General features: G+C 61.8%; 133 protein-coding genes (1 of these 133 cut by a window edge). 78 read left to right on the forward strand and 55 right to left on the reverse strand.

Translation table 11 applies throughout. From position 1 onward, the window contains the following. The 9 genes from ACFSDX_RS12885 to ACFSDX_RS12925 form a co-directional block, all read left to right on the forward strand. Positions 1 to 717: the 3' end of a glycoside hydrolase family 30 protein gene (locus ACFSDX_RS12885; protein WP_382314090.1), read on the forward strand. Its footprint begins 744 nt before the window's first position; the window shows 717 of its 1,461 coding nt (coding positions 745-1,461); the start codon falls outside the window, past its left edge; the stop codon is at positions 715 to 717. 53 nt (positions 718 to 770) lie between these two features. Next, on the forward strand, positions 771 to 3,059 hold the full coding sequence (locus ACFSDX_RS12890) for a glycoside hydrolase family 3 C-terminal domain-containing protein (protein WP_382314092.1): 2,289 nt from the start codon (positions 771 to 773) through the stop codon (positions 3,057 to 3,059). Between the two features lie 140 nt (positions 3,060 to 3,199). Then, positions 3,200 to 5,269: a beta-galactosidase gene (locus ACFSDX_RS12895; RefSeq protein WP_382314094.1), complete on the forward strand. Its 2,070-nt coding sequence runs from the start codon at positions 3,200 to 3,202 to the stop codon at positions 5,267 to 5,269. A 218-nt stretch (positions 5,270 to 5,487) separates the two neighbouring features. Beyond that, positions 5,488 to 8,340 carry a glycoside hydrolase family 31 protein gene (locus ACFSDX_RS12900; protein ID WP_382314097.1) on the forward strand — a complete coding sequence of 951 codons (2,853 nt, stop codon included), beginning with the start codon at positions 5,488 to 5,490 and terminating at the stop codon, positions 8,338 to 8,340. A 249-nt stretch (positions 8,341 to 8,589) separates the two neighbouring features. After that, positions 8,590 to 9,684, forward strand: coding sequence for an MBL fold metallo-hydrolase (locus ACFSDX_RS12905; protein ID WP_382314100.1), 1,095 nt, complete (start codon positions 8,590 to 8,592; stop codon positions 9,682 to 9,684). A gap of 271 nt (positions 9,685 to 9,955) precedes the next feature. Beyond that, the gene (locus ACFSDX_RS12910) at positions 9,956 to 10,966 is read left to right on the forward strand and encodes a zinc-dependent alcohol dehydrogenase family protein (RefSeq protein ID WP_382314102.1); all 1,011 of its coding nucleotides are present in this window, start codon (positions 9,956 to 9,958) and stop codon (positions 10,964 to 10,966) included. Between the two features lie 105 nt (positions 10,967 to 11,071). Then, the gene (locus ACFSDX_RS12915; RefSeq protein ID WP_382314105.1) at positions 11,072 to 11,725 is read left to right on the forward strand and encodes a sigma-70 family RNA polymerase sigma factor; all 654 of its coding nucleotides are present in this window, start codon (positions 11,072 to 11,074) and stop codon (positions 11,723 to 11,725) included. A 122-nt stretch (positions 11,726 to 11,847) separates the two neighbouring features. Further along, positions 11,848 to 13,173 carry a gluconate:H+ symporter gene (locus ACFSDX_RS12920; RefSeq protein WP_382314108.1) on the forward strand — a complete coding sequence of 442 codons (1,326 nt, stop codon included), beginning with the start codon at positions 11,848 to 11,850 and terminating at the stop codon, positions 13,171 to 13,173. A 108-nt stretch (positions 13,174 to 13,281) separates the two neighbouring features. Next, the gene (locus ACFSDX_RS12925) at positions 13,282 to 15,474 is read left to right on the forward strand and encodes a S9 family peptidase (RefSeq protein WP_382314111.1); all 2,193 of its coding nucleotides are present in this window, start codon (positions 13,282 to 13,284) and stop codon (positions 15,472 to 15,474) included. 202 nt (positions 15,475 to 15,676) lie between these two features. Here the strand turns inward: ACFSDX_RS12925 and ACFSDX_RS12930 are convergent, their stop codons facing one another. The 3 genes from ACFSDX_RS12930 to ACFSDX_RS12940 all read right to left on the reverse strand — a co-directional run bounded on the left by ACFSDX_RS12930 (position 15,677) and on the right by ACFSDX_RS12940 (position 18,540). After that, complete coding sequence (locus ACFSDX_RS12930; protein ID WP_382314114.1) at positions 15,677 to 16,558, reverse strand: SDR family oxidoreductase; 882 nt, start codon at positions 16,556 to 16,558, stop codon at positions 15,677 to 15,679. A gap of 97 nt (positions 16,559 to 16,655) precedes the next feature. After that, positions 16,656 to 17,576: a helix-turn-helix domain-containing protein gene (locus tag ACFSDX_RS12935; protein WP_382314117.1), complete on the reverse strand. Its 921-nt coding sequence runs from the start codon at positions 17,574 to 17,576 to the stop codon at positions 16,656 to 16,658. A gap of 40 nt (positions 17,577 to 17,616) precedes the next feature. Next, on the reverse strand, positions 17,617 to 18,540 hold the full coding sequence (locus ACFSDX_RS12940) for an SMP-30/gluconolactonase/LRE family protein (protein WP_382314120.1): 924 nt from the start codon (positions 18,538 to 18,540) through the stop codon (positions 17,617 to 17,619). 430 nt (positions 18,541 to 18,970) lie between these two features. Between ACFSDX_RS12940 and ACFSDX_RS12945 the strand changes: the two genes are divergently transcribed. After that, entirely contained in the window at positions 18,971 to 21,454 is a 2,484-nt protein-coding gene (locus ACFSDX_RS12945; protein ID WP_382314123.1) for a M4 family metallopeptidase, read from the forward strand. 81 nt (positions 21,455 to 21,535) lie between these two features. Here ACFSDX_RS12945 and ACFSDX_RS12950 read toward each other — a convergent pair whose 3' ends face one another. Further along, positions 21,536 to 21,958 (reverse strand): hypothetical protein, encoded by a 423-nt coding sequence (locus ACFSDX_RS12950; RefSeq protein WP_382314125.1) that lies wholly within the window; start codon positions 21,956 to 21,958, stop codon positions 21,536 to 21,538. 127 nt (positions 21,959 to 22,085) lie between these two features. Here ACFSDX_RS12950 and speD point away from each other — a divergent pair, with 127 nt between their 5' ends. From speD to ACFSDX_RS12980, 6 genes are all read left to right on the forward strand, one after another. After that, a complete protein-coding gene (gene speD, locus ACFSDX_RS12955) occupies positions 22,086 to 22,484 on the forward strand; it encodes an S-adenosylmethionine decarboxylase (protein ID WP_382314128.1) in 399 nt (132 codons plus the stop codon). Then, on the forward strand, positions 22,481 to 23,929 hold the full coding sequence (locus tag ACFSDX_RS12960) for a hypothetical protein (protein ID WP_382314131.1): 1,449 nt from the start codon (positions 22,481 to 22,483) through the stop codon (positions 23,927 to 23,929). The genes speD and ACFSDX_RS12960 overlap by 4 nt, the downstream gene beginning before the upstream one ends. An 11-nt stretch (positions 23,930 to 23,940) precedes the next feature. Then, on the forward strand, positions 23,941 to 24,156 hold the full coding sequence (locus ACFSDX_RS12965; protein WP_382314134.1) for a hypothetical protein: 216 nt from the start codon (positions 23,941 to 23,943) through the stop codon (positions 24,154 to 24,156). Between the two features lie 101 nt (positions 24,157 to 24,257). Next, complete coding sequence (locus ACFSDX_RS12970) at positions 24,258 to 24,473, forward strand: DUF350 domain-containing protein (RefSeq protein WP_382314137.1); 216 nt, start codon at positions 24,258 to 24,260, stop codon at positions 24,471 to 24,473. After that, the gene (locus ACFSDX_RS12975) at positions 24,466 to 26,052 is read left to right on the forward strand and encodes a polyamine aminopropyltransferase (protein ID WP_382314140.1); all 1,587 of its coding nucleotides are present in this window, start codon (positions 24,466 to 24,468) and stop codon (positions 26,050 to 26,052) included. Before ACFSDX_RS12970 ends, ACFSDX_RS12975 begins: the two co-directional genes overlap by 8 nt. A 79-nt stretch (positions 26,053 to 26,131) precedes the next feature. Then, positions 26,132 to 27,787 (forward strand): NAD(P)-binding protein, encoded by a 1,656-nt coding sequence (locus tag ACFSDX_RS12980; protein WP_382314143.1) that lies wholly within the window; start codon positions 26,132 to 26,134, stop codon positions 27,785 to 27,787. A 21-nt stretch (positions 27,788 to 27,808) separates the two neighbouring features. Here the strand turns inward: ACFSDX_RS12980 and ACFSDX_RS12985 are convergent, their stop codons facing one another. After that, positions 27,809 to 28,228, reverse strand: coding sequence for a thiol-disulfide oxidoreductase DCC family protein (locus tag ACFSDX_RS12985; RefSeq protein WP_382314145.1), 420 nt, complete (start codon positions 28,226 to 28,228; stop codon positions 27,809 to 27,811). Positions 28,229 to 28,431: 203 nt separating this feature from the next. Here ACFSDX_RS12985 and ACFSDX_RS12990 point away from each other — a divergent pair, with 203 nt between their 5' ends. The 10 genes from ACFSDX_RS12990 (at position 28,432) to ACFSDX_RS13035 (ending at position 39,671) form a co-directional block, all read left to right on the forward strand. Continuing rightward, the gene (locus tag ACFSDX_RS12990; RefSeq protein WP_382314148.1) at positions 28,432 to 28,896 is read left to right on the forward strand and encodes a hypothetical protein; all 465 of its coding nucleotides are present in this window, start codon (positions 28,432 to 28,434) and stop codon (positions 28,894 to 28,896) included. Positions 28,897 to 28,943: 47 nt separating this feature from the next. Then, complete coding sequence (locus tag ACFSDX_RS12995) at positions 28,944 to 29,435, forward strand: hypothetical protein (RefSeq protein ID WP_382314151.1); 492 nt, start codon at positions 28,944 to 28,946, stop codon at positions 29,433 to 29,435. A 111-nt stretch (positions 29,436 to 29,546) separates the two neighbouring features. Beyond that, positions 29,547 to 31,070 carry a hypothetical protein gene (locus ACFSDX_RS13000; protein ID WP_382314154.1) on the forward strand — a complete coding sequence of 508 codons (1,524 nt, stop codon included), beginning with the start codon at positions 29,547 to 29,549 and terminating at the stop codon, positions 31,068 to 31,070. Positions 31,071 to 31,269: 199 nt separating this feature from the next. Then, the gene (locus ACFSDX_RS13005) at positions 31,270 to 31,803 is read left to right on the forward strand and encodes a hypothetical protein (RefSeq protein ID WP_382314156.1); all 534 of its coding nucleotides are present in this window, start codon (positions 31,270 to 31,272) and stop codon (positions 31,801 to 31,803) included. Positions 31,804 to 32,080: 277 nt separating this feature from the next. Then, positions 32,081 to 32,326, forward strand: a complete 246-nt coding sequence (locus ACFSDX_RS13010) for a hypothetical protein (RefSeq protein WP_382314159.1) — start codon at positions 32,081 to 32,083, stop codon at positions 32,324 to 32,326. 96 nt (positions 32,327 to 32,422) lie between these two features. Continuing rightward, positions 32,423 to 33,022, forward strand: a complete 600-nt coding sequence (locus ACFSDX_RS13015; RefSeq protein WP_382314162.1) for a hypothetical protein — start codon at positions 32,423 to 32,425, stop codon at positions 33,020 to 33,022. Between the two features lie 311 nt (positions 33,023 to 33,333). After that, complete coding sequence (locus tag ACFSDX_RS13020) at positions 33,334 to 34,203, forward strand: manganese catalase family protein (RefSeq protein WP_382314165.1); 870 nt, start codon at positions 33,334 to 33,336, stop codon at positions 34,201 to 34,203. Between the two features lie 277 nt (positions 34,204 to 34,480). Then, positions 34,481 to 35,518, forward strand: coding sequence for a hypothetical protein (locus ACFSDX_RS13025; protein WP_382314167.1), 1,038 nt, complete (start codon positions 34,481 to 34,483; stop codon positions 35,516 to 35,518). Positions 35,519 to 35,734: 216 nt separating this feature from the next. After that, positions 35,735 to 39,376 (forward strand): DUF4394 domain-containing protein, encoded by a 3,642-nt coding sequence (locus tag ACFSDX_RS13030; protein ID WP_382314170.1) that lies wholly within the window; start codon positions 35,735 to 35,737, stop codon positions 39,374 to 39,376. Between the two features lie 79 nt (positions 39,377 to 39,455). After that, on the forward strand, positions 39,456 to 39,671 hold the full coding sequence (locus ACFSDX_RS13035) for a PID-CTERM protein-sorting domain-containing protein (protein WP_382314173.1): 216 nt from the start codon (positions 39,456 to 39,458) through the stop codon (positions 39,669 to 39,671). Between the two features lie 214 nt (positions 39,672 to 39,885). Here the strand turns inward: ACFSDX_RS13035 and ACFSDX_RS13040 are convergent, their stop codons facing one another. The 3 genes from ACFSDX_RS13040 to ACFSDX_RS13050 all read right to left on the reverse strand — a co-directional run bounded on the left by ACFSDX_RS13040 (position 39,886) and on the right by ACFSDX_RS13050 (position 46,723). Then, complete coding sequence (locus tag ACFSDX_RS13040) at positions 39,886 to 41,910, reverse strand: RICIN domain-containing protein (RefSeq protein ID WP_382314176.1); 2,025 nt, start codon at positions 41,908 to 41,910, stop codon at positions 39,886 to 39,888. Positions 41,911 to 42,097: 187 nt separating this feature from the next. Next, positions 42,098 to 43,396, reverse strand: coding sequence for an amidohydrolase family protein (locus ACFSDX_RS13045; protein WP_382314179.1), 1,299 nt, complete (start codon positions 43,394 to 43,396; stop codon positions 42,098 to 42,100). A 162-nt stretch (positions 43,397 to 43,558) separates the two neighbouring features. Continuing rightward, positions 43,559 to 46,723, reverse strand: coding sequence for an amidohydrolase family protein (locus tag ACFSDX_RS13050; RefSeq protein ID WP_382314181.1), 3,165 nt, complete (start codon positions 46,721 to 46,723; stop codon positions 43,559 to 43,561). Positions 46,724 to 46,866: 143 nt separating this feature from the next. Between ACFSDX_RS13050 and ACFSDX_RS13055 the strand changes: the two genes are divergently transcribed. Both ACFSDX_RS13055 and ACFSDX_RS13060 read left to right on the forward strand, forming a co-directional pair. Next, on the forward strand, positions 46,867 to 47,076 hold the full coding sequence (locus ACFSDX_RS13055) for a hypervirulence associated TUDOR domain-containing protein (RefSeq protein WP_382314184.1): 210 nt from the start codon (positions 46,867 to 46,869) through the stop codon (positions 47,074 to 47,076). A gap of 40 nt (positions 47,077 to 47,116) precedes the next feature. Beyond that, positions 47,117 to 47,527 (forward strand): hypothetical protein, encoded by a 411-nt coding sequence (locus ACFSDX_RS13060; protein WP_382314187.1) that lies wholly within the window; start codon positions 47,117 to 47,119, stop codon positions 47,525 to 47,527. A gap of 87 nt (positions 47,528 to 47,614) precedes the next feature. On the opposite strand, the gene ACFSDX_RS13065 is transcribed toward ACFSDX_RS13060, so the two are convergent. Continuing rightward, positions 47,615 to 49,201 carry an amino acid permease gene (locus ACFSDX_RS13065; RefSeq protein ID WP_382314190.1) on the reverse strand — a complete coding sequence of 529 codons (1,587 nt, stop codon included), beginning with the start codon at positions 49,199 to 49,201 and terminating at the stop codon, positions 47,615 to 47,617. 238 nt (positions 49,202 to 49,439) lie between these two features. On the opposite strand from ACFSDX_RS13065, the gene ACFSDX_RS13070 reads away from it, so the two are divergent. Beyond that, positions 49,440 to 49,808: a hypothetical protein gene (locus ACFSDX_RS13070; RefSeq protein ID WP_382314193.1), complete on the forward strand. Its 369-nt coding sequence runs from the start codon at positions 49,440 to 49,442 to the stop codon at positions 49,806 to 49,808. A gap of 219 nt (positions 49,809 to 50,027) precedes the next feature. After that, positions 50,028 to 50,444, forward strand: a complete 417-nt coding sequence (locus ACFSDX_RS13075; protein WP_382314196.1) for a hypothetical protein — start codon at positions 50,028 to 50,030, stop codon at positions 50,442 to 50,444. 14 nt (positions 50,445 to 50,458) lie between these two features. Here ACFSDX_RS13075 and ACFSDX_RS13080 read toward each other — a convergent pair whose 3' ends face one another. Further along, on the reverse strand, positions 50,459 to 50,911 hold the full coding sequence (locus ACFSDX_RS13080; protein ID WP_382314199.1) for a nuclear transport factor 2 family protein: 453 nt from the start codon (positions 50,909 to 50,911) through the stop codon (positions 50,459 to 50,461). Positions 50,912 to 51,289: 378 nt separating this feature from the next. On the opposite strand from ACFSDX_RS13080, the gene ACFSDX_RS13085 reads away from it, so the two are divergent. Both ACFSDX_RS13085 and ACFSDX_RS13090 read left to right on the forward strand, forming a co-directional pair. Next, entirely contained in the window at positions 51,290 to 52,660 is a 1,371-nt protein-coding gene (locus tag ACFSDX_RS13085) for an MBL fold metallo-hydrolase (protein WP_382314202.1), read from the forward strand. A gap of 148 nt (positions 52,661 to 52,808) precedes the next feature. After that, positions 52,809 to 54,083 carry an O-antigen ligase family protein gene (locus ACFSDX_RS13090; protein WP_382314205.1) on the forward strand — a complete coding sequence of 425 codons (1,275 nt, stop codon included), beginning with the start codon at positions 52,809 to 52,811 and terminating at the stop codon, positions 54,081 to 54,083. A 32-nt stretch (positions 54,084 to 54,115) separates the two neighbouring features. On the opposite strand, the gene ACFSDX_RS13095 is transcribed toward ACFSDX_RS13090, so the two are convergent. Beyond that, entirely contained in the window at positions 54,116 to 54,844 is a 729-nt protein-coding gene (locus tag ACFSDX_RS13095; RefSeq protein ID WP_382314208.1) for a 2-phosphosulfolactate phosphatase, read from the reverse strand. A gap of 141 nt (positions 54,845 to 54,985) precedes the next feature. Further along, positions 54,986 to 56,098 carry a glycine cleavage system aminomethyltransferase GcvT gene (gcvT, locus tag ACFSDX_RS13100; RefSeq protein ID WP_382314211.1) on the reverse strand — a complete coding sequence of 371 codons (1,113 nt, stop codon included), beginning with the start codon at positions 56,096 to 56,098 and terminating at the stop codon, positions 54,986 to 54,988. A gap of 173 nt (positions 56,099 to 56,271) precedes the next feature. Here gcvT and ACFSDX_RS13105 point away from each other — a divergent pair, with 173 nt between their 5' ends. From ACFSDX_RS13105 to ACFSDX_RS13115, 3 genes are all read left to right on the forward strand, one after another. Continuing rightward, on the forward strand, positions 56,272 to 56,643 hold the full coding sequence (locus tag ACFSDX_RS13105) for a CZB domain-containing protein (protein WP_382314214.1): 372 nt from the start codon (positions 56,272 to 56,274) through the stop codon (positions 56,641 to 56,643). Between the two features lie 20 nt (positions 56,644 to 56,663). Beyond that, complete coding sequence (locus ACFSDX_RS13110; RefSeq protein ID WP_382314217.1) at positions 56,664 to 58,220, forward strand: sensor histidine kinase; 1,557 nt, start codon at positions 56,664 to 56,666, stop codon at positions 58,218 to 58,220. An 84-nt stretch (positions 58,221 to 58,304) separates the two neighbouring features. Next, entirely contained in the window at positions 58,305 to 58,763 is a 459-nt protein-coding gene (locus ACFSDX_RS13115) for a response regulator (protein WP_382314220.1), read from the forward strand. Between the two features lie 91 nt (positions 58,764 to 58,854). Here the strand turns inward: ACFSDX_RS13115 and ACFSDX_RS13120 are convergent, their stop codons facing one another. From ACFSDX_RS13120 to ACFSDX_RS13135, 4 genes are all read right to left on the reverse strand, one after another. Further along, positions 58,855 to 59,433, reverse strand: coding sequence for a ribonuclease HII (locus ACFSDX_RS13120; RefSeq protein WP_382314222.1), 579 nt, complete (start codon positions 59,431 to 59,433; stop codon positions 58,855 to 58,857). Positions 59,434 to 59,614: 181 nt separating this feature from the next. Next, positions 59,615 to 61,204, reverse strand: a complete 1,590-nt coding sequence (locus ACFSDX_RS13125) for a hypothetical protein (protein WP_382314224.1) — start codon at positions 61,202 to 61,204, stop codon at positions 59,615 to 59,617. A 204-nt stretch (positions 61,205 to 61,408) separates the two neighbouring features. Continuing rightward, positions 61,409 to 61,825, reverse strand: coding sequence for an EVE domain-containing protein (locus tag ACFSDX_RS13130; RefSeq protein ID WP_382314226.1), 417 nt, complete (start codon positions 61,823 to 61,825; stop codon positions 61,409 to 61,411). A gap of 26 nt (positions 61,826 to 61,851) precedes the next feature. Next, on the reverse strand, positions 61,852 to 62,298 hold the full coding sequence (locus ACFSDX_RS13135; RefSeq protein WP_382314228.1) for a hypothetical protein: 447 nt from the start codon (positions 62,296 to 62,298) through the stop codon (positions 61,852 to 61,854). 153 nt (positions 62,299 to 62,451) lie between these two features. Here ACFSDX_RS13135 and ACFSDX_RS13140 point away from each other — a divergent pair, with 153 nt between their 5' ends. From ACFSDX_RS13140 to ACFSDX_RS13150, 3 genes are all read left to right on the forward strand, one after another. Next, entirely contained in the window at positions 62,452 to 64,173 is a 1,722-nt protein-coding gene (locus ACFSDX_RS13140) for a helix-hairpin-helix domain-containing protein (RefSeq protein ID WP_382314230.1), read from the forward strand. An 89-nt stretch (positions 64,174 to 64,262) separates the two neighbouring features. After that, positions 64,263 to 65,273 (forward strand): glycosyltransferase family 9 protein, encoded by a 1,011-nt coding sequence (locus ACFSDX_RS13145; RefSeq protein WP_382314232.1) that lies wholly within the window; start codon positions 64,263 to 64,265, stop codon positions 65,271 to 65,273. A gap of 247 nt (positions 65,274 to 65,520) precedes the next feature. Beyond that, complete coding sequence (locus ACFSDX_RS13150) at positions 65,521 to 65,856, forward strand: ASCH/PUA domain-containing protein (protein ID WP_382314234.1); 336 nt, start codon at positions 65,521 to 65,523, stop codon at positions 65,854 to 65,856. 49 nt (positions 65,857 to 65,905) lie between these two features. Here the strand turns inward: ACFSDX_RS13150 and ACFSDX_RS13155 are convergent, their stop codons facing one another. After that, complete coding sequence (locus ACFSDX_RS13155) at positions 65,906 to 67,951, reverse strand: OmpA family protein (protein ID WP_382314236.1); 2,046 nt, start codon at positions 67,949 to 67,951, stop codon at positions 65,906 to 65,908. Between the two features lie 228 nt (positions 67,952 to 68,179). Between ACFSDX_RS13155 and lon the strand changes: the two genes are divergently transcribed. From lon to ACFSDX_RS13175, 4 genes are all read left to right on the forward strand, one after another. Continuing rightward, on the forward strand, positions 68,180 to 70,684 hold the full coding sequence (gene lon / locus ACFSDX_RS13160; RefSeq protein ID WP_382314238.1) for an endopeptidase La: 2,505 nt from the start codon (positions 68,180 to 68,182) through the stop codon (positions 70,682 to 70,684). A 153-nt stretch (positions 70,685 to 70,837) separates the two neighbouring features. Beyond that, complete coding sequence (gene porQ, locus ACFSDX_RS13165; RefSeq protein ID WP_382314240.1) at positions 70,838 to 71,878, forward strand: type IX secretion system protein PorQ; 1,041 nt, start codon at positions 70,838 to 70,840, stop codon at positions 71,876 to 71,878. Positions 71,879 to 71,993: 115 nt separating this feature from the next. Next, positions 71,994 to 73,412 carry an ATP-dependent protease ATPase subunit HslU gene (hslU, locus tag ACFSDX_RS13170; RefSeq protein WP_382314242.1) on the forward strand — a complete coding sequence of 473 codons (1,419 nt, stop codon included), beginning with the start codon at positions 71,994 to 71,996 and terminating at the stop codon, positions 73,410 to 73,412. 108 nt (positions 73,413 to 73,520) lie between these two features. Continuing rightward, positions 73,521 to 74,261 (forward strand): SDR family NAD(P)-dependent oxidoreductase, encoded by a 741-nt coding sequence (locus tag ACFSDX_RS13175; protein WP_382314244.1) that lies wholly within the window; start codon positions 73,521 to 73,523, stop codon positions 74,259 to 74,261. 56 nt (positions 74,262 to 74,317) lie between these two features. Here the strand turns inward: ACFSDX_RS13175 and ACFSDX_RS13180 are convergent, their stop codons facing one another. The 3 genes from ACFSDX_RS13180 to ACFSDX_RS13190 are packed head-to-tail and all read right to left on the reverse strand — an operon-like array spanning position 74,318 to position 79,686. Then, the gene (locus ACFSDX_RS13180) at positions 74,318 to 74,935 is read right to left on the reverse strand and encodes a hypothetical protein (RefSeq protein WP_382314245.1); all 618 of its coding nucleotides are present in this window, start codon (positions 74,933 to 74,935) and stop codon (positions 74,318 to 74,320) included. Between the two features lie 39 nt (positions 74,936 to 74,974). After that, on the reverse strand, positions 74,975 to 76,495 hold the full coding sequence (locus tag ACFSDX_RS13185; protein WP_382314247.1) for a SusD/RagB family nutrient-binding outer membrane lipoprotein: 1,521 nt from the start codon (positions 76,493 to 76,495) through the stop codon (positions 74,975 to 74,977). A 20-nt stretch (positions 76,496 to 76,515) separates the two neighbouring features. Continuing rightward, on the reverse strand, positions 76,516 to 79,686 hold the full coding sequence (locus ACFSDX_RS13190) for a SusC/RagA family TonB-linked outer membrane protein (RefSeq protein WP_382314249.1): 3,171 nt from the start codon (positions 79,684 to 79,686) through the stop codon (positions 76,516 to 76,518). A 970-nt stretch (positions 79,687 to 80,656) separates the two neighbouring features. Between ACFSDX_RS13190 and ACFSDX_RS13195 the strand changes: the two genes are divergently transcribed. Then, complete coding sequence (locus ACFSDX_RS13195) at positions 80,657 to 83,902, forward strand: SusC/RagA family TonB-linked outer membrane protein (protein ID WP_382314251.1); 3,246 nt, start codon at positions 80,657 to 80,659, stop codon at positions 83,900 to 83,902. A 7-nt stretch (positions 83,903 to 83,909) separates the two neighbouring features. Next, complete coding sequence (locus ACFSDX_RS13200; protein ID WP_382314253.1) at positions 83,910 to 85,424, forward strand: SusD/RagB family nutrient-binding outer membrane lipoprotein; 1,515 nt, start codon at positions 83,910 to 83,912, stop codon at positions 85,422 to 85,424. Between the two features lie 84 nt (positions 85,425 to 85,508). On the opposite strand, the gene prfB is transcribed toward ACFSDX_RS13200, so the two are convergent. The 8 genes from prfB to ACFSDX_RS13240 all read right to left on the reverse strand — a co-directional run bounded on the left by prfB (position 85,509) and on the right by ACFSDX_RS13240 (position 94,019). Then, positions 85,509 to 86,586, reverse strand: a protein-coding gene (gene prfB, locus ACFSDX_RS13205) for a peptide chain release factor 2 (protein WP_382314255.1) whose coding sequence is annotated in 2 segments (ribosomal slippage) — positions 85,509 to 86,534 and positions 86,536 to 86,586 — 1,077 coding nt in all. Because the reading frame shifts where the segments join, the coding sequence is not laid out codon by codon here. A 184-nt stretch (positions 86,587 to 86,770) separates the two neighbouring features. Continuing rightward, positions 86,771 to 87,835: a branched-chain amino acid aminotransferase gene (locus ACFSDX_RS13210; RefSeq protein ID WP_382314257.1), complete on the reverse strand. Its 1,065-nt coding sequence runs from the start codon at positions 87,833 to 87,835 to the stop codon at positions 86,771 to 86,773. A gap of 138 nt (positions 87,836 to 87,973) precedes the next feature. Beyond that, a complete protein-coding gene (locus ACFSDX_RS13215) occupies positions 87,974 to 88,525 on the reverse strand; it encodes a cob(I)yrinic acid a,c-diamide adenosyltransferase (RefSeq protein ID WP_382314259.1) in 552 nt (183 codons plus the stop codon). A gap of 132 nt (positions 88,526 to 88,657) precedes the next feature. Beyond that, positions 88,658 to 89,398, reverse strand: coding sequence for an ABC transporter ATP-binding protein (locus ACFSDX_RS13220; RefSeq protein WP_382314261.1), 741 nt, complete (start codon positions 89,396 to 89,398; stop codon positions 88,658 to 88,660). Positions 89,399 to 89,411: 13 nt separating this feature from the next. Further along, complete coding sequence (locus tag ACFSDX_RS13225; protein WP_382314263.1) at positions 89,412 to 92,183, reverse strand: hypothetical protein; 2,772 nt, start codon at positions 92,181 to 92,183, stop codon at positions 89,412 to 89,414. Between the two features lie 12 nt (positions 92,184 to 92,195). Then, positions 92,196 to 92,477 carry an Asp-tRNA(Asn)/Glu-tRNA(Gln) amidotransferase subunit GatC gene (gene gatC, locus ACFSDX_RS13230; protein ID WP_382314265.1) on the reverse strand — a complete coding sequence of 94 codons (282 nt, stop codon included), beginning with the start codon at positions 92,475 to 92,477 and terminating at the stop codon, positions 92,196 to 92,198. 114 nt (positions 92,478 to 92,591) lie between these two features. Next, entirely contained in the window at positions 92,592 to 93,365 is a 774-nt protein-coding gene (locus tag ACFSDX_RS13235; protein WP_382314267.1) for a lysophospholipid acyltransferase family protein, read from the reverse strand. 75 nt (positions 93,366 to 93,440) lie between these two features. Beyond that, positions 93,441 to 94,019: an NUDIX domain-containing protein gene (locus tag ACFSDX_RS13240; RefSeq protein WP_382314268.1), complete on the reverse strand. Its 579-nt coding sequence runs from the start codon at positions 94,017 to 94,019 to the stop codon at positions 93,441 to 93,443. Positions 94,020 to 94,070: 51 nt separating this feature from the next. Between ACFSDX_RS13240 and ACFSDX_RS13245 the strand changes: the two genes are divergently transcribed. The 4 genes from ACFSDX_RS13245 to ACFSDX_RS13260 all read left to right on the forward strand — a co-directional run bounded on the left by ACFSDX_RS13245 (position 94,071) and on the right by ACFSDX_RS13260 (position 95,540). After that, positions 94,071 to 94,400, forward strand: a complete 330-nt coding sequence (locus ACFSDX_RS13245) for a hypothetical protein (RefSeq protein WP_382314269.1) — start codon at positions 94,071 to 94,073, stop codon at positions 94,398 to 94,400. 105 nt (positions 94,401 to 94,505) lie between these two features. Beyond that, a complete protein-coding gene (locus ACFSDX_RS13250) occupies positions 94,506 to 95,093 on the forward strand; it encodes a DUF4252 domain-containing protein (protein WP_382314270.1) in 588 nt (195 codons plus the stop codon). A 50-nt stretch (positions 95,094 to 95,143) separates the two neighbouring features. Continuing rightward, positions 95,144 to 95,332: a hypothetical protein gene (locus ACFSDX_RS13255; RefSeq protein WP_382314271.1), complete on the forward strand. Its 189-nt coding sequence runs from the start codon at positions 95,144 to 95,146 to the stop codon at positions 95,330 to 95,332. After that, positions 95,322 to 95,540: a type II toxin-antitoxin system RelE/ParE family toxin gene (locus ACFSDX_RS13260; protein ID WP_382314272.1), complete on the forward strand. Its 219-nt coding sequence runs from the start codon at positions 95,322 to 95,324 to the stop codon at positions 95,538 to 95,540. The genes ACFSDX_RS13255 and ACFSDX_RS13260 overlap by 11 nt, the downstream gene beginning before the upstream one ends. Positions 95,541 to 95,665: 125 nt before the next feature. Here ACFSDX_RS13260 and amaB read toward each other — a convergent pair whose 3' ends face one another. From amaB to dapF, 17 genes are all read right to left on the reverse strand, one after another. Continuing rightward, positions 95,666 to 97,267 carry an L-piperidine-6-carboxylate dehydrogenase gene (amaB, locus tag ACFSDX_RS13265; protein ID WP_382314273.1) on the reverse strand — a complete coding sequence of 534 codons (1,602 nt, stop codon included), beginning with the start codon at positions 97,265 to 97,267 and terminating at the stop codon, positions 95,666 to 95,668. 170 nt (positions 97,268 to 97,437) lie between these two features. Continuing rightward, entirely contained in the window at positions 97,438 to 97,902 is a 465-nt protein-coding gene (locus ACFSDX_RS13270) for a hypothetical protein (protein WP_382314275.1), read from the reverse strand. Between the two features lie 54 nt (positions 97,903 to 97,956). Then, complete coding sequence (locus ACFSDX_RS13275) at positions 97,957 to 98,379, reverse strand: hypothetical protein (RefSeq protein ID WP_382314277.1); 423 nt, start codon at positions 98,377 to 98,379, stop codon at positions 97,957 to 97,959. Positions 98,380 to 98,452: 73 nt separating this feature from the next. Beyond that, complete coding sequence (locus tag ACFSDX_RS13280) at positions 98,453 to 101,173, reverse strand: RCC1 domain-containing protein (RefSeq protein WP_382314279.1); 2,721 nt, start codon at positions 101,171 to 101,173, stop codon at positions 98,453 to 98,455. A gap of 289 nt (positions 101,174 to 101,462) precedes the next feature. Next, positions 101,463 to 102,986, reverse strand: coding sequence for a Do family serine endopeptidase (locus tag ACFSDX_RS13285; protein WP_382314281.1), 1,524 nt, complete (start codon positions 102,984 to 102,986; stop codon positions 101,463 to 101,465). A 239-nt stretch (positions 102,987 to 103,225) separates the two neighbouring features. Beyond that, positions 103,226 to 103,669, reverse strand: a complete 444-nt coding sequence (locus ACFSDX_RS13290; protein WP_382314283.1) for an Hsp20/alpha crystallin family protein — start codon at positions 103,667 to 103,669, stop codon at positions 103,226 to 103,228. A 233-nt stretch (positions 103,670 to 103,902) separates the two neighbouring features. Then, positions 103,903 to 104,778, reverse strand: a complete 876-nt coding sequence (locus ACFSDX_RS13295) for a hypothetical protein (RefSeq protein WP_382314284.1) — start codon at positions 104,776 to 104,778, stop codon at positions 103,903 to 103,905. Between the two features lie 35 nt (positions 104,779 to 104,813). After that, the gene (locus tag ACFSDX_RS13300; RefSeq protein ID WP_382314286.1) at positions 104,814 to 106,019 is read right to left on the reverse strand and encodes a M20 metallopeptidase family protein; all 1,206 of its coding nucleotides are present in this window, start codon (positions 106,017 to 106,019) and stop codon (positions 104,814 to 104,816) included. A gap of 126 nt (positions 106,020 to 106,145) precedes the next feature. Continuing rightward, positions 106,146 to 106,721, reverse strand: coding sequence for an SPOR domain-containing protein (locus ACFSDX_RS13305; protein WP_382314288.1), 576 nt, complete (start codon positions 106,719 to 106,721; stop codon positions 106,146 to 106,148). Continuing rightward, positions 106,702 to 107,376, reverse strand: a complete 675-nt coding sequence (deoC, locus tag ACFSDX_RS13310) for a deoxyribose-phosphate aldolase (protein WP_382314290.1) — start codon at positions 107,374 to 107,376, stop codon at positions 106,702 to 106,704. The genes ACFSDX_RS13305 and deoC overlap by 20 nt, the downstream gene beginning before the upstream one ends. Before the next feature lie 31 nt (positions 107,377 to 107,407). Continuing rightward, complete coding sequence (locus ACFSDX_RS13315) at positions 107,408 to 109,132, reverse strand: T9SS type A sorting domain-containing protein (protein ID WP_382314292.1); 1,725 nt, start codon at positions 109,130 to 109,132, stop codon at positions 107,408 to 107,410. A gap of 138 nt (positions 109,133 to 109,270) precedes the next feature. Further along, a complete protein-coding gene (gene secA, locus ACFSDX_RS13320) occupies positions 109,271 to 112,681 on the reverse strand; it encodes a preprotein translocase subunit SecA (RefSeq protein WP_382314294.1) in 3,411 nt (1,136 codons plus the stop codon). A 162-nt stretch (positions 112,682 to 112,843) separates the two neighbouring features. Further along, complete coding sequence (locus ACFSDX_RS13325) at positions 112,844 to 113,134, reverse strand: hypothetical protein (RefSeq protein ID WP_382314295.1); 291 nt, start codon at positions 113,132 to 113,134, stop codon at positions 112,844 to 112,846. 78 nt (positions 113,135 to 113,212) lie between these two features. Then, on the reverse strand, positions 113,213 to 114,391 hold the full coding sequence (gene glf, locus ACFSDX_RS13330; RefSeq protein ID WP_382314297.1) for a UDP-galactopyranose mutase: 1,179 nt from the start codon (positions 114,389 to 114,391) through the stop codon (positions 113,213 to 113,215). Positions 114,392 to 114,454: 63 nt separating this feature from the next. After that, positions 114,455 to 115,681, reverse strand: coding sequence for a glycosyltransferase family 1 protein (locus tag ACFSDX_RS13335; RefSeq protein ID WP_382314299.1), 1,227 nt, complete (start codon positions 115,679 to 115,681; stop codon positions 114,455 to 114,457). A gap of 143 nt (positions 115,682 to 115,824) precedes the next feature. After that, on the reverse strand, positions 115,825 to 116,340 hold the full coding sequence (locus ACFSDX_RS13340) for a GNAT family N-acetyltransferase (protein WP_382314301.1): 516 nt from the start codon (positions 116,338 to 116,340) through the stop codon (positions 115,825 to 115,827). A gap of 93 nt (positions 116,341 to 116,433) precedes the next feature. Further along, the gene (gene dapF, locus ACFSDX_RS13345; RefSeq protein ID WP_382314303.1) at positions 116,434 to 117,237 is read right to left on the reverse strand and encodes a diaminopimelate epimerase; all 804 of its coding nucleotides are present in this window, start codon (positions 117,235 to 117,237) and stop codon (positions 116,434 to 116,436) included. 125 nt (positions 117,238 to 117,362) lie between these two features. Here dapF and galB point away from each other — a divergent pair, with 125 nt between their 5' ends. Then, positions 117,363 to 119,810, forward strand: coding sequence for a beta-galactosidase GalB (galB, locus tag ACFSDX_RS13350; RefSeq protein WP_382314305.1), 2,448 nt, complete (start codon positions 117,363 to 117,365; stop codon positions 119,808 to 119,810). Positions 119,811 to 120,195: 385 nt separating this feature from the next. Then, a complete protein-coding gene (locus ACFSDX_RS13355) occupies positions 120,196 to 120,909 on the forward strand; it encodes a GAF domain-containing protein (protein WP_382314307.1) in 714 nt (237 codons plus the stop codon). On the opposite strand, the gene ACFSDX_RS13360 is transcribed toward ACFSDX_RS13355, so the two are convergent. After that, positions 120,906 to 121,268, reverse strand: coding sequence for a hypothetical protein (locus tag ACFSDX_RS13360; protein WP_382314309.1), 363 nt, complete (start codon positions 121,266 to 121,268; stop codon positions 120,906 to 120,908). The genes ACFSDX_RS13355 and ACFSDX_RS13360 overlap by 4 nt on opposite strands. Before the next feature lie 492 nt (positions 121,269 to 121,760). Continuing rightward, complete coding sequence (locus ACFSDX_RS13365) at positions 121,761 to 122,774, reverse strand: chemotaxis protein CheB (protein ID WP_382314311.1); 1,014 nt, start codon at positions 122,772 to 122,774, stop codon at positions 121,761 to 121,763. Between the two features lie 164 nt (positions 122,775 to 122,938). On the opposite strand from ACFSDX_RS13365, the gene ACFSDX_RS13370 reads away from it, so the two are divergent. The 5 genes from ACFSDX_RS13370 to ACFSDX_RS13390 all read left to right on the forward strand — a co-directional run bounded on the left by ACFSDX_RS13370 (position 122,939) and on the right by ACFSDX_RS13390 (position 130,322). Continuing rightward, positions 122,939 to 125,995 (forward strand): CheR family methyltransferase, encoded by a 3,057-nt coding sequence (locus ACFSDX_RS13370; RefSeq protein WP_382314313.1) that lies wholly within the window; start codon positions 122,939 to 122,941, stop codon positions 125,993 to 125,995. Positions 125,996 to 126,083: 88 nt separating this feature from the next. After that, complete coding sequence (locus tag ACFSDX_RS13375; RefSeq protein WP_382314315.1) at positions 126,084 to 127,685, forward strand: PAS domain-containing sensor histidine kinase; 1,602 nt, start codon at positions 126,084 to 126,086, stop codon at positions 127,683 to 127,685. Positions 127,686 to 127,886: 201 nt separating this feature from the next. Then, positions 127,887 to 128,537, forward strand: coding sequence for a response regulator transcription factor (locus ACFSDX_RS13380; RefSeq protein ID WP_382314317.1), 651 nt, complete (start codon positions 127,887 to 127,889; stop codon positions 128,535 to 128,537). A gap of 220 nt (positions 128,538 to 128,757) precedes the next feature. Continuing rightward, positions 128,758 to 129,852 (forward strand): PAS domain-containing protein, encoded by a 1,095-nt coding sequence (locus ACFSDX_RS13385; RefSeq protein WP_382314319.1) that lies wholly within the window; start codon positions 128,758 to 128,760, stop codon positions 129,850 to 129,852. A gap of 113 nt (positions 129,853 to 129,965) precedes the next feature. Continuing rightward, positions 129,966 to 130,322: a hypothetical protein gene (locus tag ACFSDX_RS13390; RefSeq protein WP_382314321.1), complete on the forward strand. Its 357-nt coding sequence runs from the start codon at positions 129,966 to 129,968 to the stop codon at positions 130,320 to 130,322. 92 nt (positions 130,323 to 130,414) lie between these two features. On the opposite strand, the gene ACFSDX_RS13395 is transcribed toward ACFSDX_RS13390, so the two are convergent. The 6 genes from ACFSDX_RS13395 to ACFSDX_RS13420 form a co-directional block, all read right to left on the reverse strand. Further along, the gene (locus ACFSDX_RS13395; protein WP_382314323.1) at positions 130,415 to 131,695 is read right to left on the reverse strand and encodes a M16 family metallopeptidase; all 1,281 of its coding nucleotides are present in this window, start codon (positions 131,693 to 131,695) and stop codon (positions 130,415 to 130,417) included. Positions 131,696 to 131,880: 185 nt separating this feature from the next. Then, complete coding sequence (gene porV, locus ACFSDX_RS13400) at positions 131,881 to 133,098, reverse strand: type IX secretion system outer membrane channel protein PorV (protein ID WP_382314325.1); 1,218 nt, start codon at positions 133,096 to 133,098, stop codon at positions 131,881 to 131,883. A 118-nt stretch (positions 133,099 to 133,216) separates the two neighbouring features. Then, positions 133,217 to 137,278, reverse strand: coding sequence for a type IX secretion system sortase PorU (gene porU / locus ACFSDX_RS13405; protein WP_382314327.1), 4,062 nt, complete (start codon positions 137,276 to 137,278; stop codon positions 133,217 to 133,219). A gap of 96 nt (positions 137,279 to 137,374) precedes the next feature. Continuing rightward, positions 137,375 to 138,136, reverse strand: coding sequence for a CDP-alcohol phosphatidyltransferase family protein (locus ACFSDX_RS13410; protein ID WP_382314328.1), 762 nt, complete (start codon positions 138,134 to 138,136; stop codon positions 137,375 to 137,377). Positions 138,137 to 138,162: 26 nt separating this feature from the next. After that, positions 138,163 to 139,353 carry a carboxypeptidase-like regulatory domain-containing protein gene (locus ACFSDX_RS13415; protein ID WP_382314330.1) on the reverse strand — a complete coding sequence of 397 codons (1,191 nt, stop codon included), beginning with the start codon at positions 139,351 to 139,353 and terminating at the stop codon, positions 138,163 to 138,165. Positions 139,354 to 139,374: 21 nt separating this feature from the next. Then, positions 139,375 to 140,019: an MBL fold metallo-hydrolase gene (locus ACFSDX_RS13420; RefSeq protein WP_382314332.1), complete on the reverse strand. Its 645-nt coding sequence runs from the start codon at positions 140,017 to 140,019 to the stop codon at positions 139,375 to 139,377. 195 nt (positions 140,020 to 140,214) lie between these two features. Between ACFSDX_RS13420 and ACFSDX_RS13425 the strand changes: the two genes are divergently transcribed. From ACFSDX_RS13425 to ACFSDX_RS13500, 16 genes are all read left to right on the forward strand, one after another. Further along, a complete protein-coding gene (locus ACFSDX_RS13425) occupies positions 140,215 to 141,336 on the forward strand; it encodes an NAD(P)/FAD-dependent oxidoreductase (protein ID WP_382314334.1) in 1,122 nt (373 codons plus the stop codon). A gap of 51 nt (positions 141,337 to 141,387) precedes the next feature. Continuing rightward, positions 141,388 to 144,726 (forward strand): hypothetical protein, encoded by a 3,339-nt coding sequence (locus ACFSDX_RS13430; protein WP_382314336.1) that lies wholly within the window; start codon positions 141,388 to 141,390, stop codon positions 144,724 to 144,726. 324 nt (positions 144,727 to 145,050) lie between these two features. Next, positions 145,051 to 146,958, forward strand: a complete 1,908-nt coding sequence (locus tag ACFSDX_RS13435) for a fibronectin type III domain-containing protein (RefSeq protein WP_382314338.1) — start codon at positions 145,051 to 145,053, stop codon at positions 146,956 to 146,958. A 114-nt stretch (positions 146,959 to 147,072) separates the two neighbouring features. After that, positions 147,073 to 147,750: a heme exporter protein CcmB gene (locus ACFSDX_RS13440; protein WP_382314340.1), complete on the forward strand. Its 678-nt coding sequence runs from the start codon at positions 147,073 to 147,075 to the stop codon at positions 147,748 to 147,750. A 101-nt stretch (positions 147,751 to 147,851) separates the two neighbouring features. After that, positions 147,852 to 148,490: a methyltransferase domain-containing protein gene (locus ACFSDX_RS13445; protein WP_382314342.1), complete on the forward strand. Its 639-nt coding sequence runs from the start codon at positions 147,852 to 147,854 to the stop codon at positions 148,488 to 148,490. Next, a complete protein-coding gene (gene ccsA, locus ACFSDX_RS13450) occupies positions 148,491 to 149,174 on the forward strand; it encodes a cytochrome c biogenesis protein CcsA (RefSeq protein WP_382315465.1) in 684 nt (227 codons plus the stop codon). It abuts the gene before it with no gap. Then, positions 149,146 to 149,394, forward strand: a complete 249-nt coding sequence (locus ACFSDX_RS13455; protein WP_382314344.1) for a CcmD family protein — start codon at positions 149,146 to 149,148, stop codon at positions 149,392 to 149,394. The genes ccsA (ACFSDX_RS13450) and ACFSDX_RS13455 overlap by 29 nt, the downstream gene beginning before the upstream one ends. A 42-nt stretch (positions 149,395 to 149,436) precedes the next feature. Further along, positions 149,437 to 149,883 (forward strand): cytochrome c maturation protein CcmE domain-containing protein, encoded by a 447-nt coding sequence (locus ACFSDX_RS13460; protein WP_382314346.1) that lies wholly within the window; start codon positions 149,437 to 149,439, stop codon positions 149,881 to 149,883. A 452-nt stretch (positions 149,884 to 150,335) separates the two neighbouring features. Then, complete coding sequence (gene ccsA, locus ACFSDX_RS13465) at positions 150,336 to 152,924, forward strand: cytochrome c biogenesis protein CcsA (RefSeq protein WP_382314348.1); 2,589 nt, start codon at positions 150,336 to 150,338, stop codon at positions 152,922 to 152,924. Positions 152,925 to 153,496: 572 nt separating this feature from the next. Continuing rightward, entirely contained in the window at positions 153,497 to 153,922 is a 426-nt protein-coding gene (locus ACFSDX_RS13470) for a helix-turn-helix domain-containing protein (RefSeq protein WP_382314350.1), read from the forward strand. A gap of 175 nt (positions 153,923 to 154,097) precedes the next feature. Beyond that, positions 154,098 to 154,535 (forward strand): DUF2141 domain-containing protein, encoded by a 438-nt coding sequence (locus ACFSDX_RS13475; protein WP_382314352.1) that lies wholly within the window; start codon positions 154,098 to 154,100, stop codon positions 154,533 to 154,535. A 7-nt stretch (positions 154,536 to 154,542) separates the two neighbouring features. Then, positions 154,543 to 155,454 carry an oxidoreductase gene (locus tag ACFSDX_RS13480; RefSeq protein ID WP_382314354.1) on the forward strand — a complete coding sequence of 304 codons (912 nt, stop codon included), beginning with the start codon at positions 154,543 to 154,545 and terminating at the stop codon, positions 155,452 to 155,454. Positions 155,455 to 155,799: 345 nt separating this feature from the next. Continuing rightward, positions 155,800 to 156,609 carry a Rossmann-like and DUF2520 domain-containing protein gene (locus tag ACFSDX_RS13485; protein WP_382314356.1) on the forward strand — a complete coding sequence of 270 codons (810 nt, stop codon included), beginning with the start codon at positions 155,800 to 155,802 and terminating at the stop codon, positions 156,607 to 156,609. 40 nt (positions 156,610 to 156,649) lie between these two features. Next, on the forward strand, positions 156,650 to 156,982 hold the full coding sequence (locus ACFSDX_RS13490) for a 2Fe-2S iron-sulfur cluster-binding protein (RefSeq protein WP_382314357.1): 333 nt from the start codon (positions 156,650 to 156,652) through the stop codon (positions 156,980 to 156,982). Between the two features lie 110 nt (positions 156,983 to 157,092). Then, entirely contained in the window at positions 157,093 to 157,329 is a 237-nt protein-coding gene (gene iscX, locus ACFSDX_RS13495) for a Fe-S cluster assembly protein IscX (RefSeq protein WP_382314359.1), read from the forward strand. A 112-nt stretch (positions 157,330 to 157,441) separates the two neighbouring features. Next, on the forward strand, positions 157,442 to 157,636 hold the full coding sequence (locus ACFSDX_RS13500; protein ID WP_382314361.1) for a cold-shock protein: 195 nt from the start codon (positions 157,442 to 157,444) through the stop codon (positions 157,634 to 157,636). Between the two features lie 81 nt (positions 157,637 to 157,717). Here the strand turns inward: ACFSDX_RS13500 and ACFSDX_RS13505 are convergent, their stop codons facing one another. Together ACFSDX_RS13505 and ACFSDX_RS13510 are read right to left on the reverse strand one after the other, a co-directional pair. After that, entirely contained in the window at positions 157,718 to 158,041 is a 324-nt protein-coding gene (locus tag ACFSDX_RS13505) for a 2Fe-2S iron-sulfur cluster-binding protein (RefSeq protein ID WP_382314363.1), read from the reverse strand. A 77-nt stretch (positions 158,042 to 158,118) separates the two neighbouring features. After that, the gene (locus tag ACFSDX_RS13510) at positions 158,119 to 159,126 is read right to left on the reverse strand and encodes an NAD(P)/FAD-dependent oxidoreductase (protein WP_382315467.1); all 1,008 of its coding nucleotides are present in this window, start codon (positions 159,124 to 159,126) and stop codon (positions 158,119 to 158,121) included. A gap of 158 nt (positions 159,127 to 159,284) precedes the next feature. On the opposite strand from ACFSDX_RS13510, the gene ACFSDX_RS13515 reads away from it, so the two are divergent. The 7 genes from ACFSDX_RS13515 to ACFSDX_RS13545 all read left to right on the forward strand — a co-directional run bounded on the left by ACFSDX_RS13515 (position 159,285) and on the right by ACFSDX_RS13545 (position 167,431). After that, entirely contained in the window at positions 159,285 to 160,220 is a 936-nt protein-coding gene (locus ACFSDX_RS13515) for a hypothetical protein (protein WP_382314365.1), read from the forward strand. Between the two features lie 219 nt (positions 160,221 to 160,439). Further along, a complete protein-coding gene (locus ACFSDX_RS13520; protein ID WP_382314367.1) occupies positions 160,440 to 160,877 on the forward strand; it encodes a hypothetical protein in 438 nt (145 codons plus the stop codon). Between the two features lie 114 nt (positions 160,878 to 160,991). Continuing rightward, entirely contained in the window at positions 160,992 to 162,065 is a 1,074-nt protein-coding gene (locus ACFSDX_RS13525) for an MJ1255/VC2487 family glycosyltransferase (RefSeq protein ID WP_382314369.1), read from the forward strand. Between the two features lie 93 nt (positions 162,066 to 162,158). Then, on the forward strand, positions 162,159 to 163,430 hold the full coding sequence (eno, locus tag ACFSDX_RS13530; RefSeq protein ID WP_382314371.1) for a phosphopyruvate hydratase: 1,272 nt from the start codon (positions 162,159 to 162,161) through the stop codon (positions 163,428 to 163,430). Positions 163,431 to 163,526: 96 nt separating this feature from the next. Then, positions 163,527 to 163,844: an FtsB family cell division protein gene (locus ACFSDX_RS13535; protein ID WP_382314373.1), complete on the forward strand. Its 318-nt coding sequence runs from the start codon at positions 163,527 to 163,529 to the stop codon at positions 163,842 to 163,844. Between the two features lie 128 nt (positions 163,845 to 163,972). Further along, the gene (locus tag ACFSDX_RS13540; RefSeq protein ID WP_382314375.1) at positions 163,973 to 166,909 is read left to right on the forward strand and encodes a CARDB domain-containing protein; all 2,937 of its coding nucleotides are present in this window, start codon (positions 163,973 to 163,975) and stop codon (positions 166,907 to 166,909) included. A gap of 72 nt (positions 166,910 to 166,981) precedes the next feature. Beyond that, entirely contained in the window at positions 166,982 to 167,431 is a 450-nt protein-coding gene (locus tag ACFSDX_RS13545) for a hypothetical protein (protein ID WP_382314377.1), read from the forward strand. The last annotated feature ends 7 nt before the right edge of the window (positions 167,432 to 167,438 follow it).

A 167,438-nucleotide genomic window follows, 5' to 3' on the forward strand; every position in this document is an offset into this window, starting at 1 on the left:
ATGCCGCAGAACGAGTTTAACTCGGCGCAGGTGTTTCCGAGCTGCCCCTGGACGGCCACCGGCCTGGCGCGCTTCGTGGGCTACCTAGGGCCGCAGATGCAGCAGCGCAAAGTGGACGTATTTTTTGGCACCATGGAGCGAGCCAACGAGGCGCTGGTTGACACGGTATTGCGCGACGCGCGCAGCGCGCCGTTCATCAAGGGCGTGGGGTTTCAGTGGGCGGGCAAGGGCGCCATTGCGGGCATTCACCAGCGCTACCCCGAGCTGGCGCTCTACCAGAGCGAGCAGGAATGCGGCGATGGTAAAAACGACTGGAAGTACTGCCGCTACACCTGGGACCTGATGAAACAGTACCTAGGCAACGGCGCCAACGCCTACCTGTACTGGAATATTTCGCTCAAAAAAGGTGGCATCAGCCGCTGGGGCTGGAGCCAAAACTCGCTGGTAACGGTGGACGAAGCCGCCCACACCTACCAGTTCAACCACGAGTATTACCTACTCAAACACCTGAGCCACTACGTGCAGCCCGGCGCCAAGCGCCTGGCTACTAGCGGCGCTTTTACTAACCTGCTGGCCTTTCAGAACCCTGACAAGAGCGTGGTGCTAGTAGCCCAAAACGAAAGCGACGCCGACAAAACCGTGCGCCTTGCGGTTGGCGGGCGAACTTTGGCGCCGGTACTCAAGGCTAATTCTTTTAACACCCTGCTGCTGAAATAGCGCGGCTGGCGCCCTAGATACCGATTTCTACCCTCTCCCCCACTTATCCCCTCATGCACTTCCTACCCCTTCGCTACGCTACCGCCTTTGGCGCGGCGTGCCTGCTAGCGGCCAATATTTGCGCCGCCCAGAGCCCGGCGACTTCTGCCAAAAGCACCGCGGCCGCCCCTACCGGCCAAGCGCACCTGCTCGCCCACGAGGCTGAGGTAACCGCACTGCTCAAGAAAATGACGCTGGAAGAAAAGGTGCACATGCTGCACGCCAACTCGGCCTTCGCGGCGGGCGGCATCGAGCGCCTGGGCATCCCCGAAATCATGACCTCCGACGGGCCCCACGGCGTGCGCCCCGAGCAGGGCCGCAACTGGAAGCCCCCCGTGGATGCCAACGACGCTAGCAGCTACCTGCCCACCAACAACACCCTGGCTTCGACCTGGAACCCCGCCCTGGGGTACGCCTACGGCACGGTGCTGGGCAGCGAGGCCAATGCCCGCGGCAAGGACATCATCCTGGGTCCCGGCATCAACATCGTGCGGGCGCCCCTCAACGGGCGCAACTTCGAGTACCTCAGCGAGGACCCCTACCTAATAACTCAGATGGTGGTGGGCTACATCAAGGGCGTGCAGGACCAGGGCGTGTCGGCCTGCGTGAAGCACTACGCGGCCAACAATCAGGAAACGCACCGCAACGACGTTGACGTGAACATGAGCGAGCGGGCGCTGCGCGAAATCTACCTACCGGGCTTCAAGGCCGCCGTGCAACTGGGCGGCGTGAACACGCTCATGGGCTCCTACAACAAATTTCGGGGCACCTACGCCACCGAAAACGCCTACCTCATGAAGACCATCCTGAAGCAGGAATGGGGCTTCAACGGCTTGGTGATAAGCGATTGGGGCTCGGTGCACGATACCGACGAGGCCCTGCGCAACGGCACCGACCTGGAGATGGGCACCGACCTCTATCTGATGTACAGCGGGGCTGACCAGAGCGCCGCCACGGCCGCCGCCAGCACCGCCCCCGCTACTCCCAGGCGCAGCTACTACGACCGGTTTTACCTGGCCGACCCGGCCCTGGCCGCCGCCAAGAAAGACCCCACGCTGGTACCGCTCATCGACGACAAGGTGCGCCGCATCTTGCGGGTGATGTACGCCACCAAGATGCTCGGCGGCGCCAAGCGCCAGCCCGGCGCCTTCAACACCAAGGAGCACCAGGCCACCGCGCTCAAGGTGGCCGAGGAGGGCATCGTGCTGCTCAAGAATGAGGGTAATATGCTGCCGCTCAAGAAGTCGGTGAAGACCATCGCCGTTATCGGGGCCAATGCCGACCGGGTAAATTCGATGGGTGGCGGCAGCGGCCAGCTGAAAGCCAAGTACGAGATTACGCCGCTGCAAGGCATTAAGAACGAGCTAGGTAGCAGCGTCACAGTCAACTACGTGCCGGGCTACACCATTGCCCGCGACCAGCAGGCTGATGCGCAGCAGATAGCGCAGGCCGTGGCCGCCGCCAAGGCCGCCGACGTGGTGATTTACGTGGGTGGCTCCATCCACGGCTACGACTACACCAAGTGGAGCGACAACGCCTACGACGCCGAGGGCGTGGACAAGCCCGACCTGAAAATGCCCTTTGGGCAGGATGCGCTGGTGCAGGCCGTGCTGGGCGCCAACCCTAACACTGTGGTGGTGCTCCTAGGGGGTGGCCCCATTGAAACTAGCGCCTGGGCCGGCCAGGCCAAGGCCATCGTGGAGGCGTGGTACCCCGGCATGGAAGGCGGCAACGCGCTGGCCCACATCTTGTTTGGCGACGTAAACCCTTCCGGCAAGCTGCCCTTCACCTTCCCCGTGAAGCTAGAAGACGCGCCGGCCATGAAGCTGGGCGAGTACCCTAGCACGCCTGGCGACCCGCTGAAGCAGACTTACAAGGACGATATCTGGGTGGGCTACCGCTACTACGACACCTATAAGGTGGCGCCGCAGTTCGCCTTCGGCCACGGTCTGAGTTACACCACTTTCGAGTACGGCAAACTGACCGTGAAGCCCGCCGCCCAGCGCGCCACCGTGACCCTGACGGTGCGCAACACCGGCAAAATCGCCGGCGCCGAGGTCGTGCAGCTCTATGTAAAAGACCTAAAATCGGCTGTAAAACGCCCCGAGAAGGAGCTCAAAGGCTTCGAGAAAGTCTTCCTAAAGCCCGGCGAAACCAAGACCGTGACCCTACAGCTCCCCGCCGACGCCTTCAAGTACTACGACGAGGCCAAGAAGCAGTGGGTGCTGGAGCCCGGCCAGTTTGAAGTGCTGGTGGGCAGCTCCTCGCGCGACATTCGCCAAACGGGCAGCCTGACGCTGTAATTGCACATAACGTTTGTCATGCAGAGCGCAGCGAAGCATCTCGCGTGGTGCAGTAAACCTATGCGTTATTGATTACTGCACCACGCGAGATGCTTCGCTGCGCTCTGCATGACGAACGTATTTATTCTTGCTCCCCCACCATGCGAAAACTTCTCCTCGCCGCCCTGCTCCTAGGTCTGCCGCTGGCGCGCGCCAGCGCCCAAGCGCCCAAAATGGACCGCCTGCTCTACGGCGTGGCCTACTACGACGAGTACATGCCCTACGAGCGGCTGGACAAGGATGTGGCCATGATGAAAGCGGCAGGCATCAACGTGGTGCGTATCGCCGAATCAACGTGGAGCACGCTGGAGCCGCAGGAGGGCGTGTTCGATTTTTCGCACGTCGATAGGGTGCTCGATGCCATGCACAAGGCCGGCATCCGGGTTATTATCGGCACGCCGACCTACGCCATTCCGACTTGGCTGGCGCGCAAGTACCCCGACGTGCTGGCCATCACCTCGCGGGGGCCGAACCAGTATGGCGTGCGGCAGAACATGGACATCAGCAACCCCGACTTTCGGCGCCACGCCGAGGCCGTGATTCGGGCCTTGCTGGGGCACGTCAAGAACCACCCGGCCATCATCGGCTACCAGGTCGATAACGAAACCAAAGCCTACGGCACGGCCGGACCGGCGGTGCAGAAGCTGTTTGTGCAGCACATGCAGCAGAAGTTTCCGTCGCTCGATGCACTCAACAAAGCCTACGGGCTCGCCTACTGGAGCAACCGCATCAATACCTGGGAGGATTTTCCATCGATGGTGGGCACCATCAACGCCAGCCTAGGGAGTGAATTCAGCCGGTTTCAGCGCCAGCTCGTGACCGACTACCTCGCCTGGCAAGCCGGGCTGGTGCGCGAGTACAAGCGGCCTGACCAGTTCATCACCCACAATTTTGACTTGAGCTGGCGGGGCTACTCCTTCGGTATTCAGCCCGACGTGGACCACTTTGCCGCCGCCAAGGCGCTCGATGTGGCCGGCATCGACATCTACCACCCCAGCCAGGACCAGCTCACGGGCACCGAAATATCCTTCGGCGGCGACGTGACCCGGGGCATGAAAGGCGGCCAAAACTACCTGGTACTAGAGACGGAGGCCCAGGGCTTTCCGCAGTGGCTGCCCTACCCCGGCCAGCTGCGCTTGCAGGCCTTTAGCCACCTGGCCTCGGGGGCCAATATGGTGGAATACTGGCACTGGAGCAGCATCCACAACTCGGCCGAAACCTACTGGAAGGGCGTGCTCAGCCACGACTTGCAGCCCAATACTATTTACGACGAGACCAAGACCATTGGGCGCGATTTTCAGCGCCTGAGCCCGCAGCTGGTCAATCTGAAAAAGGCGAATAAAGTCGCCATCCTGTTCAGCAACGAGGCCCTAACGGCCGAGGGCTGGTTTGCCAACGGCCTGGACTACAACCAGGTGCTGCGCTCGTTCTACGACCCGCTCTACCGCCACAACGTGGGCTGCGATATGGTCGACCCCAGTAGCCCCGACCTAGGCAAGTATTCGCTCGTTATCGTGCCCATGCTCTACGCGGCGCCCGCCAGCCTGCTCACGCGCCTCGAGCAGTACGTGCAAGCGGGCGGCCATTTGCTCGTGACCTACCGCAGCGGGTTTTCGGATGAGAACGTGCAGGTGCGCACCACGCCCCAGCCGGGCGGCCTCAGCAAGGTGTGCGGCGTCACCTACGACCAGTTTACCGCCCCCGAAAAGGTGGGCCTGCAAGGCGAGGCCTACCAAGTAGCCGCCGCCGAAAACCAAGTAACTGCCTGGATGGAACTGCTCACGCCCACCACTGCCCAGGTGCTGGCCCGCTACGAGCACCCAGTGTGGGGCAAGTACGCCGCCATCACCGAAAACCGCTACGGCAAGGGCGTGGCCACCTACGTGGGCTGCCACACCAGCGACGCCGTGGTGGATAAACTCGTGACCAACGCCGTGCGCCAGGCCGGCCTCTGGGGCGCTGACCAGGAAGCCCAGTTTCCGCTCATTACTAAAACCGGCCTCAACCAGCGGCAGAAACCGGTGCATTACTACTTCAACTACTCGGCTGCGCCGGCCGCGGTGCGCTACCCGCACGGCGCGGGCAAGGAGCTGCTGGCGGGCGCCACTGTGGCGGCGGGCCAATCACTCCAGCTGGCGCCCTGGGGCGTGCAGATTGTGGAGGAAAAGTAGCCCAGTGCCTTCGCTTAACCGCCGCAAATTTAGGCGTATGAATGCCTCAAAAAAAGCGGGCAACGCCTACCTTTGGCTACCAACTAAAAGGTTTTAGTAATTTCCTTTCCTGGGGTAACAAGCCTTTGCTTTTCACCATTTCGCTGCGCTTGAGGCCTAGCCACTCTGAAGTCATCCCGCATTAGCATGTCCCTTATTCTAATGCCAGTCAATTATTTATGCCCCACCCCCACCCATTTCCCCGCCTAGCCCTCCTAGGTCTCGCTACGCTGCTGCCCGCCTTTGCCGCCACGGCGCAGGTGACGCGGCAAGCCGACGGCATCACGCTGCGCCTGCCGCAGCTCAGCGACCAGGCGCCCCGCACCGTGCGCTTGCAAGTAGTGGCCGACAAGATTATCCACGTGCAGGCCTCGCCGCTCGACACGCTTTCGACCGCCAAAAGCCTAATGGTGGTGCCCCAAGCGGCACCTCCCAAGTGGCAGTACAAGGAGAAAAAAGGCGTGGGCTACCTCAGCACCGATGCCCTCACGGCCGCGATAACGCTGGCCACCGGCGCCGTGAGCTTCGAGGATGCGGCGGGCCACCCGGTGCTGCAAGAGCGCGCCGGCGGCGGCAAAATGTTCACACCGACCGTGGCCGATGGGCAGCCGTTTTACCAGATAAAGCAGGTGTTTCAGTCGCCCACCGATGAAGGTCTCTATGGCCTGGGGCAGCACCAGAATGGCACCATGAACTACCGCGGCCAGCAGGTAGAGCTCGCCCAGAACAACACCGACGTGGCGGTGCCTTTCCTGGTATCGAGCAAGAAATACGGCATTCTGTGGGATAACTACTCCATTACTAAAGTCGGCGACACCCGCGACTACGAGCCGCTTTCGACCCTAAAGCTGTACGCCAAAACCGGCGAACCCGGCTGGCTCACGGCCACCTACGTCAATAAAATCAAGCCTAGCGAGGTCATCGCCGCGCGGCCAGAGTCGGTCATCAATTACGAGTACATCGAAGACCAGAAGAACTTCCCGGCAGCGGTGAAGCTCGGCGACGTGACCGCCACCTGGGAGGGCAGCATCTCGTCGGGCATCGCGGGGCAGCACCATTTCTTGCTGAAAAATGCGGGCTACGCCAAGCTTTACATTGATGGCAAAGAGGTGGCCAATAAGTGGCGCCAGGCCTGGAACCCCGGCACCACCATCGTCACACTCGACATGGAGAAGGGCCGCAAGTACAGCTTCAAGCTGACCTGGGACCCCGACGGCAGCGAGTCGTACCTAGGGCTGAAGTGGCTGAGCCCGCTGGTGGGCGCGGCCCAGACCGAGTACGGCTTTAGCTCGGAGGCCGCGCACGACCTCAACTACTACTTCGTGCTGGGTGAGTCGGCCGACGAGGTGATAGCCGGCTACCGCCGCCTCACGGGCGCGGCGCCGGTGGTGCCGCGCTGGGCCCTCGGGCTGTGGCAGAGCCGCGAGCGCTACAAGACCCAGCAGGAGATGCTGGACGTGGCCGCCGAGTTCCGGAAGCGCCAGATTCCGCTCGATAATATCGTGCTCGACTGGTCGTATTGGAAGCCCGCCGAGTGGGGCAGCCAGGAGTTTGACCCCAGCCGTTTCCCCGACCCCGATGGCCTGATAAAGACGTTGCACGAAAAGGACCACCTGCACTTTATGATTTCGGTGTGGGCCAAGATTAACGAGTACACTACGGTTTACAACGACTTCAAGGCCAAGGGCTACCTCTACCCGCGCAACATCGCCAACCGCACCAAAGACTGGATTGCGCCGGGCTACACGTCCACGTTTTACGACCCGTTTAATGCCAAGGCCCGCCAGGATTTCTGGAACCTGATGAACACCAAGCTCTTCGCCAAAGGCGTGGACGCCTGGTGGATGGACGCCTCGGAGCCCGACATTTACTCGAACACCAACGTGCAGACGCGCAAGGAGCTAATGGCGCCGGCCATCGGGCCTAGTACGCTGTACTTCAACGCCTTTCCACTGCAAAATGCTAAAGGCATTTATGAAGGTCAGCGCTCGACGGCGCCCGACCAGCGAGTGTTTTTGCTGACGCGCTCGGGCTACGCGGGCTCGCAGCGCTACGCGGCGGCCATCTGGAGCGGCGACATTGGCTCGCGCTGGGAGGACTTTAAAAACCAGATTCCGGCGGGCCTGAATTTCTCGCTGTCGGGCGTGCCGTACTGGACTACCGACATCGGCGGCTTTGCCGTAGAGCGCCGCTACGAGCACCCCAACGCCACCGACCAGGCCGAGTGGCGCGAATTGAACACGCGCTGGTATCAGTTCGGGGCGTTTTGCCCGCTATTCCGGGTGCACGGGCAGTTTCCGTACCGCGAGATTTACAACGTGGCGCCCGCCGGCACGCCGGCCTACCAGAGCATGCTCTACTACGACCAGCTGCGCTACCGCCTGATGCCCTACCTCTACTCGGTGGCCGGCCAGGTCAACTACCAGCACAGCACCATGATGCGCGGCCTGGTGATGGACTTTGGCAGCGACGCTGCGGTGCGTAATATCGGCGACGAGTACATGTTCGGCCCCAGCCTGCTGGTAGCGCCCGTTACCGACTACCAGGCGCGCACCAAGGCGGTGTACCTGCCGGCCACCACGGGCTGGTTCGATTTTTACAGCGGCAAGCACTACCCCGGCGGCCAGAAGCTGACCGTGGACGCGCCGCTCGAGCGCATGCCGCTCTTCGTGCGCGAGGGCGCCATCGTGCCCTTCGGCCCGGCCGTGCAGTACACCGGTGAGAAGCCCACCGACCCCATCACGCTCTACGTGTACACGGGCCAGAACGGGTCGTTTGAGCTGTACGAGGACGAAAACACCAACTACAACTACGAGAAAGGCGCCTCGGCCACCATCGCGCTGCGCTACGACGACAAGGCCAAAACCCTCACCATCGGCGAGCGCAAGGGCAGCTTCCCCGGCATGCTGGCCCAGCGCACCTTCCGCGTGGTGTGGGTGAGCGCCGCCAAGCCCACCGCTTTCGACCTAGAAGCCACGCCCGCTAAATCGGTAGCCTACTCGGGCGCCGCCGTGACGGTGAAGATGGAGTAGCCCTAGGATACTAAAAACTGTCCTTACTTCGTCGTTTCCCCTCGCGATGACGGACGTTTTGAAACAGATTTTTTAGGCAGCCAAAACCCTTTATTTAGCCGCTGCGTGCGCGCTCGGTTCCGCCTAGGTGGAGCCAGGCCCGTATGCAGCGGCTAACTGTCTTTATCAACACCTAGGCGCAACTCTATTCCACTCCTTCGCATGGTTTCCTTCCTGAAGAAACTGACTCTCCGAATTACTGGGCTACTCGTGTTGCTGGTCTTGGCCGTCAGCACCTTTCTGTCGTGTAGCCCGCAGCTGGGGAGTGCGCCCACGGCGGCGCAACGGCAGTCGTACCACCGCACGGGGCATTTGGAGGACGGGAAGTTTGTCAACGCCCAGCCCACGACCGTGATGGCGGGCAGCACGTTTTCAGCGTTCCGACGCATGTTTTTCGAGCACACGCCCAACCAAAACCCCGCCGCGCCGCTACCCATGCAGCGCCTCGATTCGCTAACGATAACCCAGCTGCCGGCCGACCAAGTGCGCGTGACGTGGTTCGGCCACTCGGCCAGCCTGGTCGAAATCGGCGGCAAAAAAGTACTGCTCGACCCCATGCTCAGCGTCAAGATGGGGCCGCTGGCCTTGGTCACGCCCAAGCGCTACAACCAGGAGCTCGCCATTTACCCCGAGCAGCTGCCGGCCATCGATGCGGTGCTCATTTCGCACGACCACTACGACCACCTCGATTACCAGACGGTGCTCAAAATCAAGGATAAAGTCGGCCAGTTCTACGTGCCGCTGGGCGTGGGCGCGCACCTGCGGGCCTGGGGCGTGGCCGAAAGCCGCATCCACGAAATGACCTGGGGCGACTCGGTAAACTTACCCGGCCTCACGATAGTGAGCACGCCGACGCAGCACTTCTCGGGCCGCGGGCTCACCAACCGCAACAGCACGTTCTGGTCGTCGTGGGTGCTGAAGACGAGCCAGCACCGCCTGTTTTACAGCGGTGATGGCGGCTACGGGCCGCATTTCAAAGACATCGGCCAGCAATATGGCCCCTTCGACCTGGCCCTAATGGAGTGCGGCCAGTACGACCGGGCCTGGCCCCAAATCCACATGCAGCCCGAGCAATCGGTGCAAGCTGCGCTCGATGTGCGCGCCCGCGTCATGCAGCCCGTGCATTGGGGCGCCTTCACGGAGGCCCACCACGCCTGGAATGAGTCGGTGGAGCGGGCTACCGCGGCGGCTGCCCGCCAGCACCTGCCCGTGGCTACCCCGCTGCTGGGGCAGCCCGTGGTGCTGGGGGCACCCTTGCCACAGCAGGTTTGGTGGCGCGCCCCCGGCTTGAGTGAGGTTCAGTAGCCTGCCTAGGGGTTCTGGTAGGGTGCGGGGCTTGCCCCCGCCCGGCGTTGCTTAGCTAAATGACAACGGGCGGGGTAAACCCCGCACTCTACTTGTAGGTGAAGCGACCCCAAAGCTGCTCTAGGGTCAAATATTCGGCGTGCTGGCGCGTCTATTACTTTGGTTTCAATCGGGGGGTGAGCAAATGCTTAGTTAGATTGATTAAAATTTAGTTTTACAAAACCGATTGGCGCATGGGCTGTTCCTTACGACTCCCATACGCTTCGTTTTTATGAAAGCCTACAAACTGCACGAGCCCAAAAACCTCGATAATTTCTGCCTAGGTGACTACGATGAGCCCACCGTGCGCGACTACGAGGTCAAGATTCAGGTCAAGGCCACTTCGCTCAACTACCGCGACTGGGCCCTGGCCAACGGCTGGTTTGGCTACCCCGGCGAGAAGCTGCCCATGATTCCGTTTAGCGACGCGGCGGGCGTGGTTACGGCCATCGGGGCGGGCGTCACCAAGTTTCAGCCCGGTGACCGGGTGGCCGTCAACTTCTTTCCCGACTGGCACGACGGCGCGTTTTCGGCCGATAAAGTTGCCCGCTCGCTGGGTGGCAGCACCGACGGCGTGCTGGCCGAATACGTGACCTTCCCGGAGGCCGCCGTGGTAAAAGTACCCGACGCCTTTTCCTTCGAAGAAGCTGCCAGCTTCCCCTGCGCCGGCGTAACGGCCTGGCACGCGCTGGTGGAGCAAGGCCCGCTGCGGCCCGGCGACGTAGTGCTGCTGCAAGGCACGGGTGGCGTCTCCATCTTCGGCCTGCAAATAGCCAAGTTGTTTGGGGCCCAAGTTATTATCACCTCCAGCTCGGATGAGAAACTGGCCCGCGCCAAGGCCCTAGGGGCCGACCACGTCATCAACTACAAAACCACGCCCGACTGGGAAGAGGAAGTTAAAAAGCTGACCGGCGGCGTGGGCGCCACCTACGTGCTAGAAGTGGCCGGCCAAATGGCCCGCTCACTGCGCGCCCTGGCGCCGGGCGGCACGGTGTTCCAGATTGGCCAGGTATCGCCCAGCGACGAAGCGCCCAACCTGCGCATGGTGCCCTTGCTCACCCAGCGCCTGCAAGGCATCTACGTGGGCAGCACCCAGATGCTGGCCGACTTGCTGCGAGCCTTCGATACTAATAACTTAAAACCCATTATTGGCCAGGTTTTTGAGTTCGCAGAAACCAAGGCTGCGCTCGCCCACATGGGCAGCGGCGCGCACTTCGGCAAAATCGTGGTGCGGGTCGGCTAGCGGCCGGATTATAACCCTATTCTTTTTCACCCTTAACTTCTAAGCCAGCGCCGACGTCACTCGCGCCGACCTCCTGACTACTAGTTAGTTTCATACTAGGCTACTATGTCTTTTGCTGCTTCCACCTTGTCAGCCACTGCTGGCGCTTCTGCAATCCTTACTGCTCCCAAACCCACCACCAGCAAAGCCCAGCGCGACCTCGCCCTGGTGCAGCGCATCCTGGACCACCACGATGAGCGGGCCTACGCCGCGCTGATGGGAATTTATCAAAAAGGTATTTATCAGCTGGTGCTAAAAATAGTGCGCCAGTCCGACGCCGCCCAGGACGTGGCCCTCGAAGTGTTTGTGCGGGCCTTTCGCTCGCTGCCCACTTACAAGCCCGAGTTCGCGTTCAGCACCTGGCTGTTCCGCATCGCTACTAACCTGAGCATCGCCCACCTGCACCGCCAGCGCCTGCCCACGGTGTCGCTCGACGCGCCGCAGTTTGCCGGCGAAGACAAATCCTTCGATTACCCCGACCCCACGCCCACCCCGCAGGAAGCGCTTATCCAGCTCCAGCGCATCGAGCGCATGCACCTGGCCGTCAATAGTTTGCCCGCCAAATACCAGCGCATCGTGCAGCTGCACTACTTCGAGGAATTGAGCTACGAAGAAATCGCGGAGCGCGAGCACCTGCCGCTCGGCACCGTGAAGGGCCAGCTGCACCGCTGCCGCGGCCTGCTGCAACAGCTCTTGACGCCCGAGCACGACAGCCTTTAAGTAGGTAATATTCTTTTTAAGTAGCAAGTCCCATCAAGCAGAAAGCCCGCCCCTTGGCGGGCTTTTTTGCGTCCTAGGTGGTAATCTTGGGGGCCATCCTACCTAGTGCCCCGCGCCCGCCCATGACTCTGCTCGTTATTCTGCTCGCCGTGCTGGCGCTCATCGTCCTCATCAGTTGGGGCAAGGTCAATGCGTTTCTGGCGTTTTTGCTGGTAACCATTCCGGCGGGGTTTGCACTGGGGCTGGGCCCAAAGCAGGTGCTGGGCGCGGTGCAAAAAGGCCTCGGCGACACCCTAGGGTCGGTGGCGCTGGTAGTGGTGCTGGGCGCCATGCTGGGCAAGCTGGTGGCCGAGAGCGGCGCCGCCCAGCAGATTGCGGCCACGCTGCTGGGCAACCGTGGCGCCAAAGGCATTCAGTGGACGCTGATGCTAACGGGGTTTATCATCGGCATTCCCTTATTCTACAACGTAGGTTTTTTGCTGATAATGCCGCTGATTTTTTCGGTGGTGTACCAGTACAAACTGCCGGCCGTGTACGTGGGCTTACCCATGCTGGCGGCGCTATCGGTGCTGCACGGCTTCTTGCCGCCGCACCCGGCGCCCACTGCGCTGGTGGTGCAGTTTCACGCCGACATGGGCCTCACGTTTGTGTACGGGCTGCTGGTGGCGGTGCCGGCCATCATCCTGGCTGGGCCGGTGTACACGCGCACGCTGCGGGGCCTGGTGGCGCCGCCGCGGGCCGGGCTGGTGGCCGAGCCGCTACCCGCCGAGGGGCTACCGGGGCGGCTCAATAGCTTTTTGTCGTCGCTACTGCCGGTGCTGGTGCTGGCCGTGGTGCTGGGCCTGCAAGCCGCGCTGCCGGCGGGCGGGCCCCTAGGTCCGGCCCTGTCCTTCCTCGCCGACCCCAGCGCCGTGATGCTGCTATCGGTGGTGGTGGCCACGTTCAGCCTGGGCACGCGGCTGGGCAAAACCATGCCCGCGGTGATGGAAACCTACGCCGCGGCCGTGCGCGACGTGGCCCCGATTCTGCTCATCATCGGGGGGGCCGGCGCCCTCAAGGAAGTGCTGATAGCTAGCGGCGCGAGCCAACACCTGGCGGCGGGGCTGCAAGGCACCGGCCTGCCGCCGCTGCTGCTGGGCTGGTGCATTGCGGGGTTCATCCGGGTGTGCCTAGGTTCCTCCACGGTGGCGAGCCTCACGGCGGCGGGCGTGGTGCTGCCCACGCTGGCCCAGTCGCACGCCAACCCCAATCTGATGGTGCTGGCCATTGGGGCGGGCAGCCTGCTGTTTTCGCATTTCAATGACGGCGGCTTTTGGCTGTTTAAGGAATATTTCAACCTCTCGGTGAAGGACACGCTGCGCTCGTGGTCGGTAATGGAAACCATCGTGTCGGTAGTGGGCCTGCTCGGCGTGCTGCTGCTCGATTGGGTACTGCCGGTAGTGGGGTAAGGCTCGCCGCAACACCCGCTGCAAAGCGGCGTCTCTAGCGCGCCGAAACCTCATCCACGCCCAGCGCTGCCTAGCGTTCGGCGCCGGTGGGGTAATTTCAACCCACTAATGACTTTTCTCCTTCCCCGCATGAACTTCCCCGCAGGGCGCCGCCTAAGCGCCGCCGTGGCTTTTTTGCTCACCCTAGGTAGCGCTGCGCAGGCGCAGGTGGGCCCCGGCACCCAATGGACCAAGGATGGCTACGGCTATTTTCAGGTCAAGCAAGACGAAATAGTGGAGCTCGACGTGCGCCAGGCCGATAAGTCGCGCACGGTGCTCAGCAAGCAGCAGCTCACGCCCCAGGGCCAGAGCGAGCCGCTGCGCGTGCGCCGCTTTGCGCTCTCCGACGATGGCAAGCTGGTGCTGCTCAATACCAACACCAAGAAAGTGTGGCGCTACGATACCCGCGGCGACTACTGGGTGTATAACATCGCGGCTAATAAGCTGACCCAGCTCGGCAAAGGCCGGCCCGAGTCGTCGCTGATGTTCGCCAAGTTCTCGCCCGATGGCAGCCGCGTGGCCTACGTGAGCGGGCATAATCTGTACGTCGAAAACCTAACCGATAACCGCATCACGCAACTCACCCAGGATGGCACCGACAAGCTCATCAACGGCACCTTCGACTGGGTGTATGAGGAGGAGCTCGACTGCCGCGATGGCTTCCGGTGGAGCCCTGACGGACAGCGCCTGGCCTACTGGCAGCTCGACGCCCGCAAGACGCCCAACTACCTGATGCTGAACACGACGGAGAAGCTCTACCCCTTCACCGTGCCCGTCGAGTACCCCGTAGTGGGCGAAGACCCCAGCCGCTGCCGCGTGGGCGTGGTGGCCGCGGGCGGCGGCGAAACCAAGTGGATGGATGTGCCCGGCGATGCCGTGCAGCACTACATCCCGCGCATGGAGTGGGCCGATGCCAACACGCTCATTTTGCAGCAATTGAACCGTCGTCAAAACGAGAGTAAGCTCATGCTGTGCACCGCCGCCACCGGCGCGGCCAAGCCCATCTACAGTGAAACCGACAAGGCGTGGATTGACGCTAAAGAGGGCGCCGTGGGTTGGAACTGGATTGACAAAGGCCAGCGCTTTGTGTGGAGCAGCGAGAAGGACGGCTGGCGCCACCTCTACGCCGTGGACCGCAGCGGCAAGGAGAAGCTTCTGACGCCCGGCGACTACGATGTAATCAGCATCGAGAACATCGACGAGGCCGGGGGCAAAATCTACTTCATGGCCTCGCCCACCAACGCCACCCAAACCTACCTCTACCAGGTGCCGCTGCAAGGCGGCAAGGCCACCCGCCTCACGCCCCAAAACCTGGCTGGCTCAAACGGCTACGACATCTCGCCCAACGGCAAAATCGCGCTGCACACCTACTCCAGCGCCAGCAGCTTTCCGGTGGGCGACGTGGTGAGCCTACCCGCCCACCAGCGCTTGAGCGGCGGCGAGGTGCCCGAGCAAGCCAAGAAAATCAAGCTGCCCAAAACAGAGTTTTTCCAGGTGAAAACCGCCGACGGCGTGACCCTCGACGGCTGGATGGTAAAGCCCACCAATTTCGACCCCGCCAAGAAATACCCCATCGTGTTCATGGTCTACGGCGAGCCCGCCAGCCAAACGGTTGTGGACCGCTTTGGCACCGGCGCCAACCGCCTCTACCAGGGCAGCATGGCCGATGATGGCTACATCTACGCCTCGCTCGAAAACCGCGGCGCCCCAGCACCTAGGGGCCGCGAGTTTCGCAAGGCCATCTACCACAACATCGGCGCGCTCAACATCCGCGACCAGGCCCTGGGCGCTAAGGAAGTGCTCAAAAACAAGTGGGTCGATACCAGCCGCGTAGCGGTGTGGGGCTGGAGCGGCGGCGGCTCGTCCACGCTCAGCCTGCTGATGCAATACCCGCAGATTTATAAGACCGGCATCAGCATCGCAGCCGTGGACAACCAACTGAATTACGACAATATCTACCAGGAGCGCTACATGGGCCTGCTGCCTGAGGACCGGCATTTTTTCGTGGATAACTCGCCGCTGGCCCACGCCAAAAACCTGCGCGGCAACCTACTGCTCATCCACGGCACCGGCGACGATAACGTGCACTACAACAACGCCGAGCAGATGATAAACGAGCTGGTGAAAAACGGCAAAACTTTCCAGATGATGGCCTACCCCAACCGCACCCACGGCATCTCGGAGGGCGAGGGCACCAGCAAGCACCTAGCCGCCACCTACACCAAGTTTTTGAAAGAAAACTGCCCCCCCGGCGGCCGCTAGCGGCTCACTCGGTGGGCGTCTCACGCCTACCGAGCCCGCTCAGCACCGGCGCGAGTCTAGGGCCACGTAACTCGTGCCAACCATGACCTAGATGCTGCGCCTCCACTGCCACACAGCGGCAACCCCGCGTCTGGCCGACCTAGGCACATAAAAAGCCCCATAGCAATTGCTATGGGGCTTTTTATGTGCCTAGCAACCCGCTTTAGCCAGCGAAATAATGCCCCAATGCCAAGTCGGCCAGCAAGCTGGGGTGCGCGGGCTGCCAGCCCAGCCGCTGCTGCGTGAGTGCCCCAGAAGCAGCCATATCGAGGCCGGCGAAGCGGGCCATCCAGCCAAAATGCTCGGCCGCTTCCGCTGCCGATTTTGATACCACTGGCACGCCTAGGTGCTGGCCAATAGTGGCCGCTAGGTCGCGGAAAGCGATGCCCTCGTCGCCTACGCCGTGGTAGCGGGCGCCGGCCACGCCCTGCTCCAGCGCCAGCCGGAAGAGACGGGCCGCGTCGAGCCGGTGCACGGCCGGCCAGCGGTTCTGGCCGTCGCCTAGGTAGGCAGCTTCGCCTTTTTGGCGGGCCAACCCGATGAGGTAGGGCACGAAGCCGTGGTCACCCGCATCGTGAACCGACGCGGCCAGCCGCACCACCATGGCCCGCACGCCCTGCGGCACCAGGGCCAGCGCCGCCTGCTCCGAGGTGCGCACGGTGGCGGTGGGCGTGTCCTCCTCAGTAGCTAGGCGGCCTGGCGCAAAGCCGGCGAAGCCCGACGTCACGACCAGCGGCCGGTCGGAGCCTGCCAGCACACTCCCCATCGCCTCGATGGCGCTAGTCTCGGTAGTCGCGGCCGCTTCGTACTGCGAAAAATCGTGGTTGTAAGCCAGGTGAATAACGCCATCGGCGGCAGCAGCGCCACGCTTCAGGCTCTCTAGGTCGGTGAGGTCGCCCTGGAGCACCTCGGCCCCAGCGGCCACCAGCGCCTGCGCCGACGCCTCGGAGCGGGCCAAGCCCAACACCTGGTGGCCGGCTTGCCGCAACTCCTGCACCACGGCCGAGCCCACAAAGCCCGAGGCGCCCGTTACAAAAACTTTCATAAATGGTCTGTTTTAGCGTAGCAGAATAACTACGGCGCAAAGGTCCGGCCGCCACCTAGGGACCGTACTGCGCGGCGCAAACCATCTACGGTAAAAATCAAACAGCCACGGTGGCCCGGAAGTCGCCGGGCGCGGCGCCGGTTTGGCGCTTGAAGAAGTGGCAGAAGTGCGCGGTGTCAGTGAAGCCCAGGCTGTCGGCAATTTCGGCCACGGTCCAGCTCGATTGCTTCAGCAGTTGCCGGGCTTCCTGGGCCACGCGGTCGGCGAGCAGGGCGGTGGTGGTGTGGCCGGTGGCTTCCTTCAGAACCCGGTTGAGGTGGTTGACGTGCACGGCCAGCGCATCGGCGTAGTCGCGGGCGGTGCGCAGCGCCAGCCGCTGGCGCGGGGCCACCAGCGGAAACTGCTGCTCGAGCAGCTCGGCAAACTGGGTGGCCAGCCGGCCCGCCGCCGTGGGGGCCGGCAGCGGCACCAAGTCGGGCCGCAGCTTCTGGCCGTAGTAAATCAGCTCCAGCAAATACGCCCGCAGCAGTTCCTGGCTGTAGGCATAGCCAGAGCCGCTTTCGAGCAGCATTTTCTCGAAAATAGCGGCTAGGGCGGCCGCTTCGGCCTCACTCACGGTCAGCACCGGGCAGGCGCTGGGGCCGAATACGGGCAGCTCATCCAGCACAATGCCGCCCTTCACGGGCAGCAAAAACTCATCGGTAAAAAGGCATACGTAGCCCGTTTGGTTGGCGTCGTGGGGCTGCCAGCGGTAGGGCACCCGCGAGGTGGCAAACCACAGCCCTAGGCCATCAATCTCCACCTCCCGGTCGGCGTATTCCACCCGGCTCCGCCCCCGCACCAAGCTGATTTTATAAAACGGCCGCCGGTCGAAGCTCATCGAAGGCCGGTTTTCGTGGTTAGCCATAAGGTCGGCCACCGCCACCACCTTAAACTGGCCACCCGCCCGCCGCCGACCGAGGGGCTTGGGGCCAGGAGCCGCGCTGGCATAAAACTCGGCGAGTGGATGAGTAGACATAAGAGGCGACCTGTATAAATCAAAGGTAAGCCCCTGCTCTTTACTGCCCACCGCGCACCCGCATGGGCAGCACGTACACCGCCTCCGAAGCCGTGATAAACAGCGTTTTGCGGTTTTTGCCGCCGAAGCAGATGTTGGCCGTCCAGTCGGCGGGCACGTCGATGTGGGCCAACTGCTGGCCGCTGGGGCTGTACACCGTCACGCCCTTGCCGGTGAGGTACACATTGCCGCGCTCGTCGAGGGTCATGCCGTCCGAGCCCTGGCTCACGAAAAGCTGGCGGTTGGTAAGCGCCCCATTGGCGCCGACTTGGTAGCGGTACGTCTTGTTATCGCCGATGTCGGCCACGTAGAGCGTGCGGCCATCATGCGTCCCGATGATGCCGTTGGGCTGCTTTAACTGCGTTTCGACCGCCACCGGCTGCTTTTGGCCGGGCCCTAGGTAGTACACGTACTGCCCCGGCAGCTCGGGGGCGGTGCGGGTCCAGTAGTCGCGCTGGTAGTAGGGGTCGGTGAAGAACAAGCCGCCGCTCGGGGCCACCCACACGTCGTTGGGGCCGTTAAAATGACGGCCGCCGAGCTGGTCGAGCAACACGGTTACCTTGCCCGCGGAACTGATGGACCAGAGCTGATTTTGCTCGTCGGCGCAGGCAATGAGGTTGCCCTTCTGGTCGAAATACAGGCCGTTGGCCCGGCCGGCAGGCTCAAGAAATACCGACAGCTTGCCAGCGGTGCTGTACTTCCAGATTTTGTTGTTGGGCTGGTCGGTGAAGAACACGTTGCCCGCTTTGTCCACGGCTGGCCCTTCCGTGAATTTGAATTGCTTGGCCACCAACTGCGGGGTAGCCGAGCCCGCAAACAAGCTGCTGCCCCCGGCCGGCGCCTGCCCTAGGGCTAGCTGGCCACTACTAACGCTCACGGCCACTGCGAGCGCCCAGCGCCGCCATTGCCCTAATCCAACTACCATATTGATGGGGATAAACTAAGAATACCTCGCTATACGACTAGCGCCCGCCGCCCGCTGACTAAAGCCGGGCCCGCCACGCTGGCACGAGACGCGCAACTCGACCTGAAATTGCATTTTACGACTAATTACTAGGTGCTAACAACTACACCATTTCTTCATAAAAATAGCCGAATAAATATTTTAGCAGCACTCAAAAAACGCCTTTTTTGGGCTCAATAGCTATATTATAAAGCCGCTACCTTAAGCTTTAGCATTGAGCAAGAGGGCCTTTTACAGGACCTAGCATTTTTCATACCGACTTCAGTAGCGTCAATACTCAAGTGGCTTAACCGCTTGAAAATCTCTATAGTATCGTTGCACGTTTCAAAAACCATTCTACCTTGCGGCGCCTCTGGCAACCTACTCCTTTTCCAATTCCAACCCACACTATATGTCCCACAAGTACTCTGCGGCAGCATTTCTCACCCTAGGGGCTGCCGTGCTCCCCTTATTGGTTCAGGCGCAGGCCGCCGACCGCGTGCAGAAAAAAGAACTTGGCCAAGATGGCCAGCCCACCATTATTCAGTTTCGGGACGGGGCCCGGCCCAGCAGTGCCGACGGTGCGTTTGTGCTGCGCGAGCAGCTCGGCCTGGGTGCCGACGAGCAAATGCGCCCGGCCCGCCTCGAAACCGACCAACTCGGCTTCAGCCACCAAAAGTTTGACCAGTACTACAAGGGTGTGAAGGTGGAGCACGCCACGTACACAGTGCACGCCCGCGGCGGCGCGGTGGAAAGCCTGAGCGGCGACTACGAGAAAATTGCGAAGCTCGACGTGGCGCCTGCCCTCTCGGCCGAGGCGGCCCTAGGGCGCGCCCTGGCCGCCGTGGGCGCCAAGAAGTACATGTGGCAGGATGCCGTCGAAGAAGCCGGCCTGAAAGCCAGCGAAAACAACACCGGCGCCACCTACCGCCCGCAGGGCGAGCTGGTAATTGTGCGCGACGGCCGCCGCGACGCCGAAACCGGCCCGCTGGTACTGGCCTGGAAATTTGACATCTACGCCCAGGCGCCGGTGAGCCGCGCCTACTTCTACGTGGATGCCCACACCGGCGAGGTAGTGCTGCGCGATGCCATTATTAAGCACGCTGGCGCCACGGGCTCGTTTGCCACGGCCTACAGCGGCACCCGCTCGGTGGCGACCGAAACCGCCACCGGCGGCTACCGGCTGCGCGAATACACCCGCGGCAGCGGCATCGAAACCTACAACTGCAAAAAGGGCAACAGCTACACGGCCGCCACCGACTTTGTGGATGCCGACAACAGCTGGACCGATGCCGAGTACAACAACGCCAACTACGACAACGTGGCCGGCGATGCCCACTTCGGCGCCCAGGCCACCTATGACTATTGGAAGGCCGTGCACGCCCGCAACAGCTACGACAACGCGGGCGCCAAAATCAAGAGCTACGTGCATTTTGATGACACCCCGAGCACCACGGCGGGCTACGAAAATGCCTACTGGAATGGCTCAGTGATGACCTACGGCGACGGGGCCAGCCGCTTTAAGCCCCTGACGGCGCTCGACGTGTGCGGCCACGAAATCGGCCACGCCGTGTGCGAAAAAACCGCCAACCTCACGTACTCAGCCGAGTCGGGCGCTATGAATGAGGGCTTCTCCGACTGCTGGGGTGCCAGCATCGAGAAGTACACCGTGGACCAGCTGGGCCTCACCGGCAAATCGACCTGGGACATTGGCGAGGACATCATGAAGGCCGGCGGCGCCCTGCGCTCGATGAGCGACCCCAACCTGTATGGCCAGCCGGCTTATTACAAGGGCAAGAACTGGGCCTCGACCGCCTCGCCTTCCTCGACCAACGACAATGGCGGCGTGCACACCAACTCGGGCGTGCTCAACTACTGGTACTACCTAGTGGCCGTGGGCAAGAGCGGCACCAACGAGGTGGGCAATACCTTCGCCGTGACGGGCCTGGGCCTGACCGACGCCGCTAAAATCCTGTACCGCACCGAAAGCGTGTATCTGAGCGCCAGCTCTAACTACGCCAACGCCCGCACCTACTCCATCCAGGCCGCTAACGACCTGTTTGGGGCTACCTCGGCCCAGGCCCAGGCCGTGACGAACGCTTGGTACGCCGTGGGTGTCGGCGCCGCTTACACTGCCGGGGGCACCACCACGCCGCCGCCCACCACCGCGGCCTACTGCACCAGCCAGGGCGGCAGCCAGACCTATGAGTACATCGACTACGTGAAGCTGGGCAGCATTGCCCGCACCAGCGCCGCCGACGGTGGCTACTACAACGGCACCGCCCTGAGCACCACCGTGGCCGCCGGCTCGAGCCAGACCATCAATTTCTCAGTGGGCTTTGCCAGCAGCACCACGTACACCGAGTACTGGAAAATCTTCATCGACTACAACCAGGACGGCGACTTTGCCGACTCGGGCGAAACCATCGTGAGCGGCAGCAGCAGCAGCGCTGGCACCCTCAGCAGCACTTTTACGGTACCTAGCACCGCCAAGTCGGGCAAAACCCGCCTGCGCGTGGTGCTCAGCGATGCCAACACGGCCACCAGCTGCGGCACCTACAGCTACGGCGAAACTGAGGACTACAGCCTCAGCATCACGGGCGGCGCCACTTTCGCGCCAGAAGGCCTCGTAGCCACCACCAGCGGCCTCAACGCCGACGCCGACGCCACGCTCAGCCTCTTCCCCAATCCCGCCACCAGCTACCTCCAGCTCGAGCTGAGCTCGGGCACCGCCCTGCAAACCGTGCAAGTGCTCGATGCCCGCGGCGCCGCCGCCACCGCCCGCTACGATGCCACTACCAAGCAGCTCGACGTGAGCGGCCTGGCCGCCGGCCTCTACCTGGTGCGCGCCAGCGATGGCCAGCACCTGTTCGTGCAGCGTTTCGCCAAGCACTAGGGTTATTGAAAACAGAATTAGCAAAAAGAGCCCGGCCAATTGGCCGGGCTCTTTTGCGTTTTGGGCCAAGCCGCGCGGCCGCTAGGCTAGGCCACGCAGCCAGGCATCGGCGGCCGCGAAGCTGTCGAAGCGCTTGAAGCGGAAGCCCTCCGGCGCGGTGCTCACCACCGATTGCGTCGAGAGGCGGTGCAGGGGGTCGGCGCCCTCCACAATGGCGCAGGTGTGCGTGTTGGCCAGGTGCATGGCCCTAGGTATCCAGTTGGTGGTAAGCCACTCCTGGGCCACGATGGGCAACGGGGCGCGGGCGCCGTGCTCGGAGAGAATATGATGCGCGCCGGTGCTCAGCAGCGAGGCCAACACTTGCTCATAAAAGGCCTGAATAACGTCGAGCGGCTGCCGCTCGGGGGCCCAGGTCAGGCGCACGTAGCCCGCGGGCTCGTAATAAATTTTGCCGGCTGAATTCTGGGAAAGGATGGTTTCCTGGTCGTAAGTGGATAAAGTCATACTAAATAATAGAAAAATAATTTTGCTAGCGGCTCATGAGCTTCTCGTCTTAAAACTACATCCGCCTAAGTACTATTGCGCATGCGGCAGCAGCTTAAATTGCGTTTGGCGCAGTAGTATTGTGGCCGTGACTGCCACTCCCCTGCCCCTCGCCACCCTGCCCGCGCCGCCCGGCGCCTACGCGGCGGGCCTGCACATCCTGGCCACCTTTGCGGCGCCGGCCGCGGCCCTGCGCGATGCCACGGGCAGCCAGCAGTTTTTTGCCGAGTTGGTGGCGCGCTTGGGCCTCAGTTGCGTAGGCGAGGTCTACCACGTGTTCGCCGAAAATGCGGGCTTTACGGCGGTGCTGGCCCTCACCGAGTCGCACCTCAGCATCCATACCTGGCCCGAGCACGGGCTGGCTACGTTCGACGTGTTTTTGTCGAATTTCCGGCGCGATAACCACGCCGCCGTGCGCCGCATCTACCAGGAAACCCTAGGGTACTTCGGGGCCGAAGAACAAGCTTATGCCGAGGTTCTGCGATGAGTAGCACCCCCTTAGCCCCGCCCCAAACCTGGGTTACCTGCCCCAAGTGCACGGCCCAGGTCCCGTGCTGCGACCCGGCCGGCAGCCAATACTTCGGCTGCTTCAAGTGCCGCACTTACTTCGCTGCCAAGCCGACGCCGGGTGGCGAGACCCGCATTGCCAGAGACTTTAAGCGTGAGCTGGCGCCCGGCCCCAGCCTGCCGCTGGGCGCCACCGGCACCTTAGGCGGCTACCACTGCCGCCTCACGGGCTACCAGGTGCGCGGCGAAAAAAACAACCGTACCGCCGAATGGCGCGAGTACCAGCTGCGCCCCACCGAGCCCATTGTGGGCGACGACCCCATCGACTTTCCGTTGCAGCTGGCTGAATATCAGGGGCACTGGCTGCTGATAAGGCGGGCGCCACACCATCCCGATGTTGTCGGCCCACGGTCTATCCAGGGCAAGGAATGGACCAGCCCGACTACCGGCAACACCTACCGGCTGTGGCACCGCTACGAGCCCATTATCCGCGACGCGCAAGGCGAGTTTGATTGGAATATCCTAGAAGATGAGCGCCTGAAAATTCAGGAGTTTACCTGTCCACCCTACTTACTGTCTAGTGAAAAGATACCTGACCGGAAGCCTATCTGGTACCTATCCGAATACCTAGAACCGGCGCAGGTGGCCACCGCTTTTGGCCTGGATGTGAACACGCTACCCAGCCGCGAAGGTATCGGCGCCGCTCAGCCCAACCCGCACAACATGTCCCCGGCCTGGCGCTTGTTTGGGGTGGCGGCCTTGCTGCTGGTACTGCTCACGGGGTGGCTGGCTGTCACCCGGCCCAGCGCCACCACCACCGAAACCTTTACCGTGCCAGCCGCGCCCGCGGCTTCCAATGCTACGGCCAGCCCACCGCCCGCGCCCACCGGCGATACCCTAGGTCGGGCGGCGGCGCCTACAGCGCCCGCCGCGCCAGCCACCACTACGCCGCCCGCCGCCAGCGCCGGCTACAGCCAGATGCTGGTGTCTAAAACCATTGTGCTTACCCATCCGTCGGCGGTCGACATCACGTTCAGCGCGCTGGACCTCACCAACCACTGGCTCGAAATAACGGCCAGCCTGGTAAACGAGCAAACCGGCCGCGGCTACGAAGTCACCCGCTCGCTCGAATACTACGCAGGCGTGGAAGACGGCGAAAGCTGGTCGGAGGGCAGCCGCTCGGTCAGCGCCGTTATCAGCGGCCTACCGCCGGGCCGCTACCACCTCAATCTGTATCCTAGCGCAGAGGCGGGCACGGGCGACACCACACTGGTGCTCCAGGTAGAGCAGCACAGCGGATTTTTCTCCAATTTCGTGCTTATCCTGGTCCTGATGAGCGCCGTGCCACTGTGGCACTGGATGCGGCACGGCTCCTTCGAAAACAGCCGCTGGGAAAACAGCGACTTTGCCCCTACCTCCTCTTAATTCGTCGTCGTATGTTTTCCTTCCTGCGCCACCTAGGGGCCGATTTTCGCCGCTCGCCGCTCTACGCGGGGCTGCTGGCCCTGGCGCTGGCCACCTCCCTGATACTAGGCCTGCGCGGCAGCCGCCTGCTCGGCGACGACAACGAAAGCACCGACACCGAGCAGCAAGCTGGCCCGCGCCGCGCGGGCGGCCACGGCGGCTACGTCAATGGCTTCAACCACAAGTAAGTGAGTTGTGAAGGAGTGAAGGAGTGAATTGCGACTGCGTGATTCTGCCATGACTCACTCCTTCACAATTTACTCCTTCACAACTCACTCATTCATCCCCCATGGAATACCTCAACCTCAAGGCGCTCACCGCCTCCGTCGTGTACTCGGTGCTGGGCATCGCTATTCTGATGATTAGCTTTTACGTATTCAACAGGCTGACGCCGGGCACCTTGCGCCGCGAAATCCTGGAGGAGCACAACACGGCCCTGGCCATCATTGCGGCGGCATTTATGCTGGCAGTGGCTCTCATTATCAGCGCGGCTATTCATGGGTGAGGGCTCCTTACTAGCGCGCCGCCGCCGGGCGCGGGCCGCCCAGGCGGCCGACGCGGGCGGGGCGCCGCGGCCGGCGCTGCTCCTAGGCTCGGTAGCCGTAATCGCCACCTGCGGGCTGCTCTACGAGTTGATTGCCGGCACGCTGGCCTCGTACCTGCTCGGCGACTCGGTGACGCAGTTTTCGACGGTCATCGGGGTGTACTTGTTTAGCATGGGCGTGGGCTCGTGGCTGTCGCGCTACCTAGGCGGCCAGTTGCTGCGCTGGTTTATCCGGCTCGAAATACTGGTGGGCTTGGTGGGCGGCGCGTCAGCGCCGCTGTTGTTTGGGCTGTTTGCGCACGTGGGCTCGTTTCGGGTGCTGCTCTATGGGCTGGTGGGGCTGCTGGGCGCGCTAGTGGGGCTGGAGATTCCGCTGCTGCTGCGCATTTTGCAGGGGCGACTGGCTTTTAAGGAATTGGTGGCTAGGGTATTTACGTTTGACTACGTGGGCTCACTGCTAGCGGCGGTGATATTCCCGCTGGTGCTGGTGCCGCGCCTGGGGCTGGTGCGCACGGCACTGCTGTTTGGGGCGCTGAACGTGGTGGTGGCGGGCGTGAGCCTGCTGTCGTTTGACGAAACCAAACCTTACCGGCGGCGCTACCTCGGCATCATCGCGCTGTCGTTGCTGGCCCTAGGGGCAGGCGTGGTGGGCGCCGAGCGCATTCAGCGCTACGCTGAGGGCGAGGTGTTTCAGGACACCGTTATCTACGCCCAAAGCACGCCCTACCAGCGCCTGGTGCTCACGGGCAACCACCGCGGCGAGCTGCGCCTGTTTCTCAATGGCAACCTCCAGTTTAGCTCAGCCGATGAGTACCGCTACCACGAGGCGCTGGTGCACCCGGCCCTGCAAGACCGGCCGCAAGCACGCCAGATATTGGTACTGGGCGGCGGCGATGGCCTGGCGGTGCGCGAAATCCTGAAGTACCCGCAGGTGCAGCGCATTCGCCTCATCGACCTCGACCCGGCCATGACCAAGCTCTTCAAGAGCAATCAGCTGCTGCGCGAGCTGAACCACAATTCGCTGCACTCGCCCAAAGTCGATATTCACAACGCCGACGCCTACGCCTGGCTGCGCCAGGACACGACCCGCTACGACGTAGTATTTGTCGATTTTCCCGACCCTGGCAATTACTCCATCGGCAAGCTTTACACCACGGCCTTCTACCAAACGCTGCGCCAGCGGCTGCGGCCGGGCGGGCTGGTAGTGGTGCAGGCCACCTCGCCCTACATCGCGCGGCGGGCCTATTGGTGCGTGGTGCATACGCTGGCCGCCAGCGGCCTGGCGCCGGTGCCCTACCACGCCTACGTGCCCTCGTTTGGTGAGTGGGGCTACGTGCTGGCCCAGGCCCAGCCCGGCACCTGGCGCCCCGATGGTGGCCCGCTGCCCCCCGGCCTGCGCTACGCCACGCCCAAAGTAATCGGCCAGATGTGCGCCTTCCCGCCCGACATGAGCGAGGTACCCACGGAAGTTAATCAGCTCAATAACCAGGCGCTGGTGCGGTATTTTGAGGAGGAATGGGGGCCGTACGGCAATGGGTGAGGTTCACGTAAGGACGAGCCAACGCCCCAATTGCACTAAAACAGCCTCTTTCCACACCCTATCAACACATAATTTCCCTATGCCCCTCCCCCGTCGTCAATTCCTGACTCAAGCCAGCGCGGGCCTGGCCGGCACGCTGCTCACGGGCCTGCTCGGCAGCGTGCCGGGTTGCGTACCGGCGCGCTCGGCGGTACGCGGGCAGGTGCGGGGGGCGGGCGTCAAGCTGGGGCACTTGCTGCGCGAGCCGCACAAGCTGCCGGCCCCGACCCATACCGAGGAAGTTGACGTAGTGATAGTGGGCGGGGGCGTGAGCGGGCTGGCGGCCCGGCGCGAGCTGCACCGCTTGGCCCCCGCACTACGCACGCTACTGCTGGAGCTGGAGCCCGACACGGGCGGCAACGCCACCGCCGGCCACAACGGCCGCACCGCCTACCCGTGGGGCGCCCACTACCTGCCCGTGCCCGACGAGCGCGACCGCGACCTAGCAGCCTTTTTGGAGGAGGCGGAAATCATAACCGGCTACGGCCCCGGCGGACTGCCTATCTACGACGAAACCGCTCTCTGCCACGACCCCGTCGAGCGCCTGCTGCTGCACGGCCACTGGCAGCCCGGCCTGGTGCCCGAGGCCGGCGTGCCCGAGGCCGACCGCGCCGAAATTGCCCGCTTCCTGGCCGAGGTCGAGCGCCTGCGCCACGCCACCGGGCCCGATGGGCACGACTTGTTTCGGCTGCCGCTCGACCTGTCGTCGGCCGACGCGGCTACCCGGCAGCTCGATGAGGTGTCGATGGCCGACTGGCTGGCGCAACACGGCTACCGCTCGGCGTACCTGCGCTGGTACCTCGACTACTCGTACCGCGACGATTTTGGGGTGCCCGCCGCGCAGGTATCGGCTTGGGCCGGGCTGCACTACTTCGCCGCCCGCAAGGGCCGCGCCCACAACGCGCCCGCCGACGCCGTGCTCACCTGGCCCAATGGCAACCATCACCTGGCCGAAGCCCTGCGGCGCTCGGGTGGCCACGGCCGCATCCAGCCTAATACCGTAGCATTCGAGGTAGCGCCGGCCGCCGATGGGCGCGTGGATGTGTTGGCTTTCAACGGCGTTACCCGCCAAAGCACCCGCCTGCGGGCGCGGCAAGTGGTGCTGGCCACGCCTTGGCACGTGAGCAAGCACCTGCTGCCCGCCCCGGCTGCCTTGCCGCCGCTGGCGCCGCTGCACGCGCCCTGGCTGGTGGCCAACCTCACGGTAGACGGCTACCCCGGCGGCCCCGGCCAGCCCCTGAGCTGGGACAATGTGCGCTACGGCAGCCCGGCCCTCGGCTACATCGACGCCGAGCACCAGGCCCTGCGCGGCTTCGAGGCCGACGGCCCGCGCAGCTTAACGTTCTATTGGGCCCTGCCCACCGACCTAGGCGACCCCGCCGCGGCCCGCCGCCACGCCTTTGCTAGTACGTATAATGACTGGTTGACGCTCGTGCTCACTGAGCTCGACCTGATGCACCCCGGCCTGGCCGGCCGCGTGCAAGCCGCCGAGCTTTGGGTGTGGGGCCACGGCATGGTGGCCCCCACGCCCGGCTACGTGTGGGGCGCGGCGCGCCAGCTGGTGCGGCAGCCGCACCTAGGCGGCCGGGTACACCTGGCGCACACCGATTTTAGCGGGGTGTCGGTGTTTGAGGAAGCCTTTCACCAGGGACTACGGGCGGCGCGGGCCGTGGTGCAGGGGGTGGCCTTAGTGTAGCTCAGACTACAAAGTGCCAAGCTATAGAAACCGGGCGCGCAGGGCGGGCGTGGGCAGCAGGCAGCTTTCCTGGCGCCCAAACCAGCGGTAGCGGTGCCGGGCCACGTAGCGATACAGGGCATCGCGCCAGGCGCGGGGCAACAGGTAGCCCACGGCCGCCGCCCGCCAGATGCCCCCTAGGCGCCCCGCAATGCGCAGCACGGCCGTGGAGTGCGTGTACACGTGGCCGCCTTCCACCAATACCACCGAGTCGGGGTCGGCCGCCGGGGCGGCCAGGTGCGGCTGGCCGTGGGTGGCGAGCAAGGCTTGGCCCACGTCGCTTTGCAGGGCCGCGAAGTGAAACTGCCCGGTGGCATCGTGGCGAATAATGAACTGCACAAACCCATGGCAGAGGTTGCACACGCCATCGAAGAGGATAGTGGCCGGGGCGGAAGTGGGCATACGTGAGCAAACAGGAGGTGGTAGCGGCCTAACGCCGGGGCGGCCCCGATGGTTGGGGCCGGGGCGCCCAAGCGGAGACAAACCCAAAATACCGTATTTACCGCTACGTAGTTACTGAGAAATATACGGGGTAATCGCGCCACTGCTCACTGATTGACAAGCGTATACTCAGCCACAGTTTTTCCCTAATTCTCCCTCTTCTTATGCGTACCATTAAATTTCAATTGGCCATCGCCGCTTTCGCCCTCAGCACCTCGCTGCTAAGTGCCTGCGGCAGCGGCGGCGGTAGTGGCAGCGGCGAGTCGTCGACCAGCGGTGGCGGCTCTACTGCGGGCAGCAGCAGCAGCGATACCGGCAGCATGGCCGACTCTTCGGGCACGGGCTCGGCGGGCATGAGCGGCACCGGCACGGGTACGGCCAGCACCGGCGGCTCGACCAGCGGCACCGGCGACCTAGGTGGCTCGACCAGCGGCGTTGGCAGCACGGGCGGCTCCACGGCCGGCTCGGCGGGCGCCAGCGGCAGCAGCAACACCGGGAGCGCAGGCACCACGGGCGGGGCAGGCGGCGCGGGCACTATGGGCGGCACTGGCTCTACCACGGGTGGCGCAGGCGGCACTGGCTCGACTACGGGCGGCGCGGGCGGCACTGGCTCGACTACGGGCCAATAGCTCACTTTTTCTATTTTCTTTTCCCCCCTTTTCTTCCTTCGTATTTTATGAAAAACAACGTTTCCTTGTCGCTACGCGCGGCAGCTTTTGTACTTGGCCTGGGCCTAACGACCAGCGCTGCTTTTGCCCAAACTACTACGGGCACCACGGCGGGCTCTACCACTGGCGGCACTTCGGGCTCGACCAGCGGCAGCACGGCGGGCTCCATGGGCGGCACCTCGGGTTCGACCTCGGGTAGCACGACCGGCTCGATGGGCTCGACCAGCGGCTCTACTTCGGGCTCAATGGGCAGCACCTCAGGCTCGATGGGCACTACGGCGGGCTCGGGCTCGATGGGCAGCACGTCGGGCTCGGGCTCCATGGGCACCACCTCGGGTTCGACTTCGGGCAGCAGCACGTCGGGCAAAGCCCGCCGCGCCGCCAAGCGCGGTGGCAGCACCTCGGGTAGCAGCACCAGCGGCAGCCGTGGCACTTCGGGCAGCGGCAGCACCAGCGGCAGCAGCACGTCGGGCTCTACCTCGGGCAGCACGACGCGCTAGCACCGGCCATTTTCCCGCTATTTTCCTGTTACAAGGCGAAAAAGCTGGCCAAGCGATTGGCTGCTTTTTCGCCTTGTTTAGTTTTACACTTTGCCTTTGCTTTCTACCACTATGCACCAGTTATGGGCGGCCGTGCGGCTACCGTTTGTGCTCGACCTGCGAGCGCTGGCTTTGCTGCGCATGGGCACGGCGGCCATCGTACTGCTCGACCTAGGTATCCGCAGCACCGACCTGGAAGCGCACTACGCCAATATGGGCGTGCTGCCCCTCTCGGTGATGCTCGACCACACCTGGACGCCCTACCAGTTTTCGCTGCACGCGGCCAGCGGATTGTGGCAGGTGCAGGCGGTGCTGTTTGGGCTGGCGGCGCTGGTGGCGGGGGCGCTGCTGCTGGGTTACCACACGCGCCTGGCCACGCTGGTGTCGTGGGGGCTGCTCATTTCCTTACAAAACCGCAACCCCATGATTGGGCAGGGCGGCGACGACCTGCTGCGGATGCTGCTGTTCTGGGGGTTTTTCTTGCCCTGGGGCCGGGTCTGGGCCTGGGATGCGCGCCACGCCCCGCCGCCCGCCCGCTACGACTACGCCAGCGCTGCCACCGTGGCCTACATCGTGCAGCTGGCCCTGCTGTACTGGTGCACCGCCCTGCTCAAAAGTGGCCCCGAATGGACCCAGCAGGGCACGGCGCTTTACTACGCCTTCAGCCTCGACCAGCTGCTGCTGCCGGGCGGGCGCCTGCTCTACCCCCACTTTGGGCTGCTGCGGGGGCTCACCTTCGCCACCTGGTACACCGAGCTGCTGCTGCCGATTGCGCTGTTTATTCCGGTGGGGGTGCGCTGGTGGCGGCTACTGGTGGTGTTTGTGCTGTTTGGCTTTCACCTGGGCATCAGCCTCACGCTGTTTGTGGGCATTTTCTTTCTTATTAATATGGTGTCGGTGCTGGGCTTGCTGCCGGCGGTGGCGTTCGACTGGCTGACGCCCCGCCTGGCGCCCCACGCCGCCCGCGCCCGGCACTGGCGCACGCGCCTGCCCAGGTGGCAGGCGCCCTGGCAACTGCGCATCGAGCGCACCCGCCCCCGGCCGGCCGGCCGCCTGGCGCTGTGGCGCACCGTGCGCGAAACGCTGGTAGTGAGCGTGCTTTTCTACGTGTGCTGGTGGAACCTCGACGACGTGGGCGGCAAGCCGGGCCGCTGGATGTCGGACTCGACGCGGTGGCTGGGTTACCTGGTGCGCATCGACCAGCACTGGGGCATGTTTGCGCCCACCGTGTTTAAGGACGATGGCTGGTACGTGCTGGAAGGCACCACTCGGGCGGGCCAGGTGCTCGACCTGAACCGCGGCGGCGCGCCCCTCAGCTACGCCAAGCCAGCCGCCGTGGTGTCGCTGTTCAAAAACGACCGGTGGCGCAAGTACTCCGAGAACTATTTATTCGTCAACAACGGCTGGATGCGGCCTTATTACTGCAACTACCTGCTGCGCATCTGGCAGCAAAACCCCGCGCACCCGCCGCTGCGCCACCTCTCGGTGGTGTACATGAAAGAAGTGTCGCAGCCCAACTACCAGGTGCCGCCCGCCACCCGTGAAGTCCTCTGCGACTGCGAGCCCCCGGCCCCGGCCGCTCAGCTTGCACCCTAGGCGGCCCCCGCGCCGCCCGGCCGCGAGGCCGCGGCAACGCGGCTTTTACCCAGCGCAAGCCCTAGGTAGTACCCGTGCCCCCGAGGAAGCCAATTCGGTAGTTTACCCCCGGAATTAAGCGTAAATACAGGCCGCCACCCGCCGTATAAGAAAGAGTAACAGGGATTTTCCTTTTATTCTCTTTCTTGTACCGTTTACTATGAAACGCAATTGGCTTTCGCTTACCCTAGGGTTAATGCTCTGCTCTTCACTGGCCCTAACTAGTGCCTGCGACGACGACGACGACAACACCCCCGCCCCCACCACTTCGGGCACCACTAGCGGCACCACCTCGGGCGCTACCACCACCGGCACCACGGCCGGCACTACCACCACTGGCACGACCGCCGGCACTACCACCGCCGGCACCACTACCAGCGGCACCACCGCTGGCACTACAACTTCGGGTACTACGGCTGGCACTACCACCAGCGGCACCACGGCTGGTACCACCACCGGCACCACTTCGGGCACGACCGCGGGCGGCACTACTGGCACCACGGCCGGCACCACTACTGGCGGTACCACAGCCGGTACTACTACAGGCGGTACCACAGCCGGTACTACTACGGGCGGCACCACTACTGGCGGCACGACTTCAGGCACCACCGGCGGTACTACGGGCGGCACCACCGCTGGCGGCACGACTTCGGGCGGCACTACCGGCGGCACCACTGGCGGCAGCACCACCTAATAATTGCCAGCTTTTTTTACACTGAGCCAAGTCGCTTACCATCATGGGGGGCGGCTTGGCTTAGTGTTTAAACCGGTTGTTGAGGCCGGGCTTATGGCCGCTGCCCTAGGTGGCTACGCAGACCTTTTATCGCCTAGGCAATGGCAAGCTTCTTCTAACCCCCATCAAATCAGGGCACGAGCTAAGGTGCGCATCGCTTAGCGGTTGTTTTTGCTTGGTTGCTATGGCTGCTTTTATCAACCCTACTCATACTTCCGGCGCCACGCTACCTAGCTGATTGGCCACCACGCTGGCGGCGTCCATTGCTGGGCCGCTGCGCACAAATACCACGTCCGATGTCATCATTATCGGGGTGGGCCTCACTACGGTCTATCTACTGGGCAAGGTAGCCTCGACCTCCGTATTCCTGGCTTCGGAAGGCGATTCCTACAGCACGAGCCAGGCTATTCACCCCAGCGGCGGAGAAACTTTTGAACACACAAGCGCTATCTCCCGTAAACGAACCAAGGACTACTTAGTCTAGGAATATCCCAACTTGCCCTTCGGCAAGCCAGGATATAACTGGGCTTTTTAAGCCCCGAATTTCATATTTTCTTCACCACCTCCCCCTCTTTTCATCATGAAAAAAGCCTATTCGCACTTTGCACTGCTCGTGCTCGCCGCCGCCTCGTTCAGCTCGTGCAGCCGCGCCGATTACACCGCCAACACGGCTGCTACCAGCCCCCTAACCGCCAGCGTAGCCCAGGCCCCGGCTGCCTCGCCCGCCGCTGACTATTCGGCTCAGGTGGTAGCTACCAAGCCGCAGCCTGCCACCGTAGCCACTGCTACAGTAGATGCCCCTGCTCCTGCAGTAGCCACTGCGCCGGTAGCTATTGCAGCTGCCCCTAGCCGCGTAGTCGCTTCGGCTCCTGCCGCTGCCGCCACTGCCCAGCCCACGGTAGCCACCACCGAAGCCCCCGCCGCCAAGGCTACCAAGCCCACGCTGGTGCAGCGCCTGGCCCTGAACAAGCTCACCAAGCAGCTTTCCAAAATCGAAAAGCGCCAGCAGAACACGGCCAGCACCACTGAGTCGGCGGCCCGCAGCGGCTCGCTCACCATCCTGCTGGTTGGTTTGGTAGTGTTGCTAATTGGTATCATCATTGGCTCGGGCTTGCTCAACACCATTGGCGGTATTCTGATAGTAGTAGGCCTGGTCTTGCTGCTGCTCAAAGCACTGTAGCCTAACCTAGGTCTTTAGTTGAGAAAAGCCTCTCACCAATTTGGTGAGGGGCTTTTTTTGTGCCGCCCTTCGCCGCGGGCACCTAGGTGGGCGCTTGTGGGCGCGTGGGCAGCGCGTGGCTTTTGCTCCGTAGGACGCTCCATTTTAGTGGGTTAAACTACCAGGCAATTCGGATAATACTTACTTCAGAATTAGGTAGTTATTACCTTGGAAAGGGGTAGTTATCGGTCCGGCAGGTCGGGGTGGGCCGCGTATAGTTAAGGGCTACCGGTGGCGTAGCCTGCCGCATTTTCCACCCTTACCATCACCCCATGTTTTACCACGATAAACGGACGCAGTACAAAGTGCGCGTCGACAAGCCCAATCCGGCCATGGCCAGCATGCTGCAGCAAGCGCTGGGCGGCATCGACGGCGAAATTCGCGTCTGTCTGCAGTACTTGTTTCAGGCCTGGAACTCGCGCGGGCCGGCCAAGTACCGCGACATGCTGCTGGACGTCGGCACCGAGGAGATTTCGCACATCGAAATGCTCGCCACCGCCATTGCGCTCAACCTGGAGAAAGCGCCCCTGAGCTTACAGGAAAGCGCGGTGGCTCAAAACGGCCTGGTAGGCGCCATTTTGGGCGGCATGAACCCGCGCCAGTTCTTGTCGGGCGGCCTAGGGGCCATCTGCGCCGATTCGGAAGGCGTGCCCTTCAACGGCTCCTGGATAGTGAGCAGCGGCAACATCGTGGCCGACATGTACAGCAACGTGGCCGCTGAGGCTACTGGCCGCACGCTGGTATCCCGCATCTGGGAGCTGAGCGATGACCCTGGCCTAAAGGACATGCTGGCCTTCAGCCTGGCCCGCGACACCATGCACCAAAACCAGTGGCTGGCCGTGATTGAGGAGCTCGGCGGCTCGGCAGCCTTGCCCGTACCCAATTCCTTTCCGCAGAGCAAGGAAAACCAGGACTTCAGCTACTCCTTCATTTCGACCAACATCGACGGTACCGGCACGCCGGCCGGCCGCTGGACCGCTGGCCCCAGCATCGACGGCAAGGGCGAGTTTCGGGTGCTGAAAGCCGAGCCCTACGGCGACGAGCCCAAGCTGGGCCCGCCCGTGCCCGAAGGCCACGCCCAGAAAGAGCAGATGACGATGACCGATACCCTCATCGGCAACATCCAGGACTCGCTGAGCTAGGTTGTAAAGCTTATCTGTCCTGGCGAACGTAGCGCAATCGCACCAAAACGAGCCGTTTGGGTGCGATTGCTGCGCTGCGCTCGCCAGGCCAAACGTTTCTTACAAAGACACCTGCTTTCCGCAAGGCCAGGCGCTTTCCACTCAGCCAACCCGCTTTCTAGCCTTTAGCTAATACAGGTTTCCTAAGAGCCCGGCCAATTGGTCGGGCTTTTTTGGCGAACCGGCCCGGGGTGCGCTAGCTTGCGCGGGTATCCGTGCTTCTGCCCCCGCCCCGCTTATGCCCTTGCGGCCCCCTGCCCAGCCCTGGATTCGCTCGCCCCACTACGATGGCTGGCTGATACTGGCGCCGCCTTTTGTGGCGCTGCTGGTGGTGCTGGCGCTGCCCGCGCAATTCCGGCACTCGGCCGAGTTCCCGCTGCTGGCCTGGGTGGGCGTGGTGCTGCTCATCGACGTGGCCCACGTGTACGGCACGCTGTTTCAGACGTACTTCGACCCGCAGCAGCGGCGGCAGCGGGGCCGGCTGCTAGTGCTGGCGCCGCTGGTCTGCTACGCGGCCGGGGTGGCGCTGTACGCGGCGGGCGGCCTGGTTTTTTGGCGAGCGCTGGCCTACCTGGCGGTGTTTCACTTCATTAGGCAGCAATACGGGTTTTTGCGGCTCTACGCGCGGCACGAAGCTCCTGGGCCCGGCCAGTGGCTGAGCCCGGCCCTCATTTACGCCGCCACGCTCTACCCGCTGCTGTACTGGCACTTGTCGCCGCCGCGCAACTTCAACTGGTTTGTGGACGGTGACTTTGTGCAGCACGACTGGCCCCTGGGCCGGCAGCTGGCCACGGGCCTCTACCTAGGGCTGCTGCTGGCCTACCTGGGGCGCGAAGCCCGGCAATACTACCGCACCCGCACCCTGAACGTGCCGCGCAACCTGCTGCTGGGCGGCACGGCGCTGGCTTGGTACGCGGGCATTGTGGTTTTCAACGGCGACCTGGCCTTTACGCTGCTCAACGTGGTGTCGCACGGGGTGCCCTACCTCGCGCTGGTGTGGAGCCGCCGCCCGGCCCAGGCCCCGGGCCGCGGCTGGTGGGCCGGGCGCCACGGACTGCTGCTGTTTGGCAGCGCCATTATCCTGTTTGCTTTTCTGGAGGAAGGCCTCTGGGACGGGCTGGTGTGGCGCGAGCACGGCGCAGTGTTCGGCTGGTTTCGGCACCTGCCCACCGTGGCCGAGCCGGCGCTACTCAGGTGGCTGGTGCCGCTGCTAGCCCTGCCCCAGAGCACGCACTACGTGCTCGATGGTTTCATCTGGCGCCGGCGGGCCACCTAGGTGCATGCACCACGAGTAGTGCAATAATGACTATAATCAATATTACCAAAAAATAACAGGTAATCAGGACTTAAAATGAACCGTACAAGAGGTTTTTCACGTACTTTTCACATTGCAATTCCTGTGGTAAAGCTTTCTTTTTTTGCTGCAAGTAATTCTCTTTAGTATTCAATTTTTTCAATTTTTTTCTATTACCCACCTTTACTCCCTTCTTTCATGGAGCTACGCTTACGTCCGCTCAACGCGTCGCGGCGCCTTGGCCTTTTTGGTCTGGCCCTTGGCACTAGTTTGTTATCGGCCTCGGCCGCTTTTGCCCAAACTCCCACCGTCTACGGCCTCGTCACGAACCTCAACGGCGGTTTCTCGCAGGGGCTTATTCAGATTGACCCCAACACCGGGATGTCCATAACCAACATTGGCACTTACGCGCCGCTGGTTGGCGTGACGGCCGGCCAAACGCTGGTGGGTATAGACTACCGCCCCAACACCGGGCAGCTGCTGGCCCTAGGGTATAACCCTACTGTTGCTGGCCCCACGGCCAATACACAGCTCTACTCCCTCAACACGGCCACCAACACGGCCACGGCCATTGGGGCGGCCATTCGGCTGGAGCTGGGCGGCAGCACCGACCGCATCGGGTTCGACTTTAACCCCACCGTCGACCGCATCCGGGTGGTGAGCACCAACGATACCAACGTCCGCCTCAACCCTAATAACGGCGCCCTAGTGGCAGGCACCAACGTTGTTAACGGCGGTGACCCGAACCTGAACCCCGCGGCCCCGTCCATCGGCTCGGTGGCCTACACCAACTCGTACGCGGGCAGCACGGCCACCACGCTCTACGATATTGACGAGACAACCGGCATCATTTACACCCAAAACCCCGCCAACGCCGGCACCCTCACTAACCCGGTAAACCTGACTTTCAGCGCCCCCAACGAAACACCGTCGCCCATCGCTGTCAACGTGCAGGCGATTGACTTCGATATCTACTACAATGCCGCCACCGGCACCAACCAAGGCTTCCTGACGGAAGTAACGAACGCGGGCAGCAGCAATTTTTACACGTTTGACCCGGCTACCGGCGCGGCCACCAACCGTGTCAATACCATCCCCCAGGGTATTGGCTTTACGGTGCGCGACCTCGCCGTGGTCATTGCCCCGCTCACGCAGCCGGCCCTCACCGGGCAGTTGCTGTACGGCGTGGCGGGCGGCAACCTAGTATCGTTTGACTCGGGCGCACCACGCACTATCCGCACGGCGGTGAACGTTACGGGCTTGCAGGGTGCGCAGGTAGTGGCGGGCCTCGACTTCCGGCCCCTCACCGGCGAGCTGTACGCCTTCGGCTACGATGCTGCCGGCCAGCTGGGCCAGCTGTACACGGTGAACCTCACCACCGGCGCCCTTACCGCTATCGGCAGCGCCATCTCCTACCCCCTAGGTGCCAACGCAAACGCTATCGGGTTCGATTTCAACCCGACCGTGGACCGCATCCGCATCACGTCGGCCACCAACCAGGTTAACCTGCGGGCTAACCCCAGCGACGGCACCTTCATCACCGATACGCCGCTGACGAACACGGGTGGCGGAGCCGCCCCGGCCCTGTCGGGCGTGGCATACACCAACAGCGACAACAACGCCGCCACGGGCACGGCGCTCTACGGCTACGACCAGGGCACGAACTTCGTGCTGCTGTCGTCGAACGCCAACCTCGGCACCTACGGCAACGTGGGCAGCGGCTCGGGCATTACGGTGAATGCGGCCAACGGCGTTGATTTCGATATTTATTCGGACCTGACCACCCCCGCCACGCCCGCCAACTCGGCCTTCCTGACGGCCACGCCCAGCGGCAGCACCTTCGACAACCTCTACACCGTGAGCCTCACGGGTAGCACGGCTGGCGCGGCTACGCTGGTCGAGCGCATCGGCAACGGCAGCAACCTGAGCGGCGTGGCCGCCCTGCCCACGCCCGATGCCAACGCCCTCACCTGGAACGGTAGCACAAGCTCGGCCTGGAACCTGGCCGCCAACTGGACGCCGAACCGCGTACCCACGGCCACCGACAACGTCATCATTCCGGGCGGGCGGCCCAACCAGCCCACCGTTTCGGGCACCCAACAGGCCAACGCCCTCACGCTGGCCAGCGGCGCTACCCTCACCACGGCCGATGGCTCGGCGCTCGCGCTGAGCGGCAACCTGGTCAACTACGGCGGCACGCTGGCGGGCGCCGGCTCGGGCGAGGTGCGCTTCGTGGGCACTACGGCCCAGACCATCTCGGGCACCGTTTCGCGCTTCCAAAACCTGACGGCGGCCAACCCGGCGGGCGTCACGGCCAGCGGCCCGGTACAAGTGGTGCAGGTGCTGCGCACGACCAACAACCTGGCCTCGGGCGGCAACGTGACGCTGGTTTCCAGCGCGGCGGGCACGGCCCTCATCGCCGAAGCCGGCGGCCAGGTCACGGGCAACATCACGGTGCAGCGCTACATCGACCCCACCCAAAACGCTGGCCTAGGCTACCGCCACTACGGCGCACCGGTGAGCGGCAGCACGGTTAACGACTTGGCTACGACGGGCTTCGCCCCGGTGGTGAACTCAGCCTACAACACCTCGCCTACGCCCGGCCGGGTGTCGCCGTTCCCCACCGTACTCAGCTACGACCAAAGCCGCGTTGGTACGATTACGTCTACCTACGGCGACTTTGACAAAGGCTGGAACTCGCCGGCCAGCCTCACCGACGCCCTGGCCGTGGGCACGGGCTACTCTGTGAACCTACCCGCCACAGCCCTCGTCGACTTCGTGGGCACGGCCAACCGCGGCACCATCTCGGTGCCGGCGGCCCGCGGCACCAACGCCGAGGCCGGCTGGCAGTTGCTCGCCAACCCCTACCCTTCGCCGTTTGACCTTAGCCAGCAGCCGGCCACCGACCGCCCGGGCTTCGAGGCCCCGGTGTACGTGTTTGAAAGCACCAGCCAGTACGCGGGCGGCTACCGCACCTACACCAACGGCATCGGCGGCAATCCCATTCTGGCCACCGGCCAGGCTTTCTTTGCCCGCGTCGCGGCCGGCCAAACGGCGGGCAGCTTCACCTTTAACCCCAGCTACCGGGTTACTACCTACGCTCCCACGTCGTTCCGCCGCACCACCGCTGACACGCGCCCACTGGTGCACCTGGCCCTGCGCGGCACTACTGGCGCCGCCAGCGACGAAGCTTTCGTGTACTTTGAGCAAGGTGCCACGGCAGGCCTCGACCGCCAGTACGATGCCACCAAGCTACCCAACAGCCACGGCCTGAACCTAGTGAGCCTGGCTGGAACCGACAAGCTGGCCATCAATGGCCTGCCCGCCCTCGGGGCGGCCGAAGTAGCAGTGCCCCTGTTGCTGAGCGCCACCCAAGCCGGCACTTACCTGCTGAGCGCGCCCGAGCTCAACAACCTGCCCGCCGGCACTTTTGCCTTCTTGCGCGATGCCCAGGCCGGCACCCTCACCGACCTGGCCAAGCAGCCCGCCCTCAGCCTAAGCCTGGCGGCCGGCGACAATGCCGGGCGCTTTACGCTGCTGCTCAGCGGCCAGCAGCCGCTGGCCTCGGCACCGGCCCAACTGGTACAAGCGCTGTCGGTGTTCCCGAACCCTGCCACGGGTAGCGTATCGGTGAGCTTGCCCGCCAGCCTGGCGAGCCAGCCCATTGCCACCTCGCTCGTCAACATCATGGGCCAAACGGTGCGCCGCACGGTGCTGGCCGCCGGCTCGGCCACGGAGGCCCGCTCGCTTTCGCTGAGTGGCGTGGCACCCGGCGTATATTCGCTGCGCTTCGAAACGACCGAAGGCGTTATTGCTAAACGCTTAGTTATTGCCAACTAACCTTGTCTTCGTGCCCCCGGCCCAGCTTGGGCCGGGGGACTACGAAGCACCTTTTTCATTTTATTACTTTCATTACTCCATGTTAAAGATTTCCTCTTGCTTGCGTTTATTGGCCGTTGCTGGGCTGCTTCTTTCGGCCTCCTCGGCCTACGCTCAGCCTGGCTCGGGCGGCACCGCGCCAGACCCTACGCCTGACCCTACCGCCGTACCGCTCGATGGTGGCGCCTCGCTGATAGCCGCCGCGGGCATTGGCTTCGGTATTCGCAAGCTGCGCGCCCGCTTCCGGCGCTCGTAGACTATAGCTAGGTGACAAGAAGAAGCCCCAGCTGCCTTAGGCGGCTGGGGCTTCTTCTTGTCACCTAGGGCAAGCTTTCCGGCTGGGAGCCGGCACGCTGGGCTCTCATAATAATCGTCCGTCGGCGCAAAGATATTATGCCTTAGGCAACGGCAAGCGACTTCAGCGTCAGCGCTATACGATTGCCACTCACGGGCCGAAGGGCCGCGCCTCGTTATTTGGTTATCACCAGCTCCACGCGGCGGTTGAGCTTGCGGGTTTCCTCGCGGTCGTTGCCAAATTTGGGCTTGGTGCCGCCGAAGCCGACAGTAGTAATGCGGCTCTCAGCCACGCCGCGGCCCACGAGGTAGCGCTTGACTTCGGCCACGCGCTGCTCGCTGAGCACCTGGTTTTTATCGGCTGGCCCCACGTTGTCGGTGTGGCCTTCGAGCCGGATTTCCAACTGCGGGTTTTCCTTGAGCGAACTGGCCAATCCATTGAGCGTCAAGAAAGACGACCCTAGGAGCTTGGCCTGGCCCTGGGTGAAGATGATGGCCGGTAAATCGAGGCGCGAGCCCACGGTGGCTGGCGTGAGGCGCGGCTCATAGCGGCGCGACTCGCCAGCCCCAATCACCAGCGTATCGACCCGCGTGAGCAGGCCAGCGGTGGTAGTGAAACGGTAGCGCCCCGGCACCAGCGAGAGCTGAAAGCCCGAGGCATCAGCCTGGGCCGTACTCCGAAAATCGATGGTGCTGCCCAGCAGCAGCGCCTGCACCTGGGCCCCGCCCGCAATGGGCTGGTTGGTGCGGGCGTCGAGCACGCGGCCGGTCACTAAGGCGCGGGCCGCCGTTTCGGGGTCGATGGGCGCGGCCACGGTGTCGGCAGGCGGCGGGCCGGGCGGCGTGCGGCGCAGGTCGGCGGGCGCGGTGGGGCTGGCGCCCGAAGTGGCAAAGTAGGCCACGCCGTCGGGACCGAGGGCAAAGTAAGCATCGAAGCCCGGCCCGTTGAAGCGCGGCCCTAGGTTCTGCACAGGGCTCCACTTAGTCCAGCTCTCGTCGAGGCGCTGGCTCACAAAAATATCGGCCGAGCCGTAGCCCTGGTGGCCGTAGGAGCTGAAGTACAAGGTCTTGGTATCGGCCGAAAGCCAGGGCGCAAATTCGTAGCCCGGCGAATTGACGACCGCACCCAAGCTCTGGGGTACGCCGAAGCCGCCCGACCCGTCGGGCCGGCTCAGGTAGAGGTCGTTGCCGCCCTGCGCATCGTCGCGCTCCAAGGACAGCAGCAGAATTTTCTCGTCCGGCGTCATGTAGAAGCCGGTGGCCACGTTGGTCGAGTAGTAAGTAGCGATGCGCAGTGGCACCGCCCGACTATTGCTAGTGAGCGGCACCCGCGACACGCCCTCGTCTTTGAAGCCCGAGCTCTCGTAGGTGCCGCGCACCAGCAGCACCGGGCTGGTAGCCGGTCCCACGATGGCCTGCACGGCGTTATTGCGGGAAGTATTGAGGCCGGGCGGCGAGTCGAGGCGGGTGGCGGCGCCCCAGGTGCGCCCCTGGTCGGCGCTCTGGCTCAGCCAGATATCGCCGCTTTCGGCCACGCCCTCCGTGTTGCCCGCAAACCGGGTACGGTTGAAATACAAGCTCTTGCCATCGGCCGAGGGCACCGGCTGCAACTCGTTGCCGGTGGGCGTGTTGAGGCCCGCCAGCGGCTCGGGCGCCGCGAAATAGGGCGGCCCGGTGGTCAGCCGCAGCTGCAGTTGAAACAGCCGCCACTGCTGGCTGGCGCGGCCCACGGCCTTGGCCGCCACCACGGCCGTACCGTTAAACTTATCGGACGAGGCCAGGGTCGCCACCCGCCCGTCGAACCGGCTTTCGAGCTGAAACGACCCCGCTGGGCCGGCCGGCACCAGCCGCCACTGCTGCCCTAGGGCCCCGGTGTAGGCCCGCTGCACCAGCGGCGTATTGCCGCCCGCCGAGGCGGCGGGGGCAGCTTCCAGCGTCAGGCACTGGCCGCTGTGCTTGGCCTCGAGGCGGTAGTACTCGCTGCCCTCCCGGATGGGCACTAGGTGCCACTGCTGACTAGGCGCGTGGTTGAACTCCCACTGCACGGCCGGCGCGCCGCCGGTAGCGGCAGCGTGCAAGATGTCGAGGCTGCGCCCGCTGCCGCGGCAAATGATGCCGTAGAGCGCCCGGTCATCGGGCGAGACGGGCGTTTGGGCGGCGGCAGAGAGTGCTAGTAAACACAGGAAAAGTACACGAAGCATCCGGCAAAGGTCGGGAAAAAGGCGGTTAGTAGGGCGCAGTAGCGCTTAGCCACCATCGGAACGCTAAATACCGTTTGTCATTGCGAGCGCAGCGAAGCAATCGCACCTGAATAGAACCCGAACGGCTCGTCCCGATGCGATTGCTTCGCTACGCTCGCAATGACAGCTTTTACCCTAGAGTCCTACCCTATTCTATGCCGTATTTCCCCCGAAACTTGCGGTCGAGGTACGTCTGCTTGCTTTCCAGGGCAATGCTGCGGCCGTCGATGTAGGCGGCCGTCACGGCGTTGGTGCGCATGTCGAGCAGGTCGCCCTTGCTCACCACCAGCGTGGCTGACTTGCCCGTTTCGAGGCTGCCGTAGTCTTTGTCGATACCTAGGATGCGCGCCGAGCTCAGCGTAATGGCGGTGAGGGCCTGCTCCTTGGTCAGTCCGTAGGTTACGGCCGTGCCGGCGATAAAGGCCAGGTTGCGAGCACCCGAGGTTTCCTGCGAGCCTTGGTAATCGAGGCAGAAGCGCACGCCAGCGGCTTGCAACTGGGCGGGCAGCTTGTAAGGCTGGTCGTAGTCGTCGGCGTCGCGGCGGGGCAGGGCATGCACGCGGCTGAGCACCACGGCTACGTCATTTTGCTTGAGAAAGTCGAGCACCATCCAGGCGTCGCGTGCGCCCACCAGCGCCACTTTTTGCACGCCCAGGCGGCGGGCAAAGCGCACTGATTCGATTAACTCCTTGCCATAATCGGCGTGGATATACAGCGTTTTGGTACCGTCAAACAGGCCGCCCATCGACGACAAACGCAGGTTTTCCTTGCGGCCGGCGGGCTGCTGGCGGTAGGCTCCGGCTTCGGACAGCAGGCTTTCCAGGTCGCGCAGCTGGGCGGTGCGGGCCTCCTGGCGGCGGGTGAGGGCAGCGGCATCCTCGGCGGGGTTGAGGCGGATTATCTGCTGCGGCCAGGTCAGGTGCAGGCCGTCGTCGGCTTTCACCAGGGCATCCTGCCAGTTCCAGGCGTCGAGCTGCACGATGGAGCTTTGGCCCGACAGCAGCCCGCCGCGCGGAGTCGATTGCGCCAGCAGCACGCCATTGAGCCGCACCGTCGGAATCACGTCCGAGTCGGTATTGTAGGCAATGACGCTGCGCACGTTGGGGTTGAGAGCGCCTACTTCCTCGTCATCCACGGTGGCCCGGATGGACTCTACCTCACTGATACCTAGAGTTGTATTGGGCAGAATCAGGCCGGGGTACACGTGCTGGCCACTCACATCGCGCACGGTGTAGCCGGCCGTTTGGGCGAAGCCCGCCCGCGGCCCGGCGTACACCAGCCGGCCTTTATCGAAGGCCACGGCGGCATTTTCAATCACCTGGCCGGTACCGGTGTGCAGCGTGCCACCTAGGAGCAGCACGGGCGCGGCCTGCGGCGCGGCGGGCGTGGGCACCTGCGCCTGCGCGGCGAAGGTGGTGAAGAGAAAGGGAAGTAAAAGGCGACGCATAGTATTGGTTATTAATTAAATTGAGGCGCTGCTCCGACGGGGAACCTCACCCCCCGACCCCCTCTCCAAAAAAGAGGGGGAGCCTGACGCCTAACAACGTCTGTTTTTGGTTGGCTCCACCTCTTTTTTGGAGAGGGGGCCGGGGGGTGAGGTTCACGCGCGCTACTCCGCTATCTGCCCCAGCGTGTCGCAGTGCCACAGGCCCACGGTTTTGGCGGTGGCGGGCTGGGTGGCCACGCCGGCTTTGCGGGCCCCTAGCATAGCCTGCACCAAGCGCTGGCGCTCCTGCTGAATCTGCTGGCGCAGCTGCTGGTCTTGCTGGAGGCTGAAATACTCGCGGCCGTCTACGAAGGTGTACGCCGCTTTAGCATAGATACTCAGCGGGTTATCGGTCCAGAGCACCACGTCGGCGTCTTTGCCTTCGCGCAGCGAGCCCATGCGCTCGTCGAGGTGCAGCATGCGGGCCGGGTTAATGGTAACCAGCGCTAGGGCTTCGGTTTCAGAGAGGCCGCCGTACTTCACGCTTTTGGCGGCTTCCTGGTTGAGACGGCGGCTCATTTCGGCGTCGTCCGAGTTGATGGCCACGTTCAGGCCCACGTGGTGCATGATGGCGGCGTTGTACGGAATAGCATCGCGCACCTCGTTTTTGTAGGCCCACCAGTCGGAAAACGTGCTGGCGTTGGTGCCGTGCGCCTTCATTTTGTCGGCCACTTTGTAGCCTTCCAGGATGTGCGTGAACGTATTGACCTTGAAACCCATGCGGTCCGACACGTTGAGCAGCATGTTGATTTCGCTCTGCACGTAGCTGTGGCAGGTGATGTGGCGCGTGTCGTGCAGGATTTCGACCAGCGCGTCCAGCTCCAGGTCGCGGCGCGGGGCGTCGGCTTTGGCCTGCGCTTTCTTCGAGAGCTTATCGTAGGCCAGCCAGCCTTTTTCGTACTCCTTGGCGCGGGTGAAGGCATCGACAAACACCTGCTCGACACCCATGCGCGTCTGCGGGAAGCGCAGCACGTTGAGTTCGCCCCAGTTGCTTTGCTTCACGTTTTCGCCCAGCGCAAACTTGATGAAGCCCGGCGCGTTGGCAATTTTCATTTCCTGGCCGGTGGCGCCCCAACGCATTTTCACCAGCGCCGACTGCCCGCCGATGGGGTTGGCCGAGCCGTGCAGCAGCTGCGCCGCCACCACGCCGCCCGCCAAGTCGCGGTACACGCCCACATCCTCCGGGTCAATGACATCGCCGATGCGCACTTCGCTGGTTACGGCCTGCGTACCCTCGTTCACACCCTCCGAAATAGCCAGGTGCGAGTGCTCGTCAATGATGCCTGGCGTGAGGTGCTTACCCGTGCCGTCGATGACGCGGGCGCCGGCCGGCGCGGCCAGGCTCTTGCCAATTTTCTGAATCTTGCCGCCGCTCAGCAGCACGTCGGTGCCTTCGAGCTTACCGGCTTTTTCGCTGGTCCACACGGTGGTGTTTTTGATGAGTACTGCTTCGAGCTTAGGTGCGGCTTTGAGGCCGTAGGCGCCCATCGGGTACGTCACCGGGCCTAGGACCAGCGGCTTCGGCGCCTTGGCCGTGTCGAGGCGGGCTTGGCGGCTGGCCTCGTCGAGGCGGCGGGCGGTCCAGGTGATGGGGATGCCGGGCGCATTCAGACCCTGGGCCAGCAGGCCGTCGCCGGCGAAGGTTTTGGTTTCGGCGTTGTAGTAGCCGCTGAGGCGGGTGGCGCCCTCGTCGGCAGGCGCTTTGCCGCCCGCAGCGGACCTAGGGCTGGCCTTGCCCTTCACCTTATCCTTGGGATTATAAACTAGCGTCGCCAGCTCGGCGCTCACGCTGATGGTGCCGCGCACGGTGTCGCCCGCGGCGGGCACCAGGCGCAGCTCAGGCGCCTCGGGCTTACCGCCCTGGATGAGCAAGCGCATATCGGACCCAAGGCGGGCCTGGTCCTGCTTGTTAGCCGTGACCATTTGCAGCGCGTACACGCCGCGGTAGTCGGCGGGCAGGGTGCTGAGCTGGTAGCGCTCGCCCTGCACCCAGTTGTCGAGCAGCACGTTATTCTCATCCAGTAGCGCCCGTGAGCAGACTAGGAAGTTGGCTTCCAAACCAGGGCGCAGGCTACCTACCTGGTCCTGGGCGCGCAGCAGCCGGGCCGGCGTATCGGTGAGCGCCCGCAGAATATCCTGCTCGCTGAGGCCGTAGCGGGCGGCCTTGCGCAGGTTGGGCCAGAACTTAGTTTTGTCCTTGAGGTCGGCGGCCGTGAGGCAAAAGGCGATGCCCGCCTGCCGCAGCCGGGCCGCGTTGGCGGGTGCCTGCTCCCAGTGCTGCATGTCCTCCAGGGCGATGCGCTGGGCGTCGTAGATGTCCTCGACCTGGTAGGCCTCGGGAAAATTGACGGGCACCACGAAGGTGGCGCCGGTGCCTTTCAGCTCGGGTAGGCGCTGGTACTCGTCGCCCCGGCTTTTGATGATGTACTGCACGCCGTTTTCGTCGCCCACGCGGTCGGCGCGCAGGGCCGACTGCTTGTCGCGCACCTCAAACAAAGCCGGCAGGCGCTGCTGCTGGGTCAGGGCTTGCAGCGACAGGTTTTGCTCGCGGCGCGGGTTGCGAGCGTTCCAATCCGCATCGAGGTAGCTCTGGCGCAGCAGCGCGATGCTGCCCATGAGCGAGCCGGGGTAGTCTTGCGGCGACGAGCCTTTATCGAACGAGAGCGCGCTGGCGGCTTTATCCAGCAAAATCACCTCGTTTTCCTTGCGGCCGGTGTTCAAACTCACCAGCGCCGCCGTGCCGCGCATGATGCCGTCGGGCTGCTGCGTGAGCACCGCCCCGAAGCCCAGCTTGCGGTAGGCGGCGGCCTGCTCGGCGTTGGTTTTGAAGAGCTCGGCGGCGTTCACTTCAGGGTGAATGGCCTGGTTCCAGTCGTAGGCGCCGGCTTTTTGCGACTCGAACTGCGGGCCCGCGTCGCGGCGGCCGCGGCGTTCGGGCGCCTTTATTTCGGGCACGCCGTAGCTGGTGAAAATATCGACCAGGCCGGGGTAGATGTACTGGCCCGTAAGGTCTTGCACCACCGCGCCAGCCGGAATCTTGACCGTCGCGCTCGGCCCTACCTGCACTACTTTGCCTTCGCGCACGAGCAGCGTGGCATCGGTGAGCCGGGTTTGGTAGTCGGTCTGGATGGTGGCGTGCGTGAAGGCGTAGAGGCCGGGGCGCTGGTCATACACGCCGTTGCGCGGGTAGGTGCCGGGCTGCGCCCAGCTGGGCAGGGCCGCGCCCAGGCCCAGTAGCGCCAGCACGAGCACGCGCCGCCGCAAAGTGAAAGTACTGGTAGTAAGCATGCAGTCGATAGCGGTTATTCTTAAATTTTTCTTGAAAAAAACAAAAATAGCTGAGCGCCAAATGTAGCGGCTGCCACGCCGGAACCAACGAATTTTTAGCGCGTTTAAGCAGTTATTTCCTAGGTTACTCTTCTTCTTCCCCCATGCGCAAAGGCACCAAAGTCAGCTGGAAATACGGCACCGGCACGGCTACCGGCAAAATTGAATCCGTTCATAAAGAATCCATCACCCGCAAGCTCAAGGGCAGCGATGTGACTCGCAACGGCTCGGCCGACGACCCGGCCCTGGTTATTGTGCAAGAAAATGGTGACAAAGTTCTCAAGCTTCAGAGCGAAGTAAAGACCGCGGAATAAGTACCTTGTGGTGCCTTAGCGCCCAGCTGTTACTTATTCTATGTCGTCTTTCTACTCTGTGCAGTACCAAACCCACCCGCCGCTGGTACGCGGGCTCGCACTGCGCCCGCTGTCGGTAGCCGAATTTGCCGAAGCCTGCGAATTGTTGCTGGCCGAGGCGCAACGGCAACAGTGCCCCTACTGGCTGCTCGACGGCCGAGCCGATGAGCACGCCGCGCGGCCCTTCGACATGTACGAATGGCTGGGTGAGGACTTTCTGCCGCGGGTGCACCGGGCGCTGGGTACCATTCCGTGCCTAGCTTTCCTGGCCCGGCCCGAGTTTTGGCAGGCCCTGCAAGCGCAAGGCTACGCTAATGATACACCCAAGCTGCACGTGGCGTTTCGGGCGAACTGGTTTACCGATGAGGCCGCCGCCGCAGCTTGGCTTGGTCAATTTCGGCCGCCGGCCTAGAGCCTGGTTTAATAAGCAAAGCCCTAGGTATGCAAAAAGCCCCGCCAGCAACTGCTGGCGGGGCTTTTTGCATACCTAGGGCTTTTACTAGTAATCGCTGCCCGGCGAGTTGGGCTTGATGAAGGCTTCTTCATCCATCTCAGTGGGCACTACCACGATGCCCTTTTGGAGCATCGAATTTCGCTTGCCGTAGAGGAAATACACCACGAAACCGAGTAGCATCCAGGCAAAAGCTACTTGCAGCGTGAACGAATCGAGGCCCACAATGAGCAGCGTGCATACGATAGCGCCCATGATGGGCACCAGCGGGAAGGCCGGCGTGGAGAGCGGCGAGCGGAACGGGCGCGGCTGGTCGGGGTCCGACTTGCGCATAATCCACACTCCTAGGCTCACCAGCACGAAGGCCAGCAGGGTGCCAAACGAGGTGAGGTCGCCGGCCAGCGCGCCGGGCACGAAGGCCGCGAACAAGCCCACAAACACCATCAGCATGAGGTTGGACTTGTAGGGCGTGTTGAACTTGGGGTGCAGCTCGGAGAAGGCTTTGGGCATGAGCCCGTCCTTGGCCATCGAGAAGAATACGCGGCTCTGGCCCATCAGCATCACCAAGATAACCGAAGTGAAGCCCAGCAGGATACCGACTGTGACGGCCGTAGCCAACCAGCCGTAGCCGGGCATGTGCGCCCGAATAGCGTAGGCTACGCTAGCCTCGCCGCCCAGGGCCGGGTCGGCAAATTCGCGCCAGTTGGCTACGCCCGTCAGCACGTGCCCAAACAGGATGTAGAGCACCGTGCAAATGGCCAGCGACCCTAGGATGCCGATGGGCATGTCGCGCTTGGGGTTTTTGGCCTCTTGCGCAGCCGTGCTCACGGCATCAAAACCAATAAAGGCGAAGAACACGATGCCCGCGCCGCCGATGATACCGCCGAAGCCGTGCTTGTTCCAGCCTTCGTAGGTGCGGACTACTTCGCCGGCCGCATTTTTCACCACGGCATCGGCCGGAATGAGGTAGGGCGTGTGGTTGGCGGGGTTGATGAACTGCCAACCCACGGCGATGAACACCAGCACGATGAGGGTCTTGAGCACCACCACTACGGCGTTGAACAGGGCCGACTCCTGGGTGCCTTTTACCAGCAACAAGCTCAGCATCACGATGATAAGCAGCGCCGGCAGGTTGATGAAGCCGTGCTGCGTCACGCCATTGATAACGGCGTGCTCGAAGGGCGAGTGGCTGAGATTATAGGGTATACTCGTCCCGAAGACCTCCAGCAGCTTATTCAAATACTCGCTCCAGGCGATGGACACGGTGGCCGCCCCCAGGGCGTATTCCATGATGAGCGCCCAGCCGATAACCCAGGCCACAAACTCGCCCATGGTGGTATAGGCGTAGGTGTAGGCCGAGCCGGCAATCGGAATCATGGCCGCAAACTCGGCGTAGCAAAGCCCGGCAAACACGCAGCCAAACGCGGCCAGGATGAAGGCCAGCGTCACGCCCGGCCCCGAGGCTTGGGCCGCCGCATTGGCGGTGCGCACAAACAGGCCCGCCCCAATGATGGCGCCCACACCCAGCGCCACGAGGTTGCCCGCACCTAGGGTGCGCTTGAGCGCGCCGTGCCCGGTCGAGTTGGCTTCGCCCAGGAGCTGGGCCAGCGGTTTTTTAGCAAAAATACTCGGCATGTAGTAGAGGTTTGGGGGGAGAGAATAATAACGGTGGGGTAATAGTACGTTGAAGTGGGGCTGCACCCCGGCGGGCCGAAAATACGCGAAACTTTGCGACTGGCTGCATCCCCGCTTTGGCCGGGCGTTTGCACTGGGCAAGCCAGCGGAGCCAAAACCGCGGCCGGCCGTTCTATTTGCGTTGCACGCTAGGCCCGCGCGAGCTTATTTTTGTGAGCTTACTTTTCCTTTATTTGATATGAAAAAGTCCATTATTACGCTTGCCTTATTAAACCTGCTAGCGGCCCGCACCCACGCCCAAACCACGGCCCCCACGGCCGCCATGCAGGCGGGTGTGGCCAGCCAGGCCCAGCGCATGACCCAGGAGCTGGGCCTTTCGCCCAGCCAGCAAACCCGCCTGAAGCAAGTGCTGCTGCTCACGCGCCAGCACATGGACGCCGACCGCACCGCCAACCAAGGCGACCCCGCCGCCCTGCAAACCGCCATGGCCTTCGACCGTGCCAAGTCGGACGAGCTGATTCGGGGCGTGCTCACGCCCGCCCAGTACGTGCGCTACCAGCAGTACAAGGCGGCCCGCATCGGCCAGCTGCACGCCACCGGCCACTGAGGCTGAGCGAATTTTAGTCATCAAAAAGCCCTTTCCAACCCCTGGGAAGGGCTTTTTTGCAGCTAACCGGGACTTGGCCCGCGGCAAGTGGCTGCAGGGCCCTTGGCCGTAGCGCCGGCCTTGGTGGGGCCATTAAACCTTGCGCCAGGTCGGGCTTCTAAAAGCCTGGAACGCGGCCGCCCCGACTTTTTACTGATACTGATTTTAATTACCTGCATCATGACAAAAACCCTCGCCCTACTCGCTGCCCTGGCCCTGCCCCTAGCGGCCGCCCACGCCCAAACCACGCCTCCGGTGGCGAGCCCGCCGCTCGCCGGCTCCGGCGGCGCCCGCACGCCCGAGCAACAGGCCCAAGCCCAGGCCGGCCGCCTCGCCAAAGAGCTGGCCCTCACCCCCGAGCAGCAAACCCAGGTGCAGCAGCTCATGGCCACCCAGCGCCAGGAAACGCAAACCGCCATTCAGCGGGCCGGGGGCAACCGCCGCGCCATGGGCCAGGCCATGCGCGCCGGCCGCGACCGGTTCGACGGCCAGCTCAAAGTGGTGCTCACCCCCGCCCAATACACTCAGTACCAGCAGCTGATGGCCCAGCGCCGCGAAATGGCCCGCGAGCGCCGCCCGGATGGTGACCAAGACTAACCTAGGGCAGTTGTTTACTGCACTACCACGTTAGTGGCCTGCCGGGCCGTCAGGTGCCAGGCTCCCGCCTGGCGCACCCATACATTGGTGTAGCGGCGCGTCACGGTTTTGCCCGCGTTGGCCGTTTTCTGTTGCGGCGTTGTGGTTTCGCGGCCCATCGCAATGGCCACGTTGTCGACCACCGTAATCTTTTCAATGATGCGCTGAAACGATGCGTAGTCGATTTTGCCGGTGCGCATGAAGGCCCGCACCTGCTGGGCCGTTACTACCCGATTGTCGGGGTTATTGACAACGAATTCTTTGGCCCAGAGCCGAAATAACGTGGTGGTGTCCCCTTTCAGTACAGCCTGAGCCTCTAGCTGTTCTAAGCGAGTTATCTCTGCCTCAATAGCTTGCTGCGCAGGAGCGCTTGGCCGCTCAGCTGGACTGACGAGCAGCCACCACAAAAAGTAGAAGGGCGTTTGCATCTGCTAGGCTTCAATAAATTTATATAAATAATTTTATAAACATAAATCATTTTTACGTGACCAAAACAGGCATGAACAAGTTTTTTTTAGCTGAGCTAAAAATTGGTCCGTTACTTGCCTAGGGTAGGGTAGCCCGCCAAATTAGGGGCACAGGCATTACTCCTTTTTTCTGCATTTTTTCGACAGCTCTTCTTTCACACCTACACAAAGCCCCAGCCAATCGGCCGGGGTTTTGTGCGTTTGGGGCCGGCGGGTAATGGGCCCGCTACGCCTGCACTTTGCACGTTTTTTTTGCGGCATTACTTATATTTGACTTGTCTACCTACCTTGGCAGCCGGTGACTCAGCGCGTTAGCTGGTCGGCTGCCTCTCGCCCCCAATGCCCCTCCCCAGTAGTAGCACCCCCGCGGTGCAGATTCAGCAGTTTTATGATAAAGGCCTGGCCCACGCGTCGTACGCGGTGCGCGCCGGCCGCCAAATGGCCGTTATCGACCCCGGCCGCGACCCGCAGCCGTACTACGATTTTGCCGACGAGCACGACGCCGAAATCGTGGCCGTGATTGAAACCCACCCGCACGCCGACTTCGTGAGCAGCCACCTCGAAATAGCGCGCGAAACCGACGCCACTATTTATTGCAGCAAGCTGGCCGAGGTTAGCTACCCCCACAAAAACTTTGACGACGGCGACCGCCTCAAGCTCGGTGCCGTGGAGCTGCACGCCCTCAACACCCCCGGCCACTCGCCCGATAGCATCAGCATCCTGCTGCTGGACGAGGCCGCCCAAACCCGCGCCGTGTTTACCGGCGACACCCTGTTTGTGGGCGACGTGGGCCGCCCCGACCTGCGCGAAGCCGAGGCCGTGGGCGGCCACGCCCGCGAGGAGCTGGCCGCCCAGCTCTACCGCAGCACCCGCCAGAAGCTGATGACCCTGCCCGGCACCACCCGCGTGTACCCGGCCCACGGCCCCGGCTCGCTCTGCGGCAAAACCACCAGTCCCGACCTCGACAGCACCATCGCTAAGGAACTGGCCACCAACTACGCCCTGCAACCGATGTCGGAGCAGGAGTTTATCGACGTGCTGCTGGAGGACCAGCCGTTTATCCCGAAGTACTTTGGGCACGATGTGCAGCTCAATAAGCGCGGCGCCCCCAACTTTGAAGACAGCATCCGGGCCGTGCCGCGCCCCGGCTCCATTGCGGCCCTGGAGCCCGGCACCCTGGTGGTTGATACCCGGCCGGCCGCTAAGTTCCGGGCGGGCTACCTAGCGGGCGCTATCAACCTGATGGATGGCGGCAAGTTTGAAACCTGGCTGGGCTCGATAGTCGGGCCAGACGAGAAGTTTTACTTGCTAGCCGACACCCAGATTCAGCTCGACGCCGTTATCCGCAAGGCGGCCAAAATTGGCTACGAAGGCAACATCAAAGGGGCGCTGCTGGCCCCGTTGGGGGTGCTCGCTACGAGCCCGGCCGTGGACCTGGCCGCGGTGCAGGCGCACCCCGAGCAGTTTACCATCGTGGACATCCGCAACCGGACCGAAGCGCAGCCGCCGCTGTTTGCCGATGCGCTGCTGATTCCGCTGCCCGAGCTGCGCGAGCGCGTGGGCGAAATACCCGCCGGCAAGCCCGTGCTGGTGCACTGCGCGGGCGGCTACCGCTCGGCGGCCGGCGCCAGCATCATCCAATACGCGCTGCCTAACACTCCTGTCTTCGACCTAGGCGAAGCCGTGCTGGACTTTGTGCCGGCGGTATAATCCGGGCTGCGATGGCCCTAGGTGGCCGCGGCGGCTTGCCTAGGGCCGCCGCCGTTTTTCGCGAGCCCTGGCTTTCGGGCGGGCGGCTGCGGGCTCTTTGCGGCCGGGGCAGCCCGTTCCTTTGCAGCGCTCATTCGTACGCTTTGTAGTGCAGTATTATTCTTCCGGTCGTCTTTCGCAGCACTTACTCTGGCTGGCCTCGCTGGCGGGGGTGGTGGGGTTGCTGGCGTCGCGGGCGCTGGTGGCGCTGAGCCCCGTGGTGGGCGTGCTGGCCGCGCTGGCCAATCCGCAGGTGCGGCACCTCTGGCCCCGATACTTTCGCAATGGCGCGGCCATGCGAGCGGCCGGCATGATAGTTCTACTGCTGCTCAGTGGTTTCTACACCAGCGAGTGGCCCGTGTGGCGCCACGAGGTTTTCCGCAGCCTCACGTGGCTGGCCGTGCCGCTGGCTTTCACGCTGGCCGTGCCGCTCACGGGGCGGCAGCGCTGGGCGGTGGGCGTGCTGTTTGTAGCGGGCACGGCGGCCGTGGGGTTGGCCACAGTGGGCAAGTACCTGCTCGACCCTAGGGCTGCCAACGAGGCCATTCACATCGGGCACAACGTGCAGGCCATCACGCGGGTATTTCACATCTATTTCGGGGTGATGCTGGCGCTGGCCTTTTTTTGGGGGCTACTGCTGCGGCGCAGCCCGTGGGCCGAACGCGTGGCTCAGCGCGGCCTGCTGGTGGCGGCCCTGGTAGCGGCCGGGGCGCTGCACGTGCTGGCGTATCGCACGGGGCTACTGGTGTTTTATGCTGCGCTGCTGGCTTATGTAGGTCACAGCTTAGTGCGCCGAAACTTCGTGCTGAGCCTCGGGCTACTGGTGCTCCTGGCCCTAGGGCCGTGGTTGGCCTACAACACGCTCGACTCAGTGCGCGAGCGCACGCGCGCCACCATCTACGACGTGCAGCAGTTTCAAGAAGGCCGCGACCTGAATAACTTCTCGCTGTCGCGGCGCCTCACGGCTATCGAGGCGGCCACGCTCGTCATTCGCCAGCACTGGCTGCTGGGGGTGGGCCAGGCCGATACCCACGCCGCCCTGATGGCGCAGTACCGCCAAAACGACTTTGGCCTGCGACCCGCCAACCGCGTCGATGTGCACAACCAGTACCTCGAAACGCTGCTCGGCGGCGGGCTGGTGGGGCTGGCGCTGTGGCTGGCGGTGCTGTTCTGGCCCTTTACTCAGGCCTGGGCGCGGCGCGACCCCTACCTCTGTTTTTTCGTGCTCGTCCAAGCCACGCTCATGCTGGGCGCCGATATTCTAAGCCTGCAAACTGGGCTCAATCTCTTCGTGTTTGGCTACGGCTTTCTGGTGGTGGCCGGCGAGGCACGCCAGCAGGCTGCAGCCACTCTAACTACCAACTCGACGCGGCCCGGCGCCTAGCCGCGTCGGGTCGGTAGTTAGAGTGGCCGCTACTACTTCCCACCTACGTCAACCAGCCGGTCGGTTTGCCACAGCGGCAAGATGTGGGGGTACACGTCGAGCTTCATGCAGAACACGAAATCATCGTGGTATTCCAGCGCGTTGAGGCGGCGCACGGCGGCCGATTCCAGCAAATAGGCGGGCCACTTGGGCTCGGCGTGCTCCCAGAGGTGCAGGGCCGCAATGGCGGCATCCGACCAGGCCACCTCGTACCCTAGGGGCACCAGGCGCGCGGCCAGCGCGCCGCCGAAGGCCGTGTCTTCGAGGCAAAACTGGCCCTTCCAGCCGGCGCACACCACCACCACATCGCGCTGCTGCGCCACGATAAACTCCACCACCGCGCTCAGGTTAAGGAAGGCGCCGCATATCACGGCCGCCGCGTCGAGCGAGCGGTGCAGGGCCTTCGTGCCGTTGGTGGTGCTGATGGCCAGCGTGCGGCCCCGCACCGGAAAGTCTTTATTGAGAAAGCCAAAGGGCGAATTACCTAGGTCGAAGCCTTCGGCCGCGATGCCATCGCGCTCGGCCGCCGTAATGCAGCCGTGGTCGCGCCCTAGGGCGGCGCACTCTTCCAGGGTGGCCACGGCAAATACTTCGGTCACGCCCTGGTCGAGCGCCGTCACGATAGTGCTCGTGGCGCGCAGCACATCCACAATCACGGCCACCTTGCCCCGCAAGTCATAGAGCGGTAGCAACTCGGGCGAAAAACAAACGTCTAGTTTCAAGTTAGTTGGCTGATTGTTACAGAAAACACCTGTCATGCAGAGCGTAGCGAAGCATCTCGCGTGGCGCAGTAATCCCAACGTTAGAATTTACTGCGCCACGCGGGATGCTTCGCTACGCTCTGCATGACGATTGTAAATTATTTATACTTCCTCCGTGCCCGGCACCAGCGGCAGCTTGGCCACCGTAGCGGGCAGGTTTTTGCCGCGCACCTGCACAAAAATGGGCGTGCCGGGCGCCGCAAACTCCGTCTTCACGTAGCCCAGGCCGACGCCCCGGCTGAGCGTGGGCGACTGCCCGCCGCTGGTCACCTCGCCAATGGGTGCGCCATCGGCCGCCACCAGCGGGTAGTGGCTACGGGGCAGGCCGCCGGGGCCGTCCATCACGAAGCCCACCAGCTTGCGCTGCACGCCGGCCGCCTTCTGGGCTTTCAGGTTGTCGCTGTTGGTGAAGTCCTTGGTGAACTTCGTAATCCACCCTAGGCCGGCTTCGAGGGGCGAGGTGGTATCGTCGATGTCGTTGCCGTAGAGGCAGTAGCCCATTTCGAGGCGTAGTGTGTCGCGCGCGCCCAGGCCGATGGGCTTGATGCCGTAGGGCTGGCCGGCGGCCATCACCTGCTGCCACACGTGGGCGGCGTGCTCATTGGGCACGTACAGCTCGAAGCCGCCCGCCCCGGTGTAGCCCGTAGCCGAGATAATGACGCCCGGCGCCCCTGCAAACGTGCCCTGCGCGAAGCTGTAGTACGGAATGGCCCCTAGGTCCACATCGGTGAGCGAAGCGAGCGCGGCCGCCGCCTTGGGGCCCTGCACCGCGAAGAGGCTGAGCTGGTCGGACACATTCTCCATCTCCACGCCCGCCGTGTTGTGCTGCACCAGCCAGTTCCAGTCCTTTTCGATATTGGAGGCATTAACAACCAGGAAGTAGTCGTTTTCGGCCAGCATGTACACCAGCAGGTCGTCGACGATGCCGCCTTCGGCATTGGGCAGGCACGAGTACTGGGCCTTGCCGGGCTGCAGCTTGCTGGCGTCGTTGGTGGTGGTGCGCTGGATGAGGTCGAGCGCCTGCGGGCCGCGCAGCCGAAACTCGCCCATGTGCGACACGTCGAAAATACCCACGCCGCGCCGCACAGTGTGGTGCTCCTCTAGGTCGGAAGAGTAACGCACGGGCATGGCATAGCCGGCAAAGGGGACGATTTTGGCCCCGAGCTGCTGGTGGGTATCATGCAGGGCAACGGTTTTGAGCGGCGTGGCTTCCATGGAAGAGGAGCTAATTAGCGTAAAGCAGGAGAATATCTAGTTGCAAAAGGCCCTGGGCTCGTATAAGAAAACCAGTGTTTAGGTTAACCTGAGCCTTGGGCTAGCTTTGCTGGCCACGAAAATAGCGGGTTCAAGCTCCACGAGCCGGGCCCGCGTCCTTTATCTTGTTCCGTATGAGTCCCGATGCTATTAAGCAAGACTTTGAGTCTGCTTTAGTTAAACACTTCTCCTTTAAAGCTAAGCTGCGCTCCTTCTTGTACGGTAATAGTAATTCGGAAGGCCCCCTGCGCGACCCCGACCAATGCGGCCTGGGCAAGTGGATAACCACCCGGCGCGAGGGGGCCTACGCTCACATTCCGGAGATGAAGGAGCTCGACCAGCAGCACCGCGTTATCCATCAGCGAGCCAACGAGCTGATGGATAAACACCTGGCCGGCCAACGCGACGAAGCCCTGGCCGGGTTTAGCGAAGTGCAGGAGCGCGCCGACTACATCGTGCGGCTGATGCAAACCATTGAGGGGAAACTGCGTATTGCCCAGGCTTAAAACCGGCCAGCCGGGCTGCTATGAGAATAAACCTGACTACCAAGCTTTTCGCTGGCTTCCTGCTGCTGCTGGGGCTGTTTGCGGTGGTGATACTCCTCAACTATCAGCTGGCCGGGCAAGTGCTCCGCAACTCGCAGCGCGTGGAAGCCTCGCAGCACGTATCGGCCGATGGCACTACCCTGCTGCGCAGTATTATTGACATGGAAACGGGGTTTCGGGGCTATCTGCTCATCGGCAATGAGCAGATGCTGGACCCTTATTATGGCGGCGAGCGCGACTTGCTGACCCGCTTCAGCCAGCTGCGCGAGCAGCTCGGCAGCGAGCCCGTGCAGCGCCAGCGCCTCGATACCACCCGGCACCTGTTTCAGCAGTGGACGGCCTACACGCACCTGCTGGTGAGCGAAAAGCGTGCCGCCCGCATCCGCAACCCGCAGCAGCGGGGCCTCGATGGTATGCCCCACGGCAGCCTGGCCGAGGGCCTAACGGGCAAGCAGGTGATGGACGCCATCCGCTACCAGATGACGCGCTTCGACGAAACCGAAACCGCTAACCGGCAAGCCCAGCGCCTGCGCCTCACCGATAGCATCACGCGGGCCCAGCGCATCTCCGGCTTTGTGGTGGCGGTGGGGCTGCTGCTTGGCCTACTCTGGGCCGTGTACATCGTGCGCCTGCTGGGCCGCCGCCTGCGCAGCATGATACTGCTGGCCCGCCGCCTGGCCGAGGGCGACTACAAGACCCAACTAGTTGACAACGAGCACGACGAGCTTAGCGAGCTTACGGGTGCCCTCAACGGCATGGCGCACACCATCGACCAAAACATCAGCCAGCTGGAGGGCCGCAACCAGGAGCTCGACCAGTTTGCCTACGTGGTGTCGCACGACCTGAAGGCGCCGCTGCGGGGCATCGAAAGTGCGTCGCGCTGGATTGAGGAAGACATGGGCAAGGACAACCTGCCGGTCCACATCCGGGAGTTTCTGGCCCTGATGCGGCAGCGCGTGCACCGCATGGAAAACCTGATAACCGGCATTCTGGCCCTGGCGCGGGTGGGCCGCGTGGCCGAAGCCAACGAGCCGGTTTTTGTGCGCCAGCTGCTGCGCGAAATCACCGACACGTTGAGCATGCCCGAGGGCTTTCAGCTCGACTTGCCTTTCTTCCTACCGACGCTGGTTACCAACCGTACCCAGCTTCAGCAAGTGTTTACTAACTTGATTTCCAACGCTATCAAGTACCACGACCGCCCGAGCACCGGCCACATCCACATTGGCTGCGACGAGGCGTCGAACGATTTTTACCGTTTCTCGGTGCAAGACGATGGGCCGGGCATCGCGCCCGAGTACCACGAGCGCATCTTCATCATTTTCCAAACCCTGGTCGAGCGCGATGCGCTCGAAAGCACCGGCGTAGGGCTGGCCATTGTTAAGAAAATAGTGGAGCGCCAGGGCGGCCGCATCTGGGTTGAATCGACCGAAGGCCAGGGCGCTACCTTTTTCTTTACTTGGCCCAAGCAGACGGCAGCGGTATCGGCCCCCGCCACGCCACCTCCTACTCCTAAACGCGCAGCCGCAACGGCCAGCTGATTGGACTATATCTTATTAGTCAGCTCACGCGTTAGTATATCCTTTGCTGTTAGCAGTTCCGCTCTTTTCCTGTCTTTTCGCGCTATGTCGCCCGCCGATATCTTCCCTGCCAGTACGACCAGCATCATGCTGGTCGAAGACGACCAAATGGATGTAATGAATGTGCAGCGTGAGCTGCGCAAACAGCACATCGAGGTGCCGCTCGTGCACGCCCGCAATGGCCGCGAAGCCCTGAACATGCTGCGTGGCGAAAACGGCGAAACCAAGATAACCCGCCCCAGCCTGATGATGCTCGACATCAATATGCCGCGCCTCAACGGCCTGGAGCTACTCAAAATATTGCGCAGCGACCCCGAATTTCAAGACCTCAACGTGTTCATTATGACCACGTCAGACCTGGACAGCGACCGCCTAGGTGCCAAGGACCTCAACGTAAGCGGCTACATCATCAAACCCCTGACCTTCGATTCCTTCGGTGGCGAGGGTGGGGGCACGGTCGATGGCTTCAGCCTGTTTCTGGATTTGCTCAAGCTGAAGCAGTAAGTTGTTAATGAGCAACTATCAATGAGCAATGAAGAGTTGCTTTAACTTGATAGTGAATTTGTTAGAGCAGCTATTCATTGATAATTGCTCATTACTTAAAAAGCCGAAAGCCCAACCGGTGGTGGGGCGTGACGCCGTGCTCGCGTAGCGCGGCGCGGTGCGCGGTGGTGGGGTAGCCGGCATTTTGCTGCCAGCCATAGGCCGGATATTCCTGGGCCAGTGCGTGCATCCGCTCGTCGCGGAAGGTTTTGGCCAGGATAGACGCCGCGGCAATGCTGCGGTACAGGCCATCGCCGCCCACAATGCAGGTGTGGGGCAGGCTAGGGTGCGGCTTGAAGCGGTTCCCATCGACCAGCAAGTGCGTGGCGGGCACCCCTAGGTGGGCCACGGCCCGGTGCATGGCTAGGTAGCTGGCTTGCGCGATATTGATGGCCTGAATCTCATCGGGGCTGGCTTCAGCCACGGCCCAGGCAATGGCGTTGGCGCAAATATCGGCGCGCAAGACTTCGCGCCGGCGGGCGCTGAGCTGCTTGGAGTCGTTGAGAAAAAGCGGGTTATAATCGGGCGGCAGGATAACGGCCGCCGCAAAAACCGGCCCAGCCAGGCAGCCGCGTCCGGCTTCATCGAGGCCCGCTTCGTGCGGCTGGCCGGTGTGGGTGGCGAGGAGCATGAGTTTGTTATGTCAGAACTCATGCAAAGTTATTTCCCGCAGGGTTTCGCAGGGTTAAAACGCAGGGTTTTGAATGGTCGCCTTTCAGCCACTGTAAAACTCTGCAGGAAATAACCAGCAACAAGCAATGCGTAGGTCCTGAAAATCAAGGCCTACGCATTAAAAAAAATTTATACTTCCCCTAAAACTCCAAGGTTTGCAGGAAAAACACCTGGCGCTCGGGCATGCGCTCGCCCTGGATGCGCTGGAAGCCACTGGCCACGTACTGCCGGCCCACCAGGGGCTGCACGTCGGGCTGGCGGGTGTCGAGCACCTTCTCCTTGATGCCCGGCCCGGCCGTGAAGATGGGTACTTTCAGGTCGTTGGGGCCAGTTTCGCCCTGGTTGATGAGCTTGTAGTGCAGCTCATTATCGAGCAGGTAGGCCAGCACAAGGCGACCGTCGGGCAGGGTGAGGGTGCGCACGGCTTCTTCCAGCTCGCTGTGCAGCAAGTCGCTGTCTACCACGTAGGCGTTGTCCCACAGCAAGTTGCCCCGGCGGTCGAAGCCGCAAACTAGCACGTGCGTGGTGCGGATGCCCAGCAGCGTGCGGCCGGGCATGGTGTAGGCCTGCCCGAAGCTACCAGGGTTGTTGAGAGCCCCTAGGCCGCCCATGCTGCTGGCCCCATACGAGTTGTAGAGGTAGCGCGGGTAGTAGACCTCAGCCACCAGCGTGTAGCCGCCATCGGTGCGCGGCAAGAGCTCGTGCAGTAGCAGGCGATAGTGCCAGCGCAGGGGGGCCTCCTCCCGCTCATCGCGGCGGGCCGAGCGGCTGCGCAGGCGCGCCTCCTTGGCGGGGTTGAGGTACTCGAAGAAGTGCCGCAGCCGCCGAAAATCGTAGAAGCGCAGCGCCGGGCGCGGGTCGCTGGGGTTGGCGGGCGGCGCAGTGAGGTCAGTCGTAAACAAGCCCTGGGCGTACTGCGGGCCGCGCAGGCCGTAGGTGCCGGCCAGCAGCCGGGCGCTGGTGTCCTGCGGCGGGCTCAGCTGAGCCGTAATGAGGGTGCGCTCGCTCTCGGTTTGCACCATCTCGGAGCGCAGCAATTGCCCCTGCTCAGCCGACAACTGCTTGAGCATGAGGCGCTGCTTGCGGCCGTTGGTTTGGCTCAGAATGTACTCGGCGCGGCCGGCGGGGGCGTCCATCACGCTGGTGAGCTCGGTGGTGAGCGGCTCGTAGAGCGAGGGCAAAAACTGGAAGTGGCCGGTGGCCACGTCAAGCAGCAGCACGGTTTGGTGTAGTTGGTCGGCCAGCGTGACGGTGGCGAGCAAGCGCCCGCCCGACGCCCGCACCGCTATCAGGTTGCGATACTGCTTGGTATCAAACTCCTGGGTGCGCACCTGCCCGCCGCGGGCATCGTAGGCCGCCACTAGCAAGCGGCCCGGCGTGTTGCGCGAGCGAAACAGCGCGTACACTACGCCCGGCTCGGTGCACAGCCGCACCATGTCGTACTCCTCCTTTATTTCCACGGCCTGCTCGCGGCGCAGCGCCAGGTTGGCGCCATAGTGCGCGAAGTAGTACTGCGTGGGCCCAATCAGCTTAGGCTGCCGGCTGATGAGCAGTACCACGGCCGTATCAGAAGGCAATGTTTGCACGGCCACCTCGTCGGTGTAGGGGTCGAGCAGCAGCTCGGTGCGGGCGGTTTGCACCGGGGCGCCGGGTGGTGGGGGCACCTCGGCTTGCTGCGCCCAACAGGCCAGCGGCCCGAGCCACAGTAAAAGTGCGCAGAAGTGTTTCATAGCGGTGGGAGCTAGCGGTAGTGGCGGCCGGCCGCCAAGGCGGCGGCCATCCTTACGAAGATACCTTATTTGGCGGGCGCTCGCAACCTCTACCACGCCCCGGCGCCACGCTTAGTGCCAGGTGCTCTTCCGGAGGTAATTAAAAATTAAAAATGATAAATTAAAAACTTGATAATCAAAATTTTAATTTATCATTTTTAATTTTTAATTACCTCCGGACCCTAGTTCAAGCACTGTATCAAACTCTTCGGGACGCACGGGCAGCACCGACAGGCGCGACTGCCGCAGCAGAGCCAGCTGGCTCAGGCGGGCCTCGGCCTTGAGGGCGGCCAGTGGCACCGGGCGAGGCAGCGGCGCGTGCGGGCGCAGGTGCACGGCCACCCAGGGGCTGCCGGCTTCGGCGGTGGCATCGGGCGCGGCGGCGGCGTGCACCACAGCCACGCCCACCACGGCTTTTTCGCTCACGCTGTGGTAAAATAAAACCAGGTCGCCGGGCTGCATGGCTTGCAGGTTGTTGCGGGCCTGGTAGTTGCGCACGCCCGTCCAGTCGGTGCCGGTTTCGCGGGTGAAGTCAGCCCAGGAATAGGCCTCGGGTTCAGATTTAACTAGCCAATAGTTCATGGCCGCAAAGGTCGGCAATGGCGAACCTAGGGCGTGCGAATAACCTCCACCGCGGGCCGCTCGGCCAGCCGCCGCAACTGGAGCACGCCGCCGCGGTAGCGCAGCAGCTCCAGCTCGTAGTCGGGCTCGGCGGGCTCGGTAGTGGGCAGGTGCACGAGCAGGCGGCCAGTACTGGTTTCAGTCCAGGTGCCCTCCTGAGCTTGCAGGCCGCCGCCGGGGGCTAAGTCGTAGCGCACAAAGCGCCCGTCTGGCCCCAGCCGAAAGCCCGGCCGGCCGCCCGGCCGGTAGCGAAAGCGGTAGGTATTGGGCCGGTATGTGAGCGTGTCGGCGCGGCTGGCCTCGGGCTCCTGCAGCCAGGTGCCGTACAGCGTGGCCAGCGTGCCCAGCGACAGCTGGGCAGGGTGCTCGGGCTGGCAGGCAGCCACCGCACAAAGAGAAAGCGCCGCTAGCCGGGCTGGTGCAAAGGAAAACATATGGGTAGCTACTACGAAAATTTGCCGCTGGGCGGCGAGGTGTACTTTTGAGGGTGGGCCGCCGCGCGGCCTAGGTCCCGGCCAGGCGCCCCGCGTCTGCGTAAGCCCACCGCCCGCCTGCCTACCCTTCCGCCCCTAACGCCCCCGACCCTAGTGGATAACCGCGCCCTCATCCGTGCCTTCAAGCTCACCGCCCAACTGCTGGAGCTGCACGACGAGAACCCGTTCAAAATCAGAGCCTACGACGGCACCGTCACGGCCCTCGAGCAACTGGAGTTTCCAGTGTCCGAAATAGACCGCCCTGGCTTACCCGACCGCACTGGCCTCTCCAAAACCCAGGCCGCCAAGGTAGCCGAATTACTCGATACCGGCACCTTCAAGGAACTGCAAGAGCTACTCGACAAAACGCCGCCCGGCGTAGTCGAGCTGCTGAATATCAAAGGTATCGGCCCTAAAAAAGTGCGCGCCCTATGGCGCGATGCTGGCATCGAAGGCCCCGACCAGCTGCGCGAAGCCGCCGAGGCTGGCCTGGTGGCCAAGTTCAAAGGCTTCGGGGCCAAAACCCAGGACAGCATTCTGGCCGCCCTCGAATTCACGGACCAAAGCGCCGGCAAGCTGTTGTTCTCGCAGGCCGAGCGCCTGGGCCACGACCTGGCCGAGCGCCTGCGCCAGGTACCCGGCGTGACGGAAGCTGCCGCCACCGGCGACATCCGCCGCGCCCTCGAAATCGTGGAGACCGTGGAGATTCTGGTCGCCACCACCGACCTAGGTGCCATTCACGCGGTGCTGAACGCAGCGCCGGGCCTGCGCGCCGAGCCCAGCCGCTCGGGGCCGTGGGTGTGGGCCGGCACCGCCGTGGAAGGCGGCGTGGGCATCGCGGTGCGCCTGGTGGCGCCCGCCGACTTCGTCAATCAGCTCTTCCTCAGCACGGGCAATGAGGCGCACCTAGGCGCCCCGCTGCCCGCCGCCACGGCGCCCGCCCCGCGCACCCTGCGCCAGTGGGCCAAGCGCGAGCAGTTTGCCAGCGAAGAGGCGCTGTACGAGAAGGCCGGCCTGCAATACGTGGTACCCGAGCTGCGCGAAGGCCTGGGCGAAATCGAGCTGGCCGCCGAGCATAAAATTCCGCGCCTACTGGAAGACAGCGACTTGCGCGGCTCGCTGCACAACCACAGCACCTACTCGGATGGTAACCATACGCTGCGCCAGATGGCCACCTTCCTGCGCGACGGCGGCTACGAGTACCTCGGCATCTGCGACCATTCGCAGGCCGCGCACTACGCCAATGGCCTCGGACCCGAGCGCGTGCGCCAGCAGCAGCGCGAAATCGACGAGCTCAACCAGGAGCTGGCGCCGTTCCGCATTTTCAAAGGTATCGAGGCCGATATTCTGGGCGATGGCAGCCTCGACTACGACTCGGAGCTGCGCGGCTCGTTTGACTTCATTGTGGCGAGCATTCACTCGAATCTGAAGATGGACGAGGCCCGCGCCACCGAGCGCCTGCTGGCCGCCATTGCCAACCCGCACTGCACCATGCTGGGCCACCCCACCGGCCGGCTGCTGCTGCGCCGCGCCGGCTATCCCATTGATTTTAAGGCTGTCATCGACGCCTGCGCCGAGCACCAGGTCATTATCGAAATTAATGCCAACCCCTGGCGCCTCGACCTCGACTGGCGCTGGGTGCGCTACGCCCTCAGCCAGGGCGTGCAGCTCAGCATCAACCCCGATGCCCACCACACCGATGGCTATGCCGACATGCGCTACGGCGTGCTGGCCGGCCGCAAAGGCATGCTGACCAAGGAGATGACCTTTAATACCAAGTCAGTGGACGAGGCGGCGGCCTATTTTGAGGCTCGTAAGGCGAGAATTAAAAATTAAAAATGAGAAATTAAAAATGAGTGTCTGCTACGAGCCTAGACACGTAACTCGCTCATTTTTAATTCTTAGTTTATAATTTTTAATTATACATGAAAATCCTCGTTCTCCGCTTCTCCTCCATCGGCGACATCGTGCTGACGACGCCGGTGGTGCGGCAGCTCAAAACCCAGGTGCCGGGCGCGCAGGTGCACTTTGCCACTAAGCCCGCCTACCGCAGCCTGCTCGAAGCCAACCCTTACGTTGACCGCACGCACGTGCTCAGCGGCACCCTAGGCGAGCTGGTGCGCGAGCTGCGCGCCGAGCGGTTCGACTTTGTAGTAGACCTGCATAACAATCTGCGCACCAGCCTCATCCGAATGCAGCTACCGGGCGTGCCGGGCCGCGCCTTCGAGAAGCTAAACTGGCAGAAGTGGCTGCTGGTCAACTTCAAAATCGACCGCCTGCCGCCCGTGCACATCGTGGACCGCTACCGGGCGGCCGCCGCGGCCTTCGGCATCCGCGACGATGGCGGGGGGCTCGACTACTTCATTCCGCCCGGCCAGGAGGTGGACGTGGCGGCTACGCTGCCCGCCGGCTTCCGGCCGGGACGCTACGTGGCGGTGGCCATCGGGGCGCAGCACGCTACCAAGCGCCTGCCCGTCGAAAAGCTTATCGAGCTGGTAGCCAAGCTGGCGCCCCGCCCCGTGGTGCTCCTAGGTGGCCCAGAAGATGAAAGCACCGGCCACGTCATCGAGCTCGCCTTTCAGCAGCCGGCGGGCCATTCACTCATTCACTCAACCGCTCCTTCGCTCATTTTCAACGCCTGCGGGCGCTTTTCGCTGCACCAGTCAGCCTCGTTTGTGCGGCAGGCCGAGTTTGTGGTGAGCCACGACACGGGCCTGATGCACATTGCGGCGGCTTTTGGCAAAGAAATTTTTAGCGTGTGGGGCAACACCGTGCCGCAGTTTGGCATGTACCCCTACCGCACTAGCTTTCAGGCCCTCGAAGTGCTGGGTCTCCCGTGCCGACCGTGCTCCAAAATCGGCTTTGCCAAGTGTCCGCAGGGGCATTTTAAGTGCATGCGCGACCAGGCGCTGCCCCTACCCCCGGCGCCAGCCTAGGGCTGGTTTAGCTGCGCGCTAGTACCTTTGTAGCGCAGGCTACTTTTCGTTAGTAGCTCATTCTTAACAATTTCTTCCTCGATTCGTCACTGCTTTTGCCGAACCATCTGCGCAGCTAGGTCGTTTCGTAGTCATTCCCACCCCCCTTCCGGCCCCTGGCTTTTAGCCAATGGCCAGGAGGGGGGTGCGCGTTTTCACCGGCCCGCGGGCCCCGTTGTTTGTTATCACTTACTAAAATTTATCAATTATGAACGCCTATTCTGCCCTCTCGCATTCTGCTAGTGCTGCCCTACCCCGCCACACCCACCAGCTCACTATCTGGCCCGATTCGTTTGCCGCCGTTGCTACGGGCGCCAAACCCTTTGATATTCGTAAAAACGACCAAAACTTTCAGGTAGGTGATGCCTTGCTGCTGCGCGAGCTCAACCCCGCCACCCACGAGTACACCGGCCAAATGCTGGTGCGCTGGGTTAGCCACGTGCTGCACGGCAATACCTTTGGCGTGGAGCCCGGCTGGTGCGTACTAGGCCTCAGCCCAACGGCGCCGCTGCCCCCCGGCATCACGGATACCAAGCTGTGGTAGTCGTCAGTTATTAACTACTCGTTGTTAATAACTGGTTGATAACTAATGACTATTCCGGCTTCACCAGCCGAAACTCTACCCGGCGGTTAATGCGCGCGTCGGCCTCCGTGACTTCGTTCTTGATGGGTTTGCTGGAGCCGTAGCCGAAGCTTTCGATGCGGTCGGGCCCGAGCTTACCCTTGCGCTCGATGTAGCGCCGGATTTCCTCAGCCCGGTCCTGCGAAAGCTTCTCATTCACATCGGGGTCGCCTCGGCCATCGGTGTGGCCCGCGATGCTGAGCCGAAAGCCCGGGTGGTCGACCAAAAACAGCGTGATGCGGTCGAGCGTGGGCTGCATGGCCGGCCGAATTCCCGACTTACCGGCCTCAAATTCAATGTTTTTAAAGATGAGCGGCAGCTTGTAGTCGATGCTGTTGGTGAGCAGCGTCATCACGGTATCGCCCTTGAGAGCGAACTGCTTCTCGACCGTAAACGCGTCGGGGCTCTGGATGAGCATCACGTAATGCGAGCCTTCTATTAACTCGAAATTGAAGGAGCCATCGGGCCGCAAGTACTTGCTGGCCACTTCAATCCCGTTGTCGAGGTCGATGATACTGACGATGCCTTGCAGCGGCTTTCTACTCACCGAATCGACCAGCGTGCCGGCTACTTCCGTGGTGGCCTGGGGCTGTGCCTCCATGGGCAGCGGGAAAGAATACAGGTCAAGGTTGGCGAGGTTCTGCTCCTCCGAGCGGGCGTAGTAGAGGTTCTTACTCTGGCTGTCGATGGTAAAATAATACTCTGACCCTTTGCCATTTACGAGCGGGCCAATGTTGCGCGGCTCCTGCCAGTGGCCGGCCACGCGGTAGGTTTTGTAGATGTCAAAGTCGCCAAAATTGAGCAACTGCCCGCGCGAGCTGAAATACAGTACCTGGTAAAGCGGGTGGAAAAACGGGCTCACCTCGCTCTCGCGGGTGTTCACGACCGGACCTAGGTTCTGGGCGCGGCCCCACTGGCCGTTTTTCTGCTTGGCGGTGAAGTAGATATCAGACAGGCCGAAGCCCCCTAGGCGGTCGGAAGCGAAGTAGAGCGTGTCCTCCTTGGGCGAGAGCGTGGGCTGCGAGTCCCAGGCCGTGGAGTTGACCAGCGGCCCCAGGCTCTTGGGCACGCTCCACTTGCCATCTTTACCTAGGGTGGCGCTGTATAAGTCACAGTTGCCGTGACAGGTAGGGCATTCGCAGCGCGCAAAAAAGATGGTGCGCCCATCGTGCGAAAAGCACGCCGAGCCCTCATTGGAAGGCGAATTAATGGGCTTGGGCAGCGGCTCCGCGTCCGACCAATTGTTGGACCCTTCGCGGCGCGAGAGGTAGAGGTTCTCGTCGGGCTGGGGCTGTACGCCGCGTCGGGCCAGGCGCTTGGAGGAGAAGAGCAGCACCGAATCGCCGGCCCCAAGCGTGGGGCCGTAGTCGGGAAACTTCGAATTAATGGCGTCGCCCATGTTGGTGTACACGTTTTTGGGCGGGTGAAAAGTGTTCACGCTCTTGCGGTATTCCACCACGTCGTAATATACCTTGAGGGGTACGTAGAGGTCGGTATTTTTTTGCTCCAGCGAGTCGTAGTACAGCTGCACCCGCTTGATGTCGGTGCGGTGATGCTTGAGGGCCAGGCGGAAGTACGCTTTAGCCAGCTCCTGCTGGGTCGAGTCGCGTTGCAGCAGCTGCCCTAGGCGCCACAGCAGGTCGGTGTTGCGGTAAAAGTTTTCGATGCCGAACTGCGCCACGTACTTGGTCAGCAGCGCGCGCGCCTCGGGGTAGCGGTGCCGCCGCTCGGCCCGCTGAATGGCGTGCAGGGCTTTTTTATCTTCGTAAAAGGCTAGCTTATTTACGTTTATAAAATCGGGCGTACCATCGGGGCGCACGCGCAGGCGGCGACCTAGGCGCCCCAGCGTGCGCTGCTGGTAGGCGGTGCGCGGCGCGGCCGGGCCGGCCGCAGGGGAGGGTTTGGCCCCCGCGGGGCGGGCACGCTGCTGGGCAGCCGCCGGCGCACCTACGCTTAGCAGCAGCCAGGCTGCCAAAACCCACCCTAGAGAATAGTAATAACCCAATAAACGACGCATAATAAGCTACTAGCTAAGCAGAACTGAGGTGCAAGTTCATACACAGCCGCCACTCTTACCGCACGGCGCCTGCTGAAGCGAACCTAGCTGCGCCGCTTTGGCGGCTTTGGGCGGCTGGCACGCCCCTTGAACCCGTAGTTGACTTGCGCAGCCTTACCTTAGGCGCGGGCTCGTGGCTGCCACTCTGGCAGCTAGTTGGCCGCCTAGCGGCGCCTTTTTCTTCTGCTAATGACCTTTGCTACTTCCCGCCCCGGCTTATTCTTGGCCGGTGGCTCCGACTCGGCCCCGGAAGCTATTGCTATTATGGCGGCCGACCCCGACCATCTTATCTCGGCCGATGATGCGCCTGCCGTGCTAGCGCTGCTACCGGTGCGCAATACAGTACTATTCCCAGGCGTGGTACTACCCGTGACGGTGACGCGCAAAAAGAGTATCCGGCTGGTGCGCAAGCTGGCCGCCAAAAATGAGAAGCTAATCGGTGTAGTGGCCCAGCGCAACCCTGAGGCCGACGAGCCTGGGCTCGAAGACCTCTACCCGGTGGGCACGCTGGCCCGCATTCTGAAGCTGATTGACCAGCCCGACGGGCAGGTTACTATCATTATTCAGGGGCAGGTCCGATTTCAAATTGCGGAGCAGGTCACGTTTACGCCGCAGCTCACGGCGCGGGTCACGTATTTCGAGGAGCGCGCGCTGAACGCCGAAAAGGACGGCGAGTTGGTGCTGCTGCAAACCCTGCGCGAAGCCGCCGGCAAGGTGCTAGAGCTAACGCCCGAGATACCAAACGAGGCACGGGCCATGCTGGAAGGCATTCAGTCGCCCGCGTTTCTGATTCACTTCCTGTCGTCGAACGTGCAGCTCGACCTGCCCGCCAAGCAGCAATTGCTAGAGCTGGCTGACCCCGAGGCCCAGGCTGGCCAGCTACTCGAAGCGCTGCTGCGCCAGATTGAGCTGCTCGAAATCAAGAACGACATTCGCACCAAGGTGCACACCGGCATCGACGCCCAACAGCGCGAATACTTCCTGCGCCAGCAGCTCAAAACCCTGCAAGACGAACTCGGCCAAGGCGAAAGCGCCGAGCAGGACGTGGCCGACCTCAAGACCCGCGCCAAGGCCAAAAACTGGCCCGAAGCCACGGCCAAGCACTTCGAGAAAGAGTTAAGTAAGCTCTCGCGCATCAACCAGATGTCGCCCGACTACCCGGTGACGCTCAACTACGTCGAGTTTTTGCTCGACCTGCCGTGGGGCGAGTACACCAAGGACAAGTTTAATCTAAAGACCACCAAAAAAATCCTCGACGCCGACCATTTCGGCCTCGAAAAGGTGAAGGAACGCATTCTGGAATACCTAGCGGTACTCAAGCTGAAGCAGGACCTTAAGGCGCCCATTCTGTGCCTCTATGGCCCGCCTGGCGTGGGTAAAACCAGCCTAGGGCGCAGCATTGCCACGGCGCTGGGCCGCAAGTACGTGCGCATGAGCCTAGGCGGCGTGCGCGACGAAGCCGAGATTCGCGGGCACCGCAAAACCTACGTGGGCGCCATGCCGGGGCGCATCATCGCGCAGATTAAGAAGGCGGGCGCCAGCAACCCGGTCATTATTCTGGACGAGATTGACAAGGTGAGCAGCGACTTTCGGGGCGACCCGAGCTCGGCGCTGTTGGAGGTGCTCGACCCCGAGCAAAACTCGACTTTCACCGACAACTACCTGGAGGTGGAGTACGACCTGAGCAAGGTGCTGTTCATAGCCACGGCTAACTCGCTGGAAACCATTCAGCCGGCTCTGCGCGACCGCATGGAAATCATCGACCTGACCGGCTACACGCAGGAAGAAAAAACGCAGATTGCCAAGAAGCACCTCTGGCCCAAGCAGCTGCGTGAGCACGGCCTAGGCGAAACCGAGGTCAAGATAACCGACCAGGCGCTGCACCGCGTGGCCGACGACTACACCCGCGAAAGCGGCGTGCGTAACCTCGACCGGCAGCTGGCCGCCCTCACCCGCAACCTGGCCCGCCGCAAGGCCAGCAAGGAAAAGCTGCCGGGCGTGCTGGAGCCGCACGACGTACTCAAAATCCTGGGCGCGCCGCGCTTCGACCGCGACCTCTACCAGGAAGCTGACACGGCGGGCGTAGTCACGGGCCTGGCCTGGACGAGCGTGGGCGGCGATATCTTATTCGTAGAGAGCCTCTTGAGCCGGGGCCGGGGCAAGCTCACGCTCTCGGGCCAGTTGGGCGACGTAATGAAGGAATCGGCCATTACGGCCCTCTCCTACCTGCGCGCCCGCGCCGATGAGCTGGATATTGACTACCGCATGTTTGAGCAGTACGACCTGCACATTCACTTTCCCGAGGGCGGCATTCCGAAGGATGGGCCCAGCGCGGGCATCGCCATTTTCACCAGCATTGCCTCGGCCTATACCCAGCGCCGCGTGCGCCCGCACCTCGCCATGACCGGCGAAATAACCCTGCGCGGGCGCGTGCTGCCGGTGGGCGGCATCAAGGAGAAGCTGCTGGCCGCCCGCCGCGCCGGCATCCGCGACGTGATATTGTCGCCCAAAAACCGCAAGGACGTGGAGGAAATCACAGCTGACTATCTCAAAGGCCTCACCATTCACTACGCCGAGCGCGTCGATGACGTGCTGCAAGTGGCGCTGTTGCAAGAGCAAGTGGCCCGCCCGCAGTCGTTGCCCGTGCGCGATGAGGCGCCCTTACCAGTAGGACCTAGTGTGGAGGTGCAATAGAAAAGCTGTAGCTTGGACTTTGTAGTCCGAGCGCTCGCGAAGCGGGCATCTACGCTAGGTAATCTTCTCAATGAGAGCCTAGGCGCGAGATGCTCACTGCGCAAGCGCTCGGACTACAAAGTCCAAGCTACTGGACTGCGTAATTTTAGCTCTATGAAACACCTCTCCGCTCGTTGGTTGACCATCACGCTGCTGGGCCTAGGGGCGCGCGCCGCGCAGGCGCAGGTGGGCGGGCGCGCGGCATTTCTGTTTCTGAGCTTGCCGCCGTCGGCGCAACTAGCGGCCAGCGGGGGCATGAACGCCTCGGCCCGCAGCAGCGACCCCACCCAGCTCTACGGCAGCCCGGCGCTGCTAAATGCGGAGATGGACCACGCGGCAGCCCTCAGCTACGTGGCCTACGTGGGCAGCATCAAGCAGAGCACGGCTGCCTACGTATTTAATACGGAGAAGCGCGGGCGCTTTGGCCTGGGTTTCACTTACGTGAATTATGGGGAGTTACAGAGCTTCGACGCGGCCGGCAACGCCCTAGGTACCTTCGGGGTAAATGAATACGCTTTTACCGGGGCCGACTCGTACACGAAGGGCAAGTTTACCCTCGGGCTAGCGGCCAAGTTGGCCGTGTCGAGCCTGGCCACCAACCGCGCCGTGGCTTTGGCCGGCGATGCGGGCGTGCTCTACAAGCCGAGCGAACAGGACTTTACGGTGGGCCTGGTGGTCAAAAACGCGGGCTACATGCTGAAACCCTACCTCGCGAGCAGTCGCGAGCCGCTGCCGCTCGATGTGCAGCTGGGCACCACCATCAAGCCCGAGCATATGCCGCTGCGCTTCACGCTCACGGCCCACCACTTGCAGCAGTGGAACATCCAATACCTTGACCCTAACGACCGGGGCACCACCACGGCCAGCGGCGACACGGTGCGCGCCAGCCGCAACTTTGGCGACAACCTGGCGCGGCACTTTACAGTGGGCGCCGAGCTACTCCTAGGTACCGGTTTTCGAACGCGGGTGGGCTACAACCACTTGCAGGCTCGCGAGTTGCGCCTTGATAATACGGGTGGCGCGGCAGGTTTTAGCTTTGGTTTTTTGTTGCGCATAAGTCAGTTTCAGCTCGATTACACCCATGCTACGCTGCAAGCGGCGGGGTCGAGCAACTATTTCACCCTCAGCCGGCGCTTTGGCGCGGCCAAACCATAGTTTTTCGCGCGGTGTTGCGGGGTGTAGAAGCACCGCGCTCCACCATGTTTTTATCGGGTAGCACGGCGGAACACTACGCTTCACCTCTCCGTAACACTGCGCGAACCCAGATAATATGAAAGACTACCTCACCCCAGCCCAGATTGTGGCTGAGCTCGACAAATACATTATTGGCCAGCACGAAGCCAAGCGCCACGTAGCCATTGCGTTGCGCAACCGCTGGCGGCGCCTGCACGCGCCGGCCGATATGCAGCAGGAGATTGTACCCAATAATATCTTGATGATTGGGGCCACCGGCGTGGGCAAAACCGAGATTGCCCGCCGCCTGGCCCACCTCGCCGACGCACCTTTTGTGAAGGTGGAAGCCAGCAAATTCACAGAAGTTGGCTACGTGGGCCGCGACGTGGAAAGCATGGTGCGCGACCTGACCGAGCAGTCGGTAAGCCGCTTGCGTCAGCGCCGCCAGGAAGAAGTAAAGGTCCAGGCTGCCCAAGCCGTGGAGGATATTATTCTTGACGCGCTCATTCCGCCCATGAAGGCGCCAGCTAAGGATAATAGCATCAGCCACAGCAACCTAGGCTTCGGTATTGGCGAGGGTAGCGCGCCGGACGCCATGCCTAACTCGGACCAGGAGCTGAATGAGCGCACCCGCGAGCGCTTTCGTCAGAAAATCCGCAACGGCGAGCTCGAAGACCGCCGCATCGAAATCAACGTGGCGCAGGGCGGCCCGAGCGTGGGCATTATGGGCGCGCCGGGTATGATGGATGAGGCCACCATGTCGGGCCTGCAAGACATGTTGGGCAATATGATGCCTAAGAAATCGCGCAAGCGCAAAGTGACCGTGGCCGAAGCCCGCAAGCTGCTCCTCGAAGAGGAAGCCGCCAAGCTCGTAGACATGGACGAGGTGAAGGAAGAAGCTATTCGGCAGGCCGAAAACGCGGGCATCATCTTCATCGATGAAATCGACAAGGTAGCCACCAGCGGCGGCGGTAAAAGCGGCGGCCCCGACGTGAGCCGCCAGGGCGTGCAGCGCGACCTACTGCCCATCGTAGAGGGCTCGGCTGTGAACACCAAGTACGGCGTGGTCAACACCGACCACATCCTGTTCATCGCCGCCGGCGCCTTCCACGTGAGCAAGCCCAGCGACCTCATCCCCGAGTTACAGGGCCGCTTTCCCATCCGCGTCGAGCTACAAAGCCTGACCAAGGACGACTTCTACCGCATTCTGAAAGACCCCAAAAACGCCCTCACCAAGCAGTACCAAGCGCTATTGATGGCCGAAGACGTGCAACTGGAATTTGAGGACGCCGCTTTGCTGAAGGTGGCCGAAATCGCGTTTGAAGTAAACTCGGAGGTCGAGAACATTGGTGCGCGCCGCCTGCACACGGTGATGAGCCGCTTGCTCAACGAGCTGCTTTTTGACGTGCCTGATAAGCTGCCGGCTGGCACGCAGCTCACCATCACGCCCCAGCTCGTAGAAGAACGCCTGCGCGACATGGTGAAAAACCGCGATATGAGCCAGTATATTCTGTGAGTTGATTAGGCCAAGCCAGCCCTAGGGTAGGCGCACAAGCCAACAGAGCCGGTAGCCAGCACGTAGCTGATTACCGGTTCTTGTCTTTTAGGCCCTCACTTCCTGCTTATGCACTATTACCTCATCACGGGCGCCAGCCAAGGCCTAGGAAAGGCTTTGGCCGAAGCCATCTTGCAACGGCCCGATACGCAGGTGCTCGGTATCTCGCGCCACGCCACTATCGAGCACCCGCGCTACCAACACCAGCCGCTCGACCTGTCGGATATTGAAGCCGTAGGGCACAACCTAGAGAAAATTTTCGGGCCCCGCCCCGATGCGCAGAGTCTCACGCTCATCAACAACGCGGGCACCCTAGGCGAAATTGGCTACGTGGGCGAACTGCCCAACGAGCACTTCCAGTTCGTATTTAACCTAAACGCAGTAGCGCCTGCCATGCTCATGAACACGTTTTTGAGCGCCTACGCTGGTCAAATTAGCATTCCGCGCACCGTGCTCAACATCAGCAGTGGGGCCGCGCAGCGCCCGGTTGATGGCTGGGCCGCCTACTGCGCCTCGAAAGCGGCGCTTAATTCGCTGTCCGAAACGGCACAGAAGGAGCAGGATTTGCGCGGCTCGGGCGCCCGCATCTGGGCGCTGGCGCCGGGCGTGGTTGATACGGCCATGCAGGCGCGCATTCGCATGGCGGAGGTGGGGCAGTTTAGCGAGCGGGCGAAGTTTGCGGGGCTGCACGCGGAGGGTCAATTACAAAATCCGACGAGTGCCGCAAGCCGCATTTTAGCTTGGCTGCAAGCCCCTATTTCTACCGCGCCCGTAGTCTTGCGACTTGATGCGCTCCCTTCCGCTTCCTAACAAAAAACCCCAGCTGAACTAGCTGGGGTTTTTTGTTAGCAGTTAACCGCTTGCTCTTATTGAAGCAAGCGCACCCGAACTTCCATCGGGATGATTTGCGTACCATCGCCCAGCGTCAGCAAAAAGAAATAACGCAATTGATTAGGCGCCTGCGCATTAAATGCGCTGGTAGAGTTGGTGGCCGTGATATCAGGGAAAACATACCCTGCGTTCCCGGCTCCGGTGCCAAAGCGAGCGCGGAAGCTCCGATACTCCGCTACACTAGAAGTGAAGGTGATGGTGTTGGTGCCATTTCCTACCACGGGCTTCGTGGCACCGCTCGTTGCATCGTAGTTGTAGGCTTGCGCAGCCGTACCGGTCGAAAGCAACCCTAGGCCCGTAGCGCCAGTCTGCACTCTGGTAATCTCCTTAATCGTGCCCTTGTCGGCAGGAATCTGGAACGTGATGGTGAACGGGTTGGTAGCAGTCGAGGAAACCAAAGAGCTAGCGGGTACCCCGGTCACAACTACAATCGGCACGCGCTCGAAGAAGTTTTGGTTGGTGACGGTTACCGGAATACCAGCCTCGCTGTCTTGCAACGGCCCGAGGGAGGTGGGACCATAATCCTTTTTGCAGGCTCCCAGGCTCAGTACCAAGGCCGCAAAAGTGCAGAGATGAAGAAATTTATTTTTCATGGGGAAGAATCGTAAAAGGCCAATCAGCACGGTGCCGTACTAGCGAACATCCCACCAAACTGCGGTGGCAATGCTAGGCTGCGGGGTCGGCACCTGCGTCGTGTTGGCGTTAATCTCAGAGTTGGGATAGAACAGGCGACGTGGAATGGCATTCGGGCTTTCCGGGTTAGGAAATTGCACTACCTGCAAGCGAGGATAGCCAGTGCGGCGATAATCGTTGTAGGCTTCGTATCCATTGCCACACCAAGCAATCCACTTCTGCGTGATAATCTGGTTGACTTTGTGGTCAACCGAGCCCGCCAGCGTAACAGCCGTAGGGTTAGCAGCAAAATAGGCCGCGATATCAGTTGTCGAGACCCCGACTTTAGTCATCGAAGCCCGGATACCTTCCGCGTACAAGGCCTGCGCATCGCCGGCAGTACCTAGGGTAAGCGCCGACTCCGCGAGGATAAATGCCCGCTGAAAATTCGTGAGCAGTTGAACAGCGCCTTCACCGCTCGTACCGGTCTGGTAAGTGCCCACCCGCGAGCGGTTGGCACGGCTTACTGGTACTACCTGCGTGCCCGCATTATCGTAGCCCGTGAAGGTACCATAAAGCGTCGTCACCGAAGCAGCGTTGACTGGCGTGGTTGTCCAGAAAAACGGCAGCCGCGGGTCATTCGGCTTAGGCGAACGCAGGGAATCCAAGAAACGCCGGCTCAGCATCTGGTCATCCGGACGATTCAGAATGTTGAAAGCGTAAATCGGATTCTGATTACCAACAGTCGTCCCAAAAGGCACTCTTGCATCATCCGTATTGGCCGTAATAACGGCGTCCGAACCTTTGGCGAGCACTTCCTGAATAACAGTTTTGGCCAGCGTTGGATTTTTGCGGCTGATGGTGTTCGCAAACTTCAGCAGCAGCATGTTGCCAAACTTATTCCACTTCGTCCGGCTACCCGCATAAATCAGGTCATCCGCGCCAGGAGCGGTGGTATTAGTCGTGTTGTTGATATCGGTCAGGCCGCTCCGCACTAAATCGAAGAGGCTCTGGATACCCTGGGCAGTGTTTCCTTGGTAGATATCCGCTTGCGTATCGAAGCGAGGTTGCAGATTTACTAGGCCTTGACTGGCTTGCGAATAAGGTACGTCGCCCCACAAATCAGTAGCTACTGCGAAATTATACGCCCGCAATAGCTTCGCGATACCGGTGTAAAAGGGGTTGGTGGCCTGGTTCTGGTCTATCAGCTGCTGGGTATTAGTGAGCGACCCGGCATACAGCTCGCCGTTCCACTGGTTATCGAATGCGCCGCGCAGCGTGTAGCCGTCGTAGGTAGCCGATTGGTTGCCGATACCGGCCGAATGCTGAATAAGCAGCGATGTAACGCGCTGCAAATCATTGCCAAGCGCAAAACCGGTAGTAGCCTCAACACCCGTAAGCAGCACCGCTGGCGTTACGGAGGTAGGTTGGTTGGGCGTATTATTAACGTCTAGGTAGTCTTTGCACCCAGCAGCGCCCACTATCAGCGTAGCTGCCAAGCCTAAACGAGTCAGCAATACACTCTTAGAAGAGAATTTCATGTATCGTAAAGAATAACGGATTAAAGCGAGAAGCGTAGGGTAGCACCATACGTGCGGGTGTTTGGCGGCCCCTGCAAGTCGAGACCTTGAATGTTACCAGCGCCTTGCGTATTTATCTGCGGGTCGAAACCCGTGTTCGGCGCGTAGTAGAGCAGGTTGCGCGTTAGTATTTGCACCGATACACTGCCAAATGGCAAGCGCCCGAGCATCTCCTTGGGCACCGTGTAGCCCAAAGCAAGCTCCCGCAAGCGGTATACAGAAGCATCATACACGTTCAGGTCGCTTTGCAAGCCAAAAGAAGACCAGTACGACTGGGCATCTACCTGAATGTTGTTGGGCCGAGTAGCGGTAATGGCCCCGCTCCCATCGCGGCTAGTTACGATAACCCCGGGAATAACGCGGGGTGCCTCGCGGTTAACGCCCGTTTCGGTAAGTGCCCCCCGAGACTTGTAGAAGCCTTCGGTGAAGGAAACCAACTGGCCACCCACAACTGCATCAACCAGCGCCGATAGCGTGAAGCCTTTGTAGTTGAACGTGTTGGTGATACCGCCCTGCCACTTGGGCTGCGGGTTTGAAATAACCTGGTTGGTTGCCTCGGGCAAGAACAGGCCATTGGTAGGGTCAATCAGGTACTGGCCCGTAGCGGGGTCGCGCTGCTTGGCGTTGCCCACGATAACGCCGTAGGGCTGGCCCACTACGATGGACGGGATAGTACCCGTGAAGGCATTGCCCGCCACCGAAGCCTGGTTTACACCTTCCGAGATACGCACGATGTTGTTGCGGTTCAAGGAGTAGTTAGCCGTCACATCCCAGCGGAAAGCACTTGTGCGCACGGGCGTAATGTTCACCAGTGCCTCAAAGCCCTTATTGTCCATGCGGCCTACGTTGGCTATACGCGAGAAGTAGCCCGTGCTGGTAGGCACCGTAACTGAGAAAATCTGATTTTCGCTAACCGTCTTGTAAGCCGTCAGGTTCAGCATCAGGCGGTTGTTAAAAAAGCCCAGGTCAACGCCGGCCTCATACGACTTGGTAAATTCGGGCGTCAGGGTTGCACCGCCACCTAGGGCCGACTGTACCCCAAATCCCGAAACCCCGTTGAACGGAAAGCTCAGGCTAGCCACGTTGTTACCCAAGCCAACTACCGAGTAGTTAGTGTAAATTTGGTAAGGTGACGCATCGCGTCCAACCTGCGAGATATTCCCCCGAACCTTGCCATAGGAGAAGAAATCGTTGGATATCTTAAAGGCATCGGTGAACACAAAGCTCAACGTGGCCGCCGGGTAGAAAAAGGTGTTGTTGCCGGGCGCTAGCGTAGAAGTCTGGTCAGCACGCCCCGTTAGCTCCAAAAACAGGTAGTTATTGTAGGCTAAGCTAAGCTGTGAGTAGTACCCCACAATGCGCCGCAGGCTGGATGACTCGCCCGTACCATTGCTAAATACAGTGCCGTTGGCCGAGTTGTAGAAGCCCGGCAGCGTCAGCGCATCGGCCTGCGAAGAAATGGTTTGAGCCCGCCGGGAGTTGATATTATTCCCCAGCAACAGGTTTGCATTTAACCCTTTAACGAATATATCGTCTTTCTTCAGGTTGATAAGCAGGTCACCATTCAGCTCGCTCCGGTAAAATGATTGGTCGAGTACTTGGCCAGTAGGGAGGCGAGCCGAGGTGAGGGCATACACCTGCCGGCGACGGTCGGTGTAGGTATCATAGCCCAGGCGATACTGCACGCTCAGCCAAGGCCGGATATCATAGCCCAGATTAGCCACGCTGATAAAACGGGTCAAATCCGACGTAGTAGGGTTGTTCCGCAGGTTCCAGATGGGGTTGTCGCTGCCAGCAAAAAACTGGCTAGTACCGGCGGCCGTCTGGTACGGCGAGTTGTTCAGGTCGTAGCTGCGCGGAACGCTGACGAGCTGGCCGAAAGCACTGCTGCCATTACCGATTTGGGGGCCTACGGTGCTCGAAGAGATAAAATTGACCGAGCCACCTACCCGCAGCTTGTTCACGAGCTGGGTGTTAGCCGACAGCTGGACGCTAGTCCGGTCAAGCGAAGAGTTCTCGGTGATACCCTGCTGGTTGGAGTTATTTACGTTGAGCGACACATTGCGCGTCGCATCGCCTCCCGCAATGTTCACGCCGTTGGTCAATAGGCGACCTAGGCGGTAAAAATCCTTAATGTTGTTAGGGTAAGCTTGGTAAGGTGCTGTAGTACCATCGCTCAGCAACAACCCGTTTTGAGTAGTGGGCGTGGTGCCAAAGCGCGGGCCCCAGGAGCTAGTATTCGAGGTGCTGGCAAAAATATTGCCGGTGCCCGCAGTGGGGAAAGTGCCGCTAGTGCCGGCACCGTACTCATTTTGAAACGTAGGCAAGCCGTATACCTGCTGCAAGTTAAAGCTGGAAGTCACGTTGACTTCTAGCTTCTTGTTGCGCGCCCCACGATTACCTTTCGTAGTAATAATGATGGCTCCCGAAGCGGCCCGCGAACCGTACAGCGCCGCCGCGGTCGGGCCTTTCAGCACGTTAACGCTTTCCACGTTTTCCGGGTCAATGTCCAATGCCCGGTTAGAAGTCTGGGAAGCTCCCAGCGTTCCCAGCGACCCCCCACCAGTAGAATTCAAATCATTGCTGATTGGAATACCATCGACCACAAAAAGCGGCTGGTTGCTACCCCCAAAAGACGTGATACCCCGCAACTGCACGTTGGACGAGGCCCCAGCCAAGCCGCTCGCGCTGCTGATAGACAAGCCAGCTACCTTTCCCTGCAAGGCCTCTAGCACGTTGGGAGTGCCTTGCTGCGAAATGTCTTCTGCTTTTACTTCCTGCGTGGCGTAACCTAGCGAGCGCACGTCTTTTTCAATACCTAGGGCGGTTACTACAACCTCATTCAGCTCCTTCGCATCGGCATTCAGCGTTATGTTAACCTGGTCTTCTTTCCCAATAATTCGCTCCTGCGTTACGTAACCTATCGAGCTGAATACCAACGTACCATTAACGGCTGGGATAGTTAAACTGAACGTGCCATCTGAGTTAGTTGAAGCCCCATTGGTAGTACCTTTCAACAGCACTGTTACCCCAGGTATCCCTTCCCCCGTTTTCTGGTCCGTCACCCGCCCTGATACTGCTCGCGTTTGGGCGAGTGCTGCCTGGCACATGGTAACCATGAGCACCGAGCTCATTAGTAAGGTTCTTTTCATTGAGAAATGTAAGAAGGTTAAGAAAGTGAAAAGTTTGCTATTTGATAATAGCATGATAAAGGTTCGAGGTGCAAGATAACTTCATAAAATAAATAACCAAGAGCTTTTTTAGCAGCTACAGAACAAGTTACTACAGGAATTTTCATAATATATAATAAATAAGGATTTGTTGAATTTTACGTAAAATTCTCAATTACAATTGGTTATACAAGTGCCATATACTTAACTTTTACTACTGCCACAACTATCCGCCATAGAGTTTCATATGAAGCTCCTGTTTAGCATTCAGTATCAACTGTTTTTCAATCAACTGGCTATTCTCTGCAATGGCCCTGGTGTCTAGTATCATGTTGGCTTACTCAGCAGTTGCCTCCGAGGGGGCAGCTTAGTAGTAGCGTTCAGGTCGCGGAGGTCACCGGTGCTAGTCAGCTTGTAGCTTAGCCCTTTGGCGCTTGCAATAGGTTTTCCAACGTCTTGTTCATGAGGTGCTGGTAGCAGCAGGCCGCTTCAAAAATCTAAAGCGCACGAGCGGCTTTCGCTTTGGCCTAGGCACGTCACCTAGGATAGGTACTTAGCACAGTAGTACCAAGCGACTTTAGTGTTTGACAGAGCGCTCTGTAAGAGCACCTATTTAGGTTTGTTGCATCTAGTTCACGCTGCGCACTTCAGCCGCTGATTCTGCTATTGTTAACAGCCCTTACGGTCAGTAACACCCTGCGGCTTAGTCTTACCAGGCTGTATTTGGTTGGAGCTAACACCCACTCGTTGGTTTATTTTGCCCTTATACTATTGATTTTAAGCTTATTATCCCAGCGTCTAGCACTAGGCTCGACGCTGTGGCACCGGATAGCAGCAGAATAATTTAAAGTGCCTACCGGCTCCGACAATTAACTTTTTGTGAATATCTTGCTGACTCAATCCCTCGATTGAAAGATTACTTTTACTCATTATCCCCTTCTTCTCTCTTCACATGAGACAATTTACTCCTTTAGTTATCTTACTAACAGCGGGCCTCTCCCAGGCGGCTATGGCCCAGACCCGGAGCATATCGGGCAGGGTCGTCGACCAGAAGAGCGGCGAGGGCCTGCCCGGTGTAACAGTACTGGTGAAGGGCACCACACTCGGTACCGGCACCGGTAATGATGGCAGCTTCACACTCAGCGTGCCGGCTACCGCCACTACCCTTACCTTCAGCTTTGTAGGTTATGCTAGCGTCGAGCAGCCCATTGGCAGCAGCCCGACTATCAATGTATCGCTCGCTGCTGATACCAAGCAGCTAAATGAGGTAGTAGTTACGGCTCAGAACGTAGAGCGGACCCGCAACTCGCTCGCTTATTCTGCTACTGTGGTGGAAGGGCAGCAAGTAACGGCCGCTCGTAACCCAAACGCGATTAACGGCCTCTCGGGCAAAGTAGCCGGCGTGCAAATTCGCCAAAGTAATACCCTAGGTGGCTCGACTAACATCTTGATTCGCGGCACAAAGTCAATTACTGGTAACAACCAACCCCTTTTTGTAGTGGATGGGGTACCCATTAGTAATGCGAACACCAACGGCACCGGACAGCAGACGGGTGGCGGCGGCTACGACTATGGTAACGCGGCATCTGATATCAATCCAGATGATATTGCCACGATGACCATTTTGAAAGGGGCTGCTGCTACTGCGCTCTATGGCGAGCGGGCAGGTAACGGGGTTATTCTTATTACCACTAAAAAGGGTCGCCAGGGTTTGGGCATCACCATTAACGGTGGCATTACGGCCGGGCGGATTGACAAAAGCACTTTCATCAAGTACCAGAAGGAATACGGTGCTGGCTATGGCCCCTATTTCAATCAATCAGATATCGATGGCGATGGGGTACCCGACGACTACATCCAGTTAAGTGCCGATGCTTCAGTTGGTCCGCGCTTTGACCCTAACCTGCGAGTATACCAATGGAACGCTTTTCAACCTGGCAGCAATAATTTTGGGCAGAAGACGGCGTGGGTGGCTGCTGAGAACGACCCTACTACCTTTTTTAAAACGGCAGTAACGTTAAATAATAGCGTTACTATCGACGGTGGTAACGACAAAGGCACGTTCAAGCTTGGCTACAATAGCGTTATTGACAAAGGCATATTACCTAATAGCCAAGTTAATAAGAACGTAATCAACTTCGCTGGCTCGTTGAATATAACGCCACGACTGACGGCTAGCGCCACCGTAAACTTCTCGGCGATCACTGGCAAAGGTCGCTACGGCACCGGCTATAGCGGCGCCTATAGCGAAAACCAAATGACCAACTTCCGGCAGTGGTGGCAAACCAACGTCGACATGAAGGAATTAGAGCAGGCCTATGACTATCAAGGCCTCAACGCTACCTGGAACTTGAATGGGCTGAACACTTCTACAGGTGCGTATTGGAACAATCCTTACTGGTCGCGAGCAAAAAGCTACGAGACAGATACGCGTTACCGCACTTTTGGTAATGTTGCTCTCACGTATAAGGTGAACGACTGGTTTAACGTATTGGGCCGTGTAACCTTAGACTCCAATGATGACTTACAGGAAGAGCGCTTGGCTTTTGGTAGCGTTAACGTGTCTGGCTACAACCGGTACAACCGTACCTACCGAGAGGCAAATTTCGACTTAATTGGTAACTTCAAAGCCCGTATTGTAGAAAACGTCAGCTTCACGGGCTTGATTGGGGCCAACCTGCGTCGTCAATCGACTAGGTCTATCTATGCTGCCACGAATGGTGGCCTTGCTATCCCAGATTTCTATGCTTTGTCGAACAGCATTTCGCCGATAACCCCGCCGACTGAGGCCGATGTACAACAGGCGGTTGACGGGGTATTTGCCAACGCTACTTTCGGTTACCGTGATATGGTATTCTTGGACCTGACGGCTAGAAGAGACCAGTCTTCTACGCTTCCAAAAGGAAACAATGCCTATTTCTATCCTTCGGCTGCTTTAGGCTTCGTATTCTCGGAACTAACCAAAGAAAGCGCCCCATGGCTGTCTTACGGCAAAGTGCGAGGTAACTACGCAGAGGTTGGTCAAAGCGCTCTTCCCTACAGCGTATTCAGTGGTTTTGACAAACCTACCCCTTTTGGCAACGTTCCTTTGTTCTCAGTGCCGAGCACTCAGAATAATCCTGACCTGAAGCCCGAACGTACGAAAAGTGCCGAAATTGGGGTAGAGGCCGCTTTCTTAAATAGCCGCATCGGCTTTGAAGCAAACATCTACCAGTCGAACACTATCAACCAGATTATCACTATCACTACCTCTGGGGCCATTGGCTACACTGGCCGCGTTGTGAATGCTGGAACTGTACGTAACCGCGGCGTTGAACTCTCAGGCTACGTCAGCCCTATTCGTAACGAGAATTTTACCTGGACTATCAACGCTAACTGGACGAAAAATCAGAACCGCGTTACAGAGCTTCTCAACGGCGTTGATAACATTGTACTGGCTACCTATCAGGGTGGGGTAACGACTAATGCTACCGTCGGCCGGGCTATCAATAGCATCCGCGGCCAGAACTTTGTATATCAGAATGGCCAGCGTGTAGTTGGCACGAATGGCTACTATAGCAAATCGGCTACCTCTAATGAAGAAATTGCTAACCCAAACCCAAACTGGACGGGCGGTGTTTCAAACACCCTTTCTTACAAAGGTATTTCCCTCTATTTCCTAGTTGATGTTCGTCAGGGTGGTTCTATATTCTCACTCGACCGGGCTTACGGTCTAGACACGGGCTTACCAGTAGAAACTGCGGGCTTAAACGACCTCGGCAATCCATCGCGCGACCCAATTGTACGGAACGCCGATGGCACCTATGCTGCCAATAGCGGTGGAGTTATTTTTGCTGGTGTACGAGCTGATGGCACGCCCAACACAGTTCGTGCTGATAACAATGGTGACGCTAGCGGAGCAACTGCCTATGGCATCACGGCCAATCCGGCGGCAGCGTTTGTGTACGATGCAAGCTTCGTAAAACTGCGTGAATTATCTCTAACTTACTCGCTACCTAAGGCGTGGCTAGCTAAGTCAAAAGCTGTGAGAGGCGTTGACTTCTCCATTGTTGGGCGCAACTTGTGGATTATCCACAAAAACCTACCTGATGCTGACCCCGAAGATGCAGTAAGCTCGGGCAACTTTGGTCAAGGCTACTCTACCGGTGCCTATCCAGCAGTACGCACGGTTGGTGCCAATATCCGTCTTAGCTTCTAATTTGAATATGAAACAGTCATTTTTTCTTCTTGGGGTAGCAGCACTTGCGCTGACTACTTCTTGCGTCAGCAATCTGGGTGATGATTATAATGTCAACCCTAAGCTTGCTGCTAGTGCCTCCGCTTCCGGCTTTATTACTAATGCGGAGCGTACACTGGTTCGAACGGTTACCAGTTCTAGTGTTAACCTAAACCCACTACGCTTTTATATGCAGTATTGGGCGGCTACCGACTACCCAACCGAGTCGCGTTACGACCTCATTACCCGGAATATTCCACTCAACTACTGGAATGCGCTTTATCGGGACTGCATCACCGACTTGCGGGCTGCAAAAGCAGCCGTTGCGACTGATATCTCCGTACCTGATGCCAATAAGAATAATACGTTAGCAGTAGCAGAACTGCTGGAAATCTATGCCTGGGCTAACCTAGTGGAGGTTTTTGGTAATATTCCATATACGCAGGCTCTCGACGCAAACAACTTGCAGCCTAAGTATGATGACCAGGCAACTATCTATGCTGACCTTGTCACTAGATTAGATGCCGTCATCGGTAAGTTCGATGCATCGAAAGAAATAGGAACCGGAGAGAACGACCTAATTTTTCCTCAAACGGCAGGCTCCACCACTGCCCAGTGGCTTAAATTCGCTAACGCTATGAAGCTCCGCATGGCGCTCGTACTTGCGGATGCTGACCCAGCCAAAGCAAAGGCTATGGCGGAAGCTACCGTTGGAAGGTTGCCTGCTTCAAGTGCTGATGCGGTTGACCTTACCTTCGACCGGACTTTGCCAAATACCAACCCGCTTTACGAGGACTTGGTAAATAGCAGACGCACCGATTTTATTGGAGCCAATACTTTTATTAATCCTTTGAAGGGAATTACTGGGAACGCAACCGGAGTACCAGTAACTGGGGCAGTAGACCCGCGATTGGACGACTACTTTAATCAGGCCTTATTGCCTGCTGTAGCTACTAACCCCTACGTTGGGGGCAATGTAGGTAGAACTAATAACAAGGAAACTTTATCGCAACCTGGTGATAAGCTAAGGGCACAGACGTTGCCTGGCGTGCTCGTTTCGTATGCACAAGTAGAGTTAATGCTGGCTGAGGCCGTAGAGCGAGGCTTTGCTGTTGGTGGCACTGCTGCTTCACACTATAATGCTGGTGTTACGGCTTCTATTCTAGAATGGGGCGGCACTACTGCTGAGGCCGACACCTATTTGGCTTTACCCACTGTAGCCTACACTACGGCTGCTGGCACTTATAAGCAAAAAATTGGTTACCAGTATTGGGTAGCGCTATACAACCAGCCTACCGAATCTTGGACACAGTGGCGGCGGTTAGACTATCCGCAGTTACCGCTGGCTGCCAGCCCTTTGAATGGCATTACGGTTATTCCGCGTCGATTCACTTATCCAGCTAGTGAGCAGAGTCTTAATAATGCCAATTATACCACAGCTTCCGCAGCGCTTGGCACTACCGGCGATAATGTCGCAACCAAACTATTCTGGGATAAACTCTAATCCTTTTACAGACAATAAAAAGGGCTGCCCGATTGGGCAGCCTTTTTTATTGCACCTAGGCAGCAAGCAAAGCTCAAAGACCACCTAGCTCTGCATCAAAAAGCCTTTGATGTACTCGTCTAGGTCGCCATCCAACACGTTTTGCACGTCGGTGCGCTCGATGCCGGTGCGTAAGTCCTTCACGAGCTTGTAGGGGTGCAGCACGTAGTTGCGAATCTGCGAGCCGAAGTCGATGCGCTTCTTGCCTGCTTCTACTTTGTCGCGCTCGATGTTACGCTTGTCTATCTCCTGCTGGTAGAGGCGCGACTTTAGCATGCGCAGTGCGTGCTCCTTGTTCATGAGCTGCGAGCGCTCAATCTGCACCGCGATGATAATACCGCTGGGCGCGTGCGTGAGGCGCACGGCTGTTTCGACCTTGTTCACGTTCTGGCCACCCGCGCCGCCGGCCCGGAAGGTATCCCAGCTGATGTCAGCCGGGTTGATATCGATAACGATGGTGTCATCGACTACGGGGTAGGCAAATATGGACGCGAACGAGGTGTGCCGCCGCCCGCTGCTATCGAAGGGCGACATCCGCACCAGCCGGTGCACGCCAATTTCGCTTTTGAGGTAGCCATAGGCGAAGGGCCCGTCGATTTCGAGCGACGCCGACTTGATGCCCGCGCCCTCGCCGGGCTGGTAGCTTACCTGCCTCACGGTGAAGCCTTTGCTTTCGCCCCACATAATGTACATGCGCATTAGCATCTCAGCCCAGTCCTGGCTTTCGGTACCGCCGGCGCCGGGGTTGATATCGATGATGGCCGACAACTGGTCCTCCTCATCGGAAAGCATGCGCTTGAACTCCAGCGCCTCAACTTTCTTTTGGGTGGCGTCATATTCGGCCTGCACTTCGGCTTCGGTGGCGTCGCCTTCCTTGTAGAAGTCAAAAAGCACGTCGGTATCGGCTACGGCCTGCTGCACGGCTTCGTAGTCGTCGGTCCAGGTTTTGATACTTTTGATTTCCTTGAGCTTGGCTTCCGCCGCTTTGGAATCATCCCAGAAATTGGAAGCCAGCGTTTCGGCTTCCGCGTTGATTACCTGTTCTTTACGGGTATCGTAGTCAAAGATACCTCCTCAGAGCCTCGGCGCGGCCCCTCAAGTCCTTTATCTGGTCTTGGGTCATGTGGTGAATGAGTAAATGAGTGAATGAGCGAAGGACTTATAGTAACCCTTCGCTCAGGCGGTAACTGCAAAGGTCGAACAAAAAAAGGCAGGTCGAGATTCCGACCTGCCTTTTGGGACGATAGAAGCAGTGCTCAGCTGGTTTTACCCATCATCCGCCAACTCACTCATTCGCTCATTCACCGCTACACGGCCACCATCCAACTGTGGGGGTCGGCGGCCTGGCCCGTGCGGATGGCATCGAGCGTGGTCCCTACTCGGCGAGCAAAGGAGGTATCGGCCAGGGCTGGCAGGTCGTAGTCGTGGCCCTCGTGGCCGATGGTGGCGATGGCAGCAATGGTAGCGGCCGTGCCCACGCCAAACGCCTCGGCCAGGCGGCCTTCCTGGATGGCGGCGATTACCTCGCGGCTCGATACGCGGCGCTCCTCTACGGGCACGCCCCAATCATGGGCCAACTGCAATACCGAGCGGCGGGTGATGCCGTCGAGAATAGATGTCGAAAGCTCGGGCGTAATGAGCGTACCGTCAATGACGAACATTACGTTCATGGCACCCGACTCCTCTACGTACTGGTGCTCCGAGGCATCGGTCCACAGCAGCTGGTGGTAGCCTTCATCCTGCGCTAGCTTGCTGGGTAGCATGGCCGCGCCGTAGTTGCCCGCGTTTTTGGCGTAGCCGGCGCCGCCGGGGGCCGCGCGCACATACTTCTGCTCGAAACGCACGCGCACCGGCTTGTTAAAGAACGCGGCTACCGGGCAGGTGATGATACCAAAGTGGTAGGTTTCGGAAGGCCGCACGCCCAGAAAGCCATCGGTGGCAAACATGTAGGGCCGGATGTACAAGGAGCTACCGGCCGCATTCGGCACCCAGCCCGCATCCAGCTTCACGAGTTCGCGCAGGCCTTGCAGGAAAATTTCTTCCGGGATAGTGGGCATGGCCATGCGCTCGGCCGAAGCATTGAGGCGACGCCAGTTGTCGAGGGGCCGAAACAGCGATACGCTGCCATCGGCCTGCCGGTAGGCTTTGGCGCCCTCAAAAATCGCCTGCCCATAGTGCAGCGCCGAGTTGGCGGGGCTAATGGTGAGCGGGCCGTAGGGCATAATGCGCGGCTGCTGCCACTCGCCATTGCGGTATTCTACGGCAAGCATGTGGTCGGCAAACGACTTACCAAATTCCAGGTTGGCCAAGTCGAGCTCGGCGAGGCGGGACGAGGCAGCGGGCTGCACGTCGATAGTCAGGGTATCAAGCATGGCGGGGGAGCTGAGGGGTAAAGCAGCAAAAATGGCGACCTAGGGCGGCCACCGGGTGGGTGGGAAGGGTGAAGCAGGGACAAGCAGCCGGGCCAAATGTTGCAGCCCGGCACTCGTGATAAGGTAACAAACGGCCAGTTACAGGCGGGGTTTCCAAGTAACTTCTTCCACGCCTAGGTCGTGCGCCATGGCCCGGCTCAGCACAAAGAGGTAGTCGGAAAGCCGGTTGAAGTACATCACTACCAGGTCCTCCACGGGCGAGCTTTCGCGCAGCTCCACGGCCAGGCGCTCGGCGCGGCGGCACACGCAGCGCGCCACGTGGGCAAACGACACCGCCGGGTGCCCGCCGGGCAGCACAAAGGCGCGCAGCGGCGTCAGGATTTCGCTCATGGCGTCCATCTCGGTTTCGAGCAGGGCCACGTCGGCGGCGTGCAGGTCGGGCAGGCGCTTGTGGGCGTCCTGGTCGGGGTCGGTAGCCAGGTGCGAACCGATGGTAAACAGCCGGTCCTGAATCTCCTTTAGCAAGTCGCGGCGGGCTACGTTCACTTCCTGGTCGCGCAGCAGCCCTATGTAGGAATTTAGCTCATCCACGGTGCCGTAGCAGTCGATGCGCAGGCTCGACTTGGGCACGCGGGCGCCGCCGATGAGCGAAGTCAAGCCCTGGTCGCCGGTTTTGGTATAAATTTTCATCGCAGATTTAACGGATTTAACGGATTGCGCGGATACGCCCGCCGGTGGCGGGCTGACTGGCAGTTGGCCGACTGAATGGCGCCGCTGCGCGGGCTGGCTCCGCTTTAACTGAGGGGGCGGCAGAGTGATGCCCTAGGCACTTAGGGAATTGACGGCGGGTTGCGTCACGTTTTGGTTTACGTCATCGGTTTCGATGAGGCCGTCGCGCAGGCGCACGATGCGGTGGGCGTAGTGGGCGATGTCTTCTTCGTGCGTTACCATGATGATGGTGTTGCCCTTGGCGTAGAGCGCCTCAAACAGGCCCATTATTTCGTAGCTCGTCCGGGAGTCGAGGGCGCCGGTGGGCTCGTCGGCCAGCAGCACGCTGGGGGTGTTGACGAGGGCGCGCGCAATGGCCACGCGCTGGCGCTGGCCGCCGCTGAGCTCGTTGGGGCGGTGGCCGGCGCGGTCGGCGAGGCCAACTGAGCGCAGCGACTCCAGCGCCAGCGCGTTGCGCTCGCGCTTGCCCAGGCCCGCGTAGATGAGCGGCAGGGCCACGTTTTCGAGCGCCGACGAGCGTGGCAGCAGGTTAAACGTCTGGAAAACGAAGCCAATTTCCTTGTTGCGGACCTCCGCCAACTCGTTATCGCTCATCCGGCTCACGTCCTGGCCGTTGAGGATGTACTGGCCGCTACTCGGGGTATCGAGGCAGCCCACGATGTTCATGAGCGTACTTTTGCCCGAGCCCGACGGCCCCATAAAGGCCACGTATTCACCCCGTTTAATGTCGATACTCACCGAGCGCAGGGCGTGGATGTGCTCCGTACCCATCACGTACTCCTTGGCAATGTTGGTAGTTTGGATAACGAACGGCGAAGTGCTGGCAGCAAGCATGAGGCAGAAAAAGTTAGCGGTGAGGAGGCAGGGTGGGCGCAGCGTCGGCCGAGAAAGCGGCCATCGCCGCCGCGTGGGCCGCCCGGCGCGCGGCAAATTGCGTCAGCAAGTTAGCGTAGGCAGCGGGGTCTAGGTGCGGGCGCAGCTGGTCGAGGGCAGGCTGCGCCAATTCGGCCAGGCCGGCATCGGGCGCCGCCAGCACAAAGGCTTGCTGCAACGGCCCCGACGCCGGGTTTTCAACTAGGCCCAGGCGCAGCGCTTCGTAGGCCTCGCCGGGTTGCTTTTGGGCGGTGTAGAAGCGAGCAGCTGCCAGCACGGCCGTTTCGTTGAAGGGCGCCACCTGCAGCAATTGCTGGTAGAGTTTAGCGGCCTGCGGTGGATTTTGCTCGGCTTGCCGGGCCTTACCAAGCAGCTGGCTTCCAGCCACTACCGTTTGCTTACCTAGGGCTGATACCTTGCCATCCGTCTTCGCCAATGCGGCCAGCAGCTGCCGCCCGGTGGGCCGCTGGGCGGTGTCGGCGCCCGTGACCAGGCGCTGGGCCGCCCCGCGGGCCGAGTCGGCCTGGCCGCCTAGGGCCAGCGCCCACACGCGGGCCGGCTGGGCCAGCGGCAGTCCATGCACGGCCGCCAGCTGGAGTTGCGCAGCCGCCGTGGCATACTGCTGCTGCTGCAACTGCCAGATACCTAGCAAATACTGGTAATAAGCGGCGGAGGAGCTGTTGCCCGCCGCCAGTGGTGCTAGCGTTTGGCGAGCGGCCACTTCCTGGCCCGCCCGGTGCTGGAGCAGAGCTTGCAGAAAAATAAACTGCTCGTAGTACGCCGCGTTTTCGGGCTGGGCGGCTAGTTGCCGCAGGCGGTTCAGCCAACTACTCGTGGCGCCGCCGCGCTGCGCTATCCGCAGCGCATCGTGGTAAATCTCCGCAAATGACGCCTCGCTTAGGAGCTGCAACCCGGTAACGGCGGCGGGCGAGCGGTAGTGGGTTTTGGTCAACAGCGCTAGCAGAGCTTGGTTGCTGCGCAGGGCGGGCTCCTCAGCTGTGGGTTTCAGCTGCGCGCTGAGCTTGGTGGCCGCGGGCAGCAGGCCTTGCTGGGTTAAGAAAGCTAGCTGGTTGGTTTGGCTGGCGTAAGACTTAGGCGCGAGCTTCTCGGTCTTGTCCAGGTAAAAAGCCACCGAATCGGTGAGAGCTGACTGCGTGAACAGCTGGGCTAGGTCAGAGGCCAGGGCCGCGCTGCCCGGAAAGTCGTGGCGGCCCTTGCGCAGTACTTCCAAGCCTTCGAAGAAGTCGGTCGGCCCGGTGTACAGCGACGCCAGACGCAGGGTCAGCTTTTCATCGGGCTGCACCAGCAGGGCGCGGCGCAGGGCGTTGAGCTCGTTTTGGCGCTGGTCGCGGAAACGGTAGAGCGCGGCGCGGCCCAGCTGGGCCGTCCGGTTGAAGCGGTCGAGCACGTCGCCGCTCTCGGCGTAGTAGCGCTCGGCCAGCAGGGCCAGGGGCAGGTCGGCGGGGCGCTCCTCGCTTTGCTGGCGGGCCAGGTCGCCGAGCAGGTTGTACTGGCCCGCTTCTACCTGGTCGAGCAGCGGCCAGCTGGCCCGCAGTTGCGTCAGCAAAATGGCCGCCAGCCCCAGAATATAAACCGTGAAAAAAGGCAGCCGCCGCGGCTCAAACACCACCCGGTGCACCCGCAGCCGCTGCTGCAATAATGACCCAAAATTAATGAGCACGTACAGCAAAAAAGCCACGCCCAGCCACAGCAGGGCCAGGGTAGTGAAGGCCCGGGCCGCCGCCAGCAGCGGCGCATTTACCGTGGCCAGGGCGTAGCCAAGTGCCCCGGCGGCCCCGGCCGTGAGCAGCCAGTAGAGCGGCCGGGCAGCGGCGTAGGGCAGCCAGGCGCCGTAGCTGGGCAGGCGCTGCGGCAGCCCTAGGCCACCCGCCAGCGCGGCCGGCAGCAGCAGCACCAGCGGGTCAAAACGCAGCCCAAACAGCAGCTTTACCTCGCCGCCCGCCCAGTAGTAGAACCCCAGGGCACCTAGGTACAGCCCGCTAGCAAGTACTAGCGGTACTAGACCGTAGCGGCTCTCGGGCCGCTCGGCCTGGGTATTGAACCAGACCAGCGCCCGAATATTCTCAAACCCTACCCACAGCACCAGCGCCGCCACCAGCACCGCGCCGCCCGGTGTGGCGTAGGCCGCCAGTTGCAACAATGTCTCCTCGGTGGGCAGGCGTGTTCGGGCAAAAATCAGCCCGACCAGCCCCGCCACCAACGCCCCGAATAAGAGCAGCCGCCACCGAATGCCCACATTTCCGCCAAAGGCGTGCAGCGCGAAGGCTGTGCCACCTAACAAACTCAGGCTCAATATTAAAAAGCTCTGCCGACTGCCCGAAAAGATTTCCAACGTATCAACATTCAGCGACATCAGCAGGAAAATAACCGGCAGTGTGCCGGCCAGAAAGGCCGGGCGGCGCAGCATGCTCACCACGGCCAGCCAGCCGGCCAGGCCCGTGGCCAATAGCCCCAGCCACAGCCCAGCGGCCACGGGCTGGGTATAGGGCCCAGCAAAATCGTGAGTTAGGGTAGTGAGGTAGCCGTTGGCCGGCACCGGCAAGTAGGCCGGGCCCACCGCCACCGAATCGAACGCGAGCGGCACCGGCGCCAAGTGCGGCACCAGCACCAGCGGCAGCGTGGCCGCCTCGCCTGTGAAGTAATAGTAAATGGCCAGCCCCACGGCCAGCGCCGCTAGCAGCCCTGGCACCAGCGCCGAGCGACGCACGAAAGAGAAGTCAGCCAAAGAGATACGGAGTTAATCGAGCACCTTGGGTACGCGAAAGTAATCGGAATCCTTGCGCGGGGCATTGCGCAGGCCTTCCTGGTGGGTCACGGTGTTACGAGCTTCATCGTCGCGCAACACGTTGATTTCGTGCGACAAGTGCACCAGCGGGGCCACGCCCGTGGTATCGACCTGCGCGAGTTGGTCGACCCATTCCAGAATGCCGTTCAGGTCTTTCAGCATCTGCTCTTCGTGGGCCGGGTCAAATTCGAGGCGGGCTAGGTGCGCGAGACCGCGGAGGGTTTCGGTGTTCATGGGATATAGGTAATTGGAGTAATGGGTAATTGGCGTAATGAGTAATAAGCATAAGAGGTAACAAGCGTAATGGAGATTACTCAAATTACCCATTACGCTTGTTACTCATAAAACTCATCGCCAGGTGCTGGCCTCGGGAATGCCACGGCCTTCGGGCACAAAGTCATCGGCAATCTGGTTGGCGACCAGTGTCTTGAGGGCGGGCACATCGGCCTGCGTTAGATTTTTGGTTTCGATGGGGGCGTGAAACACGGCGCGCAGCCGGGCGTGGCGCACCCGCAGGCCTTTTACCGAGGGCATAAACTTGTGGTTCAGGGGCATACTCACCGGCACTATCGGCAGGCCCGTGGCAATGGCCAGCTGAAAAGCGCCATCTAGGAAGGGCCCTAGCTCCTCGCCCGGCTTTTCGCCAATGGTGCCTTCCGCAAATACGGCCAGCGAGCGGCCTTCGAGCAGCTCTTTTTTGGCTTGGGCAAAGGCGCGGCCCCGGCCCACGGCGCTGCCCCGGTTCACTACGATGTAGGTGCCCGCAAACAGCGGCCCCCACAGCGGCACTTTGGCCAAGGAGTCCTTGCCCATCATATTCAGGAAGCCCGGAATGGTGTGGAATAGGACCATGATATCGACGTAAGAGCCGTGGTTGGACACGTAGATGCACGGCTGGGGCGCCGGCGCGGCGCTTTCGCGCACTACTTCAAGCGGCACGCCCCACATGAAAATGGAAAACCGGGCCCAGCCGCGAAAGAGCGCGTGCAACTGCGGCCGCCAGGCCGGCCGGCGGCCCAGCAACCATTGCAGCGGGTAGGTAACGAGAAAAGGCGTCACGAACCAGAACGTCGCCCACGTGGTGTACAAACGGTGACCGATAAAACGAAGCAACGCGCGCATACGGCAAAGGTAGGAGCTACCAATAGTTGAGGCCCTAGGGCCGGCCACAGCCAGCCCTAGGGCCACTGAAGGCAACTACCTGTTTGCCAATACCTTTTCTGCTTTTAGAAGCCCGGCCACGCTGATGGCATCGGTTATTTCGTTGTTCATGGCCAGCGCCACGGCCTGGGCCAGGGGCAGTTTCCAGAGGCGCAGGTCCTCGGTTTCTTCGGGCTCCCACTCGGCTTGGGTCAGGTCTTCGGCCAGGAACACGAAGCCTTCCTCATCCGTCACCGAGTTGGAGGTGTGCAGCCGGGCAATGCATGTCCAGTGGCCCGCCAGCAGGCCGGTTTCCTCGCGCAGCTCGCGCTGGGCCGACTCCGTGATATCCACGTCGAGCAGGCCGCCGCCCATCGGGATTTCCCAGCTATACTCGTTCAGCGTGTAGCGGTACTGGCCTACCAGCCAGGTGTTTCCCTCCGCGTCGATGGGCACAATACCGATGGCTTTGTTGCGCATCGACACCACGCCGTAGATGCCCGCGCCGCCCTTGGGGTTGCGCACCTGGTCTTCGCGCACCCGTATCCAGGGGTTCTCGTACTTGGGCTCCGTGCTAAGCGTTTGCCAAGGATTATGGGTCGGGTCAAAATCGGTAGGCGGAGAAGTCGGCGTCATCAGGCAATGAAAAGTGATTGACAATACCGCAAAATTACAACACCTACGGCTATGCCAACCTCCCAGCGCCCGGCGCGTATTATCTGGTACCCGGTGGCCGCCTATTTCCCGGCCGGCCGGCGCTATCTCATGGCCCAAGACCAGAAAAAGAATCCCTCGGATACCCCCGCCGAAGACTCGCTGCTCAACCTCAAGTTTGCCCAGGCCGAGGCGGACCTGGCCGCAAAAACCGGTGGCCTAGGCCCCACCACCAATGTGTACGTATCGTCGGATGAGGACGATGAAATCACGGCCGGCGAAGGTCCTGTGGACAAGCAAGGCCAGCGCCGCGGCGTAACTGACCCCACCGACGAGGGCTCGACGGCCGGCAGCCACAGCTAATTTCTTTCCTTGCTTACTAGAGGCAGCGGCAGTAAAAAATGGACCTAGGCACACTGTTTGCCCTACCTCCGTTTTTTACTGCCGCTCTTTTTATACCCGTTTCCTATGCGTTTCTCCTCCCCTGCTCACCGCTTCCCCGCCGCCCGCCTGGTCCTAGGTATCTTGCTGGTAGCCCTGACGCTACTCGGCGCCTGCCGGGCCAGTGGGCCGGCCACGCCCGCCCGCACGGTAGCCGCTTTCTTCAACAAATACGAGAAGCGGCCCGGCTTCCACACCACCGAGTGGTCGGCGAGTCTGCTTCAGCGCTTGGCGCTGGTAAAAGCGGCCAACCTGTTTGGCGGTAGCGACCTGACCAATGCCATCACGGGCATCCGGGCGGCGCGGGCGCTCACCTTCGCCCCTACCTCCACCCGGGCGCTCGATTTATCGCAGCAAGGCCTGCTGAATGAAGCTACCGGCCTGCTGCAAGCCGAAAAATACGCGCCCCTCTCGGCGGCCAATTCGTCGGGGGGCAACTACAACTCGGTTATCCGCACCTCAGGCGACCGCGTAAGTGAGCTGGTAGCCACCGGCACGCTGCCCAACGCCGCCGATTCGTTCGTGTTGGTGCAAGTAGAAGGCAACTTTACCCGCGCCCAGGCCGAGGCCCTAGCCAAGGTGCTGCCGCAGGTGGTGCAGCAAACGGGCCAGTAAGTTAGGTTGGGCCAACTGCTTATCTTTAGCTTTCCTAATTCGCATCAGTTATGACTAAGGCCCAGGTTGTAGAATTACTTGCCACTTTTCCTGACAAGTTTGACGTCGAGGACTTGTTTGAGCGAATGCTTTTCTTGCAACAACTGGAAGACCGGCTCGCCGAGTCAGACAAAGACCAGGTGGTATCTTTTGAGGAAGCCCGCCAACGCCTAGCTCAATCCAAGCAGCGTGCGGCCTAACTTCCTTACCAGTTGCTTAGAAGACATTGAAGCTATTCGGAGCTATCACGCTGGCTTCTCGGCCGTGACCGCCCAACGCTTTGTCGATACCATATTTGCCAAGGTCGAGCAGTTGGAAAGCTTTCCAGAGCTGGGCCGGATGGTTCCCGAACTGCAAAACCCGGCAGTACCGCATCATTTATCGACTACGGGCAGGAGGTCGTATTGATGTTTTATCTGTGCAAACGAGCTTACGCCCCTTGGATTTGTCGTTGTAGGTTTCAAAGACAAGAAGGCCCTTCTAATGCATACTTCGCATTAGGAGGGCCTTCTTGAATGAGCAGGGCTCAGGTATTATATATCGAACTTAATGCCCTGCGCCAGCGGCAGTTCGGTGCCGTAATTAATGGTGTTGGTCTGGCGGCGCATGTACACGCGCCAGGCGTCGGAGCCCGATTCGCGGCCGCCGCCGGTTTCCTTCTCGCCGCCGAAAGCCCCGCCGATTTCGGCGCCGCTGGTGCCAATGTTCACGTTGGCAATGCCGCAGTCGGAGCCGGGATGCGCCAGGAAAGCTTCGGCCTCGCGCAGGTTCAGGGTGAAGATGGACGATGACAAGCCCTGGCGCACGTCGTTTTGCAGGCGAATGGCTTCTCCGACCTCGCCGCTGTATTTGATGAGGTAGAGAATGGGCGCAAAGGTCTCGGCCTGCACCGTGGGGTAGTGGTTTTCGGCGGCTACCAAGGCCGGCAGCACGTAGTGGCCGCCGTGCAGCTCGGCGCTGCTCACGACCTGGCCGCCCGTGAGGAGCGTGCCGCCTTCCTGCTGCACCTGCTCCAGGGCATTGGTGAAGTGGCCCACCGCGTCGGCGTCGATGAGCGGGCCCACCAGCGTGCCGGGCTGCAAAGGGTGGCCAAGAGGCAGCTTGGCGTAGGCGGCGAGCAAGCGCTGGCTCACTTCCTCATAAATACTGTCGTGGATAATGAGCCGGCGCGTGGTGGTGCAGCGCTGCCCCGCCGTGCCCACCGCCCCAAACACGATGGCGCGCATGGCCATGTCGAGGTCAGCTTGCGGAGTGAGAATAATGGCATTGTTGCCGCCCAGCTCCAGCAGGGCGCGCCCTAGGCGCTGGCCCACGGCGGCGCCCACGGCCCGGCCCATGCGGGTGCTGCCGGTGGCCGAAACAAGCGGCACGCGCTCATCGGCGGCCAGGGCGGCGCCCACGTCGGGGCCGCCCAGCACGAGGTTGAATACGCCCTCGGGCAGGTCGTTATCGGCCAGCACCTTGCGAATAAGGTGCTGAATAGCCACCGCCACCAGCGGCGTTTTTTCCGAAGGCTTCCAGATGCAGACGTCGCCGCACACGGCGGCCAGCATGGCGTTCCAGCTCCACACGGCCACCGGGAAGTTGAAGGCCGAGATGATGCCCACCACGCCCAGCGGGTGGTACTGCTCGTACATGCGGTGGGCGGGCCGCTCCGAGTGCATAGTGAAGCCGTGCAGCTGCCGGCTCAGGCCCACGGCGAAATCGCAGATGTCAATCATTTCCTGCACTTCGCCCAGGCCTTCCTGCAGGATTTTGCCCATCTCGTAGCTCACCAGCTTACCCAAGGCTTCTTTGTGGCGGCGCAACTCCAGCCCGATTTGGCGCACCACATCGCCGCGCTGGGGCGCCGGCACCAGCCGCCACACCAGAAAAGCCGCCTGGGCGGCCTGCACCACAGTTTCGTAGTCGGCCAGGGTAGCCACCGTGATGGCCGCAATGGGCTGGCCATCGGCGGGCGACACGATGGTTTTGGCGGGCTGGCCAAGGGGGCCCCAGTGCCGGCCGGTGCTGTAGGCGGGGCTGTGGGCGGGCACGCCCAACTGGCGCAGCACGTCTTGCATGCCGTGCGGGTCGGCGTGGGGGTGCGCCACGGTAACGTCGGGCGTGGTTGCTTCTTCGAGGGCCTGCTTCATACACAACGGAGGTAAAATATACTTGCCAAAGTTACTTCCGAAGGCTTAGCCAGCCGGGCAGCGGCGGGGCGGCTAGCGGGCCAATAAGCTCAGGCACTGACAATTGGCCCGCCCTAGGCAGGTAGGCTGCCGAGGCTTGCCGAGCGTAGCAAGCACCTAGGGAAAGCTACTTACTCGCGCGGCGATTCGCCTATCTGCTGAATGGGTGGCTCCTGGTCGGGGTGCTCCTGGTGATACAGCAGCCAGTCGCGCGCAGCAGCTTCATTGCTGAAGAAGTAGGGGTAGAACTCTACTTGGGCCGTCTGGCGCAAGGTTACGTCAGTAGCCACGCTTTCGATATCGACCCGGTGGGCCTCACCGGCCACGTAGGCTACAAAGACGGGGGCACCCACTTCGCGCACTACCTCATTGGCCAACAACTCGCTAAACCACGTGGCGAAGGCTACGGAGTGCCAGCTGCGCAGACGCATGTCCAGCAGCCAAAACCGGCAGTTGCCGTGGGCCTTGGCGGCGGTCAGCAGCCGGTAGTAATCCGGATACAAGTCGTCGTCGGCCAAGCTATGGAGCCAGCGGCCAACCAGCAAGTGGGACGCAGCTTCGTAATCGAGCGAGAAAAAAGAAGGAGGAGCCTGCATAGGGAGAGTATCGCTAAGCTTAGCAATGCGCACCAACCCAACGACAAACCAGCGCTAAGGTTGCTCGGCCAGCCAGCTCATGGCGGTGCTTTCCTGGTCGAAGTAGCAGTACGCTGCCCCGTGCAACGAACCCTGACGGATATTTTCCCACAGGGCGGGGTCGGTAGTGGCCACATCCTGGCCCACCATGGCAAAGTAAGCCACCACTACCGGCTGCCCCAGCAGCTGGGGCAGCTGCGGGCTAAAGTCCTGACCAAACCAGTGCACGGCCTCCGTATCGTTGATGCGGCGGCGGCGCACGTCGAGCAGCCAATGGCGGCAGTGGTCGTGCGCCAGCGCGGCTGCGAGCAGCTCGCGGTAGTGCACCTGCAGCTCGTGCAGCAACACCGGCCGCAGCCACCGGCCAATGAGGATGTGCTGGTCGGGCAGGTAGGCTAGGGTAAACGCGCCGGATTGCTGAGTAGGGAGTGGTTGCACAGGAGGGGTAGCAGAAAAGGGACTGCCACAAACTTACTCGCGCTACTCCCAATCTATCTAGCGGCGCGCCAAGCTATTCTACCACTAGGCGGGCCGTTTGGGGGGCTTGCTGCGGGGCGGTGGCCCGCACCAGGTATACCCCCGCGGGCAGGCCGGCTACCTCGAGTGTAGTGGTGGCGGGGCGCACTACCTGACCTAGGGCATTGTATATCTCCAGGGTAGCGCCGCTAGGCAAGCCCAACACCTGCACCGGGCCACGGGTCGGGTTGGGCACCAGCGTCAGGCTAGTGGCCGCCCCGGCTATCACTTGCGTGGGCGAGTAAGTTACCGTGCCATCCTGGTCGAGCTGGGCCAGGCGATAATAGCTGCGGCCGGTGGCCTGGGCATCGGTAAAGGCGTAAGCGTGGGCGGCCGTGCTGCTGCCCGCCCCCGCCACAAAGCCCAGGGGCACAAACGCTACGCCATCGCCCGACTTCTCTACCCGAAAGCCTAGGTTGCCGGTTTCGGAGGCAGTGGCCCAGGTGAGGGCGGCAGTACCTGGGCCAGTACGCTGCGCCTCAAAGCGCACGAGCACCACGGGTAAGGGCGCAGCCTGCGCCACTGTTTGCAGCCGCACGAGGCGGTCGAACCGGGTGGCGGTAGTGGTGGTGCCATCGCCGAGCTGGCCCGCTTCGTTGGCCCCGGTGCTCGCCAGATTCTGCGCCGAAGTCGTGCGCACCAGGGAAAAATTACCAGTGCTGCCCACCCCTAGGGTAGTCCAGCCGGTGCCCCCGGTAGCCTCCTGGCTGAAAGCGGCATTGGCGGCGGCCGAAATCGTACCTAGGCCCAGTTCGCCGCTGTCGTTGTCGCCCCAGGCGTAGAGGGTGCCCACGGGCGTCAGGGCCAAGCTATGGGCGGCGCCGGTTGCCACCCGCGTTAGCGTCGGCGCGCCTGCCACCAGCGTGGGCGCGCCCACCAGCTGCCCGGTGCTGATGCCCAACTGGCCGTAGCTGTTATCGCCCCAACTGTAAAGGGCGCCCGTGGCCGTGAGGGCCAGGCTGTGCCGCCCACCCGCCGCCAGCTGGGTCAGCGGCCCGCCCAGGCTTACCAGAGTGGGCGAACTGGCCGCAGTGGCCGTGCCGAGCTGGCCATACGTGTTGTCGCCCCAGGCATAGAGGGCCCCGGCCGCCGTGAGGGCCAGGCTGTGCTGGCTGCCCGCCGCCAGCTGCGCAAAGGTGTAGCCGCTGCCCACCGCCGTAGGCGTGGCCGCGGCGCTGGTGGTACCCAGCTGGCCGGCGCTGTTGCTGCCCCAGGCATAGAGCTTGCCCGCTCCCGTAAGGGCCAAGCTGTGCTGCGCCCCCGCCGCAATGCGCGCAAAAATGAGGCCGCCGCCCACTGCGGTAGGCGTGCTGGCCGCCGCGCCGGTGCCCAGCTGGCCCACGGTGTTACTGCCCCAGGCGTAGAGCGCGCCCGTGGCCTTTAGGGCCAGGCCGAAGTTCTGGCCGGCCGCTACCTGCACCCAGTCGTTGGCGGTGCCTACCTGCACGGGCCGGCGCTGGCTGGTGGTGGTGCCATTGCCCAGCTGGCCGTCGGCATTGCTGCCCCAGGCCCACAGCGTGCCGTCGCCCCGAATGGCCAGGCTAAAATTGCTGCCCGCGGCGGTGCTGCGCGTGGGCAAGGCCTGGCCGGTGGCCAAGGGCGCGGAGCGGTTGTCGGCAGTGCCATCGCCGAGCTGGCCGCTGTCGTTCAGGCCCCAGGCCCACAGGCTGCCGTTGGCTTTCAGGGCCTGGGTGTAGTTCTGGCCCGCCGCCAGTTGCACGTAGGTATCGCCCCCGCTCACGGCCGTGGGCACCAGCCTGTTAGCAAGGTCTCTGTTGCCAAGCTGCCCTAGGGCATTATACCCCCAAGCATCGAGCAGGCCGGTAGCCCGCCGGGCCAGGCTGTGGTAGCTGCCCGCCGCAATGGCCGTGTAGGGCACGTTGCTGTCCACGGCGGTGGGCACGAGCTTCATATCCGTAGTGCCGTTGCCCACCTGGCCATAGCTGTTGTTGCCCCACCCGTACACCGTGCCATCGGCCCGCAGGGCCAGACTGTGGTAGCTGCCCGCCGCCAGTTGCACGTAGGCCTCGTTACTGGCAATGGCCTTCGGGGCGGGTTCGGTGGTGGTAGTGCCGAGGCCAAGCTGGCCATACGAGTTGCGGCCCCAGGCCCACGCGGTGCCATCGTGCCCTAGGCCCAGGCTGTGGTAAAAGCCCGCCGCTAACTGCGTAAACACCCGGCCCCCTATCACGGCGGTGGGTACCAGCTTCATTATCAGCGTGCCGTCGCCCAGCTGGCCCTCCGCGTTTTCGCCCCAGCCATAGGCACGCCCATCGGCCTGCAGGGCCAGGCTAAAGCGATAGCCTGCCACCACTTGCGTGTACGCGGCGCCCCCTAGGGCGGTGGGGGTCGCCACGTCGGTCGTGGTGCCGAGGCCGAGCTGGCCGTAGGTATTGTCGCCCCACGCGTAGAGCTGGCCATTGGCCTTGAGGGCGAGGCTGTGGCTGTTGCCGGCCGCTACCTGTACCCAGTCGGTAGCCGTGCCCAGCTGCGTCCAACTGGTTAGGTTGGTGGCCGAGGCCGCGCCGGTACCGAGCTGGCCGTGGTCATTTTTGCCGGTAACCCACAGGGTACCATCGGCGTGGATGCTCAGGGAGTGCCCGCCGCCCGCCGCAAACGTGCCCCGCAACGCCTGCGCCTGCGTCGCCAGCGTGGCCAGCAGCCCCAACAGCAGCAGCCAAAAACCTCGTCCTATCCGCGCACCCGATGCCTGCATAGCCCTTGTTAGTTGGTGATGAAGCCTACCCAAGTAGTAGCCGATAAAAGCAAAGGTCGCCAAAACCTGGTACTATGCAAATAGCGGATTGTCCCCTAGGTGCATACGAGCCATCCCCGCCGCGCTACGGCTAGCCGATTTATGGTATTATCACTGGCCTCACTTCGATTTACGTAACCTAGGCCGCCCATTTCATATAACTGCTCCGGCAACTCAGGCAACGCAAAAAAAGCCCCTACCAGCTAGTGGCAGGGGCTTTTTTTGCGCTTAGTTAGCTACGCCAGGTTGCTTATTCGCGGCCAATGGGGTAGTAGGCCTTGCGGCCATCGGGGTACACGCCTTCTACCAGCGCGCCCGAGTTGTCTTTGGCTTGCTCCAGGAAGTTCTGGATGTCGGCCGGCTTGCGCACCGGGTTTTTGTCGATGCGCGTGATGATAAAGCCTTCGGCCATGCCGGTCTCCTTGAAGTTGCTGCCCTTCACTCCCGTTATCTGGGCGCCGCCATCGATGCCCAACTCGTTCTGGAGGCGAGCCGGTACCGGACCAAACTTCGCGCCCTCGTAGGTAACCGAGGCGCTAGCTGGCATTTCCTTCACCACCGAGGTCGTGTTCGACGCGTTGAACAAAGTAGCCGTAGCCACTTCTTTGTCGCCCCCGCGCAGGTAGCCGACCTTGATTTTATCGCCGGGGCGGAAGCGCGATACTTGCTCCTGCAGTTGCGACGACGTGTTCACGGCTATCCCGTTGATGTCGGTGATAATGTCGCCCGTCTTCAGGCCAGCGGCGGCGCCCGCGCTGCCAGCCGTGAGGCCTTGCACGTACACGCCGTTCAGCGTGTTCAGCTTCTTCTCCGAAGCCAGGCGGGCATCCACTTCCTGAATGCGCACGCCGAGCAGGGCGCGCTGCACCACTTTATACTTCAGCAAGTCGTCTACCACCTTGCTCACGATGGAGCTTGGCACGGCAAAGGCGTAGCCTTCAAACGAGCCGGTGTGCGACGAGATAGCCGAATTAATGCCAATCAAATCGCCATTAGTGTTCACCAGAGCGCCGCCCGAGTTGCCGGGGTTCACCACGGCGTCGGTCTGAATAAACGACTCGATGCCCATTTCCTGGCCGCGCGACAGGATACCGATGCTACGGCCCTTGGCCGATACGATACCCGCTGTCACGGTCGTGTTGAGGCTGAAGGGATTGCCCACGGCGAGCACCCACTGGCCCACTTTCACGTCGTCCGAGTTGCCGTACTTGATGAAAGGCAGGTTGTCGGCCTTCACTTTAATCACGGCGATGTCGGTGCTGGGGTCGGTGCCCACCAGCTCGGCTTCGTACTTGCGCTTGTCGTCGAGCACCACCGTAATCTTAGAAGCCTTATCAATCACGTGGTTGTTCGTGACGATGTAGCCGTTGGCCGCAATAATTACGCCCGAGCCGGAACCTTCGCCCCCACCCTGCGGCTGCTGCCCGTGAAACTGGTCCTCCATCTGGTCGCCAAAAAACTGGCGAAACAGCGGGTCCATCTGAATGCGCTCCATGCGGTCGGAACGCTGCCGGGGCTCGGCCTTGTATTCGGTCATTACGTGCACCACAGCGGGCGTAGTGGCGGCGGCGGCGGCCACGAAGTTGAGGCCTTCGGGCGCGGCGTAGGCGCTGCTGCGCATGGCCGACGTGTAGCGCACCTGAGGGTCAGAAGCTACCGTAGACTGAGCCACGTTGCCCGGCTCGGCTTCCAGCAGCTTATACCCCCCTACGGCCACGCCCCCGCCCAAGACGGCAGAGGTTAGCAGGCCGAGCATCATGTTTTTAGCTTGCATTGGGGTTACTTGAAAAAGAGATGAAAAAAGGTGTTGCGAAGTAACAAACGGAACCCGAAAAAGGTCAAGCCCCGCGGAAATTCTTGCGTAGTGCAGCGCCTGTGCGCTTCCCTACGAGCCTCAACGCAAAAGGGAGATTATTTCGTGCCCAAAGGTTGCGTCTTGTCTGGGTATTATGCAAGTATAGGACCAAAAAAGGCACCCTTGTAGGGTGCCTTTCAAGCTTCGCCGTGAGCCAATTAGCGCACTTCAATATGCTGTTTGGTCACCTTCTCAGTATCGAAGGGCAGCGTCACGCGCAGCAGCCCATCGGTAAGCTCGGCGCTAATGGCTTTCACGTTCACCGTTTCGGGCAGGCGGAAGGTGCGGCTGAACTCGCCAAAGCGGGTTTCCAGACGGTGGGCTTTGGGGGCCGCATCGCCTTCCGCAGTGGGCGCCGGGCGGCTGCCCGTCACTACTAGCTGGTTGTCTTGAAAATCGATGCTTACGGCATCTTTCGCTACGCCGGGCAAGGCTAGGTGCAGCTCGTAGCCGGTGGCCGTTTCGAAGATATCAGCAGCCGGTACAAACGTAGTCGAAGGCTTAGGTACTGCTGGCAGCGCATCGCGCAGCACTTCATTCAGGAGCGAGTTGAAACCGCGGGCAGGACGCAGGGCAGGCTGGTTATAAAGCAAAGTGGCCATGATAATTGATAGGGTAGAAAGGGTTTTTGTTTGCTGATAGCTGCCATTTTCTAGCAGCGACGCCTTTCTATCTATAAAATATATGCCGAATGATGAAAATAAGACAAAAAGTCTGCCCTAGCTAAATATTTGCTTTTACTCACTGCCACAAAAGCACAAAAAGGGCCTATGCATTCCGCACAGGCCCTTTTTTCAATATAAATATCCGGACAATATGTCTACCCTACACCCACCTAATGCTGCGTTGGCAACTGCTGGCGGTCAGCTTTTGCACCGGCGGGCCGGAAAGTAAAGCGCACGTCAAGCCCTAGGGTCGGGTACACGGCGTTGATTTTGCCGCCTGATACGGGCACTTGGTTTCTATCCGTGAATATCAGGTCCTGCCGATATATTGTCTGGTAAGCAAACCACGGGGTGAAGTCGATGGCGGGCGAAAGCCGCACGCCCACCTCCCCACGCCAGCTGGTGAACTGGATAGTGCGCTCCTCGGGGTCATTCGCATCTTTCTGAAAGCGCAGATGCGTGCTGGCCGCGTAGCTCAGGCGGGGCCGCAGGGCCAGGCCCGCTGCGTCGCTGCTGAGCGGAAATAGCCGTTCCACATCCATCCGCACCCGGCCCCAGAACTGGCCACTGGGCCCGGGGCCACCTAGATAGTTTCGGATGACATAAAACTGGCGCTCCAGCCCCAGGCGTTGGCCAAACGTGAGGCCCCCAAAAATGGGCGAGCGGTGCCGCAGCAGCAGTTCGGGCGCCACCATATCGCCGCCGCTGCCCGTCTCCAGCCGCGCGTTCGACTCGTAGCGCAGGGCGCCGCCCCAGCTCCATTTGTCGTTCCAGAAGTGCTCGTAGGTGGCCCCCACGCGGCGGGTGTCAAAGCCTAGGGTTCGGCTCGACTGCAAATCGGTAGTGCTGCGCTCGCCCCGCACAGTCAGTAGCAGGTAGTCACCGTTGCGCAGGGCAATCTCGCCTTGTAGCTCGGGCCACAGCTCCAGGTCCCGCAGCGAGCGGTGCGCCACGGTGGGGTCGTAGGCGGGGGCAGTAGTGGTTTGCGCCAGGGCCATCTGGCTGCCAGCCAGCAGCACGGCCAGGGCTGATAAAGAACGCGTCATAAACGGAATAAAATATTGTTAATCAGCACAATGCCTTACTGACCCAGCTCCTGCAAGGTCAGCCAAGCCATGAGCCCCGCCCCAACGCTAAGGGCCTGCTCGTCGATGTTAAAAATAGGCGTGTGCACCGAGGCGGCAAAGCGCCCATCGGTGGCCCGCGTGCCGAGGCGGTAGAAGCAGGCCGGCGCTGCCTGCGAGAAGTAGGCAAAGTCCTCGGCCGCCAGCCACTGGTCGAGCTCAATCACGTTTTCGGCGCCTAGGTAGGCTTCGGCGGCGGTGCGCACGCGGGCCGTCACAGCGGGATTGTTGTCGAGGCAGGGGTAGCCGCGCCGGATTTCGAGCTCGCACACGGCGCCCATGCTGGCGGCCAGGCCTTCGCAGAGCTGCCGCAAATGCACGTGGGCCTCGTCGCGCCAAGCCTCGTCGAGGGTGCGGAAGGTGCCCTCGATGTATACCTCGTCGGGAATGACGTTGGTGGCGCCGTTGGCGATGACCTTGCCGAAGCTCAGCACCGAGGGCATTTTGGGGTTGGCGCGGCGGCTCACTATCTGCTGCGCGGCCACGATGAGGTGGGCCGCCACCAGTACCGGGTCGAGGTTGAGCTCGGGCATGGCCCCGTGGCCGCCTTTGCCTTTAATGCGCAGGTAGAGCTCGTCGGTGCTGGCCATGTAGCGGCCGGGCCGCACGCCAATCTGGCCCACCGGCAGCCGCGGAAACACGTGCTGTCCAATTATTTCGGCCGGCGCGGGGTTTTCCAGCACGCCATCCTGTATCATGAGCGAGGCGCCGCCGGGCAGCAGTTCTTCGCCGGGCTGAAAGAGCAGCTTAACCGTACCCTTGAACTGGCCTTTGAGCTCCGTGAGCAGCTGGGCGGCCCCTAGGAGGCAGGTGGTGTGCACATCGTGGCCGCAGGCGTGCATCACGCCGGGGCGCTGCGACTTATACGGAATATCGCTCAGCTCTTGAATGGGCAGCGCGTCCATGTCGGCGCGCAGCGCCACCACCGGCCCGCCCGGCTGCCCCTCAATGAGGGCCACCACGCCGGTACCCGCCACGGTGTAGGGCTGCAAGCCCATGTCTATCAGCTTTTTGGTGACAAAAGCGGCCGTTTCAGTTTCTTTAAACGACAGCTCAGGGTTGGCATGCAGGTGGCGGCGCACCGCCAGCAGCTCAGGCGCCAGGGCGGCGGCCCGGTCGCGGATTGTCTGAACCGCGGATTGGTCGGATTGGTCGGATTTCACAGATTTTGTAAGCAATTATGTCTGAACCACGGATTGGCCGGATTCGTCGGATTTTGTATTCAGCTACTTATTAACGTCTACAAAATCAGATTAATCCGAAAAATCCGACGAATCCGTGGTTCAGACTTACGGCGTCTTATTCAGCAGTACCTGCATGGGCTCCAGCTCAGCCTTAGGCGCAAATTGCCGTACGCGGGCCAGGCCCCGGGCGGCATCAAGCTTGGTAATGTAATCGCCGATGTAGAGCCGGTACACGGGCTGCTTGAAGGTGAGGTAATCGGTTTCGTCGGGGTAGCGCCCAATAACCTGGCGCCGCACATTCATGGCCTGGTCGCGCTCAAAGCCCGAATAGGCCTTAATGCGGTAGCCACTGGTGTATTTCACGTTCTGGTTAGTGTAGGCCTGGTCGCGCAGGCGCTGCTCTAGGGGGGCATTTACGTGGTTGGTCGGCACTGGCGCCTTGGTGGTCGAGGGCAGGGCCGCCGCCGTTTTGGGAGCTAGTGCTGGCGCCGGCGCAGTCGGCGCGGCAAACGTGGGCCGGTACCGCGTCAGGTCTTCGGCGGGTATCAGGCCCACCGTTTTGCGGGTGGTATCGGTAGGCGCGGCGGCGCGCGTGGTGGGGGCGGCGGGCGCCGTAGCCGCGCAGGCGGCCAGCAAGGGCAGACCTAGGAGCAGCACCGCGTTACGAAAGCGTAGGTTCATCTTCCTGAATAATTACCAAACTGTTGGAGGTGCCTAGGCGGTCGGCGCCGGCTGCCAGCAGCGCCAAAGCCTGCTCACGGGTGCGGATACCGCCGCTGGCCTTAATGCGCACCCCGGCCGGCAGCACCCGTCGCAGCAGCTCTACATCGGATACCGAGGCGCCCCGGCTGGCAAAGCCGGTGCTGGTTTTTACGAAGTTGGCGCCAGCCTCGGCGCAGAGCCGGGCGGCGGTTTCCATCTCGGCTTCGGTCAGCAGCGCGGTTTCGATGATGACTTTGAGCAGCGCGTCGTGCACGTCGCAGAGGTCGCCAATGTCTTCTACTTCGGCCTTCACGGCTTCCAGCTGGCCCGATTTCAGGGCCGACACATTGAGCACAAGGTCGAGCTCAGTGGCCCCTTCGGCCAGGGCAATTTCCGCTTCGCGAAACTTGACCCTAGGGCCGTTGTAGCCCAGCGGAAAGCCGATGACCGTGCACACCGCCACGCCCGAGCCGCTCAGCTCGCGGGCGGCCACCGGCACGTAGCACGGCGGCACGCAGGCGCTGGCGAAGCCGTGCTGCCGGGCCTCTTGGCACAGCTGCATTATCTGGGTTTCGGTGCAATCGGGGCGCAGCAGGGTATGGTCGAGGATAGCGGCGAGGTCGGGCGTGGGCATGGGGCAAAGGTACGGCCGGGCTGCCGGGCAGTTACTCTACCACCATCTGCCGGGTCGCTATTGCTTCGCCCGTCTGCACGCGCAGGGCATACACGCCGGTCGCGAGGCCGGTGAGGTCGAGCGAGTAGGCTACGCCGGCCCGGGTCGAGGCAGTGCGGGCCACCCGGCCCAGGCCGTCGAGCAGCGTGAGGGCAACTGGGCCCGCAGCGGCGGGTATCTGCACCGTAGCTATACCATGAGCAGGATTAGGTGACAGCGTAAAGGCAGCCAGCGCCGCATCGGCTGGCCGCAGGGGCAGGCTCACCGCATCGTTCACCGTGGCCACGTAGTGCGGATACTCCGTGGGCGACAGGCTACTAAACAAGGTAGTGCGGCCGGCCACGTAGAGCGTAGGCCCGTTGCTGGCCAGCAGTTCGCCCTGCGCGGCACTATAGCCGCCGGCCCCCAGCAACCAGCTACCCGCCAGGTACGTGCCCCGGTCCACCAGGCGGGCCAATGCCACACTCTGGCTACCCGAAGCATTGGGGTTGACGAGCGTGAGCGCGCCGCAGCGAAACGAAGCGTTGTTGAAGGTAGCCAGCAGATACAGGCTGTTACCCTGGGCCAGTAGCCCGGTGGCCTTGTCCACGCCGGCCCCTCCAATGCTCAGCGCGGGGCCAAAACTGGCCGTCGAGCCAGCATCCACGAGCTTAAACAGGCCAATATCCTCGACGCCGGGCGTGTTGGCCGTTAGCTGGGTATTGTTATCGTAGGTTAGGGTACCTAGGTAATTGGCTGCTAGGTAAAGCTGATTGCCCACCGCCGCTAGCCCGGCCGCTACCACGCTTCCCGAACAAGTGAGTTGCCGGGCCCACTCAAAGCTGGCGGTCGTGCCGCCATCGGCCAGCTTGGTGACATACACATTGCCCGTGGCGTGCGCGCTGGGTACCAACGTAGTGGCGCCGAAAGTGGCTGGCAAAGCAAAGCTGCCGCTCAGGTATAAATTGCTGCCGTTCAAGGCCAGCCGGACGGCTGTGTCGTTGGTTGAGGCGCCGGTGGCCAGCTTCAGCCAGGCACAGCTGCTGCTGAGGCCAGCATCGAGTAGTTTGGCCACCAGCAGCTTGGGGCCGACGGGGGCCGCCGTTGTTACCGCGCCTAGCTGCACACTGCTACCGTTGGCCTTGCCAGCTACGAAGAGGGTATTGCCCGCTACGGCTAGCGCCTCGGCAGCTACCGAGCCCCCGCCGGTGGCTGCCTGCGCCCACGCCACGCTAGCCGTGCTGCCCATGTCCGTCAGCTTTAGCAAGAATAGATTGGTGGTGTAGACATCTACATTAGGATTAAGTAGCGTAGTAGCATCTATTGCCAGCGTAGGGCCGACAAAAGTGCCCGCTACGTATACGTTGCTGCCACTCACTGCTAAAGATGTTGCCCCCACCTGCGCGTAGGCCCCCACGGCGGCCAGGCTTTTGGCCCACACAATACTATGGCTGGCCAAGCTCCACTTGGCCACGAAGCCCATAGCTTGATATGACATCGCGGGGCCGACCAACGTGAAGCTCCCTAACTGCACGGTGCCGGTGTAATAGCCCGCCAAGTACACGTTGCCGCTGGCATCGGTGGCAATGGCGTTTTGATACAGGGTAGGGCAGCAGACCGGACTAACCGCGCCGGCAATGTTGCTAACCGATTGCCAAATCGGGGCCTGCGCCCGAGCCAATGGCCCCGTCAACAGCTCAGACAGGAGTAGTAACAGATAGCCTACTTTGTTATTCATAGATACAAGCCTTGAAGCGCAGCACCTTTTGGCCCAGCCAGGTAAAGCTAGGTAGCCTTTCTATACTCAACAAAAGCTATTTTAAAATAAAAGAAGCCCGCACGTTACCGTGCGGGCTTCTTTTATTTTAAAATAGCTTTACGCCTCCTCTACCAGCACGCAACGCTGAGCGGCAAGGTCTTCCTCCACCGACTTGTACTTCACATCGCGCTTGATGGTGCCGTCCATGTACTGCACGGTCACTTTATCATTGCGGTTGGCCACCTTCTGCGACCGCATGGGCTCTTGCTTGATGGCGGGCGCCAAGCCCAGCTCAGCGGCCTGGTCGAGGTCTTCCTGGCCGGCCCCTAGGCTCACGTCGGAGATGGCTTTTTCGGCCTTCAGTTTGGGCAGCGGCTCCGATATGTCATCCTCATAGTAAGAATTGGGCTCGGCGTAGCCGGCTTCGGCCGCCACCGGCACGTCGGCCTTGAAGAGGAAGGCGCTGGTGCCGTGGTTCACCTTGCTCAGCATGCGCTTGAACAGCTCGAAAGCCTCGAACTTATATACCAGGAGCGGGTCTTTTTGCTCGTACACGGCGTTCTGCACCACCTGCTTGAGGTCGTCCATCTGGCGCAGGTGCTGGGTCCAGGCTTCGTCGATGGTGGAGAGCACCGCGCCCTTTTCCATCTGCCGGATAATATCCAAGCCGTTGCTGGCCTGCGCTTTGCGCAAGTTGGCAATTACCTGGGTGTGCTTGTGCCCGTCGGTGAATGGGATGGCAATGTTCTCGTAGGGCGAATTCTGGCCGATGAGGTCGTTTATCATCGGCAGCGCATTCTGGCCAATGTGCTCGTTTTTGCTTTCGTAGTAGCCGGTGGCTTCTTCGTAGAGCTTTTGGGTCAGCGGCTCCGCGGCCAGGGCACTAAATTCCTGGGCCGTAATGTGTGTGTCGTAGCCGAAATCCTTGATGATGCTGAGCTTGAAGTCCTCGTAGTCGTTGCTGACCTTGTGGCCCGCCGCGATGTCTTCGCTCACGTCATAAACGAGGTTCAAGATATCCAACTCCAGGCGCTCGCCAAACAAGGCGTTGCGGCGGCGGCGATACACCACCTCGCGCTGGGCATTCATCACGTCGTCGTACTCCAGCAGGCGCTTGCGGGTGCCGAAGTTATTTTCTTCGACCTTCTTCTGGGCGCGCTCAATGCTACTCGTAATCATTGAGTGCTGAATCACTTCGCCTTCTTCCATGCCCATGCGGTCCATGAGTTTGGCAATGCGCTCCGAGCCAAACAAACGCATCAGGTTGTCTTCCAAGCTCACGAAGAACTGCGACGAACCGGGGTCACCCTGGCGGCCGGCGCGGCCCCGCAGCTGCCGGTCAACGCGGCGGCTTTCGTGGCGCTCGGTACCGATGATGGCCAGGCCACCCGACTCGCGCGAGGTTTCGCGCAGCTTGATGTCAGTACCACGACCGGCCATGTTGGTGGCAATGGTCACGGTGCCGGGGTAGCCGGCAGCGGCTACAATCTCGGCTTCGCGCTGGTTCTGCTTGGCGTTCAGCACCTGGTGCTTGATGCCGCGCAGCTTCAGCATCCGGCTCATCAACTCGCTGATTTCTACTGAAGTAGTACCCACTAGCACCGGCCGGCCGGCTTTCACCAGCACGTCGATTTCCTCGGCTACGGCGTTGTATTTCTCGCGCACTGTGCGGTACACTTTGTCGTGGTCGTCCTTGCGCGAAATCACGCGGTTGGTCGGAATCACCACCACGTCGAGCTTGTAGATTTCCCAGAGCTCGCCGGCTTCGGTTTCAGCCGTACCCGTCATGCCACCTAGCTTGTGGTACATGCGGAAGAAGTTCTGCAACGTCACCGTGGCATAGGTCTGCGTGGCGTCTTCAATGCGCACGCCTTCCTTGGCCTCGATGGCCTGGTGCAGGCCGTCGGAGTAGCGGCGGCCTTCCATTACGCGGCCGGTTTGCTCGTCCACAATCATCACCTTGCCTTCTTGGCTCAGGATGTACTGGTCGTCTTTTTCAAACAGCGTGTAGGCTTTCAGGAGCTGGTTCACGGTGTGCACGCGCTCCGATTTCTCCTGGTAGTCGCTCATCAGCTGCTCTTTCTGCGCGAGTTTTTCCTCGGCCGTCAGCGCTTCGGCGCGCTCGATATTGGCAATTTCCACCCCGATGTCGGGCATGATGAACAGGTGCGGGTCTTCGCCCTGTGCCGTAATCAGGTCGATGCCTTTTTCGGTCAGCTCAATCTGGTTGTTCTTCTCATCAATGGTGAAGAACAACGGCTTGTCGGCGTCCGGCATCTGGCGCGAATTGTCCTGCATGTAGAAATTCTCTACTTTTTGCAAGGCCGTGCGCACGCCGGTTTCGCTCAAAAACTTGATGAGCGGCTTGCTCTTGGGCAGGCCGCGGTAGGCGCGGAACAGCGCCAGGCCGCCTTCACCTTCCTTGGCACCTTCAAGGGTGCCCTCTTTCATATTACGGCGCGCTTCTACCAGGTATCTTTGCACCAGCTTTTTCTGCTCGTCTACCAGGCGCTGAATGCGCGGCTTGAGCACCAAAAACTCGTGCACGTCGCCCTTGGGCACCGGGCCCGAGATGATGAGCGGCGTCCGCGCATCGTCAATCAGCACCGAGTCCACTTCATCGACCATGGCATAGTGGTGCTTGCGCTGCACCAGCTCGGCGGGGTCGCGGGCCATGTTGTCGCGCAAGTAGTCAAAGCCAAACTCGTTGTTGGTGCCGTAGGTGATGTCGGCCAGGTAAGCATTGCGGCGCGCATCGGTGTTAGGCTGGTGCCTGTCGATGCAGTCCACCGTCAGGCCATGAAACTCAAACAGCGGCGCATTCCACTCCGAGTCACGCTTGGCGAGGTAGTCGTTCACGGTTACCAGGTGCACCCCGCGGCCCCCTAGGGCGTTGAGGAAAGCCGGCAGCGTCGACACCAGCGTTTTACCCTCACCGGTGGCCATCTCCGCGATTTTGCCCTGGTGCAGCACCACGCCGCCGATGAGCTGCACGTCGTAGTGCACCATGTCCCAGGTGATTTCGGCGCCGGCCGCCAGCCACTTATTGCTCCAGGTGGCTTTATCGCCCTGGATGGTTACGTTACCCTTGGTGCGGGCAATGTCGCGGTCAATGTCAGTGGCCGTCACCACCAGCTGGCCGTTTTGGGCGTAGCGCCGGGCAGTCTCTTTCACGATGGCGAAGGCCTGGGGCAGGGCCGCCGTGAGAGCGGTTTCGAGGTCTTTATTGCGCTGCTTTTCGAGGGCGTCAATTTGCTCAAAGATTTGCTCCTTGCGGCTCACGTCCAGGTTGGGCTGCGCCTCAATCTGGCCCTGTAAGCTGGCAATTTGCCCATCAAGGCCGGCCAGCTTGCCGTCGATTTGCTGGCGCACCTCCTGGGTACGCTGGCGCAGCTGGTCGTCGGTCAGGTCAGCCAGTTTGGCATATTCCGCATTAATGAGGGCCACGTAAGGCACCACGTCCTTGAGGTCCTTTTCTGCTTTGGAGCCAAACAGCTTGGCGACGGTTTTGCCGAGGAAATCTAACATTGGGTAAACAAATTGACTAAAAAGAACAGCGCGCTCTGGGCAAATTTACGGACTACCCGCCGAACCGGACCGACCAGCGTAAACTATAAAACCCCGCACGCTCAAAAAGAGTGCAGGGTTTTCGGAAGCGGTAATAATGGCAGTGCGCTACCTAGGGTACCGTCAGGGCCGAATAATGATGACTGGCCCCGGCTGGCGGTAGTACGGCCGCGGCCGGTAATAATTGCGCCCGCCGTAGCTGCGGTACGGCGCCCCGTGGTAGTATTGCGGCCCGTAATAGGGCCGGTAGGCCGGGGCGTGGTAGTAGCCGCGGGGCACCGGCCGGGCGTAGGGGCGGCGTGGCACTGGCCGGGCGTAGTAACCACGGCCGTGCCCCCGCTGGGCCTGCGCCGGGGCCGCCAGCCCCAGCAGCAACCCCAGCAAGAGTAGTAAGCAAACAGCTTGGTGTTTCATAAAACAGGCTCCTAGGAAAACAAAGCGCCTCCCCTAGCTGGGGAGGCGCTTTATACGAACGATAGCCCTAGGGCGATACTACTCTTTGGAAGGCTGGCGGTTCACAATCTTCTCTACCAGCGAGGTAGAGCCGGCGATAGCCGGGCGAACGGGCTTGTTAGCTTCTTCCTTATCGGTCAGTTTCTTGTACAGCGTCAGGGCCTGGGCTACTACCTGGTCCATGTTGTAGTACTTGTAGGTAGCGAGGCGGCCTACGAAGTGTACGCCAGTAGTTTCGTCGGCGAGCTTCTTGTACTTAGCATACAGCTCGGCGTTCTCGGGCATGGGCACCGGGTAGTACGGGTCGCCCTCAGCCTGCGGGTACTCATACACGATGGCCGTTTGGGGGTGCGTCTGGCCGGTGAGGGCCTTAAACTCGGTGATGCGGGTATATGCGTGCTCGTTGGGGAAGTTCACTACCGGCGCGGCCAGGTGATGCTCTTTGTTCAGGGTTTCGTGCTTGAACTCGAGCGAGCGGTAAGGCAGCTTACCGAACTGGAAGTCGAAGTACTCGTCTACCGGACCGGTAAAAATCATTTCCTTGAAAGGAATGAATTTGATAATCTCCTTATAGTCCGTGTTCAGCATGATTTTGATGTTCGGGTGGTCGAGCATCTTTTCAAACATGCGGGTGTAGCCGTGCAGTGGCATCGCCTGGAACGTGTCGGTAAAGTACCGGTCGTCGCGGTTGGTGCGGGTGGGCACGCGGCTGGTCACCGACTTATCCAGCTGCGAGGGGTCGAGGCCCCACTGCTTGTTGGTGTAGTTCTTGAAGAACTTGTTGTAGAGCTCGCGGCCTACTTTGCTCACTACCACGTCTTCCGACGTTTTAATAACGGGCACTTCTTCGGCTACCGACGCAAAAAACTCTTCTACCTCAAAGCTGGTCAGGCTCAGGCCGTACAGCTTGTTGATGGTGTCGAGGTTGATGGGCATCGGCACCAGCTGGCCGTCTACCGAGGCGAGCACGCGGTGCTCGTAGGGGCGCCAGTCGGTGAAGTTGCCTAGGTAGTCAAATACGTCTTTCGAATTGGTGTGAAAGATGTGCGGGCCGTACTTGTGAATCAGAATGCCGTCCTCGTTGTAGTGGTCAAACGCATTACCCGCAATGTGGCTACGCTTATCAATAACGAGCACTTTTTTGTTGCTTCGCGTGGCGAGCCGCTCGGCTAGAACGCTGCCAGCAAAGCCGGCTCCAACGATGAGATAGTCGAACATAATGGGGGGAATGGAGGGAGATGAGTAAATAAAACGCAGTGGAGAACTGTAAGTAAGTGATAATCAGGCAGCGGGCTTGTGCTTGGCAGCAAGGCGGCTCTGTATAAGCTGCACCATATTCTGCCAGGTGAGGTCCCAGGAGATTGTGGCTAAGTAGCTATCGGTGCGGGTGCGCCAGCTAGCATCTTTGCCTTGCTCCAGGGCGCGGGCAATGGCTTGGCCGAATTCCTGGGGGTCGTCGGCAATCTGTACGAGGTTCAAATCGCCGTAGGGGCGCACTACATCGCGGATGCTTGTGCTCACCACCGGGCGGCCGGCAGCCAGATATTCCGGCGTTTTGGTGGGCGAGATAAATTCAGTGCTCTCGTTGCGAGCAAAGAGTAAGGTAGCAACATCCCAGCCCCGCAAATAGGCGGGCAGGTCTTGGTAATCTTTACCACCTAGGTAGTGGATATTGGTGTTGTGCGGTAGCGAAGCGAAGTCGATTTTAACCACCGGCCCGATTATTACAAATTGCCACTCCGGATGGTTCGTGGCCAGCTCGCGCAGCAGCTCAATATCGAGGCGCTCGTCTACCACGCCAAAGAACCCGATGCGGGGGTGCGCGATGCCAGCTTGGTCGGCGGGCTCGGCCAGCTTGGGGTCGCGGGCCTGGCCAAAGTGCTGCTTATCAATGCTACTCGGGAAGGAATGGGCGTCGGCGTGCTGCTCGCGCTTAGATTCGTAGAGGCGCTGCCCGCCGGTGAATACTAGGTCAGCTTTCTCGAATAATTCCTGCTCGCGCTGACGCAGCTCGGGCGGCGCAAACTTAAATTGGGCTAGCTCGTCCATGCAATCATACACGGTAAGCGCTGGCGTAAAGAGCCTGGACTTGCCCAAAGCCATGGGCGTGTAGTACCAGAATACGTATTGTGTTAAGCTATTCTCAGCAAAAAACCGGCTTAGTACACCAAACTGAGCCTGGTCACTGGCGGCTTCGTCGCCGCGCAGGTGATTGGGCAAGTGCACCACCACTACTTTCACGCCGTTCTGCCGCTCCTTCACTTCCACGTGCGGCTCGATATGGTCATCGGCGTGGAAAAAGGCATCTTCAATGTAAAAAACCCGGCTGTGCTGAGCAAAGCGCGAGAGCAGATGTTGGGGCCGCTGCCATACAAAATCCCAGTGGAGGTGCGCGAAGCAGACCAGGTCGGGAAGCGAATACGTAAGGGGGGTAGAATCGGCTTGGTCCGCGGCCGGGGCGGTGGAGGCGGTACGCGCAGGTACCTCCGCCAAAGTAGAAAGCGGCATGAAAAAAGATAGGAAAGAGCTTGGGAACCGCGCCAACCGGGCAAAACATCCGGCTACAGGCAGCACTTGCTTACTTCTACGCAATACCCTACGCAAAGGATATGGCGGAGTTTAAAATAGTGGTTTCTACCCTCTAGGCCGGGCTATTTTCTAAGTATAAGTTGCATTTCTACGGCATCTAGCCAGCCGGTGGGGGTATTACTACGTAGCCACTCCTGGCGCAAGCCAACGCGTCGAAAACCGGCTTTTTCAAACAGGCTGATACTCGCTTTATTATCGTCAGCAATGGTGCAGTACAACTGGTGCAGCTGCAGGGCCTCACGGGCGTAGGGCAGCAGCTGCGCCAAGGCTACCTGGGCATGGCCACGGCGCCGCTCACTTTTGAGCACCGTGATGCCCACGCCCGCCCGCTGGTGCAGGGCCGAGTACTCGTACAGGTCTAGGGTCCCGACGGCTTGCCCACCTTCCCCCGTGATTATCAGCCGCATCTGGCCGGCCTCGGCCAGGCTGGCGGTGCTGTGGCGCAGGTATTCGCGCAGCGCATGCCGCGAAATGGGCGCGGGCAGCACATCGGAGGCGGCCCATAGGTCAGGGTCGTTTTCGAGGGCGAATAAAAATTCTAAATCGTCGGGTTCGAGAGCCCTGAAAAGTGTTTTCACCGCAGAAGGCGCAGAGGATTTCGCAGAAGAAGCGCAGAAGAACAGCCTCTGCGCTTCTTCTGCGAGGCCCTCTGCGCCTTCTGCGGTGAAAAATTACAACGAACCTTGAAAAACCCGCACGGCTGGGCCGCTGAGCCACACGTTGGTGAAGCTGCCATTGGGCTGCTGCTCGAATGAGACTTCCAGCAGCCCGCCGGGCGTGCTCAGGCGCACGGGCGAGGCGGCGCCGCGCTGCGAGGCGGCCAGTGCCACGGCCGTGACGCCGGTGCCGCAGGAGTAGGTTTCGTCTTCGACGCCGCGCTCGTAGGTGCGCACAGGCCAGGGGTGGGCGGGGTCGGCGGGCACTTCCACGAAGTTGACGTTGGTGCCGGCGGGGTCGTAGGCCTGGTCGAAGCGGATGTCGTGGCCGGCGGCGAAAACGTTGAACTCGGCCAGGCTCGGCGACTCCTCGGGGTCGAGGAAATGGATGTGGTGCGGCGAGCCGGTGTGCAGAAACACGTCCTCCTCGCCCACGTCGGCCAGTTGCGGGGCGGCCACGTCTATCATTTTCAGGCGCACGGTGCCATCGGCTTCCACGCGGGCTTCGTGGGGGCCATCCACGGCCAGGAAATTTGCGGTGGAGTCGATGACGCCTAGGTACTTAGCGAAGGCTACGAGGCAGCGTCCACCGTTGCCGCACATGCTGCTGGGCGCGCCGTCGGCGTTGAAATACACCATCTCGAAATCGTAGCCCGCGCGGTTGCGCAGCAGCATCAGGCCATCGGCCCCAATGCCGAAGCGGCGGTGGCAGAGCGCCGCAATGCGCGGCTGGTCGGTGGCGTCAAACTCTTCGGCGCGGTCGTCGATGATGACGAAGTCGTTGCCGGTGCCCTGGTATTTATGGAAGGTCAAACTCATACTAAAGCAAGTGTAAGGGGGCGAATTTCGGTATAATTAGGGCGCGGCCCAAACTAGGGGCTTTAACTTGCCGAACCATAGCGGCCGCTCGCCGGCCGCCCTAGGTACTACTTATCCCCCACGCTATGCCTTTGCCCAAACCATTAGCGGCCGCGCTGCTGCTGGCCGCCAGCCTGCCCGCCGCCGCCCAAACCCGCCAGGAAACACTGCTCACCAGCAACTGGAAATTTACGAAGGGCGACCAGCCCAACGGCGCCAAGCCCGAGCTGAACGACGCCAAATGGCAGACCGTGCGCGTGCCGCACGACTGGGCCATTTCGGGGCCGTTTGATGGCAAAAACGACCAGCAAGTAGTTAAGATTGAGCAGAATGGCGAGAAGCAGGCCTCGCTAAAATCGGGCCGCACGGGCGGACTGCCCTTCGTGGGCGTGGGTTGGTACCGGCGCCCGCTCACGGTGCCCGCGCTGGGCAAAGACGGCCGCGCCGTGCTGCTGTTTGACGGTGCCATGAGCAACGCCCGCGTGTATCTCAACGGTAAGGAGGTGATGTTCTGGCCCTACGGCTACAACTCGTTCTCAGTAGACATCACGCCCTACCTGCAAGCTAAGGGGGCAAATACGCTGGCCGTGCGCCTCGAAAACCAGCCCGAAGCCTCGCGCTGGTACCCCGGCGCGGGCCTTTACCGCAACGTGCACCTCATCACGACCCTAGGCGCGCACGTGCCGGTGTGGGGCACTTACCTCACCACGCCCGAGGTGTCGGCCACCTCAGCCACGGTGAAGCTGCGCACCAAGGTAGACGCGCCCACCGGCGCCACCGGCCTCAAGCTGCAAACCGAGTTGCGCGATGCGGCCGGCGCCGTAGTGGCCCGCGCCACCACCGACGTAGTGGCCGGCGCCGAAACCGAGCAGAGCTTCACGGTGGCGGCGCCCAAGCTGTGGTCGCCCGAGACGCCGGTGCTGTACTCGGCCGAGACTAAGATATTGAATGGCAGCACGGTGCAGGACACGTACCGCACGCCGTTTGGTATCCGCAGCTTCAAGTTTGAGAAAGACAAGGGCTTCTCGCTCAATGGCCAGCCGCGCAAGTTCAAGGGCGTGTGCAACCACCACGACCTAGGTCCGCTGGGCGCGGCCATCAACACGGCGGCGCTGCGCCATCAGCTGGCCATTCTCAAGGACATGGGCTGCGACGCCATCCGGACCTCGCACAACATGCCGGCGCCCGAGTTGATGCAGCTCTGCGACGAGATGGGCTTTATGGTGATGGTGGAGTCGTTTGACGAGTGGAAAGCGCCGAAGGTGAAGAACGGCTACAGCCAGTACTTCGACCAGTGGGTGGAGAAGGACCTCACCAACATGGTGCACCGCGACCGCAACCACCCCTCGGCCATTATGTGGAGCATCGGCAACGAGGTGCCCGACCAGAGCAGCCCCAACGGCCCGGCCATTGCAAAGCGCCTGCAAGACATCGTGCACCGCGAAGACCCCACCCGCCCCGTAACTATGGGCATGGACCGCTACGATGACGATTTTAAGTACGGCATCGCGGCCGTGCTCGACATTCCGGGCTTCAACTACAAGCCCCACCGCTACGCCGACGCCATTACCAAGCTGCCGCAGGGCTTTCTGCTAGGCTCCGAAACGGCCTCCACCGTGAGCTCGCGCGGGGTGTACAAGTTTCCGGCCGAGCTGGCCAAGGACAAGCAGTATCCTGATAACCAGTCGTCGTCGTACGACTTAGAGGCTTGCCGCTGGTCGCAGATACCCGACATCGAGTTTGCGGCCCAGGACGACCTACCGTATACCCTAGGCGAGTTTGTGTGGACGGGTTTTGACTACTTGGGCGAGCCCACGCCCTACGATGAGAAATGGCCGTCGCACAGCTCGTACTTCGGTATTATCGACCTGGCTGGCCAGCCCAAGGACCGGTACTATCTCTACCGCGCCCGCTGGAACCCCACCCAGCCCACCCTGCACCTGCTGCCGCACTGGACCTGGGCCGGCCGCGAGGGCCAGACCACGCCCGTGTTCTGCTACACCAACTACCCCTCGGCCGAGCTCTTTGTGAACGGCAAAAGCCAGGGCCGCCAAACCAAGAGTAAAACCGACAACCCCCAAACCCGCTACCGCCTCGAATGGCCCGAGGTGAAGTACCAGCCCGGCACCATTAAAGTAGTGGCCTACGACGCCCAGGGCAAAGCCGCCGCCACCGAAGAAGTACGCACGGCCGGCGCGCCCCACCACATCAAGCTCGTAACTGACCGCCCCAAGCTCACGGCCGACGGCCAGGACCTGGCCTACATCACGGCCCGCGTGGAGGATGCGCAGGGCACCCTCTGCCCCGACGCCACCAACGAGCTGCGCTTCGTGGTGAGCGGCGGGGGCAGCTTCCGCGCCATCGGCAACGGCGACGCTACCAACCTGGAGGCGTTTCAGCAGCCGCAGATGCACGCTTTCCAGGGGCAGTTGGTGGCGATAGTGCAGGCGGGCACGGCGGCCAGCACCGTGCAGGTGAAAGCCACCGCCGCGGGCCTCAAGGATGGAACCCTTGCCCTGCCAACCACCAAGTAGCCCAGGCCAGCCCTAGGCACTTCCGCCTGATGGCCTGGTGCAACTAGCCCCGGCCCACGTTAAAACTATGCTGAGAGGCGGTTTTAGCGCGGGCCGGGGCTTTCTTTTTGAGCTGTGCTCGTCCAGGTCTTAGCCGGGTTGAGATACCTTTCTGCACCGCTCCGGAGCCGTTCGCCGCGCCGCGTTGGCGCAGGTCAGCCGCAAAGCCTCCGCTTGGCCTGCCCGTGGCACTGCTTACGTTTGGGTGCGGCCACCTGGCAGATGTTGCGCTTTTCGACTGATTACTTGCACGCTAATCAGATAACTTCCCGCCAAGAATTCAGTTACCGTGATGTGAGGCCAAACTATTTAGTGTTCAGCTACCGCCGCGGCCCCGCACCCCTCTATGGAATCTTCTACTCTCCTGCCGCTGCCCGAGTCGCTGCGCCTGGAGGCCCTGCGCCCCTACCAGCTCTTCAACACCATGCACGACGAGACCTTTGCGGAGCTGGTGCGCCTAGCGGCCAAGCTCTTCAACGTGCCCGTGGGCATCATCGCGTTTGTGGAGGAAGAGGAGGTGCGGTTCGGGCTCAACTACGGCCTTGATGCGGCCCTGGACCGCGTGAACCGCGGCGAAACGCTGTGCTCGGTGGCGATGCTGCACGACGGCACCAGCGTATTCGAAAACCTTCGGGAGCAGCCCTGCGACCTCATTAACCCGGCCCTGGTGCAGCGGCTGAACCTGGGGTTTTACGCGGGCAGCGCCCTGCGCACAAAGGAAGGCTACTCCATTGGGGTGCTGTGCGTAATCGACTACAAGCCCCGCTCCTTCAGCCCCGAGGAGGCTACTTTGCTCGAGCGCCTGGCGGGCGTAGTAATGAGCCTGCTCGACCTGCGCCTGCGCCTGTTGCAGCAGCCCGCCTGGAACCAGCAGCTGTGGACCGATATCTACGCCCGCATCGAAGCATCGGTCGGGCGCCTCGAAACCCTGGCCGCCCTAGCTGCCTGGGAAGAGCCGGGCGAAACTGAGGCCGCCCTAGCCTACCGCGCCTCTACCCAAGACGAGATTCTGCGGGTGATTGCGGTGCTTAGCGAGCAAATCCGAAAGCAGCAGCCCTAGGGCTGGCTACTGCTGGGCCAGGCCAGGCCATACTGCGTGGCGTCGAGCAGCGACGCGGCGAGTGGCTCGCTGGCGGCCGCGGCTTGGTGAGCCTCGGCGCTGAGGCTGGCCCGCGTGGCCTCGGGCAGGTGGCACAGGATGAGGTGCCCGCCGTGGCGCCACAGCCGGCTGGCGCACTGCCGCAGCAGCCCCAGAACCTCGGCCGAAAGCATCGACACATGGCGGCAATCGACCCACACGCTGCACCGGGCGCTGCGCAATGCCCGGCGCAGGGCCGCCGCCAACGGATAGGCGCCCGTTTCAGTGGCGTGCAGGGTCAGCAGATAACTGCTGGAACGAGCTTCTACATAGGCGCGCATAGCCATTTTCGTAATAAGATAAATCCAAGACAAATTTACCCTAAAAACGGTCTCATTATATCTGTGAATATTACTTATTTTTCAAGAATTTCTTACCATTTCACGCTGGTTACTATGCATAGGTATATTCCCGGGCTGGCCACCGGCCGCAAGCTCTGCTTATAGCACAAGTAGCCTGACTACTACAGCCTAGCTACCCCAGCCGCGGAGCTAACTGCCAGCACCCCGCCGCTAGGCCTGCTTTGGAAGCCCTTAGGCTTCCGCGGCGGCGCTCGTGCCCGCGGCCCCACTACCCAGGCAGCATTTAGCTAAACAGTATTTTGGGAGGGTAAGCGCCGCCGTAGCCGCGCAGTCTGCGGCAGAAGTGGCGTATCTGAAGCGGTTTTGCGTTCCGCGTGCCGGCTAGCGGTAAGGGAAGGGAGTAAAAGCGCGCGGCGCTTTACACCTTTTACTTTTCATCCTTTAACTGCATCCTGACTAGTAGAAACTGCCCTAGGACTGCCCGGGAGTGGGGCTGGTGCCCTCGTTGCCATTGACCAAAAACTCGCGCATGCGGTTAACGTGGCGCTTCAGGTCGGCCAGGCGTTCTTCCTGGCGCTGGCTCCAGTGGCCGTTGTCGTGGTTAGCCATGCCCAAGAGCAGGCTTTTGCGCTCCTCCATCATGCGCAGGGCCACCCACAGGGTTTCTTCCAGCTCCTGCTGGTTGTGCTCGGCCAGGGCGGCGGCCGTGAAGGTGTGGCCGGTGTGGCAGCGGTAGCGCAGTACGTGGCCGTGGTTGGCCTGCCACAGGTTGCCGCCGCAGTCGGGGCAGGTGAGGGGCACCAGGTGCCCCAGCTGGTTGACCTGCTCCACGGTGCCCACCACGCGCTCGGCAATGGCCGCCTCGAGCTGCAGGTCGGGCGGAATCACTACTTTTTCGGGGGGCAGCGGGCGCGCCGGGTCCACTAGCTGCATCAGCAGCGGGCCCAGCTGGCTGAGGGGCGCCACGTGGTCGACGGCCACGGCGCGCAGCGCGCTCTCGGGCATACTCGGAAACTCGGCGTCGATGGGGTCTTGCACCACTGCCGTGCCCCCGCAGCGCTTCACAAACTCGAGGCCGGCGGTGCCATCGTGCAGCATACCAGTGAGCACCAGGCCCACCACGCGGGGCCCGTAGGCCACGGCCGCCGACCGAAACAGGGCATCGACGGCGGGGCGGTAGCCGTTTTCGCGCGGGCCTTTGGCTACCAGCAGGCGCTGGTCTTTCACCAGCAGGTGGTGGTCGGGCCGGGCCAGGTAGAGGTGGCCCGCTTCGAGCGGCGCCTCGTTGGTGGCCAGCTGGCAGCGCAGGCCCGTGTGCTCGCCGAGCCGCGCCGCCAACTGCTCGCCCATCGAGTCGGGCGAGAGGTGCTGCACCACTAGCACGGCGGCCGGCAGGGTGCCCGGCAGCTGGGCTACCAACCGGGTAAGCGCGGGCATACCGCCCGCCGAAGTGCCAATGACAATGAGATACGCAGGAACGACCACGAGAAGGCTTGAAAAGGGAAGGACGTACTCCCTGCAAGTGTACGAAAGCCCGCTAATAATAGCGTTCGGTAAAGTGCTTTCATTACCCTAAATTTGGCTAGATTCCCCGTTTGGCACCATGCGCTGCCCCGCAGCGCTGGGCGTGGGGCGCTACATTCTGCTCCATGAAAGACTCTTCGACTCCGGCCGGCAACCCTACTCCCACTGCCGCCGAGGCCGCTGCTGCCGACCCGGCCACGCCTGCCCCCAAGCCCAGCCGCGCGGCGCGAGCCGCGGCCCGTGGCACCTCGCCCAGCGCCGAAAAGTTTCCGGTAGTAGCCCTAGGGGGCGGGGTGGGGTCGCTGGAAGCACTCGAGCAGTTTTTTGCTCACCTGCCCACGCGCACGGGCCTGGCCTACGTGGTAGTGGTGCACCCGCTGCCCGACCAGCCCGATGCGCTGGTGCCGCTGCTCCAGGGCTTTACCAGCCTGCCCGTGCAGGAGGCCCGCGATGGCCTGCGGGTGCACCCCAACCAGGTGTACGTGGCCCCGCCTACCCACGACCTGAACCTGCTGCACGGGGTGCTGTACTTGCTCAAGCCCACCCGGCCCCGCAACCGCCGCCTGCCCATCGACTGCTTTTTGCAAAGCCTGGCCAAGGACGCGGGCGAGTGCGCCGTGTGCATCCTGCTTTCGGGCCAGGGCGCCGATGGCAGCCAGGGCCTCAAGCTCGTGATGGAAAACTTCGGGATGGTGATGGTGCAGGACCCCGACTCGGCAACCTACGCCGCCCTACCCAAGGCGGCGCTGGCCACCGAGTTTGTTGATTTTGTGCTGCCGCCCGAGCTTATGCCCGACCAGTTGCTCGACTACGTGGGCCGCCCCCTCGACCCGCGTCCCAGCCGCTCGCCGGTGGCCCCCTCGGCCAAGCAGCCCTCGCACGCGCTCCAGAAAATATTCCTGCTCATTCGGCAGCAAACGGGCCACGACTTCAGCTTCTATAAGCGCAACACGGTGTTCCGGCGCATCGAGCGGCGCATGAACTCGCACCAAATCAAAGAGTTTACCCAGTACGTGCGCTACCTCCAGGAGAACCCCTACGAGGTGGAGGTTCTGTTTCGCGAGCTGCTGATTGGCGTCACCAAGTTTTTCCGCGATACCGATGCCTTCGCCAGCCTGCAGCACCACCTCAAGGCCGTGCTGCTGCGCAAAGAGCCCGGCAGCACCGTGCGGGTGTGGGCGCCGGGCTGCTCCACGGGCGAGGAAGCCTACTCGCTGGCCATTGCGCTGCTCGAAGTTATCGAGGGCCTGGGGCCCGAGCGCCGGCTCAAGCTTCAGCTGTTTGCCACCGATATTTCGGCGGCGGGCATCGACGCGGCCCGCGCCGGCCTCTACCGCGAAAGCGTGGCCGCCGACGTGAGCCCCGAGCGCCTGGAGCGCTACTTCATCAAGGCCGACGGCCACTATCAGGTGCGCAAGGAGCTGCGCGACCTGGTGGTATTTGCCCTGCACAACATTAACAAGGACGCGCCCTTCACCAAGCTCGACCTGCTGTGCTGCCGCAACCTGCTCATTTACCTCAGTAGCGAGCTGCAGCGCAACCTGCTGCCCGTGTTTCACTACGCCATAAACCCCGGCGGGCTGCTGTTTTTGGGACCTAGCGAAAACCTAACCGGGTTTTTGGACTTGTTTCAGCCACTGGATGTGAAGTGGAAAATTTCGCGCCGCACCGAGGCCGCCTCGGCCGTGCCCCGGCTCATCAACTTCCCGTTTGGCACCACCCGGCACTCGCCGGCCGCCGCGCTCTCGCCCGCTCTTATGCTACCCGCTGCCTCTTCGCACCGCCACAGTGGCCCGTTTGCCACGCTCATCCAGAAAAACCTACTGCAGGCCTACACGCCGCCGGCCGTCGTCATCAACAGCAAGGGCGAAATCCTGTACGTGAACGGCCGCACCGGCCGCTACCTCGAGCCCGCGCCCGGCATGAGCGGCCTCAACGTGTTTGAGATGGCGCGGCGCGAGCTGAGCTTCGAAATCAGCGGGGCCGTGCACCGCGCCATCCAAACCCGCGAAGACGTGGTGGTGGAAAATATCCACGTCAAAACCGACCTAGGGCAGCAATTGCTGCGCCTCACGGTGAAGCCCCTCGCCGAGCCCGACGCCCTGCAGGGGCTGCTGCTGGTGGTGTTTGAGGACCAGCCCACCCCGCAGCGAGTGCGCCAGGGCAAGGCTAGCATGGCCAGCCCCGCCGACAGCCGCGACTCGATAGTGGCGGCCCTCGACAAGGAGCTGCAGTACACCAAGCACCGCCTCCAAACCACCATTGAGGAGATGGAAAGCAGCCTGGAAGAGCTCAAAAGCACCAACGAGGAGCTGCAAAGCGCCAACGAGGAGCTGCAAAGCACCAACGAGGAGGCCATGACCAATAAGGAGGAAATGCAGAGCCTGAACGAGGAGCTGCTGACCCTCAACATGCAGTACCTGGCCAAAACCGAGGAGCTGAGCCAGAGTGCCAATGACATGAAAAACCTGCTCGACGCCACCGAAATCGCCATTATCTTCCTCGATAATGACATGATGGTGAAGCGCTTTACGCCCCAGGTAAGCCGCATTGTTAACCTGCTGCCCGCCGACGTGGGCCGCTCGCTGGCGCACTTTGCCTCCAACCTGCGCTACGCCTACCTGCTGCGCGATGTGCAGCAGGTGCTGAGCCGCCTCACCAGCGTGGAAGTGAACATCGAAACCACCCGGGGCGACTGGTTTACGATGCGCATTCTGCCCTACCGCTCGCTCGACAACTACATCAACGGGGCCGTCATCACCTTCACCGAAATCACGGCCCTCAAGCAGCTCGAAGGCAACCTGCAAGACAAGGCCATCTTTATCGAGAGCATGCAGGAGGCCATGCGCGAGCCCGTGCTGGCCCTCGACCGGCAGCTGCGGCTGCATAGCCCCAGCCCCTCGTTTGCCCAAGCGTTTGGGCTGGTAGCGGCCGACCTAGAGGGCCAGCCGCTGGCCACCATCAGCGGCGGCGCCTGGAACCAGCCCGCCCTGCGCGAGCGGCTACAGCGCCTGCTCGACAGCGTGACGCCGCTGGCCGACGCCTTCGATGACTTTGTGCTGGAAGCCGATTTTCTGGGCATAGGCCGCCGCCGGGTGCACCTCTACGGCCGCCGCATGCTGCAACAAGGCCAGTCTACTGCCTGGGTACTGCTGGGAGTGCGCGCAATCGAAGAGATATAACAAACTAATTATCAGCTTACTACAAATGGTGAGCTTGTACGTTTTATAGTCTGGGCGTAATCTTATTGTTCTTCACCGCAGTAAGCCTATGATTTCTCCGGACCCCCACCTGGCGCTGCAAGACCTGCGCGCCCGCGCCGAGCGGCGGCGCCTGTCGGTGGAGGCCATACCAACCGCAGTGGACCCCGAATTGCAGGACCTCGTGCAGGAGCTGCAAGTGCACCAGATAGAGCTAGAAATACAGTACGAGGAGCTGCTGCTGACCCAGGCCGAGGCCGCCCGCCACCACGCCGAGTACGTGGACCTCTACGACTTTGCGCCCGTGGGCTACTGCACCCTAGGCGCCAGCGGCACCATCGAACAGCTTAACCGGGAGACGGCCAACTTGCTGGGCGCCACCCACCAGCAGCTACTGCACCGGCGGCTGGCGTTGTTTGTGGCGCCCGAGGAGCGCGCGCAGCTCGCCGATTTTCTGGACCAGCTGCTGGCCGAGCCCGGCCAGCGGCACACCTGCGAGCTAACCATGCGCCGCCACGACGAGTCGTCGCTGGTGGCCCAGCTCGACGGGGTGGCCACGGCCCCCACGCCGGACCAGCTCGCGAGCTACCGCCTAGCGCTGCTTGATGTGACGGCCCGCCGCCAGGCCCGCGACGAGCTGGCCCGCAGCGAAGCCCGCTTCCGGGCCACCTTCGAGCAAAGCCGCGATGGCATGCTGCTGCTCGACGACTTTCACATTGTGGATGTGAACGACGCCGCCCTGTGGCTGATGAGCCGCACCAACCGCCAGCAGGTGGTGGAGCACCACCTAGCCGAGTTTTGGCCCGAGTACCAGCCCGATGGCCGGCGCTCGGTGGACATGCTCAGCGACTGCCTCGCGCGCGCCCGCGCCGAGGGCTGGTGCCGCCTCGAATGGATACGCTACGACTCGGCCGGCCAGCTAGCCTGGGATGAGATAGCCTTCAGCCCCATCTTAGCGCAGGGCAAGCCACTGATACAGGGCACCTGGCGCGACATCACGGCCCTCAAGCGCGCGCAGCAAGCCCAGCTCGACCAGCAGCAGCTGCTGGCCCGAGCGGTGCTGGCCGCCGAAGAAAGCGAGAAGCGCCGCATTGCCGAAAGCCTGCACAACGGGCTAGCCCAGCTGCTGTACGCCGCCAAGCTCAGCCTAGGGCAGCTCGACGCCGGGCAGTATCAGCAAGACCCGCACGCCTTCGGCCAGGCCCAGCGCCGGGTGGCCGGCCTGCTGTCCTCGGCTATTTCGCAAACCCGCACACTGGCCCACGAGCTGGTGCCGCGCACGCTCGAAGACTTTGGCTTGGAAGCGGCCATCCAGGACATCTGTGCCGACTACAGCCTGGCGCCCCTGCGCCTCACCTGTCACCTCGCCGACCTACCTCCTGGCCTGCCCACCCACCTCGCGCTGGCAGTATACCGCATGAGCCAGGAGCTGGCCAACAACATCGTGCGGCACGCCCACGCCACCCAGGCCCGGCTCAGCCTCACCGCCACCGACCACACCCTGGAGCTACAGGTCGAGGACAACGGCGTGGGCTTTGCCCCCGAGCCGCCGCGCAAAGGCATGGGCTGGCAGGCCTTGCAGGACCGGACGCGCCTGCTCAACGGCACCCTGCACCTCGATACCCGGCCGGGCCGCACCTGCGTCACCATCTCGCTGCCGCTAGGTAGCTAGCTCGCCTTTTGGGGCGAGGATGCGCAGGGGCGGAGACGGCCCCAATCTAAAAACCGCCTTAGCCAGCCATGCCAGCCACGCTAGCTGGCTTTTTTAATGCGTGGCAAGCAGCCCTAGGAGGCATTACCCGTCTTTACCCCTGCATTACCCTTACCGCGCCAACCGCCGCGAATAATTTAACGCTGCTGCTGTAGCCCGCTCATGATTCGTCTGTTTCTGGTTGACGACCACCCCATCATGCGCGATGGCCTGCGCGCCTTGTTTTCCCGCGAGCCCACTTTACAGGTGGTGGGCGAAGCCGGCCACGGCCAGGAGCTGCTCGAGCGCCTGCCCGCCACCCCCGCCGATGTCGTACTGCTCGACCTCCACATGCCCGTGCTCGATGGGCTGGCCACGGCCCAGCGCCTGCGCATCGAGTTTCCGGAAGTTAAAATCCTCGTGCTTTCCATGCTCCTGAACGAGCGGTACGTGGGCCAGCTTTTCGATGCCGGCGTGCGGGGCTACGCCCTCAAGAACAACGAGCTGAGCGAGCTGGTGCTGGGCATCCGCACCGTGGCGGCCGGCCGGCAGTTCCTCTGCAACGAGCTGAGCCTGCGCATGCTGAACCAAGTGCTGGCCAAGACTACCGAGCAGACGGCGGAGCCCGCCAATAATCCTTATAATTTTTCGCGCCGCGAAACCGAAGTATTAGTGCTACTGTCCAAGGGCCTTACTACCAGCGAAATAGCTAAGCAACTCTTCACCAGCAAGCGCACCATCGAAACGCACCGCCAGCACATGCTCGAAAAGAGCCAGGCCCGTAATGCCGCCGCGCTCATCAAGCTGGCCATGAGCCAGGGAGTGCTGTCCTAGGGCAGCTTGGCCTGATACTGAGCAGCCTAGGGGCTGGCGCACAGACGCCCCCCAACCAGCTACAGGCCTGCCGCCAGCGGCTTTTAGCCGCCGCTGGCGGTCCGCACTGGTGGGGGTAGTACATTTGCTGAAGGCAGGCCGCCGCGGCCCTGGCCTGCTTTTTGCAACGTACCGGCCGGCTACGGCAGCTTACTGCCTCGCCCCACTGTTTTTTCCCTGGATGACCTCTCCTCACGAAGCCCCCGCGCCGCTGCAAGCCGCAGCTACCGAAGTGCTCCGCCAACGTGCCCAGGCGCGCCTGGAGCGCTTTTTCCAGCAGGCGCCGTCGCCCATCTGCATCCTCGACGGGCCCAGTTTTGTGTACGAGTTGGTGAATCCCGCCTACCAGCGGCTGTTTCCGGGCCGCCACCTGCTGGGCAAGCCCGTGCTGGCCGCCCTGCCCGAGCTGGCCGACCAGGCTATCCCCGGCATCCTGCGCCAAGTGTACGAAACCGGCGAAACCTTTGAGGGCCGCGAGCTGCTGGTGCCGCTGGCCCGCGCCGACAACGGCCAGCCCGAGGACATTTACTTCAATTTTACCTACCAAGCCCGCTACAACGAGGACGACCACATCGACGGCATTCTGGTATTTGCCAACGACGTGACCGACCAGGTGCTGGCCCGGCAGGCAGTCGAGCGCGTTAACCGCGACCTGGAGGCCCGCGTGGCCGAGCGCACCCAGGCGGTGCGGGCGGCCCAGGCCGATGCCGAAGCCCAGCGCAAGCGCCTGCACGACTTGCTGATGCAGGCCCCCGCCCTCATTTGCTATTTCGAAGGCCCCGAGCACATTTTCCGGCTCGTGAACCCGCTCTACCAGCAGCTAGTCGGCGACCGGCCCATTCAGGACCTGCCCATCAGCCAGGCCATGCCTGAGCTGGCCGGCCAGCCCATCTTTGGGCTGCTCGCCGAGGTATATCGCACGGGCAAGTCCTTCTACGCCAATGAAATGCTGGTGCAGCTCGACCACGCCAACACCGGCACACTCGGCAACAATTACTACAATTTTGTGTACCAGGCCACGCGCAATGCGGCAGGCGACATTGACGGCATTCTGGTCTTTGCGTTCGAGGTAACCACCCAGGTCGTGAGCCGCCAGAAGCTGGAAAAAAGCGAGCAGCATCTGCAATCGCTCAACCAACAGCTCCTCTCCATTAACACGGAGGTGTGGGCCGCCAACGCCGAAATTCAGCTGATGAATGAGGCGCTGGCCAAGCTTCCTGCCGCCGCAGCACCCACTACAGCCGGCAACCCTACCGCCTCGACAAACCCCGACTAGCCTGGCCGACCCCGGCTACTGCATAGTACCGGAGTCGGCTTCGCCGCTTAGTAAAGTTCTATTCTCTATCTTGTTACTCTGGTTGCCCCATCTGGGGCGGCCATCTGCTTAGCATGGCTCTCTCGACGCTGGATTTTCAACAAGCCAGAATTAAGCAAGTTCTTTTTAAATCGCGCCTGCGCTCGGTGCTCTACGGTGTGCGCGAGGCCGACGCGGCCCTGTTTTCGCTGGCCGAAAACCCTTTTGGCCAGTGGCTTGCCACGGTGGTGAAACCCCACTACAACACCCGGCCCGAGGTGCGCGCCATGGAGCAGAACCTGCAAGCCACCCTACAGGCGGGCCAGGCTCTCGTGACCCAGTACCAGCGCGGCCAGATTGAGGAAGCCCGCACCGGCCTCTCTACCGTCAATACCTACGCCGACCAAATGGAGGAGCTTCTGCAATCCTTGGAAAAAGCCGTAGTCGCCTAGGTTAGGTGAGAAGGTGAGGAGGTTATAAAGTAAGGGGTGAGAAGGTAAGCGTTTGGCCTGCCTTCTCACCCCTCACTTTATAACCTTCTCACCTAAGCGCCGCCCGCCACCACGGCCAGCATGTCGGCGGGGCTGAGGTAGGTGCGGGCCAGCGCTTGCAGGTCGGCGGCGGTGGCGGCCTGGGTCTGGCGCACTAAGTGCTCGTAGTAGTCGGGGCGCAGGCCGTGCAGCAGCAGGTGCCGGTATTTGTCGGCCTGCTCAAACACGGTGGCCGTTTCGCCCAGCAGCTTGCCTAGGGTATAGTTTTTCACGGTTTCGAGCTCGCTCTCGTCCAGCAGCTCGGTTTGGAGGCGCTCGAGCTCGTAGGCGATTTCCTGGCGGGTGGCGTCGGCGCGGTCGCCGTTGACATCGGTGCCGATGACCAGCGTTGTGGCTTGCTCGCGGGCCACCACGCTGGCGTGAATACCATAGGTGTAGCCCTTGTCTTCGCGGATATTCTTCATCAGGCGCGAACCAAAATAGCCCCCCAGCACTTTGGCTAGCAGCAGCAGCTCGGGCGTTTGGGCCTCGGCTAGCGCCGGCCAGCGCCGCCCCACCCGCACCGACGCCTGAATACTCCCCTCGACCGGCACCGTTACCAGGCCGGTAGGGTAGCGGTCGGGCACGGGCGCCACGGGTGGTACGGCGGTGGCGCCCGCGCTGGGCTGCCACTGCCCCAGCACCTCGGCCACGGTGGCGGCGTAGGCGGCCACGTCGCCGCTCAGGAAAATCTCGGCGCCCGCCGGGCTGTAGGCCGCGGCGTGGAAGGCACGCAGCTCGTCGGCCGTGAGGCTGGCAAACGACGCCTCGTCGAACGGCCGGCCGTAGGGCGAGGCCTCACCAAACAGCTGGCGGTTAAACTCTTCGCTGGCCCGGAAGCTGGTTTTCTGGCGCTCTACCCTCATGCTCTGGCTGGTGCGGGTTTTCAGCTGGAGCAGCTCAGCCTCGGGGAAGGTGGGCGCGGCCAGCACCTCTTGCACCAGCGGCAGCAGCGTGGGCACGTGCCGCGCCAGGCAGTAGAGCGTGAGCGTGGCGTGGTCGGGGCCGGCCTCGCAGTCGAGCGAGGCGCCGTAGAACGCCACCTCGTCGGCCACCTGGCGGGCGGTGCGCGTGGCGGTGCCCTCGCTGAGCATGCGCGCTGTGAGCTGCGCTAGGCCGGGCGCGGGCTCCTGGTACTTGCCGGCGGGCAGCACTACTTGCAGGCGCAGCACCGGCTGGGCGTCGTTGGCCAGCAGGTGCAGGCGGGCGCCGTTGGGCAGGTGGCGCACGGTGGGCGTGGGCAGGGTGATAGTAGTAAGCGGGTGGGTCGGCGGCGGCAGCAGGCGGTTGAGCACGGCAGGAAACGGGGAAGAACTAACGATAGGATAACAGGCTATGCCCTAAACAAAGTTGTCATTGCGGAGAGAAGCGATGGTAGCAAGCGCATCAAAACGGGTGCCGTTCGGGTGCGCTTGCTGCGTCGTTTCTCCTCGCAATGACAACGTTGCTTTTGTCAGGGCAGAACCTAAAAAAAGGCCGCTTAGTTTGCGGGCGCGCCCTGGGTGCCGCCCGAGCCGCTTTCGCTGAAGGCGTCGGACAGCTTGTTGAGGTTGAAGTGCAGCGAGATGCGGATGGTCTCGGCCAAGGGGTTGGCGGCCGCGTTGGGCACCAGGTACGTGCCATCGACCCCGAAGGCCGACAGGCGGGCACCTAGGCCAAACGACAGGTATTGGCGGTTGCCTTTGTACTGGTTTTCGTAGTAGTAACCGGCGCGGGCCGCGATTTTGTTGTCGTACCAGTACTCCAGACCGCCGCCGATGTTGATTTCCTGCATCTCCTCCTTAAAGCCCCCCACCGCGTCGGTGAAAGACCCAAAAACACCGGAAATAATACCCTTTTGCAGGCGCGCGTTGTTGGCCTGCACCACGGCGGGGTCGTTAGGTGCCTTTGTGTCGTCGTAGTACGGCGAGGGCACCAGCAGCTTGGTGGCGTCGAAGGCGAACGTAATCTTGTTGTAGGCGTCGAGCTCGCGCGTGATGGCCGTGCCCAGGCGCAGCGTGGTGGGCAGGAAGCTCGGGATGGCCGCGTCGCGGTACACCATCTTGTTGCCGATGTTGGACACCGTGGCACCGAAGGCCAGGTTGTACGCCCCCGTGCCAATGGTCACATCCTTGTTGTAGTAAGCCCCTAGGTCGGCGGCGAAGGAGTTACCGGCCTGCGCGTCGTTGCCGGCGTAGCTCCCGATAAGGTTCGAGCGCACGTAGCGCGCCGAGATGCCCACCCCAAAGTTGTCGCTCAGCTTCTGGCCGTAGGAGAACGTAAAAGCGTATTCCTTGGGGTTGAAGCTGCCCTGCGCAATGTTGCGGTCGGTGGTGTAGTCAATCGAGCCTAGGTCGAAGTACAGCAGCGAGGCCGCAAAAGCGCCGCGGTCACCCACCTTGCCGTAGCCCGAGAGGTAGCTCAGGCTCATATCGTCGGTGACCTTGCGCAGCCAGGGCGAGTACGAGGGCGAAATGGCGTATTTATAATCCACAAACCCGAGCTTGCCGGGGTTGTAAAACGCGGCGTTGGCATCGGGCGAGGTAGCCACGCCCGCTTCACCCAGGGCCGAGCCGCGGGCATCGGGCGACAAGGTCAGAATCGGCACCGCCGTCGTTATCGTGTGGATGCCACCCGAGGTAGTTTGGGCCAGGGCCGCCGTGGCCACCAGCAGAAGAGCTGGCGCAACGGCCAGCGAACGAGAAAAAGTCGAAGTCATGAGGGTATAGAGATACAGCTTGCGAATGCGTGCAATTAAGGTTAAAGAAATACTGAAAGCCAAGTAATTGCTGTATCGATAGAATAAAAATAATACGGTTAAAGCCTGGACTCGTGCTTTAGTTCAGGAGAACTAATTTCTCAAATTTACTCACCGTCTGCTGGTCAGCCGGCGACCGGACGCTAATCCGATACACATAAACACCGCGCGCGAGCTGGTCGTTGTAGTCATCGCGGCCGTCCCAGCTCACGCTCTGGTTGTGCGAGGTGCTGGCTAGTACACTGGTTTGCAAAGTTTTAACTAATCGGCCGGCCACCGTAAAAATCTGCACCTGCACATCTATCTCCTGGCCGGCTTTGTTGTGGTCAAAGTGAAACGTAGTAAGGTTGCTGAACGGATTGGGGTAGTTGAGCACGTGGTCGAGGGCCAGCTGGGCCGTTTGGGCTACGATAAACTCTACGCTGCCCTCGGCCGAATTATTGTACGTATCCCAGGCTTTGACTTTAATGGTGTGCGGGCCGGGCGCCAGGTTTTTGTAGTCGTAGCGCAGCTGCCCGCGAGTAAAATCATCGACCGCGGCCGTGTACGAATCGTTGATAACGACTAGCTTAATGGGGTCATTGTCGAGGGTGGCGGTCAGCTCGTGACCCACGCCCGCCGTGGAGGTGTTGATGCCCGAGAGGTCGAAGAGCTTACCTAGGAGCAGCGAATTGACGCCGGTGAGGCCGCCCGACACGAACGAGTCGTCGTTCATAAAGAGCTGCACGGTGGGCGGGGTGGTGTCGGTGCTGGCGTTTTTGGCGGCCCCGCCCACCGGCACCAGCTGGTAGCCCTGGGCATCGACCTGGTTGGTGAGGTCGGCGGCGTAGAGGCTGATTTTGCCCAGGCCCGCGTTGTAGTTGATGTCCTTGGGCACCACGAACTTGACGCTGAAGCGGCCGGCGCGCACGGTAGCCTGGCCGCCGTACACCACGTTTTCCTGCACCCGCACGGGCACCGGCACGCCGCCCTGGTCACCTAGGGTATTCACGGTGGTGGGCTTATCGTAAATCGTGATGTCGGCCGTGCCGTTGAAGCTGGCATTCAGCACGCTGCGGTTCTCGACGTGCCCGCTCAGCCGCACCTGCCCGAGAGCCTTCAGCGTGTCGAGGCTCACTTGCAGCGAGGCTACGCGGCGGCCGTTGATGGAGTCGATGAGCACGCGCTGGCGGGGGTAGGCCAGGCGGGTGGTGGGGTCGGCCAGCAGGGTGTAATTGCGGTTGTTGAGGTCGCCGGCGGCGGCCGCTACCTTGGCCAGGCGGCTGGCGTTGCCGAGGTAGGGCAGGTCGCCGGCCGCGCTGCGGGCCAGCACCTGGCTGTAGAAAGCCGTGACCAGCTGCGTGTTCTGATACGAGTACACCACCCGCGTGGTGGTGAACAGGCCTACCGCGCCGGCCGTGGCATTGTCCGTCAGCACGGCTTCGCCGGCCGAGGTCAGGTCGGGATTGTCGTAAGTGCTGAGGTCGCAGGTGCCGGTGACGAAGAACGTGAGCCGGTTTTGGTTGGTAAGCGCCAGCAGCGAAGCCGTGGTAATAAGGCGCTCGTCGGTGACGCCGGTGGGGCCGCCGTGGCCGGTGTAGCCAATCAGCAGCGAGCCTTGGTTGAGGGCATCGTTGATGGCCGCCTCGGCGGCCGGCGAGCGCTGCCCGGCTGCCACGGTCTGTTGTGGGAAAAGGTCGAGGTAGTCTTTGCGAATATTGTAGGCGGGCTCGGCCGCTTGCAAGGCGGGCGCAAAAATCGACTCCGACTCGGTGGTGAAGGTCATACCGATGTTCGGGTCGTTGTCGTCGGCGGTCAGGGTCAGGCGATTGCGCCACTTGCCAAAGCCGGCCGTGCCATCGTAGGCAATCAGTTTATCGACTACCTGGCGGGCCTGCTCGTCGTTGGTGGCCTGGTCGCGGCGCTGGCGCGGGGGCCGCACCGGCAGGCGCCCCACCCCGATGTCGCAGGCCTCGTAGCGCAGCCCGTCAAATTCGGTCCAGGTGCCTTCGTTGTCATCAAGCAGCCCGAAATAGTCTTCTGAAGAATAAGTAGATACGCCTTCGGCTAGCGGCCGGGAGCCGGCCACGGGCAGGAACGACTCGCGCGACTCGTAGGTCGGTACCAGGTTCTGATTGTAGAGGTCGGGGTCGAGGTTGGGGTCGCTGGCGAAGGGGCGGCGGCTGTTTTTCCACCAGGCTGGTTCCTGGCTCTGGTCATTATGGGCGGCGGCCTTGTAGTCAAACGACGCATCGCCGAACAGGAGCAGGTAGTTGCGGCGGGTGGCGGGGCTGGGGTTGCGGTCGTAGACCTGCTTCATCAAATCGCGGATGGCGGTCACGTCCTGCGCACCCGAGGCGTACTCGTTGAATACTTCCTTGGTCGTAACCACGGCCACGTTCAGGCCGCTGGCGGTGCGGCGGTGCTGGGCCAGGCGCTCGGCCTGCTTCCGGAAGGGCGGGTAAGTCACAATAACTAAATCCAGCGTGCCGTTGGCGTTGAGCGCGTGCAAGTTCTGGTTGGCCACTTTGCCGAAAAGCCTAGGAGTGCCAAACGTGCCGCCCGGCTGGAAGGCCACGTACTCGCGCACCGAGTCGGTGTAAGCCACGAAGCTGCCATTGGCAAACGCCTGGGCGAGGGGCCGGCGTGGGTTGGTGACCTCCCACACCTGGGCGCCGGTGGCGTTGTCGAGGGCGTAGGTGCCCACCGAGCCAGCGCCGCGCAAGGTCAGCGAGCGAAACTCCAGCGCCGACGCGCTCAGGCGCAGCTGGCGCTGCACCAGCAGCTCTAGGTAGTCGAGGTAGCCGTTGGTGGTGGCGCTGGGGTCGTTGGAGGAAAAGTTGAGCACCACGCGCGGGTCGGCGGCCGGGCTGGCGGGCAGCGTGGCCGTGAGGTTACCGACGTAGGTATTGGCCACGGTGGTGAAAGCCAGCGTAGAGATGGCCGCCACCGGCAGCGCGCCGGGCAGCGCCGCACCATTGAGGCTAACCTGAAAAGACGAGCTTTGCAGCGCCGAGGCCGCCACCGCCACCCGCAGGCGCGCCACGCTGCCGGGCACTAGGTCGGCCAGCGCCTGGTTGGGATAAGCGTCGCCGTTGAAGCCGAACTCCTGCGAGGCGCCCGCCGCAAACCGCTCGCCCAGCCAGTGCCGGCCCGAGTGCAGCAGGTTGGTGAGGTCATGCTCGTAGAAGCGGCGGTCGGTGAACGTGGTGATGGCCGCGCCGCTCGGCGGGCTGGCGGGCGCGGCGGCGGTGGGCACCCGGCGGCCGGCGGCGCTGCCCACGGTCACGAAATAATAGGCCGTATCGGCATACACGTTATTGACGTGGCGAAAGCCCGTGGGCACTTTATTCGTGCTGTCGATGGCCCACACGTGCGGCCCCGGCGCGTAGAACAAGAAGTACTCGCCAGCATCAAATACGGCGTCGTTGTTGTCGCCCACCAGCAGCACGTTGTTTTCCACTAGGTCGTCGGGGCGCGAGGCAGCGTTGGCCTGCGGCAGCACGCCGGTGGCGTTGCCATACACCTGAATTCGGCGCGGGTCGATGGCGGCTACCGGCAACCCTAGGCTGCTCAACGCGGCCCGGTCGAGCTTGTAGATACCGCTGGTGGGCACCCCAATTTTAAACCAGTCGCCCGCGCGCAGCACTGAGGCGGCCGCAAAAGTGTGCACCGCCGTGGTGCGCGCCGCGCTAGCGGGGTCATCGCCCAGCTGATAGGCATAAGTAAACGATACCAGGCGCTCGGGCTGGCCGGTTTGGGCATTGCGGCGCACCGGCTGCACCAGTGCGTAGCTGATGGGCTGGCGGGCCTCGGTGCCGTAGCGCAGGCGCACGGCGGGCACGGCCGGCAACGGGGCGGTGCGCAGCAAAGCCGCGTCGGCAGCCGAAAAGGGCTCGTACACGGCGTCGCGCAAGGCGCCGGTGGCTACGGTGCCGGGCAGCCGCAGCGTGAGCGTACCGGCCGCTTCGCCCGGCCCGTGGTAGGCGCCCTGGAAAGTGGGCACTTTGCGCGGACCACCGCTAGCGGTAACTAGCTCGGCGTACGTATCCCAGGTAAGGCGGACGCTGGTGGTTTGCTCGCCGCCCTGGGCCTGGGCCGGCGCCCACCAGCCCGCCACCAGCAGCAGCACCAACCCAAACAAGCGGAAAAGTCTTTGCATAAAAACCCGTTACTGAACACGTAAATATCCGCACGGCCGCGCACTTCACCAGCGCCAAGGTCGCCATTCGCACGCGCTAACCGCCAACCCGCCAAATTATTGCGGGCTGCCGCTGGGGCTAGGCTCCACGCCGTCGCGGCTGCGCACCCGGCCGGGCACCGACAGCAGCACGTAGAGCAGCACCGCTACCGGGATACCGGCCGCCCGCAGCCAAATTACCAGCCCTAGGGCGAGCGCCACAAAAATGAACCGCCGCCGATTGCCTAACCAACGAAAGTTCTTAAACTTCAGCGCAAAGAGCGGCAGTTCGGCAACTAGCAGGCCCGAGAGCAGTACGGCCATTCCCACCAGTAACCACTGATTCAGAATAATAGGGCTAAGCCCAAAAGTATCGTTTGCCAGGATGAGCGGTAGCGAGGCCACCACCAGCGTGCAGGCTGGGGTAGGCAAACCAATGAACGAGGTCGTCTGCCGGGTGTCGTTGTTGAATTTGGCCAAGCGCAGGGCCGAGAAGATACTGATAATAAACCCTAGGCAGGGCAAGAACATCATCACGCTAGGCAACTCGAAATCGCTATGCCCAGGCCCTAACCCCATCGCTTCGATGAGCAGCTTGTACACAATCGCCCCCGGCACCACCCCAAACGACACCATATCGGCCAGCGAATCCAGGTCCTTGCCGATGGGCGACGACACGCGCAGCGCCCGCGCCAGCAAGCCGTCGAAGAAGTCGGCCACGGCCGCGATGCCCACTAAGTAGGCGCCGCTTACCAAGTCGCCTCTAAAGATAAAAGTAAGCGCCAGGCAGCCGCACAGTAAGTTGATGCAGGTTAGCGTATTGGGAAGGTGCTTTTTCAAGTAAATAGCGAGAATAAGAAGATAGGCTAGTTAGTCAACATCGTGCCAAACGACTTTTGCTGCTCGAAGGCGCGGATAATTTCCTCCTCCAGCGAGGTGCGCTTCACTACGGGGTTGTCGCGCCAGAAGACGGGGTCGTAGGCCGCCTGTTTTACGGCGGCGATATCCGATTCTTTGCCGTTGGGCGCGGCGTAGGTGAGGCCGGCCGGGGGCGTGGCCTGCCAATCGTAGAAGTACGCTAGCGCCGACGCCTTCAGCTGCACATCAGGCTTGAGCAGCCGGCCCATTGCCACGGTGTGGGTGGTGGTGAGGTGGTCGAGCACCGCCCCGGTAGCCGTGGGCCGAAACACGATTTCGTACTCCATCCGGCCTTCCTTGAACTTGAAAGTTGGGTTATTGGAGCGCATTTCGCGGTCGATACCCACCTTAAAACGCAGTATTTGGTACGTGTCGGTGTCAATAATAAGCGCACCCTGCACGTGCTGGGGGTTGAAGGCCGGCTTGCCCACAAAGGCCACTTCGGCCAGGTTCTGGCCGCCGCTTTGCGTGAGGCCCACCAGCCGCAGCGTATAAAACTCCGTGGTGGTAGGACTCAGAATGGCGCCCTTGCGCGCGGTGTCGCCCTGGGTTGAGTAGATATTAAACTCCTTAGTGAAGTAGGAAAAGTTCTTATAATTGAGCAGCGCTTTTTTTTGCTCGGCGTAGCGGGCCTGCGCCAGGGCAGTGCCTTCGAGGCCGGCGTTGCCGGCCTTGGCGTGCCACAGCATTTCCTGCACTTCGGTAGGTGTGCCGTCGAGGTAAGTTACCTGGCGGTAAAACGCCTGGCCGTAGCGCTTGGTCGGGTAGCTGCGCTGCAATTCGCGGTAGGCTTTGCGCAGCAGTTCGGCGGTGTAGCTGCCCATTTCCACGGCGGGCAGCGTCACGGGGGCGGGCGCCAGCGCGATGGCACCTAGGGCCCCGGCCGCCGCCACAGCCACCGTATCGCGTCCGTAGCTGAGCTGCGACACGACCAGCTTGGCCGGCAACCCCTTCAGTGTCAGCACAAACTCACCCTCCGCATTGCTGGTGGTGCCGGCCGCGCTGCCCAGCACTGCCACGCTGGCGTAGGGCACGGGTTGGCGCGTCTGCTTATCCAGCACTTTGCCGCTCACCAGCCCTTGGCCGTAGGCGGCAGTGCCTAGGAGCATCAGTCCGGCCAGGTGTAGAAGTTTTCTCATGCGCTGGTTTACCTAAAGCCCCTAGGTGAGGAAAGGGTTGCTGCGGCGCTCGGCCCCGATGGTGGTGCTGGGGCCGTGGCCGGGGTGCACCACCGTGGCGTCGGGCAGGGTCAGCAGCTCTTCCTTAATGCTCTTGAGCAAGGTGTTGTGGTCGCCGCCCGGCAGGTCGGTGCGGCCGATGCTGCTCTTGAACAGCACGTCGCCGCCCACCAGCTGCCCGCCCGCCGCGTCGTAGAACACAACGTGGCCCGGCGCGTGGCCCGGCGCAAAGCGCACGCTCAACTCACTTTCGCCCAGCTTAATTACCTGGCCGGCCGCCAGCTCGCCGGTGGGCTCGGCGGGTTCGTAGGCCGCGAAGCCGTAGGGGCCGGCGTAGGTGGGCACCGCCCGCAGGGTGGGCAGGTCGAGGGCGTGCAGCAGGAACGGGATGCCGGGGTAGGTATTCAGCACGAACGCATTGCCAAGCACATGGTCGATATGGGCGTGGGTATTAAGCAGATACTGCACGTCGAGGTCGTGCTCGGCCACGTAGTCGCGCAGGGTATCCTGCTCGGCCCGCGAGTAGGCGCCGGGGTCTACGATGGCCGTGGCCCGGGTGGCCTCGTCGATGAGCAGGTAGGTGTTTTCGGCGAAGCCGTTGAAGGTGAAGCTGACAATGCGAAGCATAGCGGCAAAGGTATTCGGTTTAGGTGGTTAGGGGAGGTGAAGGAGTGTACCGTGGACGCTGCGGGTCCGCGCGTGGGTAGGCTACCCAGCTGACTACGCGCGCGGACCCGCAGCGTCCACGGTACACTTCCCCAACTCACTCTTCGCCGCCGCCAACCGGCTCCTCCCCGCGCCGCGCGTATCTTGCCTAACAGAATGCAGACGGATTTCGACCTCTACGATTACCTGCTCATCGGCCACGGGCTGGCGGGCGCGATGCTGGCGCGCGAGCTGCGCGGCCGCGGCCACCGCGTGCTCGTCTACGACGAGCCGCGGCCCGACTCGGCCTCGCGCGTGGCGGCCGGCCTCATGAACCCCGTAGCCGGCAAGCGGTTCGCCCTCACCTGGCGCGCCCTCGACACGCTGCCCTACGCCGTGGCCTATTACCAGGACCTAGGCCGCGAATTGGGCGCGAATTTTTTGGTTGAAGCGCCTATTCTTAAAGTATTTGGCTCGGCGCAGGAGCAGCAGCAGATGGTGGCCCGCGCCGCGGCCGAGCCCTGGGCGGGCTTCGTAGCGGCCATCGATACCGAGCCCATCGCGCAGGCGGGACTGCTGGCGCCGCACGGCGGCGCGTGGCTGCGCGGCGGCGGCTACGTGCGGGTGGCCGAGCTACTGACGGCCCTGGCCCAGCAGGGCCGCGCCGAGGGCTGGCTGCGCGAAGAAACTTTTCACTGGGAAGCCCTGGTTAGCGACGCGGCGGGCGCCAGCTACGCGCCGGGGCGCCTCGTGGCCCGGCACGTGGTCTGCTGCCAGGGCGCGGCGGCGCTCGACTGCCCGTACTTTGCCTGGCTGCCCCTCACCCCCAACCAGGGCGAGGTGCTGAACGTGGAAGTACCGGGCCTGACGGCCGCCCAGGCGCTCAATCGGGGCGCCTACGTGGTGCCCGACGGGCCGGGGCGGTTTCGGGTGGGGGCTACCTACCGGTGGCCGCCATTTGCGCCGGCCGGGTCTAGTGAGGGTGAAAGCGAACTGACCGAGCGCCTCGCCGGCCTCACGCCCCTGCCCTACCGGGTGCTGGGGCTGCGGCGCGGCACCCGACCCGCCGTGCGCGACCGCCGCCCACTGCTGGGCCGTCACCCCGCGCTGCCGTGGCTGAGCGTGTGCGGCGGCTTCGGCTCGAAGGGCGTGTCGCTGGCCCCTAGGCTGGCCGCGCTGCTGGCCGACCACCTGGGCGGCCAGGGCGAGCTGTGGCCCGAGGCCGACGTGGCGCGTTATTACAAATTATACCCTGCTGATTTACCAGAAAATAAGCCGCGCATCTCTTCGTTAGGATAGCGACTACTTGGCTTGCGACTTCTCTCCCGTTTTACCCCTGATTAATTTGCCGTGAAATTTTTCCTCAATGGCCGCCGGGCCACTTCCGGCATTTTACAGAAGGGGCCGCGCGGGTGGGCCACTGCCGCCGCGGCGGGGGCGCTGGTACTGCTGGGCGGGCCCACCGCCCAGGCGCAATTGGCACAGGAACCGTTTGGCCAGGTGCGCATTCAGTACAAGAAGCTCGACTGGCAGTTTTATTCGACCCAGAATTTTAACGTGTACTTCTACGGCGGGGGAGAGGCCAGTGCCCGCCGCGCCGCCGAGTACGCTGAGCAGGAGCTTCAGCGCATCACGGCGCTGGTGGGGTACTACCCATACAGCAAGACCACGCTGATGCTCTACAACTCGGTGAGCGACCTGCGCCAGAGCAACATCGGTCTACCCTCACCCAATACCGTGAACGGCGGCGAGGCCCAGCTGGCCCGCATGAGCAAGGTTGAAATCGCCTTCGGCGGCCGCCAAACCGATTTCAAGCGGGAGATGAGTATGCAGATAACGCAGGTGCTGCTCAACGACATGATGTACGGTGGCTCGCTGCGCGAAGTGCTGCAGAGCAACTACCTCTTGCAGCTGCCCGACTGGTTTGTGGGCGGCGCCTCGGTCTACGCGGCCGAGGGCTGGAGCGTGGAGATGGACGGCTACATGCGCGACATGGTGCAGCAGTACCCCACCGGCAACCGCACGGCACCTTTCTTTGTACGCAACCCTAAGCTGGCCGGCCAAAGCATTTGGAACTACGTGGCCGAGCGCTACGGCTACGGCGCGGTGCAGAATATTCTGAACCTCACCCGCATCACCCGCGATGTGGAGGTCGGCATCAGTTCGTCGCTGAACGTGCCGTTCAAGATATTTCTGCGCAACTGGGTCAATTATTACCGCACGCTGAACACCCAGCCAGCCATCGCGGCCCTAGGGCAGCCGGCCGACGCGGCGCGGCGCAGCTCGCGCAATCGGCGGGGCCTGGAGCTGTTTTCGCAGCCCGTGCTGAGCCCCGACGGCCAGCGCGTGGCCTACGCCGTGAACGACCAGGGCCGCTTCCGGGTGGTGGTAGCCAACCGCGACGGCTCGCACCGCCACGTGCTGCTGCACAACGGCTACAAAACGCCCGAGCAGCAAATTGAAGGTCGCCTGCCCGCCCTGGCCTGGCGCGGCAACACCCAAGTGGCGGTGGCCGAAATAAGCCGCGGCAAGATGGCTCTGCGCCTGCACGATGCCACCGGCGACGGCATTGCGGCGCGGCTGCGCGGCGCCATCCGCATCAGCCGGCCGGCCAGCATTTTTGATACCTACGACCAGGTGCTGGACCTTAATTACTCGCCCGATGGCAAGTCGTTGGTCTTCAGCGCAATTAAAAACGGGCAGAACGATATTTACCTGCTGAAAGCCGGCAGCCGGCAGCCCGAGAAGCTGACCGACGACCTCTTCGACGACCAGCAGGCGGTATTCATGCCGGGCGGGCAGGCCATCGTGTTCAGCTCCAACCGCTACCTCGACTCGACGGGCCGGGCGCGGCCCGCGTCGTTCCCCAACGTGGTGAACAACTACGACCTATTTATCCACCACCTCGACGGGCGGGCCAAGCCCACCGAAACGCTGGTGAGCACCATCTCGAACGAGTCGCGGCCCCGGCCGATTTCCAACGACGAGATTCTGTACCTAGGCGAGGAGAGCGGTATTCGCAGCATCTACCGCTACTCGCTGAGCACGGGCAAGCGCCAGCCGGTCACTAATTTCTCGTCTAATATTCAGGACTTTGACTACAACCTAGGTAGCCAGGCGCTGGCTTTTGTGCCGCAGGTGCAGGCCCGCGACCTGCTCTACGTGTACCCCAAGTTTGAGCTGCCCTCCGAGATATTCCTAGGCAAGACGGCCCGCCAGCAAACCCTGGAAGCCCGCTCGCAGCCCGCTCCGGCGCCCGCGAAGCCCGCCGCCCCGGCCCCTACGCCCGCTACCGACGCGACGCCGAGCACCGCGCCCATAGCAACGACGCCTACCCCCGCCCCCGTGCCCGCCGACCCCAACAACGGCGTGCCCCAATCGGCGGCCAAGCGCCGGGGCAGCAACGTCGTCAATACCAACAACTACCAGTTTGAGGAGGACGACGACCCGGCCATCCCGGTGCGGCCGCGGCGCGGCACCAAAACGGGCGTGGCGCCCCTGGCTACGAAAACCGCCACGTCGGCCCTGGCCGGACCCTACCGCTACGACACCCGCTTCATGGCCGACAACCTGCTGACGGGCATCGCGGTGGACCCGCTGGTGGGCTTCGGGGTGTCACTGCAAGCCAACTTGTCAGATGCGTTTGAAAACCAGCGCATTCAGGCCAACCTGTTTGGGCAGCTCGACCTGCGGACCAGCAATATCAGCTTGTCGTACACCAACGTGACGCACCGCGTCGATTGGGGCATCAGCTACCAGAAGCAGGCGTATTTCTTCAATACCCAGTACAGCAACATCGGCGTCACGCGTTACGGCCGCCACCGCGTGGCCCCCACCGTGGCCTACCCTCTCACCCACAACCTGAGCGTGCGCGGGGGTCCGCTTTTCGAAACTGTGTCGCGGACTCAGACCGGCAACACTAATGCTGAGCTAGATACCCACGCCAACTACTTCGGCTACAATGCGGAGCTGGTGTTTGATAACTCGCGCTCGACGGGCGTGAACATGCTGCTGGGTACCCGCCTGAAAGTGGGCATCTTACAGCAGCGGCAGGCGGGCAACTCGTCGGGCGATTTTGGTAAGTTCTACATCGACCTGCGCCACTACCAGAAGCTGCATCGCCAGTTGGTTTGGGCCAACCGCGCCAGCTTCGGCAGCTTCTTCGGGCCCAACCTCCAGACCTTCCGCCTAGGGGGCATGGACAACTGGCTGTTTCAGAAGTACAACGACCAGCAGCTGCTGACGCCCCTGCCCGACCCAACCTCCGTCTTCAACCAGCAGTTCGTGACCAACCTGCGCGGCTTCGACCTGAGCCGGCGCACCGGCCGCAGCTACGTATTGTTCAACAGTGAGTTGCGCTTCCCGATTGTGCAGTACCTCTCGCGGCGGCCCATCTACTCGGGTTTCTTCCGCAACCTAGAGTTCATCGGCTTCGTGGATGCGGGCACCGCCTACTCGGGCGGCAACCCGTTTAGCGAAAGCAACTCTAACAACACGGTGAATTTCAAGAACAACACCTTCTTCTCGGGCACGGTTATCAACTACCGCAACCCGCTGCTGATAGGCTACGGCGTGGGCGTGCGCACCACCATGCTGGGCTTCTACACCAAGTTTGACATCGCCTGGGGCGAAGAAAACAGCGTGCGCACCAAGCCCAAGCCTTACCTCACGCTCGGCCACGATTTTTAACGGCCGGCTACCCTAGGCTATTACCCACGCAAAAACGCCCCGGCCTGCTAGGTCGGGGCGTTTTTGCGTGGGTAAGCCCCGGCCAAAGCTCGTCGCTACCGCACCGTATACTCAGGGCCAATGTAAAGCTTTTGCAAGCAACCACTGCTAGGCAAGCCTATTCCTATGCCGCAGGGAATCCGCTTCGTAGGCCGCTACTCGTGGTGTTGGGCAGTGTTCAGAAGCTTTGGCCTAGGTAATTCGAGCAGCTTCTGGAGAATATAGTAGAAACCTGTCTTTTTTGGGTTATTTTTAGCTGACATTTTACTTGCCCCCGCTCTTCTAATGACCTATCTCTACCCAACTATCTCCTGGCGCCGCTTGGGCCTGGCGGCTTTGCTGGCCGTGAGCAGCCTCACGGCCGCCCGTGCCCAAACGTTTGCCTACCCCTCCAACGCGGCCTACAACTCGGTGGGCACTTACACCGACCTAGGCGCTACGGGCGCGGCCATCGCCACGGCTAACACCGACGATGCCAACTCGGCGGCGCAGAGCATCGGCTTCACCTTTACTTACAACGGCACGGCGTTTACCCAGTTTGTGCTAAATACCAATGGCTACCTCAAGCTGGGCGCCACGGCGCCGGTGGCGCCGTATTTCTACAGCAGCCCGCAGGCCACGACCGGCGGCCCGCTAAACTCCGCGACCGACGCCAACCTGATTCTGCCCTTTAATACGGACCTAACGGCGGGCGCCACCGCTCCTACCGAGTACCGCGTGGCCACCACCGGGGCCGCGGGCAGCCGCATCTGCACCATTCAGTGGAAAAACGTGGCTGATAAGGCTTCGACCATCACCACGCAGTATGCCAACCTCTCCTTTCAAGCTAAGCTTTACGAGGGCAGCAACCAGATAGAGTTCGTGTACGGCCCGGCCACGGCGGGCACCACCGATGCTATTCGCACCGTGGCCGTGGGCCTCAAGGGCAGCAGCTCGGCCAACGGCCAGCTCCTGACCGTGCAGAAAGCCTCGGCCAGCGCTTGGTCAACATCCATGGCTCAAAACGCCGATTACCCGGTGCCCATGACCGGCTTTTTGCCCACGGCCCACAACATTCGGTCGACGGTGCTGCCCGAGGCGGGGCGCACGTACCGCTTCACGGCGCCCACGTGCCTGTCGCCTAGCAACTTGGTGGTCAGCAATATTACCTCGACTTCGGCTACCGTCACCTTCACGGCCCCGAGCAATGGCACGGGCTACACGCTGGTGTACGGCCCGCAGCTGTTTGACCCCACCGCGGGCGGCACCGCCGTGACAACCACCACTACGAGCTATACCCTCACTGGCCTCACGCCCGGCAACGGCTACGATGTGTACGTGGCCGCCCGCTGTGGTGCCAACGACCAAAGCTTCCTGAGCAGCTACGCTGCTTTTTCGACGCCCTGCGCTGCCGCGCCGGTGGTAGTCGGCACGTTTCCTTACGTCGAAAACTTCGACGCCCTTGCGGCCGGCACCTTGCCGTGCAGCGCGCGGGTGCTGGATGCCAATTCCGACAGATATACCTGGGAAGTGACCTACGACTACGGCAAATCGCTGCCTAACTCGCTGGCATACTTCTACAACGATGCCAGCGCCACCACGGGCGCCGACGACTGGTTTTTTACGCCCGGCCTCACTCTCAAGGCGGGCTACACCTACCAGCTTCAATTTAGCTACGCGGTCGGCGACCCCGACTTTGCCGAGAGCCTGGAGGTGAAGTATGGCAATACCGCCACGCCCGCCGGCCAGACCGCCCAGCTGTTCAGCTCCAAAGCCCTCGTGAATGACACCTATGCGGCCACTACCACCAGCCAGGTAACGGCCATCACGCCCACCGCCGACGGCGTCTATTACATTGGTTTTCACGCCATCAGCGCCCCCGACCGGTTCGCGCTGTTCGTTGATGACATTCAGCTAACCGAAAACCGCGTGCTGGCCGTGCGCAATGCCGTCAACAGCGTTTTCACGGCCGAGGCCGCGCCCGTGCCCTTCGGCGACGCCCTGACCCTGACGCTGAACACGCGCCAAGCTGGCCCCATGCAGCTAACCCTACGCGATGCCCTAGGTCGGGTTTTGCGCCACACTACTACTACGGCCGCCGTGGGTACCAGCACGCGCACCGTGCCCGAGGTGGGGCAATTGCCAGCGGGCATCTACTTCCTCAACATTGAGCAGGGCGGGCAATCGCAGGTGCTGCGCGTGGCGCACCAGTAACCGGCCCTAGGTACTGCTACCCAAAGCTGCGGCCGCCTGGCCGCAGCTTTTTTGCTTTTGGCGGGGCCATCTTACGCAGTACCCTGGCCCCGCCCTAGGCCGTATCTTTGCGGCGTGTCGCTACCCGCTGAAATCTGGCATTTATTGCTAAAAGACCTGCGCTTGGAGTGGCGCCAACGCACGGCGCTGGCGGGCCTGTTGCTCTACGTGGGCGGCACCGTGTACGTGAGCTACCTCAGCTTTACGCTGCGCGGCGGCCTGCCCCCGGCCCCGGCCTGGAATGCGCTCTTCTGGATTATCCTCTTGTTTGCGGCCCTAGGGGCGGCGGGGCGCGGGCTGGGGCAGGAACCGGCTGGGCTACGCCTGTACTACTACACGGTGGCGCGGCCCGAGGCCGTTATCCTGGCCAAAATAACCTACAACGCGCTGCTGCTGCTGGCCTTGGCCGGACCGGGCTTGCTGCTGTACACCCTACTGCTCGGCAACCCGGTGCAGAGCTGGGGCCTGTTCGCGGCCAACGTGGCCGTGGGCGCCATCAGCCTGGCTTCGTCGCTCACGCTGGTTTCGGCCATTGCGGCGCGGGCGGGGCAGAGCGGCGGCGGCACGCTGCTGGCCGTGCTGGGCCTACCGGTGCTAATACCCGTGTTGCTTATTGTGGTCAAAGTCAGCAAGAACGCCCTCGACGGCTTGCCCTGGGATGTCAGCCAGGGCCCCATGCTCACGCTCGTTGCCTTGAACTTTATCGTGGGGGCGGTGTCCTATGTATTATTCCCATTCTTGTGGCGCACCTAGGTCAATTATCAGTGAGCAATTATCAATTATCAGCTTAATGACGAGTTGATAATTGGTGACTGCAACCTGCTCGTTATTAATTGCTCAATGCCAATTGTTCTATGTTAAACGAACTTCCCCCGCAAGCTTTTGCCCGCCGCGATGAAGCGCCCGACCCGGAGTTTTACCGCTTCGAGCGGCTGGTGACGCACATCGACGCCGGGGCGGTGGCGGCCGTGACGCAGCTGTACCGGCAGTTTTTGCCGGCCGGTGGGGCCGTGCTCGACCTCATGAGCAGCTGGGTGAGCCACTTGCCCGCCGAAGTGCCCTACGCCCGCGTGGCCGGCTTGGGCATGAATGCCCGCGAGCTAGCCCAAAACCCGCGCCTCACCGAGCACTTGGTGCAGGACCTGAACGCGCAGCCCCACCTCCCCTACGGCGACGCCGAGTTCGACGGGGCGGGCATCTGCGTATCGGTGCAGTACCTCACGCGCCCGGCCGATGTGTTTGCAGAGCTGGCTCGGGTGCTGCGGCCGGGCGCCCCGCTGGTCGTCACATTCTCCAACCGCTGCTTTCCCGACAAAGCCGTGTACGCCTGGCAAGTGCTGGATGACAACGGCCACGTAGCGCTAGTGCAGCAGTACTTCGCGGCGGCCAACTTTGGCCCGACCGAAGTATTTGCCCACCGCCCCAAAGGCGGCGACCCGCTCTACGGCGTGGTAGGCCGCCGCCCAACCGAATTACTAACCGATACGCAATAACTGACTATGAAGTGGTGGAAATACCTTGCCATCGCCCTGCTGCTGTACACAGTGGTCATGGGCTTTCTGGGCCACGTGCCGCGCCTGGCCATTCTCAACGAGACCGAGCGCAACCTGTACTTCCACGTACCAATGTGGTTCGGCATGACGATTATCCTGCTGGCCTCGGTCATCAACTCTATCCGCTACCTGCGCAACCCTAGCCCGCGGCTCGACATCCTGGCCCACGAATCGGCCAAGACGGGCATCCTGCTGGGGGTGCTGGGGCTGCTGACCGGCAGCCTGTGGGCGCGCTACACCTGGGGCACCTGGTGGACCACCGACGTGAAGCTCAACGGCGCGGCCGTGACCATGCTCATCTACGCTGCCTACCTCGTGCTGCGCGGCTCCGTGAATGATGAGCAGCAGCGCGCGCGCCTATCGGCCATCTATAATATTTTTGCATTCTCGGCGGCCATTCCGCTGTTGTTCATCATGCCTAGGTTGGCCGAGGCGTCGTTGCACCCCGGCATGGGTGGCAACCCCGGCTTCAGCAAATACGACCTGGACAGCGCCATGCGGCTGGTATTTTACCCGGCCGTAATTGGCTGGACGCTGCTGGGCGTGTGGATTACGGAAGTAGCTTGCCGCCTGTCGTTTGTGCAAGAGAAGATTTATGAAAAACAAGAAAAACAACTGGCTTAGCCGGGCCGTGGCCCTGCTAATGCCGCTGCTGCTTTTAGCCAGCGTGGCTTTTGCCCAGGCGCCCGCCGGGCAGCCCGAAATGGCCGACGCCCTGCGGGCCAGCGGCAAAATCTACGTGGTGGTGCTGGTACTCGTCATCATCGTGGTGGGTTTGCTGGTGTACCTGGTGCGCCTCGATGGCAAAGTAAGCCGCCTCGAAAAAGAAGTAGAAAACCGCTAAGTCCGGGCACCCCCTAGGTCGAAAATCTGTTCTTATAACCTCATGAAGAAAACGCACATTTTCGTGTTGCTCATCATCGCCGCGGCGGTGGGAGTTATCATCAGCACCATGTCGGGCGCCAGCTCCTACGTCACGTTTGCCGAGGCGCGCGAGCAAGCGGCGGCCGGCAACCCCAACAAGGTGCACGTGGTGGGCACGTTGCCCCGCGATGCCTCGAAGCAGCCCCTAGGGCTGGAATACGACGCCCGCCGTGACCCCAACTACTTCGCCTTCACGCTGGTCGATACCCTCAACGTGGCCCAGCGTGTGGTGTATCACAACCCCGCCCCGCCCGACCTCGACAAGTCGGAGCAGGTTGTGATAGTGGGCGCCATGAAGAATAATATCTTCGTCGCCGACCAAATTCTGACCAAGTGCCCGAGCAAGTACGTGGAGAAGGACCTCGGTAAAAATGCTCCGCCCGCCACGGCCATGAACACCACCAAATAGTTAAGCAATTGCCTACTTACGCCCGTCATGCGGAGCTGCTCGAAGCATCTCGCGTGGTTAAGTAAACTCTAACGCCTAGGGTTACTCTGCCACGCTAGATGCTTCGGCTGGCTCCGCATGACGGGCGCACTGTTTCAGCTGTTTTCTAGCCGGCAAGCCCCAGGTAGCCGACCAAAATAGTAGAGGCCACTACCCGCGCCAATCTTATTTAACATTCCGCCTCCCGAATCCGCAAACCGGGAACCTGCTGCGCACCATAAGCCTTACTAATCAGCCCAGCGACGCACCTAGGGGCGGCTTTACGCCCAGCCCTGGCTAGCCGCAGGCCCGCGGCAAGTGGCGGCGGGCATAACCTGCCGCCCGGCCCACGGTTCAACCTATACCCACCCGCTGCCGCCGCTTAGCACCCCGGCGCCCTAGGCGGTACCTTTGCCAAAAAATAGCATTAGCCAGTGAATTTATTTATCGGAAATCTCGGCCAGGCCAGCGTCATCGTGGCCTTCGTGGCGGCGGCGGTAGCGGCCTACGGCTACTTTCAGGCGGCGCGGGGCCGGGCGCTCGGCGAGGCCGATGCCAACTGGCTGCGGCTGGCGCGGGGGGCCTTCTTCGTGCACGGCGCGGCCGTGCTCCTAGTGGTGGGCGCGCTGTTCAACATCATCCACGCGCACCGCTACGAGTACTACTACGCCTGGGCGCACTCCTCCAACCACCTGCCGGTGCACTTCATGATTTCCTGTTTTTGGGAAGGTCAGGAAGGCAGCTTCTTGCTCTGGATATTCTGGCACGTGCTCATCGGCCTGGGTATCATGAAGTTCAACCGTCAGTGGGAAGCGCCGGTGCTCGCCGTGTTCGCGGCCGTGCAGGCGTTCCTGGTCAGCATGATTTTGGGCGTCGTGGTGGGTGGCACCAAGATTGGCTCGTCGCCTTTCATTCTGCTGCGCGACTTCCTGACCGACCTGCCGGTCTGGAAAACCCAGCCCGACTTCGTGCCCAAGGACGGTAACGGCCTCAACGCCCTGCTCCAGAACTACTGGATGGTGATTCACCCGCCCACGCTGTTCCTGGGCTTCGCGCTCACGCTGGTGCCGTTTGCCTTTGCCATTGCGGGTCTCTGGAAAAAAGAGCTAACTACTTGGGTAAAGCCGGCCTTGCCGTGGACCTCCTTCGGCGGCGCAGTGCTGGGCGTAGGCATTATGATGGGTGCCTACTGGGCCTACGAGACGCTGAACTTCGGCGGTTACTGGAACTGGGACCCCGTTGAAAACGCCATTTTCGTGCCTTGGCTGGTGCTCATCGCGGCGCTGCACGGCATGATGCTGTGGCAAAAGCGCCGCACGGGCTTGCGCACCGCCTTTGTGCTGGTGGTGGCCACGTTCGTGCTCATTCTCTACGCTACCTTCCTCACCCGCAGCGGCGTGCTGGGTGCGGCCTCAGTGCACTCGTTTACCGACCTAGGCTTGTCGGGGCAGCTGCTCATTTACCTGGGCTTCTTCACGGTGCTGGCCATTACGCTGCTGGTAAATCGCTGGAAAAGCATTCCGGTTTCGGACAAGGAGCTCGACGCTTACAGCCCCGAGATGTGGGTGTTTGTGGGCGCCACGGTGCTGTGCTTGGCTGCTTTCCAGGTGGTATTCACCACCAGCATTCCGGTTTACAAAGCTTTCTTAGGTTTCTTCGGCATCAAAGCCAACATGGCACTGCCCGCCGACCAGGTGGCGTTTTATACCCGCATCCAGCTCTGGAGCGGCGTGCTGATTGCCCTGCTCTCGGGCATCGGGCAGGTGATGTGGTGGCAGCGCAACAACAAGGAATCGGTCATCAACGCCTTTGCGCCCACCGTAATGCTGGCGCTGCTGGGCACGGCCCTAGGGGTGCTATTGCTCCGCTACTTCGACCATCCTATCACGGTGCCTTACGCCCTTTTGCTGGCAGCGGGTTTGTTCGGCGTGCTGGCCAATTTCGGTACACTGTTCGGGCTGTGGCGGCGCGGCGTCACGCTCTCGGGCGGGGCCGTGGCGCACATTGGCATTGCCCTGATGCTCCTCGGTATGCTGGGCTCGTCGGGCTACGATAACCTGCTTTCGCGCAATGTGACCGGCCAGCTCATCAACCAAAAGATGAGCGAGGAAGAAAACAGTGATAACGTCCTGCTGCTGCGCAACGAAACCATCAAGATGCAGAATTACGACGTCACCTACACCGGCCAGTACCTCGACGTGCCCGGCGTGCCCGGCTACGTGAACACGCAGCTGCTCTACCGCACCGACGATGAGTATAAGGCCGTGGCGCGCGGCGATATCAAGCGCGAGGAAAAGGTGTATTATAAGACCGGCGATACGCTTGAGATTCTTCCCGAAAACACCTATTACCGCGTCAACTACGAGGATAAAAAGACCAACGAGTCTTTCACGCTCTATCCCCGCGCCCAGGTCAATGAGGAGATGGGCGGCATCCTGGCCTCGCCGGCGTTGCAGCGCTACCTAGGGCACGATATTTACTCGCATATCACCTCCATCCCCGACCCGCGCAAAGAGCAGCCCTGGAGCCCTAGCATCCCGCACGAGCTGGCCGTGGGTGACACGATTTTTCTGAATGACTACTTCGCCGTATTCCGGGCCATCGAGCAGGCGCACGCGGTGCCGGGTGTTAAGCTTCAGCCCGGCGACATCGCCTTGCAGGCCGACATCATAGTTTCGGGCGAAAAGGGCCGGCAGTACCACGCCCACCCCATATTCTTGCTGCGCGACCGCCAGGTGGGCCGCGTGCCCGATGAGGTTGAGGACCTCGGCTTGCGCCTCACCCTCGACCAAATTGACCCGGTGAAGGGCAAATTCACCTTCGGCGTGAGCACCACCGCCAAGGACTATATCGTGCTGAAAGCCACTGCCAAGCCATTCATCAACCTGCTGTGGGGCGGCACGCTGCTCATGGGCCTGGGCCTGTGCATCAGCATTCGGCAGCGCCGCACGGCCAAGGCTGCCCCGGTGGCCAAGCCGGCCGCCGGCCGGGCGGGCGCCGCGCGCCCGCAGGCCGTGGCCTAGGGTAGTGCTCAACGGCAAAACTGACGCCGGCTGGTTTTCTGCAACGCGCAGAAGCCAGCCGGCGTTTTTGCGTGGTCACATTTATAGTCAAGAGATTGCCCCGCTCGCGCCGACCTGTGGACCCAGGCAGCGACTACGGCCACCGCTGGTCGCAACGCCACGCGCATGAGCCGTAAAAACTACGATGTGGTTACTCTTCAGCGGTTTGTGGACCGCTACCTGGACTCCCCGGCCGATGCTTTTGCGTTTCAGAAGGGCGCCGTCTAGGTATACCCGCTGTCGTTGGCCGTTGCGCGCATCAAGCTCCCAACGCCGCTTTTCAAGGCTGAATACAGCTTTTTGCTGCTTTTTCTGACGGGCGGCGGCTAGCAGCGGGTCGACAATGAAACGCTGGCACGCCAACGACGTGCTCTTCATGCGGGAAGGCCACTTCAACGCCATTAAATCCATTGCGGAAGGCACGCAGGGGGGCTACATCCATTTGGAAACGCGCTGCTGCCGCGCATTTTTACCGACAGCGCACTGCTGCACCGGCTCACGTTTATCCTAGGCATGGGGTTTCCCCGGCCGACATGGCGTGGTTGGGCCAGTGCTGCGAGCTTATCATCAGCCAGGCCGGGGACCAGGCGCACGCGGAGGAAATTCAAACCGTGCTGCTGCGGGCGATGGTACTAAAAATAGCCCAGGCCTCGGCCACTACGCTGTGCCAGCCCGACCGGCCGTCGGAAATCACGATGCGCTTCAAAGAGCTGGTGTACGAGCAAGTGGCTACGCACCGGGAAGTGGCGTTTTACGCCAGCGCCCTGGCCGTGTCGGAAAACTACCTCAACCGCTGCGTGCGCCAGCTGACCCAGAAACCGCCCAAGCAACACCTCAACGAGCTGGTAATTTTGCGGAGCAAAATACTTTTGCAGGACCGTGCGAGGACATTGCCCAAGTGGCGGCGAAGCTCAACTTTGCCGACCCCTCCTGCTTTGGCCGGCTGTTTAAGCAGGTAGCCCGCCAAACGCCCACTGACTACCGCAAGGCGTTGTCGCCCGGTTTGTCCGGCTAAGCGCACGATTTCTACCGCCGAAAAGCCCTTGGGGCGAGCCACCTTTGCGGGGCCGGTAGTAGCGTGGGCGCTACCGACGAGCCCCCGCTCGGCTTGGCCTTTATACTAAATTCCGAACTATGCAACACCGCACCCTCTGGCCGACGCTTTTGCTGCTGCTGGCCCCCTTCTTCTCGGCTAGCCCCGCGTGTGCGCAGCAGCCGGCGCTGCGCATCGAGGTGTTGAATGTGGAGCCCAACAAAGGCAAAGTAGTGCTGGCGCTCTATAAAGACAAGGCCAGCTGGCTGAAAACGCCCTACCGAAAACTAACACTGCCCACCGACAAAAGCACCCAAACGGTGGTGCTGGCCGTGCCCCCCGGCGCCTACGCCATTTCTATTTTTCAAGACACCAATGGGAACGGCGAGCTGGACCAAAACTTCGTGGGTATTCCTAAAGAGCCCATTGGGTTTGGCAACAACTACCATCCTTTCGGTAAACCCAAATTCGAGTCGGCGGTGATTAACTACGCGCCGGCCTCAAAACTGGCGGCCATCAAGCTCTTTACGATTCTTTAACTACCCCATGCGCACTAAATGGAGCCTAGCGCAAGTGCCGCCTCAGCCGGGAAGAGTGGCCGTGGTAACGGGCGCCAACAACGGCCTAGGGTACGAAACGGCCCTGGCCCTGGCCAGCAAGGACGTGGTAGTAATTCTGGCGTGCCGGGACGCGAGCAAGGCCGAAGCCGCCAAATCCCGGATAGTCCGGGCCTGTCCGTCGGCCCAGGTCAGCTGCCTGCCGTTAGACGTAAGCAGCCTGCGCAGCGTGCGGGAATTTGCGAAGCAATTCTGCCAGCAGCACGACCGGCTGGACCTGCTCCTCAACAACGCCGGCGTGATGATGCCGCCGTACCGGGTAACGGAGAACGGCTTTGAAAATCAGCTGGCTACCAACTACCTAGGTCACTTTGCCCTCACCGGCCGGTTGCTGCCGCGGCTCACCGCAACGCCCGGCTCCCGGGTGGTTTCCGTCAGCAGCTTGTCCTACAAATGGGCCGAGCTGGATTTTGATGATTTGCAGGCCCAGCGGGGCTACCGCCGACGCAAGGCCTATGGCCAAAGCAAGCGGGCCTGCCTGGTATTTGGCTACGAGCTGCAGCGCCGGCTGGCCGCCGCGGGGCACGGTACCCGGTCGGTAGCGGCGCACCCAGGGCTAGCTAAAACGAACCTGGACCAGTATTTCCCGGCGCTGATTCGGCCCCTGGGATCCCTCTTTTTACAACCCGCGGCGCAAGGCGCCCTACCCCTGCTGTACGCGGCGCTAGCGCCCGACATCCAGGGCGGCGAGTTCATCGGGCCGAATGGGTTTCAGCAGCTGCGGGGCTACCCGACTCAAGTGGCTTCCGATGATAACTCCCACGACCCCGCGGTGGCGGCCCGCTTGTGGCAGGCCAGTGAAGAGCTGACGGGCTGTCGCTACCTCAGCGCGACGGGGTAGGCTAGCCAACTATACCTCATTCCGGCTGGCTAGCCCAGTATTCGCGGCTTCCAGCTCTCTGGCGCGGCTGGGCCCACCCCTGCAACTCGAACGCTCCGTCTGTGCAGGGCCACGCGGTGGGTTAAGAAATAACGGTCCGCATAGCCAGTTGGTATACTTGCTCACCGGCTGAGCAAAGTAGCGCCCCCCCGCTCGCCAAAGGCGGCTTTTGAGCCAATCTTTCCGCTAAGGCCAACTTTCCAGGGGTGTACCGGTACTTCTATTCTCAATTCGTGGGTGGCCAGGCACCTAGCCGCCCACGCTCCTAGATTTTCTTAGGTCAGTTCGGCTTTTTTGTTTACCCGCATGCGCATTGGCTTATTTGGAACGGGGCGAGTAGCCACGGCGCTGGCGCCCGCACTCGTGGCCGCTGGTCATGAGCTAGCTTTTGTGGCGGGCCGCACCCACACCAGCGTACTAGCGCTGGCCGCGCTGGCGCCCGGCTGCGCGGCGCTCGTGCTACCCTTGACCCAGCTACCACCCGCCGACGTGTACCTACTGGCCGTGCCCGAGGCGGCCGTGCCCGAGCTGCTGGCGGCCGTGGCCTGGCCAACTGGCGCACTGGTAGCGCACCTGGCCGGCGCGCTGCCCGTGGCCGTGTTTGCGGCCGCCCCGCAGGTGCACGGCGGCGTGCTGTATCCGCTCCAAACGTTCAGCCCCGGCCGTACTATCGACTGGCCGGCCGTGCCCCTTTTTGTAGAAGCGCCCGAACTCGCGGCCGAAACCACGCTGCTCGCCCTAGCCCGCAGCCTCAGCCTGCACGTGGCGCAGCTCGACTCGGCGCAGCGGCTGCACTTGCACCTAGGCGCCGTGTTTGCCAGCAACTTCACCAACCACGTGCTGGGCATTTCGCACCAGCTGCTGGCCGAAGCGAAGCTCGACTTTAATCTCTTAGCCCCGCTGGTGCGCGAAACCGTGGACAAGGCCCTAAGTGCTCATCTAGGCCCGTTTGCGGTGCAAACGGGCCCGGCCGCCCGCCACGACGCCCCCACGCTGGCCGCGCACGCGGCGGCGCTGGCGGCCCACCCGGCCTGGCAAGCGCTTTATACCCAACTCACGCTCAGCATTCAGGCGGCGGAGGCCGCCCGTGTGGCGCGCCCAGCTAGCCCTGCCTAACTTTGTACTTTCAACCGGCTCACTGGGGCCCACTACTATTTTGCAACCCTCCACCATCATCTTTCAGTTTCAGGACGGCCAGCCTGCTCAGACGCATGTGGCCGCCAGCGGCGAGTCGGTGCTCGACGTGGCCCTCAACAACGGTATTCAGCTCCAGCACAACTGCGGGGGCGTGTGCGGCTGCAGCACCTGCCACGTCTACGTCGATAAAGGCATGGACGACCTGCCCGAGATTTCCGATAAGGAAGAAGACTTCATCGACCGGGCCATTCGGCCGCGCCTCACCTCGCGCCTGGCTTGCCAGTGCGTGCTGCCCAACGAGCAGCTCGAACTAGTCGTCACCATCCCGCCCCAGCACTTTTTGGGGCACTAATAGGGAGTTATGAGTTAAAAGTTATGAGTTACGAGTTGGCTTTTTAATGCCTACTCTGCTCGAACCAGCCAACTCATAACTTTTAACTTTTAACTCATAACTCAACCACAGTGAATCATTACGAGCCGCCCATCGAGTGGGCCGACCACGAAGACGTTGCCATCGCGCTCTACGAGAAGTATGGCGATGACTTCACGGAAGCCAAAATCTACCGCGTGCGCTTTACCGAGCTGCTGGAGTGGATACTAACGCTGCCCAACTTTGCCGGCACCCGCGAGCAATCTACCGAGGGCCACCTCGAGCAAATCCAGGCCAAGTGGGTGTACGAGTGGCGCGACCACCAGTAAGCTCAACCCCAATTCCCTAGGTCCGTATGACCCAAGCTGGCTGGCCCAGTGCTCGCTTGCCCGCAAGTTGTTGCTGAGCCAGCCAGTTATTTTTTTCCTTTTTCCCCAGGTTATGAAAACCGGAACAGTAAAATTCTTTAATGAGGCCAAAGGTTTTGGCTTCATCACCGACGACAGCACCCGTGAGGAATTCTTTGTGCACGTCACGGGCCTCAACGGCGGCCAGATTCAGCAAAATGACCGCGTAGAGTTTGAGACTCAGGAAGGTCGCAAAGGCGTAAACGCCATCAACGTGCGCCGCGTCTGAGCGGTCGCTACGTTGGGTTAATCCTAAAAAAGGCCTTTCCAGCAGTAGAAAGGCCTTTTTTAATAACTTCTATGGTGTTCTCTAGGCTATCTCGGCCAGCCGCACCACCAGCCCGTCCACGCGGGGCGTGAGGCGAATCTGGCAGCTGAGGCGACTGGTTTCGTGCAGCACGGGCAGCGTGTCGAGCATGGCCCACTCATCGTCGCTGGGCTCGGGCAGGGCCGGGCCGGCCAACACTTCCACGTGGCAGGTGGCGCACAGCGCCATGCCGCCGCAGGTAGCTTGGATGGGATATTCGTTGGCTTTCAGCAGCTCCATCAGGCTCAGGCCCATGTCGGTAGGTGCTTCTAGCTCGCGCCGCTGGCCGGGCGCTTCTTCCACATAAATGCGAACGTCGTTTTCCATTTGGTGAATGCGTGAAGAAGTGAGTGAGTGAATGAGGCTGTCGGACTGACAATTCGCTCATTTACTCACTCGCTCATTCACATGCTAGGTGCCCCGTTCACGGTCGTGTACTTGAGGGTGTATTTTTTGTCGGGGTAAATGTATTTGAACGCGCCCTGGCACATCAGCGCGGCCTCGTGGAAGCCGCAGAGGATGAGCTTGAGCTTGCCCGGGTATGTGTTGATGTCGCCGATGGCGTACACGCCGGGTAGCGAGGTGCTGTAGTCTAAGGTATTGACTACCACCGCATCGTTATCGAGCGCCAGGCCCCACTCGCCGATGGGCCCTAGCTTGGGAGTAAGGCCGAAGAGGGGCACGAACGCGTCAATCGGCACCGTCACGGCCTCGCCGTTATTGCCGGTGATGGTGACTTGCTCCAGCGTGTCGTCGCCGTGCAGGTGCGTCACGTTGGAACTCAGCACGAGCTTGATTTTGCCGGCTTCGTGCAGCTTCTGCACTTTCTCGGCCGAGTCGGCGGCGCCGCGGAAGGTGGTGCCGCGGTGCACGAGCGTGACATCAGCGGCCACGTTGGCGAGGAAGTTGGTCCAGTCGAGGGCCGAGTCGCCACCGCCCGCAATCACAATTTTTTTACCACGGAAATGCTCGGGGTCGCGCACCATGTAGTGCACGCCTTTACCGCCCTCAAAGCGCTCGAGACTCTCCACGGCCGGCTTGCGCGGCTCAAATGAACCTAGGCCGCCCGCAATGGCCACGGCCTTGCACTGAATCTCGGTGCCGTCGGTGGTGTAGAGCTGAAACGAGCCGTCGTCGAGCTTCGCAAACCGCTCGACCCGCTCCCCTAGGGTGAAGGTGGGGTGGAAGGGCTCGATTTGCTTCATCAGGTTGTCAACCAGGTCGCCCGCCAGCACCTCGGGGTAGCCCGGAATGTCGTAGATTGGCTTCTTTGGGTAAATTTCGGTGAGCTGGCCACCGGGCTGCGGCAGGGCATCTACCACGTGGCAGCGGAGCTTAAGCAGGCCGGCCTCGAACACGGCAAACAGGCCCACTGGCCCGGCCCCGATGATGCAGATATCCGTCGAAATAATCTCGGGCATTACAGGAAATTTAGGTATTTAGAATGAGTACAAAGATACGGCCGAGGGGGTGGACCATTGCACAAAACTGCGGCGTTTTAAGCGCCCGTGTATTAGCATTGGCCCGGTTTTCGTTTCGGAAGTGTTTCCCTCGACTACCCCTGCATCTTATGAACAGCAATTACCGGTCTTCCGTTGCGCGCCTTACGGCACTTTTCCTATTGGCGGCCACTGCATGCACCGCTCCCCGCTCTATCACCACATCGGGTAAGGTCACGCCCCAGGGTGAGTTCAGGGTGGCTTACAACCAAGGCTTTAATGTGGGCACCGCCCCGCTCGACAAAGCCGGCTCGGCCGTGCGCAGCGCCGCCAGCCAGCTGGGCAACCAGGCCGCCAATGGCGAAAAAGTCAACTATTCCAGCGCGGTCAGCGACGTGCAAACCGCTGCCCTAGCCTACCTGCTCGACCCTGTGCAGCCGGCCGCCGACTTCAGCATTCGCTACGGCATCGTGCCGCACCTCGATGCGGGCTACAAATACGCGTTTGGCTCGCACGTCTTCGATGCGGCCTACCAGCTGCTGGGCCCCACCGGCTCCATCGAAAACCCCGAGCGCGGAGCGGCGGGCGGCACCACTTACGCCAGCGTGGGCTTGCAGTACGCCATTCAGCGCACGGGCCTGCCCAAAATTGCCTTCCTCAACGACCTCAACAACCTGCTGGGCCTTTCGGCCACGCGCCACGATTTGCTGATTCCGCTTACCATCAGCCAGTCGTTTGGGCCTGAGGAAAGCGCAGGGGCCATCAGCTACGGCGCGGTGTACGCGCACTCGTGGGTCAACTACGGCTTCACGCCCAGCAACTTATACAACAGCGCCGGCACCGTCCGGCTGCCCGACCTGCCCACCCAGAGCCGCAATTACTCGTCCTACGGCCTGTTTCTCAACGTCAAGGTCGGCTACAAATACGTGTATTTCGTGCCTGCGCTGAGCGTGTATTACCAGAACTACGGCAGCTACACGCTGGTCGATGGCAGCACGACTTCGCTGAGCGGCGCCACGTTCATTCCGTCGCTCGGCGTACAGTTCCGCATCCCTAGCTTTCGGTAAGGGGTAGGGTTATGGACTAACACGAATGCTTCGCTTGCAGCTTGCGCGGCAAGCGAAGCATTCGTATTTACTAGCGCCAGCACCGGTGACAAATAATTTTTCGGAAATATGATTAACATATAAATATGTTTATTTTTATTTGCGTGATGAAAATCATCATCCGGGCCTAGCTTTTACCACGCCCGGAGCAGGCTTTTACTCACAGCAACATAGCAGGCTATGGCTACTTTTCTTCGTTGGTATCTCTTAGGTATCAGTTGCCTACTGCTACCCGCTGTGAGCCAGGCGCAACAAGCGCCGCGAGCGGCCACGGGCGATACTGTTTGGGTGATTATGAACCATGTAAAAGCGGATAAACGGGCGCAGTTCGAGCGCTTTTGCAGCGAGCAGTTCTGGCCAATGGCCCGCAAACTTAGTCCCGCCGACCAGCGCGCCTTTCGGCAAACGCGGGTGCTCAACGCTACGCGCCCTGACGCCGACGGGACATATACCTACCTATTCATCATGGACCCACGAATACCCAAGATGAATTACAGCATCAATGCTTTTCTGGAAAAGATGTACGGAAAAGAGCAGGCCGTTACCTACTCCAAGCAATTGGCAGACTGTCTCGCCCGCGAAGCCAACGAGTATGTCACCGTCCAATCGCGGTTCTGAGGCTAGCCGCGGAGGCCTGGGCCAGCCGGCGCTCAGGTGACTAGCCGGCTGGTAGTGCTGCCGGTTTAGCGTACTGGGTGTTCTTTTGCAGCTACCACTCAGTTCTCCTCCTCCATGACCATCTTATACGGCGTACCCGGCGAGGGCCTAGGGCACGCCACGCGCAGCAAAGTCATTATTGCCTGGCTGCTAGCCGAAGGCCACGACGTGCGGGTGGTCAGCAGCTCGCGGGCGTTTACGCTGCTAGATAAAACGTTTCCGGGCCGCGTGCTGGAGATTCAGGGCTTCCACCTGGCGTATAAGGAGCTGGCGGTGTCAAAGTTGCGCACCATCGGCCTTACGCTGCGCACGGCACCCGAGGCGCTGCGCACCAACTTTCGGCAGTACCGGCAGCTGCTGCACGGCTTCCGGGCCGAGGTTGTGGTTAGTGATTTTGAGTCGTTTAGCTACCTCTACGCCAAGCTGCTGCGCGTGCCGGTTATCAGCATCGACAACATGCAGATAATCAGCCGGGCGCAGCTCGACGTGGCGGTGCCCGAAGAGCAGGAAGAGCACTTCGACGTGGCCCGCTACCTGGTGCGCGCCAAGCTGCCCCGTGCCAAGCATTATCTTATTACTACGTTTTTTGACCTGCCGCTGCGCCCGCGCTACGCCGAGCGCACCACGCTGGTGCCCAGCATTATCCGGCCCGAAATCCAGGCGGCGCAGCCGACCAAAGGCGATTACGTGCTAGTGTACCAAACGGCCACCAACCAAACCGACCTGGTCGAGATTTTGCAGCAGTTGCCCGACCAGGAATTTCGGGTCTACGGCTTTAACAAGGATGAGGCGCACGGCAACGTGCTGTTGCGGCCCTTCTCCGAAGCTGGCTTTATTGCGGAGCTGGCGGGCTGCCGGGCGGTACTCACCAACGGCGGGTTTTCGCTGATTTCGGAGGCCGTGTACTTGCACAAGCCAGTGTGCGCGGTGCCCATTCCGGCCCAGTTTGAGCAGTGGCTAAACGCGGCCGAGATTGAGCAGCGCGGCTACGGCCGGCACTTCGAGGCCATCACGGCGGCCAATGTGCAGGCCTTCCTAGGTCAATTGCCGGCTTACGAAGTCGCCCTGGGCTATTACCAGCAAAACGGCAACGAGGAATTATTTGCGCAACTGCGAAAAATATTGGCCGGGCTGGCGACAGTGGATTAGCTAGGTGCCTGACATTACCTTTGCCCGGCTGGCTTCGCCGCTTATGGCGGCGCAGGCCAACACTCATAGGTTCTTCACCTCATCACCAGAAAAATGAGCTACATCGCAGCCATTCACGCCCGCCAGATTTTTGATTCGCGTGGCAATCCGACCATCGAAGTTGACGTAACCACCGACTCGGGTGTCGTAGGCCGCGCCGCCGTTCCCTCGGGCGCCAGCACCGGCGTGCACGAAGCCGTAGAGCTGCGCGATGGCGACAAGGCCATGTACCAGGGCAAAGGCGTGCTGAAAGCCGTTGAAAATGTGAACACGAAGATTGCCGAAGAGCTGGTAGGCTTCTCGGTATACGAGCAGGGCCTGATTGACAAAATCATGCGCGAGCTCGACGGCACCGCCAACAAAGGCAACCTAGGCGCCAACGCCATTCTGGGCGTGAGCCTGGCCGCCGCCCGCGCTGCCGCGCAGGAGCTGGGCCAGCCGCTGTACCGCTACGTAGGCGGCGTGGGCGCCAACACGCTGCCCGTGCCGATGATGAACATCCTGAACGGCGGCTCGCACGCTGACAACAAGATTGACTTCCAGGAATTCATGGTAATGCCGGTGGGCGCCAGCTCGTTTAGCGAAGCGCTGCGCTGGGGCACCGACATCTTCCACACCCTCAAGGGCGTGCTGAAGAAGAAGGGCTACAGCACCAACGTAGGCGACGAGGGCGGTTTCGCCCCCGACATTCAGTCGAATGAAGAGGCCATCCAAATCGTACTGCAAGCCATCGAGCAGGCCGGCTACCAGCCCGGCGAGCAGGTGATGATTGCCCTCGACCCCGCGGCTTCGGAGTTCTTCGAAGACGGCCACTACCACTTCAAGAAGAGCAGCGGCGACAAGCTGACGCCCGAGCAAATGGTGAGCTACTGGGTCGATTGGACCAAGAAATACCCCATCATCAGCATCGAAGACGGCCTGGCCGAGGACGACTGGGCGGGCTGGAAGAGCATCACCGACCAGGTGGGCAAGAAAATCCAACTCGTGGGCGACGACTTGTTCGTAACCAACGTAGAGCGCCTGCAACGCGGTATTGATGAGCACATTGCTAACGCCATTCTCATCAAGGTAAACCAAATTGGCACGCTCACCGAGACCATCGACGCCGTGACCCTAGGTCGCCGCAACGGCTACAAGTCCATCATGAGCCACCGCTCGGGTGAGACCGAGGACTCGACCATCGCCGACCTGGCCGTGGCCCTGAGCACCGGCCAAATCAAGACCGGCTCGGCCTCGCGCTCGGACCGGATGGCCAAGTACAACCAGCTTCTCCGCATCGAGGAAGAGCTGGGCGAAATGGCTTATTTCCCCGGTAAGAAAATGTAAGTAGCCGCTGGCTGCTACCTAGGAAGGCCCTGTTTCGCTAGCCGAAGCAGGGCCTTCTTTTTTGCTTAGCTTTGTCATCCGCTCTTCTTATTGGCTATGCGTCCTCCGGCTTTCCTCTTTCCCTTGCTGCGCGTGCTGCGCAATTTCTACTTCCTCACGGGCGTGGCCTTCGTGGTGTGGATGCTGCTCTTCGACGGCAACGACCTCGGCAAGCAGTATGACATGTACCGCAAGTGGCAAGAACTGCGCAACGAAAAGGAGTACTACGAGTCGAGCATCAAAGCCGTGCAGCACGACCGCGCCGAGCTACTGAGCTCACCGGCGCTGCTCGAAAAATTCGCCCGTGAAAAGTACCTCATGAAGCGCCCCGGTGAGGACGTCTTCGTGCTGGTGCCGAAAGAGGAAGATAAGTAAGCCCTAGGTCCGCTACCGACTGCTTTTAGGTATGACGCCCGCTATTCTTGGAATAGCGAGCGTTTTTTATTTGGTACTATTACCTTCACCCTATAGCTACTCATTTTATTGATAATTAACGGTATTGCATGAAAATTTCTACTTTTCTTTATCTTTTATTATTAACAATTCTGGTGCTGCAACCGGCCCGGCTGCGCGCGCAGAATTATCTGTTACCCGTGGCGGGCACGGCCAGCTACACCACCTGCACCGGCACACTCTACGACGATGGCGGCCCCGACGCCCTCTACGATACCGAAGCCAAGGGCAGCGTAACGCTGCGGCCGGGCACGGCGGGCGGCAAGCTCAAGCTGGCTTTTAGCTTGTTGGAGCTGGATAGCGTGCGCAGCAGCGTCACCGTATACGATGGCCTCGATACTAACGCGCCCTACATCGGCCGGTTTTACCACGGCCTGCCCACGGTGTATGCCACTGGCAGCACGGGCGCCCTCACCATCGTGCTGGCGAGCTACGGCGGGCAGGCCCGGCGGGGCATGGCGGCGGCCATCAGTTGCGTTACGGGCGTGCCGCCGACCGACCTGGCGGCGCAAAGCCTGCGCCTCTCGGCCACAGGCGTGCCGACCAACGACTCTTTCACGGCCGAGGTCCGCATCGCTAACCTAAGCGGCCCGCTCAACTCCTACCGCCTCAATTATCTGCTGTCGACCGACAACGTGGCGGGCTACGGTGATGTCCCGCTGGGCACCAGTACCTGGTCGCTGGCGCAGGGCGACTGGACGTTTAACGAGCTCAGCTTGCGGGTGCCGACGGGCACGGCGCCGGGGACGTACTACGTGCTTTGCGAAGCAATACCGGACGCCCTCAACGATATCAGCTACCTCAATAACACGGCCGCGGCGCCCCTCACGGTACTGGCCCAAACCCCGCGCGTAGACCTGGCCCTCACGGACGTGAGCGCCCCGGCGCCCCGGCCAGTGACGGTGAGCATGCCTTTCTACGTCAAAAACCGGGTTCAGAACCTGGGCCGCACGGTAGCCATTGCCTCGCAGATGGGCTACTACTTCTCGGCCGATGCCACGCTGAGCCCCGATGATGCGCTATTGGGCACGGCGCCGGCCGAAATGGCCCTCATCGATAAATACATCGTGGCGCAGACCGAGCTGACGCTGCCCCCGGGCACCGCCCTAGGTACCTACTACCTGCTGAGCGTGGCCGATTACGACGACCAGGTTATTGAGGACAATGAGCAAAACAACGTGTTTGCGCAGCGGCTAACCGTGGTGCCACCCACTACTAATGTCGGGTTTGAAAGCACGCGCACCGTGGCCCCTACCCAGCCGATGGCGGGCGGCAGCCTGTATGTGCGGTGCTCGGCGCAGAACAAGGGCAGCAGCGTGGTCGACTCGGTGGGGGTGGGCTACTACCTCTCGGCCGATGCCACGCTGAGCCCCGACGACGTGCTGCTGGACCAGCTGCCGGTGGGGCCGCTCCTCGTTTGGGCTTTCACGAACTACAGCCTCCCCATCAGCCGCACGCTCACTGTTCCGGTGGGCACGCCGCCGGGCAAGCGCTACCTACTGCTGGTGGCTGACCCGCGCAACCAGCTCGCCGAGAGCGACGAAACCGATAACCTGGTGGCAATAGCGCTCGACATTGCGGTGCCCGTTATTGACCTCACCATTAGCTCGTTGCGCTATACCAGCGCCTACCCGCCGGCCACCGGCACGCCGCTGGTGCTGCGCTACACGCTGGCTAACCTAGGCACCACGCAGGCCTACCCCGTGGGGGTAGGCTATTTTCTCTCGACTGATAACCAATTGAGCGCCGACGATGTGCCGCTGCCGCTCCGGTCGCAGCAAGGCACGCTGCTGGCGGGGGGCGCCAGCCAGGTAATGGATGTGTCGGACCTGTACAGCCCCTTTCTGCCGGCCAGCACGGCGCCAGGGGCGTACTACCTGCTGGCTGTGGCCGACCCCCTCCAGCAAATAGCCGAAACCAATGAGACGAACAACGTGGCGGCCGTGGCCCTCCAAGTCGGGGTGCCGGTGCTCGACCTGACGCTGACCTTCAAGCCCAATATGCTCCCGGCCCAGGCGTCGGCCGGCGCGGTTCTTAATCTTGGCTACTATGTAAATAACGCGGGCTCGACGCCCGCCGCTACCCCCAGTGTCGGGTTTTATCTCTCCACCGACGCGCAGCTGAGCAGCAACGATATCCTTATCGGAGGCGGGCGCCTGCGCAACACCGCTTACCCCAGCTACTATATCGATGGCTCCAGCAAGCCAGTTGTTCCGCCTACGCTTGCCCCGGGCAATTACTACTTACTGGGAGCGGTGGATGACCTGAACGACTTTGCCGAAACCAACGAAACCAACAACGTGCAGGCCGTGGCTCTAGCCATTACGGCCGCCCGCCCCGACGTGGCCTGGCAGCAAACGCCCTACCTCACGCCCCGGCAAGCAGTGGCGGGCAGCCTGGTCACCACCGAAAGCTACGTGTATAACCTTGGCGCCGGCCTGGCCGACGCCACCGCCGTGGGCTACTACCTTTCGGCCGACCCGGTTTTTAGCGCCGATGACGTGCTGATGGGTCGCACGCCCGTGGCGCCGGTGCAGCCGGGCTACTCGGCCACTGTGGAAGGCACATTTACGGTGCCCGCCGCCACGGCGAGCGGGCGCTACTACGTGCTGTTTGTGGCCGACCCGCTGCTGGCGCTCGACGACAGCAACCGTAGCAACAACGTGATTCACACGACCATCACCGTCACGCCGCTGCCCCTCGCCACCCGTGAGCAAACGGCCGGCTACGCCCTGCAAGTGAGCCCCGTACCCGTGGCCCGCGCCACGCCCCTACTCGTACAGTTCAGTGGCGCAGGCATTCGCACAGAGGCCGCTCTGATACTTTATAACAGTATGGGCCAGGAGGTATTCTCCCAGAGCCTGGCATTAGCGCCGGGCCAGCGCAATCAGGCAGCAGTTTCGACTGCTAACCTGGCAGCCGGGGTGTATATTCTGCACCTCACTGGCCCTGGTCTAAATGCGGTGCGCCGCGTAGTGGTAGAATAGCGGACCATGGCACGCACTACCGATTGCTCGGTGGCAGTTGGTAGTGCGTATCCCTGTTTTTCTGAGCTACTCATGCCTTTTCCGTTGCCACGCGTTCGCTCTTTCTCCCCGTGGCTTGGCGCCGGCGCGGCATTGCTAAGCTTGGTGAGCGCCTTCAGCTTTCAGCCGGCACCCAGGGCTACCCAGGCGCAAGTGGCGCGCCGCTTCCTTTCAGAAGTGCTGCGCGCGGACTACCCGGCCGCCTACCGCCGCCTAGCATCCGAGGTGCGCGATACGCTGCGCCCGGCAGCATTTGCAGCAGCCACGCAGCCGCTGTGGCACCTAGGGCAGCAGCGCGGGCCGGCCGTAGAGCTATACAAGCTAGGCACCTGGCTGAGCGAGGGCGGCGGGCCCGAGCCGTGGTTCTACCGCTTTTCCTTCGCCAACGACTCAGCACGGCGCCCGCCGCCGGTGCTGCTCGAAGTCACGTTTCGCGACACCACCGCGCGGCAGGTGCTGGGCTTTGGGGTGCGCAACCACTGATGGGGCA

This window comes from Hymenobacter bucti, from assembly GCF_042681145.1.
Classification (GTDB): domain Bacteria; phylum Bacteroidota; class Bacteroidia; order Cytophagales; family Hymenobacteraceae; genus Hymenobacter; species Hymenobacter bucti.

Bases quoted from the DNA above. Each gene is read 5' to 3' on its own strand.
- ACFSDX_RS12890 (WP_382314092.1), top strand. From the start codon at position 771: ATGCACTTCCTACCCCTTCGCTACGCTACCGCCTTTGGCGCGGCGTGC.
- ACFSDX_RS12895 (WP_382314094.1), top strand. From the start codon at position 3,200: ATGCGAAAACTTCTCCTCGCCGCCCTGCTCCTAGGTCTGCCGCTGGCG.
- ACFSDX_RS12900 (WP_382314097.1), top strand. From the start codon at position 5,488: ATGCCCCACCCCCACCCATTTCCCCGCCTAGCCCTCCTAGGTCTCGCT.
- ACFSDX_RS12910 (WP_382314102.1), top strand. From the start codon at position 9,956: ATGAAAGCCTACAAACTGCACGAGCCCAAAAACCTCGATAATTTCTGC.
- ACFSDX_RS12915 (WP_382314105.1), top strand. From the start codon at position 11,072: ATGTCTTTTGCTGCTTCCACCTTGTCAGCCACTGCTGGCGCTTCTGCA.
- ACFSDX_RS12920 (WP_382314108.1), top strand. From the start codon at position 11,848: ATGACTCTGCTCGTTATTCTGCTCGCCGTGCTGGCGCTCATCGTCCTC.
- ACFSDX_RS12925 (WP_382314111.1), top strand. From the start codon at position 13,282: ATGACTTTTCTCCTTCCCCGCATGAACTTCCCCGCAGGGCGCCGCCTA.
- ACFSDX_RS12930 (WP_382314114.1), bottom strand. From the start codon at position 16,558: ATGAAAGTTTTTGTAACGGGCGCCTCGGGCTTTGTGGGCTCGGCCGTG.
- ACFSDX_RS12935 (WP_382314117.1), bottom strand. From the start codon at position 17,576: ATGTCTACTCATCCACTCGCCGAGTTTTATGCCAGCGCGGCTCCTGGC.
- ACFSDX_RS12940 (WP_382314120.1), bottom strand. From the start codon at position 18,540: ATGGTAGTTGGATTAGGGCAATGGCGGCGCTGGGCGCTCGCAGTGGCC.
- ACFSDX_RS12945 (WP_382314123.1), top strand. From the start codon at position 18,971: ATGTCCCACAAGTACTCTGCGGCAGCATTTCTCACCCTAGGGGCTGCC.
- ACFSDX_RS12950 (WP_382314125.1), bottom strand. From the start codon at position 21,958: ATGACTTTATCCACTTACGACCAGGAAACCATCCTTTCCCAGAATTCA.
- ACFSDX_RS12960 (WP_382314131.1), top strand. From the start codon at position 22,481: ATGAGTAGCACCCCCTTAGCCCCGCCCCAAACCTGGGTTACCTGCCCC.
- ACFSDX_RS12965 (WP_382314134.1), top strand. From the start codon at position 23,941: ATGTTTTCCTTCCTGCGCCACCTAGGGGCCGATTTTCGCCGCTCGCCG.
- ACFSDX_RS12970 (WP_382314137.1), top strand. From the start codon at position 24,258: ATGGAATACCTCAACCTCAAGGCGCTCACCGCCTCCGTCGTGTACTCG.
- ACFSDX_RS12975 (WP_382314140.1), top strand. From the start codon at position 24,466: ATGGGTGAGGGCTCCTTACTAGCGCGCCGCCGCCGGGCGCGGGCCGCC.
- ACFSDX_RS12980 (WP_382314143.1), top strand. From the start codon at position 26,132: ATGCCCCTCCCCCGTCGTCAATTCCTGACTCAAGCCAGCGCGGGCCTG.
- ACFSDX_RS12985 (WP_382314145.1), bottom strand. From the start codon at position 28,228: ATGCCCACTTCCGCCCCGGCCACTATCCTCTTCGATGGCGTGTGCAAC.
- ACFSDX_RS12990 (WP_382314148.1), top strand. From the start codon at position 28,432: ATGCGTACCATTAAATTTCAATTGGCCATCGCCGCTTTCGCCCTCAGC.
- ACFSDX_RS12995 (WP_382314151.1), top strand. From the start codon at position 28,944: ATGAAAAACAACGTTTCCTTGTCGCTACGCGCGGCAGCTTTTGTACTT.
- ACFSDX_RS13000 (WP_382314154.1), top strand. From the start codon at position 29,547: ATGCACCAGTTATGGGCGGCCGTGCGGCTACCGTTTGTGCTCGACCTG.
- ACFSDX_RS13005 (WP_382314156.1), top strand. From the start codon at position 31,270: ATGAAACGCAATTGGCTTTCGCTTACCCTAGGGTTAATGCTCTGCTCT.
- ACFSDX_RS13015 (WP_382314162.1), top strand. From the start codon at position 32,423: ATGAAAAAAGCCTATTCGCACTTTGCACTGCTCGTGCTCGCCGCCGCC.
- ACFSDX_RS13020 (WP_382314165.1), top strand. From the start codon at position 33,334: ATGTTTTACCACGATAAACGGACGCAGTACAAAGTGCGCGTCGACAAG.
- ACFSDX_RS13025 (WP_382314167.1), top strand. From the start codon at position 34,481: ATGCCCTTGCGGCCCCCTGCCCAGCCCTGGATTCGCTCGCCCCACTAC.
- ACFSDX_RS13030 (WP_382314170.1), top strand. From the start codon at position 35,735: ATGGAGCTACGCTTACGTCCGCTCAACGCGTCGCGGCGCCTTGGCCTT.
- ACFSDX_RS13035 (WP_382314173.1), top strand. From the start codon at position 39,456: ATGTTAAAGATTTCCTCTTGCTTGCGTTTATTGGCCGTTGCTGGGCTG.
- ACFSDX_RS13040 (WP_382314176.1), bottom strand. From the start codon at position 41,910: ATGCTTCGTGTACTTTTCCTGTGTTTACTAGCACTCTCTGCCGCCGCC.
- ACFSDX_RS13045 (WP_382314179.1), bottom strand. From the start codon at position 43,396: ATGCGTCGCCTTTTACTTCCCTTTCTCTTCACCACCTTCGCCGCGCAG.
- ACFSDX_RS13050 (WP_382314181.1), bottom strand. From the start codon at position 46,723: ATGCTTACTACCAGTACTTTCACTTTGCGGCGGCGCGTGCTCGTGCTG.
- ACFSDX_RS13055 (WP_382314184.1), top strand. From the start codon at position 46,867: ATGCGCAAAGGCACCAAAGTCAGCTGGAAATACGGCACCGGCACGGCT.
- ACFSDX_RS13060 (WP_382314187.1), top strand. From the start codon at position 47,117: ATGTCGTCTTTCTACTCTGTGCAGTACCAAACCCACCCGCCGCTGGTA.
- ACFSDX_RS13065 (WP_382314190.1), bottom strand. From the start codon at position 49,201: ATGCCGAGTATTTTTGCTAAAAAACCGCTGGCCCAGCTCCTGGGCGAA.
- ACFSDX_RS13070 (WP_382314193.1), top strand. From the start codon at position 49,440: ATGAAAAAGTCCATTATTACGCTTGCCTTATTAAACCTGCTAGCGGCC.
- ACFSDX_RS13075 (WP_382314196.1), top strand. From the start codon at position 50,028: ATGACAAAAACCCTCGCCCTACTCGCTGCCCTGGCCCTGCCCCTAGCG.
- ACFSDX_RS13080 (WP_382314199.1), bottom strand. From the start codon at position 50,911: ATGCAAACGCCCTTCTACTTTTTGTGGTGGCTGCTCGTCAGTCCAGCT.
- ACFSDX_RS13085 (WP_382314202.1), top strand. From the start codon at position 51,290: ATGCCCCTCCCCAGTAGTAGCACCCCCGCGGTGCAGATTCAGCAGTTT.
- gcvT (WP_382314211.1), bottom strand. From the start codon at position 56,098: ATGGAAGCCACGCCGCTCAAAACCGTTGCCCTGCATGATACCCACCAG.
- ACFSDX_RS13105 (WP_382314214.1), top strand. From the start codon at position 56,272: ATGAGTCCCGATGCTATTAAGCAAGACTTTGAGTCTGCTTTAGTTAAA.
- ACFSDX_RS13110 (WP_382314217.1), top strand. From the start codon at position 56,664: ATGAGAATAAACCTGACTACCAAGCTTTTCGCTGGCTTCCTGCTGCTG.
- ACFSDX_RS13115 (WP_382314220.1), top strand. From the start codon at position 58,305: ATGTCGCCCGCCGATATCTTCCCTGCCAGTACGACCAGCATCATGCTG.
- ACFSDX_RS13120 (WP_382314222.1), bottom strand. From the start codon at position 59,433: ATGCTCCTCGCCACCCACACCGGCCAGCCGCACGAAGCGGGCCTCGAT.
- ACFSDX_RS13125 (WP_382314224.1), bottom strand. From the start codon at position 61,204: ATGAAACACTTCTGCGCACTTTTACTGTGGCTCGGGCCGCTGGCCTGT.
- ACFSDX_RS13130 (WP_382314226.1), bottom strand. From the start codon at position 61,825: ATGAACTATTGGCTAGTTAAATCTGAACCCGAGGCCTATTCCTGGGCT.
- ACFSDX_RS13135 (WP_382314228.1), bottom strand. From the start codon at position 62,298: ATGTTTTCCTTTGCACCAGCCCGGCTAGCGGCGCTTTCTCTTTGTGCG.
- ACFSDX_RS13145 (WP_382314232.1), top strand. From the start codon at position 64,263: ATGAAAATCCTCGTTCTCCGCTTCTCCTCCATCGGCGACATCGTGCTG.
- ACFSDX_RS13150 (WP_382314234.1), top strand. From the start codon at position 65,521: ATGAACGCCTATTCTGCCCTCTCGCATTCTGCTAGTGCTGCCCTACCC.
- ACFSDX_RS13155 (WP_382314236.1), bottom strand. From the start codon at position 67,951: ATGCGTCGTTTATTGGGTTATTACTATTCTCTAGGGTGGGTTTTGGCA.
- lon (WP_382314238.1), top strand. From the start codon at position 68,180: ATGACCTTTGCTACTTCCCGCCCCGGCTTATTCTTGGCCGGTGGCTCC.
- porQ (WP_382314240.1), top strand. From the start codon at position 70,838: ATGAAACACCTCTCCGCTCGTTGGTTGACCATCACGCTGCTGGGCCTA.
- hslU (WP_382314242.1), top strand. From the start codon at position 71,994: ATGAAAGACTACCTCACCCCAGCCCAGATTGTGGCTGAGCTCGACAAA.
- ACFSDX_RS13175 (WP_382314244.1), top strand. From the start codon at position 73,521: ATGCACTATTACCTCATCACGGGCGCCAGCCAAGGCCTAGGAAAGGCT.
- ACFSDX_RS13180 (WP_382314245.1), bottom strand. From the start codon at position 74,935: ATGAAAAATAAATTTCTTCATCTCTGCACTTTTGCGGCCTTGGTACTG.
- ACFSDX_RS13185 (WP_382314247.1), bottom strand. From the start codon at position 76,495: ATGAAATTCTCTTCTAAGAGTGTATTGCTGACTCGTTTAGGCTTGGCA.
- ACFSDX_RS13190 (WP_382314249.1), bottom strand. From the start codon at position 79,686: ATGAAAAGAACCTTACTAATGAGCTCGGTGCTCATGGTTACCATGTGC.
- ACFSDX_RS13195 (WP_382314251.1), top strand. From the start codon at position 80,657: ATGAGACAATTTACTCCTTTAGTTATCTTACTAACAGCGGGCCTCTCC.
- ACFSDX_RS13200 (WP_382314253.1), top strand. From the start codon at position 83,910: ATGAAACAGTCATTTTTTCTTCTTGGGGTAGCAGCACTTGCGCTGACT.
- ACFSDX_RS13210 (WP_382314257.1), bottom strand. From the start codon at position 87,835: ATGCTTGATACCCTGACTATCGACGTGCAGCCCGCTGCCTCGTCCCGC.
- ACFSDX_RS13215 (WP_382314259.1), bottom strand. From the start codon at position 88,525: ATGAAAATTTATACCAAAACCGGCGACCAGGGCTTGACTTCGCTCATC.
- ACFSDX_RS13220 (WP_382314261.1), bottom strand. From the start codon at position 89,398: ATGCTTGCTGCCAGCACTTCGCCGTTCGTTATCCAAACTACCAACATT.
- gatC (WP_382314265.1), bottom strand. From the start codon at position 92,477: ATGAACACCGAAACCCTCCGCGGTCTCGCGCACCTAGCCCGCCTCGAA.
- ACFSDX_RS13235 (WP_382314267.1), bottom strand. From the start codon at position 93,365: ATGCGCGCGTTGCTTCGTTTTATCGGTCACCGTTTGTACACCACGTGG.
- ACFSDX_RS13240 (WP_382314268.1), bottom strand. From the start codon at position 94,019: ATGACGCCGACTTCTCCGCCTACCGATTTTGACCCGACCCATAATCCT.
- ACFSDX_RS13245 (WP_382314269.1), top strand. From the start codon at position 94,071: ATGCCAACCTCCCAGCGCCCGGCGCGTATTATCTGGTACCCGGTGGCC.
- ACFSDX_RS13250 (WP_382314270.1), top strand. From the start codon at position 94,506: ATGCGTTTCTCCTCCCCTGCTCACCGCTTCCCCGCCGCCCGCCTGGTC.
- ACFSDX_RS13255 (WP_382314271.1), top strand. From the start codon at position 95,144: ATGACTAAGGCCCAGGTTGTAGAATTACTTGCCACTTTTCCTGACAAG.
- amaB (WP_382314273.1), bottom strand. From the start codon at position 97,267: ATGAAGCAGGCCCTCGAAGAAGCAACCACGCCCGACGTTACCGTGGCG.
- ACFSDX_RS13270 (WP_382314275.1), bottom strand. From the start codon at position 97,902: ATGCAGGCTCCTCCTTCTTTTTTCTCGCTCGATTACGAAGCTGCGTCC.
- ACFSDX_RS13280 (WP_382314279.1), bottom strand. From the start codon at position 101,173: ATGCAGGCATCGGGTGCGCGGATAGGACGAGGTTTTTGGCTGCTGCTG.
- ACFSDX_RS13285 (WP_382314281.1), bottom strand. From the start codon at position 102,986: ATGCAAGCTAAAAACATGATGCTCGGCCTGCTAACCTCTGCCGTCTTG.
- ACFSDX_RS13290 (WP_382314283.1), bottom strand. From the start codon at position 103,669: ATGGCCACTTTGCTTTATAACCAGCCTGCCCTGCGTCCTGCCCGCGGT.
- ACFSDX_RS13295 (WP_382314284.1), bottom strand. From the start codon at position 104,778: ATGACGCGTTCTTTATCAGCCCTGGCCGTGCTGCTGGCTGGCAGCCAG.
- ACFSDX_RS13305 (WP_382314288.1), bottom strand. From the start codon at position 106,721: ATGAACCTACGCTTTCGTAACGCGGTGCTGCTCCTAGGTCTGCCCTTG.
- deoC (WP_382314290.1), bottom strand. From the start codon at position 107,376: ATGCCCACGCCCGACCTCGCCGCTATCCTCGACCATACCCTGCTGCGC.
- ACFSDX_RS13315 (WP_382314292.1), bottom strand. From the start codon at position 109,132: ATGAATAACAAAGTAGGCTATCTGTTACTACTCCTGTCTGAGCTGTTG.
- secA (WP_382314294.1), bottom strand. From the start codon at position 112,681: ATGTTAGATTTCCTCGGCAAAACCGTCGCCAAGCTGTTTGGCTCCAAA.
- ACFSDX_RS13325 (WP_382314295.1), bottom strand. From the start codon at position 113,134: ATGAAACACCAAGCTGTTTGCTTACTACTCTTGCTGGGGTTGCTGCTG.
- glf (WP_382314297.1), bottom strand. From the start codon at position 114,391: ATGTTCGACTATCTCATCGTTGGAGCCGGCTTTGCTGGCAGCGTTCTA.
- ACFSDX_RS13335 (WP_382314299.1), bottom strand. From the start codon at position 115,681: ATGCCGCTTTCTACTTTGGCGGAGGTACCTGCGCGTACCGCCTCCACC.
- dapF (WP_382314303.1), bottom strand. From the start codon at position 117,237: ATGAGTTTGACCTTCCATAAATACCAGGGCACCGGCAACGACTTCGTC.
- galB (WP_382314305.1), top strand. From the start codon at position 117,363: ATGCCTTTGCCCAAACCATTAGCGGCCGCGCTGCTGCTGGCCGCCAGC.
- ACFSDX_RS13355 (WP_382314307.1), top strand. From the start codon at position 120,196: ATGGAATCTTCTACTCTCCTGCCGCTGCCCGAGTCGCTGCGCCTGGAG.
- ACFSDX_RS13360 (WP_382314309.1), bottom strand. From the start codon at position 121,268: ATGCGCGCCTATGTAGAAGCTCGTTCCAGCAGTTATCTGCTGACCCTG.
- ACFSDX_RS13370 (WP_382314313.1), top strand. From the start codon at position 122,939: ATGAAAGACTCTTCGACTCCGGCCGGCAACCCTACTCCCACTGCCGCC.
- ACFSDX_RS13375 (WP_382314315.1), top strand. From the start codon at position 126,084: ATGATTTCTCCGGACCCCCACCTGGCGCTGCAAGACCTGCGCGCCCGC.
- ACFSDX_RS13380 (WP_382314317.1), top strand. From the start codon at position 127,887: ATGATTCGTCTGTTTCTGGTTGACGACCACCCCATCATGCGCGATGGC.
- ACFSDX_RS13385 (WP_382314319.1), top strand. From the start codon at position 128,758: ATGACCTCTCCTCACGAAGCCCCCGCGCCGCTGCAAGCCGCAGCTACC.
- ACFSDX_RS13390 (WP_382314321.1), top strand. From the start codon at position 129,966: ATGGCTCTCTCGACGCTGGATTTTCAACAAGCCAGAATTAAGCAAGTT.
- porV (WP_382314325.1), bottom strand. From the start codon at position 133,098: ATGACTTCGACTTTTTCTCGTTCGCTGGCCGTTGCGCCAGCTCTTCTG.
- porU (WP_382314327.1), bottom strand. From the start codon at position 137,278: ATGCAAAGACTTTTCCGCTTGTTTGGGTTGGTGCTGCTGCTGGTGGCG.
- ACFSDX_RS13415 (WP_382314330.1), bottom strand. From the start codon at position 139,353: ATGAGAAAACTTCTACACCTGGCCGGACTGATGCTCCTAGGCACTGCC.
- ACFSDX_RS13420 (WP_382314332.1), bottom strand. From the start codon at position 140,019: ATGCTTCGCATTGTCAGCTTCACCTTCAACGGCTTCGCCGAAAACACC.
- ACFSDX_RS13425 (WP_382314334.1), top strand. From the start codon at position 140,215: ATGCAGACGGATTTCGACCTCTACGATTACCTGCTCATCGGCCACGGG.
- ACFSDX_RS13435 (WP_382314338.1), top strand. From the start codon at position 145,051: ATGACCTATCTCTACCCAACTATCTCCTGGCGCCGCTTGGGCCTGGCG.
- ACFSDX_RS13445 (WP_382314342.1), top strand. From the start codon at position 147,852: ATGTTAAACGAACTTCCCCCGCAAGCTTTTGCCCGCCGCGATGAAGCG.
- ACFSDX_RS13455 (WP_382314344.1), top strand. From the start codon at position 149,146: ATGAAAAACAAGAAAAACAACTGGCTTAGCCGGGCCGTGGCCCTGCTA.
- ACFSDX_RS13460 (WP_382314346.1), top strand. From the start codon at position 149,437: ATGAAGAAAACGCACATTTTCGTGTTGCTCATCATCGCCGCGGCGGTG.
- ACFSDX_RS13470 (WP_382314350.1), top strand. From the start codon at position 153,497: ATGGCGTGGTTGGGCCAGTGCTGCGAGCTTATCATCAGCCAGGCCGGG.
- ACFSDX_RS13475 (WP_382314352.1), top strand. From the start codon at position 154,098: ATGCAACACCGCACCCTCTGGCCGACGCTTTTGCTGCTGCTGGCCCCC.
- ACFSDX_RS13480 (WP_382314354.1), top strand. From the start codon at position 154,543: ATGCGCACTAAATGGAGCCTAGCGCAAGTGCCGCCTCAGCCGGGAAGA.
- ACFSDX_RS13485 (WP_382314356.1), top strand. From the start codon at position 155,800: ATGCGCATTGGCTTATTTGGAACGGGGCGAGTAGCCACGGCGCTGGCG.
- ACFSDX_RS13500 (WP_382314361.1), top strand. From the start codon at position 157,442: ATGAAAACCGGAACAGTAAAATTCTTTAATGAGGCCAAAGGTTTTGGC.
- ACFSDX_RS13505 (WP_382314363.1), bottom strand. From the start codon at position 158,041: ATGGAAAACGACGTTCGCATTTATGTGGAAGAAGCGCCCGGCCAGCGG.
- ACFSDX_RS13515 (WP_382314365.1), top strand. From the start codon at position 159,285: ATGAACAGCAATTACCGGTCTTCCGTTGCGCGCCTTACGGCACTTTTC.
- ACFSDX_RS13520 (WP_382314367.1), top strand. From the start codon at position 160,440: ATGGCTACTTTTCTTCGTTGGTATCTCTTAGGTATCAGTTGCCTACTG.
- ACFSDX_RS13525 (WP_382314369.1), top strand. From the start codon at position 160,992: ATGACCATCTTATACGGCGTACCCGGCGAGGGCCTAGGGCACGCCACG.
- eno (WP_382314371.1), top strand. From the start codon at position 162,159: ATGAGCTACATCGCAGCCATTCACGCCCGCCAGATTTTTGATTCGCGT.
- ACFSDX_RS13535 (WP_382314373.1), top strand. From the start codon at position 163,527: ATGCGTCCTCCGGCTTTCCTCTTTCCCTTGCTGCGCGTGCTGCGCAAT.
- ACFSDX_RS13540 (WP_382314375.1), top strand. From the start codon at position 163,973: ATGAAAATTTCTACTTTTCTTTATCTTTTATTATTAACAATTCTGGTG.
- ACFSDX_RS13545 (WP_382314377.1), top strand. From the start codon at position 166,982: ATGCCTTTTCCGTTGCCACGCGTTCGCTCTTTCTCCCCGTGGCTTGGC.